General features: G+C 59.2%; 204 protein-coding genes, 1 tRNA gene and 1 rRNA gene. 82 read left to right on the top strand and 124 right to left on the bottom strand.

Annotated features, from left to right (window positions below):
* The 5 genes from G5367_RS11030 to G5367_RS11010 all read right to left on the bottom strand — a co-directional run.
* Window positions 1-65: ribosomal RNA gene (locus tag G5367_RS11030) — 16S ribosomal RNA — on the bottom strand; the annotation flags it as partial.
* A 439-nt stretch (window positions 66-504) separates the two neighbouring features.
* Entirely contained in the window at window positions 505-2436 is a 1932-nt protein-coding gene (locus G5367_RS11025) for a putative bifunctional diguanylate cyclase/phosphodiesterase (protein WP_216980143.1), read from the bottom strand.
* A 23-nt stretch (window positions 2437-2459) separates the two neighbouring features.
* Window positions 2460-2960, bottom strand: a complete 501-nt coding sequence (locus tag G5367_RS11020) for a molybdopterin-binding oxidoreductase (RefSeq protein WP_421244011.1) — start codon at window positions 2958-2960, stop codon at window positions 2460-2462.
* Window positions 2961-3064: 104 nt separating this feature from the next.
* Complete coding sequence (gene groL, locus G5367_RS11015) at window positions 3065-4699, bottom strand: chaperonin GroEL (RefSeq protein ID WP_421244012.1); 1635 nt, start codon at window positions 4697-4699, stop codon at window positions 3065-3067.
* A 44-nt stretch (window positions 4700-4743) separates the two neighbouring features.
* Window positions 4744-5037, bottom strand: a complete 294-nt coding sequence (locus G5367_RS11010) for a co-chaperone GroES (protein ID WP_005309514.1) — start codon at window positions 5035-5037, stop codon at window positions 4744-4746.
* A gap of 260 nt (window positions 5038-5297) precedes the next feature.
* Here G5367_RS11010 and G5367_RS11005 point away from each other — a divergent pair, with 260 nt between their 5' ends.
* Complete coding sequence (locus tag G5367_RS11005; RefSeq protein WP_421244091.1) at window positions 5298-6632, top strand: MATE family efflux transporter; 1335 nt, start codon at window positions 5298-5300, stop codon at window positions 6630-6632.
* 47 nt (window positions 6633-6679) lie between these two features.
* Here G5367_RS11005 and G5367_RS11000 read toward each other — a convergent pair whose 3' ends face one another.
* Entirely contained in the window at window positions 6680-7156 is a 477-nt protein-coding gene (locus G5367_RS11000) for an FxsA family protein (protein WP_005340570.1), read from the bottom strand.
* Between the two features lie 441 nt (window positions 7157-7597).
* Here G5367_RS11000 and aspA point away from each other — a divergent pair, with 441 nt between their 5' ends.
* Window positions 7598-9040: an aspartate ammonia-lyase gene (gene aspA / locus G5367_RS10995; protein ID WP_005341227.1), complete on the top strand. Its 1443-nt coding sequence runs from the start codon at window positions 7598-7600 to the stop codon at window positions 9038-9040.
* Window positions 9041-9165: 125 nt separating this feature from the next.
* Window positions 9166-10485 (top strand): anaerobic C4-dicarboxylate transporter, encoded by a 1320-nt coding sequence (locus G5367_RS10990; RefSeq protein ID WP_021229055.1) that lies wholly within the window; start codon window positions 9166-9168, stop codon window positions 10483-10485.
* Window positions 10486-10733: 248 nt separating this feature from the next.
* Here the strand turns inward: G5367_RS10990 and tsaD are convergent, their stop codons facing one another.
* Window positions 10734-11747 carry a tRNA (adenosine(37)-N6)-threonylcarbamoyltransferase complex transferase subunit TsaD gene (tsaD, locus tag G5367_RS10985; RefSeq protein WP_266134779.1) on the bottom strand — a complete coding sequence of 338 codons (1014 nt, stop codon included), beginning with the start codon at window positions 11745-11747 and terminating at the stop codon, window positions 10734-10736.
* Window positions 11748-11926: 179 nt separating this feature from the next.
* Here tsaD and rpsU point away from each other — a divergent pair, with 179 nt between their 5' ends.
* The 5 genes from rpsU to G5367_RS10960 all read left to right on the top strand — a co-directional run bounded on the left by rpsU (window position 11927) and on the right by G5367_RS10960 (window position 16820).
* Window positions 11927-12142, top strand: coding sequence for a 30S ribosomal protein S21 (gene rpsU, locus G5367_RS10980; protein ID WP_005309452.1), 216 nt, complete (start codon window positions 11927-11929; stop codon window positions 12140-12142).
* Window positions 12143-12157: 15 nt separating this feature from the next.
* The gene (locus G5367_RS10975) at window positions 12158-12601 is read left to right on the top strand and encodes a GatB/YqeY domain-containing protein (protein ID WP_005341238.1); all 444 of its coding nucleotides are present in this window, start codon (window positions 12158-12160) and stop codon (window positions 12599-12601) included.
* 88 nt (window positions 12602-12689) lie between these two features.
* Window positions 12690-14477 (top strand): DNA primase, encoded by a 1788-nt coding sequence (gene dnaG / locus G5367_RS10970; protein WP_421244013.1) that lies wholly within the window; start codon window positions 12690-12692, stop codon window positions 14475-14477.
* A 183-nt stretch (window positions 14478-14660) separates the two neighbouring features.
* Entirely contained in the window at window positions 14661-16556 is a 1896-nt protein-coding gene (gene rpoD, locus G5367_RS10965) for an RNA polymerase sigma factor RpoD (RefSeq protein ID WP_288728916.1), read from the top strand.
* 187 nt (window positions 16557-16743) lie between these two features.
* Window positions 16744-16820 (top strand) — tRNA-Ile (locus tag G5367_RS10960).
* Between the two features lie 164 nt (window positions 16821-16984).
* Here G5367_RS10960 and G5367_RS10955 read toward each other — a convergent pair.
* The 4 genes from G5367_RS10955 to purH all read right to left on the bottom strand — a co-directional run bounded on the left by G5367_RS10955 (window position 16985) and on the right by purH (window position 21140).
* On the bottom strand, window positions 16985-17542 hold the full coding sequence (locus tag G5367_RS10955; RefSeq protein WP_421294308.1) for a cytochrome b/b6 domain-containing protein: 558 nt from the start codon (window positions 17540-17542) through the stop codon (window positions 16985-16987).
* Window positions 17523-17897 carry a cytochrome b562 gene (locus G5367_RS10950; RefSeq protein ID WP_216980126.1) on the bottom strand — a complete coding sequence of 125 codons (375 nt, stop codon included), beginning with the start codon at window positions 17895-17897 and terminating at the stop codon, window positions 17523-17525. The genes G5367_RS10955 and G5367_RS10950 overlap by 20 nt, the downstream gene beginning before the upstream one ends.
* A gap of 248 nt (window positions 17898-18145) precedes the next feature.
* Window positions 18146-19438: a phosphoribosylamine--glycine ligase gene (purD, locus tag G5367_RS10945; protein WP_216980125.1), complete on the bottom strand. Its 1293-nt coding sequence runs from the start codon at window positions 19436-19438 to the stop codon at window positions 18146-18148.
* Between the two features lie 109 nt (window positions 19439-19547).
* On the bottom strand, window positions 19548-21140 hold the full coding sequence (gene purH / locus G5367_RS10940; RefSeq protein WP_216980124.1) for a bifunctional phosphoribosylaminoimidazolecarboxamide formyltransferase/IMP cyclohydrolase: 1593 nt from the start codon (window positions 21138-21140) through the stop codon (window positions 19548-19550).
* A gap of 415 nt (window positions 21141-21555) precedes the next feature.
* Here purH and zntR point away from each other — a divergent pair, with 415 nt between their 5' ends.
* Together zntR and G5367_RS10930 are read left to right on the top strand one after the other, a co-directional pair.
* Window positions 21556-22011: a Zn(2+)-responsive transcriptional regulator gene (gene zntR / locus G5367_RS10935; protein WP_421294305.1), complete on the top strand. Its 456-nt coding sequence runs from the start codon at window positions 21556-21558 to the stop codon at window positions 22009-22011.
* Between the two features lie 214 nt (window positions 22012-22225).
* Entirely contained in the window at window positions 22226-22465 is a 240-nt protein-coding gene (locus G5367_RS10930) for an alternative ribosome-rescue factor A (protein ID WP_234916489.1), read from the top strand.
* A 215-nt stretch (window positions 22466-22680) separates the two neighbouring features.
* Here G5367_RS10930 and hemW read toward each other — a convergent pair whose 3' ends face one another.
* Together hemW and rdgB are read right to left on the bottom strand one after the other, a co-directional pair.
* Complete coding sequence (hemW, locus tag G5367_RS10925) at window positions 22681-23826, bottom strand: radical SAM family heme chaperone HemW (protein ID WP_421244015.1); 1146 nt, start codon at window positions 23824-23826, stop codon at window positions 22681-22683.
* A gap of 90 nt (window positions 23827-23916) precedes the next feature.
* Complete coding sequence (gene rdgB, locus G5367_RS10920; protein WP_139461316.1) at window positions 23917-24513, bottom strand: RdgB/HAM1 family non-canonical purine NTP pyrophosphatase; 597 nt, start codon at window positions 24511-24513, stop codon at window positions 23917-23919.
* 238 nt (window positions 24514-24751) lie between these two features.
* Between rdgB and G5367_RS10915 the strand changes: the two genes are divergently transcribed.
* The 3 genes from G5367_RS10915 to G5367_RS10905 all read left to right on the top strand — a co-directional run bounded on the left by G5367_RS10915 (window position 24752) and on the right by G5367_RS10905 (window position 27655).
* Window positions 24752-25915, top strand: coding sequence for a multidrug effflux MFS transporter (locus G5367_RS10915; RefSeq protein WP_005340537.1), 1164 nt, complete (start codon window positions 24752-24754; stop codon window positions 25913-25915).
* Between the two features lie 135 nt (window positions 25916-26050).
* A complete protein-coding gene (locus G5367_RS10910; RefSeq protein WP_421244016.1) occupies window positions 26051-27100 on the top strand; it encodes an oxidoreductase in 1050 nt (349 codons plus the stop codon).
* Between the two features lie 309 nt (window positions 27101-27409).
* Window positions 27410-27655 (top strand): hypothetical protein, encoded by a 246-nt coding sequence (locus G5367_RS10905; protein ID WP_193860654.1) that lies wholly within the window; start codon window positions 27410-27412, stop codon window positions 27653-27655.
* Window positions 27656-27718: 63 nt separating this feature from the next.
* On the opposite strand, the gene rimJ is transcribed toward G5367_RS10905, so the two are convergent.
* Both rimJ and G5367_RS10895 read right to left on the bottom strand, forming a co-directional pair.
* A complete protein-coding gene (gene rimJ, locus G5367_RS10900) occupies window positions 27719-28270 on the bottom strand; it encodes a ribosomal protein S5-alanine N-acetyltransferase (protein ID WP_421244017.1) in 552 nt (183 codons plus the stop codon).
* A complete protein-coding gene (locus tag G5367_RS10895) occupies window positions 28270-28824 on the bottom strand; it encodes a GNAT family N-acetyltransferase (protein ID WP_182970399.1) in 555 nt (184 codons plus the stop codon). The genes rimJ and G5367_RS10895 overlap by 1 nt, the downstream gene beginning before the upstream one ends.
* 346 nt (window positions 28825-29170) lie before the next feature.
* Here G5367_RS10895 and G5367_RS10890 point away from each other — a divergent pair, with 346 nt between their 5' ends.
* The gene (locus G5367_RS10890; protein WP_421244018.1) at window positions 29171-30946 is read left to right on the top strand and encodes a M4 family metallopeptidase; all 1776 of its coding nucleotides are present in this window, start codon (window positions 29171-29173) and stop codon (window positions 30944-30946) included.
* Window positions 30947-30978: 32 nt separating this feature from the next.
* Here G5367_RS10890 and G5367_RS10885 read toward each other — a convergent pair whose 3' ends face one another.
* Window positions 30979-31872: a LysR family transcriptional regulator gene (locus G5367_RS10885; RefSeq protein ID WP_216980120.1), complete on the bottom strand. Its 894-nt coding sequence runs from the start codon at window positions 31870-31872 to the stop codon at window positions 30979-30981.
* Between the two features lie 92 nt (window positions 31873-31964).
* Between G5367_RS10885 and mdtH the strand changes: the two genes are divergently transcribed.
* Both mdtH and G5367_RS10875 read left to right on the top strand, forming a co-directional pair.
* On the top strand, window positions 31965-33161 hold the full coding sequence (gene mdtH / locus G5367_RS10880; RefSeq protein WP_005340523.1) for a multidrug efflux MFS transporter MdtH: 1197 nt from the start codon (window positions 31965-31967) through the stop codon (window positions 33159-33161).
* A gap of 138 nt (window positions 33162-33299) precedes the next feature.
* Window positions 33300-34214 (top strand): bifunctional helix-turn-helix transcriptional regulator/GNAT family N-acetyltransferase, encoded by a 915-nt coding sequence (locus tag G5367_RS10875; protein ID WP_337073238.1) that lies wholly within the window; start codon window positions 33300-33302, stop codon window positions 34212-34214.
* A 97-nt stretch (window positions 34215-34311) separates the two neighbouring features.
* On the opposite strand, the gene G5367_RS10870 is transcribed toward G5367_RS10875, so the two are convergent.
* The 5 genes from G5367_RS10870 to G5367_RS10850 all read right to left on the bottom strand — a co-directional run bounded on the left by G5367_RS10870 (window position 34312) and on the right by G5367_RS10850 (window position 41718).
* Window positions 34312-34734 (bottom strand): ASCH domain-containing protein, encoded by a 423-nt coding sequence (locus G5367_RS10870; RefSeq protein ID WP_421244019.1) that lies wholly within the window; start codon window positions 34732-34734, stop codon window positions 34312-34314.
* Window positions 34735-34791: 57 nt separating this feature from the next.
* Window positions 34792-36378, bottom strand: coding sequence for a peptide chain release factor 3 (gene prfC, locus G5367_RS10865; RefSeq protein ID WP_236368204.1), 1587 nt, complete (start codon window positions 36376-36378; stop codon window positions 34792-34794).
* Window positions 36379-36597: 219 nt separating this feature from the next.
* A complete protein-coding gene (locus tag G5367_RS10860; RefSeq protein ID WP_421244020.1) occupies window positions 36598-38445 on the bottom strand; it encodes a diguanylate cyclase in 1848 nt (615 codons plus the stop codon).
* A 195-nt stretch (window positions 38446-38640) separates the two neighbouring features.
* On the bottom strand, window positions 38641-40095 hold the full coding sequence (viaA, locus tag G5367_RS10855) for an ATPase RavA stimulator ViaA (RefSeq protein WP_421244021.1): 1455 nt from the start codon (window positions 40093-40095) through the stop codon (window positions 38641-38643).
* A gap of 9 nt (window positions 40096-40104) precedes the next feature.
* Entirely contained in the window at window positions 40105-41718 is a 1614-nt protein-coding gene (locus tag G5367_RS10850) for an ATPase RavA domain-containing protein (protein WP_421244022.1), read from the bottom strand.
* Window positions 41719-42031: 313 nt separating this feature from the next.
* Here G5367_RS10850 and G5367_RS10845 point away from each other — a divergent pair, with 313 nt between their 5' ends.
* Both G5367_RS10845 and rimI read left to right on the top strand, forming a co-directional pair.
* Window positions 42032-42466, top strand: coding sequence for a DNA polymerase III subunit psi (locus G5367_RS10845; protein ID WP_421244023.1), 435 nt, complete (start codon window positions 42032-42034; stop codon window positions 42464-42466).
* A 102-nt stretch (window positions 42467-42568) separates the two neighbouring features.
* Window positions 42569-43018 (top strand): ribosomal protein S18-alanine N-acetyltransferase, encoded by a 450-nt coding sequence (gene rimI / locus G5367_RS10840; protein ID WP_216952883.1) that lies wholly within the window; start codon window positions 42569-42571, stop codon window positions 43016-43018.
* A 7-nt stretch (window positions 43019-43025) separates the two neighbouring features.
* Here rimI and G5367_RS10835 read toward each other — a convergent pair whose 3' ends face one another.
* Window positions 43026-43526 carry a hypothetical protein gene (locus tag G5367_RS10835; protein ID WP_406596058.1) on the bottom strand — a complete coding sequence of 167 codons (501 nt, stop codon included), beginning with the start codon at window positions 43524-43526 and terminating at the stop codon, window positions 43026-43028.
* 227 nt (window positions 43527-43753) lie between these two features.
* Here G5367_RS10835 and G5367_RS10830 point away from each other — a divergent pair, with 227 nt between their 5' ends.
* Entirely contained in the window at window positions 43754-45544 is a 1791-nt protein-coding gene (locus tag G5367_RS10830; RefSeq protein WP_421244024.1) for an AMP-dependent synthetase/ligase, read from the top strand.
* An 81-nt stretch (window positions 45545-45625) separates the two neighbouring features.
* On the opposite strand, the gene gshA is transcribed toward G5367_RS10830, so the two are convergent.
* From gshA to G5367_RS10810, 4 genes are all read right to left on the bottom strand, one after another.
* Window positions 45626-47224, bottom strand: coding sequence for a glutamate--cysteine ligase (gshA, locus tag G5367_RS10825; protein ID WP_421244025.1), 1599 nt, complete (start codon window positions 47222-47224; stop codon window positions 45626-45628).
* Between the two features lie 61 nt (window positions 47225-47285).
* The gene (locus tag G5367_RS10820) at window positions 47286-50099 is read right to left on the bottom strand and encodes a M16 family metallopeptidase (protein ID WP_421244026.1); all 2814 of its coding nucleotides are present in this window, start codon (window positions 50097-50099) and stop codon (window positions 47286-47288) included.
* A 27-nt stretch (window positions 50100-50126) separates the two neighbouring features.
* A complete protein-coding gene (locus G5367_RS10815; protein WP_101531118.1) occupies window positions 50127-50564 on the bottom strand; it encodes a YqaA family protein in 438 nt (145 codons plus the stop codon).
* A gap of 79 nt (window positions 50565-50643) precedes the next feature.
* Window positions 50644-51621: an NADP-dependent oxidoreductase gene (locus G5367_RS10810; RefSeq protein ID WP_371167895.1), complete on the bottom strand. Its 978-nt coding sequence runs from the start codon at window positions 51619-51621 to the stop codon at window positions 50644-50646.
* 56 nt (window positions 51622-51677) lie between these two features.
* On the opposite strand from G5367_RS10810, the gene G5367_RS10805 reads away from it, so the two are divergent.
* The gene (locus G5367_RS10805) at window positions 51678-51845 is read left to right on the top strand and encodes a hypothetical protein (protein WP_005308905.1); all 168 of its coding nucleotides are present in this window, start codon (window positions 51678-51680) and stop codon (window positions 51843-51845) included.
* A 53-nt stretch (window positions 51846-51898) separates the two neighbouring features.
* Here the strand turns inward: G5367_RS10805 and G5367_RS10800 are convergent, their stop codons facing one another.
* Window positions 51899-52909 carry a Preprotein translocase subunit SecY gene (locus tag G5367_RS10800; RefSeq protein ID WP_421244027.1) on the bottom strand — a complete coding sequence of 337 codons (1011 nt, stop codon included), beginning with the start codon at window positions 52907-52909 and terminating at the stop codon, window positions 51899-51901.
* 255 nt (window positions 52910-53164) lie between these two features.
* On the opposite strand from G5367_RS10800, the gene G5367_RS10795 reads away from it, so the two are divergent.
* Entirely contained in the window at window positions 53165-53461 is a 297-nt protein-coding gene (locus G5367_RS10795; RefSeq protein ID WP_040067567.1) for a hypothetical protein, read from the top strand.
* Between the two features lie 19 nt (window positions 53462-53480).
* Window positions 53481-53831: a hypothetical protein gene (locus tag G5367_RS10790; RefSeq protein ID WP_042053367.1), complete on the top strand. Its 351-nt coding sequence runs from the start codon at window positions 53481-53483 to the stop codon at window positions 53829-53831.
* 49 nt (window positions 53832-53880) lie between these two features.
* Here G5367_RS10790 and G5367_RS10785 read toward each other — a convergent pair whose 3' ends face one another.
* The 4 genes from G5367_RS10785 to rpsF form a co-directional block, all read right to left on the bottom strand.
* Window positions 53881-54621 carry a ferredoxin--NADP reductase gene (locus G5367_RS10785; protein WP_421244028.1) on the bottom strand — a complete coding sequence of 247 codons (741 nt, stop codon included), beginning with the start codon at window positions 54619-54621 and terminating at the stop codon, window positions 53881-53883.
* A 101-nt stretch (window positions 54622-54722) separates the two neighbouring features.
* Entirely contained in the window at window positions 54723-55169 is a 447-nt protein-coding gene (rplI, locus tag G5367_RS10780; protein WP_005340490.1) for a 50S ribosomal protein L9, read from the bottom strand.
* A gap of 52 nt (window positions 55170-55221) precedes the next feature.
* On the bottom strand, window positions 55222-55452 hold the full coding sequence (gene rpsR / locus G5367_RS10775) for a 30S ribosomal protein S18 (RefSeq protein WP_005308890.1): 231 nt from the start codon (window positions 55450-55452) through the stop codon (window positions 55222-55224).
* A 30-nt stretch (window positions 55453-55482) separates the two neighbouring features.
* Window positions 55483-55869, bottom strand: a complete 387-nt coding sequence (rpsF, locus tag G5367_RS10770) for a 30S ribosomal protein S6 (protein WP_005308887.1) — start codon at window positions 55867-55869, stop codon at window positions 55483-55485.
* 237 nt (window positions 55870-56106) lie between these two features.
* Here rpsF and G5367_RS10765 point away from each other — a divergent pair, with 237 nt between their 5' ends.
* From G5367_RS10765 to G5367_RS10755, 3 genes are all read left to right on the top strand, one after another.
* Window positions 56107-57330: an Nramp family divalent metal transporter gene (locus G5367_RS10765; RefSeq protein WP_337073227.1), complete on the top strand. Its 1224-nt coding sequence runs from the start codon at window positions 56107-56109 to the stop codon at window positions 57328-57330.
* 108 nt (window positions 57331-57438) lie between these two features.
* Window positions 57439-58296 (top strand): hypothetical protein, encoded by an 858-nt coding sequence (locus G5367_RS10760; RefSeq protein WP_421244029.1) that lies wholly within the window; start codon window positions 57439-57441, stop codon window positions 58294-58296.
* A gap of 165 nt (window positions 58297-58461) precedes the next feature.
* On the top strand, window positions 58462-58905 hold the full coding sequence (locus G5367_RS10755; RefSeq protein ID WP_421244030.1) for a PACE efflux transporter: 444 nt from the start codon (window positions 58462-58464) through the stop codon (window positions 58903-58905).
* A gap of 141 nt (window positions 58906-59046) precedes the next feature.
* Here G5367_RS10755 and hupA read toward each other — a convergent pair whose 3' ends face one another.
* A complete protein-coding gene (hupA, locus tag G5367_RS10750; RefSeq protein WP_005340484.1) occupies window positions 59047-59319 on the bottom strand; it encodes a nucleoid-associated protein HU-alpha in 273 nt (90 codons plus the stop codon).
* A 330-nt stretch (window positions 59320-59649) separates the two neighbouring features.
* Here hupA and G5367_RS10745 point away from each other — a divergent pair, with 330 nt between their 5' ends.
* Both G5367_RS10745 and G5367_RS10740 read left to right on the top strand, forming a co-directional pair.
* On the top strand, window positions 59650-60132 hold the full coding sequence (locus G5367_RS10745) for an Rsd/AlgQ family anti-sigma factor (RefSeq protein WP_005341316.1): 483 nt from the start codon (window positions 59650-59652) through the stop codon (window positions 60130-60132).
* A 101-nt stretch (window positions 60133-60233) separates the two neighbouring features.
* Window positions 60234-60614, top strand: coding sequence for a PilZ domain-containing protein (locus G5367_RS10740; RefSeq protein ID WP_216980102.1), 381 nt, complete (start codon window positions 60234-60236; stop codon window positions 60612-60614).
* A gap of 81 nt (window positions 60615-60695) precedes the next feature.
* Here G5367_RS10740 and radA read toward each other — a convergent pair whose 3' ends face one another.
* Complete coding sequence (gene radA / locus G5367_RS10735) at window positions 60696-62063, bottom strand: DNA repair protein RadA (protein ID WP_005341318.1); 1368 nt, start codon at window positions 62061-62063, stop codon at window positions 60696-60698.
* A 100-nt stretch (window positions 62064-62163) separates the two neighbouring features.
* Here radA and G5367_RS10730 point away from each other — a divergent pair, with 100 nt between their 5' ends.
* Window positions 62164-64545: a PilZ domain-containing protein gene (locus tag G5367_RS10730; protein WP_421244031.1), complete on the top strand. Its 2382-nt coding sequence runs from the start codon at window positions 62164-62166 to the stop codon at window positions 64543-64545.
* Window positions 64546-64581: 36 nt separating this feature from the next.
* On the opposite strand, the gene G5367_RS10725 is transcribed toward G5367_RS10730, so the two are convergent.
* Entirely contained in the window at window positions 64582-65487 is a 906-nt protein-coding gene (locus G5367_RS10725; protein WP_421244032.1) for an alpha/beta fold hydrolase, read from the bottom strand.
* Window positions 65488-65515: 28 nt separating this feature from the next.
* Window positions 65516-66526: a phosphoserine phosphatase SerB gene (serB, locus tag G5367_RS10720; protein ID WP_421244033.1), complete on the bottom strand. Its 1011-nt coding sequence runs from the start codon at window positions 66524-66526 to the stop codon at window positions 65516-65518.
* 119 nt (window positions 66527-66645) lie between these two features.
* Between serB and G5367_RS10715 the strand changes: the two genes are divergently transcribed.
* A complete protein-coding gene (locus G5367_RS10715; protein ID WP_421244034.1) occupies window positions 66646-67266 on the top strand; it encodes an AhpA/YtjB family protein in 621 nt (206 codons plus the stop codon).
* A gap of 67 nt (window positions 67267-67333) precedes the next feature.
* On the opposite strand, the gene deoD is transcribed toward G5367_RS10715, so the two are convergent.
* The 7 genes from deoD to G5367_RS10680 all read right to left on the bottom strand — a co-directional run bounded on the left by deoD (window position 67334) and on the right by G5367_RS10680 (window position 74555).
* Window positions 67334-68050, bottom strand: coding sequence for a purine-nucleoside phosphorylase (deoD, locus tag G5367_RS10710; protein WP_005340471.1), 717 nt, complete (start codon window positions 68048-68050; stop codon window positions 67334-67336).
* Window positions 68051-68126: 76 nt separating this feature from the next.
* Entirely contained in the window at window positions 68127-69335 is a 1209-nt protein-coding gene (locus tag G5367_RS10705) for a phosphopentomutase (RefSeq protein WP_421244035.1), read from the bottom strand.
* Window positions 69336-69349: 14 nt separating this feature from the next.
* Complete coding sequence (gene deoA / locus G5367_RS10700) at window positions 69350-70681, bottom strand: thymidine phosphorylase (protein WP_421244036.1); 1332 nt, start codon at window positions 70679-70681, stop codon at window positions 69350-69352.
* Between the two features lie 108 nt (window positions 70682-70789).
* Window positions 70790-71563: a deoxyribose-phosphate aldolase gene (deoC, locus tag G5367_RS10695; RefSeq protein WP_421244037.1), complete on the bottom strand. Its 774-nt coding sequence runs from the start codon at window positions 71561-71563 to the stop codon at window positions 70790-70792.
* Window positions 71564-71988: 425 nt separating this feature from the next.
* Entirely contained in the window at window positions 71989-72159 is a 171-nt protein-coding gene (locus G5367_RS10690) for a XapX domain-containing protein (protein ID WP_005340467.1), read from the bottom strand.
* A gap of 125 nt (window positions 72160-72284) precedes the next feature.
* Complete coding sequence (locus tag G5367_RS10685; RefSeq protein WP_005341329.1) at window positions 72285-73559, bottom strand: NupC/NupG family nucleoside CNT transporter; 1275 nt, start codon at window positions 73557-73559, stop codon at window positions 72285-72287.
* Window positions 73560-73775: 216 nt separating this feature from the next.
* A complete protein-coding gene (locus tag G5367_RS10680) occupies window positions 73776-74555 on the bottom strand; it encodes a TatD family hydrolase (RefSeq protein ID WP_421244038.1) in 780 nt (259 codons plus the stop codon).
* A 41-nt stretch (window positions 74556-74596) separates the two neighbouring features.
* Between G5367_RS10680 and G5367_RS10675 the strand changes: the two genes are divergently transcribed.
* Window positions 74597-75235, top strand: coding sequence for a type II secretion system protein (locus G5367_RS10675; RefSeq protein WP_421244039.1), 639 nt, complete (start codon window positions 74597-74599; stop codon window positions 75233-75235).
* Window positions 75236-75562: 327 nt separating this feature from the next.
* On the opposite strand, the gene luxS is transcribed toward G5367_RS10675, so the two are convergent.
* The 8 genes from luxS to G5367_RS10635 form a co-directional block, all read right to left on the bottom strand.
* Window positions 75563-76072 carry an S-ribosylhomocysteine lyase gene (gene luxS, locus G5367_RS10670; RefSeq protein WP_421244040.1) on the bottom strand — a complete coding sequence of 170 codons (510 nt, stop codon included), beginning with the start codon at window positions 76070-76072 and terminating at the stop codon, window positions 75563-75565.
* Window positions 76073-76090: 18 nt separating this feature from the next.
* Window positions 76091-76693 carry a hypothetical protein gene (locus G5367_RS10665; RefSeq protein WP_216980094.1) on the bottom strand — a complete coding sequence of 201 codons (603 nt, stop codon included), beginning with the start codon at window positions 76691-76693 and terminating at the stop codon, window positions 76091-76093.
* A gap of 50 nt (window positions 76694-76743) precedes the next feature.
* Complete coding sequence (glnB, locus tag G5367_RS10660; protein ID WP_005308848.1) at window positions 76744-77082, bottom strand: nitrogen regulatory protein P-II; 339 nt, start codon at window positions 77080-77082, stop codon at window positions 76744-76746.
* Between the two features lie 9 nt (window positions 77083-77091).
* Complete coding sequence (locus G5367_RS10655) at window positions 77092-78714, bottom strand: NAD+ synthase (RefSeq protein ID WP_421244041.1); 1623 nt, start codon at window positions 78712-78714, stop codon at window positions 77092-77094.
* 73 nt (window positions 78715-78787) lie between these two features.
* Window positions 78788-80899: a type IV pilus modification PilV family protein gene (locus G5367_RS10650; protein ID WP_421244042.1), complete on the bottom strand. Its 2112-nt coding sequence runs from the start codon at window positions 80897-80899 to the stop codon at window positions 78788-78790.
* Between the two features lie 8 nt (window positions 80900-80907).
* Complete coding sequence (locus G5367_RS10645) at window positions 80908-82014, bottom strand: PilX N-terminal domain-containing pilus assembly protein (protein ID WP_421244043.1); 1107 nt, start codon at window positions 82012-82014, stop codon at window positions 80908-80910.
* 4 nt (window positions 82015-82018) lie between these two features.
* Window positions 82019-82606, bottom strand: a complete 588-nt coding sequence (locus tag G5367_RS10640) for a PilW family protein (RefSeq protein WP_421244092.1) — start codon at window positions 82604-82606, stop codon at window positions 82019-82021.
* Window positions 82607-82626: 20 nt separating this feature from the next.
* Window positions 82627-83178 carry a GspH/FimT family pseudopilin gene (locus tag G5367_RS10635; protein ID WP_216980090.1) on the bottom strand — a complete coding sequence of 184 codons (552 nt, stop codon included), beginning with the start codon at window positions 83176-83178 and terminating at the stop codon, window positions 82627-82629.
* Between the two features lie 95 nt (window positions 83179-83273).
* Between G5367_RS10635 and G5367_RS10630 the strand changes: the two genes are divergently transcribed.
* Window positions 83274-83663 carry a type IV pilin protein gene (locus tag G5367_RS10630; protein WP_216980089.1) on the top strand — a complete coding sequence of 130 codons (390 nt, stop codon included), beginning with the start codon at window positions 83274-83276 and terminating at the stop codon, window positions 83661-83663.
* A 3-nt stretch (window positions 83664-83666) separates the two neighbouring features.
* Here the strand turns inward: G5367_RS10630 and tppA are convergent, their stop codons facing one another.
* From tppA to murJ, 12 genes are all read right to left on the bottom strand, one after another.
* Window positions 83667-84068, bottom strand: coding sequence for a type IVa pilus pseudopilin TppA (gene tppA, locus G5367_RS10625; protein WP_216980088.1), 402 nt, complete (start codon window positions 84066-84068; stop codon window positions 83667-83669).
* An 8-nt stretch (window positions 84069-84076) separates the two neighbouring features.
* Window positions 84077-87430 (bottom strand): pilus assembly protein, encoded by a 3354-nt coding sequence (locus G5367_RS10620; RefSeq protein WP_421244044.1) that lies wholly within the window; start codon window positions 87428-87430, stop codon window positions 84077-84079.
* 10 nt (window positions 87431-87440) lie between these two features.
* Window positions 87441-87917 (bottom strand): pilus assembly PilX family protein, encoded by a 477-nt coding sequence (locus G5367_RS10615; protein WP_123173790.1) that lies wholly within the window; start codon window positions 87915-87917, stop codon window positions 87441-87443.
* 11 nt (window positions 87918-87928) lie between these two features.
* On the bottom strand, window positions 87929-89029 hold the full coding sequence (locus G5367_RS10610; RefSeq protein ID WP_421244045.1) for a PilW family protein: 1101 nt from the start codon (window positions 89027-89029) through the stop codon (window positions 87929-87931).
* The gene (gene pilV / locus G5367_RS10605; protein ID WP_216980085.1) at window positions 89026-89439 is read right to left on the bottom strand and encodes a type IV pilus modification protein PilV; all 414 of its coding nucleotides are present in this window, start codon (window positions 89437-89439) and stop codon (window positions 89026-89028) included. Before pilV ends, G5367_RS10610 begins: the two co-directional genes overlap by 4 nt.
* Window positions 89436-89939, bottom strand: coding sequence for a type IVa pilus pseudopilin TppE (gene tppE / locus G5367_RS10600; RefSeq protein ID WP_216980084.1), 504 nt, complete (start codon window positions 89937-89939; stop codon window positions 89436-89438). Before tppE ends, pilV begins: the two co-directional genes overlap by 4 nt.
* A gap of 250 nt (window positions 89940-90189) precedes the next feature.
* Window positions 90190-91125: a 4-hydroxy-3-methylbut-2-enyl diphosphate reductase gene (gene ispH, locus G5367_RS10595; RefSeq protein ID WP_216980083.1), complete on the bottom strand. Its 936-nt coding sequence runs from the start codon at window positions 91123-91125 to the stop codon at window positions 90190-90192.
* The gene (gene fkpB / locus G5367_RS10590; RefSeq protein WP_279499029.1) at window positions 91125-91577 is read right to left on the bottom strand and encodes an FKBP-type peptidyl-prolyl cis-trans isomerase; all 453 of its coding nucleotides are present in this window, start codon (window positions 91575-91577) and stop codon (window positions 91125-91127) included. The genes ispH and fkpB overlap by 1 nt, the downstream gene beginning before the upstream one ends.
* Entirely contained in the window at window positions 91574-92071 is a 498-nt protein-coding gene (lspA, locus tag G5367_RS10585) for a signal peptidase II (RefSeq protein ID WP_005340447.1), read from the bottom strand. The genes fkpB and lspA overlap by 4 nt, the downstream gene beginning before the upstream one ends.
* Entirely contained in the window at window positions 92071-94932 is a 2862-nt protein-coding gene (gene ileS, locus G5367_RS10580; protein WP_421244046.1) for an isoleucine--tRNA ligase, read from the bottom strand. Before ileS ends, lspA begins: the two co-directional genes overlap by 1 nt.
* Window positions 94932-95906 (bottom strand): bifunctional riboflavin kinase/FAD synthetase, encoded by a 975-nt coding sequence (gene ribF, locus G5367_RS10575; RefSeq protein WP_236353766.1) that lies wholly within the window; start codon window positions 95904-95906, stop codon window positions 94932-94934. Before ribF ends, ileS begins: the two co-directional genes overlap by 1 nt.
* Window positions 95907-96060: 154 nt before the next feature.
* Window positions 96061-97623 carry a murein biosynthesis integral membrane protein MurJ gene (murJ, locus tag G5367_RS10570; RefSeq protein WP_005348927.1) on the bottom strand — a complete coding sequence of 521 codons (1563 nt, stop codon included), beginning with the start codon at window positions 97621-97623 and terminating at the stop codon, window positions 96061-96063.
* Window positions 97624-97814: 191 nt separating this feature from the next.
* On the opposite strand from murJ, the gene rpsT reads away from it, so the two are divergent.
* Entirely contained in the window at window positions 97815-98078 is a 264-nt protein-coding gene (rpsT, locus tag G5367_RS10565; protein WP_005308808.1) for a 30S ribosomal protein S20, read from the top strand.
* A gap of 49 nt (window positions 98079-98127) precedes the next feature.
* On the opposite strand, the gene G5367_RS10560 is transcribed toward rpsT, so the two are convergent.
* From G5367_RS10560 to rppH, 8 genes are all read right to left on the bottom strand, one after another.
* Complete coding sequence (locus tag G5367_RS10560) at window positions 98128-98430, bottom strand: ArsR/SmtB family transcription factor (RefSeq protein WP_005341367.1); 303 nt, start codon at window positions 98428-98430, stop codon at window positions 98128-98130.
* 51 nt (window positions 98431-98481) lie between these two features.
* Window positions 98482-99414: a transcriptional activator NhaR gene (nhaR, locus tag G5367_RS10555; protein ID WP_005340434.1), complete on the bottom strand. Its 933-nt coding sequence runs from the start codon at window positions 99412-99414 to the stop codon at window positions 98482-98484.
* Window positions 99401-99766, bottom strand: a complete 366-nt coding sequence (locus tag G5367_RS10550; RefSeq protein ID WP_085945960.1) for a hypothetical protein — start codon at window positions 99764-99766, stop codon at window positions 99401-99403. Before G5367_RS10550 ends, nhaR begins: the two co-directional genes overlap by 14 nt.
* Before the next feature lie 38 nt (window positions 99767-99804).
* Window positions 99805-100995, bottom strand: coding sequence for a Na+/H+ antiporter NhaA (gene nhaA / locus G5367_RS10545; protein WP_005341370.1), 1191 nt, complete (start codon window positions 100993-100995; stop codon window positions 99805-99807).
* 222 nt (window positions 100996-101217) lie between these two features.
* Window positions 101218-102012, bottom strand: coding sequence for a thymidylate synthase (thyA, locus tag G5367_RS10540; protein WP_005340427.1), 795 nt, complete (start codon window positions 102010-102012; stop codon window positions 101218-101220).
* Window positions 102012-102836: a prolipoprotein diacylglyceryl transferase gene (lgt, locus tag G5367_RS10535; RefSeq protein WP_421244047.1), complete on the bottom strand. Its 825-nt coding sequence runs from the start codon at window positions 102834-102836 to the stop codon at window positions 102012-102014. The genes thyA and lgt overlap by 1 nt, the downstream gene beginning before the upstream one ends.
* Window positions 102837-102903: 67 nt before the next feature.
* Complete coding sequence (gene ptsP, locus G5367_RS10530) at window positions 102904-105183, bottom strand: phosphoenolpyruvate--protein phosphotransferase (protein ID WP_421244048.1); 2280 nt, start codon at window positions 105181-105183, stop codon at window positions 102904-102906.
* A 14-nt stretch (window positions 105184-105197) separates the two neighbouring features.
* A complete protein-coding gene (gene rppH / locus G5367_RS10525; protein ID WP_005341374.1) occupies window positions 105198-105725 on the bottom strand; it encodes an RNA pyrophosphohydrolase in 528 nt (175 codons plus the stop codon).
* 733 nt (window positions 105726-106458) lie between these two features.
* Between rppH and mutH the strand changes: the two genes are divergently transcribed.
* Together mutH and G5367_RS10515 are read left to right on the top strand one after the other, a co-directional pair.
* On the top strand, window positions 106459-107133 hold the full coding sequence (gene mutH / locus G5367_RS10520; RefSeq protein ID WP_005341375.1) for a DNA mismatch repair endonuclease MutH: 675 nt from the start codon (window positions 106459-106461) through the stop codon (window positions 107131-107133).
* Between the two features lie 80 nt (window positions 107134-107213).
* Window positions 107214-107537 carry an isoamylase early set domain-containing protein gene (locus G5367_RS10515; protein ID WP_421244049.1) on the top strand — a complete coding sequence of 108 codons (324 nt, stop codon included), beginning with the start codon at window positions 107214-107216 and terminating at the stop codon, window positions 107535-107537.
* Between the two features lie 108 nt (window positions 107538-107645).
* Here G5367_RS10515 and rplS read toward each other — a convergent pair whose 3' ends face one another.
* The 5 genes from rplS to ffh all read right to left on the bottom strand — a co-directional run bounded on the left by rplS (window position 107646) and on the right by ffh (window position 111163).
* Complete coding sequence (gene rplS, locus G5367_RS10510) at window positions 107646-107993, bottom strand: 50S ribosomal protein L19 (protein ID WP_005313505.1); 348 nt, start codon at window positions 107991-107993, stop codon at window positions 107646-107648.
* 32 nt (window positions 107994-108025) lie between these two features.
* Entirely contained in the window at window positions 108026-108775 is a 750-nt protein-coding gene (trmD, locus tag G5367_RS10505; RefSeq protein ID WP_005308699.1) for a tRNA (guanosine(37)-N1)-methyltransferase TrmD, read from the bottom strand.
* A 34-nt stretch (window positions 108776-108809) separates the two neighbouring features.
* Window positions 108810-109331: a ribosome maturation factor RimM gene (rimM, locus tag G5367_RS10500; RefSeq protein ID WP_011704630.1), complete on the bottom strand. Its 522-nt coding sequence runs from the start codon at window positions 109329-109331 to the stop codon at window positions 108810-108812.
* Between the two features lie 24 nt (window positions 109332-109355).
* Window positions 109356-109604, bottom strand: coding sequence for a 30S ribosomal protein S16 (gene rpsP / locus G5367_RS10495; protein ID WP_005341383.1), 249 nt, complete (start codon window positions 109602-109604; stop codon window positions 109356-109358).
* A gap of 182 nt (window positions 109605-109786) precedes the next feature.
* Entirely contained in the window at window positions 109787-111163 is a 1377-nt protein-coding gene (ffh, locus tag G5367_RS10490; RefSeq protein ID WP_216980077.1) for a signal recognition particle protein, read from the bottom strand.
* Between the two features lie 205 nt (window positions 111164-111368).
* On the opposite strand from ffh, the gene G5367_RS10485 reads away from it, so the two are divergent.
* Together G5367_RS10485 and G5367_RS10480 are read left to right on the top strand one after the other, a co-directional pair.
* Window positions 111369-112160: a cytochrome C assembly family protein gene (locus tag G5367_RS10485; RefSeq protein WP_041233962.1), complete on the top strand. Its 792-nt coding sequence runs from the start codon at window positions 111369-111371 to the stop codon at window positions 112158-112160.
* 34 nt (window positions 112161-112194) lie between these two features.
* Window positions 112195-113475, top strand: a complete 1281-nt coding sequence (locus G5367_RS10480) for an HlyC/CorC family transporter (protein ID WP_005341388.1) — start codon at window positions 112195-112197, stop codon at window positions 113473-113475.
* A gap of 40 nt (window positions 113476-113515) precedes the next feature.
* Here G5367_RS10480 and G5367_RS10475 read toward each other — a convergent pair whose 3' ends face one another.
* The gene (locus G5367_RS10475) at window positions 113516-113986 is read right to left on the bottom strand and encodes an Rrf2 family transcriptional regulator (protein WP_005340388.1); all 471 of its coding nucleotides are present in this window, start codon (window positions 113984-113986) and stop codon (window positions 113516-113518) included.
* A gap of 111 nt (window positions 113987-114097) precedes the next feature.
* On the opposite strand from G5367_RS10475, the gene hmpA reads away from it, so the two are divergent.
* On the top strand, window positions 114098-115291 hold the full coding sequence (gene hmpA, locus G5367_RS10470) for an NO-inducible flavohemoprotein (RefSeq protein WP_337073208.1): 1194 nt from the start codon (window positions 114098-114100) through the stop codon (window positions 115289-115291).
* 99 nt (window positions 115292-115390) lie between these two features.
* Here the strand turns inward: hmpA and G5367_RS10465 are convergent, their stop codons facing one another.
* The 6 genes from G5367_RS10465 to G5367_RS10440 all read right to left on the bottom strand — a co-directional run bounded on the left by G5367_RS10465 (window position 115391) and on the right by G5367_RS10440 (window position 120350).
* The gene (locus G5367_RS10465) at window positions 115391-115975 is read right to left on the bottom strand and encodes a flagellar protein MotX (protein ID WP_337073247.1); all 585 of its coding nucleotides are present in this window, start codon (window positions 115973-115975) and stop codon (window positions 115391-115393) included.
* A gap of 395 nt (window positions 115976-116370) precedes the next feature.
* Window positions 116371-117306: a malate dehydrogenase gene (gene mdh / locus G5367_RS10460; protein ID WP_005340384.1), complete on the bottom strand. Its 936-nt coding sequence runs from the start codon at window positions 117304-117306 to the stop codon at window positions 116371-116373.
* A 221-nt stretch (window positions 117307-117527) separates the two neighbouring features.
* Window positions 117528-118190 (bottom strand): arginine ABC transporter permease ArtM, encoded by a 663-nt coding sequence (gene artM / locus G5367_RS10455; protein ID WP_139494932.1) that lies wholly within the window; start codon window positions 118188-118190, stop codon window positions 117528-117530.
* Between the two features lie 3 nt (window positions 118191-118193).
* Window positions 118194-118844 (bottom strand): arginine ABC transporter permease ArtQ, encoded by a 651-nt coding sequence (artQ, locus tag G5367_RS10450; RefSeq protein WP_123173800.1) that lies wholly within the window; start codon window positions 118842-118844, stop codon window positions 118194-118196.
* A gap of 3 nt (window positions 118845-118847) precedes the next feature.
* Window positions 118848-119585, bottom strand: coding sequence for a transporter substrate-binding domain-containing protein (locus G5367_RS10445; RefSeq protein ID WP_019445594.1), 738 nt, complete (start codon window positions 119583-119585; stop codon window positions 118848-118850).
* Window positions 119586-119609: 24 nt separating this feature from the next.
* Complete coding sequence (locus G5367_RS10440; protein WP_005357971.1) at window positions 119610-120350, bottom strand: ATP-binding cassette domain-containing protein; 741 nt, start codon at window positions 120348-120350, stop codon at window positions 119610-119612.
* A 201-nt stretch (window positions 120351-120551) separates the two neighbouring features.
* On the opposite strand from G5367_RS10440, the gene argR reads away from it, so the two are divergent.
* Window positions 120552-121022, top strand: coding sequence for a transcriptional regulator ArgR (argR, locus tag G5367_RS10435; RefSeq protein ID WP_005340378.1), 471 nt, complete (start codon window positions 120552-120554; stop codon window positions 121020-121022).
* A gap of 90 nt (window positions 121023-121112) precedes the next feature.
* Here argR and G5367_RS10430 read toward each other — a convergent pair whose 3' ends face one another.
* The 5 genes from G5367_RS10430 to glnK form a co-directional block, all read right to left on the bottom strand.
* Complete coding sequence (locus G5367_RS10430; RefSeq protein WP_337073206.1) at window positions 121113-122018, bottom strand: Dyp-type peroxidase; 906 nt, start codon at window positions 122016-122018, stop codon at window positions 121113-121115.
* A 103-nt stretch (window positions 122019-122121) separates the two neighbouring features.
* Entirely contained in the window at window positions 122122-123156 is a 1035-nt protein-coding gene (locus tag G5367_RS10425; protein WP_337073205.1) for an ABC transporter ATP-binding protein, read from the bottom strand.
* Window positions 123157-123238: 82 nt separating this feature from the next.
* A complete protein-coding gene (locus G5367_RS10420; protein ID WP_337073204.1) occupies window positions 123239-124864 on the bottom strand; it encodes an iron ABC transporter permease in 1626 nt (541 codons plus the stop codon).
* Window positions 124865-124903: 39 nt separating this feature from the next.
* Window positions 124904-125911: a Fe(3+) ABC transporter substrate-binding protein gene (locus G5367_RS10415; RefSeq protein WP_005357960.1), complete on the bottom strand. Its 1008-nt coding sequence runs from the start codon at window positions 125909-125911 to the stop codon at window positions 124904-124906.
* A gap of 258 nt (window positions 125912-126169) precedes the next feature.
* Window positions 126170-126508 (bottom strand): P-II family nitrogen regulator, encoded by a 339-nt coding sequence (gene glnK / locus G5367_RS10410; RefSeq protein WP_005341406.1) that lies wholly within the window; start codon window positions 126506-126508, stop codon window positions 126170-126172.
* A gap of 201 nt (window positions 126509-126709) precedes the next feature.
* On the opposite strand from glnK, the gene arfB reads away from it, so the two are divergent.
* Both arfB and G5367_RS10400 read left to right on the top strand, forming a co-directional pair.
* The gene (arfB, locus tag G5367_RS10405) at window positions 126710-127126 is read left to right on the top strand and encodes an alternative ribosome rescue aminoacyl-tRNA hydrolase ArfB (protein ID WP_021230947.1); all 417 of its coding nucleotides are present in this window, start codon (window positions 126710-126712) and stop codon (window positions 127124-127126) included.
* A 25-nt stretch (window positions 127127-127151) separates the two neighbouring features.
* A complete protein-coding gene (locus tag G5367_RS10400; RefSeq protein WP_319919514.1) occupies window positions 127152-127643 on the top strand; it encodes a methylated-DNA--[protein]-cysteine S-methyltransferase in 492 nt (163 codons plus the stop codon).
* A 360-nt stretch (window positions 127644-128003) separates the two neighbouring features.
* Here G5367_RS10400 and G5367_RS10395 read toward each other — a convergent pair whose 3' ends face one another.
* The 4 genes from G5367_RS10395 to tapT form a co-directional block, all read right to left on the bottom strand.
* Window positions 128004-128429: a hypothetical protein gene (locus G5367_RS10395; protein WP_421244050.1), complete on the bottom strand. Its 426-nt coding sequence runs from the start codon at window positions 128427-128429 to the stop codon at window positions 128004-128006.
* A 194-nt stretch (window positions 128430-128623) separates the two neighbouring features.
* On the bottom strand, window positions 128624-129397 hold the full coding sequence (gene yaaA, locus G5367_RS10390) for a peroxide stress protein YaaA (RefSeq protein WP_421244051.1): 774 nt from the start codon (window positions 129395-129397) through the stop codon (window positions 128624-128626).
* Window positions 129398-129444: 47 nt separating this feature from the next.
* Complete coding sequence (gene tapU / locus G5367_RS10385; protein WP_421294312.1) at window positions 129445-130554, bottom strand: type IVa pilus ATPase TapU; 1110 nt, start codon at window positions 130552-130554, stop codon at window positions 129445-129447.
* A gap of 28 nt (window positions 130555-130582) precedes the next feature.
* Window positions 130583-131617, bottom strand: a complete 1035-nt coding sequence (gene tapT / locus G5367_RS10380; RefSeq protein WP_005340354.1) for a type IVa pilus ATPase TapT — start codon at window positions 131615-131617, stop codon at window positions 130583-130585.
* A gap of 39 nt (window positions 131618-131656) precedes the next feature.
* Between tapT and G5367_RS10375 the strand changes: the two genes are divergently transcribed.
* From G5367_RS10375 to G5367_RS10355, 5 genes are all read left to right on the top strand, one after another.
* Entirely contained in the window at window positions 131657-132358 is a 702-nt protein-coding gene (locus tag G5367_RS10375) for a YggS family pyridoxal phosphate-dependent enzyme (protein WP_100654584.1), read from the top strand.
* Window positions 132359-132499: 141 nt separating this feature from the next.
* Window positions 132500-133324, top strand: a complete 825-nt coding sequence (gene proC / locus G5367_RS10370) for a pyrroline-5-carboxylate reductase (protein ID WP_421244053.1) — start codon at window positions 132500-132502, stop codon at window positions 133322-133324.
* An 11-nt stretch (window positions 133325-133335) separates the two neighbouring features.
* Window positions 133336-133887 (top strand): YggT family protein, encoded by a 552-nt coding sequence (locus G5367_RS10365; protein WP_421244054.1) that lies wholly within the window; start codon window positions 133336-133338, stop codon window positions 133885-133887.
* A complete protein-coding gene (gene yggU / locus G5367_RS10360) occupies window positions 133887-134189 on the top strand; it encodes a DUF167 family protein YggU (protein ID WP_021230942.1) in 303 nt (100 codons plus the stop codon). Before G5367_RS10365 ends, yggU begins: the two co-directional genes overlap by 1 nt.
* A 43-nt stretch (window positions 134190-134232) precedes the next feature.
* The gene (locus tag G5367_RS10355) at window positions 134233-134652 is read left to right on the top strand and encodes a DUF4426 domain-containing protein (protein ID WP_331379216.1); all 420 of its coding nucleotides are present in this window, start codon (window positions 134233-134235) and stop codon (window positions 134650-134652) included.
* Between the two features lie 101 nt (window positions 134653-134753).
* Here G5367_RS10355 and G5367_RS10350 read toward each other — a convergent pair whose 3' ends face one another.
* The 7 genes from G5367_RS10350 to G5367_RS10320 all read right to left on the bottom strand — a co-directional run bounded on the left by G5367_RS10350 (window position 134754) and on the right by G5367_RS10320 (window position 142181).
* Window positions 134754-135950 (bottom strand): NupC/NupG family nucleoside CNT transporter, encoded by a 1197-nt coding sequence (locus G5367_RS10350; protein WP_005357935.1) that lies wholly within the window; start codon window positions 135948-135950, stop codon window positions 134754-134756.
* 182 nt (window positions 135951-136132) lie between these two features.
* Window positions 136133-137068 (bottom strand): LysR family transcriptional regulator, encoded by a 936-nt coding sequence (locus G5367_RS10345; protein WP_162515184.1) that lies wholly within the window; start codon window positions 137066-137068, stop codon window positions 136133-136135.
* Between the two features lie 82 nt (window positions 137069-137150).
* A complete protein-coding gene (locus tag G5367_RS10340) occupies window positions 137151-137687 on the bottom strand; it encodes a glutathione peroxidase (RefSeq protein WP_421244055.1) in 537 nt (178 codons plus the stop codon).
* A gap of 58 nt (window positions 137688-137745) precedes the next feature.
* Window positions 137746-138309, bottom strand: a complete 564-nt coding sequence (locus G5367_RS10335) for an NnrU family protein (RefSeq protein WP_421213255.1) — start codon at window positions 138307-138309, stop codon at window positions 137746-137748.
* A gap of 232 nt (window positions 138310-138541) precedes the next feature.
* Window positions 138542-139675: a glycerate kinase gene (locus tag G5367_RS10330; protein WP_421244056.1), complete on the bottom strand. Its 1134-nt coding sequence runs from the start codon at window positions 139673-139675 to the stop codon at window positions 138542-138544.
* Window positions 139676-139684: 9 nt separating this feature from the next.
* Window positions 139685-140947 carry a GntP family permease gene (locus G5367_RS10325; protein ID WP_421244057.1) on the bottom strand — a complete coding sequence of 421 codons (1263 nt, stop codon included), beginning with the start codon at window positions 140945-140947 and terminating at the stop codon, window positions 139685-139687.
* Between the two features lie 118 nt (window positions 140948-141065).
* Complete coding sequence (locus G5367_RS10320) at window positions 141066-142181, bottom strand: sugar diacid recognition domain-containing protein (RefSeq protein WP_421244058.1); 1116 nt, start codon at window positions 142179-142181, stop codon at window positions 141066-141068.
* Window positions 142182-142390: 209 nt separating this feature from the next.
* On the opposite strand from G5367_RS10320, the gene G5367_RS10315 reads away from it, so the two are divergent.
* Both G5367_RS10315 and G5367_RS10310 read left to right on the top strand, forming a co-directional pair.
* Entirely contained in the window at window positions 142391-142765 is a 375-nt protein-coding gene (locus G5367_RS10315; RefSeq protein ID WP_031227767.1) for a YacL family protein, read from the top strand.
* Between the two features lie 53 nt (window positions 142766-142818).
* Window positions 142819-143115, top strand: coding sequence for a hypothetical protein (locus G5367_RS10310; protein WP_005340323.1), 297 nt, complete (start codon window positions 142819-142821; stop codon window positions 143113-143115).
* 67 nt (window positions 143116-143182) lie between these two features.
* Here the strand turns inward: G5367_RS10310 and G5367_RS10305 are convergent, their stop codons facing one another.
* Complete coding sequence (locus G5367_RS10305; protein ID WP_201974995.1) at window positions 143183-143920, bottom strand: substrate-binding periplasmic protein; 738 nt, start codon at window positions 143918-143920, stop codon at window positions 143183-143185.
* Between the two features lie 120 nt (window positions 143921-144040).
* Here G5367_RS10305 and G5367_RS10300 point away from each other — a divergent pair, with 120 nt between their 5' ends.
* Window positions 144041-144871, top strand: a complete 831-nt coding sequence (locus tag G5367_RS10300) for a CPBP family intramembrane glutamic endopeptidase (RefSeq protein ID WP_421244059.1) — start codon at window positions 144041-144043, stop codon at window positions 144869-144871.
* A gap of 3 nt (window positions 144872-144874) precedes the next feature.
* Here the strand turns inward: G5367_RS10300 and G5367_RS10295 are convergent, their stop codons facing one another.
* Window positions 144875-146104, bottom strand: coding sequence for a DEAD/DEAH box helicase (locus G5367_RS10295; protein ID WP_421244060.1), 1230 nt, complete (start codon window positions 146102-146104; stop codon window positions 144875-144877).
* Window positions 146105-146248: 144 nt separating this feature from the next.
* Here G5367_RS10295 and G5367_RS10290 point away from each other — a divergent pair, with 144 nt between their 5' ends.
* Window positions 146249-147076 carry an ABC transporter substrate-binding protein gene (locus tag G5367_RS10290; RefSeq protein WP_421244061.1) on the top strand — a complete coding sequence of 276 codons (828 nt, stop codon included), beginning with the start codon at window positions 146249-146251 and terminating at the stop codon, window positions 147074-147076.
* A 61-nt stretch (window positions 147077-147137) separates the two neighbouring features.
* On the opposite strand, the gene tpx is transcribed toward G5367_RS10290, so the two are convergent.
* Complete coding sequence (gene tpx, locus G5367_RS10285) at window positions 147138-147638, bottom strand: thiol peroxidase (RefSeq protein WP_421244062.1); 501 nt, start codon at window positions 147636-147638, stop codon at window positions 147138-147140.
* A gap of 184 nt (window positions 147639-147822) precedes the next feature.
* Here tpx and G5367_RS10280 point away from each other — a divergent pair, with 184 nt between their 5' ends.
* Window positions 147823-150288, top strand: coding sequence for a zinc/cadmium/mercury/lead-transporting ATPase (locus G5367_RS10280; protein ID WP_421294271.1), 2466 nt, complete (start codon window positions 147823-147825; stop codon window positions 150286-150288).
* A 198-nt stretch (window positions 150289-150486) separates the two neighbouring features.
* Here G5367_RS10280 and pulA read toward each other — a convergent pair whose 3' ends face one another.
* Window positions 150487-154521 (bottom strand): pullulanase-type alpha-1,6-glucosidase, encoded by a 4035-nt coding sequence (gene pulA, locus G5367_RS10275; protein WP_421294269.1) that lies wholly within the window; start codon window positions 154519-154521, stop codon window positions 150487-150489.
* A 262-nt stretch (window positions 154522-154783) separates the two neighbouring features.
* Between pulA and G5367_RS10270 the strand changes: the two genes are divergently transcribed.
* Entirely contained in the window at window positions 154784-155197 is a 414-nt protein-coding gene (locus tag G5367_RS10270) for a hypothetical protein (RefSeq protein WP_005341466.1), read from the top strand.
* A gap of 173 nt (window positions 155198-155370) precedes the next feature.
* On the opposite strand, the gene G5367_RS10265 is transcribed toward G5367_RS10270, so the two are convergent.
* Together G5367_RS10265 and zntB are read right to left on the bottom strand one after the other, a co-directional pair.
* On the bottom strand, window positions 155371-155883 hold the full coding sequence (locus G5367_RS10265; protein WP_005335914.1) for a mechanosensitive ion channel domain-containing protein: 513 nt from the start codon (window positions 155881-155883) through the stop codon (window positions 155371-155373).
* Window positions 155884-155896: 13 nt separating this feature from the next.
* Window positions 155897-156862 (bottom strand): zinc transporter ZntB, encoded by a 966-nt coding sequence (gene zntB / locus G5367_RS10260; RefSeq protein WP_005341467.1) that lies wholly within the window; start codon window positions 156860-156862, stop codon window positions 155897-155899.
* A gap of 140 nt (window positions 156863-157002) precedes the next feature.
* Here zntB and G5367_RS10255 point away from each other — a divergent pair, with 140 nt between their 5' ends.
* From G5367_RS10255 to G5367_RS10240, 4 genes are all read left to right on the top strand, one after another.
* Window positions 157003-157455, top strand: coding sequence for a YaiI/YqxD family protein (locus G5367_RS10255; RefSeq protein ID WP_421244065.1), 453 nt, complete (start codon window positions 157003-157005; stop codon window positions 157453-157455).
* 109 nt (window positions 157456-157564) lie between these two features.
* Entirely contained in the window at window positions 157565-157834 is a 270-nt protein-coding gene (locus G5367_RS10250) for a PepSY domain-containing protein (RefSeq protein WP_005341469.1), read from the top strand.
* Between the two features lie 44 nt (window positions 157835-157878).
* Window positions 157879-158439, top strand: a complete 561-nt coding sequence (locus tag G5367_RS10245; protein ID WP_337073193.1) for a cytochrome b/b6 domain-containing protein — start codon at window positions 157879-157881, stop codon at window positions 158437-158439.
* 89 nt (window positions 158440-158528) lie between these two features.
* Complete coding sequence (locus tag G5367_RS10240; protein WP_041234360.1) at window positions 158529-159029, top strand: metal-dependent hydrolase; 501 nt, start codon at window positions 158529-158531, stop codon at window positions 159027-159029.
* A 64-nt stretch (window positions 159030-159093) separates the two neighbouring features.
* Here G5367_RS10240 and G5367_RS10235 read toward each other — a convergent pair whose 3' ends face one another.
* Window positions 159094-160299 (bottom strand): NupC/NupG family nucleoside CNT transporter, encoded by a 1206-nt coding sequence (locus G5367_RS10235; RefSeq protein ID WP_005341473.1) that lies wholly within the window; start codon window positions 160297-160299, stop codon window positions 159094-159096.
* A 542-nt stretch (window positions 160300-160841) separates the two neighbouring features.
* On the opposite strand from G5367_RS10235, the gene dbpA reads away from it, so the two are divergent.
* On the top strand, window positions 160842-162221 hold the full coding sequence (dbpA, locus tag G5367_RS10230) for an ATP-dependent RNA helicase DbpA (RefSeq protein ID WP_421244066.1): 1380 nt from the start codon (window positions 160842-160844) through the stop codon (window positions 162219-162221).
* Window positions 162222-162310: 89 nt separating this feature from the next.
* Complete coding sequence (locus tag G5367_RS10225; RefSeq protein WP_005335921.1) at window positions 162311-162601, top strand: YkgJ family cysteine cluster protein; 291 nt, start codon at window positions 162311-162313, stop codon at window positions 162599-162601.
* Window positions 162602-162628: 27 nt separating this feature from the next.
* Here G5367_RS10225 and G5367_RS10220 read toward each other — a convergent pair whose 3' ends face one another.
* On the bottom strand, window positions 162629-163036 hold the full coding sequence (locus tag G5367_RS10220; RefSeq protein WP_069554668.1) for a hypothetical protein: 408 nt from the start codon (window positions 163034-163036) through the stop codon (window positions 162629-162631).
* Between the two features lie 268 nt (window positions 163037-163304).
* Here G5367_RS10220 and G5367_RS10215 point away from each other — a divergent pair, with 268 nt between their 5' ends.
* On the top strand, window positions 163305-164699 hold the full coding sequence (locus G5367_RS10215; RefSeq protein WP_421294265.1) for a PepSY-associated TM helix domain-containing protein: 1395 nt from the start codon (window positions 163305-163307) through the stop codon (window positions 164697-164699).
* A 75-nt stretch (window positions 164700-164774) separates the two neighbouring features.
* Here G5367_RS10215 and G5367_RS10210 read toward each other — a convergent pair whose 3' ends face one another.
* A complete protein-coding gene (locus tag G5367_RS10210; protein ID WP_005363134.1) occupies window positions 164775-165680 on the bottom strand; it encodes a 1,4-dihydroxy-2-naphthoate polyprenyltransferase in 906 nt (301 codons plus the stop codon).
* Between the two features lie 208 nt (window positions 165681-165888).
* Between G5367_RS10210 and G5367_RS10205 the strand changes: the two genes are divergently transcribed.
* From G5367_RS10205 to G5367_RS10165, 9 genes are all read left to right on the top strand, one after another.
* Window positions 165889-167211 (top strand): isochorismate synthase, encoded by a 1323-nt coding sequence (locus G5367_RS10205; protein ID WP_421244068.1) that lies wholly within the window; start codon window positions 165889-165891, stop codon window positions 167209-167211.
* A 32-nt stretch (window positions 167212-167243) separates the two neighbouring features.
* A complete protein-coding gene (gene menD, locus G5367_RS10200) occupies window positions 167244-168992 on the top strand; it encodes a 2-succinyl-5-enolpyruvyl-6-hydroxy-3-cyclohexene-1-carboxylic-acid synthase (RefSeq protein WP_421244069.1) in 1749 nt (582 codons plus the stop codon).
* Window positions 168952-169743, top strand: a complete 792-nt coding sequence (gene menH / locus G5367_RS10195; protein WP_421244070.1) for a 2-succinyl-6-hydroxy-2,4-cyclohexadiene-1-carboxylate synthase — start codon at window positions 168952-168954, stop codon at window positions 169741-169743. Before menD ends, menH begins: the two co-directional genes overlap by 41 nt.
* The gene (locus G5367_RS10190) at window positions 169736-169861 is read left to right on the top strand and encodes a hypothetical protein (RefSeq protein ID WP_265177226.1); all 126 of its coding nucleotides are present in this window, start codon (window positions 169736-169738) and stop codon (window positions 169859-169861) included. Before menH ends, G5367_RS10190 begins: the two co-directional genes overlap by 8 nt.
* Complete coding sequence (gene menB / locus G5367_RS10185; RefSeq protein ID WP_005354934.1) at window positions 169854-170714, top strand: 1,4-dihydroxy-2-naphthoyl-CoA synthase; 861 nt, start codon at window positions 169854-169856, stop codon at window positions 170712-170714. The genes G5367_RS10190 and menB overlap by 8 nt, the downstream gene beginning before the upstream one ends.
* Window positions 170714-171643: an o-succinylbenzoate synthase gene (gene menC, locus G5367_RS10180; RefSeq protein ID WP_421244071.1), complete on the top strand. Its 930-nt coding sequence runs from the start codon at window positions 170714-170716 to the stop codon at window positions 171641-171643. Before menB ends, menC begins: the two co-directional genes overlap by 1 nt.
* On the top strand, window positions 171636-173063 hold the full coding sequence (menE, locus tag G5367_RS10175) for an o-succinylbenzoate--CoA ligase (protein WP_421244072.1): 1428 nt from the start codon (window positions 171636-171638) through the stop codon (window positions 173061-173063). Before menC ends, menE begins: the two co-directional genes overlap by 8 nt.
* Before the next feature lie 216 nt (window positions 173064-173279).
* Window positions 173280-176039, top strand: coding sequence for a collagenase (locus G5367_RS10170; protein WP_421244073.1), 2760 nt, complete (start codon window positions 173280-173282; stop codon window positions 176037-176039).
* Window positions 176040-176225: 186 nt separating this feature from the next.
* The gene (locus G5367_RS10165; protein ID WP_421244074.1) at window positions 176226-177173 is read left to right on the top strand and encodes an ElyC/SanA/YdcF family protein; all 948 of its coding nucleotides are present in this window, start codon (window positions 176226-176228) and stop codon (window positions 177171-177173) included.
* Between the two features lie 85 nt (window positions 177174-177258).
* On the opposite strand, the gene G5367_RS10160 is transcribed toward G5367_RS10165, so the two are convergent.
* The 3 genes from G5367_RS10160 to G5367_RS10150 all read right to left on the bottom strand — a co-directional run bounded on the left by G5367_RS10160 (window position 177259) and on the right by G5367_RS10150 (window position 179561).
* A complete protein-coding gene (locus tag G5367_RS10160; protein WP_421213287.1) occupies window positions 177259-177873 on the bottom strand; it encodes a superoxide dismutase in 615 nt (204 codons plus the stop codon).
* Between the two features lie 17 nt (window positions 177874-177890).
* Window positions 177891-178370, bottom strand: a complete 480-nt coding sequence (locus G5367_RS10155; RefSeq protein WP_005354955.1) for a hypothetical protein — start codon at window positions 178368-178370, stop codon at window positions 177891-177893.
* A gap of 174 nt (window positions 178371-178544) precedes the next feature.
* Window positions 178545-179561, bottom strand: a complete 1017-nt coding sequence (locus G5367_RS10150) for a chemotaxis protein (protein WP_100644989.1) — start codon at window positions 179559-179561, stop codon at window positions 178545-178547.
* 203 nt (window positions 179562-179764) lie between these two features.
* Here G5367_RS10150 and G5367_RS10145 point away from each other — a divergent pair, with 203 nt between their 5' ends.
* Window positions 179765-180484 carry an SDR family NAD(P)-dependent oxidoreductase gene (locus G5367_RS10145; RefSeq protein WP_421244075.1) on the top strand — a complete coding sequence of 240 codons (720 nt, stop codon included), beginning with the start codon at window positions 179765-179767 and terminating at the stop codon, window positions 180482-180484.
* Here G5367_RS10145 and G5367_RS10140 read toward each other — a convergent pair.
* Both G5367_RS10140 and G5367_RS10135 read right to left on the bottom strand, forming a co-directional pair.
* A complete protein-coding gene (locus G5367_RS10140; protein WP_421244076.1) occupies window positions 180471-182537 on the bottom strand; it encodes a tRNA(Met) cytidine acetyltransferase TmcA in 2067 nt (688 codons plus the stop codon). The genes G5367_RS10145 and G5367_RS10140 overlap by 14 nt on opposite strands.
* Window positions 182534-182845, bottom strand: a complete 312-nt coding sequence (locus G5367_RS10135) for an HlyU family transcriptional regulator (protein ID WP_335828513.1) — start codon at window positions 182843-182845, stop codon at window positions 182534-182536. Before G5367_RS10135 ends, G5367_RS10140 begins: the two co-directional genes overlap by 4 nt.
* 136 nt (window positions 182846-182981) lie before the next feature.
* On the opposite strand from G5367_RS10135, the gene G5367_RS10130 reads away from it, so the two are divergent.
* The 4 genes from G5367_RS10130 (at window position 182982) to G5367_RS10115 (ending at window position 186665) form a co-directional block, all read left to right on the top strand.
* The gene (locus G5367_RS10130) at window positions 182982-183188 is read left to right on the top strand and encodes a bacterioferritin-associated ferredoxin (RefSeq protein ID WP_216980044.1); all 207 of its coding nucleotides are present in this window, start codon (window positions 182982-182984) and stop codon (window positions 183186-183188) included.
* 142 nt (window positions 183189-183330) lie between these two features.
* Entirely contained in the window at window positions 183331-183810 is a 480-nt protein-coding gene (bfr, locus tag G5367_RS10125) for a bacterioferritin (protein ID WP_005335967.1), read from the top strand.
* A gap of 202 nt (window positions 183811-184012) precedes the next feature.
* Window positions 184013-186118 (top strand): DUF885 domain-containing protein, encoded by a 2106-nt coding sequence (locus tag G5367_RS10120; protein WP_421244077.1) that lies wholly within the window; start codon window positions 184013-184015, stop codon window positions 186116-186118.
* Window positions 186119-186206: 88 nt separating this feature from the next.
* Window positions 186207-186665: a methylglyoxal synthase gene (locus G5367_RS10115; RefSeq protein WP_005354960.1), complete on the top strand. Its 459-nt coding sequence runs from the start codon at window positions 186207-186209 to the stop codon at window positions 186663-186665.
* Window positions 186666-186754: 89 nt separating this feature from the next.
* On the opposite strand, the gene G5367_RS10110 is transcribed toward G5367_RS10115, so the two are convergent.
* The gene (locus G5367_RS10110; RefSeq protein ID WP_421244078.1) at window positions 186755-187906 is read right to left on the bottom strand and encodes an iron-containing alcohol dehydrogenase; all 1152 of its coding nucleotides are present in this window, start codon (window positions 187904-187906) and stop codon (window positions 186755-186757) included.
* A gap of 237 nt (window positions 187907-188143) precedes the next feature.
* On the opposite strand from G5367_RS10110, the gene G5367_RS10105 reads away from it, so the two are divergent.
* On the top strand, window positions 188144-188725 hold the full coding sequence (locus tag G5367_RS10105; RefSeq protein WP_421244079.1) for a hypothetical protein: 582 nt from the start codon (window positions 188144-188146) through the stop codon (window positions 188723-188725).
* A gap of 186 nt (window positions 188726-188911) precedes the next feature.
* On the opposite strand, the gene G5367_RS10100 is transcribed toward G5367_RS10105, so the two are convergent.
* Entirely contained in the window at window positions 188912-189367 is a 456-nt protein-coding gene (locus tag G5367_RS10100; RefSeq protein ID WP_033115559.1) for a hypothetical protein, read from the bottom strand.
* Window positions 189368-189839: 472 nt separating this feature from the next.
* On the opposite strand from G5367_RS10100, the gene G5367_RS10095 reads away from it, so the two are divergent.
* The gene (locus G5367_RS10095) at window positions 189840-191312 is read left to right on the top strand and encodes a C69 family dipeptidase (protein ID WP_421244080.1); all 1473 of its coding nucleotides are present in this window, start codon (window positions 189840-189842) and stop codon (window positions 191310-191312) included.
* A 61-nt stretch (window positions 191313-191373) separates the two neighbouring features.
* Here the strand turns inward: G5367_RS10095 and G5367_RS10090 are convergent, their stop codons facing one another.
* Genes G5367_RS10090 through G5367_RS10080 form a run of 3 tightly spaced genes read right to left on the bottom strand, consistent with a single transcriptional unit; the run spans window position 191374 to window position 192899 of the window.
* Window positions 191374-192120, bottom strand: a complete 747-nt coding sequence (locus G5367_RS10090; RefSeq protein ID WP_123172293.1) for an SDR family oxidoreductase — start codon at window positions 192118-192120, stop codon at window positions 191374-191376.
* Between the two features lie 57 nt (window positions 192121-192177).
* A complete protein-coding gene (locus G5367_RS10085; protein ID WP_064335363.1) occupies window positions 192178-192423 on the bottom strand; it encodes a DUF3624 domain-containing protein in 246 nt (81 codons plus the stop codon).
* Window positions 192420-192899 (bottom strand): GNAT family N-acetyltransferase, encoded by a 480-nt coding sequence (locus tag G5367_RS10080; protein ID WP_005341517.1) that lies wholly within the window; start codon window positions 192897-192899, stop codon window positions 192420-192422. Before G5367_RS10080 ends, G5367_RS10085 begins: the two co-directional genes overlap by 4 nt.
* Before the next feature lie 187 nt (window positions 192900-193086).
* On the opposite strand from G5367_RS10080, the gene G5367_RS10075 reads away from it, so the two are divergent.
* Window positions 193087-194529 carry a RimK family protein gene (locus G5367_RS10075; protein ID WP_421244081.1) on the top strand — a complete coding sequence of 481 codons (1443 nt, stop codon included), beginning with the start codon at window positions 193087-193089 and terminating at the stop codon, window positions 194527-194529.
* 27 nt (window positions 194530-194556) lie between these two features.
* Window positions 194557-195096 carry an MgtC/SapB family protein gene (locus tag G5367_RS10070; RefSeq protein ID WP_421244082.1) on the top strand — a complete coding sequence of 180 codons (540 nt, stop codon included), beginning with the start codon at window positions 194557-194559 and terminating at the stop codon, window positions 195094-195096.
* A gap of 63 nt (window positions 195097-195159) precedes the next feature.
* On the opposite strand, the gene G5367_RS10065 is transcribed toward G5367_RS10070, so the two are convergent.
* The 3 genes from G5367_RS10065 to G5367_RS10055 form a co-directional block, all read right to left on the bottom strand.
* A complete protein-coding gene (locus G5367_RS10065) occupies window positions 195160-196785 on the bottom strand; it encodes an alpha-amylase family glycosyl hydrolase (RefSeq protein ID WP_421213300.1) in 1626 nt (541 codons plus the stop codon).
* 108 nt (window positions 196786-196893) lie between these two features.
* The gene (locus tag G5367_RS10060; protein WP_421244083.1) at window positions 196894-198861 is read right to left on the bottom strand and encodes a TonB-dependent copper receptor; all 1968 of its coding nucleotides are present in this window, start codon (window positions 198859-198861) and stop codon (window positions 196894-196896) included.
* A 246-nt stretch (window positions 198862-199107) separates the two neighbouring features.
* On the bottom strand, window positions 199108-199365 hold the full coding sequence (locus G5367_RS10055; RefSeq protein WP_337073174.1) for a DUF2442 domain-containing protein: 258 nt from the start codon (window positions 199363-199365) through the stop codon (window positions 199108-199110).
* Between the two features lie 257 nt (window positions 199366-199622).
* On the opposite strand from G5367_RS10055, the gene G5367_RS10050 reads away from it, so the two are divergent.
* Window positions 199623-201587: an LTA synthase family protein gene (locus tag G5367_RS10050; protein WP_421244084.1), complete on the top strand. Its 1965-nt coding sequence runs from the start codon at window positions 199623-199625 to the stop codon at window positions 201585-201587.
* Between the two features lie 91 nt (window positions 201588-201678).
* On the opposite strand, the gene G5367_RS10045 is transcribed toward G5367_RS10050, so the two are convergent.
* A complete protein-coding gene (locus G5367_RS10045; RefSeq protein ID WP_201948061.1) occupies window positions 201679-202149 on the bottom strand; it encodes an Lrp/AsnC family transcriptional regulator in 471 nt (156 codons plus the stop codon).
* Window positions 202150-202292: 143 nt separating this feature from the next.
* Between G5367_RS10045 and G5367_RS10040 the strand changes: the two genes are divergently transcribed.
* Entirely contained in the window at window positions 202293-202799 is a 507-nt protein-coding gene (locus tag G5367_RS10040; RefSeq protein WP_421244085.1) for a cyclin-dependent kinase inhibitor 3 family protein, read from the top strand.
* Here G5367_RS10040 and metA read toward each other — a convergent pair whose 3' ends face one another.
* Window positions 202800-203747, bottom strand: a complete 948-nt coding sequence (gene metA, locus G5367_RS10035; protein ID WP_042053667.1) for a homoserine O-acetyltransferase MetA — start codon at window positions 203745-203747, stop codon at window positions 202800-202802.
* A gap of 144 nt (window positions 203748-203891) precedes the next feature.
* On the opposite strand from metA, the gene G5367_RS10030 reads away from it, so the two are divergent.
* The 4 genes from G5367_RS10030 to yidA all read left to right on the top strand — a co-directional run bounded on the left by G5367_RS10030 (window position 203892) and on the right by yidA (window position 209179).
* The gene (locus tag G5367_RS10030) at window positions 203892-205130 is read left to right on the top strand and encodes an HD-GYP domain-containing protein (protein WP_421244086.1); all 1239 of its coding nucleotides are present in this window, start codon (window positions 203892-203894) and stop codon (window positions 205128-205130) included.
* Window positions 205131-205183: 53 nt separating this feature from the next.
* Window positions 205184-206332 carry a competence/damage-inducible protein A gene (locus tag G5367_RS10025; RefSeq protein ID WP_421244087.1) on the top strand — a complete coding sequence of 383 codons (1149 nt, stop codon included), beginning with the start codon at window positions 205184-205186 and terminating at the stop codon, window positions 206330-206332.
* A 255-nt stretch (window positions 206333-206587) separates the two neighbouring features.
* Window positions 206588-208255, top strand: a complete 1668-nt coding sequence (locus G5367_RS10020; RefSeq protein WP_421294253.1) for a DUF342 domain-containing protein — start codon at window positions 206588-206590, stop codon at window positions 208253-208255.
* Window positions 208256-208369: 114 nt separating this feature from the next.
* Window positions 208370-209179 (top strand): sugar-phosphatase, encoded by an 810-nt coding sequence (yidA, locus tag G5367_RS10015; protein WP_421244089.1) that lies wholly within the window; start codon window positions 208370-208372, stop codon window positions 209177-209179.
* Window positions 209180-209288: 109 nt separating this feature from the next.
* Here yidA and G5367_RS10010 read toward each other — a convergent pair whose 3' ends face one another.
* Complete coding sequence (locus tag G5367_RS10010) at window positions 209289-212372, bottom strand: transglycosylase domain-containing protein (protein ID WP_421244090.1); 3084 nt, start codon at window positions 212370-212372, stop codon at window positions 209289-209291.
* A 208-nt stretch (window positions 212373-212580) separates the two neighbouring features.
* Window positions 212581-212898 carry a PTS system regulator TmaR gene (gene tmaR / locus G5367_RS10005; protein WP_033136060.1) on the bottom strand — a complete coding sequence of 106 codons (318 nt, stop codon included), beginning with the start codon at window positions 212896-212898 and terminating at the stop codon, window positions 212581-212583.
* Between the last annotated feature and the right edge of the window lie 400 nt (window positions 212899-213298).

The raw sequence follows: 213298 nt of genomic DNA, 5'->3' as shown, positions 1-213298 counted from the left end.
TCGACTTGCATGTGTTAGGCCTGCCGCCAGCGTTCAATCTGAGCCATGATCAAACTCTTCAATTTAAGTTTGGTTGCTTCGAAAAGCGGCTCAATGAATTGCTGAATTAACTGCTGCAACATAAAGTTGCTTTGGTCACTTCATCAGACATTGAAAATCAAAAATTGTTTTTGATGCTCGATGCTGTGAGTGCCCACACAGATTGCTTGATTCAAATTGTTAAAGAGCGACGCAACAGTTCGTTGCTGCGGGAGTGGAATTCTACTCAACCGCCTTCTCGAGTCAAGCCTTATTTTCAAAGGCTTTTCGAGGTTATCGACGAGGTTGTTTGCGTTGCCGCTTGCCCTGTCGATGGAGGCGCATTATAGGGAGTGAATTCGTTCTGGCAAGGCTAAATTGCATGTTTTTTTGATAAAACAGCACAACCGTTCAAACAACAAACAAAAAGAAGAAAGTTCGAGCTAAATCACACATTCTGGGGGCAGATGACAGGCAAGCCCCCTCTCAACTCATATAAGCCATTTCGGATTGTTGACGCGCCAGCCAAAGCTCCTCCATCTCCAACAAGGTTTGATAGATTTTTTCCGCCTGCTCTGGTCGGCTGAACAGATAGCCCTGCCCATACAAGTGGATATCGGTCAGAGATCGCAGTACATCCAACTGGGCCTGTGTCTCAATACCTTCACACACCAGACTCTTGCCCAACATGGATCCCATCCGACAAATATTGGCGACCAGTTCGGATGCCTCCATTGAGGTGTCAATGCCCTGTATAAAGGAGCGGTCGATCTTCACTTTGCTGACCGGTAACTTTTGCAGATAACTCAAAGATGAATAACCAGTACCAAAATCGTCCAATGCTAACAGTACCCCCTGCTGATTGAGATCCTGCATCAGTTGCAGCGAGTTCTTTACTTCCCGCATGGTAGTATCTTCGGTGACTTCCAGTACCAGACTGCTGGCAGGCAAATGGTGCTCCATCAATGCTTTTGCTACCAGTTTGAGCAGATTGCGCTGATACATACCCGGCGAGATATTCACGCACATCTGCAGATCGACCATTCCAAGCTGATGCCACTGATAAAGTTGCTCACAAGCAGTGTTAAGCACCCAACTGCCAACTCTCTCAGCGAGCTGAAACTCCTCAGCCACCATGATGACTTCATTCGGAGGAATAAAACCAAGCTCTGGATGACGCCACCTTAGTAAGGCCTCAACAGCTTCACAGCGTCCACTTTCAAGGTTGACGATGGGCTGGTAATAGAGTTCCAGCGCATTATGCTCCAGCGCCATAATCATGTCCGAGGCAAGATGCTTGCGCCGAGCCGTCTCGTTAAGCAGGGAGTTATCGTAAATCACATAGGGGACGTGGGTCTTGCGACTATGAAACAGAGCTTGTTCAGCACGACTCAATAACTCCTGTGTTTTGTCGCTGTCCATCGGATAGAAGGCAATCCCGATCCCCACCTCGAGCCGGAAGGGATAGTTATCATAGACGATATCTTGCTTCAGAGCGTGCAGCAGTCGCGCTACCAACTCCCTGACCTGACGCAGATCACTGCTACCACGCTGAATAATGGCAAATTGATCGCCCCCCAAACGACCACTCCACTCCCCTTCCTCACACAGCAATCTGATCCGTCTGGCCAATTCACTGAGCAAAAAATCGCCCGCATCATAACCAAACTTGCTGTTGATATCTCTGAAGTCGTTGATATCGACCAGAACCAGTCCGAAAGGCACCTCCTGAGTGGCACAGAGCTCCATCCGTTCCAGCAATGCCACCCGATTGGAGAGGCCAGTCAACGGGTCGCGCCTTGCGGCCCTAAAATGACGTCGAGCTTCATATATAAGAAGCGAACTAAGTAGTAAAACCGAGATCACCAACCCCGACACCATCAACAGCAGAGCATTACGTAATTGGCCAAAGTGGCGATCATTCTCTGAGTAGATGTTGATGTTCTTCTGCATAACGGAAGCTAGTGCATATGATAAAGGCTCCTGCAAGGGGGCCAGGCGCATCATTACTTGCTGGTAGACAGAGTCACCGCTCTGCAGTTTGGTAATAACAGGCTCTATATCACGAATGTTGTTTTCAATCAGTTGCACCAAGCGCAAGGTTTTCTGCTTGTCTTGCATGCTTTTACGCAACTGACCGCTCAACAGGATAGGGGTTCTGCTCCAGAGAATGTCATAACGCAGCATCAAGTCATTGTGCTCTATTCCACCATAATGGTAGACCTCTACAGCACTGAGGAAGCGCCCCAGTTCAAGCTGCAACTGCATCAGCGCCCAGGAGACATCATAGGTATATTTCTCCATTGCTCTGGTCGCATTCTGGATCTGAACCAGACAATAGAGGGTGCTCCCGGTAAATGACAGGATGGATACATACAGAATGACGAGCAGTGGCCACGCCCTGGTCTTTCCTTTCACCCCGTGCTCCCGTGACTCTTTTATCAGTGTTGGATATCTATCAGATCCAGCTGCCAAATCATCATGTCGGTATATTCAGAGCGCTTCAGCTCTGGATATTGATCAAGTGGCAACATAAACCAGAGCGGCCCCTTGTCACGAATCTTCATGGTTACCCCGTCATCTTCCCAAGCAAGAATAGGGTTATACTTGGCAACTTTGTCCCAGTTGATGCTGATCTGAAAACTGTTCAATGCTGTCAGGGTTATGCTCTTGCCATCAGCCCCCACTGCTGCCAGCACGTCTGCCACCTTGGGCCCTCTGTACTTGTGAGGTTTATCAACCCAAGGGTTGCTGGTGACTATCTCATATTGCGGCAATGCCTGCAGCGTGGCCAAGTCAAAAAGCACTTTGCCATCGACCTCATCTGCGGCTCTGATATTGCCGCTTACTTTCAAGATCACTGGTCCCTTGAGGGCCTCGGCAGCCAACAGCGGCATGGTAATCAATGCAAACAGCAGAGTTATCCATCTGAGCACCTTCATCTTTCCTCCATACACTTTTCTGCTATCAACAGACTCAGTTTAGTCAGATATAAAAAAACGGCCCGCCAAGGCGAGCCGTTTCTCAAACAGAGCCGGGATGATGATTACATCATGCCCATGCCGCCCATGCCACCCATATCAGGCATGGCTGGAGCATCTTTCTTCGGCAGCTCGGTCACCATGCACTCGGTGGTGATCATCAGGCCGGCGATAGAAGAGGCGAACTGCAGTGCAGAGCGAGTTACCTTGGTCGGATCCAGGATACCCATGGTCAGCATGTCGCCATACTGCTCGGTGTAAGCGTTGTAACCGAAGTTACCTTCACCGTTCTTCACTGCATTGGCAATGACGGAAGCTTCTTCACCGGCGTTGATGACGATTTGACGCAGCGGGGCTTCCATGGCGCGCAGGGCAACCTTGATACCGACGTTCTGGTCTTCGTTGTCACCGCGCAGGCCAGCCAGTTTGGCAGCAACGCGAACCAGCGCAACACCACCACCGGCAACCACACCTTCTTCAACCGCAGCACGGGTAGCATGCAGAGCATCTTCTACGCGAGCTTTCTTCTCTTTCATCTCGACTTCGGTAGCAGCACCGACCTTGATCACGGCAACACCGCCAGCCAGCTTGGCTACGCGCTCTTGCAGCTTCTCACGGTCGTAGTCGGAGGAGGTCTCTTCAATCTGCTGACGGATCTGGGCAACACGGCCTTCGATCACGCCTGCATCACCCACGCCATCGATGATGGTGGTGTTCTCTTTGGTGATGACGATGCGCTTGGCACGACCCAGATCTTCCAGCGTCGCTTTTTCCAGCTCCATGCCAACTTCTTCGGAGATGACGGTACCACCGGTCAGTACGGCGATATCCTGCAGCATGGCCTTGCGACGGTCACCGAAGCCCGGCGCCTTGACGGCAGCAACTTTCACGATGCCACGCATGGTGTTGACAACCAGAGTAGCCAGGGCTTCGCCCTCTACGTCTTCAGCAACGATCAGCAGCGGTTTGCCAGCTTTGGCAACACCTTCCAGCACCGGCAGCATTTCGCGGATGTTGGAGACTTTCTTGTCAACCAGCAGGATGAACGGGTCGTCCAGCTCGACAGAACCGGTTTCCTGTTTGTTGATGAAGTACGGAGAGAGGTAGCCGCGGTCGAACTGCATACCTTCAACAACAGCCAGCTCATCTTCCAGACCCTGACCATCTTCAACGGTGATGACGCCATCGCGACCCACTTTGTCCATGGCTTCAGCAATCAGCTTGCCCACTGTCTCGTCGGAGTTGGCGGAGATGGTGCCCACCTGAGCGATGGCATTGCTGTCAGCACACGGCTGGGACAGCGCCTGCAGCTCGGCAACGGCAGCCACCACGGCCTTGTCGATACCGCGTTTCAGATCCATCGGGTTCATGCCGGCGGCAACGGCTTTCAGACCTTCGTTGACGATCGCCTGAGCCAGAACGGTTGCAGTGGTAGTACCGTCACCCGCAGCGTCGTTCGCCTTGGAAGCAACTTCCTTGACCATCTGGGCGCCCATGTTCTGGAACTTGTCTTCCAGCTCGATTTCGCGCGCAACAGATACACCATCTTTAGTGATGGTCGGAGCGCCAAAGGACTTGTCCAGCACCACGTTGCGGCCTTTCGGGCCCAGAGTCACCTTGACGGCATCAGCCAGAATGTTGACACCTTCCAGCATCTTGATGCGAGCTTCGTTACCAAACTTGACGTCTTTAGCAGCCATTTTCTTCAATCCTTTCTATCAATTCGGGGAAAATCGGGGATGGATTACTCTTCGACAATCGCCAGGATGTCAGTCTCGGACAGGATCAGGACGTCCTGACCATCCAGCTTCTCGGTCTTCACTCCGTAGCCTTCGTTGAAGATAACCTTGTCACCAACCTTCACGGCCAGCGCTTTCACATCGCCATTATCCAGGATGCGACCAGTCCCCACGGCAAGCACTTCACCACGGGTGGACTTCTGGGCCGCAGTACCAGTCAAGACGATACCGCCGGCAGATTTGGCTTCAGCTTCGATGCGCTTGATGATGACGCGGTCGTGCAGTGGACGAATTTTCATCGATAACTCTCCCAAAATGAGTCTCATTGTTGCTTTGAGGAATGGCCGTTCCAGGCCAAATCAGATATGTCCCTGATGTGGGGCAGAGTTGCTAACCCTTCAAGGGCAAATACAAAAAAAATTTTTTCACGTACTATAAACATCTTCGATGGTTCAGCCATGTCCGCACTCTGGAGCAAGGTCGGTTCAAGCCGCCCGGTTTCCATGCCAGAACCTTCAAAGCCAGCTGTAGAGACGAGCCCTTGACCCGCACCAACCCCATGCTGACAGCCCCTATTCCGGTCGTACTGCGCCAGATGACGGGCCCCATGATCTTCGGCATCATCGCCATTCTGGCCTTCAATCTGGTCGATACCTTTTTTATCGGTATGCTGGGAACCGAAGCTCTGGCCGCCATCAGTTTTACTTTTCCTGTCACTTTTGTGGTCACCTCGCTGGCGATGGGATTGGGTGCCGGATTGTCAGCGGTGATCGGTCATACCCTGGGGCAGGGCAAACACGATGAGGCAGCCCATCTCGCCACCGACAGCCTGTTTCTGGCGGTGATCATGGTAGCCCTGCTCTCCGCGGGGGGGGCTCTCACCATCAAGCCTCTGTTTACTCTGTTGGGGGCCAGTGCCGAGCTTATCTCTCTCATCCATGACTACATGCTGATCTGGTATCTCACCGTCCCCATGCTGGTGCTGCCCATGGTGGGCAATGCCGCCATCCGGGCGACCGGCGATACTAAAACCCCCAGTCTGGTGATGGCAGTAGCCGGGCTGGTCAACGGGGTACTGGATCCTCTGTTGATCTTCGGTATCGGCCCCTTTCCCGAATGGGGGATCCGCGGGGCCGCCATCGCGACCTCTCTCTCCTGGTTGATGGCGATGCTGGTCAGCCTCTATATCCTGCGTCATCGGGAAGGCTTGCTGCTGTGGCGCCTCTCGCCGCGAGCGCGATTGCTAACCCACTGGCGGGCGCTGCTCCATGTCGCCGTCCCCGCCTCTTTTACCAATATGCTCAACCCCCTGGCCAATGCGGTGCTGATGACGATCTTTGCTGGACTGGGTACCGAGGTGGTGGCCGCTTACGGCGCCGCATCGCGGGTCGAGGCGCTGCTGCTGATTGTGATGATGGCCCTCGCCTCCGTACTGGCCCCCTTCATCTCGCAAAACTGTGGCGCCGGCAATCCGGCCCGCGCCAAAGCTGCACTGCAGAGCTGCATGAGTTTTGCGTTGCTGTTCCAGCTCGCCATCTATGGCCTGACCTGGCTACTGGCGCCACTCATCGCTAACCTGTTCAGCGATCATCCACAGGTCATCCGCCTGATTATTCTCTATCTGCATCTAGTGCCGATCGGTTACGGATTTCAGGGCATGGTGATGCTGCTGGCCTCGGCACTCAATGGCGTGCGGGCATCCAGTATTTCGTTCTTGTTCAACGGATTGCGACTGTTTGGTTTTCTGTTGCCAGGAGCCTGGCTGGGGGCAAAGCTGGGAGGAGAACAGGGGATATATCTGGGGATCTTGCTGGCCAATCTGGCGGCGGGCACCCTCACATGGTGGTATGCCCGGCACCGCTTCGAGGCGTTGTGCCATCAGGGTAAACCCTGATTCAGTCACTCACCTCGGGTTTTCGTTTCGTCGATTACTCTTTACGCTCACTCTTTGCGCTCAAATTCGCCTTCGATGGTGGTGCCGCCCTGCTTGGCGTTCCCCAGATGATCATCGGACGGTGCGTTGCCAAACGGCGATTGAGTACGCTGGAAACCGCCCATCTGCATCCGGAACTGGCTGCTGCCGATCAGCTTGTCAGCCAGTTTGTTGCGCAGCCAGGGTTGCAGCAACAGCACACCGAAAATGTCGGTCACGAAACCCGGGATAATCAGCAGCAGGCCCGCCAACGCCAGCATCATGCCCCCCATCACCTCGCGGCCCGGCATCTCGCCCATCTGCATCTTTTGCTGGGCGCTGAACAGGGTCTTGATCCCTTCACTGCGCACCAGCGAGGAGCCCAATACCGCAGTCAGTATGAGCAAGCCGACAGTCGGCAGCGCCCCGATTACCGAGCCGACCTCGATCATCACGGTGAGCTCCAGCACAACCAGACCCACCAACAACAAAAACAACTTGCCCATATCCACTCCAGCACCGGTAAATTGAGAAAAAGTGGCCCCATCCAACGATGGTCAGAGGCGATTTTGCCGCCCCGTCATCACCACTTTCTGCCCTGAATAAATGGGGGCCGTCCCCCCTTTTTCAAGTTGGTCAACTGACTCCTACGTCATCAGCAATCTAAAAAACCAGCAAAAAGTCACAAAAATATATAAAAATCATCACGATAAAAACTTCATAACATATGTGTACTTTCCTCAAAGTAATTTGAAAATGTCGCAAATTTAGTGATCCACCTCTAATAACCGATACCTCAATTGGAGTAGTATATTGATTAGTTTTTCGGGAGGTCACTCTCCCTACCGCCCCACTCGATGTGTGGTGCTTCAGGATGAGCTGTGCGCAAGGAACTCGCGACCACTCGGTGAGGATTTTTCCATTTATCTGATTTCTGAGGCATTACAATGAGCGACATCAAGAACGTCCGCATTGAAGAAGACTTGCTGGGCACCAAAGAAGTTTCCAATGATCTCTACTACGGTGTGCACACCCTGCGCGCTGTCGAGAACTTCAAGATCAGCTCTCAGAAGATTTCTGACGTTCCGGAATTTGTCCGCGGTATGGTGCTGACCAAGAAAGCTGCTGCACTGGCAAACGGCGAGCTCGGTACCATCCGTCCTGAAATTGCTGACAAGATCGTAGAAGCCTGCGACCTGATGCTGAACACAGGCAAGTGCTTCGACCAGTTCCCGGTCGACGTTTACCAGGGAGGTGCCGGCACCTCCGTCAACATGAACACTAACGAAGTACTGGCCAACATCGCCCTGGAAATCATGGGTCTGGAGAAAGGCCGTTACGACGTCATCAACCCGAACGACCACGTCAACAAGTGCCAGTCCACCAACGATGCTTACCCGACCGGTTTCCGCGTTGCTGTGGTCAACAGCACTGACGTGACTCTGCATGCTCTGGAAGCACTGATCGCCGCTTTTGATGCCAAAGCAGAAGAATTCAAGAAGATCCTGAAGATGGGGCGTACCCAACTGCAAGATGCGGTTCCGATGACCCTGGGTCAGGAGTTCCACGCATTCGCCGTGACCCTGCGTGAAGAGATCAAGTCCATCAAGCGTTGCCAGGAGCTGCTGCTGGAAGTGAACCTGGGCGCGACCGCCATCGGTACCGGTCTGAACACTCCGCCCGAGTACTCTGCACTGGCCATCAAGCGTCTGGCCGAGATCACCGGTCGTGCCTATGTACCGGCAGAAGATCTGATCGAAGCGACCTCCGACTGTGGCGCCTACGTCATGCTGCACGGCGCCATCAAGCGTCTGGCCATGAAGCTCTCCAAGATCTGTAATGACCTGCGTCTGCTCTCCTCCGGCCCGCGCACCGCACTGAAAGAGATCAACCTGCCGGAAATGCAGGCGGGCTCCTCCATCATGCCGGCCAAGGTCAACCCGGTTATCCCGGAAGTGGTCAACCAATCCTGCTTCAAGGTATTCGGTAACGACATCACCATCACCTTCGCCGCCGAAGCCGGTCAGCTGCAGCTGAACGTCATGGAGCCGGTGATTGGTCAGGCGATGTTCGAATCACTGAGCCTGATGGAAAAAGCCTGTATTTCCCTGCGCGAGAAGTGCGTGGAAGGTATCACCGCCAACCCGGAAATCTGCATGAATCACGTGCTGAACTCCATCGGTATCGTGACCTACCTGAACCCCTTCATCGGCCACCACGAAGGGGATATCGTCGGCAAGATCTGTGCCCAGACCGGCAAGAACGTCCGCGAAGTCGTTCTTGAGCGCGGCCTGCTGAGCGCCGAGCAGCTGGACGAAATTCTCTCCATCGAGAACCTGATGAACCCGCAATACAAAGCCAAGCGTTTCACCCGCGAAGCTGCCGTATAAGCGAGTGTGGGCCGGGATCTTCCCGGCCCATAAAGTCAGTTCCCGATTGGTCTTTATCCCCAGCCCGATCGGGAATTGGCTTTTTGCCAAATAAAAACCAAAAACTAAAAAATGGAGTTATCGCTATGATTGGAATCGAGTTACTTGTCGTGCTCGCCGCTATCTATCTGGGGGCCCGGATAGGCAGCATCGGCATCGGCTTTGCCGGTGGTCTGGGGGTACTGGTATTGACGTGGGGTCTGGGCATGCCCATCCCGAGCGATCAACTGGTCAGCTACATCCCCTGGGATGTGATCATGATCATCGCGTCCGTCATCTGTGCCATCGCCTGTATGCAACTGGCTGGCGGGATGGACTATCTGGTCTTCCTGGCAGAAAAAGCGCTGCGCAAGAACCCCAAATACATCACCTTCGCCGCCCCGGTGGTCACCTATCTGATGACCATGCTGGCCGGTACCGGTCATACCGCCTTCTCCACCCTGCCGGTGATCGCGGAAGTGGCCAAAGAGCAGGGGATCCGTCCGTCCCGTCCGCTCTCCATCGCAGTTGTCGCCTCCCAGATCGCCATCACAGCTTCCCCGATCTCTGCCGCTGTGGTTGCCTTCTCCGGTATGCTCGAGCCGTTTGGTGTTGACTACCTGACCCTGCTGGCCATCTGCATCCCCTCTACCTTCCTGGCCTGTATCCTGGGCGCCTTCATTGCCAACATGATGGGCAAGCCGCTGGAGCAGGACGAAGTCTATCTGGAGCGCAAAGCCAAGGGTCTGATCAAACTGCGTGGTACTACCAAGCTCGAGATCAAACCGTACGCCAAGCTGTCGGTCTGGATCTTCATCGCCGCCATCGTTGCTGTCATGGCTTATGCCACTGCCATCTCCGGTAAAGTGGGCCTGATCACCAACCCGCCGATCCCCCGTGACGGCGCCATCATGGGCATCATGCTGGCCGCGGCCACCATCATGACCCTGGTGTGCAAACTGGACGCCACCCAGGTCACCAACATGCCGACCTTCAAGTCCGGTATGTCCGCCTGTATCTGCGTACTGGGTGTGGCCTGGCTGGGTAACGTCTTCGTTAAAGGCAACATGGACACCATCCAGCTGATCGCTGGCGACCTGCTGAACCAGTACTCCTGGCTGCTGGCTGTGGTGCTGTTCTTCGCTGCCATGCTGCTCTATTCACAAGGCGCCACTACCAAAGCGTTGATGCCTGCCGCACTGGCACTGGGTGTCAGCCCGCTGACTGCGATTGCCTCTTTCGCAGCCGTGAGCGCCCTGTTCGTACTACCGACCTACCCGACTCTGCTGGCCGCGGTAGAGATGGACGACACCGGCTCCACCCGTATCGGTAAGGCGGTCTTCAACCATCCCTTCTTCGTACCGGGCACCGCCACCATCGCCATCGCCGTGGCACTGGGCTTCTTCTTCGGCGGCATCCTGCTGTAATCCTATCGTCTGCCGATTACCAAACAAAAATCCCCGCCAGTTGGCGGGGATTTTTTTATCTCTTTACTCTGTACTTGGCTTGGCTGTCTGGCAGCGAGAGACCTGACGTATTATCCGGATGGCTCAACCACGGCGACAGCAGACACCACAACAGCGTGCCAGCGGCGCTATAACCACCGCGGCCGGATTGCCGGAGCGATAGACCACCATGGTACTCAGCACCACGCCAGAAGGCGGGAGCCTTCGGATCAGACCGGATCCAGGGTATCCAGCGGCCAGCGCGGCACGGCTTTGACCACCAGCGGTTCGAACACGCCCGCTTTCAGGCGCTGCATACCGGCGTAAGCGATCATGGCGCCGTTATCAGTGCAATATTCAGTGCGCGGATAGAACACCTCGCCCTTGAGGCTCTCCATCAGCTCCGCCAGCTGGGCACGCAGATGACGGTTGGCACTGACGCCACCGGCGACCACCAGACGCGTGAGACCGGTCTCTTTCAAGGCACGACGGCACTTGATGGCCAGAGTATCGACCACCGCATCTTCAAACGCCCGAGCGATATCGGCACGGGTCTGCTCATCATCACCATTGGCGGAGATGGTGTTGGCGGTGAAGGTCTTGAGGCCGGAGAAGCTCATGTCGAGCCCTGGGCGATCAGTCATGGGACGGGGGAAGTGGAAACGTCCGGTGGTGCCCTTCTCGGCCAGACGGGAGAGCAGCGGGCCGCCCGGATAATCCAGCCCCATCAGCTTGGCGGTCTTGTCGAACGCCTCGCCAGCGGCATCATCGATGGATTCCCCCAACAGCTGATAGCTGCCGATACCGTCAACCCGCACCAGCATGGAGTGACCACCGGAGACCAGCAGCGCCACGAAGGGAAACTCGGGGGCTTTCTCTTCCAGCATGGGGGCCAGCAAGTGCCCTTCCATATGGTGGACGGCGATAGCAGGCTTGTTCCATGCCATCGCCAGCGAACGACCAATAGTGGCGCCCACCAGAATGGCGCCCACCAGACCAGGACCCGCGGTATACGCGATGCCGTCGATGTCATCTTTGCCCAGTCCCGCCTCTTGCAATGCGGCCTGGATCAACGGGATCGTCTTGCGAACATGATCCCGGCTGGCGAGCTCGGGGACGACGCCACCGTAGTCCGCATGCAGCTTGACCTGGCTGTATAACTGATGGGAAAGGATCCCTTTTTGATCGTCGAAGATCGCGATCCCGGTTTCGTCACAGGATGTCTCTATGCCCAATACACGCATTGCTAAAAATTTTCACTGCTAAAATGAGACGGCTATGGTAACCTTCGCGGGTTTTTTAAACCAGAGCGATCTCTGCGGGTTTACTTTCATTCCCTGTCCAGAGTATAATTTCGCACCATTTTAAGACATGCTGATCGATTGAAGATCAGCTAACAATTTATCACTGAGGTGAAAGGCACATGCCAGTAATCAAAGTCCGTGAAAATGAGCCGTTTGACGTTGCTCTGCGTCGCTTCAAGCGTTCTTGCGAAAAAGCCGGTATCCTGTCCGAAGTTCGTAGCCGTGAGTTCTACGAGAAGCCGACTACCATTCGTAAGCGCGCCAAAGCGTCTGCTGTCAAGCGTCACGCCAAGAAGCTGTCTCGCGAAAACGCACGTCGTATCCGCCTGTACTAATCAAGGGATCATGCCGTGTCTCTGAAGGATCAACTCAAGGATCAGCAAAAGCTCGCCATGCTTGCCAAAGACAAGCCGCGGTTGGGCGCTATCCGATTGTTGATGGCAGAAATCAAGCAGCGTGAAGTCGATACCCGTGTCGAGCTCAATGATGAGGATATCCTCGCTGTCGTGACCAAGATGGTCAAACAGCGCCGCGATTCCATCAGCCAATTTGAAGCTGCCGGTCGCCAGGATCTAGCCGACAAAGAGTCCGCCGAGATCGTTGTGCTGCAGGAGTTCCTGCCACAACAACTGACCGCAGACGAAATTGCCGCCCTGATCGAGCAAGCCATCGCCGAGAGCGGTGCTGCCGTCATGGCTGACATGGGTAAAGTCATGGCTGTCTTGAAGCCAAAAATTCAGGGACGTGCCGATGTCGGCGCCGTCAGTGCTCAGGTGAAAACCCGCTTGGCGTAACAGGCAAACTCTTGTTTGGTCGAAGAAGCCGTGCTTCCTTGTGAATGCGCGGCTTTTTTATTTTCTATCGCAGTGAAACAGGACGGTTATGGCAGGCAGGATCCCCCAATCCTTTATCGACGATCTGCTCGCACGCACAGACATAGTCGAGCTGATCGACTCGCGAGTGCGGCTGAAAAAAGCCGGTAAGAACTACCAGGCTTGCTGCCCTTTTCATAACGAAAAAAGCCCCTCTTTTACCGTCAGCCAGGAGAAGCAGTTCTACCACTGTTTCGGTTGTGGCGCCCACGGCAACGCCATCGGCTTTGTCATGGAATACGACGGCCTCGAATTTCCCGATGCCATCGAAGAGCTCGCCAGCATGCAGGGCATGCAAGTGCCTCGCGAGCAGAGCATAGGTGGTTCAGCCAGCTCCCAACCCGCAGTCAGCAAGGATCTGTTCGAGCTGATGAACCAGATCGCCCGCTTCTACGCGAGCAATCTGAAGAGCGCTCCCCATGCAGTGGAATACCTCAAGGGACGCGGCCTGACCGGTGAAGTAGTCAAACGCTTCAACATCGGTTATGCACCCAGCGATTGGGATCAGGTGCGCCGCCGCTTTGGTGCCAGCCGGGATCACGAGCAACTGCTTATCTCGGGTGGCATGCTCATCACTCGTGAAAATGGCGGTGGCAGCTACGATCGTTTCCGCGATCGCATCATGTTTCCGATCCGCGACAAGCGTGGCCGGGTCATCGGCTTCGGTGGCCGGGTGCTGGGTGATGGCACGCCCAAGTATCTGAACTCGCCGGAGACCCCCATATTCCATAAAGGGCGAGAGCTGTTCGGTCTCTATGAAGTGAAGCAGGCACACAAGGATCCGCGCCGGATCCTTGTAGTGGAAGGTTACATGGATGTGGTGGCACTCGGCCAGTACGACATCGACTATGCGGTGGCTGCGCTGGGTACTGCAACAACCAGTGATCATATCCACACCCTGTTTCGCACCACCGCCGAAGTGGTCTGCTGCTACGACGGTGACAACGCCGGTCGTGAAGCGGCCTGGCGGGCGCTGGATAATGCCCTCCCCCATCTGCAGGATGGCCGCGAGCTGAAGTTCGTGTTCCTGCCCGATGGCGAGGATCCCGACTCGTTGGTACGGCAGATCGGCAAGGAGGGATTTGAAGCCCTGCTCGATGAAGCTCAACCGTTCGCCGACTTCATGTTCGAGCGTCTCAGCCGGGATGCCGCCCTCTCCGGTGAGGCAGGCAAGTTCGAAGTGGCCAACAAGGCCGCCGAGCTTATTCGTCGCGTACCGGAAGGGTTTACCCGCGAAGGGTTGATCACCCGTCTATCCAGCATGATGCGCTGGGGTGAGAACAAGCAGCGTATCACCGAACTGTTTGCCCGCAATAGTCAGCCCAAAACCGAGGTCAACAAACCCAAGGCTGCCAAGCTAACGCCACTGCGGCGTGCGCTGGCGCTGATGGTGCAATATCCGGCAGTGACGGCCGAGCTTCCCCCCATGCCTGAGTTAGCTGGACTGCGCGTGCAGGGCATCAAGTTCCTGCTACAACTGCACCAGCAGATCCTGGCACAGCCCGGTATCACTACTGGTATCCTGCTGGAACACTGGCGTGGCACCAAGGAGGGGGACATTCTCGCCCAGCTGGCAATGCACGACCTGTTCGAGGAGATCAAACTCGATCAGGAACCCGATATTCTCGGGGAGTTGCAGGATACCTTTGTTGGCTTCATCAATATGTTTCTTAAACAGCGGATCGAAGAATTACAGACCAAAGTGGCTCAGGAAGGACTAAGCTCCGAAGAAACCCAAGAGCTGGTAATGCTGCTCAGAGAGGTGCAAATTGAGAAAAGAAATGAGAGTGGGGCTTGATATTTGAGTGATTAGTCCCAATATGGATAGCGTTGCCCGAATCGACGGGATGAAAAGCAAAAAATTTATAACCGCCTGGCGCAGACAATACTGCGGGCAGGGGTTTCTCATGACCGACGCCGCAACCAGACATAGCATGTCTGGCGGTTTTCTATTAGAATTGGCTATTTGCGCAGCAGCGCACTGTACGCGCAACCTAGCAGCACCAACCGGATGAGTTCTATGGAGCAAACCCCGCAGTCTCAGCTTAAACTCCTCGTTGCCAAAGGTAAAGAACAGGGCTACCTGACCTATGCCGAGGTGAACGATCACCTCCCGCAAGATATTGTCGATTCAGACCAGATCGAAGACATCATTCAGATGATCAACGATATGGGCATTCAAGTGGTTGAAAACGCTCCGGATGCCGATGACTTGATCATGGCTGAAGGGGGTACCGCCGATGAGGACGCTGCCGAAGCAGCGGCCCAGGCTCTGGCATCTGTTGAATCCGAGATTGGTCGCACGACCGATCCCGTCCGCATGTACATGCGAGAAATGGGTACCGTCGAACTGCTGACCCGTGAAGGCGAAATCGACATCGCCAAGCGGATCGAAGACGGTATCAACCAGGTACAAAGCTCCGTAGCCGAGTATCCTGAAGCAATTACTTACCTGCTCGAACAGTACGACAAGTACGAAGCCGAACAGCTGCGTCTCTCTGACATCATCTCTGGCTTTATTGACCCGAACGAAACTGAAGATATGGCGCCTACCGCCACGCATATCGGTTCCGAACTGGGCGAAGACGATCTGGCCGATGAAGATGAAGAGGACGAAGAAGACGAAGACGAAGATGGCGACAGCTCTGACGACGACGGTGATGGTGGTCCGGATCCGGAAGTCGCTCGCGAGAAGTTTGGCGAACTGCGTGCCCAGTATGAAGTGACTCGCCTCTCCATTCAGAAGAATGGTCGCGCACACGAAGATACCCAGGCCGCCATCGCCCAGCTGGCCGATGTATTCCGTCAATTCCGCCTGATGCCCAAGCAGTTCGATCGCTTGGTCAACAACATGCGCGAGATGATGGAGCGCGTCCGCGTGCAGGAACGGATCATCATGAAGCTCTGCGTTGAGCAGGCCAAGATGCCGAAGAAAACCTTCGTCGCGGCCTTCACCAACAACGAGTGTGAAACTGCCTGGTTTGAATATCAGAAGCAGGCAGGCAAAGCTTGGTCTCCCCGTTTGGTTGAAATGGACGAGGATATCCAGCGCGCCATCGGCAAGCTGCAGCAGATTGAAGAAGAGACCGGCCTGTCGATTGCCCAGATCAAGGATATCAACCGTCGCATGAGCATCGGTGAGGCCAAAGCCCGCCGAGCGAAGAAAGAGATGGTTGAGGCCAACTTGCGTCTGGTTATCTCTATCGCCAAGAAGTACACCAACCGCGGTCTGCAGTTCCTGGATCTGATCCAGGAGGGCAACATCGGTCTGATGAAGGCGGTAGACAAGTTTGAATACCGTCGTGGCTACAAGTTCTCGACCTATGCAACTTGGTGGATCCGTCAGGCCATTACCCGCTCCATCGCGGATCAGGCCCGTACCATCCGTATCCCGGTACACATGATCGAGACCATCAACAAGCTCAACCGTATCTCCCGTCAGATGCTGCAGGAGATGGGGCGCGAACCGAACCCGGAAGAGCTGGCCATGCGCATGGGCATGCCGGAAGACAAGATCCGCAAGGTACTGAAGATCGCCAAAGAGCCGATCTCCATGGAGACGCCCATCGGTGATGATGAAGATTCCCACTTGGGCGACTTTATCGAAGATACCACCCTGGCTCTGCCAGCGGATGCGGCGACCAGCGAAAGCCTGCGCAACGCCACCCGCGAAGTGCTGGCTGGCCTGACCGCCCGTGAAGCCAAGGTACTGCGGATGCGTTTCGGTATCGACATGAACACTGACCACACCCTAGAGGAAGTGGGCAAACAGTTCGACGTTACCCGTGAGCGTATTCGTCAGATCGAAGCCAAGGCACTGCGCAAACTGCGCCACCCGAGCCGCTCGGAAGTGCTGCGCAGCTTCCTGGACGAATAGTCCTGACCCTGTGTCAAACTACTCTGCCAAAGCCCCGCCATGCGGGGCTTTGTTTTGTCTGGCATTTACCCTTGCGACCCTCTTTGCGCCCTCAATCAAGCTGGACAATTAGTCGCCAAGTGGTTGATATGCCTATAGACTGCCCTTTCCTCTTCCCCTATAATCCACGCCGCTAAACGCACAATTTGGCCCCTTAGCTCAGTTGGTCAGAGCAGTCGACTCATAATCGATTGGTCGTGGGTTCAAGTCCCCCAGGGGCCACCAAATTGAAAAAGGCCGCTCATGATGAGTGGCCTTTTTGCATCTGCGGATCGAGCAATGTCCCGTGATAAGCTCGAGGAGGCCATAGAAAAGACCCGCCATGGGCGGGTCTGGGCAGGGTCTGGATCAGGCGCCTCACTAAGAAACAAGGAGCCTAATGCTGAGCCTCAGGTTTGCTCGTTGCTGCCGCTCTGGATGGATGAGCGACTCCCGATGGCAGGCAGCATCCGGGTAACCAGATTGCTGCGCTGGCGCCAGGAGGTGAAGACGATGGCCAGCAGATGCAGACCAATCAGTCCCTGCAGCGCCACCACGCACCACTCATGCCACTCGTCAGCCCCCAGTTCAAATCCCGTCTCGGTATTCTGAAACCAGCCGCTGCCTGCTGTCGCCAGCACGACCAGCCAGAGCGCCCACACAGCCAGCTTGCCGCTGCCGTGATGACCCGGTGCCGGAGGCTGCCGCTCACGCATCTCGCGCGCTTGCTGGCGAAAATCCTCACCGCTGGGGATTAAGGCACTAAGGCGAGCGTAGCCACGGGCGAAAGTGAGCCCCCAGAGCAGACGCAAGGAGACCAGCCCAATGGCGCCGTAACCCAGCCACTCGTGCCACTCCTCCCCCGCTTCGTTAGCCCAGAGGTTGCCGATACAGATCGCCGCCACACCCCAATGGGTCAGGCGAACCACAGCATCCCAGCGAAAGGGATCACCCTTTTTGCTTGGCATACTTGTGATACTCCTTCTTCAGGTCGTTGACCTTGGCCAGGTGCTCGCGCGCCTTGGCTTCGTCACCGGCCTTGAGCGCAGCCAGGCTGGCATCCAGCTCGGTCTGTACCTCATTCATGCCTTCGAGGAACTTCTCCTTCTTGGCGGCAGGCATGTTCTTCTGCTTGGCCACATCCAGCTGGGCCTTCATCTCGTTGATGTGCTTCTCCATGGTAGCCGGATCATCAGCCTTGACCGCCTGCTTGTAGTTGAAGCCAATCTTCTTCATCGGCTGTTCCAGATCGCCAGCCATGGCAGGCAACGCGATCAGACCGAACATCAGAGGCAGCAGCAGGGGGCGAACAGTTTTCAACATGGGATTTCCTTATATAACAACATGCTCAAATTATTAGGGTCACCTATGAATCCAAACAGGAATTCATCACCAGCATAATGCCATGACTCATGGTGAAGCGTTTGTGAAAAATGATGTTTTTTGTGGCAAATGGTGACAAGAGTGCCTCGCTTGTTAACCACAGCAACATGAATGCATCGACAATCAGGCACTTTTCGGCATAAAAAAACCCCGCCATTGGCGGGGCTTGTCACTGCGGGTATCGGCTATCAGCCTGCCTGCTGTTCACGCTCGATGGCGCGCCAGCCGATGTCATTGCGATAGAAGACACCGTCCCACTGGATACGGGCAGCCAGCTGATAGGCACGCTGCTGCGCTTCAGCCACTGTATGGCCCAGCGCAGTCGCGCACAGCACGCGGCCACCGGCGGTCACTACGGTATCGCCCTCAAGGCGGGTACCCGCGTGGAATACCTTCTCGCCGCTCGCCTCTTCCACCGGCAGACCGCTAATGGCCTTGCCCTGCTGGTAGTCGCCGGGATAACCGCCAGCAGCCAGCACCACACCAATGGCTACGCGGGGGTCATAATTCGCTTCCACCTGATCCAGCTTGCCGGCACAGGCGGCCAGACAGAGCTCCACAAGATCGGAGCGCATCCGCAGCATGATGGGCTGGGTCTCGGGATCACCAAAGCGGCAGTTGAACTCGATCACCTTGGGATTGCCTGCACCGTCGATCATCAGGCCAGCGTAGAGGAAACCGGTGTAGACGTTGCCCTCAGCCGCCATACCGCGCACGGTCGGCATAATCACCTGCTCCATCACCTTGCGGTGCACTTCATCAGTCACCACAGGCGCCGGCGAATAGGCGCCCATCCCGCCAGTATTGAGGCCGGTATCGCCATCCCCCACCCGCTTGTGATCCTGACTGGTGGCCATCGGCAGCACATGCTCGCCATCGACCATGACGATGAAGCTCGCCTCTTCCCCTTCCAGAAACTCCTCGATCACCACCCGGGCACCGGCGTCGCCAAAGGCATTGCCGGAGAGCATATCGCGCACGGCCTCTTCGGCCTCGGTCAGGGTCATCGCCACGATAACCCCCTTACCTGCGGCCAGACCATCGGCCTTGATGACGATGGGCGCTCCCTTCTCGCGCAGATAGGCCAGCGCGGGCTCCACCTCGGTGAAGTTCTGGTACTCGGCAGTCGGGATGGCGTGACGGGCCAGGAAATCCTTGGCAAAGGCCTTGGAGCCCTCCAGCTGAGCAGAAGCCGCGGTCGGACCGAAGATGGCCAGCCCCTCGGCACGGAAGGCATCGACCACCCCTTTCACCAGCGGCGCTTCCGGGCCAACGATGGTCAGACCGATGCGCTGCTCCTTGGCAAACGCCAGCAGAGCTGGAATATCGGTAGCTGCGATAGCCACGTTCTCGATACTCCCTTCGTGCGCGGTGCCAGCATTGCCGGGGGCGACGAAGACCCGGGTCACCAGAGGGGATTGCTTGGCCTTCCAGGCCAGGGCGTGTTCGCGGCCACCATTGCCAATGATCAGTACTTTCATCGTATCGCTCGCTTCTATGTGGGTCACAGGCTTCCGCCAGAGGGAAGCCGGTCGCAATAGTCAGTGGAAAAGAGACAACAAAAGGGCCGCCCATGGCGGCCCTGATCCATCAGTGACGGAAGTGGCGCATGTTGGTGAAGACCATGCACATACCGTGTTCGTTGGCGGCGTCGATCACCTCCTGATCGCGCATCGAGCCACCCGGCTGGATCACGCAAGAGATACCGGCCTGCGCGGCAGCATCAATACCGTCGCGGAACGGGAAGAAGGCATCGGAGGCCATCACGGAGCCCGCCACGGTCAACCCTTCATCAGCCGCCTTGATACCGGCGATTTTAGCGGAGTAGACGCGGCTCATCTGGCCGGCGCCGACACCGATGGTCTGGCCATCTTTGGCGTAGACAATGGCGTTGGATTTGACGAACTTGGCAACTTTCCAGCAGAACAACAAATCTTGCAGCTCGGCCTCAGTCGGCTGGCGCTTGCTGACCACGGTCAGGTCACCCAGCGTCACCATGCCGAGGTCCCGCTCCTGCACCAGCAAGCCGCCGTTGACGCGCTTGAGGTCAAACCCTTGCGCCGGGGCCGTCCACTGACCGCATTCGAGCAGACGCACGTTCTGCTTGGCGGCGACCGCGTCGCGGGCCTCCTGGCTGACGGTTGGGGCAATGATCACCTCAACAAACTGACGCTCGACGATGGCCTTGGCGGTGGCGCCATCCAGCTCACGGTTGAAGGCTATGATGCCGCCGAAAGCAGAGGTGGGGTCGGTCTGGTAAGCGCGATCGTAGGCACTCAGCAGGTCGTTACCGATGGCCACGCCACACGGGTTGGCATGCTTGACGATGACGCAGGCCGGCTCGTCGAACTCCTTCACGCACTCCAGCGCCGCGTCAGTGTCGGCGATGTTGTTGTAGGAGAGCGCCTTGCCCTGCAACTGGGTCGCGCTGGAGACAGAACCCGGCGCGGCATGCTCTTCGGCGTAGAAAGCGGCAGCCTGATGGCTGTTTTCGCCGTAGCGCATGTCCTGCTTCTTGATGAACTGGCTGTTGAAGGTGCGCGGGAAGCGGGACTCCTCATCACCCTCCTTGTTGTCGCCATAAGAGGGCACCATGGTGCCGAAGTAGTTAGCGATCATACCGTCGTAGGCAGCGGTGTGCTCGAAGGCTTTGATCGCCAGATCGAAACGGGTCGCCAGTTTCAGACTGTTGCCGTTGGCATCCATTTCGCGAATAACCCGATCATAGTCGGCAGCTTTGACGACGATAGCGACATCTTTATGGTTTTTGGCGGCAGAACGCACCATGGTCGGGCCGCCGATGTCGATGTTCTCGACCGCATCGGCCAGGGTGCAGCCCGCTTTGGCCACGGTGGCAGCAAACGGGTAGAGGTTGACGACAACCATGTCGATGGGGGAGATAGCGTGCTGGGCCATGATGGCGTCATCCTGATCCCGACGGCCGAGGATGCCGCCATGAACCTTGGGATGCAGGGTCTTGACCCGGCCATCCATCATTTCAGGGAAACCCGTGTAGTCGGAGACCTCGGTCACCGGCAGACCCGCCTCGCCAAGCAGCTTGGCGGTACCGCCCGTGGAGAGCAGGGCAACACCACGCTCGTTGAGTGCCTTGGCAAATTCCAGAATGCCAGTTTTGTCAGACACACTCAGCAGTGCACGGCGAATGGGTCGAGCTTGTTCCATCACACTATCGTCCTCAACATAACGGGGACCGTTCCATGGGAGGCGAGGCTCAACACAGAGAGTCCCCAAATAAATGGAAGTGGGGGATTTCGCAAACCACTCTCGCCCCGACATCCGGCAAAAGCGTTTTAGGAAATGCCCGCTTGGTGCGGCGCTCTGTTATGGGCGCGTATTCTACACAAAAAATGTGACCTGTGGTGGATTTTTTGAAACAGCAAAGCCTTATTTGGCGCGGCGTTAAACGTTTTCCAATTGATTTTCTCGAAACGTTTGCACTTTCAGTGTTTTATGGGAAAAAGGGTCGCCAGGAGATGTTTATCTGCCCCTTTTATGCCCTTGGCTGGCAATCCATGGGCAAAGGGGTGATAGTGGATTCCGGTTTTTGTGGCGGCATACATTCAAGGGGAGAGAGAGCATGTATCGGATCGGTGAACTGGCCAAGGCGTGCGGGGTCAAGGCAGATACCCTGCGTTTTTACGAGAAGAACGGGCTTATCTCACCGGGGATCCGCAACGAATCCGGCTACCGCCTCTACAGTGAACAGGACAAGCGGCGGCTGGAGTTCATCATTCGCGCCAAGTCGGTGGGCTTCTCCCTTGCAGATATCGGCGAGCTGCTCGACCTCGATACCAACAAGGCCAAAGTCACCTGTCAGGAGGTGAAAGCAGTGGCCGACACCAAGCTGGCCCAAGTGGAGCAGAAGATCATCGAACTGACCCGCTTTCGCGACAACCTGCGCGAGCTCTCCAATATCTGCTGCGGCGGCCCCCGCTCGGCGGAGCACTGCGCCATCCTCGAGACGCTGGAATCTGGCGCCCCGGCCCATCACGAGCATCACAGCCACGGCCAGCATGACCCGGTTCATGGCTGACATGGTATGCCTGACTGAGCGTGCCTGGCTCAGTGTGACTGACTCGACGGCGCCGACGCATTGCTCCGGCGGCGATTTGGTAACAAAATCGCCGCGTTTTTAACCGGAGCCAGTGCATCCGGTTGCCGAGCGCTAGCCTGAACAGGCGCCCGCAGCGAAAACAGCCATCCAGACACAAGAATCAACACACCAAGAGAAAAGAAGAGGAGCCATCATGGCCAAGATCCGGGTCGACCAACCCGCCCTCCCCCGTGAGGAAAATGCGCAAGGGGGCTGCTATGCCCATCAGCGCGGCGAGATAAAGGATAACCATCTTCATGCCCTGCTCTGTGATCCCCTGTTTCGCAGCCGGGTCGAGCGCAACAAGAAGGGCAAGGGGAGTTACCAGCGCAAGGCCAAATTCGGCAAGCGGTGGGAGCCCGGCCAACAGCAGATGTTCCGCGTCTGCTGCTGAGCGGGTTCCTTCCGACCATAAACAATCAGGGCGCCAATGGCGCCCTGATTGTTATCTCGAAACACGGTTCGCCAAAACTGCCTCACGACCTGTTGCGAGAAGCTGTCAGCGAGGTGAAGAGCAGCGCAGGAACCGGAGCGTATAGATATACGTGAGGCTTCCGAGCAGCGCATGAACCTTGATCACGGCTTCGCAGCCAGATCGTGAGCCAGTTTTCACTCATCCATAAACAGTTCGAGCAATACGTTGAGATAGCGATGGCCGAGAGAAGTGAGCTGCCAGCTATCCCCCAGATCCTCGATAAGCTCCTTGCTTTGGGCGATGGCGAGCACCGTCTCTACCCGCTCCAGCGGCAGGCCGGTATAGGCCTCGAACTCCGCCTTGGGAGCAGGTTCAAACAGGCGGAAGCGGTTCATGAAGTATTCGAGCGGCAGATCGTCTGCCGTCACCTGCCACTGCTCGTCCAGATAGGGGCGACTCTTGTCCAGATACCCTTTCGGATGCTTCAGCTTGGCAGTGCGCAGGATCTGCTGATCCGCGAGATCGGTCACCTTGCCGTGAGCGCCACAGCCGATCCCCAGATAGTCGCCGAAGCGCCAGTAGTTGAGGTTGTGATGGCACTGATAGCCCTCTTTGGCGTAAGCCGAGATTTCGTACTGGCGATAACCGCTGGCGGTAAGCATAGCGTGGCCCTGCTCGTAGATGTCCCACAGGGTGTCATCTTCCGGCAGCTTGGGTGGTTTGGAGGCAAATGCCGTGTTCGGCTCTATGGTGAGCTGATACCAGGAGAGGTGCGGTGGGGCACAGTCGATAGCCTGCTGCAGGTCATAAAGGGCATCATCCAGACTCTGATCCGGCAGACCGTGCATCAGATCCAGATTGAAAGTGGGCAACTTGATGGCGTGGGCCAGTGCGGCGGCCTTGCGCGCCTCTTCCGGGCCGTGAATGCGGCCGAGGCGGGTCAGCTTCTCCTGCTGGAAGCTCTGCACCCCGATGGAGATACGGTTGATGCCGGCACGCTGGAAACCGGCAAACTTGTCCGCTTCCACCGTGCCCGGGTTAGCCTCCATGGTGATCTCGCAATCTGCGGTGAGCGGAATGCGGGCCCGCACCCCGTCCAGCAAGGTTTGCATCGCCTCCACCGTCAACAGGCTGGGGGTGCCGCCGCCAATAAAGATCGAGGAGAGCGGCCGCCCCTGCGCCCACTTCAGATCCTGATCCAGATCCTCCAGCAGGGCGGCGACATATTCGAGGTGAGGCAACTCCCCCTTCTGGGCATGGGAGTTGAAGTCACAGTAAGGGCACTTCTGGACGCACCAGGGCACATGAATATAGAGAGAGAGCGGCGGCAGTTGCAGCATGGGGCTTCCAATAAAACGGGGGCTCAAGGCCCCCATTGTAGATGACTATGTGTAATTGACCGTGTGTAACCGACAAGGTGGCGAAGTGACTCAGTGCGCCGCAGCCAGCGCCGCTTTGAGTTTGGCCAGCGCCTGACCGCGATGGCTCAGCTGGTTTTTCAGCTCGGCGGGCATCTGGGCGGCGGTGCAGTCGTGATCCGGCACGAAGAAGACCGGGTCATAGCCAAAACCGTGCTGACCGCGTGGCTCGTCGATGATCATCCCTTCCCAGCTCGCCTGACAGATGATGGGAGTGGGATCGTCGGCGTGGCGCATATAGACCAGCACACACCAGAAGCGGGCGCTCTTCAGGTACTCGGGGGCACCTTGCAGCTCGCCGAGCAGCTTCTCGATGTTGGCCTTGTCACCGGCACCCACACCGGCAAAACGGGCGGAGTAGACGCCGGGTCGCCCTTGCAGCAGATCGACTTCCAGACCGGAATCATCGGCCACGGCTGGCAAACCGGTAATACGGGAGGCGTGGCGGGCCTTGATGATGGCATTCTCGACGAAGGTGGTGCCGGTCTCATCGGCATCGGAGACCGCAAACTCGCTCTGTGGGATCACCTGGATCTTCATATCGGCCAGCATGGCGGCCAATTCCTTCACCTTTTTTTGGTTACCTGTTGCCAGGACAAGCTTGTTCATCGAGCACCTCCGCAAAAATAATCTGCGCATTCTATGCGGCGCAAGCGTTTAGTAAAAGCGCCAATTACACCCGCTGTGATGGGGTTGCAGGTGATTGGAAGCCATCGAATAACCAGCTTTTTAATACATGTTTCCATAATGGAATAACCAAAGTGATTAAATACCATTTCTATTCATTACTGTGAGTCAGTAGACTCGCGCCCCAATTCATTAACCTGGCTGACTAAAGAGGTGACAGATGCCATTGATACTTTTACTCGTACTACTGGTGCTGTTCAGTCCGCTGGCTATCGACATCTACCTGCCCGCCATTCCGCAGATGGCCGAACAGCTGGGCGCCGAAGTAACACTGATGCAGGGCACCATCACCTGGTTCCTGTTCAGCATGGGGCTGGGGCAACTGCTTGTTGGCCCGCTGGCCGATCGCTACGGTCGCAAGCCCATCGCGCTGGGCGGCGTGCTGCTCTATGGCCTGAGCGCGCTGGGGGCCGGTTTTGCCGCCAGCCTCGGCGAATTGATGCTGGCCCGGGTGCTGCAGGGCTTCGGCGCCTGCGCTACTTCGGTCGCCGCCTTCTCGGTGGTGCGTGACAGCTATGGCCCGAAAAAGAGCGGTCAGATGATCTCCTATCTCAATGGCGCCATCTGCTTTATTCCGGCGCTGGCGCCCCTGCTCGGCGGCTGGCTCACCGCCAAGGCGGGCTGGTCTGCCAACTTCTGGTTTATGGCCGGTTATGCGCTCATCGTCGGCAGCTGGCTGATGTGGCGGATGCCGGAGACCCGCCCGGAGGAGACCCGCAGTGAAGGGGCCCTCATCAGCTGGTCTCGCTACAGCCCGGTACTGCGCTCCCCCAGCTTCCTGTTCAACGCGGCGCTGTGCATGCTGGCGATGGCGGTGATCCTTGCCTATGTCACCGCCGCGCCGGTACAACTGATGGTGAAACTGGGGCTCGATATGAGCGGCTTTAGCTACTGGTTTACCGCCAACGCCGCGCTCAACATTCTGGCCTGCTTCATGGCACCACGCTTTATCGCCAAGGTGGGGCCAAGACGCACTCTGCGCATCGGCCTGCTGGTGTTGATGCTCTCGGCCATCACCCTGACTCTGGCCATGCACATCGAACATCCGCTGGCGATGATGGGGCCGGTATTCCTCTCCAGCATCGGCTTTGCCATGATTCTGGGCTCGGCCGCCGGGATGGCGCTGGCACCGTTCGGCCACTGCGCCGGTACCGCCGCTGCCCTGCTCGGCCTGTTCCAGATGAGCGGATCCGGCGCGTTGGTTGGCCTGACCGGCGCCCTGATGCACGACCCGCTGAGCCAGCTGGCGCTGCATATGTGGCTGCTGCTGCCGCCCTTGGTGATGCTGATGACCCGACGCGGTCGCCGCTTGTGTTTGCAATAAATCCTGTGCTCTGATGGGCACACTCAGGGGGCCATCGGCCCCCTTCTCGTTTGTATCGCCTTTACAACGAATGGCCATCCGGCAGAGAGCCTGCGATGGCAACCCCACTCACTCGATGTCAGCGGAGAACTCCCGATGAGCCACACTCTCAACGCAGCCCTAGTGGGCTATGGCTTTGCAGGCAAGACCTTTCACGCCCCCTTCCTCTCCACCACGCCGGGCTTGTCCCTGAGTTGGGTGGTGAGTCGCGATGCCGCCAAGGTGCAGGCCGATCTGCCCGACTGCCGGGTCGGTTCACTGGAGGAGGTGCTAAGCGATGAGACCGTCGATCTGGTGGTGATCGCCACCCCCAACGACACCCATGCCCCCCTCGCCCGCCAGGCGCTACTGGCAGGCAAACATGTGGTGATCGACAAGCCCTTTGCACTGGATCTGGCCGAGGCGCAAGCACTGGTCGAACTGGCCGAAAAGCAGCAGCGACTGCTCAGCATCTTCCACAACCGCCGTTGGGACGGGGATTTCCTTACCGTGCGCCGTCTGCTGGTAGAAGGGAGTCTGGGGCAGATAGCCCAGTTCGAATCCCACTTCGATCGCTATCGCCCCGAAGTGCGCCAGCGCTGGCGCGAAGCGGGTGGCCCGGGTTCCGGCCTCTGGTTCGATCTCGGCCCCCATGTACTGGATCAGGCGCTACAGCTGTTCGGCCAACCGGACTGGCTGCAAGCAGACCTTGCCGGGCAGCGCCCCGGCGCACTGGCGGACGACTACTTCCATGTGGTGCTGGGTTACGGTGCTCTGCGGGTCATTCTGCATGGCAGCTGTCTGGTCTCGGCCACCATGCCGCGTTTCATCGTTCACGGCAGCCAGGGTTCGTTCGTGAAATTCGGTATGGATGTGCAGGAAGATCAGCTCAAGCTGGGCAAGCGGCCCCCGGCGGCGGATTGGGGCATGGATAGCGAACCCGGTCAGCTCAGCTGCATTGTCGATGGTCAGTTACAGCAGCAGAGCGTGGTGGGTGAGGCGGGGGATTATGGCGCCTACTATCGCGGTGTCTGCGCCGCCATCAAGGGCGAAGGGAGCAACCCGGTGCCAGCAAGTGAAGCGCTGGCGGTGATGGCGCTGCTGGATCTGGCCCGCCAGAGCCACCTTGAGGGAAAACGGCTGCCCTGTCAGAAGCTGTCTGACTAAGGTGTGGGCCATCGGCCGCGCTTGAGCAACCTTGACCTTGTTAAACCGCCACAAGATGGCAGCAAAGCGGTGTTTTATTGTGCAATCAGCACTATTTAACGGCATCTTGTATTGATATCAGTCGTTGCAGTGGAGCTTTTTATCAACGGCACGAAAAAATGTCATTGTGATATCCGTTTTCATCGGTAACTAATGGGGCTATATTGCGCCCGCCTGCTGCCTCCCGGCTTCTTGTTTCAATACCGGGCAACGGTGGGCGCTGTGATGGTTGCACAGACCATCTCTCCATATTTATTTGAGGGAATGCACATGAACAAAGTACTGGTAGCCGGTATCCTGGGTCTGATGTTGACTGCTTGCGGTCAGAAAGAAGAAAAAGCTGCCGCTCCTGCTGCTCCGGCCGCCGAAGTTGCTGCCACTGTAGAAAAAGCCGCTAGCGAAGCCACCTCTACCGTAGAGAAGGCCACCTCCGAAGCGACTGCAACCGTAGAAAAAGCTGCTACCGAAGCGGCTACCAAGGTTGAAGCTGCAGTGAGCGATGCCAAGGCCAACTAAGCCTGCACCTCATTCGAAGACGGGTCCGAAGGCAACTTCGGGCCCGTTTTTTTTATCTGTCGTTCAGGAGGCCGGATTAATCAGCGAGGTGAGGATGTGATCCTCCCAGCGGCCATTGATCATCAGATATGAACGCGCGAATCCCTCACGCTCGAAACCGAGCCGCTCCAGCAAGGCGCCACTGCGCTGATTGGCAGGCATATAGCAAGCCATGATGCGATGCAGATCGTGCTCCCGAAACAGGTAGTCGATGGCGGCTGACAGCACCTCTCTCATCACTCCCTGCCCCTGATGCTGCTGGTCGATGGCGTAGCCCAGATGACACGCTTTGAAGACCCCCATCAGGATATTGCTGAAGTTGCAGGTGGCGATCACCCGCTCGCCAGCCGGATCGAGTGCCACCAGATTGATGCCGGTGCCGTTGAAGAACTGGCTGTAGCTGTCCTGCAGCCGGGCATGCCAGTACGAGAGGGTATAAAAGTGCTCGTCCCGAAGCGGCTCCCAGGGGGTGAGATGGGCACGGTTGCGCCGGTAGAAGTCGAGCATCATGGGGGCCTGATCCGGCGACAGTATGGTCAGGTGGGTGCGGGCCGTCTTGATATGTGGCAGCGCCATCAGGACTCCCTCTGTCTTAGCCACTCGTCGCGCAGCAGGCTGTAGTGGGCATGGTCCACAATCCGGTTGCCCAGCCGCTCTGCGCGCCGGGTCACCCCCTCCTGCTGCATCCCGAGCCGTTCACAGACGGCTCTGCTGGGCTCGTTATCGGTGGCGGCGCTGATCTCCACCTTCTCCATCCCCATCTCCTCGAAGGCGTGATGGATCAGGGCCTGGCAGGCCCGGGTGATGATGCCGTTGCCCTGCCAGCGCTCCGCCAGCCAGTAACCGATGATCACCTTGCCAAGGTCGTGATCGATGCTGTTGTAACCGATGACCCCCACCACCTCCCCCTGATACTCGATAGCGGTGGTGAGCCCCTCACCGCGGGCAAACTTCTCGATGGCACTGCGAATGAAGAGGGCGCTGTCGACGGGGCGCTGGATCAGTGGCGGCCAGGGTAGCCACTGGGAGAGATACTCCCGGTTGTCATTGCAGAGGGCAAACAGTTCGCTCGCCATATCGGGCTGCAAGAAGAGCAGCGCAAGCTCGTCGTCCAACTGCCATGAAAACATGGGATTCTCCTTTCAAATCAGTGATCAAATAGCGAACCAGCACCCAATGTAGCCAATCGCCACTGGCCGCGCCAGCCACTTTTACGGCCCTCATCCGACAGGCTTCGCGGAGAGTGGCAGCGCACGTTCTCTCCTCCCTCAAAAGAGGAGGGTGGGTGTCTGAAACCGGATAACAATCTCCACATGGCACCGTCGAATACCCCCAAACGGCACTTTGGCAGATCCTGCTACCCCTTTGTGCTGCTCTGTCACTTTTGACAGGGGGCACTTTCCCCCACCGGCGCTAGCTTCAAAGCGCCCGACCTTCGGTCGGTTTATCAAGCTCATCGATTTAAGGAAAGAAGAGATGAATAAAATTTATCTGGCCGTTGCGCTGGCCTGCTGGGGAAGCGCCGCACTGGCGGCGCAAGAGGTAGAGATCAACGTAACGACAAACGGCATCCGGGCCATAACCGGCCTCAGTGCCGCGAGTGCTACCTTGCAACTGGAAGATGGCGAGTTTCGTCAGGTACGGGTGGTCCAGCTGCCCAACGGCCAGCAGCGGATCCGCTACGAGCAGGTCTGGAACGGCATCCCGGTAATGGGTCAGGTGGTGGTGGCTGACAAGAGCCTGAGCGGCCAGCTGCAGAAGGCCACCGGGCGAATGCTGCGCCAGATCGATCAGGATGTGGCGAGCCCGGTCGCAACCCTTTCGCCACAGGATGCCACCAGCAAGGCCAAGGCGGGCAGCAAGGGGAGCAACGAGCAGATCAAGCTTTACGTGATGCAGGACGAGAACGGGCTGGCCAGGCTGGTCTATCAGGTATCCTTCATCGCCGAAGGTGACAAGCCAAGCCGCCCCTTCGTCATCCTTGATGCCCAGAGCGGTGAGGAGCTCAAACGCTGGGAGGGGATCAACCACAAGGATGCCACCGGCCCGGGGGGCAACATCAAGACAGGCAAATACTTCTATGGCACCGACTTTGGCCCGCTCATCGTCGATGACAGCTGCCGGATGACCAGCCCCAACGTCGATACCATCAACCTCAACCACGCCACCTCTGGCGGCACCATCCACCAGTTCACCTGCCCGGAGAATACGGTCAAAGAGATCAACGGCGCCTACTCGCCCCTCAACGACGCCCACTACTTCGGCAACGTGGTGTTCGACATGTACCGCAACTGGTACAACACGGCGCCCCTCACCTTCAAACTGAAGATGCGGGTTCACTACAGCAAGAATTACGAGAACGCCTTCTGGGATGGCAGCCAGATGACCTTCGGTGACGGCGCCACCACCTTCCACCCGCTGGTGAGCCTCGATGTGGCGGCCCACGAGGTGAGCCACGGCTTCACCGAGCAGAACTCCGGGCTGATCTATTCAGGGCAATCCGGCGGCATCAACGAAGCCTTCTCCGACATGGCGGGGGAAGCGGCCGAGTTCTACATGAAGGGGAGTAACGACTGGCTGGTCGGCGCCCAGATCTTCAAGGGCAACGGCTCCCTGCGCTACTTCGAGGATCCGACCCGTGATGGCAGCTCCATCGGCCATGCGGCGGATTATCAGGAGGGGATGGATGTACACCACAGCTCCGGGGTCTATAACCGCGCCTTCTATCTGCTCGCCACCAGCAGCGGCTGGAACCCCCGCAAGGCATTTGAAGTGTTCGTGCTGGCTAACCGCCTCTACTGGGGCGCCAACACCAACTACCAGCAAGGGGCCTGCGGCGTCAGCCGGGCGACCGCCGATCTGGGTTACAGCCAGGCGGATGTGGCGCGTGCCTTCCAGACCGTCGGGGTCGATGCCAGCTGCGGCACCACGCCGCCACCGAGTGACAATGTACTGCAAAACAGCGTGCCGGTGAGCAACCTCGCCGCCAGCAAGGGTGGCAAGCTCAACTACACCCTGAACGTACCAGCTGGCACCAGGTCGCTGCAGATCAGCAGCAGCGGCGGTACCGGTGATGCCGACCTCTACGTCCGCTTTGGCAGCGCCCCCACCAGCAGCAGTTATGACTGCCGTCCCTACAAGGGCGGTAACAACGAAAGCTGCTCCTTCACCAATCCCAAGGCGGGTACCTGGCATGTGCAGCTGTCAGGGTTTTCCGCGTTCAGTGGCGTAACCCTCAAGGCCAGCTACTGATCCACCCGATGCGGGCCTTGTCCCGCATCGTTCTACTCATTGCGCCACCGTTTCGCCAGCGCGCGGGCGGTGGCCAACACGGTTTCCCGGGCCGGGTTGGGCCGCTTGCCACCGCGCCACGCCATCATCACATCCCAATGCTCTTGCGGCAGATTGCGCACATCTAGCCTGACCAGCCGCCCCACCTCCAGATCCCGCTTGATGGCCAGCTCCGGCATCAGGGTGATAAACCCGTGTTCCAGCGCCAGATCCCGCGCCGCACTGGCGGGCTGCACCGCATGCAGGGGGCTGGCGGCCCGCCGCAACCGCCGCAACTGCTGGATAAAGACGTCACACCCCGGCCCCCAGACCTGAGGCGCCAGCCGCTGGTCGGCAATATCCTCCAGGGTGAGACCGTGACAACCGGCCAGCGGATGCAATGGCGAGGCGATAGCGATAATGGGGGAGCAGCAGAGCAGCTCCATCTGGAGGCCCGCAACCGGCGGGCGCTTGAGTACAAAGCCGATATCGGCCTCCCCGGTCAGCAACGACTGCATGATCTCGCCGGAGTGATCCGTGGTGCAGCGGATCTCGAACGGCTCGTCCACCAGCTCCATCAATAACGAGCCAAACACCACCGAAGTGAGGGATGGCAGACTGGAGAGACGGATACAAGGCAGCGCAGGCGCCCCCTGCAGTGCCAGCCGCCCTTCGCTCAGGATCGCCAGCGCAGAGCGGGCCGATGGCAGAAACTCCTCGCAGGCACGGGTCGGCGTCACCCCGCGCCGATGACGCTGAAACAGCGGTGCCCCGAGGCTCTCCTCCAGCTGGGCAATCCGCTGGCTCACCAGCGGCTGTGACCAGCCACGAATGGCCGCCGCCTGACTGAAGCTGCCCAGCTCGGCCACATCCAGCAGCAGTTGCAGATCGTCCAGATCCATAGACATAAATAATCCTGATATGAAATATAGGTAGTTGTCGTCTACCACTATATCTAAACCCTCTCCAGAATGAAGGTATCTGTGAATGAGAGGGCGTTATGGTCGATAGGGCGAGGTTTTGGGGACGCTGGTTTCTGGCGCTGGATACCACACTGGTGATCCTGGGTTTCTTTGTGGTGATGCCGATGATCAGCCTGCGCTTCGTCGACCAGCTCGGCTGGGCGGCCGGTCTGGTGGGGCTGGCCCTCGGCCTGCGCCAGCTGACCCAGCAGGGGCTGGGGATCTTTGGCGGCTCGCTTGCCGACCGCTTCGGCGCCCGCCCGCTCATCGTCACCGGCATGTTGCTGCGCGCCGTCGGCTTTGCCACCCTGGCCTGGGCCGACAGCGGCGCCATGCTGATCTTCTCCTGCTTCCTCTCGGGTCTGGGCGGTTGCCTGTTCGACCCGCCACGGGCGGCACTGGTGATCAAATTTACCCGTCCCCATGAGCGGGGCCGCTTTATCTCCCTGCTGATGATGCTGGAGAGCGCGGGTGCCGTCACCGGTGCCCTGCTCGGCAGCTGGCTGCTGCGCTTTGACTTCACCTACGTCTGCCTGCTGGGCGCTGGGCTCTTCACCCTGGCGGCGCTCTGCAACTGGACCCTGCTGCCCGCCTACCGCCTCTCGGTCAAACCGACTCCTATGCGGGAAGGGTTGGGACAGGTACTGGCTGATCGCGCCTTCTGCCGACTGGTGCTGATCTTAAGCGGCTACTACATGCTGTGGGTACAGGTGATGCTGATTTTCCCCATTCTGGTCAAGCAGCTCTCCGGCACCACCACGGCAGTGGGCTGGATGTACAGCCTGGAAACGGCGCTGTCACTGGCGCTGCTCTACCCTATCGCCCGTTTCAGCGAGCGGCGCTATCGGCTGGAGAGCCGGCTGATGGCGGGTATCCTGCTGATGACGGTGGGGATCGGACTGGTCGCCTTCGTCAGCACCCTCTCCGGCATCTTCGTACTGCTGGCCTGCTTCTATCTGGGGATCATCATCTGCGAACCGGCCCGGGAGACCCTGATGACCCGGCTGGCCAACCCCACAGCCCGCGGCAGCTACATGGGCTTCAGCCGCCTCGGACTGGCGCTGGGGGGCATGACCGGCTATGTGGGCGGCGGCTCCCTCTATGACTTCTCGTTGCAACAGGGACAACCGGCCCTTCCCTGGCTGGTGCTGGGCACCATAGGCGTCGCCACCATGTTGCTGCTCGCCCGCTGCTTCTCCCGCCGCCCGGAGCTGGCCATCAGAGCAGCCGCCTGACGACCGCCCCACCTGCGGCAGCCCAATCAACGGGGCTGCCGCTCACCCCAAATTCTGCAAGCCATCACAGCAAAAGGTTGCGAATTACAACTTTTACGTTATTTTAGTTGTCATGCACAACTAAAAGGAAACCACGACATGGATCCCCGTCCCCTGCGCGCCCTGTCGCGCGATCTGGTTCGCGAACTCGGCATGCTCTCCCAGCAGTGCGGCAATCTGGCCCTCACCCCCATCGAGGCTCACCTGCTGATCGAGCTGGAAAACGCCCCGGCCACCAATCAGCAGCTGGCAGAAAAGCTGCACATCGACAAATCCAACGCCAGCCGTCCGCTGGCACGCCTCGCCGAGCGGGAGCTTATCAGCTGGCACCCGCACCCCTCCGACGGCCGCAGCAAGGAGGCCCGCCTCACCGTCAACGGTCAGGGGATGCTGCTGGAGTTGCACCGGGAGATGGACGGGGCGATGGAAGAGATGCTGGCGCAGTTGAGCCAATCCGAGCGCGAACAGCTGTGGAGCGGCATGCTGCTCTACCGCAGCGCCCTCTCCCGCGCTCGCCGCCAGCAGGGCTACCATATTCGCCCTATCACAGAAGCAGACAACCCTCACATCGCGACCGTTATCCGCACCGTCTCGGCTGAATATGGGCTCACCGCCGACAAGGGATATGGCGTCTCGGATCCCAATCTCGACACCCTCTCCCAGAGCTATCAGGGGGAAAAGAGCCGCTATTGGGTCATCGAAGGGCCGGATGGCTCCATTCTCGGTGGCGGCGGCATAGCTCCGCTGGATGGCGAGGAGGGAGTGTGTGAATTGCAGAAGATGTACTTCCTGCCCGCCCTGCGCGGACTGGGCCTTGGCAAGCGGCTGGTGTTGCAGGCGCTGGATGAGGCTCGCGCGCTTGGTTATCAGCGCTGCTATCTGGAGACGACCGAGGTCTTGCGCGAAGCCACCAGCCTCTATGAATCACTGGGCTTTGAACACCTGCCCGGCCCCCTTGGCTGCACCGGCCACGGGGATTGCGAGATCTGCATGGTGTTAGACCTGGCGCTCTAAGGTGATAGCGGCAAGCAGGAGCCTCCCTGCTTGCCGCTTCGTTTACTGCGGTAACGCCACTACCCGGAATCGCTCCAGCACCAGCGTGGCGTGCTCATCAAATTCGCCTCCTTCCGCCTTCATCTCGCATTCGAAGAATGCCTTGTGCGCTTTGCGCCACCAGGCCAGAGAGCCATCGCCCTCCCCCCTCCTCGGCGGCAAACGCAGCATCAATCTCATCGAATGGACACAAGGTGACTGACACCAGTTCAACCAGAGCCTTGGGGTGACAATTCCAGTCTGTTACCACCAGCAAGTCACCCTGTTCCGGCATCCGCTCGCCCTTCTCCAGATACCAGTAAGCGAGGCTACAGGTCGCTCGCTTGCGGCCTGCTGCCACCAGCTCGGCACAGAGGTTGGCATTGTGTTCATCAGCACAGAAGTAGTCCGCCGAGACATGGCGAGCCCGTGCTGCCACCGGCAGGGATAACAGATAACTCTCAGCCAGAGCCGAGCAGGCAGGATTCATCGATTCAACCATCACCTCTCCTTGATACATAAAAAAATCCCGCCATCTGGCGGGATTTGGTAAGCAGTATCAGTGCTCGCGAGTCTGACGGAACTCCACGTCCGGGTGGCGCTCCTGTGCCAGGCGCAGGTTGACCATGGTCGGTGCGATATAGGTGAGGTTGTCACCGCCATCGAGGGCCAGGTTGACCTCGTTCTTGCGCTTGAACTCTTCGAACTTCTTGACGTCGGTGCCTTCCACCCAGCGGGCGGTGGAGACGTTGACCGCCTCGTAGATGGCCTCGACGTTGTACTCGCTCTTCAGACGAGACACCACCACGTCAAACTGCAGCACACCGACCGCACCGACGATGAGATCGTTACTGATCAGCGGACGGAACACCTGTACCGCCCCCTCTTCGGAGAGCTGGACCAGCCCCTTGAGCAACTGCTTCTGCTTGAGCGGATCGCGCAGGCGGATGCGGCGGAACAGTTCCGGTGCAAAGTTCGGGATACCGGTGAACTTGAGATCCTCACCCTGGGTGAAGGTGTCACCGATCTGGATGGTGCCGTGGTTGTGCAAACCGATAATGTCACCGGCGAAGGCGTCTTCCGCCTGCTCACGGTCACCGGCCATAAAGGTCACGGCGTCGGAGATGTTCACATCCTTGCCGATACGCACGTGGCGCATCTTCATGCCCTTGCTGTAGGTGCCTGACACGATACGCATAAAAGCGATACGGTCGCGGTGCTTCGGATCCATGTTTGCCTGGATCTTGAACACGAAGCCGGAGAACTTCTCCTCGGTCGCCACCACTTCGCGGCTCTCGGCCTTGCGTGGCATGGGAGACGGCGCCCAGTCAGTCAGGCCATCCAGCATGTGGTCGACACCGAAGTTACCCAGTGCAGTACCGAAGAAGACCGGGGTCATCTCGCCAGCGATAAAGGCATCGTGATCGAACTCGGGAGAGGCGCCCTGCACCAGCTCCAGCTCGTCGCGCAGTTGCTGGGCCAGATCTTCGCCGACAGCGGCATCCAGCTCCGGGTTGTTCAGCCCCTTGACCACCCGCTTCTCCTGGATGGTGTGGCCCTGACCGCTCTGATAGAGATAGGTCTCATCCTTGTAGAGGTGATAGACACCCTTGAAGGATTTGCCACAGCCGATGGGCCAGGTGATCGGGGCGCACATGATCTTCAGCTCGCGCTCCACCTCATCCATCACTTCCATCGGATCGCGCACTTCGCGGTCCAGCTTGTTCATAAAGGTGAGGATGGGGGTATCACGCAGACGGGTGACTTCCATCAGCTTGCGGGTCCGGTCTTCAACACCCTTGGCGGCGTCAATGACCATCAGGCAGCAGTCGACCGCGGTCAGGGTACGGTAGGTATCTTCGGAGAAGTCCTCGTGACCCGGGGTGTCGAGCAGGTTGACCAGACAATCGGCATAGGGGAACTGCATCACCGAGGTGGTGATGGAGATACCACGCTGCTTCTCCATCTCCATCCAGTCGGATTTGGCGTGCTGGCCCGAGCCACGGCCCTTGACGGTACCGGCGCGCTGAATGGCCTGTCCGAACAGCAGGACTTTCTCGGTGATGGTGGTTTTACCCGCATCCGGGTGCGAAATGATCGCAAAAGTGCGTCTCTTGGAGACTTCACTCAGAAATTCAGCTGACATAATTCAACGTTCTTCTATTGAGCGGTGGCATCAGCCACCGTGGGAATAAATCCGGAATGCCGCTCACGGCACATGTATACGCAACGAAAGCCACGCCAGCTGGCGTTTTGCCAACCTGGTGGAAAGAGGGAGGAGGGTTGCGTTACATGGGTCTTATCGCCTGAGTCAAAGCAAAATTGCGCGACATTATACCCGCGCGAGTGAAAAATACCCAGTCCGTCAGTCGTCTGTTTCCACCCGGTTGCGCCCGGCCCCCTTTGCCCGGTAGAGAGCCTCATCCGCACGCCGGATCAACGCGGCCAGATCCTGATCATCATCGCGCTGGCAGGCACACCCGATGCTGATGGTCACCGGATGGGACAAACCGGGCAACGCCCGTTGGCCGACCCTGGCGCGGATCCGCTCAGCCAAACGGGACGCCTCCTCCAGCCCCGTCTCCGGCAGCAGCGCCAAAAACTCCTCTCCACCGGTACGGCCCAGCAGATCCTGCTGCCGCAACTCTCTTGCCACCATTCTGGATACCCACTGCAGTACCCGGTCTCCCTGATGATGACCCAGCGAATCGTTGATCCGCTTGAAGTGATCGATATCAAAAAGCAGCAGAGAAAAGGGCATTTGCTGCCTGCGGGCCAGCTCAAAGTGCTCGCGCCCATCCACCAGCACCCGACGCCGGTTATCGATACCGGTCAGCTCATCGGTAAAGGCCAACCGATGCATCCGACGATTGCGCTCCAGCAACCACCTCATCGTCAGCAGAGCCACTCCACCGCAGAGCACCATCACCACCAGCAACCAGAAGCGACGCTCCTTGCTCTGCGCCAGCTCCTGCCGCTGCAACTGCTGCTCGACCCGCAACCGCTTGTTCTCTTCCGCCTGGCGGGTCAGTTCAAACTGGCCGCGCACCCAGGCTGTACTCTGCTCTCGCTGCATCTGGTCGAGGCGCTGCTCTTGCACCAAATGATCCCGCAAGGCCGCCAGCGCAGCCGGATAGTCCCCTTGCAGCTCGAATGCTTCGCTGCGCACTGCGTAGAGATCCATCAGGTAACGAGTGTGCCCCTCAGCCTTCAGGATCGGTTCAATCTTCGCCAGTGCGATCAAGGCCGGGGCCGGATCCCGCATTTTCACCTGCAGTTTGGCCATTACCAGCTCGAGATGGGCGTGGAGGATAGGATCGACTTCAGGGGTGAGCACACCTGCTGCCTGCGCCAGCAAGCGTCCGGCCTGCTCCAGGCGCGCCAGACCGAGCAGAGCCTCCGCCAGCATCACTTGACGATCCGCATGTTCAATCCGGTACTCGGGTTGTTGCAAAAAGGCGAGACTACGTTCGAGCTCCTGCTGCGCTTCCTGATAGCGCCCCGTCTCCAGATAGACCAGAGCCAGCTGCTCTCTCATCCTGGCCAAACCGAACCCGTCATGGTTGTGGGCAAAGTGTTCATGCAACCGGTTCAGGGTAGTGAGTGCCTCGGCATAGAGACCCATGCGGCGAAACGCGGCGGCAATCTCGAGCTGCGCCCGGTTATACCAGGTGGTCAATCCCAACCGTTCGTAGATGTCGTGCGCCCTGGTGAGATCCACCAGCCCCTGCCCTGACGCCCCCTGAAACGACAACATGGCTCCCCGGTGGGACAGCGCCAGCGCCTCCAGCTTGAGCACAGCGGCCTCCCCAGCCACCCGCAGCCCCTCATCATAATCCCGACGGGCCAGTGCCACCTCGCCGAGCAGCTGATTGAACCAGCCACGACAGATGAGCAACTCGGCAATGGCTGCGTCATCTCCCCGTTGTTGAGCCAGCACCAGTTGGCTGTCGGCATACGCAATCGCACGGCGAGACGCCTGGATGTCATCGGCAGATTGGGCCCAGCAAGCCAGACGACTGATCCGCATCAGCTGGGACGGTGGATAGTCGCTGCCATCCCGCAGCAAGCGAGCAACGCGCTCCCTCAGCAACTCGATAGGCTGATGGACCTGCTCCATCTCCTCCAGTTCATTTTCCAACTGCTCGGGGGACAAGGGTCTGGCTGCCAGCCCGAATACCGCCAGCAACAGCAGCAAGGCAAGTCGGCTCATAAACACTCCGGATGAATGGGGAAAGAGCAGCAGGCGACCCGATACCGGAAAATCACCCTGTAACAACGGCTGTAAAGGCTACCGCAAGGAGAGAGGACTTGAATGGGTTTCATCTCACATTTTACAGCAATATCATAACGTTGGAATGAGGAGGGGGATACAGAGCGAAAGAGGGGGCTGGCTCCCTCCCGGTAACTAATGATGCTGCCATCGCCGAAGCAACCGACCGCGCAGACCGCAATCGAGCAGCCAGCTGTTGTCAAAGACCCGCAACAGTGCCGGTTTGGCGTGCCGGGACATGGCCACTGCGTGAAAGCGGGTCTGGCGCTGGCGATAGCGGTTCATCTGCTCGAGCAGGGCATGGGGCAGACTCTGGGCGATAAAGTCCGAAATAACCAGCACATCTGCCTTGGCAAAAGCGGGCTCATCGAGTTTGACCAGCGCCTTCTCGAGACAGGGCACCAGATCAGTACCACCGTGAAAGCTCATGGAAAGGAAGCGTTCTGCCTTGTCCAGTCCGGTATCGGCGGTGATCTCCAGGGTCGCCACCTCGGTAGAGAAGAGCATAAGGTAGCAGCCGCGTTTCTCATCCATCGCCACCTTGAGCAGCGCCAGAAACAGTGCCTTGGCACACTCCTCGGGGTAGCCCCCCATGGAACCGGAGGTATCGACACAGACGATAAAGGGACCGCGCTGCTGCAGCTGTTTGCCCCCCTGCTCCGGGGTACGCAGCATGATGCGCTGGCGCGGCAGGGTACCCCGCGACTGATAGCTGAGCAGACGCCGCTCCAGATAGCGACGGTAAAACTCCAGCTCCAGCTCAGGCAGCCCCAGCATTACTGCCTCGCTGGGCAGCAGCCGCATCAGGTCGCTCGCCTGATGAATGCCCACCAGATCGTCGGGCACATCATCGCTGGGTGCCGGTTCCAGCTCCAGCACCTCGACCGGCGGCACCGGCTGTTCCTGTGCCCGCCGATCCCGCTCGCTGCGCCCGAGAAGAGCGGCAATCTCCGCCAGCAAGGGCTCGCGCTGCAACATACGGGCGTATTGCTTGACCAGCACCAGACTGCGTTTGTGCCAGTGCCCCTGCGCCAGATCCCAAAGACCACCGGCTGAGATCTGGTTCGGATCGAGGGCATCAGCCAGGGTGCGGCTCGCCAGCAGCTGATCTTCAATCTCCTGACGCTGCTTCTCCCGCTCCGCCTCGGCGATCTGCTGCTGCAGTTGCAGCAGGCTACCCACCAGACTGGCACGCCACTTGTCGATAAAGAGCTGGCGCAGCCCCTCGGTAGGATGGGCCATCAGCTGGCGCACCAAGGAACGTGCCTCACCGGCGAAGGGGCTGTAGTGATCCAGCGACTCCAGCAGAGTGGGCAAACGACCTATCAGTTCGGTCATCGGCAACTGCCGGTGCGCCTGATAGAGCAAGTACTCCTGCTCCAGCGCCACCGGCACCGGCTTGTGACGGATCTCCTCGCCAAGCTGCTCACCCCAGCTCTGCAGGCGCTTTTTCAGCAGCTTGCCCTGCAGTGGGGAGCGTTTGATAAATTCGGAGATCTTGGGCGACGCAGCAAGCAAAAGTGCCACCTCCCCTGCAAGCTCCCCTTCACCGATCAGGAGCCCCAGATCCAGCATGCCAATCTCAAGCATGAGCGCTCCTTACTCGTCCAGCCTTGGCAACCGCTCACGCCAATGCACCAACTCGCCACGCAGCAGTTCAAGATCCCGGTTCAGCACGAAGAAACTGTCCTCCACCTGTTGCAGCCAGCGCTGGGCAATAAATAGGTGCTGCCGATGACGCTCGAACAGAGTGCGCTGCTGTTTAAGCTCCTGCATCACCTTGCCGACCTGGACCAGTTGCTCGTCGAGCGCTTGCAGCCAGGGCGCCAGCACCACCTCGGGGATGGCGTTGCGCTCCATCAATACCAGCGGGATCTGCTGGCGCTGGATATCGAGCACCTGCAGGCGCAGCTCATCGTCCAGCACCAGCTCGTAATGCCCCTCTTTCGGGTTGCCGAACTCATAGCCCACCAGCGCCTCACCGGTCGGATGCCAATGGGAGAGCAGGGTACGATCGAACACCAGGGTGCTGGTAAGACGCTCGGGATCGCTGCCATCCAGCGGGGCCGGGGTGAGCAGATGGAAGTGTACCTGCTTGCCAAAGGGTCTGGCATTGGCGAGCGGGATCTCGATCCCCCTCGCCCGTCGGCCAAACCACTGTTTACGCTTGCGTGCCTTGCAGCAGAGACGCTGGGACACGCCCTGCTTGAGCTGTTTGAATTGATCCCGCAGCGCCAGCAGCTGGCGGGTCATCGCCAGTTGCTGATAACCATAGAGGCGGGAAAACTCGGTCATCATCTCCAGCAGGGCGGTACGAGACTCCTCGTCATGCCATAGACAGTCCTTGAACAGCAGCAGATCTACCGGCGCGACCTCGTCACGACCGTTGAAGAAGGCGCTCGCCTTGATAAGCCGTACCGCCTTCTTCCAGCGACGATCCGACACATAGCAGCGGTGGGCCAACTGGCTGTCGAGCTGCTGGCGCAGCTGATAGATGAGTTCGAAACAGGCATCCGGCAGGCGCACCTGTTCAATCTGGCTCTGCCACTGCTCGTACTCATCCCCCCGGATCTGCAGGGATTCCGGCAAGTTCTGGTGGGCGTGACCATCGCTGGCCAACATGGATTGAAAGTTGGCTTTCTCCTGCACCCGATCCATCCAGATCCGCACCAGCATCCGGTCGTAGAGCGCTTCCAGCCCGCTGTCCGGCGCCGGCAGCTCGTTGGAGGCAGTCACCAGCAAGCGCATCGGGATGGGATGCTGGCTATCACCATTGCGGAACTGCCGTTCGTTGATGGCGGTGAGCAGGGTGTTGAGAATGGCGGGACCCGCCTTCCAGATCTCGTCGAGGAACACCACCTCAGCCTCCGGCAGATAGCCGGCAGTGAGGCGCAGGTATTTGCCATCCTCTTTCAGCGCCTGAATGGAGAGGGGGCCAAATACCTCCTCCGGTGTGCTGAAACGGGTCATCAGATATTCAAAGTGGCGGGCGTCGTGAAAGGCCAGCTTGAGGCGACGGGCAATCAGACTCTTGGCGATACCGGGTGGCCCCAGCAAGAAGACACTCTCGCCACTGAGGGCCGCCAGCAAACCGAGACGCAGGGCATCCTGCCGTTCGTAGAGTCCCTCACCGAGGGCGGCCAGCAGCCGGGGCAAGCGCTCCTGGATGGGAATAAGACGCGCAGGATTCTGGGCTTGAGCTAAAGACGACATAGAGAGTGTTCCGAAGCTGGGATGATGTTAGCCCCAAGGCGCGATATCCATTTGCTCGACCTTGGGTTTTGTCTTGTTATGATGTTTATTCTGGTATCTCTTGCCGCACAATACCCGCCTCTGGCAGGAAAAAACGCAAGGCCAGTACGATACCGTATCGGCAGCGTGCTGCGCCCATGCATAGCCAGTGTAGTGATGGCACCATGCCCGCATGCGCCAGATGATGCGTTGCAAAGGGTGCAGCAAAAGCGGTTCGAGTGTACCCTGCGCAACACAATTTTCCCCAACGCAGATCAAGAGTGAGTCGCCCCAGATGCAAGATCCCGTTCGTCAGAGCATGTTGGCCCGCATGGGCATTCAAAGCTGGCAACTGCGTCGTCCGGCATTGCTGGGTGCAGATCTCGTACCCGAGCTTGCGCAAGATGCCGTGCAGCCCGACCAGACAGCACCGGCCACCCGCGCTCCGCTGCCCAGCGGCAAACTCTGGTTGCTGGCGCCTCAGCTGCCTGCCACCACGCTGCTGGCGGATATCTGCCAGCTGCTCGGCATGACCCCCGACGAGGTCTTACTGCTCAGCGAGCTGCCGCCTGCCGATCTGCAAACGGCGGATGCCTCACCGCTGCTCTGGCTGACGGAGGCCAACCCGGAACGACCCGATGCGTTGATCTGTCCGCTGGCCCCCAGTGCCGCACAAAAGCGCGCCCTGTGGCAACAACTACGCCGACACCTGGCGAACAGTACGGCATGATCATGCCTTCAACGCCCTCTTGGAAGCCGCTCTTTTTACCTGATTTTACAAAAGTCGTCTTTGCCAACCCCGACATCCTCCACCCAGTCACCCGGAGTCAACATGCCTGAGTTTCGTCCCCTGCTCGAAGCCGATTTCGACCTTGTCTATCCCATAGAGCAGGCCGCCCACAAGGAGCCCTGGAGCCAGGCCAACCTGCTATCCTGCTTCGGTCCTCGCTATCTCAACGGCTTGATGCTGGTCGATGGTCGCCCGGCCGGCTTCTATATCTCGGATCTGGTGGCCGGAGACAGCTCGCTGATGAATATCTGTGTCCACCCCGAATTTCAGGGCAAGGGGTTGGGACGGACACTGCTGCAAGCCTACCTGACTCGCAGCAAACAAGCCGGGGCAGAGGCCTGGTTTCTCGAGGTGCGGGCAGGCAACCAGACCGCCATCAACCTCTACGAGAGCGCCGGCTTTGCCGAGTATTGCCGCCGCGCCGACTACTACGGCACCGGCAATGATCGGGAAGATGCGGTACTGATGTCCCGCCTGTTCGACTTCAGCTGATCCCGCCTCAATCGAGGGGGGCGTTATCCATCGCCGGATCCTGCAAGGAGAGAGTGGTGTGAACCACCGCCTCGAATCCGGCGGCGGAAAGCGGCATATAGAAGCCCCGCAGCCAGGTTTTCCCCGGCATCCAGATCTGCTGTATATCCACCACTATCTTGATCGGTTTGAGGGGTTGACCCGGCTGCTGGATATAGATGCCGGGCGGTGTGGCCACCTTGGGAAAACGGCGCAGGATCTGTTCACTACCATCCCCCTTGCCCGGATTGAGCCGCACCTTGACCAATCGGCTCAACGGCACTCTCATCTCTTCACTGCGCCAGAAGCGTTCGTTCAATGCCTTGCAGCGACGGCACTTGGGGGTCTCCAGCACATAGAGCAGCGGATAGCCCAGCGCCAATGCCTGCTGTTGGGCCTGCTGGTATCCCTCCGCCCCTTCATACCAGGGATTCGCAGGCTGCTGTGTCTTGCCCAGAAAGTACCAGGCCGCCCCGCCCCCCACCATCATGAGCCCGATCACGGCCAATGCCCCTTTCATCCATAGATTCATATCGTTAACTCTCCCTTTGCTCCTTTGCAGTATCGGCCACTCTGCACAAAGGAAGAGCTATTTGCACTCTTTGTGATCCAAGACAAACAGCGAACACTTGTAAGCTGTAATCTTGGAGTTTAAACTCTAGCCCGATTTTTAGTGCCCTTGCAGGCGTACAACTGTAATTAAAGGATGTTTAACTGATGCCGAAGCTTCATCTGGTTCGACTGATGCGTGAACGTATTGCCCAGCTTGGCAACAAGGCTGCCCTGCGGGTTCAGCAAGATGGCCAGTGGCGCGCCATCGGCTGGCGTACTCTGGGCCAGGCCATGGACTACTGCGCACAGGCGCTGATCCGGGCCGGCCACCAGCCAACCGAAATGGTCGGCATCTATGCCCGCAACATGCCGGAGTGGACCCAGGCCGATCTCGGCATCCTTGCCGCCCGCGGTGTCAGCGTCCCTATCTATCCCACCAGCACGCTCGATCAGCTGCGCTACATCGTCAAAGATGCCGGCATCAAGGTACTGTTCGTTGGCGAGCAACCTCAGTTCGATCAGGCGCTGCAACTGATTGAAAGCGGCGAGATCCGCCAGCTCATCGCCCTCGACGGCAGCGTCAACCTGCGCGGCTGCGAGCAGGCGAGCCACTTCCAGACATTTCTGGTCTCCGGCAACCATCAGCCCAGCGAGCAGGAACTGCGAGTACGGGAAACCCAGTACCGGATGGATGATCTGCTGACCCTGATCTACACCTCCGGCACCACAGGCGAGCCCAAGGGGGTCATGCTCGACTTCAGCAACATCGCCGCCTGTTTCGAGATGCACAACAGCCGCCTCGACCTCAATCAGCAGGATGTGTCGCTCTGCATGCTGCCGCTCAGCCACGTATTCGAGCGGGCATGGAGCTACTACGTGCTCTACTGCGGTGCCGAGAACGTCTATATCCGCGATCCACAGAAGGTGATGGATGTGATTGGCGAGGTGCAGCCGACCGTAATGTGCGCCGTGCCGCGCCTCTACGAGAAGGCCTACGCCATGATCCAGGCCAAGGTGGCTCAGGCTCCTGCTCTGCGTCGCGCTCTGTTTGGCTGGGCGACCCGGGTCGGCAAGCAGATGGTTGCCACCCGTCAGGCGGGCAAGTCCGCCTCCCCTCTGCTCTACGGCCAGCTCTGGCTCGCCGAGCGACTGGTGTTTCGCAAGCTGCGCGCCCGCTTTGGCGGCCGCACCCGCTTCCTGCCGGTGGCGGGCGCCCGTCTGGCCGACGATGTGAACCTCTTCTTCCAGGCGATGGGACTCAACCTCAAGTACGGCTACGGCATGACCGAGACCACCGCCACTGTCTGCTGCTACGAAGACAGCCAGTTCAAGTTGGGCTCCATCGGCACGGCACTGAACGGCATCGAGGTGAAGCTGGGGGAGAACAACGAACTGCTGGTGCGCTCCCCCACAGTAATGCGCGGCTACTACAACAAGCCGGACGCCACCGCCGAAGTGATGACCGAGGAAGGATTCCTGCGTACCGGCGATGCCGGTGAGCTCGACAGCCAGGGCAATATCTACTTCACCGAGCGCCTCAAGGAGCTGATGAAGACCTCCAACGGCAAGTACGTGGCCCCGCAACTGGTGGAAGGGACCATCGGCAAGGATCGCTTTATCGAGCAGATCGCCATCGTCGCCGATGCCCGCCACTTCGTCTCTGCGCTGATCGTCCCCTGCTTCGAGTCGCTGGAGGAGTACGCCCGCTCCATCAACCTGCAGTACCAGTGCAAGACCGAGCTGCTGCGCCACTCCCGGGTGATGGAGTTCTTCGAAGCCCGCATCGCCGACTTGCAAAAAGAGCTGGCCAAGTTCGAGCAGGTGAAGAAGTTCACCCTGCTGCCGAGCGCCTTCTCCATGGAGCTGGGTGAGCTGACCCCCACCATGAAGTTGCGCCGGAAGATCATCGAAGCCAAGTACCAGAGCGAAATCGAGGCGATGTACAACCACGTCTGATATCGCTCAGGTTCAGAGAAATAAAAAAGCCGCTCACTCGAGCGGCTTTTTGTTGGCACTTTGGTTGGTACGAACCCGCCTTCAGGCCGTGGTGGTACTGGTACCGAAGTAGTCGGCCAGGAAGTCATCGAATGACAGGCTGTCGCTGCGCTCGCGCTCCCGTTGCTTGGCCAGGGAATCCTTCGCCTCACCGGCAAAGTAGGCCTCATCCCAGTACTGCAGCTCCCCTGCCAGCAGCTCCTCGCGATAGCGGGTCGCCAGCTTGTCGCCGTAACAGCCGTTATCCTTGCCACTCTCCAGCAGCTCCTTGAGCATGCGGGCGGAGTAGGTCAAATCCGGATTGAGCAGCTTCTCACGGTGCATTGCCAGCGTTTTGCGATAGTGGTTACGGCCGCAGCAGCGATCCAGCAATTCGGCCACCTGAGCCAGCTCGTCGAACAGCTTGAGGCCGTACTCTTTGAGGCCAATGGCATGACCCTGCTCGTCCTCCAGCTCGAGGCCGGGACGACGTCCCTCCAGCACCACCTTGTTCTGGTTGCGGCGGTTGCGGGCAATCTCCTCGTCACTCAGCACCGGAGAGGGGCGCAGCAGGCACCAGACCAGGAACAGATCGAAGAAGCGGATCTGGTCGGCATCGATACCGAGCGGGGTGAAGGGGTTGACGTCCACGGTGCGCAGCTCGATGTATTCGATGCCGCGCTGATCCAGCGCATCCGAGGGCTTCTCGCCGCTGCGCGGGGTGCGCTTGGGACGGATCGGGGCGTAGAGCTCGTTCTCCAGCTGCAACACGTTGTCATTGAGCTGACGATACTCCCCGTCCACCTTGACCCCGATCTTGGCAAAGTCGGGATTGTGGGTGTTGATGGCGCGGCGCAGGCTGCTGACATAGGCCGGCAGGTTGTCGTGGCTGATCTTGAGCCCCGCCTGGGCGCTGTTGGTATAGCCTAGATCGGAGAGACGCAGCGCGGTAGCGTAAGGCAGATAGAGGGTGCCCTTGCCGGTCTTCTCGAATGGAAGGTTGCTCTTGCGCCCTTTGAGGAAGGATTCGCAGATGGCCGGAGAGGCGCCAAACAGATAGGGCACCAACCAACCGAAACGGTAGACGTTGCGAATAAGCCCCATGTACTTGTCGGAGATAAAGCGCTGGCTGCAACAACCGACGCACTCCAGTTCCTGCCACTCGCTCCAGAAGCTGTCGGGCATGGAGAAGTTGAAGTGCACCCCGGCGATCACCTGCATCAGGCTGCCGTAGCGGTTCTTCAAACCCTGACGGTAGAGGGTCTTCATCCGGCCGATATTGGAGCTGCCGTACTGGGCCAACCGGATGCTCTCTTCCCCGCCGACGAAGCAGGGCATGGAGAGCGGCCAAATCCGCTCGTCACCCAGATGTTGAATCACATGGTGATGGATGTCGCCGAGCTGCTCCATCAGGCTGTCGATGGAGTCGGTGGCCGGGGTGATGAACTCCAGCAGGCTCTCCGAGTAGTCGGTGGTGATATTGGGATGGGTCAGGGCCGAGCCCAGCGCCCGGGGATGGTCACTCTGGGCGAGTCGGCCATCCGGCGTGATGCGCAGGCATTCACGTTCGATCCCGCGCCGGATCCCCTTGAGCGCGGTGAGGCGCTCCGGTGATCCCAACGCATTCAGCAACTCGGTGAGCGACAAGCTTGTTGTAGTCATATTCACGGCTCATGTGAGGCCGCCCCATCCGGGGCGGCTCTTGATTTTTATAAAGCGTCAGTTACGGCAACTGCAGCGGATAGATGGGAAGATGAAGCTCCTTCAGGGGTTTTTCAAGCTTTTGCTTGTCTCCCACCACCACGATCACCATATCGGCCGGATTGAGCCAACGGGCGGCACTGGCCTTCAGCGCCTCGGGCGACACCGTTTTGATCAGGTTGTTCTGGGCCTGCACATAGTCCGGTTTCAGGTCATACATCACCATCTGCAGCAGGAAGCCCGCCTTCTGGCCCAAGGTCTCGTAAGAGAGGGCATCCTGCTGGGAGACCGCGCTGCGCATATAGGCCAGCTCGACCGGTGTCGGGCCGCTCTTGCGGTAGTTGTCCATCTCCTTGAGGAACTGGCGGATGGCATCGACTGTTGCATCGGCCCGCACATTGGCACCGGTGGCGAAGGTGCCCACCTCGCGGTTGGCGGAGAAGCCCGAGCTGGCGCCGTAGGTGTAGCCCTTGTCTTCCCGCAGGTTGAGGTTGATGCGGCTGTTGAAGTTGCCACCCAGGTTGAAGTTCATCAGCCCGGCGGTGAAGTAATCCCCCGTGGTATCGAACGGCATGGCGCGACGACCGATGCGGATCACCGACTGGGGCGCCCCCGGCTTGTCGACCAGATAGATGCCCGGCTTGGCCTGCTCACCCTTGAGCTTGAGATCCCCCAGAGTCGGCGTGGCCCCCTTCCACTCGGTCAGGAAACCAAGTTGCTCCTCGATCTGCTTCTGATCCACATCACCGACCACCACCACTTTGGCGTTGGTGGGGTTGTAGTAGGCCTGATAGAAGTGCTTCACGTCCGCCAGGGTCAGCTTGGCCACATCGGCAGGTACCCCGTCGGTAGGTTGACCGAGGCGGTTCTGCTTGCCGTAGACCAGCTCGCGGAACGCCTGCCCGGCCAGCCACTCGGGCTGCTGCTGGGCCTGTTGCATCCCTTGCAGCAGCTGCGCCTTGACCCGCTCGAAGTCCGCCTCCCGCATGCCCGGGCGCTCCAGCACCTCGCGCACCAGCGCCAGGGTCTGGGGCAACTTGTCCGCCAGCGAGCTGACGGTGATGAGGTTGTTGTACTGGGCGCTGGAGACATCGATGGAAGATCCCAGCTTTTGCAGCTCGTCGCTCAGCTGAGCCTCGGTCAGGCGCACCGTGCCCTGCCCCATCATGGCGGCGGTCAGATTGGCCAGCCCAAGCTGCCCTTTATCTTCGGCACGAATGCCGCCCGGCAGGGCAATCATGATGGAGACGGCCGGGATCTCGTCACTCTTGGTGCCGATGATCTCGATGTTCTTGTCGAGCTTGCCGTGCCAGATGGCGGGTACCTTGACGCTCACCGCCTCGCCCGCCTTGGGCTGCACGCTGCGATCGAAATTGTCTTTTACCGGTCGTTCGGCCAGCGCCTCGTCATGCTTGCTGTAATCCGGCAGCTCGCGCTTGGCGGGGGTAAAGTTCGGGGTGGCAACCTGCCACTCTGTCTTGCCCTTGGGCACCACGCTCAGCACCACCGCAGGCTTGTCGGCGATGAACTTGTCGTAGGCGGCCTTCACCTGCTCAGGTGTCACCTTGCCGATGGCATCCAGCGTCTTGAACACATAGTTGGGATCCTGGGCAAACACCTGACCCATGGCGAGCTGGCTCACCTTGCCGGAGACGCTATCCAGACCCCAGATGGCGGAGGCGCGGTACTTGGCGATCGCCTTCTCCAGATCTTCCGGCTTGAGGCCGCGCTGGGCGAACTCGCCGATCACCTTGTCCACCTCCCCCTTGAGGGTCTTGAGGCTGCCATCCTGCGACGGATTGGGATAGGCGTAGACGGTCAGGGTACAGGCCAGCTCTTCGCAGTAGTGGGACGCCCCCACATCGATCGCCTTGCCGGTTTTCACCAGCGACTGGTAGAGCATGGAGCTGGCGGAACCGCCCAGCACGTCGGCAAACATGTCGAGCGCAGGCTCCTGCGGATCGCCAAGAGAGACGGTGGGGTAGCTGATATAGAGCAGCGGCAGGTGTACCTTGTCCTGCAGCGTCACGTAGCGGGTCTCGGGCAGGATCACCGGCTTTGGCGTCGGCTCGGCCACGTCCGGGCCGCGCGGGATGGAGCCGAAGTACTTCTCGATCCACTCGAGAGCCTGCTTGCTGTCAAAGTCGCCGCCCAGAGTCAGGGTGGCGTTGTTGGGACCATACCAACGCAGGAAGAACTGCTTGAGGTCGTTCACATCGACCCGGTCGAGATCTTCCACGTAACCGATAGGCTGCCAGGAGTAAGGGTGAGTACGCGGATAGAGCGCCTCCCCAACCTTCTCGCTCACCAGCCCGTACGGCTGGTTATCGACCCGCTGGGCCCGCTCGTTCTTGACGGTGGCGCGCTGGATCTCGAACTTCTTCTGGCTCACCGCATCGAGCAGGAAGCCCATCCGATCCGCCTCCAGCCAGAGCACTTTTTCCAGCTGGTTGGCAGGCACTGTCTCGTAGTAGTTGGTGCGGTCCTTGTTGGTGGTGCCATTCATGTCGCCACCGGCTTCGTTGATGATCCGCATATGCTCCTGATCACCGACGTGTTTCGAGCCCTGGAACATCATGTGCTCGAAGAAGTGGGCGAAGCCGGACTTGCCGACCGTCTCGCGGGATGAGCCGACGTGATAGGTCACATCGAGGTGCACCAGCGGATCGGAGCGGTCGGGGGCCAGGATCACGGTCAGGCCGTTGTCCAGCTTGTACATCTGGTAGGGGATGGCGAGCTTGCCCTCCTCCTTGCCCTGTTCGGCAATCAGGGTCGGTGCCGCCAGCACCGGCAGGGTGAAGCCCAGCAGAATCGTTAAAGGTATGACTTTGTTCACGGTAACCTCGTGAGTGACAAAAACAGGCTAGAAAATGTGACTGGCCAGCAGAAAAACCAGGGCATAACGGAACAATTTGCCGAGCCCGATCAGAATGAGAGAGCGCCAGAAGGAGAGGCGCAGCCAACCGGCCAACAGACAGAGACCATCACCGACCACCGGCGTCCAGGCAAGCAGCAGACACCAGTGACCATGTTGTTTGAGCCAGCCTAAGGCTTTTTGTTCCCCACGGCCTTGAAAATCTTCCGGTTTTTTCTTGAAGGTGGCGAGCCAGCCGAGCCACCAGGTAGTCATGGAACCGAGGGTATTGCCCAGCGTCGCCCACAGCAGCAGGCTCGCCATGCTCCACTCCCCCTTGGCCGCCATGGCCCCCAGCAGCACTTCCGAGCTGCCGGGCAGCAGGGTGGCGGAGGTAAAGGCGCTTAAAAAGAGCCACCCCAGCCCCATCTCCATTAACTCATTCATGATGCGCGTCCCCACCCCCCAGGCAAGGACGCGAGGCGCTCAATAACAGCCACACCATGTGCCATCTCCATCATCTCGCTCATCCGGGATAGCCATCGGCCGCAGGCATCCGTAGCAGCAGCTTGCCGCGCACATGGCCCCCTTCGATGGCCTGATGGGCCAGCGCCCCCTCGACCAGGGGGAATTCACCGGCGAGAGTGACCTTCACCTCCCCCTGACGCAGCAGCATCAACATCTGACCCAGCTGCTTCTGGTCGGGGTGAACCAGCATGCCGACCACCTCGATCCCCACCGCAGCCCCAGCATCCTTGATCTGCTGGGCAGTGATGGTGGGTACCGTCACCAAGCGGCCACCCGGCTTGACACAGGCCAACGCCGCCTTGCCGCTCTCGCCGCCCACCAGATCCAGCACCAGATCGACCTGACCGGCCTCTGCCACCACTCGTGCCGGCCAGTTCGCATCGTGGTAATCCACCATCCAGCGCGCCCCCAGTGCGTGCAGGAAGCCATGGTTGTCCGGGCTGGCGGTAGCCACCACCTCGGCGCCATAGGCGCTGGCAAACTGCACCGCCAGATGGCCGACACCACCGGCACCGGCAAGGATCAAGACCCGCTGACCGCTCTTGAGGCCACCGTGCTCAAGCAGCCCCTGCCAGGCGGTGAGACCGGCCAGTGGCAGCGCCGCCCCCTGCTGCAGGCTCACCCCGTCGAGCTTGACCAGCTCGCTCTCGCTTGCCACCACAGACTCCCCGTAGCCACCGGCGGTGAGGGGAAAACCGACCATGCCGCACACACGATCCCCCTCGACCAACGAGGTCACGCCGGGGCCCACCTTCTCTACCACGCCGGAGACGTCATAACCCGGTGTCCAGGGCAGCTTGTCCTTGTTCTGGGCCGCCGCCCAGCCAAGACCGGCGCGAGTTTTGGCATCGATGGGGTTAACCCCTGCAAAGCAGATGCGCACCCGCACTTCGCCATCGGCTGGCACCTTATCGAGGGAAGGGTTGAGCTTGAGTACCGAGGGGTCACCGAATGCGGTAATCTGTAGTTGCGTCATTGCACAATCCATCCTGTTGATTGATCAAGGGTCAACAGAATAACAGCGAGGACACCATGGCTCGAATGTTTCTTATTCCTCTGTTGCTGGCACTGGGGTGGTGGGCGTTTCTGCTCTACTTCCGCATCCCGCTCAAACAGGGGGCCAAGGGGTTTTACTGGATCATCGGCATCGGTGGCGGACTAGCCGCCTTCCTCAGCCTGATGATGGTGCTGACTCACTGAGTGCCAAGCCACTCGATAACGAAAAAGGCCACCGAGTTTCGGTGGCCTTCTCACTATCCGGCTTGCTGCTCCAGCGCCGGATTGAGGTAGTAGTGGCGATTGCTCCCCTGCCCCAGCACCCCCTGCGACAGCAGGTGGTGGAACACCCGATCCACCTCCTCCAACGAGAGTGACAAAGCCTGCGCCACCGAGCGCTTGCTGCACTTGAGCTCACCACTCATCAGCGCACCGCGCACCTGCTCCAGCACTTCGGGGGCTGGCTCTGGGGGCATGATGGGTTCGGGCTGGGCAGCCATCGCCAACGCCTCCTGCGCCTCTCTGCGAGCTTGATCCTGCTGCCAGCGCCACATCCGGCGAAAGCGGTTCTCCTCGCCGATCAGACTGACGAAAAAGGCACCGAACACGTCGAGCAACACCGAGAGGAAGCAGACCAGCAGGAACTGCACCTGACTGATGCTCATCCCCACCCCGTCCGCCAGACTGCTCATCAACCCCAGCATGGAGGATTGTTCGTTGACCGGTTTGGCATCGCGCTGCTGACGCAGCTCATCCTGCTGCAAGCGCAGCTTGGTATTGGCGTGCTGCAACGAGGAGACGCCACTGGAGATGCGCTCCAGCTCGATATATTTGCGGGCCGCCTCCTCGTTGAGCTGGATCTGCCGCTCGATGCTGGCGATCTGCTCGTCGAAACGGGCGAGTTCCCGCTCGTGGCGCGCCTGCTGGCTCAGTACCGTGTTGGTGGCGCTGTTGATGCCACCAATACTGCCGCCGATGGAGATGGCCGCCAGCACGCTGTAGAACAACAGCGACCAGAAAGCGCCACTCAAATCCCGCCGCGCCTTGCGCTCGCCGTACTCGTACCAGACGTAAAACTTGCCCAGCTCGAAGATGATGGCCAAGCCGCCGAACAGCCACTTCATCAGCGGGTTGTCATCGATGGAGAGGAACAGCAGCAGGGAGAAGATAATGGAAGCCAGAATGGCCAACCCGGTGAAACTGTATACCGTCGTCAGAGCAAACCACCCCTTGGGGTAGCGCAATGTGGAGGAGTCCTGTGTGGTCATGATGAAGGGGTGTGCTGTGCAGGAAAAGTTGGCTGCCGATTATAGTCGCCAGACTCGCACAGAGAAGGGCAAATGACTGAATTCCTTCAGATTGGCAACCAGCTGCCCAGAGTGCGACCAAAACGGACAAATCGGCAGCAGAAAAGCGATACAATTCCTACCTGACTTGATCATCTGGTGAGATGAGGTGCGATTCCGCCCGGGTTCAGCCCAGATCCGTACACTCATCCACCGTTGCAATTATCCGAGGCCATCATGAACAGTACGACCACCTTGCTACTCTCCCTTCTTCTGGTTACCGGCGGCGCCGCTGCGACACAGCAATATCCAGAGAGCGGTGGCACCGAATTTTCCGTCGATGAGCTTAAATTCAATCTGGACTGGGATGACAAACAGTTCGGCTGGACCCAGAACGACTGCCTCACTCTGGATATCGGGGAGACCTCCTCCGTCGACTGCAAGGCGGTCAAATTCAATCTGGAAGATGAAGAGAATCGCAACCAGCCACCGAAAACCAACCAGGTCCCAGCCAACTCGCAGAGCGACCAGTAACAACAGGAGTACCCTTGCGATGACCCAAGCTAAACACAACCCCGTTATCCGGCGCGGCGCCCTGCTGCTTTCCCTGCTCATGGCGCACGGCATCGCGGTTGCGGCACCGCCAAGCAAAAATAGCGATGGCATCAAGATCTCCGGTGATGACATCAAGATCAATCTCGACTGGGATGACAAGGAGTACGACTGGTGGCAGGACAACTGTCTGGATCTTGGCATTGGCGACAGCCGGATCAAACTCAACTGCGACAAGATGGATGGCAAGTACCGGGATCACTACAACCGCAGCATCCACAGCGGCAATAACCCGGGGCAAGGTCACGACAAACAGAAGGATAAAAACAAGGGTAACGGCAAGAAGAACTGAACGCCCTCTCCTGATGCAGCAGGGGCCTGGTGCCCCTGTGCTGATTGTTTTACCAATAATTCTCCGCACTGATATTGCCCGGCGCACGCCTCAGATTCTTGGCCAACCCCAGCGCCAGCAAGGTCTGCTGGGTCTCTTTCACCATCTCCGGATTACCGCAGATAAGCACTTGGCTCAGCTCGGGTGAGAACTCCAACCCCACTCTAGCCTGCAACTGACCATTGGCAATCGCCGCCGGGATCCGCCCTGCCATTGCATCGGGCCAGGGCTCGCGGCTGACAAAGGGGACATAGCGAAAGCGCTCGCCATATTGCTCGGCAAAGCTGGCGATCAAATCCTGATAGCTCAGCTCTTCGCCTTTACGCACCCCGTGCACCAGCACCAGATTCTCGAAACGGTTGAAGGCCTCGCCATCGGCCAGCATGGAGAGGAAGGGGCCGATAGCAGTACCGGTCGAGAGCAGCCAGAGATCGCGCCCGGCGGGCACCTCATCCAGCGTCAGAAAGCCGGTGGCCTGGGATTGCACCAGCAGGGTATCGCCTGCTTGCAGCGAGCCGAGCGAGGGAGTCAGCTCACCGCTCGGGATCTCGACCAGATAGAACTCGTGGTATGGCGAAGAGGGGGGATTGACGAAGGAGTAGGCGCGCTGAATGCGGCGATCGCCCTGCTCGAGGGCCAGCTTGGTGAATTGGCCTGCCTTGTAAGGGGCCAGCTCGGCCGCTACCCGCAGGGAGAACAGAGTGGGTGTCCATTCGATGCGTTCGATGACGCGGCCTTCTACCCAAGCCATAGGGATCTCCTCCAGTGGAACAGAGCTTCACTCTACCCCCGGGCCGGAAAATAAAAAACCCGCGCAAGTGCGCGGGTTTTCTCTGCAAAAGCGAATCGCTATTACAGGGCAACAACCTGGATCTGTACGGTTGCTTTAACGTCAGCGTGCAGCTGAACAGCAACTTCGTAGTCACCGGTGTTACGCAGAACGTTGCCCATGCGGACTTCGCTCTTGGCAACGGCTACGCCGGCAGCAGTGATGGCTTCAGCCACGTCACGGGTACCGATGGAACCGAACAGCTTGCCTTCGTCGCCAGACTTGGAAGCGATAACCACGGTAGCCAGTTCGGCCAGCTTGGCAGCACGCTCTTCAGCAGCAGCTTTGTTGGCAGCCAGTTTGGCTTCCAGCTCAGCGCGACGAGCACCGAAAGCTTCGATGTTGGCCTTGGTGGCCATAACAGCTTTGCCTTGCGGGATCAGGTAGTTACGGGCATAACCAGATTTCACGGAAACTTGGTCACCCAGACCGCCCAGTTTGGCGATTTTGTCGAGCAGGATAACTTGCATTACCTTTCCTCTATAAATTTCGTTGAGTTAGGCTTAAGTGCCGGGCCGATTCTTACTTGTTGTGCAGATCGGTGTACGGCAGCAGAGCCAGGTAACGAGCACGCTTGATGGCGCGTGCCAGCTGACGCTGATACTTGGCGCGGGTACCGGTGATACGGCTCGGTACGATCTTGCCAGATTCAGTGATGTAGTTTTTCAGAGTAACGATATCTTTGTAGTCGATCTCGGTAACGTTCTCGGCGGTGAAGCGGCAGAACTTACGACGACGGAAATAACGTGCCATGGCCTTTATCCTCTAGTCAGTGATCCAGAATTACTCTTCGGAAGCAGCTTCAGTAGCTTCTTCGCGGCGCTCGTCGTCACGACGGGTGAAGCGCTCTTCTTTGGCCTTGGCCATCGGAGAAACTTCAGTCACGGCGTGCTTGGTGCGCATGATCATGTTGCGGATAACGGCATCGTTGAAGCGGAAGTTGGTTTCCAGCTCATCGATAACGGCTTGCTCTGCTTCTACGTTCATCAGAACGTAGTGGGCTTTGTGCAGTTTGTCGATCGGGTAAGCCAGCTGACGACGGCCCCAATCTTCCAGGCGATGAATGGTACCACCGGAGGTGGTGATGGCGCCGGTGTAACGCTCGATCATGCCGGGAACTTGCTCGCTCTGGTCCGGATGAACCATGAAGACGATTTCGTAATGACGCATTTTAGCTCCTTACGGATTAATTCAGCCTCCGCCCAGGTGCAGCCAGACCTCGGAGGCAAGGAACATAAAGGTGTTTAGTCGCTGCTTTTCTAGGGCGGCGTATTGTACGAAATCACATCCCTCACTGCAACTGACTGCCTTAAATGTTTTTCCCGATGGAAATCATCAGAAACAACAATTGATAATGATTATCACTTAGATCTATTCTCTCTCCATATCCTTATGGAGGGTGATGCCATGCAACCCGCACTGACAACTACGATTCCAGCCCGCAAATTCAAACTAACCCTGCTCGGGCCAGCCTTTATCGCCGCCATCGGCTATATCGACCCGGGCAACTTCGCCACCAATATTCAGGCGGGCTCTACCTTTGGCTACCAGTTGCTCTGGGTGGTGGTATGGGCCAACCTGATGGCCATGGTGGTGCAGACCCTCTCGGCCAAGCTCGGCATCGTCACCGGCAAGAATCTGGCGGAACATATCCGTGACCGACTGCCAAAACCGGCGGTCTGGGCCTACTGGGTGCAGGCAGAGATCATCGCCATGGCCACCGATCTGGCCGAATTTATCGGCGCCGCCGTCGGCTTCAAGCTGCTGCTTGGCGTGACCTTGCTTGAAGGAGCCTGTATCACCGCCGTGGTGACCTGGGGGATCCTGATGTTGCAATCCCGTGGTCAGAAACCACTGGAGTTCGTGGTCGGTAGTCTGTTGCTGTTCGTCGCGGCGGCCTACATCGTCGAGCTGATCTTCTCCCGCCCCCATCTGCCCAGCCTGCTGGAGGGCGCCCTCTTCCCCGGTCTGCCCAACAGCGATGCCGTCTATCTGGCCGCCGGTGTGCTCGGTGCCACCGTGATGCCCCATGTTATCTACCTGCACTCGGCGCTGACCCAGCACACCCAGGATCAGGGCTCGGTCAGCCAGCGGCTGCACACCACCCGGGTCGATGTGGCGATTGCCATGACTATCGCCGGCTTCGTCAATCTGGCGATGATGGCGATGGCGGCCGCTGCGTTCCACAGCTCGGGCCACCAGCAGGTAGCGGAGCTGGAATCCGCTTATCAGACCCTCACTCCGCTGCTGGGTCAGGCAGCAGCCACCCTGTTTGGCCTCTCGCTGGTCGCCTCCGGCATCAGCTCTACCGTGGTGGGCACCCTGGCCGGGCAAGTGGTTATGCAGGGCTTTGTCCGCTTTACCATCCCACTCTGGCTGCGTCGCGCCATCACCATGGCTCCCGCCTTCGTGGTAATCGCCATGGGGCTCAACACCACCGAAATTCTGGTGTTGAGTCAGGTGATCCTGAGCTTTGGCATCGCGCTGGCCCTGATCCCGCTGTTGATGCTGACCGGCGATCGGGCGCTGATGGGGCAACATCGCAACCATCCGGTCACACAAGCCATCGGCCGCCTTATCGTTGCGTTGGTGATTGGCCTCAACGCCTATCTGCTGGTTGCCATGATCTAGCAACCAGTCACCAAACAGGAGGCTCATTAACACTGGTTAATGAGCCTCTTCGCACTTTGGCGTATGCTGCCGCTTTCTCTTCTCATCTATCGTTGCGGGAGCCTTGCCATGGAACATACCCGAGTCAGCTTCGTGCTGGGCCATCATCAGGAGCAGGCCAGCGTGGTCTGCTGCCAGCGCGGTGAAACCACGCTGCTGGTCACCGACCTCACCCCCTTTCATCCACAGAGCCACCTCTGGCCCGATCAGCCGGGGGACGTGGGCCATGCTCGCTGGGAAGGGGGCGAAGCCGCCATTGGCCCTTGCCGGATGGGGGCTATCAGCCCGGATGGCGAGCTGTTCGTCGACGCCGATATTCCGGTAAAACGAGGGGCAGAGGGATGGCAGTTCGTGGTGGTACACCCCTTGGCGGGCGAGCACAACTTGCCTGTCGGCAGTCGGGTCGAGTTGCAGGTCGATAGAGCGGCCCGCCACGCCCTGAGTCTGGGCCATAGCGGCTGCCATCTGGCCGCGATGGCCCTCAACCGGGTACTCATCTCCTACTGGCGCAAGGAGGTAAGCGAGCGCGATGCACTGGGCCAGCCTGACTTCGATCGTCTTGCTATTCAAAGCTCGCGGGTCGAGCCTTGCGGTTCGCGAGAGCAGTACCGAATCGGCAAGAGCCTGCGCAAGAAAGGGGTCAACAGCGAGGCGCTGCTGGCAGATCTGGCGCTGATTGAAGAGAAGGTCAACCAGCAGCTGGCCGACTGGATTGCAGCCGGAGGAGAAATCCGCCGCAGCCGTGCTGGCGAGGCGATCATCGATTCCCGTTACTGGCACTGCATGCTGGAAGGCCATGAGGTGACCATTCCCTGTGGTGGCACCCATGTTGCCTCGCTCGCCGAGTTGGGAGAGGTCAAGGTACAGCTCACTCAAGTGGAAGAGGGCTTTGCCATGCTGACCCGGGTCACGCCAACCGACGCCTGAGTCGCAGACTTGACCACTCAGGGCTAACGCCCAAATTGGCAATAGAGAAGTATCGCAAATGAAGGGGGCATAATCATGCCCCTCAACATCAGTCATGACGGGCCGATGCTTCTCTTTTAACCACTCCCTGATTAGAATGCGCCTCCCACAGGAGGCACATCACCCATGAGTAGTACCCAACTACGCACCACCCCTGATCGACTTCGCTATCTGGTTCTCTACGAAGGCATCGGGCTGGCACTGGTCGCCCCCCTGATCAGCCAGCTGTTCGGTCAGGGCGTCGCCGAGGTCGGTTCGCTGGCCATCTTCTTCTCCATCGTCGCCACCGCCTGGACCTATGGCTGGAACCTGTTGTTCGACAAGGGGTTACTCAAACTTTGCGGGCGCACCAACAAGCAACCACTGGACCGCTTCCTGCACGCGTTTAGCTATGAGGCGAGCTTTATGATGCTCTCCCTACCCTGCGTCATGTTCTGGCTCGATTTGGGTGTATGGGACGCCCTGATGCTGGATCTCGGCTTCGTCGCCTTCTATCTCGTCTACATCATGCTCTTTACCTGGGCCTATGAGCGGATCTGGCCGCTGCCATCCACTCCGCTGACGGCATAAGGCCTCAGACTCAACAAGGTTGACAAAGGAACTGGTACAACAGGAAAAGCAAGGGAGCGCTAACCGGAAGGATGGGAAAACCCCATAAAAACAATGCCAGTCAGCAAGCTGACTGGCATTGGACAAAACAGACTTTCGGACTTACTTGACGGCGTCTTTCAGTGCCTTGCCAGCCACAAATGAAGGCACGTTGGCAGCAGCAATCTGGATCTCTTTACCAGTTTGCGGGTTACGACCGGTGCGGCCTGCGCGGTGGGTGACCTTGAAGGTGCCAAAACCGACCAGTTGCACAGCATCGCCTTCTTTCAAGCTCTGGGTAATACCATTGATGATCTCTTCCAGAGCCACTTTGGCCTGAGCTTTGCTCAGATCTGCTTTGGCGGCAATCGCATCGACAAGTTGAGCTTTGTTCATAACATTTCCTTTATGATCGGGCATTTAGCGCTGGGTCACTCTATGCAAAAAAAAACGCACAGGCAAAGCCTTTATCGAGGCATACGGGTTAAACGCTGGGGTTTTCATCAAGATCTGCGGAAATAATCACATTCCGTGCCAGCAGAATAGCGAGCGGGCCCGAAACCTGCTTGCGGCAAGCTCCACCGTCCGCTTATTTCTTACCCGCTTAACAATATCCCGGCAAGCCTATTGACGCTTGGTCAGATTTTCCATAGTTATAGGTAGTGTCACCGCTCAAACGGCTCGGAAGCCCTATCAAACGCCAAGCCTTTGCCCCATGGAGGGATTATGTTGACAAAACTGGAACAGACCAAGCAGGCGCTGGCAGGCAAGCATAAGGCAATCGATGACTGGCTGGACGCCCGACAGGCGTTGCTGGTTGAATATATGCGACTGGCGGGCCTCACCCCGGCTCGAACCAAACAGCGCTGCCTGCCCAAACAGGAAGAGTTGCAGCACTTCTGCGACCGCTTGGTCGACTATGTCAGCGCGGGCCATTTCGAGATCTACCACCACGTCGTCACCGCTTTCGAACAGGCCAGTGGCGAAACACTGGAACTCGCCAAACGGATTTACCCCCATATTCGTGCTACTACCGAGTTTGCCCTCGAATTCAATGACAAATACAGCGATGCCGATGAGGCCCAACTGCTACTGCTCGATGATGACCTCAACGAATTGGGCCCAGTACTGGAAGATCGCTTCAAACAGGAAGATCGTCTGGTAAAGGCACTCCATGTGGTGGAGTTTCTCAGTGCCCAGCAAGCCTGATCGCTATTTTTGGAGCAAGTTCAAGCTACTGGCAGCCAAGGTGCATTACACTCAGTGCAATGATTCCTTGTGTCCAGCAGATTGCAAACTAGGAGATGATCATGTCTGAGCGCCGCCGTTTTGCACGGATCCTCTATTTGACCACGGCCGACCTCACCCAGGGGGAGCACAAGTGGCAAACTCAGCTTGTCGACATCTCCTTGCAGGGAGCCCTGCTGATCCGCCCAGACGACTGGGAGAGCCGTGACAACAAGGAGTACCAGCTCAGTTTTGTCCTGAGTGGCAGCGATATCGAGATCAAGATGCAGGTCGAGCTGACCCATGAAGCCAGCAAGAAGCTGGGGTTCTACTGCCACCACATCGATATCGACAGCGCCACCCACCTCAAGCGGATGATCGAGCTCAACGTCGGCGACGAAGAGCTGCTCCACCGCGAGCTGGAACAATTGCTGAGCGAGCATCTGGAACATAGCCAGCCCTGATGGCTAGCTCCAGAACAACAAAAAAGAGCGCCGAGGTGCTCTTTTTTGTTGTGCTGTTGTCTTGACTGGAATGCAAGAGAATTAAAGTGCCTCGAGTGCCTCAGACAGCTTCTTGACCGGCACCACTTCCATCCCTTCGATAGGATGCTTGGGGGCATTGGCGTGCGGCACGATGGCACGGCGGAAACCATGCTTGGCCGCCTCCTGCAGCCGCTCCTGACCAGAGGGGACAGGACGGATCTCCCCTGAGAGCCCCACTTCGCCGAACACCACCAGATCCTTGGGCAACGCCTGATCCCGGAAGCTGGAGACCATCGCCAGCAACAGCGCCAAATCCGCACTGGTTTCCTCGACCTTGACCCCGCCAACCACGTTGATGAAGACATCCTGATCCGCCATCTGCAGCCCACCGTGACGGTGCAGCACAGCCAGCAACATGGCGAGTCGGTTGTGATCCATCCCCACCGCCACCCGGCGAGGGTTGGAGAGCTGGGAGTAGTCAACCAGCGCCTGCAACTCAACCAGTAGAGGTCGGGTACCCTCCCAGATCACCATGACGATGGAGCCGGGCGCCTGCTCCTGACCGCGACTGAGGAAGATGGCAGATGGGTTGCTCACCTCACGCATTCCCTGTTCAGTCATGGCAAACACCCCCAGCTCATTGACCGCCCCGAAGCGGTTTTTGTGAGAACGCAGGGTTCGAAAGCGGGAATCGTGACCACCGTCGAGCAGTACCGAGCAGTCGATGCAATGTTCGAGCACCTTGGGACCAGCCAGACTGCCATCCTTGGTCACATGACCCACCATGAAGATGGCCACATGGTTCTGCTTGGCGTAACGGGTCAGTAACGCTGCCGCCTCACGCACCTGTGAGACCGAACCGGGGGAAGATTGGACATCCGCCACATGCATCACCTGAATGGAGTCGATCACCATGATCTGCGGCTGCTCCTGCTGGGCAATCAAACAGATTTGCTCAACGCTGGTCTCGGAGAGCATCCGCAGCTTATCGGTAGGCAAACCAAGGCGGTTGGCCCGCATTGCCACCTGCTGGAGCGACTCCTCACCGGTGACATAGAGAGTTTTCATCCGCTCTGCCAGACCACACATGGTCTGCAGCAGCAGGGTTGATTTACCAGCCCCCGGGTTACCACCGATCAGAATCGCCGAGCCAGGCACCACTCCGCCACCGAGCACCCGATCCAACTCCTTGAAACCGGAAGTAAAACGGGGGATTTCGGTGGTGGCAATCTCTGCCAATGTCTGTACCTGACTACCGACCGCGCCGGCATAACCGGTGTAACGGGCACTCTTGCCAGCGGGAGTGACGGAGCCAAGGCGTACCTCGGTGATGGTATTCCACTCCTTGCACTCGCTGCATTGACCTTGCCAGCGTGTGAAGTCGGCACCACATTCGGAACAAACATAAGCAGTTTTATTTTTAGCCATTGATAACTCGGGGACAGGATGAATTCCTGCTTGATATACTTGTTTGCGACCGACAGATCAAACCCAGAATCGGAAAAGTGACTTTCCGTGGCAGGAACACATGGATTCAGTACACCAACAACATCTGATTGAACAACTTGTACCCCTGCTGCGGGAGAAAGATTTCGAAGAGATCTTCAACCGTCTGACTCAGGACGAAAACAGCAACGGCCGTTTTCTGATCAAGATGGAGCTAAATCGCAAATGCTCCCCCTGCCGCAGGGTTATCGACATGCGCGATGAGCTGGAGGACGAGTGCCTGGTGCACGAGTTCGACGGTATCACCCACTTTATGCCGACCGAGGCCATCGGACTGTTTCAGTCCCAGTGTTATCTCTACCGTGACGCCTATACCCTTGGCGTTTACGAAGCACTGCAGCAATGGCAAAAGAACCATCACCACGCCCGGGTAGATGGTCTGCTGCACCCCCCTGTCAGTCCCTTCCGACAATACGACGTCAACACCATCGTCTTTGCCAGTTACTATGGACGACGGCAGGAGCGGATGCACTTCAGCTCGCCCTTGCTCATCAAACTTCATGACGGGGAAAAGTTATTCGCCAAAAGTTCCGATCTTTCCCTCGGCGGCATGAGAGTCTCTGTCCCCTATTTGCCCAATTACCAGACCGGCGCTCAGGTGGAAGTCTTCTTCACAGGAATGGAGCGGGACCACCCCAATCCGGTGCTGCATCAACCGGTCGGTTATCAGATCCTCGGTGAAGAGAGCAAGGAGGGGAAATATTGGCTGAGGCTGGTGCGCTCTGGCGATCAGCCTGCATTCGATGCCTTCCTTAGCGACTTCATCGAGGCCAACAAAATCCGCTATCGGGTCAGCGTCGACTATCTGCTCTCCGCCGCCATCATCAAGGGATATGAGCAGTTCTACCTGCCACGGATGACCGGCATGCCGCTTTTCTTCAGCACAGGAGACAGTCCCTCACTCGAGATAGCCCTGCGCACCGAGAACAACCAGCACCTGCTGGAGTATTGGCGCGACGAGAAGAACCGCGATGCCCTGGCGGGACTCTTCTCAGCAAAACGGATGAAACGACTCTGCCCTGCCCCCGGCACCACGACCGAGACCCTCATCTACTGCTTTACCCACACGGTACGCAGCCATATCTATTTCTTCTCTGCCACTGCTGAAGAGCTTCGCCAGAGTGGCCTCACCGCCCTCTTCTTCCAGGTGGGCTCCCGGCGTCCCAGCTGGCGTGTCTACAAGTTTTCACTGGAGGCGTGTGAATCGCTGGAGGCAGATGTAGGGCAGTTGCAGGGGGTCGAAAATTCGCAACTGCAGGATATTCTGTTACTCGAACGTCTCAAACTGATTGGGTATTGCGGCCTGCTGCAGGAGATCAGTCTGGAGTCCCAACGGGAGGAGTTCCGCCCGGAGGGCGAGCTCGGCAACAATGCCAATGAACTACAACGTTTTGGTCACGAGCTGGGCGTTGCCCCCTTCGAGATTGAATCCCTGCACTATGTGCAGTTGCGCAAGGAACTGCGCTATATCCACAAGACAGCCGTTGCTATCCATCACAACGGCAAGTCATGGCTTGGCTGGACCCGAGATATCTCGACCCATGGCTTGCAGATCGAGCTGGAAGAGGCGTTTGCCGGTGATAAAAACGATGTGGTGACCATCGCCCTGCCCCGTCTGCAGGAGTTATCCAAGAGCATGGATCTGCAGCATCTCTCCTACCGGCTGGTTAGTCTCAACATGACTCGCACCGTGCTGCACCTCTGTATCGATGGGGATTCTGATCGCCATACAGGTCGTCAGTTCTTCAGCCTGCTGATCGAGAGCAACCAGAGCAAGCTCAAGGCGGCGCAGGAACAGCGCCGCTATCGCGGACTGGCGCGAGCACTGCGCAATATCTACACCCACCATCTGTTCAACTCACCGATCTATATCAACAAGCTGAAGGGGGCTCCCAAGCTCGCAGCCATTGGCAAATCGCTCACTCCGCGCAGCCTTCAACGGATACTCAGCGCCTGTGCCGAACAACCTGAGCAGGAGAACCTCTACCCACTGTTTCAGGGGGAGCTGCTCAAGGAGCTACTGATGAATCCGTTGCGAGCCATTGAGCGTGAGGATAAACCGCGAGAAGATGAGGTATACATTGCCAGCATCCAGACCAAGGCGGGCCTGCCCATCTGCACCAGTCGCCTTGCCAGCAGCTTTGGCAGCCTAAAGGAGAAACGCCTGTTCATCGAGCAAGCACTGCAGCAGGGGGAGTTCTACTCGGTGCTGGTCGGCATCTCCCGCACAGGACGCCCCGACACCAACTTCATCGCCAACGAGCTGGACTACATCGCCAAGTTCGCTATTCACAAGGCAAAGCGGCTGGAAGAGGAGCTGTGGAGTGTCGTGGGGGTTGGCGAGCTGACCGACACCACCCAGGCAACCTTGTTCCGGCTCGGCATCACGCCGCCGTCCCTCTGACCTATCGACCCGGGCGCAAGATGCGCCCTGTTTTTGTCATGCCGCCTGCGGATTGAGCAGCCATTCAAGGATCTGGGGAAAATGATCCTCCTGTGCCTGCGGGGCGGTCAGCATATTGATATGGTCATAATCGAGGCGGTTGCCGTTATCACGCCCCAATCGGGTGTGACGACTCTTTGACCCCATCTCGTCGCTGAAGCGGCGCACATCGGTCGGATGGCCCAATACCTTGTCAGCCTTGGCCGAGATCATCCAGAGCGGCGGCCAGTTCACCCGCGCCGCGCCCTCATCATAGGCAAAACCGTCGTAAGGATCCCGCCAGGGTCCACACTTGACCCAGGGAATGGTCTCCTGCAGATAGCGCAGCGGCTCATCATCGGCTCCAAACCTGAGATCCCGAGCGGCCAAAAAACCGCGGCGACGAGCCAGCCTGGGGGCCAGTCGGTTCCAGATAAGGTCCACTTTCAACCAACGTTCCGGATTTTGTACCGAGACCCCCCGTTTGGTACCGAAGAAGAGCAGGCTGGCCACCTGCTCCGCCAGCTCAGGGAAGCGCACCAGTGTCGAGGCCATGATGACGCCACCCCAGGAGTGAGCCACCCAATGCACCTTGAAGCCGTGATGGCGCTCGCCAATCCAGCGATGCAGGGCAGGCAGATCCTCGGTGATCAGCTCGTGCTGGCCGTGCTCCGCCTGCTCGGCGATGGCCGGAGTGCTGAGCCCACGCCCTCGTAAATCAGCCACATAGACCTGATAGCCGTGGCGGGCCAGAAAACAGGCCAGCCCCTTGCCCGACTCGGTGTAGAAAATCCGGCCGTTCTCGATGGCACCATGGACCATCAGGATTGGCTCACCATGCACGGCGACACGGGGCTTGATATGGCGGACATGCAGTTGATGGGCGCCACAGGGGATAAACAGAGACTGCTGCAACAATTCCATTTTAATTGGTTTCCTCCTTGAAACGGTCTCAGCGCTTATCCCAGCGTCGCTCGCTGCAGGACCGAGCCGTCAGCAGGCAGAGCACGCCCTCCAGATCGTGATGATTGAGGGCTGCTGCAGCCTGTGCCCGCACCAGCGGCTTGGCGTGAATGGCGATGCCAAGACCCGCGACCCCCATCATCTTGAGATCGTTGGCACCATCGCCGATGGCCACGGTCTGGTCGGCAGCAATGCCGTACTCCTGAGCAAGCTGCTGTAACACCTCGGCCTTGACGCTGGCATCAACGATGCGCCCGCTCACCTTGCCGGTCAGCTGCCCCCCTTCCACCGCCAGCTCGTTGGCGAAGATAGCATCGAGTCCCAGCGCTTGCTGCAACTCACCGGCAAAACGGGTAAACCCGCCGGAGGCGATGGCCATCTTCCAGCCAGCCTCTTTGAGGGTATCGACCATTAGCTGCAGGCCAGGCATGCACGGCATGTTGGCGGCAACCTCGTCGAGAATGGTGACCGGCGCACCAGCCAGCAGGGCCACCCGGTTGCGCAGGCTGTCGGAGAACTCCAGTTTGCCCTGCATGGCAGCAGCTGTTACCGCCGCCACCTGATCGCCGACCCCCGCCAGCCGCGCGATCTCGTCGATGCACTCGATACAGATCGCGGTGGAATCCATATCCATCACCAGCAGGCCGGGCTCGCTCAGGGTCGGCAGCGCGGGCAGATGGCAAAGATCGATCTCCCACTCACCGCTCTTGAGTTCGACCACCAGCGCGGGGGAGAAGCGATCGCAGCCAAGCAGCAGCAGCGGCACACCCGTCACCTCGGCGGGAGGATAGAGGGTGGCCACCAGACCCTGCGCAGCCAACAGTGGTGACAGGCACGCCAGATGGGAGGCGCCCAGCCCCTTGCCAAACAGCACCAACCAACCGCCCGCCAGCGGGGTCTCTGTCGGTTGCAACGCATCGGCGTTGAGCTGCCAATAAGGTGAGCCGGACAACAACGCGGACCAATCGGATATCTGGGGGGGGAGCCGGGACAGCAACATAAGGGATACGCCTTCCTTGGTGATCAGGGGGTTAACAATGCTGACCCAGAGTAGCGTATTGCTTTTTGCGCAGGCAAGCGCCAAGATCCGTCACTCCTTGTCAGCATAAGGTCTCGCGCTTGCAGCGTCATCTTCCCATCAAACGTGTGCTCAGTCTGGTAGCCGGCCTGCTGCTCGGCTGCTGGGTACTTGTTGTTCTCCTTCATATGCAGGGAGAGAGCCAGGCTGCGCTGCACACCGAAGCACGCAACCGCGCCCAGGCGCTGGTCGCCTATGCTGCCCGCGACATGAAGCGCTGGCTCAAGGAGGAGAACAGCAGTGAGCTGGAACGGCTGGCCCGGGATCTGGCGACCGAGCCGGAGATCCTCGATGCCACCCTCTACGACGGACGCGGCATTCCCCTCGCCCAATCGGAGCAGGCGGTGCCGCTGGAGAGCCTGCTGCCCATCGGCAGCGATAACAAGTCACTGCCGGAGCAGGGCAAAGGACGGATCCAGTTCGTGCAGGAGATCCGGGATGGCGAGCAGACCATCGGCTTCCTGCGCATCACCCTGGAAGAGCAGCAGATGCTGGCAGACAAGGACACCCGGCTCAAGGTGGTGCAGGAGAAACAGCGGTTGATGCTGCTGGTCGCCCTGCTGGCCGGGGTGCTCATCTCCTACGGCGTGCGCCGCAACTACATGCGGGTGCGCAAGCACAAGAAAAAGAGTACGCCCCCCTCGCCACCTCCGGAAAATTGATGGCGCAACCAATGAGCAGATACAAAAACGGCGGCCAGAAGGCCGCCGTTTCTTATTCGCAAGGGAATTACTTGTCGCCCAGCAGGACGGAATCCAGCGCGATTTCGATCATGTCGTTGAAGGTCAGCTGACGCTCTTCGGAGGTGGTCTGCTCACCGGTACGGATATGGTCGGAGACGGTGCAGATGGTCAGTGCCTTGGCACCGTACTCTGCGGCCACGCCGTAGATACCGGCGGCTTCCATCTCGACACCCAGGATGCCGTATTTTTCCATGACGTCGAACATGGAGGGGTCCGGAGTGTAGAACAGGTCGGCGGAGAAGATGTTACCAACGCGCACGGCAACGCCCTTGTTCTTGGCGGCCTGTACCGCATTGGCAACCAGGTCGAAGTCGGCGATGGCAGCGAAGTCGTGATCCTTGAAGCGCAGACGGTTTACTTTGGAGTCGGTGCAGGCACCCATACCGATCACCACATCACGCAGTTTCACGTCTTCACGCACGGCACCACAGGAGCCCACGCGGATCAGGGTCTTCACACCGTAATCGGTGATCAGCTCTTTTGCGTAGATGGAGCAGGAGGGGATACCCATGCCGTGGCCCATTACGGAGATACGACGGCCCTTGTAGGTACCGGTAAAGCCGAACATGTTGCGCACGTCGCAGATCTGCTCGACGTTCTCCAGGAAAGTTTCAGCGATGTACTTGGCGCGCAGGGGGTCGCCCGGCATCAGCACGGTATCAGCAAAGGCGCCATCTTTCGCATTGATATGAGGAGTTGCCATTCTCTTGATTCCTTCACACTAGGTTGAGTTTTATTGTTTTATAAATTGCCCGCCGCCGAAGTGGCGGGCGGGTAAATTACAGGAAGCTGGTACCGTATGCCAGTTTCGGCAGGCCGTGGTAAGCCGCGATGCTCTGGCCAATATCGGCAAAGGTCTCGCGACGACCGACGGAGCCAGCCTTGACCGGCTTGCCGAAGAACAGCACCGGAATGTATTCGCGGGTGTGGTCGGTACCACCCCAGGTCGGGTCACAGCCGTGGTCGGCGGTCAGCACCACCACGTCGCCGTCCTGCAGCAGCTCAAACAACTCCGGCAGGCGGGCATCGAAATACTCCAGCGCACCGGCATAACCGGCAACGTCACGGCGGTGGCCGTAGGAGGAGTCGAAGTCCACAAAGTTGGTGAAGACGATGGTGTTGTCACCGGCCGCTTTCACCTCTTCCAGCGTGCGATCCCACAGCTCGGTCAGACCGGTCCCTTTCACCTGCTTGGTGATGCCCTGCTGGGCATAGATGTCGGCAATCTTGCCGATGGAGACCACCTGACCACCCGCTTCTTTCATGTAATCCAGCACGGTCGGCGCCGGCGGCAGCACTGAGTAGTCGTGACGGTTGCCGGTACGCTTGAAGTTGCCCTTGCCAGTACCCACGAACGGACGCGCAATAACGCGGCCGATGTTGTAGGGCTCCAGCAGCTCGCGCACGATGTGGCACAGCTCATAGAGCTTCTCGAGGCCGTAGGTCTCTTCGTGGCAGGCAATCTGGAACACGGAGTCGGCAGAGGTGTAGAGGATCGGCTTGCCGGTCTTCATGTGCTCTTCGCCCAGATCGTCCAACACCTGGGTACCGGAGGCGTGGCAGTTGCCGAGATATCCCGGCAGAGCAGCCTTCTCGACGATGGCGTCCAGCAGCTCCTGCGGGAAGCTGTTGTGGTGATCCTTGAAGTAGCCCCACTCGAACAGCACGGGCACACCGGCGATCTCCCAGTGACCGGACGGAGTATCCTTGCCGGAGGAGAGCTCCTGGGCAAAGCCGTAGGCACCGACCACCTCGATATCTTTCTTCAGCCCTTCCGGGAAGTAGCCGGAGGCCTGCTCGCAGGCATGGCCCAGACCCAGCTTGTTGAGGTTGGGCAGATTGAGGGCACCACGGCCTTCAATTTCACCTGCCGCACACGCCTTGGCGATATGGCCAAGGGTGTTGGCGCCCACATCTCCGAACTTGTCGGCGTCGGCAGCTGCGCCAATACCGAAAGAGTCCATCATCAGAATAAAGGTACGTTTCATGGGTCTTCCCCTTGTTACAAATCGGCCAGGGTGATACGGCGGTACACTTCAGGCAGTGCCTCCGGCCGCTCGCCACCAATCCGGACAGCCGCCTGCACCATGCTGGCAGCCTGAGCATATTGCTCTTCAGTCTGAGCGTGGATCATCGCTATCGGCTTGTCAGCATCAACGCTTTGACCCAGGCGGATAAAGTCGGTCAGACCGACCGCATAATCAAGTTTGTCACCGGCAGCGCGGCGACCACCGCCCATGGCGACCACGGCCAGACCCAGCTCGCGGGTATCCATGGCGGTCACGAAGCCGCTGTTGGCCGCGAAGACCGGACGCACGATGGCGGCTTTGGGCAGGTAAGCGCCGTAACGCTCCATAAAATCGGCTGGGCCACCGAGACCAGTCACCATGCGACCGAAGATCTCGGCCGCCTTGCCGTTATCCAGCACCGCCAGCAGCTTGGCACGGGCATCGCGCTCGTCGCTGGCCAGACCGGCGGAGATCAGCATCTCGGCGCACAGCGCCATGGTCACTTCGTGGATCCGCGGGTTACGGTATTCACCGGTCAGGTAGCGCACCGCTTCACGCACCTCTACCGCGTTACCGGCGCTAGAGGCCAGCACCTGGTTCATATCGGTCAAGAGCGCAGAGGTGCGGCAACCGGCACCGTTGGCCACGGCCACAATGCTCTTGGCCAGCTCTTCGGAGGCTTCGAAGGTCGGCATAAAGGCACCTGAGCCCACTTTCACATCCATCACCAGCGCTTCGAGCCCGGAGGCGAGCTTTTTGGAGAGGATGGAGCCGGTGATCATCGCGATGGATTCAACGGTGGCGGTGATGTCCCGTACTGCATAGATACGCTTGTCAGCCGGGGCGAGATCGCCGGTCTGGCCGATGATGGCGACACCTGCCTCTTTCACCACTTTCAGGAAACGGTCGTTGTCGACCGAGGTCTGGTAGCCGGGAATGGCATCCAGCTTGTCGAGGGTGCCGCCGGTGTGGCCCAAGCCACGGCCGGAGATCATCGGCACAAAACCGCCGCAGGCGGCCACCATCGGGCCAAGCATCAGCGAGACCACATCACCCACACCGCCGGTGGAGTGTTTGTCGACAATCGGGCCACCCAGATTGAGGTGATCCCAGGTCAGAACCATGCCGGAGTCGCGCATGGCGCAGGTCAGAGCAACCCGCTCATCCATGGTCATGTCTTTGAAGTAGACCGCCATCGCCAGCGCGGCAATCTGCCCCTCACCGATGGTGTTGTTGGTAATGCCCTGAACGAAGAATTGAATTTCTTGGGTACTGAGCGCTTCACCGTTGCGCTTCTTGCGAATAATTTCTTGAGGCAAAAACATCTTTCATTCCCTCCGCCATTGCTGGCGTTACACAAGCCAGAATCCTTGCCCGCACACCGCATGGTGGGGGCTAACAGGGCGGACCAGGTCCGCCCCCTCATCAACCTATTAGTAACCGCTGGTGTTGGCCGGCTTGTCGCCATGCCCCAGAGTGGCCAGCAGACTGGCCAGCAGGCTGGATGCACCAAAGCGGAAGGTACGGGCGGATACCCAGTCCTTGCCGAGGATCTCTTCGGCCATGGCCAGATACTGACCGGCAACGGCTGCGTCTTTCACGCCACCAGCAGGCTTGAAGCCAACTTTCGGATTCTTGGCCTTGATCACTTCCATCATGATGCGTGCCGCTTCCGGAGTCGCATTGACCGGCACCTTACCGGTGGAGGTCTTGATGAAGTCGGCACCGGCATCGATACAGATCTCGGAAGCGCGACGGATCAGCGCCTCTTCTTTCAGCTCGCCGGTTTCGATGATCACTTTCAGCAGCACCTTGGCACCACAGGCATCTTTACAGGCTTTGACCAGATCAAAACCGATCTGTTCATTGCCGGCCATGAAGGCACGGTACGGGAACACCACGTCCACTTCATCAGCACCGTAGGCGACAGCGGCACGGGTCTCGGCCACGGCGATCTCGATGTCGTCGTTGCCGTGCGGGAAGTTGGTCACGGTCGCAATGCGTACGTCGGCAGCGCCGATCTCACGCAGGGTCTTGCGAGCGATAGGGATAAAACGGGGATAGATGCAGACGGCGGCAGTCAGGCCAGCCGGTGACTTGGCCTTATGGCACAGGTCGATCACCTTCTGATCGGTGTCGTCATCGTTCAGGGTGGTCAGGTCCATCAGGTTCAGGGCGCGCTGAGCGGCCACTTTCAGATCAGTCATTCTGTTCTCCAAAGTCTCGATTTAATCCAGATAACCGGGCACCGCCATACCATCCAGCGATGGATGCACAGGCAGTAATCCCCCAGCTATACGGGAATGGAATTACAGTGCGAAGGCACCGGCACTATCGGGATGCTATTCAAAACACCCTGCAGGCACTGCGACTGTAAATAAGGCAAGAGCCCTGTCACTTTCTTACAAAAGTGCGGACTTGGTTCCATGAAGACTTGAGAAAGGCAGACAACATCTGACCCGACTTCCCAATCAATTCCATTTGACCGCCAACACCCGATTTGATCGAGTATTAGTCATTGCCAGCACCCTGCTGGCAACGCCTATTTCAGCCGAGATACCCCCTGTTTGCAAGCCGGATTTGCCAATTTCAGAGGTACCTCACATCTGGCAAATCCAGGTCTAAAAAAGCCTTACGAAAAGAAACGAGTCAGGATCCAAGAGTAGGCCAATCCCCCCAGATAGACCCCGACGATCCCCATTACCCCAGACAAAACGGGAGGTGCCGGGATCGGCAATTTGAGGAAAGAAAACAACAAACCAACTATAAAGCCGGCCACCATCGCCAGTAGCACTTCATTCATATAACCTCCGATTTGACTCATTTTATTATTAGTTTAGATAGGAAAACGGTTGTCACCGCTCCATACGCGAACGCCACGGCAGGTGCCGTGGCGTTCGTGTTTATACCCTGTCAGTCAGGCGACGATTACATGCCGGACAGTGCCAGGAAGAAGCCAGCGATAGTGGCAGACATCAGGTTGGACAGAGAGCCAGCCAGTACGGCTTTCAGACCAAAGCGTGCAATGGTGCCGCGGCGGTTCGGCGCCATGGACCCCAGACCACCCAGCAGGATGGCAACAGAGGAGAGGTTGGCAAAACCACACAGTGCGAAGGAGATGATCGCCTTGGTGTGATCGGACATGGCCACACCGTTGATCAGTACTTCGTCTTTCAGGTACGGAGCGAAGTTCAGGTAAGCCACGAACTCGTTCACTACCAGCTTCTGACCGATGAAGGAACCGGCAACCACTGCTTCATTCCAGGGCACACCGATCAGGAACGCCAGCGGGGAGAAGATCCAGCCCAGCAGCAGTTCCAGAGAGAGTTGCGGATAACCGAACCAGCCACCCACACCGGAGAAGATGCCGTTGATCATGGCGATCAGACCGATAAATGCCAGCAGCATGGCGCCGACGTTCAGGGCCAGTTGCATACCGGCAGAGGCGCCAGCAGCAGCAGCGTCAATGACGTTGGCAGGCTTGTCATCCAGCTCGGCATCGGCAGAGCTTTCGTCGTAGTTCGGGGTCTCGGTCTCGGGAACCAGCAGCTTGGCGAACAGCAGACCACCCGGTGCAGCCATGAAGGAGGCAGCAATCAGGTACTCCATCTTCACGCCCATGGAGGCATAACCGGCCAGTACGGAACCGGCAACGGAAGCCAGACCACCACACATGACGGCGAACAGCTCGGAGTCAGTCATCTTGGAGATGTAAGGACGAACCACCAGCGGCGCTTCAGTCTGACCGACGAAGATGTTGGCAGTTGCAGAGAGGGATTCGGTGCGGGAAGTGCCCAGCACTTTCTGCAGGCCGCCGCCCAGCAACTTGATGACCATCTGCATGATGCCCAGGTAGTAGAGCACGGCAATCAGGGAAGAGAAGAAGATGATGACCGGCAGAACACGGAAGGCAAAGATAAAGCCGCCGCCACCGAATACTTCAAACATCTTGTTGCTGACCAGACCGCCGAACAGGAAGTCGATCCCGTTCTGGCCGTAGCTGATCACGCTGGATACCGCATCGGACACGCCGACCAGGATATCGCGACCAACCGGAACATAGAGTACAAACGCCCCCAGACCGGCTTGAATTGCGAACGCACCGACAACGGTACGTACGTTGATTGCCTTGCGATTGCTGGAGAACAGCACCGCGATAAGGACGAGCGTCGCCATCCCTACCAGACCCATGAACAAATTCATTATTATCTTCCTCTAGTAGCACCTAGCTTGTTAGCGAGTTGTTATTAAACCCAACTAATCAAGGGGAGCGCATTATACTAATTAAAGTCCGATAAAATAGAATGCTGGTCACATTTTATCGTTATCAAAATGCCCAAGTGTCACAAAATTAGACAGCAAACGATTTTTACGCTCATTTTTTTTCCTGACAACTAAATCAGGTGTTGCGAATTTGTTTCATGACAATAGGTCGTGATGGAAAAGATGCTGGGCAGTTTCAAATAACACCTTGGCAACATCTACCGATGATTCCTCCCGCAATGTCATCAATATTTCTGCTATTTTCGGCAGCGCTTCCGGGGTATTCCGGGTGCCTTGATCACCTTGTAACGGCATATCGGGCGAATCGGTTTCGAGCACCAGGGCCTCGAGCGGCATAGCCCGAAATACGTCTCGCGTCTTGTTCGCTCGTTCAAAACTGATTACCCCGCCCACCCCGAGTCGAAAGCCCAGTTGCCAGAAGGCCTCCGCCTGCTGCAACGAACCGCTGAAAGCATGGATCACCCCTCCACGAGGCGGCTTGAAGCGGCGCAACAGCTTGGCCACAGTGTCATTGGCGCGCACCGAGTGGATCATCAGGGGGAGCCCGGCATCAGCAGCCAGCCGGATCTGAGCCTCAAACAACGCAAATTGTCCCTCCTGCGGCACGTGAGAACGGAGGTCCAGCCCGCACTCACCAATCGCCACCAGCCTGGCAGGTTGACTCATCACCAGCGTTCGCAGCCGTTCCATCACCCCCTCACGCTGTTCACCGGCATACCAGGGATGAATACCCAGACCATACAAGAGGCCGTCATGCTGATCTGCCAGTGCCATCACACGAGTCCAGTTATCCTCTGCGATGGCAGGAATGATATACTCCGTCACCCCTAATGCTCGGCAACGGGCCAGCAGCGCCTCCCTGTCCTGGTCGAACACCGGAAAGTCGAGATGGCAATGGGTATCTATCAGCTGCATATCACTCACACCTGTTTGCGGTATTTAATGGGTCATTGAACATGATGAACAACAAAAACAACGGCTTTACCCTGATTGAACTGGTGTTAGTGATCATAGTGCTGGGGATCCTGGCCGTCACCGCCCTGCCCCGCTTTATCAATATCAAGGATGATGCCCTGAAAAGCACGGTCTCGGCGACCGCTAGCAGCTTTGCCAGTTCAGTTCATCTAGCTAATGCAGGATGGGCGGTGAAAGTGCAAGGGCAAGCGATCGCGCTCTACAATCTGAGCAGTTTTGGCAACAGCACGATAGACATCAACCGCTATGGCTGGCCGGCGGGGACAAAAGAGGATTACTACAAACCGGTAGACACACCCTATCAGACCGGCTCCGGCAACCATATCTCGGTCAATAATTCTGAGGATTGCGAGTTGCTATTTAATAACCTGCTTGATGGCGGCCAAACCGCTGCCAGCGCAGAGCTCAACAGCGGAGTTATTCCAGAAGGGGTTGACTACCTGTCCATCGAGATTAACACGAAACATATAGATGAAGATGAACCGAACGAATATCACAATAACTGCCGCTATATCCTGCGCGACTCGATGGGTCGCTTCCCGGCTGACTCAGAGTATGAAAACGGCCTCGGCTTCGAGTACAACAGCGTTACCGGCGCCGTGACCCGCAATTTTGATTGAGCTCAGCCTCTTCTGCGCCAGCTCGCTCTTGGCTTGAATCATCATCATAACGAACCGGCGTACAGCAGCGCCGGTTCTCCTGGGTGAGGCCCCACTCCTCGCACCACGCGTCGTAACGGGCCAGCCAACGCAGCAATATCCCCTTCATCGTCACACCTCCGCCAACAGGTTCAGGTCAAAAACCATCCTAATCGGAGTCGGCAAGGGGAGCAAGTCATCCCCATAACCGCGATCGGGCGGAATAAAAAAGAGCCGGTCAGCATGGCTGACCGGCTCTTTTAACATTCCCCGAAGAGAGGTTACCCGATGAGCGACAGCTCATCAGCCTCACAGACTATTCAGCTTCTCTTCCGGCAGGGCCAGCTCGTCGTTGTGGTTGACGCCGATACCGCGCTCCAGCACATGACGGGCGATGGCGTGCGCCTCTTCCAGCGAGTGCATGCTGTAGGTGCCGCACTGATACTCGTTCAGCTCGGGGATCTTGGCCTGATCCTGCACGGTCAGCACGTCGCTCATGGCAGCTTGCCAAGCGGCACCAACCCTGGCCTCGTCCGGCGCACCGATCAGGCTCATGTAGAAGCCGGTACGGCAACCCATGGGGGAGATATCGATGATCTCCACGCCGTTGCCATTCAGGTGATCACGCATAAATCCAGCGAACAGGTGCTCCAGCGTATGGATACCGCGCTCGGAAAGGATCTCCTGATTCGGTACGCAGAAACGCAGGTCGAACACAGTAATGGTGTCCTTGTTCGGGGTCTGCATGGTCTTGGCCACACGCACCGCTGGCGCTTCCATACGAGTGTGGTCAACAGTAAAACTATCCAATAACGGCATTTCTGACTCCTGATTTGGTTACCAGAACCAGCCCCCACGGGAGAGCTGATCCTTGCATTGACGGTACTGGGCGCCGTAGCGCTGGGCGCGAGCTTCCACCTTGCGAGAGGTCTTCATCAACCACCCCTTGCTTCGATAGCTGCCACGCCGGTAGCCACCCCACCCTTCGTGATAGTTGAGGTACTGGCCATAGGCATCCCACTTGGAGGTGCCATTGAGCCGCTGGGCCTTGTTAGTGTACCAACCCATAAAATCGATGGCGTCGGCAAAGTCATCGCGGTCACTCCAGCTGTTACCGGTTTCCCGCTGGTAATCCGCCCAAGTTTCATCTTTGACCTGAGCATAACCATAAGCCGAACTGGCCCGCCCGGTCGGGATGAAGAGGAAATACTGCATCGGCGGCTGGGCATCATGTACGTACGAGGACTCCTGATACATCATGGCCATCACCACATGAATCGGCGTCCCCCACTTCTCGTTCATCTTGAGCGCAGCCTTGTGCCACTCCGGCTTCTCGCGAAAGATCTGGCACAGATTTTCCGGCTGCGCCGGCGGGCGGGTACTGCACGCAGTGAGTACTGACAGCAAGCCTGCCACCGCCACGATGCGCTTTCGGGACATCAGAGCAGAACTTGTTTTGCTCTCCTGAACATAACGAGGCAAAAACGACATCAGATAGCGTCTTCGTTCTCTTCGCCGGTACGGATACGAATGACGCGCTCCACCTCGCAGACGAAGATCTTGCCGTCACCAATCTTGCCGGTGCGGGCGGTATTCTGGATCGCTTCCAGACAGGCATCGAGATCCTCGTCCTGTACCACCAGCTCCACTTTCACTTTGGGCAGAAAGTCGACCATATATTCGGCACCGCGATAGAGCTCGGTGTGACCCTTCTGGCGACCGAAGCCTTTGACTTCGGAGACGGTCATGCCGTTGATGCCGATCTCGGCCAGGGCTTCGCGCACATCGTCCAGCTTGAACGGTTTGATGATGGCTTCAATCTTCTTCATGGTGACTCCTTACCAGTTCTGTTTACCGAACCCGGAAGTAATGGGGTAACGGCGATCCTTACCAAAGTTGCGAGCCGTGATGCGGGGCCCGACCGCCGCCTGACGGCGCTTGTATTCGTTGAGATCCACCAGCCGGATCACCTTGCGCACCACCGCTTCCTCGAAGCCTTCTGCCACCATATCGGCGACCGAGGCATCCTCTTCCACATAACGCTTGAGGATCGCATCGAGGATGTCGTAGGGGGGCAGACTGTCCTGATCCACCTGATCCGGCGCCAGCTCCGCTGAAGGGGGGCGGTCGATGACCCGCTGCGGGATCACGTAATCGACCGAGTTGCGATATTCGCACAACTTGAACACCAGCGTCTTTGGCACATCTTTCAGCACATCGAAACCGCCCGCCATGTCACCGTACAACGTGGCATAGCCGACCGCCATTTCGCTCTTGTTGCCGGTGGTCAGCACAATGCGACGACGCTTGTTGGAGAGCGCCATCAGCAGAACGCCGCGGCAGCGGGCCTGCAGGTTCTCTTCGGTGGTATCGCGGGCGGTGCCTTCAAACAACGGCGCCAGCTGGGTCATAAACCCTTCGAACATCGGCTCGATGGAGATGATGTTGAACTCCACCCCCATCCGCTCAGCCTGCTCCTTGGCATCCTCCACGCTCATCTGGGCGGTGTAGCGGAACGGCATCATCACTGCCTGCACCTTGTCGGCCCCGATGGCATCGGCCGCAATGGCCAGCGTCAGCGCCGAGTCGATGCCGCCAGATAGGCCCAGCACAGCGCCGTGGAAGCCGTTCTTGGTAACGTAGTCGCGCACTGCCAGCACCAGCGCCTGATAGGTCTCGGCCAACGGCTCGAGCGGCGCAGCGGGTTCCCGCTCCTTCACCGGCTGACCATCAGCAAAACGTACCAGCGCCAGCTCTTCGGCAAACGGGGCCAGCTTGTGGGTCAACTCGCCCTGGCTGCTGAACACCTTGGAGCAGCCGTCGAAAATCAGCTCATCCTGACCGCATACCTGATTGAGGTAAACCAGTGGCAGACCGGTCTGATCGCAGCGCTCGGCCATCAGCTCGCGGCGGATCCAGGGTTTCTCCTGATCATAGGGCGAGGCATTGATAGTGAGCAGCAGCTCTGCCCCCGCGGCCTTGGCGGCCAGCGCCGGACCCGGCTGCCATAAATCTTCGCAAATGAGCAGCCCCAGCTGGTGACCACGGAACAGCACCACACAAGTCTCGGTCGCGGCGGTGAAGTAGCGCTTCTCGTCGAATACCCCGTAGTTGGGCAAGTCCTGCTTGCAGTAGCGGGCAATCAGCTTGCCTTGCTCATAGAGGGAGGCGGCGTTATAGAGCGCCTCCCCTTCACGCCAGGGATGGCCCACCAGAATGGCGCAAGCACCTTGCCATGCCGCGATGCGGGTCAGCGCGGCTTCCACCCGGACCATCAGGTCGGCGCGCAGTAGCAGATCTTCCGGAGGATAGCCGGTCAGGGCCAGCTCGGAGCAGACCAGCAGATCGGCACCTTGCCGCTCGGCCTGAGCCGCCGCAGCGAGCACTTTGTCAGTGTTATCTTCGATGGCGCCTACCGTCAGATTCAACTGGGCAAGCATCAGAGAGAGGGCTTTTGCCATGGCGATGCATCTTGTATTCGAAAATGATGGGGAATGATAAAGAAAAGGCGCTGGCTGTGCCAGCGCCCCGGATTCAAGGGGTGCAACTTAGATTGGTTGCGTTGGTTACACCATTGTCCACCAGCAGGGCACAAGGACCGCTAATCACCTGACCGTTGGCAGGCGGTGTCATGGCAATGCTCAGAGAAGCGGGCTTCAGCAAATAGGCTGTATTGCCCTGGGCACTATAAGAAAAACTTATCACCAGAGTACTGTTTTGCGGAGCAGTACAGACATAGGTAGCCGGCTGGTTGTTAGCTTGGGGTTTATCAATACGGCAAGTGGCACCACTAGTAGTCGTAGTGGGCGGATTCAGCCCGTTAAAGGTATTCTTATTGCACGCCGTAGGCGATGAATCCCTGTTACTGACTTTTTCTAGGCACTCGATCCGCCCTGATACCGTGAGGGTTGGCACCGTCTGGGAGCTGGTATCGACCGAGATAGGCATGATGGCGACCTTGGCCTCATTTCGGTCTACCGGTGAGATAAGCGAAGCGGTGATCCCCGAGTTACCCTGATAGGCAGTCACCTTGATCGATGCACTTTGCAACACGTTGGATGCATCCTTGGTGCTCTTCTTGGCGGACAGATAGCCACGGCTATAGCTACCAAAATAATAGCTGCCAAGATCAACGACAGTCTTGACCGGCTCGTTGGTCACACCGACATAGTCAGAGGCACTGCCAGTCAACTGGCCACTCAATGGCACCAGACTCCACTCCGCCAGCATGGTCAGATTGATATCCTGAAACGGGACCTTGGCCAACAGATCCTGAGAAGTCAGATCGAGCTTCGCGAGACTGTCTGGCGAGAGCAGATCCACGTAGATACCTCTGGCAATCAACTGGGCGGTCCCCGTATTCATGGTGATCTTGGTGCTGGTATCTCCTCCTGTCGCAGCATTGGCAGGCAACCAATCCGCAAACTCGGTGATCGTCGGCGCCGTAGCCGTGGGGTTTGCGGTCCAGTTGAGAATGTTCTTCTGCCAGGTGATGTAGGTAGTAACTACGTACTTGATGTAGTTCTGATAGCTAGTCTGGTTTGCGGGCTTGGCAAGAAAATCAGCGCTGGTCACGATAACTTTGATCAGGTTCCAGTCCGGCAGGGGACGATAGTAGCCATCAAGCCTGACAAAGCGGCAGGCATCCACATAATCGCCGCTATTGACCGATGAGAGGCCACTGTTGTAGCGCAGTCGGCTGGTATTGAGTGGAGCGTAAAACTGCTCGAAACTGCTGCCGCTACCATCGAAATGATCCTTGCAGCAGCTGGTGCAGAGACTCGGTTGATCTCTGACACTGCTATTAAGTACCCCGGTCTGCTTGGTAACCTGAGAGCCCACGTTCCAGTACAACAGATTGCTGCTGGTCAAAATGGCCTTACCTGGCAAGTAGGCATTAACGCTCGAGCCATAGCTGCAGGAACAGGAAACCGATGCCAGATCCTGCAGCACCTGTTGGGTATTGCCACCATTGTCTGGCTTATAGGTAACTGTCTCGAATTGCACCAATTTGCCGACAGTACCGTCCTTGGAGGTCACGGTGGGCAATGGCTTGCTGGTCTCTTGTTTGCGCCCTTCCTGGTCAATCTGGATGGAAATGACATCAGGCGCAACCCCGGGGGTATAAACCACATGGGGCGGTTCGCGACTGGTATCCAGCCCCCCGTTAAACTGATTCTGGGTTAACGACTCCACCGGCGATACAGCGCCAGAAAGCAGCAAGGAATGAGACTGCCCGACGCTGTCACTCCAGCTGACGGTTACATTAACCACCTTTCGGCCAGGGTAGGCACGCAAGTAACCCGCCGGGATAGCCGTTTGCCAAGCAGAACCATTCCAGTACTGGTTACTGACAGACCAAGTAAGAGCATAAGTCCCACCACCATCGGGAGGAGTGGCCGAGCTGGAACCGGCCGCGATACTGTTATAGGCAGTGAGCGGAGAAACCGCACTCACCACCCCATTGAAGGTACGAAATGCATCCAGCTTTGACTCCGCCAGCCGCATGGCTACTTCATAGCGGCGACTATCCTGAGAGGTATTGAGCAATGAACGAGACATAGCCACCAGTCCAGCAACCCCCACCCCCAGCAGAACCAGAGTGATCAAAATCTCTAACAGCCCAAATCCCTTGTGCGGTTTCATACATGCTCCTACCAATCGCGCCAGCTACCAGGCACCAGATTGATGCTCTGAAACGCCGCCCCATTTTCGATATTGCTCAACACCGCCTGATCATACTTGGCATCAAAGGTACCGTTAGCCGTTTTGCCCAGTTGATAGTTGGCCACTACAGCACCATTGACGATGGCCCCCCCTTTCAAGCTGATATCGGTAGTCGTAGTTGCAGGTGTGGATGAATAGGCAAACACCAGTCCATAGAGGGTGGCGCTCCCATTTACTGTCAGATTGCCATTGCGCACGATGAGTACTACAGGCGCAGATGTAGACCCAATTGATCCACCCGGTTTACAGTCTCCATCGACAATAATCAGGCCGCTCGATGCCGTCGAAAGCGAATCACAATTTTTCAGTAGTTGTACTGCTCGCGACTCCAGATTGGCCCACCCTGTAGCGTCGTCATTTTCATTGAACAGATACCAGACCAGATCAGTGGGGAATGCAGTATCATTGTCTTTTATGTCCGACTGTTTATCGCCCTTCTGACTAATGTAAGCACTGCACCCGCCGCTGTAGTCCCCCTGATGGCAGGTCTGGCCAGAACCATTGGTCAAATCCACATTGCCATTTGTCCAGACTGATAGCGGGACGCCCGGTCCTCCACCGTTGGGGTTAGCCACCACTGTAAAGTTGCCGGATACTGCCATGCCACCAGCAATCGTCAGAGGGGCCGCCGGTGTGCCCGCCAATACGCTTATCTTGATGGCCTTAATTTCAACCTCGGCATTGGCAGTACTGTCCACCAAGCTCGCCATAGCGCGCACTCTAACAGGAACTACATTCGCCCCACCGACAACCACTGCCGGTTCGTCCTGTGCCTGCAGGGTATAATTTCCAGCTGAAACAGTGATAGATATACCGCTACTAGGGGTACGCCAAGCAGCATCTTGCGTGAGCCGTCCAACCCCATCCGAGAGGCCCAGCTCGGCCAGTGCAAGTGCCTGGCGATACTGTACTTCATTAAGACTGACACGACGGTCTGCTACCATCAGTTTGCCCGCCAGCAATGAAATGCCAAGCAGGATCACAATAAGCAATAGCGTAATAGTGAATGTGGTAAAGCCAAGATGACGTTTCATGGCATCAATACCCGTCGTTACGCAGCTTGATATCACGCTGCAGGGTGAGTTTAAGTGCGGGATTCGCCTTTAACTGACCCGATATGCTCAAACGTACCGTTCTCGCGCCAGCCGAGGCACTGCTTCCAAGGAGCGAAAAAGTCAGGTCAGTCACCTCAATAGTGTCATCGGTGCTAAGTAAATTACCTGTGCTGCAACTGGAACCAAGTTGTACCCCTTTGTCAGAACTGTCGTAGCTGTAAATAAAGGTTTCATTGGTACCAAGTATTCCATTGTTATCATCATCGTATTTCAGCCTGATACAGCGATAAATCTTGGAGCCACTGATCGTTTCACTCCTCAAATCGCTGGTGGTATCAAAATAAAATGGCGATTTGACACCCGATGCAGCACCGAGGAATGCAGTCGCAGCCTGGTCGTAACCGGTTCGCTGTACATCGCGGGCAATCATATCGGTGATACTTTGCAGTTCCTGATTTAGACGACTCACCTGCATCGATGTTTGATTGGCCTTGAGAATAGTGGCGAACAAGGATGTTACTGCCGCGACCAAAAACAAACCTGCGACCATGGCCACCATTAACTCGACTATGTTAAAGCCTCGTGCCAGACCTAATCGCATGGAGAGCTCCCCGTTACAGGCTCGGTTCTCACTCGGCCATTCGTGGCAATAATAACCCTGTGCTCAGAGGCACCGTTCTTCAGACAAATAGAACCATTGCCCAAACCGCCACTGCCGTGAAGATCTTTGAATGAGCCTCTGCGATTATTGATTTCAAGAGCATGTTCAGAACCGGATAACTCATAGTTTGTAGTCAGAGTAATACCCTTAAACTCGCTGGCATCGACGCCCTTGCGACCTTCAATAGCAGAACATGAATCCATGCAGCTATTACATGTAGAATCAAGAGCTATGCGATAGCACCAATTGGCCTGCCCCGCATTAAATATCTTGAAGATAATCGGTTTATTACGTTTGATAGCCTCAGACTTGAGCAGCATGATATCCGTGTAAACAGCTTGGGTAGCCGCCTTGACCATCTGTTCCTGGCGCAATGACTGGTAACTGGGAATAGCCACGGTTAGTAGCAGGGCGACCAGAGCCATGGCAATCATCAATTCAATCATGGTAAAACCGGCTGAGCGCCCCTCTGTGAATTCCATTGGCTAAATACTCCTTTCTTTTCGCTCATGCCAGTAGAGTATGAGGTCAGTACTATCCTATAGTATCTACCTGTTTAACGAACCCTGCCGCGCCCATGAGAATCAAACAATCTGGAATCACCCTGCTGGAATTGATGGTGGTCGTTGCCATTGTTGCCATTATTGCTGCTGTCGCCTACCCGAGCTTTACCGACGGTCTGCGTAAATCTCGTCGAGCCGATGCCATCAAGGGCTTGTTGACCATGCAGCTCAAACAGGAAGAATTTCGCATCTCCAATGCCAGTTACAGCAGTGCGATAGCCAGTGTGGGCAACCCAACCAGCGACTACTACACCTTTAGCATTTCTGGCGCCACCGCCACCGCCTACACACTGGTAGCCACCAGCAAGGGGGCCCAGGTCGGTGACAAGGCTGGCAGCACGGCCTGTGATACCCTGACTATCAACAAGGCCGACATCAAGCACCCTGCCGAGTGCTGGAACTGAACGCTACCAGCATTCGGTGGCTGTCATGGTGGCTCGTGATACCCCCTGCAGTCCGCTCTGATCGAGGGTCAACAATCCACAGGGATCGCCATTCATCACACCGGTCGGAATAGCGGTCAGGGTATAACGTGCCCCACTGGCATTGAGCGCCACATTGTAATAAGCAGCACCACCATCCCTCGGTAGGGTCGCCAGGCCGGCAGAGGTCAGGTTACCTGCGTCATAATTGCCGCTGGCGGTAAACTCCCGCTCCAGATATTGTGCAGCTTCCAGCAATACGGCCTTAGCTTCGGCTCGCTTGGCTGCCGCCATGTAGTTGTTGTAACTGGGATATGCTATCGCGGCCAGAATGGCGACCACTGCGACCACTATCATCAACTCAATCAGGGTAAAACCACGTTCCATGCCAACCTCTACTCCAGTTGCAACCAGGACTGACGGCCACCCAGATCGCCTGCCCCCTCTTCCAGCGTGACCGAGATATTACCACTGGAGCCGCTGATATATTTGCGCTCCATCTCGGCATCCTCCACCACGCTTGGCGTCGTGGTGAGCTCATCAAACTGTTTCCCGCTGACAGGTACCTTGATGTCATTACCAGCATCATCCTTGATCGCGACATAATCATCATCGTTAACAGCCCCGTCGCCGTTAACGTCAAACACCGAGTAGGTTAGTCTGGCACCCGAGATGGGATCCAGCTCCATCAGCCAGGAGCGGCCACCAAAATCACAGGCATCCGCTGACGGAATCAATGTGTTGAAAATTAAACGCTTATGCCGATAGAGCATCTCGGAGACAGCCCGTTCCCCTACCCCCTTGCTCAAGCTTGGCGATTTCAATAGCAGATACCAACCCTTTTGGCTGGTGTAATTGACATTCCGGTTGGAGACAACCCTCACGTTGAACTTGATAGTGGTGCCGTTGGCCACAAACTCATGGGTGATGCTCTGCTGCAACAGCTGGCTACTGAGTACGGTAGCCCCCGTATCCCAGATACCGTACACCGCTTCCAGCCTCGGCGTGGCGGGAACCAGTTTGTCATCATTGGTAAAATAACTGCCAGTCCCCATCATCACCATAACCCCCCCTTTAGGGTGCCGAATAGCCAAAGGACGCATGGTGATCGGCTGACGCGTACCGGCACTGCAGCTGCCATTACAGGCCTGGAACAGCGGCTTGGGCTTGTTGCCCGTTTTCAAAGCACTTCCCCACTGGGCACTGTTTTTGTCAGTCAGATCGAATTTCCACAAATTGCCGTGCAGGTCACCGGCATAGACATAGTCGACAACCCTGTCCCCGTCTTGATCTACCGGCAAGGGGGAAGATAGACCGTTGGGCTCGCTGGAAGACCCTACCTCGGTATCGATCTCTTTGATGATGGCGCCAGTTGCCAGATCCAGCACAAACAGCCTCGCAGTCTGGCTGGTGCTGTTGTAACCATTGGCAACCAGAGCAACCCATTTGTTGTCGGCTTTGACCCGGACCAAAGTGGGTGCCGCCAGTGCAACCCCCATTTCGCTATTGGTGAACTCCCACAGCATCTTATCTGCGGTGAAGTTATCCGGGGCCGTCACATCGATGGCAAATACCGCCTTGCCACCGGCACCAGTGGATCCCAGCAAGATGCTCTTCCAGCGACTGCCCAGATAGGCATCGCCCACCTTGGGCGTCCCATCCACATAGTAGCGATGGCTGTAATTCGGTCTGGTCAACTGAGTCAGCTCGCCCAGCAGGCTGGACGGGATATAGGCCAGCCGCTCGACACCGTCGGAGACTCGAAATCCGTGCAGCATACCGTCATTGGCACCGACATAGAGCATGGGGGTGCGGCGGGTAATCGCCGTTGAGTCTAGAAAAGCCTGGTAACCCTCCCGCTCTGGCTGGGTCAGACCGGCTGCACTGCTGTAACCGTAATCACGCTTGCCCACATAGACGGGATCTGAATTAATGATGTCTCCAAGCAGATCGCTACGATTGCGAAACGCACCGCCATTGCGCTGCTCGCCACTGCGCTCACCGCGCAGATAGGCGACGCGGCTTTCTCCCTGGTTGTCACCAGCAACATTGAATAGAGCCCGGTTGGCCACATTCAGCGTATCCCAACGGAAGGGGATGCCGACACCGTCTTGCCGGGTGAAAATATTGCGTGCTGAAGGCTCGGGGATCAAGGTAGCAGCATCCCAGGCGATCTCCCCAAGGGTGCCATCGCTGTTCAGCGGGATCGAGACCAGTTGCCCCGACCAGTCGCCGCTGTTATAGCGGGCTTGGTAGATGTGGGTATTGCTGTCCAGCCGGGTTGCGTTGGCAGTCACCGAGCTGGCGGAGCTGTTGCGGGCCGCGATCTGGGCCAGGGTGCTGCTCAGGGCTGCGGCGAAGGTATCCGGATCCGCCGCGCTGAAAAAGCTCCCCTTGCTGTTGAGTGCCGCGTGCCACAGGTCATCAATCTTGTGCTCCGGAATGTAGGTCGCATTCTTGTACTCCTTGTCATCCGGATCATGGGGATTGGGCCAACGGCTCGGGATACCGTTGGCAGGATTGAGGGAACCGTTGACGCCAAGCCCGACGGTAAAGTTGACCAGATGCTGCCAATTGGCCGGATCCGCCGTGCTGGTCGGCACCTTGTTGGCGAGATCGGGGCGCAGATCGGTCTTCCAGTACTGGTAGGCCACATCGGCCAGCGTATTCTCGATGCTATCTTTGTCCTGATCGCCGACCCAGGGAGAATTTCCGTTCCAGTAGCCATCAGTCATCAGGATGTTGTAGCTCTGCCGGCAGGTGAGGTGGGGCAAGGTGCTGCCGGCACTGGCCGCCCAGGGGCCGTTTTTGTCAGTGCGGGAGAAGTACTCCCCCACGTCCTTCAGACTGGTGCGCAGCGGCGTGCCGGCGGCCGGAATATCGCGGCTGTAAAGGTCGCTGAAAAAGGCGCTGCGATCGGTTCCGGAGAAAGGCGCCACCCCGCGGATCACACTGCCGCTAGCATTGATGGTGGCAAACCCCACCCGGAGGGCCTGCCCTTGGCTGGCAAAGGCACGGCCGACCCCGGCACGAGCCGCTAGGATCCGGGAGCGGTAGTAGGTATACCAGTTGGCAAAGTTCTGGATCTCCTCGTCATAAGTACAAACGGGGGCGCTCTTACAATCACTGCGATTGGGCCGCCCGCCATAGGTGCTGCCGGACTTTATCTCGACCCGGGTATAACTGCTCACTTTCTTCACGTCACCACTGCCCTTGTAGGCAAAGTAGACGGCTGGCCAGAAGGTCTCGTCATCTTTGTAATCGGTGGAAGAGAATCCGGTGTAGTAACGCAGGGACTTGGAGCGGTTGTTCTTGGTCAGATCACGACAGCCGGCGGCGGTATTGAAGGGGTTGTGCGGTGCACAGCTGATGCTGGCATTCGCCATCGGGGTACCATCCGCCTTGGCCCAGGGCCGATAGCTCTGCTGCGGGTTGTAGTAGAGTTTGTTGTTGTTGCTTGAGCGGGTATAGGCATTGCGGTCGTTATTGCTGGTGAAAGTCACGGTCCGGTTGTCATAATCCTCGCTGCCATAGACATTGTCGGCTCTGGGGTAGACGTAGCGAGCGCTGTTCTCAATCAACCCCTCCGGCATCAACTCGAAATGCATCGAGCCCGAATCATCCAGGGTAAACATGATATTGGGATCGGCCCGGGTGCCGAGATAGAGGGGAACCTGGGCAATATCGAGCGCCGCCTGTGCCGAAGCACAGCAGAGCATCACTGAAAGGCCAAAACCAAGTTTGCCCATACACCGCCTCCTAGCGACTATAGGTCGATTGCAACAGCACCCGGCTCTCGTCAGAGAGACCAAATCCCCTTGCAGTAATACGATATAGACGACGCTCACTGATGGGCTCATCGACTGCCAGATCCTCGCTCCCCCCCTGGGTATAGGGCAACCGTTCGATAAAGTATTCGGGAGCGCGCCCCGCCAGACCACTGTTGGTATAGGTACGCCAGGCGGTCGAAGGGGAGGCAGGATCCACCGCGGTGTCGATAAATTCATACAGGCCCGCGCTGTTGTCATAGGGACCCGAGTTGCCAGCCTCGATATAGCGCTCGGCAGCGCGCAGGCCCGCTTCTGCCGCCTGCAATGCCTGCAGTGCCTCTTTCTGGTTACCCGCCATCTTCTCTTGCAACTGCGCCCCACGCATGCTGGCCATACCCAGCAGGCTCACCATGACCAGAAAAATCAGGCTGATCACCAGCGCCATCCCCTGCTGTCGATCCATCATGACTGGGCTCCTCAAGGTAGCCGATTGCGCAGCGCAACTGTGGTTTCGGCGACCCAGTACCAGTTGCGATCGGTCGCCCGGAAGGTGGCTCCGGCAAAGCTAAGGGCCTGCGGAGACGACACCACATTACCCTGGTTGCTGCGCATCAAAAGTTGCACTCCAATCCCCAGTACATTGTCCCAGTTTGGATTACCTGCGGCGCTCACGTAGCGATCTGCCGCACGATCCCGGTTCTGATCCTCGCCGAATGTAAGTTGCATATTGGCAACCCCTTCGATAAGGGGCATACCTGCAGCCACCCCGTTCTTGCGATAAAGCGCGTAGGGGCTGCTGGCAGAGAGGCGGGCGATATAGTAGAGACGGGTTTCCACCCTGTTCACGACCGAGCCAAGACCGAATCGCTCCTCGGGTGGGCTGCTGCCCCCCCCCCAGGAACTGCTGGCATTGCCTGGCGTATATTTGTTGTCATTGGAGTGGACGATATTGACCTCACGCCCCCCTGCCACGCCCTGTACTTTGGTGACCTGAAATATTCTGGCCTTCTGACAGTCGGAGACCATGACGATATCTCCCTCGCACAGATCGCTATAACCCTGTGCGCCGGAACCACAATAGTCGGCCTTGCTGGATAGCTGCTGCACAAACAGCTGGGCGGCACTGTTATGATTATCACGACTGAGCGGAACCCCAACCCCAACCGGCCCCTGAACCAACAGGATATCGCTACCCGGCATGGGTCTGGGCTCGGAACCGCTGAACAGAGCAGACAGCTCGGCTGGCAAAGTGGACGTCACATTGTCGTAACCACGCAAAAAGGTGGTGAAGTTGTAGGGCAGTGCCGTACTGTTATTGAGGGTATTGGTGATATTGACCCCCTGCTTGCTGAGACACCCCTGATAGCCCACCATACGCAGCTCTTTTTGCAGCAGATTGGTGGCAAATCCGCTATCTTCCCGCACCCGGGCAATGGCCTCGCCAGTGAGATAGGTTTTGTGATTGCCGAGAAACACCTGAATCATGACCCCCACCGTTATCAGCGAGAGCACCAGGGCGATCATCACCTCGACCAAGCCGATCCCGTGCTGGTGTAGCGGCAAACCGCTCCTGCTCATAGGTCCGTCCTCAGGATCATGCTGCGCGACGCTGGATCAGTCGACAGCCGACTGCTATCCCACTGAATAGTAATAGTGGCCCTTCCGGCACTGACCGATACGGCGCCATCGCCACCTGGTAGCTCGGCCACGACCCGCTTCCAGTGCAGCAGATCCTGAACCGCCATAGAGCTACCCGAGACAGTTTCGCCCAAGTCGATATTGTATTGCCCGTTCAGAGCCGCGCTGCGATTAGCCCGCATCATATCGTTGATCATGTATGCATACTGGGTCGCCTCGGTACGCGTCAGCGCCGACTGGTTACTCTTGAGAGCCTGCAGTTGCAGAGTAGCCATCCCCAGAATACCGATGGAGAGCACCAGTACCGAGATCATGATTTCAAGCAGTGACAAACCCCGTTCTCGCATCATGGGCAACTAGCCTCGGTAATGGAGGGGCGACCAGCGACTGTGATGTTGATATCACGGGAGGCCTCATTTCTGCACTCATCGGGACGCAGAGAAAATACCCGGGCCAAGGGAGTACGACCATCAAGAAAACCCTCGCTATTGAAACGCAGCAGGGAGGTATTGCTGCTCAGGACTCCACTCCCCATATCGGGAAAGTCTCGCAACAACTCACCATTATCCAGTATGCCGTTGCCGTTGCCATCAACCCAGATCTGCCAACCGGCCTCCCAGTGATGCTGGGTCAGGTTATCGGCAGCAGCGGAGAGGATCACTACCGTGTTGCGACGAATGGCTTCCGAGCGGGCAAGGTTGATAGCTGCAACAAAGTTGTTGGCCTGAGTATTGAGAGAAATGGTGCGCAACAAAGCGCTGAAGGAAGGAACCCCCAACGTGAGTAACAAAGAGACGAGCGCTATGGTCACCATAAGCTCGATAAGGCTAAAACCTGAACGCAAAAACATCCTGTTTCGCTCTGATTTGTTCCAGGAGGACAGACACACTCCATGTGTGCTAAGCCAGAATAAGGGCTTGCTGGCAAGTCTATGCCGGGCACTTGGGGTTTCAATCCCGGCAATGCAAAAGTTCGAGCTACATCATCAATTTTTGCTGCGATCTGGTTGCGAACATGCAAAAAGGACTCGTTGGGACCAAAAAAGCCACCTCAACGAGGTGGCTCTGGCAATAAACCGACATCTAGCAAGATGACAGGGATCAGAGGATCCGCAGCTCGGGTGGTACCTCAAACACCACGTTCTCTTCGCGACCGGGGTGCTCGGCGACGACCTTGCCACCCAACTCCCGCAGGCGTGCAATCACAGACTGCACCAGCACCTCGGGGGCGGATGCACCTGCAGTGACGCCGATCGCTTTCACGCCTTCCAGCCAGCTCGCCTCGATCATCGACGCATCGTCGATAAGATAGGCTCTGGCACCCACCTTCTCGGCCAGCTCGCGCAGACGGTTGGAGTTGGAAGAGTTGCGAGACCCCACCACCAGCATGGCGTCCACCAGCCCCGCCATCTCCCGCACCGCATCCTGACGGTTTTGGGTGGCGTAGCAGATATCGTCCTTGCGCGGCCCCTGGATCTTGGGGAAGTGCTTGCGCAGCGCATCGATGACGTCAGAGGTCTCATCCACGCTCAGGGTGGTCTGGGTGACGAAGCAGAGGTCATCCGGATTCTTTACCTTGAGCTTGGCCACATCTTCCGGTGTTTCTACCAGATACATTCCGCCTTCGCGATTCTCGTACTGCCCCATGGTCCCGATCACCTCGGGGTGACCGGCGTGGCCGATGAGCACAGCCTCGGAGCCCTTGCGGCTGGCGCGATGAACCTCCATGTGCACCTTGGTCACCAGCGGACAGGTGGCATCGAATACCTTGAGGGAGCGGGACTTGGCCATCTCGCGCACTGTCTTGGCCACGCCGTGAGCAGAGAAGATGACGATGCTGTCGTCCGGCACCTCGTCCAGCTCCTCGACGAAGACAGCGCCCGCCTCTTTCAGCTTGTTCACCACATAGCGGTTATGCACCACTTCGTGACGGACATAGATGGGGGCCCCAAACTTCTCCAGCGCGCTCTCGACAATGCTGATGGCGCGATCGACACCGGCGCAGAAGCCACGGGGGTTAGCCAGCAGAATATCCATTAATGCACCTTCTCCTCATCATCAACGCCCAGGATCTCCACCTCGAAGGTGACGGTATGACCGGCCAGCGGATGGTTGAAATCGACCGTCACCGACATCCCGGCAACTGCCCGGATGATGCCCGGCAACTCGCTGCCATTGGGCTGATCGAACAGGATGATGGTGCCAACTTTTGGCTCCACATCAGCGCCAAACTTGGCACGGTCGAGATGGTAGATGTTGTCGGGATTGGAGAGGCCAAACGCCTGCTCCGGCGCCAGCGTGAAGCTCTTGCTCTCCCCTTCGCGCAGCCCCAGCAGGCACTGCTCGAAGGTGGGGGTCAGGCTGCCATCGCCCATCCGCAGGCGGGCAGGTTTGCCGTGCAGCGCCGTGCTGTCGGCAACCGAGCCATCTTCCAGCTTGATGGAGAAGTGGAACAGCACGCTGCTGTTAGCGGTGATCTGCTGGCTCATGCCTGCTCCTTTTTCTCACCACGGAAACCGTCCAGCACGATCATGGCGGCCCCGATAAAGATAAAGCTGTCGGCCAGATTGAATGCCGGCCAGTGCGCACGCTGCCAGTAGAAGTCGAGGAAATCGACCACATGGCCCAACACCAGTCGATCAAAGACGTTGCCGAGGGCGCCGCCGATGATGAGTGAATAGGCGATACCGCTCCAACGCTGGGTCACCGACTGCTTGCGCAGCCAGTGGATCAGCAATCCACAGATGGCAAAAGCCAGCACCGCGAAGAACCAGCGCTGCCAGCCCCCCTGATCAGCCAGAAAGCTGAATGCGGCGCCCTTGTTGTAGACGTGAACCAGGTTGAAGAAGGGGGTGATCTCCACCCCCGGGTAACCAAATGGCAGCAACTTGACCACGGCGAGCTTGCTCGCCTGGTCCAGTACAAAGGCCAGCACTGCCAGCCACAGCCAACGCAGGCCGCTTTTATGTTGAGTCATGTTCATCAGGCAAATTGACGAGTTTCGCCGTCACCCTCAACGTTGGTCACACAGCGACCACAGATCTCTTCGTGACCCGCGATGGTGCCCACATCTTCTACATGGTGCCAGCAGCGGTCGCACTTGGCGGCAGCAGACTGGGCCACGCTCAGCCACAGGTCATCACGCTCGGTCGCCACAGAGCCTTCCGGCGCAGTGTCAGCCTCAACAACCTTGGCTTTGGAGGTGAGCAGCACGAAGCGCAGCTCATCGGCCAGGGCATTCAGGCGTGCAGCCAGCTCCGGCTTGGCGAACAGGGTCAGCTCGGCCTGCAGGGAGCCGCCGATGCGCTTCTCACCACGAGCCACTTCCAGCGCCTTGTTCACTTCACCACGCACGGTGAGGATCTCGGCCCAGAAATCGTCGTTGAGGGTTTCACCCGCTTCCAGCCCGAACAGGCCGTCGTACCACTCTTCGGTGAAGACGAACTCGCCGCGCTCACCCGGCAGCAGGGCCCAGATTTCATCAGCGGTGAAGCTCATGATCGGCGCCATCCAGCGCACCATGGCCTCGGCGATGTGATAGAGGGCGGTCTGGCAGGAGCGACGGGCCAGGCTGTCAGCCTTGGCGGTGTACTGGCGATCCTTGATGACATCCAGATAGAAGGAGCCCATCTCGATGGAGCAGAACTGCATCAGCTTCTGGGTTACACCGTGGAAGTTGTACTCGTCGAATGCAGCCATGATCTCGGCCTGTACCGCTTTGGCACGACCCACAGCCCAGCGATCCACCACTACCATGTCGGCAGGTGCCACCATGTCGGTCGCCGGATTGAAGCCGTTCAGGTTGGCCAGCAGGAAGCGGGCAGTGTTGCGAATACGACGATAAGCATCGGCAGAGCGCTTGAGGATCTCGTCGGAGACAGTCATCTCGCCGGTGTAGTCAGTGCTCGCTACCCACAGACGCAGGATGTCGGCACCCAGCTTGTTCATCACGTCCTGCGGGCTGACCACGTTGCCGATGGATTTGGACATCTTGCGACCCTGACCATCAACAGTGAAACCGTGAGTCAGCACCTGGTTGTACGGGGCCTTGTCTTTCATGGCCACGCCGATCATCAGGGAGGACATGAACCAGCCGCGGTGCTGGTCAGAGCCTTCCAGATACATGTCGGCTGGCTTGCCGTTGAACTCGGGACGGGCATCAACCACGGAGGCATGGGTAGAACCAGAGTCAAACCAGACGTCGAGGGTATCAGGTACTTTCTCGTAGTTGTCGGCATCGGCACCCAGCAGCTCCGCCTTGTCCAGATCCCACCATGCCTGAATGCCGGACTGCTCGACCCGCTTGGCTACTTCGTGCATCAGGCGCACGGATTCCGGGTGCAGTTCCTGAGTCTCTTTGTGGACGAACAGGGAGATGGGCACACCCCAGGTACGCTGACGGGAGATACACCAGTCAGGACGGTTCTCGACCATCGCCTGAATGCGGTTTTTACCCCAGGCCGGTACCCAGCCGCTCTGGCCTTGCTGGGCAATGCCGTCCTTCTCGATGCGCTCGATCTCTTCCAGCGCGCGCTTGCGCAGACCCTTCTGCTCCATGCTGATGAACCACTGCGGGGTGGCACGGAAGATGATCGGGGTCTTGTGACGCCAGCAGTGCGGATAGGAGTGGTTGAACACCTTGTGGTGCAGCAGGGCGCCGCGCTCGGTCAGCACTTCGATCACGGAGGCATTGGCCTTGAACACATGCTGGCCGGCAAACAGTTCGGTATCCGGCAGGTAAACACCGTTGCTGCCAACCGGGTTGGCCACTTCCAGACCGTACTTCTGACCGACCACGAAGTCTTCCTGACCGTGGCCAGGTGCGGTGTGAACGGCACCGGTACCGGCATCCAGGGTGACGTGGTCACCCAGTACCACCGGCACGTCGAAGCTGTAGAAGGGGTGGTTGAAGCGCAGCAGCTCGAGTGCGGCGCCCTTGGCGTAACCCAGATTGTGGAACTTCTCGATACCGGCGCGATCCATCACATCCTTGACCAGCTCGGCGGCCAGGATCAGACGCTCGGGGTGCTCACCTTCAACCTGCACCAGTGCGTAATCCAGATCGGCGTGCATGGCGATGGCGCGGTTGGCTGGCAGGGTCCACGGAGTGGTGGTCCAGATCACCGCAGAGATCGGGCCCTTGCCGGTGTGGCCTTCGGCGCAGTCAAACTTGGCGGTAACGGTCGCCTCATCGACGGCCTTGAAGCGCACATCGATGGAGGGAGAGTTCTTGTCGTAGTACTCCACCTCGGCTTCAGCCAGCGCGGAGCCGCAATCGGTACACCAGTGCACCGGCTTGGAGCCTTTGTGCAGGTGGCCGTTTTCAACGATCTTGGCCATGGAGCGGATGATGTTGGCTTCGGTGCCAAAATCCATGGTCAGGTAGGGGTGTTCCCAGTCGCCCAGCACACCCAGACGGATGAAGTCGGTCTTCTGCGCTTCGATCTGGGTCTTGGCGTATTTGCGGCACTCGGCGCGGAATTCGGCAGCGGAAACCTTCTCGCCCGGCTTGCCGACCATGCCTTCCACTTTCAGTTCGATAGGCAGACCGTGGCAATCCCAACCCGGCACATAGGGGGAATCAAAACCGGAGAGGCCCTTGGACTTGATGATGATGTCTTTGAGGATCTTGTTGACCGAGTGACCGATGTGAATATTGCCGTTCGCATAGGGGGGGCCATCATGCAGAATGAAAGAAGGCTTGCCCGCTTTGGCGCGGCGAATAGCGCCGTAGAGATCCTGATCGTACCAACGTTTCAGCATGTTGGGTTCGCGCTTGGCCAGATCGCCACGCATCGGAAACTCGGTTTCCGGAAGATTCAGGGTGTGTTTATAGTCGCTCATCAGTCCTGGGTTCCCTTCTTTTCTAAAAGAGTGCTGGGTAAATTGAATTGTGGCAGCCCGAACCAGGCTCGGGCCGCCAGGGCATCTCGTTCGATCTGCTCTTTCAAGGCAGTGAAAGAGGCAAACTTCTGCTCTTCGCGCAGCTTGTGGCGAAGCAGCACCTTGACCTGCTGACCATATAGATCACCAGAAAAATCAAATAGATGTACTTCCAATCTGGCTTGTGTACCGCTCAAGGTCGGCCGTACACCCACATTGGCTACACCGGGGAAGGTCTTGCCGGAACATATCACTTCCACCGCAAACACGCCACCGACCGGGATCACCTGACGCTTGAGGGCCAGATTGGCAGTGGGAAAACCTATGGTGCGCCCTAGCTTGTCGCCGTGGGCCACCCGGCCGCTGATGCTGTAGGGGCGGCCAAGCATCAGCTCCACCTCCGCCATCCGGCCCGCCTTAAGGGCTTCACGCACCAGGGTGCTGCTGACCCGCTGCCGTTCGAGCTGGAAGCTCTGGGTGCTGATCACCTCGAAACCGAAGCGATGGCCCGCCTCCTCCAGCAGGTGGAAATCCCCTTCCCGCCCCTTGCCGAAGCGAAAATCATCGCCGACCACCAGATAGCGCACCCCGAGCTTCTCCACCAGCAACTGCTCGATGAAGGTCGAAGCCGCCTGCTCGGCGAAGCGGTGGCTGAAGCGCACGCAGAGCATGCGATCGATATCCAGCCCCTGCAGCGCTTCGTACTTTTCCCGCAACCGGCTCAGCCGGGCGGGCGCCGCCGTGCCGGCAAACAGCTCCAGCGGCTGCGGTTCAAACAGCATGACGCAGGCGGGCAATCCCAGCTGGGCCGCTTTCTCCTTGAGACGTGCCAATACCGCATGGTGACCCTGATGAACCCCATCAAAGTTGCCAATGGTTAATACACATCCCCGGTGACGGGGCTTGAGATTGTGAATGCCGCGAATAAGCTCCATCAGTGCCTTGTGCGTTGCTGCCATGGAAATCGGCGGATTATATATCAGGCAGCAGGCAGGGTCAGCCCTCATAGCCTGATTTCAACTATCCGGGCCCAATCCCGAACCTCGTGGTCCCATGAGGCACTATCCCCATGGCGCCGCAGGATCACGACTACTGCTGCCCCGATTTAAGGTGACGCGGCCGAATGCCCAGCAGCAGCAATACCACGGCATAGACCGCAGCCCCCAGCGACAGCAGCATGGTCAGCTGCAAACTGGCCTTACCCATGCTCCATGCGCCCCACTGGGCCAGATCCGGCGACAGATAGGCGAGCACGCCCCCCATCAGCACGCTGGCGACCAGCAGCTTGAGGCAGAACACGCCGGTATGACGGGAGGGACGATAGACGCTCTGCTGGTACAACCCTTTGAACAGCAAAGCCGCATTCAGGGTACCCGAGCAGGCGGTCGAGAGCGCCAGCCCCACGTAACCGAGCGGGTAGATGAAGATGAGGTTGCAGACCATGTTGGCAATCATCGACATCACCCCGATCCGCACCGGCGTCTTGGTGTCCTGACGGGCGTAATAACCGGGTGCCAGCACCTTGATCAGCATCAGAGAGAGCAGACCGGTAGTGGAAGCCAGCAGGCTCGCGCTCGACATGCTCACTTCATGCAGGCCGAACTCGCCGCGCATGAACAGCACTCGCAGAATCGGCTCGCGCATCACCGCAATGCCTATCATGGCGGGCAGGCCGAGCAGCATCACCATCCGCACCCCCCAATCCATGGTGCGGGAGAAGTCGGCAGGATCGGCATCCACATGCTTCTTAGCCAGCGCTGGCAGGATCACGGTACTGATGGCCACCGCAAACAGCCCGAGGGGGAACTCCAGCAGGCGATCCGAGTAGTAGAGGTAACTGATGGCTCCAGTCGCCAGAAACGAAGCCAGCATGGTGTTGACCAGCAGGTTGATCTGGCTGACCGAGACCCCGAACAAGGCCGGGATCATCAGGGTGCGGATCTTCACCACTCCCGGGTGATTCCATCCCCACTTGGGCCATACCAGCATGTTGATTTGGCGCAAAAAGGGGTACTGGAACAAAAACTGCACCAAACCGCCCAAAAAGACACCAATTGCCAGCGAGATCTCAGGTTTGTCCATCAGCGGCGCAATCCACCAGGCCGCCGCAATCATGGTGATGTTTAGAAACACCGGCGTAAACGACGAGACAGCAAAGCGGCCGAAGGTGTTTAGGATGGCCCCCGCCATGGCGGTAAAGGTGATAAACCAGAGGTAGGGGAAGGTAATCTTGAGCATCAGACTGGCGAGCTCGAACTTCTCGGCCGCAGGCCCGCCGTGCAACCAGTCCCAGAACCAGCCCCAGCCAAACAGCGCGGTCAGCACACCCGACCCCAGTACCCCGAGCAGGGTAACTACCGTCACTATGCCCCCCAGCGTACCCGCCACCGCGGCCAGCAATTCACGTACTTCCCCCTCGTCGCCATTTTTCTTGTACTCCGTCATCACGGGAACAAAGGCCTGGTTGAAGGCACCTTCGGCGAACAGGCGACGCAGAAAGTTAGGAATGCGGTTGGCAAAGAAGAAGACGTCTGCGGCCACCCCGGCACCGAGCAGATTGGCGATGACCACATCGCGAACCAAGCCCATTACGCGGGATGCCAGCGTCATTCCGGACACTATCATGCCGGATTTGATCAATTTCTTACTCAAGACGAGGCCTCTGGAACTGTCAGAATGAAAAGAATGCTGCTAGAATCGGCCGACAGTTTAACCGTCTCCCTACTGACACACCACCGGGAGGCGGTGTTTATTTGCACAAATCATTTGACATTATGTGGTTGGAAAGGCATATTTCCGGGCCTTTTCAATACACTCGCTAAGACAGTTTTAGGAGTTTTACCTTGGCTAACATCAAATCTGCTAAGAAGCGCGCTCTTCAGTCAGAAAAACGCCGTCAGCACAACGCCAGCCGTCGTTCCATGACCCGTACCTACCTGAAGAAAGTCATCGCTGCTATCGCCTCTGGCGACAAAGCTGCCGCGACTGCCGCTTTCGCTGTTGCTCAGCCGATCATGGATCGTATGGCGACCAAAGGCCTGATCCACAAGAACAAAGCTGCTCGTCACAAGAGCCGCCTGTCTGCCCAGATCAAAGCTATGGCTTAATCAGCAACTGCTGATAAAAGCTGAAAAAACCGGCCTTAGTGCCGGTTTTTTATTTATCTGCGCTGCAATACAGTCGATGCAGCAAGCTGATCATTTCACGCACCTCATGGCTGCGCAGCGAATAGTAGACCGTCTGGGCCTCTTTGCGCGTCGTCACCAGCTCATCCCGCCGCAGCAGCGCCAGATGCTGTGACAAGGCCGACTGACTCAATCCCAAGCGCTCGTTAAGCTCCCCTACCGACAGCTCCCGCTCCAGCAACTGGCACAGAATAAACAGCCGTCGTTCGTTGGCTAGCGCCTTGAGCAGTGCCACAGCCCGACTCGCATTGGCTTCCATCTCTTCAAGTTGCATCACATCTCTCCTCTGCCACTGATCGCCGATGATACGTGGTGACGCGCCGTTTTAAAACGACAGGGTGGCAGGCTGGATAGCGGAGAAGTTCTCCTGGCCGGAAAAGAGAAAGGTAAAATCGCTCTCGCAGACCCGCTTCACCGCCGGATGCTGGATCATCCGCTCGGCGAAGATGACGTAATACTCTTCCATCAGATCCTGGGTCTCCCCTATCAGCATCACCCCCTCCCCCTCAAGGATCTCCTCCCGATAGATGGTCGGAGCCATGAAGATGCCCTGATTGAAGAAGCCAAACGCCTTCATCAGGGCGGCATCATCAAACTCGCCAAGAATGCTGGGGGAGACACCCTGCTGTTCGAACCACTGGGTCAGCTGACGCCCCATGGCGGTACGACGACCGGGGATCAGCAGCTTGCGCTCTTCCAGACAGGCCGGAAAGGGCTTTTCGGGCAGCGGCGCCTTGCAGAAGAAGCTGACGCCACAGCCGCCCAGCCGTTTGGAGAGCAGCCCCGCATGCTGGCTGGAGTCCACCGGACAGTCGGAGAGGATCATGTCGAGCTTGTGCTCGCTCAGCTGCTCCAGCAGCAGTTCGTGGGTTGATTCGAAACAGCGCAGGTGGATGGAACCATCATTGGGGATGACGGAGAGCAGCACGCGGCTGGCAAGGCGCTTGGAGAGGGCATCGGCGATGCCGACGTCGAACAGGATCTGGCTCTCCTTGCGGTAGTTGACGATATCGAGCATTTCGTAGGAGAGGCTGAACATCTTGTCGGCATAACGAAATACCAGCTGACCCAGCTCGGTTGCTTCAAGAGAGCGTCCCTTGCGCTTGAGCAGCTTGCCACCGAGACGCTGCTCCAGCAGCTTGATCTGGCCGGTGACCGTTTGCGGGGTTAAAAAAAGGGCCTCTGCCGCCTGAGTGACAGAGCCCTTTTTCTGCGTCATCCAGAAATAGTAGAGATGGTTGTAGTTAAGGTGTGACATCCGATGGGGTTTCCGCTTGACGCGGACTCCGGTAGCAGCTGAGTTCAACCGCCAGAATGTCATACATGTCGCTGACCGAGTCAACCTTGTTCGCGCCAAACTGCTCCATCAGACTGGCCTTGAGGCGTGCCTTGTCCGGCATCCGGTCAGCGCAATAACGCTTGTTGGAACGCTTGACCATCTCGCCAGCCCGGCTGCTCAACGCCCGCTCGGAGAAGGTCTCGCCGAAACGAGCCTTAGCCTGCTTGTCCCCCAACATCAGAGCACTCTCCACCACCCCGTTGAGATAGGCCGAACAACTGGCCGAACCAGCCTCCTGTCGACACTCTTCAAACCCGCCAGCTAATCCCATAGGACTGACCAAGAAGAGCAGTAACCATGCCTGTTTTCTCATAAACCCTCCGCATTCTGGTCCCCATCACTCTTGGGGAGTGACAATCGCAAGGCCAGATAGCCAACCAGCGCTGCAATGCTGGATCCAACGAGGATCCCGAGGCGCGAGTAGCTGCCGTAATCCAGCCCACCATGCTCAAAGGCCAGTGACGCGATAAACATCGACATGGTGAATCCGATACCACAGAGGATGCTGACCGCAAAAATCTGCTTGAAGTTAACCCCGGGCGGCAACTGGGCGATACCCAGTTTGACCGACAGCCAGCTGATGGTAAACACCCCGAGCGGCTTGCCGATAAACAGTCCCAACATGATGCCCATGGGCACCGGATTCAACAGGGAGGAGAGACCTATCCCCTCAAGGGATACCCCTGCGTTGGCAAAGGCAAACAGCGGCAGGATCAGATAGGCGCTCCAGGGATGTAACGAGTGCTCCAGATGCTTGAGTGGCGACTCATAACGCTTCCCCTTGAGCGGGATCATAAATCCGACCACCACACCGGCCAACGTCGCGTGAACGCCCGACTTGAGTACAGCAACCCAGAGCACCAGACCAACCAGCATGTAGAGGCTGATCCTGTCCTCGCCACGACGGTTCATCCAGAACAGGGTAAAGGTAGCCAGAAGGCCGATCGCCAGCGCCTCAAGCGACAACTGCTGGGTATAGAAGAGCGCAATGATGATGATGACGCCGAGGTCATCCATGATGGCCAGCGCCAGCAGGAATACCTTGAGGCTCACCGGCACCCGCTTGCCGAGCAGCGCCATCACCCCGAGGGCAAAGGCGATGTCGGTCGCAGCCGGAATTGCCCAGCCAGCGCGCGCCACTTCGTCCGAATAGTTGAAAAAGGCGTAGATCAAGGCTGGAGCCAGCATGCCGCCCACCGCCGCGATGGCCGGAAAAGTCGCTTGTACCCGGGAGGAGAGCGCCCCCTCCAGCATTTCACGCTTCACTTCCAGGCCAACCAGCAGGAAGAAGATCGCCATAAAGCCATCGTTGATCCAGAGCAGCAGCGGCTTGTTAATGTCGAGAGCCGCGATGCGCACCTGCACCGGCGTGTCGAGAAACGCCTGATACCCGCCAGCCAGCGCGGTATTGGCTAAAATCATTGCCAGCATGGCAGCCATGATCAGAATAATTCCGGAGGCGGCCTCCAGCTTCAGGAACTTTTTGATTACGTCACTCATGGTTAAATTTTCCACCGTATTGCTTTGGTTTGAGTCTATCTCCTGCAACAACCAATGGAAAATCGTTTCTTGCTGCTCAATACAACGAAAAAACCGAAGGCAAAATAGAACATACCTGCTATAAGCAGGTTTTCCTCGTCTCTGGCTACCGTCTTATTAATCAATAAAATGAATTTTCAATTATTTAACTGCATAAAAAAGGCGCCCTGAGGCGCCTTGCTATCAGATGGCGACGGGCGCCTTGATGCCGGGATGGGGATCATAACCCTCGATCTCGAAATCCTCGAACTTGTAATCGAAGATGGAGTCAGGTTTGCGCTTGATCACCAGGGTCGGCAGCGGGCGCGGCTCGCGGGAGAGCTGCAGCGCAGTCTGCTCCATGTGGTTGGAGTAAAGATGCACATCACCACCGGTCCAGACGAAGTCACCCACTTCCAGATTGCACTGCTGGGCCATCATATGGGTCAGCAGGGCGTAGCTGGCAATGTTGAACGGCAAGCCGAGGAACACATCACAACTGCGCTGATAGAGCTGGCAGGAGAGCTTGCCGTCCGCCACATAGAACTGGAAGAAGGCGTGGCAGGGAGCCAGCGCCATCTTGTCCAGCTCGCCCACGTTCCAGGCAGATACGATGATGCGGCGCGAATCAGGGTTGTGCTTGATGTCATCCACCGCCTTCTGGATCTGGTCGATGACGGACCCGTCGGCCGCAGGCCAGGAGCGCCACTGCGCGCCGTAAACCGGCCCCAGATCGCCATTCTCGTCGGCCCACTCATCCCAGATGCTGACGCCATTTTCCTTCAGATAAGCGGTATTGGTATCGCCATTGAGGAACCAGAGCAGCTCGTGAATGATGGAGCGCAGGTGGCACTTCTTGGTGGTCACTAGCGGAAACCCCTCCGCCAGATTGAAGCGCATCTGATGGCCGAACAGGGAGACAGTACCGGTGCCGGTACGGTCAGACTTGACGGTCCCCTCATCGAGGATTTTCTGCATCAGGTCGAGATAAGCTCGCATTATTTCGCCTCCTTCATGGCATTACCGAACAGCTGCGGACGCTTGTAGGCGGCCCAGATCATCAGGGCACCGGCGACAATCATCGGGGTGGAGAGGATCTGGCCCATGCTGATCTCCTGGAAGTAGAGACCGAGCTGGCTGTCCGGCTGGCGCACAAACTCCACCAGGAAGCGGAACAGGCCGTAGAACAGCAGGAACATGCCGGAGATGGCGCCGCGCGGCGGGTTCTTGCGCCAGAACAGGTTGAGGATGATGAACAGCACCACCCCTTCCAGCGCGAACTGGTAGAGCTGGGAGGGATGACGCGGCTCGGGGCCGGCTTCCGGGAAGATGATGGCCCAGGGCACATCGGTGACCCGGCCCCACAGTTCGCCGTTGAGGAAGTTGCCGATCCGGCCAACACCGAGACCAAACGGAATGAGCGGTGCCACAAAGTCGGCCACGGTGAAGAAGTGGCGCTTGGTCTTGTGGGCAAACCAGATCATCGCGGTGATCACCCCGATCAACCCACCGTGGAACGACATACCGCCGGTCCAGATCTTGAACAGATAGGTGGGATCCGCGAGGAAGAGATCGAAGTTGTAGAACAGCACGTAACCGACGCGGCCACCGAGGATCACCCCGAGGAAACCGTAGAACAGCAGATCCGACACCTCGTTGCGGGTCCAGCCGCTGTTCGGCGCATCGGCGCGACGGCCGGCCAGCCACATGGCAAACGCGAAACCGAACAGGTACATGAGACCATACCAGCGTACCGATAGTGGTCCCAAACTGAATGCTACGGGATCAATCTGCGAGAAAACCCAATATCCATCGTGCTGCATATGCGGCCCCAGTCAAAATAAAAGCCGCATTTTCCGATCATTCGTCAGCAGGGACAAGGCATGATTATCAATCACTCTGTTTCGATTTATGACCGGCTCGTAGCAAACCGCCCAAACCATGTTCCTCCAGATAGCGGGCAAACAGGCCGCGCAGTACGTGGGGGTTGTCATGTTTGAGGCCATCGGCCATCAGTTCGGTCAACTCGCTCAGGGTGGATTGACGCAGCACGTACTTGATCCGGGCGATGTTGTGGGTGTTCATACTGAAGCGGCGATAGCCCATGGCCAGCAGCAGCAATACACCGACCGGATCACCGGCCAGTTCGCCACACACCGACACCGGCTTCTGGTAGCGGTGGGAAGCATCAACAAGCTGTTGCAGGGCACGGATCACCGCAGGATGGAAGGCGTCGTAAATGTTGGCAACCCTAGAGTTGTTGCGATCCACTGCCAGCAGGTACTGGGTCAGGTCATTGCTGCCCACCGACCAGAAGTCGATGAGCGGTGCCATCTCCGGCAAGATAAAGAGGGCTGAGGGCACCTCGATCATCACCCCGAGACTGGGGTAGCGGATCACCGCATCGCGGCTTGCCGCCTCTTCCGACACCTCTCGCCACGCCTGATCCAGCAGACGACGGGAGGCCTTGATTTCGCTGACGCTGCTGATCATCGGCAGCATGATGGCCAGATTGTCCAGCCCTTCGCTGGCCCTCAGCATCGCCTTGAGCTGCACCAGAAACAGTTCGGGGTGATCCAGGGTGATCCGGATCCCCCGCCAGCCAAGGAAGGGGTTTTCCTCGACGATGGGGAAATAGGGTAACGGCTTGTCGCCGCCCACATCCAGCGTCCGCATGCAGACCGGCCGGTTGCGGTAGGTCTCCAGAATGCCGCGATAGCGGGCAGTCTGTTCCCACTCTGAGGGGAAGCTCTCCTGCAGCATGAACGGGATCTCGGTGCGATAGAGGCCCACCCCGTCCGCCAGCTGGTTGAGGGAGATCTCGGTATCGGCACTGAGACCTGCGTTGAGCAGTAGGGAGACCTTGGTGCCATCGGCGGTTTCGGATGGCAGGTTGTCGACGCTGCGCACCAGGGTATCGAGCGCCCGCTCTTCGCTCAGCAGCTGACGATACTCGGTCAGGATCACCTGATTGGGCTCGATGAAGAGATCACCGCTATAGCCATCGACCACCAGCATACGACCACCAATGTCACCAAGGGGCAGATCGACCCCCATGATGGCGGCAACACCCATGGCACGGGCCAGAATGGCAGCGTGGGAGTTGGTCCCCCCCTTGAGCGAGACCACCCCGGTCAGATACTCGCGGGGCACTTCCGCCAGAATGGTGGCCGTCACCTCGTCGGCGACCAGCACCACAGGCTCACCGATCGAGATATGCTCCGGCTCGTTCTGCACCAGTCGGCTGATCAGCCGCTGGGCGATATCTTTCACATCGGTGGAGCGCTCTTGCAGGTAGGGATCCTTCATCCCCTTGAACTGCTCGATCAAGCGATCGCTGATAAGCTTGACCGCAGATACCGCAGTCCAGTGCTCCTTGCTCACCTTGTTGCGAATGGGCTTGATGTAGCCAGGATCGTTCAGCAGATGGAGGTAGATGTCGAAGATCGCCACCGAATCCTGGCTGTAGCTCTCACGAAAACGCAGCGCCAGACTCTCCAAGTCGTGCCGCACCTCCTCAACCGCCAGCTCCAGCCGCGCCAGCTGGCTGGCATGGTCTTCATCCTTGCGCGGGGTAATGGACGAGAGCGCCTTGCGGGGCCGCCACACCCAGGCCTTGGCCATGGCGATGCCGCTGGCACCGGCAATACCGCGTAACGGCTTGCTCCAGTCGGTCTTCTGCAGCCACCCCTTGGCCTGCGCCTGGGCGATCCGCGAAGCCAGCTGGGCCGCCAGGGTGACCATGAAGGACTCTTCCCCCTCATCGAAGCGGCGGCTCTCCTTCTGCTGCACGACCAGAATGCCGACCACCTGACGCTGATGCATGATGGGGGCACCAAGGAAGGAGCGGAACGCCTCTTCGGCAACATCGGGCAGGAATTTGAAACTGGGATGCGCGGGAGCATCAGCCAGGTTGATCAACTCTTCCCGCTGACCCACCAGACCGACGATGCCCTGCTCGTAGGGCAGAGTGACCTTGCCGACCGCGGACGGGGCTAAGCCGTCGGTAGCCGCCAAGCGATAGCGGCGCACCTCGGGTTCCGAGACATAGACGGAGCAGCAGTCCACTGCCATGGCGTGCCGGGTCTGGCTCACCAATGCTTGCAAGGCCTGCTCGAGGGTATTGGCCTCGGCCATGCTCTCGACGATACGTCTCAGTTCCGTTAACAACTAATCTGTGCTCCTTAACGGGCGCGATTGCGCCGCCCATCCTTCTTGTTGACCTGCACTACCGGCACTGGCATCGCCAGCGGGGCAAACTCTTTCATGACCCGGCGGTAAACCTCCCGCTTGAACGAAACGACCTGACGCACCGGGTACCAGAAGCTGACCCAACGCCAGTCGTCAAATTCGGGATGGCCATGACAGCCGAACTGGATCTGCGACTCCTTGCCCGGATTCAGCTGTAACAGGAACCATTTTTGTTTTTGGCCAATACAGACCGGTGAACTGTCCCAGCGGACAAGACGTTTGGGTAAACGGTACTTTAGCCAGTTACGACTGGTGGCCATGATGGTCACATCTTCGGGCTTGAGGCCAATCTCCTCATACAGCTCTCGATACATGGCCTGCTCTGGCGTTTCACCATCATCAACCCCCCCCTGCGGAAACTGCCAGGAGTGCTGCCCATAGCGTTTAGCCCACAACACTTGTCCTTCACGGTTACAGATCACGATACCGACATTGGGACGAAATCCGTCGCCATCAATCACGTGATCACCTTATAAAGGCTGAATCTATAAGGAGATTGTTCCACATTCACCCCGTGGCAGCAAACAAGGAGTGAATCCTCTGTTTCATGAATAACTTTCAATTTCAAACATACTTATAAACAAATCCAAGGATCCACTCCCCCAAGTTGCCCACCCAGACTGTGTATAAAGCTGTTAGCAAACGGGTATATACAGTACTTTTTAACTGTACGCGAAAAGTGACTCTCCGCATCAACATGCAACATGATATATAAAAAACTATTATTTTACATTGTTTTAGGACATGACAACTGGATCTAGATCCATGTCACTCCACGCGCCAGATCCATGATCCGGATTGTGAACAAGTTCAACTGCTCAAAGATCCACCTCGGCGAAATTATCCACAGGAGTGGCACAATATCTACCCCGTTAACCCTGTAAAAATGGGGTGGCATTCACAATTTTTTGTAACATACCCGCGACTCCACCCACTTTCATCCACTTATCCAAGATTTCTGTGGATAACTGTGTGTAACATCATGCACAAACCCTTGGACAACTATTTCGAGGTCAAACCAGACTTGGAAGAGTGCTCGATAAAATAGACAAAATCCTTTAAAATCATAATGATGAGATGTCATTCCCTAAATTTTCTGCATTTGTTCTTATCCACTCAGGATCGGTTATAAAAACAGCGATCCTTCTCGGGATCCTCCCCTGTTAGAATATGGCGAGCAAGATGGAGCCAACTATGTCAAGCAATCCCCGATCCGAGCAGGAGTTATTGAGCCGCGCCTATGCCATGGCGGGCTTCACGCTGGCGCAGCTGGCCGCCGAGGCTGGCGCCGTGGTGCCCAAAGACCTGCGCCGTGACAAGGGCTGGGTCGGTCAATTGATCGAGCTGCAACTGGGGGCCAGCGCAGGGAGCAAGCCGGAACAGGACTTCCCGGAGCTGGGGATCGAACTCAAGACGATCCCCGTGGATCCTCAAGGCAAACCGCTGGAGACCACCTTCGTCTGCGTCGCCCCGCTGATCGGCGTCAGCGGTCAGCGCTGGGAGGAGTCAAACGTGCGCAACAAGCTGTCACGGGTACTCTGGATCCCGGTGGAAGGCAGTCGGGAGATCCCGGTTGGCGAGCGGCGAGTCGGCATGCCGCTGATGTGGAGCCCGAATGAAGAGGAAGACCGGCTACTGCGTCAGGACTGGGAGGAGCTGATGGACATGATAGTGCTGGGAGAAGTGGAGCAGATCAGCGCACGCCACGGCCAGGTGATGCAACTGCGCCCCAAGGCTGCCAACAACAAGGCGCTGACTCGCGCCATCGGCCGCGATGGTCAACCCATTATGACCTTGCCGCGCGGCTTCTATCTCAAGATCGATTTCACCCACAGCCTGCTGCAACGCTATTTTGCCTTGCCGACTTGATCTGCCTTATCAACATCTTTGTCATATGGTGATATAAAAATAGACAGGAGCCATTTTTAACTCACAGACAAGGAGGCGTCATGCCACTGATCAAACAGTTTTTGAAGTCCAAGCCCGAGGTCAAGGTGACCTTTACCGTAGAGAAAGAGGCGGCCGCAGGGGCGGAACAGGTGATGCTGATCGGCGAGTTTACCCAGTGGCAACCGGTCGAACTGAAACGCATGAAGAGCGGCGAGTTCAAAACCACCCTCAATCTGCCGACCGACGGCCCGGGGTACTTCGAATATTGTTACCAGCTCATCACACCGGCAGGGGAAACCCTCTACGAGAATGACTGGGCTGCGGACGACTATGTGCCAGGCCCCTTCGGGCGCGACAACTCGGTGGTGCGAGTGATCCAGTAATGGCAGCAAGAGAGCCAATAGACGGATACAAAAAAGGCTCGCCATTGGCGAGCCTTTTCACTACCTGTCGAGCTTTTCGCCGACATACCCACACCAATTCGAATCGAATTAGTTGAGCTTCTCTTTGATACGAGCAGCTTTACCGGACAGGTTGCGCAGGTAGTACAGTTTGGCGCGGCGAACATCACCACGACGCTTCAGTTCTACACTGTGGATCAGCGGAGAGTGAGTCTGGAATACACGCTCAACACCTTCGCCGTTGGAGATCTTGCGAACGGTGAAAGCAGAGTGCAGACCGCGGTTACGCTTGGCAATAACGATGCCTTCGAAAGCCTGCAGACGCTCTTTACCACCTTCTTTAACACGAACTTGAACACGTACAGTGTCGCCCTGGGCAAAAGCCGGGATGTCGGTACGCAGTTGCTCTTGTTCAAGCTGCTGAATAATCTTGCTCATTGTCTTTCCTTACCTAGGATAAACTGAAAACTCTACTTAACGCTGTCACGCACTTCGCGGACATACTCGGCAAGAAGTGATTCTTGCTCGTCAGTCAGAGCTAGGTTGTTAATAAGTTCCGGCCTTCTTTGCCAGGTTCGTCCGAGCGACTGTTTGAGACGCCAGCGTCGAATCACTTCGTGATTGCCGCTTGTCAGCGCCTCGGGCACCGCCAACCCATCCAACACCTCCGGCCGAGTATAGTGGGGATGATCCAGCAAGCCATCCGTAAAGGAGTCCTGCTCGGCACTGGCCTGATCGCCCAAAACCCCCGGGACCAGACGCGAAACCGCATCGATCAGGGTCATGGCAGGCAACTCGCCACCACTTAACACGTAATCCCCGATAGACCACTCTTCGTCGACTTCGGTTTGTATCACGCGTTCATCGATACCTTCGTATCGACCGGCTACCAGAATCAGTTTCTGATTCGTCGCCAACTCGGTAACGCCCGCTTGAGTCAGCTTGCGCCCCTGAGGAGAGAGATAGATGACTTTCGCCCCGTCTCCCGCCGCTTGCTTGGCTGCATGAATCGCGTCACGCAGCGGCTGAACCATCATCAACATGCCGGGCCCACCACCATAAGGACGATCATCGACCGTACGGTGTTTGTCGTGGGTAAAGTCCCGAGGGTTCCAGCACTCAATTTGCAGCAGGCCACTCTTGACGGCCCGACCCGTTACCCCGTGCTCGGTAATGGCTCGGAACATTTCAGGGAAGAGGCTAATCACCCCAATCCACATAAGAAACCTCCGGCACCCGTGTTAGCGCGGGAAACTAGAAACCAGGATCCCAATCAACTTCGATTGTTCGAGCAGTCAGATCAATATTCTTGATCACCTGCTCTTCCAGGAACGGAATCAACCGCTCCTTCGCACCAAAGGCATCTTTTACATTGGCCTCAACCACCAACACATCGTTGGAGCCGGTTTCCATCAATTCGGTCACCTTGCCCAGGTCGTATCCCTTGGTGGTCACTACCGAGCAACCAATCAGGTCACGCCAGTAGAACTCGCCCTCAGGCAACGCAGGCAACAGATCGGCGGCTACACCAATCTCGACATTGGTCAATGCCAGGGCATCCTCGCGCACGTCGATACCATCGAGTTTGCAGATCAGACCCTTGTTGTGACGCTTCCAGGATGAAACCTGGATTTCACGCCACACCCCGTTCTGATTGATCAGCCAGGGGTTGTAATCGAAAATCGCTTCGGCAACATCGGTGAAGGAGTTCACTTTAAGCCAGCCCTTGATGCCGTAAACGGTACCCAGGGTGCCCAGAACTACAGGTTTTTCCACCTTAACTCCTTACCGTTTGGCTGATTAAGCAGCTTTGGCAGCGTCTTTGATCAGCTTGGCAACGCGGTCAGAAACAGCGGCACCAGTACCAACCCAATGCTCGATGCGAGCCAGGTCCAGGTTCAGCTTTTCAGCGTTACCAGAAGCAACCGGGTTGAAGAAACCAACGCGCTCGATGAAACGACCGTCACGGGCGTTACGGCTGTCAGCAACTACTACCTGGTAGAACGGACGCTTTTTCGCGCCACCACGTTGTAAACGAATGGTTACCATATCGTCCTCATTAACATCTAATGAACAAGGCCCGCAAACACGCGGACCCTAGCTTAAAATAAGCCGCATAATTCTACTTGGATTCGTAATAATTGCAACCAAGCCAGCCATTTTTTGCGCAAGGTGGCAATGAAAAGGGCCTGCAACTCGCAGACCCTCGCTCAATACCTAACTCCGGATAATCAGAACGGACCGCGACCGCCACCAAATCCCGGTGGCAGCATGTTCTTCATCTGGCTCATCATTTTGCGCATGCCGCCCTTGCCGGACATCTTCTTCATCATGCGCTGCATCTCTGTGAACTGCTTGAGCAGCTTGTTCACGTCCTGCACCTGCATGCCGGAACCAGCAGCGATACGACGCTTGCGAGAGCCCTTGATGAGGTCGGGATGGGCACGCTCTTTCGGCGTCATGGAGCTGATGATGGCCTCCATCCGCACGGTGAGTTTGTCATCCATCTGATCCTTGATGTTGTCCGGCAAGCCGGACATGCCGGGCAGCTTGTCGAGCATGCCCATCATGCCGCCCATGTTGCGCATCTGGGCCAACTGCTCGCGGAAGTCCTCGAGATCGAAGCCTTTGCCACTCTTGACCTTGCTGGCCAGCTTGGCGGCCTTCTCTTTATCGACGTTACGCTCGACTTCCTCGATCAGCGACAACACATCGCCCATGCCGAGGATACGAGAGGCGAGGCGATCAGGGTGGAACGGCTCCAGTGCATCGGTCTTCTCGCCCATACCGATAAACTTGACCGGCTTGCCGGTGATATGGCGTACCGACAGCGCGGCACCGCCACGGGCGTCACCGTCCGCCTTGGTGAGGATCACACCGGTAAGGGGCAGTGCTTCATTAAATGCCTTGGCGGTATTGGCAGCATCCTGACCAGTCATGGCATCCACCACGAACAGGGTCTCGACCGGCTTGATGGTGGCGTGCAGATCCTGGATCTCGGCCATCATCTCGCTATCGACGTGCAGACGGCCGGCGGTATCGACGATCACCACGTCATAGAATTTCTTGCGCGCCTGATCGATGGCGGCGGTGGCGATGTCGACCGGCTTCTGGCTGGCGTCACTCGGGAAGAAGTCGACGCCGATGTCACCCGCCAGGGTCTCCAGCTGCTTGATCGCTGCTGGGCGATAAACGTCAGCACTGACCACCAGCACCTTCTTCTTGTTGCGCTCTTTGAGCAGCTTGGCCAGTTTGCCGACCGTGGTGGTTTTACCGGCACCCTGCAGACCGGCCATCAGGATAATGGCGGGCGGCTGGGCAGCCAGATTGAGCTGCTCGTTGGCCTCACCCATTACAGTGACCAGTTCGCCGTGCACAATCTTGATGAACGCCTGACCCGGGCTCAGGGATTTGGCCACTTCCTGGCCGACGGCACGCTCCTTGACGCGAGCTACGAAATCACGCACCACCGGCAGGGCGACATCCGCTTCGAGCAGCGCCATGCGGACTTCGCGCAGGGTTTCCTTGATGTTCTCTTCGGTCAGACGGCCGCGGCCACTGACATTGCGCAAGGTGCGCGAGAGTCGTTCAGTCAAATTCTCAAACATGACGCATTCCGGTTCTTGGCGTTGTAAATGGAGGGCATTATAACCCAGAGCAGCCGCGAGGACGATTATTCACCGCGGAGCCACTCATCGATGCTTCGTCCCTATATATGGGCAGATCGGCCATTGCACAACTGGCGAGCACATCTTGTGCAAGGTATACTGCTCCTCTTGTATCCCTAAATGCTTGTGTAACAACGACCTGGTTATGATCGTGATCTCTGTTCTGGCCCTGGCGTTTTATCTGCTGGCCATCATCGCCTCACTGCACCTGCTGCTCAATGCCAAACAAGTCGGGCACGCCCCCCTGTTTGCTTGCGTAGGACTGGCGCTGGTCGCCCATGGTGCGTCTGTTGCCAGTGAAGTAATGGTGACCCATTCAGGTCAAAACCTGAGCATGCTCAACGTCGCCTCGCTGGTGAGTCTCATCATCAGCTGCTTCATGACCTGCGTCACTCGTCGCTTCAACGGCTGGATCCTGCTGCCGGTAGTGTACAGCTTCTCGGCCCTACTGCTGGCTGCCAGTGCCCTGATCCCGGGTCGCTACATAACCCATCTGGAGGCCCATCCCCAGCTGCTGCTGCACATTGGCCTCGCCCTGATGGCCTATGCGGTATTAATGATCGCCTGCCTGTTTGCGTTGCAGCTTGCCTGTCTGGACAAGCAGCTTAAATCTAGAAAAATCAGTAACCTGCCAGCGATGCCGCCACTGATGACGGTAGAGAAGCGGCTGTTCCAGCTTATCTCTGCGGGGGTGCTGCTGCTGACCCTCTCCATCGCCTCCGGCCTCTTTTTTCTCGAAGATATGTTCGCCCAAGGCAAATCACACAAGGCGGTACTCTCCATTCTGGCCTGGTGTGTATATGTTCTGCTCTTGTGGGGTCACCACACCTATGGCTGGCGCGGTCGCAAAGTCATCACGCTGAGTCTGATCGGCAGCTTCATCCTGACCCTTGCCTACTTTGGCAGCCGCTTCGTCAAAGAAGTGCTGTTGAGCTGACATACTTAGCCATACCACCCAACAGGAGCCCTTTTTGGACAGTATCTCAACGAGCACATTACTGATTGTTCTCGTTATCTTGATCCTCTTATCCGCCTTCTTCTCCAGTTCCGAAACCGGTCTGATGTCCATCAACCGCTACAAGCTGCGGCACTTGGCACAGACCAAACACAAAGCCGCACGTCGCGTCGAGCAACTGCTCGCCCGCCCTGATCGCCTGCTGGGACTGATCCTGATCGGCAACAATCTGGTCAATATCCTCGCCTCTGCCATCGCCACCATCGTCTGTATCCGGCTGTTTGGTGATCTCGGGGTCGCCATCGCCACCTTCGGCTTGACACTGGTTGTTCTGGTATTCGGTGAAGTGACACCAAAGACGCTGGCCGCCATGTTCCCGGAGAAGATCGCTTATCCCGCCTCCTGGATCCTCAAGGGACTGATGGTGCCGCTCTCGCCGCTGGTCTGGCTGATCAACGGCATCACCAGCGGCCTGCTCAAGATGCTGAAGATCAATCCCCACAAGGATGACTCCCTCAATACCGAGGAGCTGCGCACCATCGTCAACGAGGCAGGCAACCTGATCCCCAAGCGTCATCAGGAGATGCTGCTCAGCATCCTTGATCTCGACAAGATGCTGGTCGAAGACATCATGGTACCGCGCAGCGATATCTACGCCATCGACATCAACGATGACTGGAAAAGCATCCAGCGCCAGCTGGCTCACTGCGCTCACACCAAGATCCTGCTCTATCGCGACAATATCGACGACGTTGTCGGCTTTTTACACGCGCGCGATGCCCTGCGGCTGGTAGCCAGGGACCAGTTCAACAAATCGAGTCTGTTACGGGAAGTGGACGAGATCTACTTCATTCCGGAAGGAACCCCACTTAACGTGCAGCTGGCCAAATTCCAGCGCAACAAGGAGCGAATTGGCCTGATCGTCGACGAATACGGCGATATTCAGGGGCTAATCACCCTAGACGATATTCTGGAAGAGATCGTGGGGGACTTCACCACCTCCATGACGCCAGCGCCGAGCGACGAGATCCATCCCCAACCGGACGGCTCCTTCCTAGTGGAAGGCTCAGCCAGCATCCGTGAGCTGAACAAGGAGATGAACTGGCACCTGCCCATCGACGGCCCGCGTACCCTCAACGGTCTGATCCTCGAATATCTGGAGGAGATCCCCCAGCCCAACATAGGTATCCGGCTTGCTGGCTATCCTATCGAGATCCTCGATGTAGAGAATAACATGGTGAAGATGGCGCGGATCATGCCGGCATCGTACCGGGCGGAGTCGGATTCGCAAGATTGAAAAAGGGCTGCCAGTGGCAGCCCTTTTCTATTGCTCATCGTCATTGCTCATCTTCATCATCCGGCTCAAGCACCAGCGTCGGGATCAACTCGCCGAACACCCGTTGCAGCTCGTCACGGTTGGCCAGCAGGTCTTGCAGCGTATAGCTGTCCATCACCGCCAGAAACGCATCCATCGCCTCTTTCAGCGCACTCTTGAGCAAACAGACAGAGACGATGTGGCAAGCGGGCGAGCCGCAGTCAATGCCGTCCAGATTGCCTTCCAGCGCCCTGATCACCTGCCCGATATTGATGGTGGCGGGATCGCAAGCCATACGAATGCCGCCATTCTTGCCCCGCTGGGATTGCAGATAGCCCAGCTTCACCAGCTGATTGACCACCTTCACCATGTGGTTGCGGGAAACGCCATACAGGGCCGATACCTTGGCAACGCTCGACAACTCCCCTTCCGGCAGGGTGGCAAGATAGAGCAGGGCTCTCAATCCAAAATCTGTATAACTGGTTAGTCTCATAAAACCTGATTAGCGCGATGCGAAAAGTGGAGTATTGATTCAAATCAAATAAACATCTAGGATGCCACTTATTAAATGACATTTTATATGTTCAATTAGAACGAGGCCCCTATGCTAGATCAAACCACCGTTGCCGTCATCAAAAGCACCATTCCGCTGCTCGAATCGGCAGGCCCTGCCCTCACCCAGCACTTCTACCAGCGGATGTTCAGCCATAACCCGGAGCTGAAAGATATCTTCAACCTGGCCCACCAACGCAGTGGCGGCCAGCCGCTGGCCCTGTTCAATGCAGTCGCCGCGTATGCAAAGAATATCGACAATCTGGGAGCGCTCGCCGGTGCGGTCGAGCGGATTGCGCACAAACATACCGGATTCCTGATCCAGCCGGAACAATATCACATTGTAGGTAGTCATCTCTTGGCCACGCTCAAAGAATTGGGCGGAAGTGCGGTCACCGACGAGGTGCTGGCGGCATGGGGCAAGGCATATGGCGTGCTGGCGGACATCTTCATCGGCCGCGAGCGGGAGATCTATCAGGAGAAGGCCAATCAGGATGGCGGCTGGCAAGGTACCCGCACCTTCATCATCAAGGAGAAGCGAGACGAGAGCGACCTCATCACCTCCTTCCTGCTGGCGCCGGAAGATGGCAAGCCGGTACTGACCTTCAAACCGGGCCAATACCTCAGCATCAAGCTGGTTCACCCCGAACTGGAATATCAGGAAATCCGCCAGTACTCCCTCTCCGATGCCCCCAACGGGCAGGATTACCGCATTAGCGTCAAGCGTGAGCCACAGGGTCAGGTCTCCAACCTGCTCCACGATCATCTGCAGGCGGGTGACAAGATCGAGGTGATGCCCCCCACTGGCGATTTCTACCTGAAAGCCGACAGCCAGACCCCGGTGGTACTGCTCTCAGCCGGTGTCGGCGTGACGCCGATGATGAGCATGCTCAACCAGTTGCTGGAGAGTGCTCATCAGGCCGAGATCACCTGGCTGCACGCCTGCGAACAGGGCGCTGTACACGCCTTCCGGGAGGATACTCAGCAAAAATCCCGCCAGCATCCCAACTTGCTGAGCCGGGTCTGGTATCGGGAGCCGGAGGCCAGCGATGTACAGGGTGAAGATTACGACCTGGCCGGCACCATGGATCTGACGGCCGTGAAGGAGCGCATCACGCCAGAGGCCCACTACTACTTCTGTGGCCCTGTCAGCTTCATGCAAGAGATCAAGCGGCAGCTGCTGGCTGCTGGGGTACCAACGGGGCAGCTCCATTACGAAGTTTTTGGCCCCCACCAAGATCTCTAAGGCGCGGGCAGCCATATAACAGAGGGAGGTTCCGGCCTGTCATGGCACGGCGGCTGAAACCGGACCCACAGGTGCAGACCTGTGGGTCATTTTTTTGGATCAGTGCATCGCCTTGGCGCGGGCCACCACGTTGGCCGGCATCCGGTTGCCAAGACGGTTGAGCAGACTAGCCGCCTTCTGGTGTAGCGCCTTGTCACCGATGACGGAGCCATGGAGCCAGCGATAGGCGTCCTCATAATCGAGCGGACTGCCCATCCCCTGCAACAGCATCTCGACCCACTCGATGCGGGCCCGCAGAAAACCGAGGCTGGCCGCCTCACGCATCAGGGTCTCGGCTCGTACCAAATCCTTCTGCACCAAAGTTCCTTTCCAGTAGTAGCGGCCCAGCTGCTCCAGCGCTGGCGCCAACCCCTGATTGGCCGCCTCCCACATATATTGCACCCCGATCTCGGCATTGGGTTTGGTACAGACACCCCACGCCAGCATATCCCCCCAGAGGAATTGATAGGCCGGGATCTTCATCACCGAGGCGCGCGCTTCGATATCCTGAGTCAGCTGACAACGATCCTGCTTCACCTGAATGAGGTGGCGCCCCTGCTCAATCCAGTTGAGCAGCTCGTCCTGACGATAGAGCGGCACCGCCTGCAACTCGCCAGCGGCCAGAGGTGCGGGAGGCGCAACCACAGCGGCAGGCTCCGCCGGTTTTGGCAGCGGCGCGGCCCCCTCGCCACTGCTGGCAACGGGTGTGACCGGCTCGGCCGGGAGCAAGACGGGGACTGCCTCAGAGGGCGCTGGCGTAGCAGCAGAGACAGGGGCCGTTGACACCGCAGCACTGCTTGCTGTCGGTGCCGATGCACTTGCTGCAGGCGCATCGCTCGATACGGCAGCCGATACCGCCTCGGCACCATAGAGGGGCGCGGTGAATGCACCGACAAGAACGAGAAGGGTAAGGGGTTTCATCATAAGGATCTCCTGCTGCACTCTGTTATCGGCACCAAGCCCCATCCCCTTAGCCTGCCGGGCGGATCTCATCAATACAAAAGGGAGCCGAAGCTCCCTTGTTGGCACGGTTGACCCGCTTACTTGACGAAATCGACGCCCAGCTGGATATCGGCTTTCAGGGTAGCCAGCATGCCTTCCATCGCTTCCTGCTCGAACGCGCTCAGCTTGCCGTAATCCAGTACGGTCTCGACGCCATTCTTGCCCAGCAGTACCGGCTGCGCGAAGAAGGTGGCGTGCTCGCCGTTGCCTTCCACGTAGGCGCACTCGACAACGTTGGCTTCGCCCTGCAGACCCTTGATAAGGGAGAGACCGAAACGGCAAGCCGCCTGACCCATGGAAAGGGTCGCAGAACCGCCACCGGCTTTGGCTTCCACCACTTCGGTACCGGCATTCTGGATGCGCTTGGTCATGGCTGCCACTTCTTCAGCAGTGAAGGAGGCACCTTCAATCTGGGAGAGCAGCGGCAGGATGGTGACGCCACTGTGACCACCGATCACGTTGACGCGTACTTTGTCGATGTTCAACCCTTTGGCAGCGGCCACGAAGGTCTCGGCGCGGATCACGTCCAGAGTGGTGACACCAAACAGACGACGCTTGTCATAGACACCGGCTTTCTTCAGCACTTCGGCGGCGATGGCTACAGTGGTGTTGACCGGGTTGGTGATGATGCCGATCAGTGCTTTCGGGCAAGTGGCCGCGCACTTCTCGACCAGATTCTTGACGATACCGGCGTTGATATTAAACAGGTCGGAGCGATCCATCCCCGGCTTGCGTGCCACACCGGCGGAGATCAGCACCACATCGGCCCCAACCAGCGCAGGAGTCGGATCTTCACCGCAGAAGCCCTTGATGGCGACGTCGGTAGGAATATGACTGAGGTCAACGGCCACACCCGGGGTGACCGGGGCGATGTCATACAGGCTCAGCTCGGAGCCAGCCGGCAGACGGTTTTTCAACAGCAGAGCGAGGGCTTGACCGATGCCACCAGCGGCACCCAGAACGGCAACTTTCATGATCAACTCCATGTTTAAGCGTAGGTTTAAGGTTGTTTGTTGTTGTGCGCCCAACCTTAATGGATCCCCCCATAAAAAACAATCTGATAACAGTTGCAGTCACGGGTTCTGTGAGCCACGAAACATGCGGGAGCAAAAATTGGAGGGAAATACAAAAAGTTGGAGGAGAAGCACAGTTTTTCTGCACTTCTCCTTACCAGAAAGAGGTAGATTTGAAGGTCTCAGGATTGGAATGCCAGCGCCCGTTTTTCACACCAGCGAAAACCAATTGTTAACAATCCGTTCATCGCCAGATAAAGCCCGCCTGCCACCCCGAACACCGCCAGGGTATCGTAGGTCTGGGCGTTCAACCTCTGCGCCAGCCCCATGATGTCCATGATGGTGATAGTACTGGCGAGGGAGCTCCCCTTGAGCACCAGGATCACCTCGTTGGAGTAGGCAGGCACCAGATGACGGGCGGCGTGGCGCACCTTCATCCACAAGGTCTGGCGGCCGTTAAAACCAAGCGCCCGGCACGCCTCCACCTCACCGGCCGGGATGGCATCGAGCGCCCCCTTGAACAATCGGGTGGAGTAGGCCGCCGTGTTGAGACCCAGCGCCAGCACGGCGCAGAACCAGGGCTGCTTGAGCAGCGGCCAGAGCGGGCTGGCTTTCAGCCACTCGAACTGGCCCGGTCCGTAGTAAATCAGGAAGATCTGAATGAGCAGCGGCGTACCGGTAAAGAGCAGCACCCACAGCTGCACCAGCTGGGTCGCCACCGGCAGGCGCAGCTCCAGCACCCAGGTCATCAGGGCCGCCAGCACAATCCCCAGCAGCAGGCTGAACAAGGTCAGCTCCAGCGTGGTGACAAGACCGCCCAGCAACGTAACGAGATACTCTTGCATCAGTTAGCCTCCGTAGCGGCGGGTGTAGCGGGCAGCCAGCCCGAGGCCGTACTCGCTAACCAGACTGATAGCCAGATAGATGAGGGCCGCGGCGGCATACCAGGTAAAAGGTTCATAGGTACTGGCCGAGGCCATCTGCGCCTGACGCATCATCTCGTTCACCCCGATAAGCGACACCAGCGCGGTATCTTTCAGCAATACCAACCACTGGTTGCCGAGGCCCGGCAAGGCGTGACGCCACGCCTGCGGCAACACGATGCGAAAGAAGATGTGGCTCTTGCTCAACCCCAGCGCCAGCGCCGCCAGCCGTTGACCTGAAGGCACCGCATTGAGCGCCGCCCGCAGGGTCTGGGTCGCATAGCTGGCGAACAGCAGGGAGAGCGCCAGCACGCCACAGGCGAACGGGCTGAACTCCACATACTCGCCAGTGATGAGGAACAGCACCTGGGTCGAGCCGAAGTAGATGAACAGCACCACCAACAACTCGGGCAGGCCACGGATCAGCGTGGTCAGGGTGGCCACCGGCCACACCAGCGCACGCTTCTTGCTGAGCTCGGCGGCACTGAACGCCAGTGCCAATACCATGCCCCCGACCAGTGATGCCAAGGCCAGCCCGAGGGTCATCCAGGCTGCATCCAACAACAGGCTCAACATGGCTTACTGCGCGAAGTATTTGTCGAAGATTTTCTGATAGGTGCCGTTGGCCTTGATCTCGGCCAGCCCCTTGTTCAGCTGGGTCAGCAGCTCCTGATTGCCCTTGGCGACCGCGATGCCAAAGCCGGTACCGAAGTACTTGGCATCGGTCACTGGCGCACCCACCACCGCATACTCCTTGTGCTGCTTCAGCCAATCGGCAGCAACGGCGGTATCAGCAAACACACCGTCGGTACGGCCATTCATCATGTCGAGGAAGGCGCTCTGGTAGCTGGCGTACGGCACGGTCAGCAGGCCCTTGCTCACCCAGTTATCCACCAGATAGGACTGGTGAGAGGTACCGTTCTGCACGCCGACTGTCTTGTCAACCATCTCTTCCGGCCCCTTGAAGGCCCCTTTCTTGGCGACGAATACTGCCGAGTTCTCGTAGTAGATGTCAGAGAAATCGACCTGCGCGGAGCGCTCAGGGGTTACGTCCATGGCGGCGATGGCAGCATCGTAGCGACGGAATTTCAGGCTGGGGATCAGGCTGTCAAAGGCCTGGTTGTGGAAGCTGCACTCCAGCTTGGCCTGCTCGCAGATGGCGCGCGCCAGATCGATGTCAAAACCCTGAAACTCGTTCTTGTCATCCAGGTATTCGAACGGTGCGTAGGTGGCCTCGGTGGCGAACTTGATCTCTTTGGCCATGACGGAGGTACTCAACAGGCCCATGGCAGCAACCAACAACAGACTCTTTTTCATGACAGCTTCCTTATCGATTCAATATCAATGCATCAAGAATTCGGCAAACCGGCTGGTTTGCGGGGATTGGAAAATGGCAGCGGTGCCGGATTCGATGATCCGCCCCTTCTCCAGATAAATCACCTGACTGGCCACCTTGCGGGCAAAGTCGACCTCGTGGGTCACCACCACCTGGGTAATGCCGGTCTGGCTCAGGTTGCGGATGATCTCGGCCACCTCCTTGGTGATCTCGGGATCGAGGGCAGCTGTCGGCTCGTCAAACAGCAGCACTTCCGGGTCCATCATCAGGGTACGGGCAATGGCCACCCGCTGCTGCTGACCGCCGGAGAGACGGGCAGGCCAGGCATCGCGCTTGTCGGCCAGTTGCAGCTGGGCCAGCAGATAGGCCCCCTTCTCGATGGCGGCCTCCTTGCTCATGCCGAGCACCTTGACCGGCGCTTCAATCAGATTCTCCATCACAGTGAGATGTGGCCAGAGATTGTACTGCTGGAACACCATCCCCACCTTGCGGCGCAGCAGTTGGGACTGGCGGTTGAATTCGGCAGCAGAGAGGGAGTTCGGGAAAGAAAATTCACTTTCTCCAATCCGCAGAACACCCGCATCCGGGGTATCCAGCAGGTTCATCATCCGTAGCAGGGAACTCTTGCCAGCACCGCTCGGGCCCAGCAACACCAAGGTTTCACCGGGGGATGTCCGAAAGCTGACCTGTTGCAGAACCGGCACCTTGTGCCAGGACTTCTCGATACCTATTAATTCAATACCCATACAGCCCAATTGAATAAGTTTTCAAAATTTCATCCCGATTCTATCCCTAATAAAGGTTGATGCAAGCCATTTTTGAATCAATATGCAGAACAAGCGCCGCTTCCTTGCAAAAAATGGCATATGAATGCAAAATGGCCCCGCTGTTCGTATCTGCCGCCTGTATCGCACAGGCCGCCACACCTCCTCATTCGTGAGACCAAGATGAAACACAACGACAAGCAAGAAAAACTGGCCAAGGCCTTTAAAGCCTTGCTGAAAGAAGAGCGCTTTGGCTCCCAGGCAGAAATAGTCACCGCCCTGCAAGAGCTGGGCTTCGAGAACATCAACCAGTCCAAGGTATCGCGCATGCTGAGCCGCTTCGGCGCCGTTCGCACTCGCAATGCCAAGATGGAGATGGTCTACTGCCTGCCGGTGGAACTGGGCGTGCCCACCACCTCCAGCCCGCTCAAGAATCTGGTACTGGACGTCGATCACAACGGCGCACTGGTGGTGATCCACACCAGCCCGGGCGCAGCCCAGCTGATCGCCCGCCTGCTCGACTCCCTTGGCAAGGCAGAGGGGATCCTCGGCACCATCGCCGGTGATGACACCATCTTCATCACCCCGACCAGCGATACCGATATCGAAGAGCTCTACCTCTCCGCCCTCGAGCTGTTCGAACAGACGCCGTAATGGCCGCCACCGCGTCATCGCGGTCACGCAAGAACGAAAAATCCCGGCCTTGGCCGGGATTTTTGTTTTCTGAGTCTTCGTCAGGCGGGCTTATTTACCCTGCGCCATCAGAAAACCCTCCGATGGGGCGAAGAAAGCCGCGCCGGTCACCGCCTTGGTGAAGCGCAGCAGATGGTCGAAGTGGCTGCCCTCCCCCTTGTACATGCTGGCCAGCATGGCGTTGAAGTGCTGCGGTGTGCGGCAGCAGGAGATGAAGTAGAGCCCCTGCTCGGTCATGGTGCCCCAGGGCATGCTCTGGCGCAGGATCTCCATGGACTCTCCCTTCGGAGTCTTGAGATTGACCCGCTTGATGTGGGCGGTCAGCGGTTTGGCGGCAGATTCATACTCGATGTTGTCGGGCTTGGTGCGACCGATAATGTCTTCCTGCTCTTTCTGCGCCAGCTTCTCCCAGTCGCTCATGGCGTGGACCCAGCGCTGGACGTGAATATAGGAGCCACCGGCAAACTCGCCATCGGCCAGCAACGCCACTTCGGCACGGTGTTCATCCTGCGGGTTCTCGGTGCCATCAACGAAACCGGTCAGGTCACGGAAATCCAGATTGCGGAAACCGCGCACCTCTTCGGCCAGCTCTACCAGTCCGGCCAGCAGTGCCATCACACGGTGACCTGCGTGGTGCAGCACATCCACCCGATCGGCGCGCAGCTGGATAAAGAGATCAAACGGGGTGTTGGGCGCTTCCTGACCATTGGCGGATTGCGCCATAAAGCTGCGGAACTGGGGTGGACGGGCGGCAGGGTAGAGACCATCCCAAGCGTCGGAGCCAACAGCAACCAGACCGCTGAAACCGGCATCAGGGAAATCGGCGGCGACCGCCTGCCACAAGGCGGGCAGTTTGGCCAGACGGCCGACCAGTTCGGCGGCATCGCCGGTACGATTGAACATCAGATAGAGGGCGTGCAGATTCGGCTCTGCGCAGATCCCGGCTTGGGCTTTCATATATCTCTCCCCTGAATAGGCGTTAGCGTTACGGGCTATTTGCGTTGCGCGATTATAAACCAGAGTGGATCCAGTTCTTTGATTTCACGACGATATCACGCGTTCAGGGCAAAGGGGCAAATAACACCAACCCATGGGGGGCAACCTTGATCCGTGCCCGCATCCCATCAAGGGGCTCGCCAATGCTCGCCTCCAGTTGCAGATCGCCACACTCGAACAGCACCCGGCAGTGGTGACCGAGGAACTGCTGCTCCACCACCTTAAGCTCGCCATCTGCGGCGCTCTCCAGCAGCAGTTGCTGGGGGCGGAGCATCAGCTGCAACTGCTCACCCACCGCCCGGCCATGAGGCTCACTGCCACAAATGACCCCGAGCGCCGTCTGCACGCAGTGGCTGTCCACCACCTCGGCAGCCAGATAGTTGACCCCACCGAGAAACTCCGCCACGAAGCGGTTTTGCGGACGGCGATAGAGCTGCTCCGGCTGGCCCACCTGTTCGATGTGACCAGCGCGAAACAGCGCCAGCCGATCGGCGAAGGCGAACGCCTCTTCCTTGCTGTGGCTGACGAAGATAGCGCCGATCCCCTGCTGCTTGAGCAGGGCGCGGATCTCGAGGATCAACTTCATCCGCACCTGGGTATCGATGTTGGAGAAGGGCTCATCCAGCAGCATCAGCCGTGGCTTGCACACCAGCGCCCGGGCGATGGCCACCCGCTGCTGCTGGCCGCCGGAGAGCTGGTGCGGATAACGATCCCCCAGCCCCTGCAGATTGACCAGCGCCAACGCCTCGTCAACCTGCTGCTGGCGGGCGCGGCGATCGAATTTGGTCAGACCGAAACCGACGTTGTCGGCCACCGTCAGGTGGGGGAAGAGGGCGTAATCCTGAAAGATCATGCCGATGTTGCGCGCCTCGGGCGGCACGCTGGCACCCGGCCCGTCGAGCAGGGTATCGCCGAGGCGAATCGAGCCATCGGCCAGCGGCAGCAGCCCGGCGATGGCCTTGAGCAGCGTGGTTTTGCCGCAGCCACTGGCTCCCAGCAGGCAGACGATCTCGTTGTCTGCCACCGTCAGGGAGAGCTGTTCCAGCACATTGCGGCCGTTGTAACGGCAGCTGACATTTTCAACCTGCAAACAGGACAAGGCTGACTTCCTCTCGTTTCTGGCGGCGCGCAGCCTTTTGGTTCAGCGCACCGCATGCAATTTCATTGGCCGACGTGGCGACTCAGTGGCCCGGACTGTCCAGACTGCGGTTGACCCAGATCAGCGGCAACAGCCCCACCAGCACGATGACGATGGCCCCCAGCGCGCCGCGCTCCAGCATCTCGTCCGAGACGAATTGGTAGACGTGGGTCGCCAGAGTATCGAAGTTGAACGGCCGCAGCAGCAGGGCGGCGGGCAGCTCCTTCATGGATTCGATGAATACCAGCATGGCACCGGCAAACAGACCTCGGCGCACCAGCGGCAGATGGACCCGCCGCAGCATGCCGCCATCCCCCTGCCCCAAGGAGCGGGCTGCCATGTCGAGACTGGGGGAGATCTTGCCCATGCTGCTCTCCACCGAGCCGATGGCGATGGCCACGAAGCGCACCAAATAGCCGAACACGATGGCGGTAATGGTGCCGGTCAGCAGCAAGCCCGGCCCCTGACGCCCGAGCCACTCGGCCAGATCGTTGATGGCAAAGTCGAGGGCGGTGAGCGGCACCAGCACCCCGATGGCGAGCACGGTGCCCGGCATGGCGTAACCCATGGCGGCGATGCGCAGGGGCAACAGACTCTTTATACCGCCATCGAGGCGGCGGAAGAAGCCGAGCAGCAGGGCGATGCCCATCGCCAGCAGGGCGGTTAGCGCCGAGATAGCCAAGCTGTTTCCGGCAAAGCGGACAAACTCCGGCGTCCACGACAACTCGAAGTAGCGCACGCCGTAATCGAGCAGGATGATGCACGGCAGAGCGAAACCGGCCAGCACCAGCCCCCAGCACCAGAGACCCGCCAACCAGCGGCTCATCCCCTTAAGCGGATAGCGCAGCGGCTGCTCATGGCCCATGGACTTCTGGAACACCTGCTGCCGACTGCGCGAGCGGCGCTCCAGCGCGATCAACAGCACCACAGCCAGCAACATCAGGCAGGAGAGTTTCGCCGCGGTGGCCAGACTGCCATAGCCGAGCCAGGTGTCATAGACCGCCGTGGTCAGGGTGTTGATGGCAAAGAAGTGGACGGTGGCAAAATCTGCCAGCGTCTCCATGGCCACCAGCGATACCGCCACCATGATGGCGGGGCGCGCCAGCGGCAGACTGAGGCGACGAAAGCTCTGCCACGGGGTACAGCCGAGCAGGCGGCTGGAGTGGATCAGGCTGACTGACTGCTCGAGAAAGGAGGCTCGAGTCAGCAAATAGACATAGGGGAACAGCACCAGCGCCAGCACCCAGGCGGCGCCGCCAAGGGAGCGAATGGCAGGAAACCAGTAATCGGCCGGACTGTTCCAGCCAAAGAGTGCTCGCAACCCGGCCTGCAACGGGCCCGAGTAGTCGAGCAGGTCGGTATAGACGTAGGCGACGATATAGGAGGGCATCGCCATCGGCAGCATCAAGGCCCACTGCAGGGTACGACGCCCCGGCACCTGACACATGGCCACCAACCAGGCGGTTGGCACACCAAACAGCAGGCTGAGCAGCACCACGCCAACCACCAGCCCTAGGGTATTGGCCAGATAGTCGAGCAGCACGGTATCGGCGAGGTGGCGAAACAGCTCTCCCTCAGCCGAGAAGGCAGAGAAGACGAGAGCGAGCACCGGCAAAGCCAGCAGCAGGGCGGTGGCCCAGCTGCCGGTCATCCATCCAAAATTTTTCATGAGACCACAGATGTTGATGGGGCCGTTGGCCCCATCTGATTACAAATCGAACTTCACTTCATCCAGCAACTGCAAGGCGTCCTTGCGGTGCTTGGCGTAATCGCTGACCGGTAACGCGTCAGACTTGAAACTGCCCCAGGACTTGACCATGGCGGAAGGCTCGACTCCGGCCTTGACCGGATATTCGGCGTTCACATCCGCATACATGTGCTGGGCGGTGTCACCAGCCAGAAACTCCATCAGCTTCTGGGCCTCGGCCTTGTTCTTGGCATACTTGGTCATGGCCACGCCGCTCACGTTGACGTGGGCACCGCGGTCAGCCTGGTTCGGGAAGTTGATATAGACCGCATCCGCCCAGGACTTCTGCGCAGGATCTTTCAACATGGCGCCCAGATAGTAGCTGTTGCCGAGTGACACGTCACAGATACCATCCTTGATCGCCTTGACCTGATCCCGGTCGTTGCCCTGCGGCTTGCGCGCCAGGTTGGCCTTGACCCCTTCCAGCCAAGTTTTGGTCTCGGCCATGCCGTGATGGGCAATCATGGAGGAGACCAGCGCCACATTGTACTCATGCTTGCCGCTGCGGGTGCAGATTTTCCCTTTGAATTCCGGTTTGGCCAGATCTTCGTAGCTGATGGTATCGAGCTTGCCGAGGCGCTCCTTGCTGGAGTAGATGGCGCGAACCCGGGTGGTCAGGGCGAACCAGCGATTCTCCGGATCACGATAGATGGCGGGGATGTTCTCCTGCAGGATCTTGCTGTCTACCGGCTGCACCAGCCCCTTGTCCACCAGATCGGTCAGACGGCTGATATCGACAGTCAGCATCAGGTCGGCCGGAGAGAGCTTGCCTTCCCGCTCCAGACGCTCGTTCAATCCCTCTTTGGCGAACACCACGTTCACCTTGATGCCAGATTCCTTCTCGAACTGCTGGATGATGGGCTTGATAAGCTCATCCTGCCGGTTGGAGTAGACATTCACTTCCCCGGCCGCCAATGCCGACTGAGCTGCCAACGCAGAGAAAGCCAGTGCCAACATCTTCATTTTCATCATCCATTCCTTGATTAGCTATACAGAGTGATAACGATTTCCGTTTGCATTCTGCATACATCTTATAAGCGGATCAAGAAAGCTCGCCGTCGCCACATCACATATTTAATCGCCCATAAATGAAAAGGGCCGGATGGAATCCCATCTGGCCTCTTCTGAGCAAAACGTTGTGTTGATCAGGCTTCAATAAGAGCTCACGCCATCGGGAATTCCCGACATCGGGAGGTCAACAAATCTGTACGTCACGGATGCGGTTCATCACAGCGCCTCGTCGTCACTCTCGCCGGTGCGGATGCGCACCGCTTGCAGCAAGTCGTAGACAAAAATCTTGCCGTCGCCGATCTTGCCGGTATAGGCCGCCTTGCAGATCGCCTCGATCACCCCTTCCACGTTATCATCGGCGGTAGCAATCTCCAGCTTCACCTTCGGCAGGAAGTCGACTTGATACTCGGCTCCCCGGTATAATTCGGTGTGTCCCTTCTGGCGGCCAAATCCCTTGACCTCGGACACGGTCAGCCCTTCCACCCCCAGGTTGGCAATAGCCTCGCGGACATCGTCCAACTTGAACGGTTTGATAATCGCACTAATCAGCTTCATCTGGTTGCTCCCAATCCATGGTGTGTCATGAATCGGGTTTCAATTCTTGTGCCAAGTATTTTTATTGTTTTATTTCATATAGATAGAGTTTAATGCCTGCGCCATTCGTCAGGCACATCCCCATAACCGGCCAGCACGCCCCATAATGAGGCACCATGCTGCAGCGGTCAGCGGGTATGCACCAAACAAGAGCAAAACAGCATGTTAGTTATCTCCAACAGCGTCACGATTCCCTGGCATGAGCTGCAATTTCAGACCATGCGGGCACAGGGCAACGGCGGACAGCACGTCAACAAGACCGACTCCGCCGTCTGGTTGCGCTTCGATTACCGCAACTCTCCCAGCCTGACGCCCCTCTACAAGGAGGGTCTCGACAAGCTGAGCGATAGCCGGGTACACGATGGCTTTATCCTGATCCGGGTCGAGAGCCATCGCAGCCAGGACATGAATCGCAAGGAGGCGATGAGCCGTCTGGTGGAGTTGCTGAAGAAAGCAGCCTGGCGCCCCAAGGCTCGCCATGCCACCAAGCCGACCCGCAGCTCCCAGCGCAAACGGGTCGATGCCAAAAAGCGCAAGGGGGATATCAAGTCCGCCCGCGGCAAACCAGTTCTGGACTGAGCCAACCCCCAAAGGATGTCAGCCGATGAGATACAGTTTTTGCGACAGCGCCCGCGGCCCCCTGCTGGTCGCCATCGATCAGGATGGACTGCGCCACGTGGAGTTCATGCACGGGGAGCGACCAGTCATGCCGCAAGCTGACTGGCAACGGGATGACAAGGCGCTGGCGCCCTATCTTGCCCAGTTCACCGCCTATTTCACCGGAAAGTTGCAGCAGTTCGATCTGCCCATGGCAGCGAAGGGCACCCCGTTTCAGCAAACGGTATGGAACGCTTTGTGCGATATCCCCTATGGCGAGACCGTGAGCTATCTCGAGATTGCCCAGGCGATAGGCAATCCCAAGGCGGTGCGGGCTGTGGGCGCTGCCAATGGGCGCAATCCGCTGAGCATCATAGTGCCCTGCCATCGGGTGATCGGTCGCAGCGGGGAGCTGACCGGCTATGCTGGCGGCATTCCCATCAAGCGCTGGTTGCTGGCACTGGAACAGGCAGGCACAGCATTCGAGCTGGCCCCATGAGACGATGACCGCCCCGGAGAGGAACGGGACAATATCGTGGCCAAAATGAAAAGGCTTTCAGCCAGTAGCCTCGCTTTGCTGACAAGATGAACAGAAAATGAAGAATCGCCTCAGAACTACTTCAGATTGAGCTTGGCATGATGGGTCCATACTTGAATGGCACGGCTCATTCGCTGATTCAAGTAGCACCCATGTGACGCTTCCAATCTGTCTTTTTCCCCGCGCCTCCTCTGAGGCGCTTTTTTTGTGCCGACACAACAGGCCACGACCCAAGCTGAATGGCCTGAACGCCACAAAATCTGCACCAGCCTAAAAACCAAGAGGCGAAGGATCATCCTTCGCCTCTGACGTAACAGCTGGCTAATCGCTCTGGGGCAGGAACTGCAGTTCCGGCGCCGAGGAGGTCAGCACATCGGCGCAATAATCCCAGGTCGAGATGCGATAGTGCTGCAGATCTTCATCCAGATGCAGACCGTCCGACTCCTGATGAAACCAGCTGGCAAAACGGGATGGGGTGATGAGCTGGATCTGCTCTTCGATGGCATGACTATCCTTCCCCTCGGCCAGATCGCAATCTTCGATAACCCGCAGGGCGTAGATATGGCGAAAATAGACCCGGCAGAGGATTTGCGGGGGCAGATCGATGCTGCGTGCCCGCCCCAGCATGATGGTCAGAGAGTCGCTCCAGAGATCCTGATGCAGCTCGGCCACAACCAGACCGGGCGGTAGCTGGCGGGACGGAGCCCAAGGGACGGCAACCTGCCGAATGGCATTTTTCTGTTCCATATTCACCTCACAACGACTCGCTCCCTGTCTTGAGTCTATCTGAACCACATAGTCCCGGCGAAGGCAATCGATGGACAATAAAAACGGCAATAAAAAAGCCGACGTATCAAACGTCGGCGAATAAAAAGTGCTTACAACAGAGGATTCACATATTCAGACCCACGGGTCGAAAGATTGGTTCCCTCTTTTTGTAATTAATTTTCGGCGCGTTTAAACATCAGGGTATTGGCGTCCGACTCTCCCGGCACGAAGTAGTAGCCCTCGGCGTTGAAACCGGTCAGCTGCTCCACCTCGGTCAGACGGTACTTGATGATGTGGCGAGCCATCATGCCGCGCGCCTTCTTGGCGTAGAAGCTGATGATCTTGAACTGGCCGTTCTTCTCATCCTTGAACACCGGTGTGACAATCCGCCCTTTCAGGCTCTTGGGCCGTACCGACTTGAAATACTCGTCGGAGGCCAGATTGATCAGCACTTCATCCCCCTGCGCAGCCAGCGCGTCGTTGAGATGGTGAGTGATCACCTCCCCCCAGAACTGGTAAAGATCCTTGCCGCGACTATTGTCGAGTTTGGTCCCCATCTCCAGCCGATAGGGCATCATCAGATCGAGGGGGCGAAGCACGCCGTAGAGGCCGGAGAGCATCCGCAGGTGTGCCTGAGCGAAGTCAAAATCGGCCTCGCTGAAATCCTCTACCGCCAAACCGGTGTAGACATCCCCCTTGAAAGCCAGCAGTGCCTGACGGGCGTTGGCGGTGGTGAAATCTGGCTGCCACTCGGCAAACCGGGCGGCATTGAGACCGGCCAGCTTGTCGCTGATCTTCATCAGTGTGGCGATCTGGTCCGGGCTCAGTTGGCGGGCCCGGCTAATCAGTTCGGCGGAGTGATCCAGCAGCTCGGGTTGGGTGAAACGGGGTGTCACCACCGGTGACTCGTAATCCAGCGTCTTGGCCGGGGAAACCACAATCAGCATAACGTTCCTTTATGGCAAGGGGCCGAACGGCAGAGCGGCCCCATGATTCATTCATCCAGCGTCACATTGTCCAGCGTGCCGGTACCGAGCCGCTCGCGACCGGAGAGCTTGATCAGCAGTCGCAGGTCGTTGGCCGAGTCGGCGTGGGCGAGTGCCTCACTGTAGCCAATCTGGCCGGCGCAGAACAGGCTGAAAAGCGCCTGATCGAAGGTCTGCATACCCAGCTCGGTGGACTTGGTCATCACCTCCTTGAGGCGATGCATCTCTCCCTTGCGAATAATGTCGGTGATGAGCGGGGTATTGAGCAGTATCTCGAACGCGGCGCAGCGCCGCTTGCCATCCATACTCGGCACCAGCTGCTGGGCGACGATGGCCTTGAGGTTGAAAGAGAGATCGAACAGGAATTGGCGGTGTTTCTCTTGCGGCACCAGATGGAGGATACGATCCAGCGCCTGGTTGGCATTGTTGGCATGCAAAGTGGCGAGACAAAGGTGTCCCGTCTCGGCAAACTGCAGGGCAAACTCCATGGTCTCCTGACTTCGGATTTCGCCGATCAGGATCACGTCTGGCGCCTGACGCAGCGAGCTTTTTAGCGCTACATCGAACGACTCGGTGTCGATCCCCACCTCTCGCTGGGTCACCAGACTGCGACCATGCTGATGAACGAACTCCACCGGGTCTTCCACCGTCAGAATGTGACCATCGGCATGCTGGTTGCGATAGCCGATCATCGCCGCCTGGGTAGTCGATTTGCCCGCCCCGGTGGCGCCGACAAACAGCACCAGTCCCCGCTTGGCCATCGCCACCTCTTGCAGGATCTTGGGTAGCTGCAGATCTTCAAAGGTGGGAATGCGGGTCTCGATACGCCGCACCACCATGCCGGGCAGCTCCTGCTGCCAGAAGGCACTGACCCGAAAACGGCCAAGCGCTTCGCGATAGATCGCGTAGTTGGCCTCCTTGGTGCGGACATAGCGCTCGAAGTGATCGCTGCTGAGGGTATCCCTGACCAGCGTCAGCGCCCCTTTCTTGTCGAGCGCGTCTCCCCCCAGCGACACCAGATGGCCATTTACCTTGAGAATGGGCGGCGATCCCACCGTCACAAACAGATCCGATCCCTTTCGCTCGACCAGCTGGCTCAGCAGATCATCCAGATTCATCATTTATCCCTCCCTGGGTACAAGTCGCTTAAATGCTGTTGGGATCAACGGCCTTGGCCTTGGCATCGAGGGATGCCACCACGCCACGACTCACCAGCTGCTTGAGGCTCTGATCCATGGTCTGCATGCCGTGGGTCATCCCGGTCTGGATCACCGAGTAAAGCTGGGCAATCTTGTCCTCCCGAATGAGGTTACGCACCGCCGGAATGCCCATCATGATCTCGTGAGCTGCCACCCGACCGCCACCAATGCGCTTGAGCAGGGTCTGGGAGATAACCGCCCGCAGGGATTCGGAGAGCATGGAGCGTACCATGTCCTTCTCCGCGCCGGGGAAGACGTCGATGATACGGTCGATGGTCTTGGCCGCCGACGAGGTGTGCAGGGTGCCAAACACCAGGTGCCCGGTTTCGGCGGCAGTCATGGCCAGACGAATGGTCTCAAGGTCGCGCATCTCGCCCACCAGAATGATGTCCGGGTCTTCCCGCAGGGCCGAGCGCAGGGCGTTGCTGAAGCTCTTGGTATCACGGTGTACTTCCCGCTGGTTCACCAAGCAGCGCTTGTTCTCGTGGACGAATTCGATGGGGTCCTCGATGGTGAGGATGTGGTGATGGAAGTTCTCGTTGATGTAGTTGACCATGGCCGCCAGGGTGGTCGATTTACCCGAACCGGTCGGGCCGGTCACCAGTACCAGACCCCGCGGGAACTCGGCGATCTTGCGGAAGATCTCCGGCGCATCGAGATCCTCGAGGCTCAGCACAGTGCTGGGGATAGTACGAAATACCGCGCCCGAGCCGCGCGCCTGCTGGAAGGCGTTGACCCGGAAACGGGCCAGATTGGGCACCTCGAACGAGAAATCGACCTCGAAGTTCTCCTCCAGCTCCTTGCGCTGATGGTCGTTCATGATGTCGTAAATGAGGGCATGCACTTCCCGGTGTTCCAGGGCGGGCAAATTGATCTTGCGAACCTCACCATCAACCCTGATCATCGGGGGAACCCCGGCCGAGAGGTGTAGATCCGAGGCTTTATGCTTTACACTGAAAGCCAATAACTCTGTGATATCCATAGACTTGTCATTCTCCCATCACAAGATCACTAACGAAATATGAACCAGATTGCCCAGCACCTGTTTCAGGTAAAGGAACGTATTGCCCAGGCCGCCGAACGGGCTAGCCGCAACCTGCAGCAGATCCGCCTGCTGGCCGTGAGCAAGACCAAGCCGGTCGAGGCCATCATGGCCGCCCATGCCGCAGGTCAGCGCTGCTTTGGCGAATCCTACGCTCAGGAAGCAGCGGCCAAGATCGATACCTTGCGCCAGCAGCCGGAATATAGCGACATAGAGTGGCACTTTATCGGCCCTTTGCAATCGAACAAATCCAAACTGGTCGCCGAACGGTTCGACTGGGTGCAGAGCGTGGATCGGGACAAGCTGATCGACCGCCTCAACAACCAGCGCCCAACTACAATGGCACCGCTAAATGTTTGTCTGCAAATCAATATTAGCGGAGAGAGCAGCAAATCCGGAACGTCGGAACAAGAGATTTTCCGCCTTGCCGAGCAGGTCTCTCAAAGTGAGCGACTGGTGCTGCGGGGACTGATGGCCATTCCAGAGCACACCAGTGACGAGCGCGTACTGGCCGCCCAAATGACCCGCATGCAGACTCTGTTCACCGAGCTTGCGCGACAATACCCCACGGTGGATACCCTCTCGATGGGCATGACCGAGGATCTTGAACTGGCGATCGCCCACGGCAGCACCATGGTGCGGGTCGGCACCGCCATCTTCGGCGCCCGTGACTACTCATAGGCAAGGCCAGCGGATAACCCATACGTCCGCCTCTTGCCCGACTTCATCAACAGGAGCGTTTGATGGAACACCGAATTCTGGCGTCAGGTGGTGCAGGCAGCGCCAACCTCGCCGCGACCCCATATGCTACAGGAGCATCTGATGCAGCATAGAACGCTGGCCTTTATCGGCGCGGGCAACATGAGCCGCAGCATCATCGCCGGACTGGTCAAGTCGGGTTATCCCGCCGGGCAGATCACTGCTGCCAACCCCAGTCTGCCCAAGCTGGAGGCGCTGGCGAGCGACTACGGCATTCGCATCACCCAGAGTAATGCCGAGGCGGCCCGAGACGCCGAAGTGATCGTGCTGGCAGTCAAGCCGCAGCTGATGGCCGGCATGCTGGCAGCACTGGTTGAAGAGCTGGGCTCCCTTGAGGGCAAGCTGCTCATCTCCATCGCGGCCGGTATCAAGGTGGCGCGCCTTGGCGAGATGGCCGGTGGCCACGACCGCATCATCCGCACCATGCCCAATACCCCGGCCCTGCTGGGTCTGGGCATGACCGGTCTCTATGCACCCGAACATATTGCCGCCGCGGATCGCGACTTTGCCGAGCAGATGATGCAGGCGGTCGGCAAGACCCTCTGGGTGGAGCAGGAATCTGGCATCAACGGCGTCATCGCCGCGGCAGGCAGTGCTCCGGCCTACTTCTTCCTCTTTATGCAGGCGATAGCCGAAGAGGCCGAAGCGATGGGTTTCTCGCCCGATCAGGCACGCCTGCTGGTGCAGCAGACCGCGCTGGGCGCAGCCGCCATGGTGGAGCAGAACCCCGAGCTGGCGCTGCAAACCCTGCGTGAGCAGGTCACCAGCAAGGGCGGCACCACAGCCGAAGCCATCAAGACATTCCAGCAGCAGGGGCTGATGCCGCTGACTGCGCAAGCCATGCAGGCGGCCGTTGCTCGCGCCACCGAAATGGAAACCCTCTTCTAACAGGAGCCCAGATGAACACTGCTTACTTTCTGATTAACACCGTTTTCGATCTCTACCTGATGGTGATCCTGCTGCGCGTCTGGCTGCAGTGGGCCCGCGCCGACTTCTACAACCCGATGAGCCAGATGGTGGTCAAGCTAACCAATCCGCTGGTGATCCCGCTGCGCCGGGTGATCCCGGGCTTGGGCGGCATCGATCTCGCCTCCGTGGTGCTGGCGCTGGCCATCGCCTTCGCCAAGCTGGTCCTGCTCAAGAGCATGAACGTACTGCTGGCGGACTGGCTCAGCATCAGCCTGTTTGCCGCGCTGACCGTGCTGAAGAAAGCGGGCTCGATGATCTTCTGGGTACTGCTGATCCGCGCCATCCTGAGCTGGGTCAGCCAGGGCCGCAACCCCATCGAATACGTGATGCATCAGCTGACCGAACCATTCCTCGCCCCTATCCGCCGCGTACTGCCGGCACTGGGCGGACTGGATCTCTCGGTGCTGGTCGCCTTTATCGGCCTGCAAGCCATCAACTACCTGCTGGGTGACCTGTTCGGCCAGCTGTGGTGGATGATTTGATGCCAGCCGTCCTGCAACAAGGGGATGAACTGGTACTGCATCTGGTGATCCAGCCCAAGGCGAGTCGGGATCAGATCATCGGATTGCATGGCGAAGAGCTGAAAGTGGCCATCACGGCGCCGCCCGTCGATGGCCAGGCCAACAGCCATCTGATCAAGTTTCTGGCCAAGCAGTTCAAAGTGGCCAAGGGCCAGGTAACCATAGTGCGGGGCGAGCTGGGGCGACACAAAACCGTTGCCATAGACAGCCCCAAACAGTTGCCGCAAGAAGTGAGTGCACTGCTGAATGACACGCAAGGCTGAATGCATCGGCCTGCGCCAACCGTAGATATGAGAGGGATGACAGATGAAAACAGCCTGGATGAGTGGCCTGCTGGCACTGCTGATGACCCTGCCGCTCAAGGCAGAACAGATGAAGGAGCTGGGGCCCTGGTTGGTGCACTACAACGCCTTCAACTCCAGCTTCCTCACACCAGAGGTCGCCAAGGCGTATGGACTTGAGCGCAGCCGCTACAACGCCATCATCAATATCGCGGTACAGGACAAGCAGAAAGTGGCGCAAGCCGTGGGGATCACCGGTGAGGCCAAGAACCTGACCGGTACCATCCGCCCCCTGAACTTTCAGGAGGTAAAAGAGGGCGACGCCATCTACTATCTGGCGACCCTCCCCTACCGCAACGAAGATACCTATCAGTTCACCCTCAAGATCATGGGCGGTGGGCAGCAACAGAACCTCAGCTTCCAGCAGACCTTCTACGTCGACTGAGCACCAACAAGAAGCCCCGACCAAAGCCGGGGCTTCATTTTATCCATATTACAAGGGCGCCATCAGGGCGCCCTTGTTACATCTATTCCGTACCGCCGCGGTTACAGGGCGAGGAACAGACCGGCCAGACAGGCGCTCATCAGGTTCGCCAGCACGCCGGAGAGAATGGCGCGCATGCCGTAACGGGCGATGAAGGATTTGCGCTCCGGCACCATGGAGCCCAGACCGCCGATCAGGATCGCCATGGAGGAGATGTTGGCAAAGCCGCACAGGGCGAAGGTCACGATGGCCTTGCTCGACTCGCTCAGGGTCTGATCCTGCACCAGACCGATAAAGGCGACGAACTCGTTGACCACGATCTTGGTACCGATCAGAGCGCCAGCAGCTTGTGCCTGATCCCAGGGCACACCGATCAGCCAGGAGACGGGGGCAAACAGCCAGCCCAGAATGATCTGGAAGCTCAGATCCAGCCCTACCAGACCGCCAGCCCAGCCGAGCAGGCCATTGAGCATGGCGATCACACCAACGAAGGCCAGCAGGGTGGCACCGACCGCCACCGCAATATTGAGGCCAGACATGGCACCATCGGCCGCCGCTTCAATCACGTTGGTGGCGCGGGGGATCTCTACATCCTGATGGTGATCGACCTCTTCAGCTCCCGGCGGCACCAGGATTTTGGCCATCGCCAGACCGGCAGGGGCCGACATGAAGGCTGCCGCGATCAGGTATTTCAGCTCAACCCCGAGGCTGGCATAACCCACCAGGGTGCCACCGGCGACGGAGGCGAGACCACAGCTCATCACAGCGAAGAACTGGGAATCGGACATCTTGGAGAGGTAGGGTTTGACCACCAGCGGCGCTTCCACCATGCCGACGAAGATGTTGGCAGTGGCGGAGAGGCTCTCGGCACGGCCGGTGCCCAGCAATTTCTGCAAGCCACCACCCAGCAGGGCGATCACCCGCGGCATGATGCCGATGTGGTAGAGGATGGCGATCACCGCAGAGAAGAAGATGATGACCGGCAACACGTTGAAGGCAAAGATGAAGCCCAGCTTGAACTTGGCCAGATCACCGAACAGGAAGGCGATCCCCTCCTGACCATAACCGATCACGCTGCTTACGCTCTCGCTGACCCCGTTCAGCACGTGCTGACCGGCAGGCAACCAGAGCACCAGACCGGCAAACATGACTTGCAGACAGAGGGCAAGACCAACTGTTCGCAACGGGATACGACGACGATTATCAGAGCAGATGACGGCAAGCGCCAGGATACTCAGGATGCCGAGCAGGGCAATCATAGGGACTCCATCAGGTGGGGCAAAAGATGGGCGCGGATTCTGCGCCTCTCCCCCCGTCACTGCAAGTCCGCTTGGTTACAACCCTGTTAGAAAAAACGTTTGCACGATATCGGTTGCGCCAACTGGCTGATTTGGTTCAATTTTAGTATCAGGAGAAATCGAGAGTTCTTATATGGAAACAATTATTCCTCACTGCCGGACAATTTCCCCCCGAGCCAGGGGGCAAGTCGCTGCTCCCAATAGGGTTCGGGGCCAAAGCGGGCCTTGAGGAAATCGATGAAGAGGCGGATCTTGGGATCCAGATGTTCGCGCCGGGCATAAACGGCGTGTACCGCCATCTGCTGGTTCGGTCGCCACCCTGGCAGCACAGGGATCAGCTTGCCGCTCTGTAACTCCTTGTCCAGCAAGTAGTTGGCAATATAGGCGATACCGAGCCCGGCCAGTGCAGCATCCCGCACCGCCTCCGCCATATCCACCCGATAGTTGCCCGCCACCTGCACCGTCTGGCGCTCCTTGCCCTGGCGAAACGACCACTGGTGATAGCGCCGCTCCCGACTCTGGTAAGTGATGCAGTTGTGCTGGGCCAGATCCTTGGGATGGAGCGGCGTGCCGTGGCTCAGCAGGTAATCCGGCGAAGCCGCCACCACGAAGCCAATGTCGGCCAGCCGCTGTCCCACCAGCCCTTCCGGCTTGTCCTCATAGGTGGTGAGCCAAAGATCCAGCCCCTCATCTACCAGATTGGTTCTATGGTCGAACAGCGAGACTTCCAGCTCCAGCTCGGGATAGCGATCCTGAAACGCCTTGAGATGAGGAATGACGTGCAAGCGGCCGAAGGATTGGCCCACCCCGAGATGGAGCACACCGCTCACCTTGCCGCGCCGCTCGGCGATCATGGAGTCAGCCTCCTGCGCCACCGCCACCAGCGCATGACAGTGACGGGCATACTCCTGACCCAGCTCGGTCAGGACGAAGCGCCTGGTGGTGCGCTGTACCAACTGGGCGCCAAGGGTGGTCTCCAGCAGCGCCAGCTGCTTGCTGATATGGGATTTGGAGACCCCGAGACGACGGGCAGCGGCAGAGATCCCCTGCTCGCGCACCAGCGCATCGAAAATCACCATTTGAGGAAGACGTTGCAGCACAAGATAACCGGATTGAGTGGCGGGAGCCCATTATTCCAGAGCCGCCCGCCAAGGGGTAGGGTCAGAGCCCCAGCGCCCGGGTGATCTGCAGTTTGAGGGGGTCGTCAGCCGGATTCTGGTTGGCACCGTAGCTGGCGATCAGCTTGCCATCGCGCCCCACCAGATACTTGTGGAAGTTCCAGTTCGGCTCATCTCCGTCAGCGGCCGCCGCCAGCCCCTTGAACAGTGGTACAGCATCGGAGCCCCGCACCGCCACTCGATTGAACATCGGGAAGGTGACGCCATAGTCGCGGCGACACACCTCGGCGGTCTTGTTCTCGTTGCCCGCCTCCTGCCAGAAATCGTTGGAGGGGAAACCGAGAATAATCAGCCCTTTATCCTTGTAGCTCTGGTAGAGCTTCTCCAGATCGCGGAACTGGCCGCTGTAGCCGCAGTAGGAGGCGGTATTGACCACCAGCACCACCTTGCCCTCGGTCAGCTGACAGAGGTTGTGGCGCTGGGCATTGTTGAGCTCCCGCATCTCCACATTGAAATAATCGGGGCACGCCGCAGAGGCCGCGCTGGCCCCCAATAACAGCAACAGAGTGAACCATTTCATCGCCAAGACTCCTTTTGTTTTGTCCATCATACGCGGTTACCAGAGCCGCAGTTCACTCTCAATGCAGGGGAATGCCGGTCAGCCAGCCGTGGCCCCAGAACACCAGCAGCGCGGTGGCAGCCAGGCCCGCCCCAACGCTGATGCCGGTGCCCGTCCAGTTGGCCTCGGGGCGCGGATATTTCTGCCAGTCCCGCACCGAAATCCAGACCATGCTCACCAGCGCCCACAGCCCGATGCCGCCAAACAGCACCAAGGATCGCGCCTCGCTGTTGACCAGCAGATGGGCCACCGCCCAGAGCAGGGTTCCGAGCAGTTGGGGATGCACCAGCCAACGGCGCAGATGGTTGGGCCCCTGGCCGGAGAAGAATAGGATCAGCGCAAAGGGCATCATCACCGTCATGGTCATCGGCCCCCAATCCGGCAGGAAATAGAGCGGCAACGAGCTGGCCGAGCGCCAACCGGCAATGATGCAGGCGATGGCGACAAACACCAGCAGGGAGAAGAGCCCCTTGTAGCGATTCTCACCCAGCCGCTCGCGCAGTCTCGCCCGATGGGCCACCGCAAAACAGGGGTAGAGATGGATCAGGGTAAACAGCGCAACCCCCAGGGTCAGCAGTAACATGAGTCTCTCCTTGTACTTGGTACGACCACTATGCCGTAAAGGGAGATGTGCGCCTATCAAAACCGCGCTGACCCATGGAGTCAAAAGTGTGGCAAGACAAAGAAGCAGAAAGAAAAGAGCCGATCACGATGGATCGGCAAATAAGTGCCAGGGCAGTCAGACATCTCGCGGGATAGGAGATGCCCCAAACGGGGATATTGAGTGGCCGATGGGGCGCATCGGCCGAACCGGATCAGCCCTTGAGCTGATAGAGCGCCGCTACGTTGCGCGCAGTGAGTTGAATGTTGGTGCTGGCGCTCTCCAGCGCCTCCGGCAGAGACATGGCGCGGTTGACCACGGCGAATACCGCGTCCAGCCCGTGATCATGTACCACACCGCAATCGTCGGTCAGGCAACCGGAGATACCGATCACCGGCTTGCCGAACTGCTTGGCGCAACGTGCGACACCGATTGGCGTCTTGCCGTGAATGGTCTGGCTGTCGATGCGCCCTTCGCCGGTGATGACCAGATCCGCATCGGCCACTTCCTCGGCCAGTTTCAGGGCTTCGATGACGATCTGGATTCCGGGCTTGAGCTCGGCACCAAGCAGACCGACCAGCGCGGCACCCATGCCACCGGCGGCACCCGCCCCCGGAATATCCTTCACCTGCTTGCCAAGGGCCTGCTCAATGCAATCGGCATAACGGGAGAGGTTGGCATCGAGCTGCGCCACCATCTCGGGGGTCGCCCCCTTTTGCGGGCCAAACACCGCAGAGGCGCCTTTCGGGCCGCACAGCGGGTTGTTCACATCGCACGCTACCTCGATAACCAGCTCACCCAGACGCGGATCCAGATCGCCAAGATCGATGGTCGCGAGTTCGGCAAGACCGGCGCCACCCAGCTCGATGGCAGAGCAATCGGCTTTGAGCAACTTGCCGCCGAGCGCCTGGATCATGCCGGCACCGCCGTCATTGGTGGCGCTGCCGCCGATACCGAGAATAAGGTGCTTCACCCCCATCTCCAGCGCGGCCAGGATCAGCTCGCCGGTGCCGAAGCTGGAGGTGAGCAGCGGATTGCGCTGCTCGGGCGCCACCAGATGGATGCCGGAGGCGGCAGCCATCTCGATGACGGCGCGCTCGCCATCACCCAGCAGGCCGACGAAGCCCTGCACCTTGTTGCCAAGGGGCGCGGTCACTTCTACCGGCAGGATCCGGCCACCGGTGGCATCGACCAGCGATTGCACAGTGCCCTCACCGCCATCGGCCATCGGCAATTTGACGTAGGTGGCGTTCGGCAACACCTGTTTGAAACCGGCCTCGATGGCATCAGCCACCGCCATGGCGCTCAGGCTCTCCTTGAATGAATCGGGGGCAATAACAATTTTCATATCAATTCCTTAGGCGAGGCCAAACACGCCAAACATCAGGGTGGAGACAGTGGCAATAGTCAGACCGACTGCAGTTTCGTAAGGGATAAGTTTCAGGCGCTCACCCACGCCCATGTGGACGCTGCCACCGGTGGCATGGAAGAAGGAGCCGTGGGGCATGTGGTCAAACACGGTGGCACCGGCATGGATCATCGCCGCTCCGGCCAAACTGCTGATCCCCAGTTCAATCAGTGTGGAGCTGAATACGTTGGAGGCCACCACGGTACCGGCGGTGGTCGAGGCGGTCGCCAGCGACATCAGGGCACCGGAGATAGGCGCCAGCAGGTAAGAAGGCAGACCGGAGGCGGTCAGGCCGCTGATCAGCACATCTTTCAGGCCGGAGTTGGCGATGATGCCCGCCAGGGTACCGGTACCCAGCAGCATGATGGCGACCGGCGCCATGCGGGCGAGGCCGGAGACCGCAAACTGGTTCACCTTGCTGAATTTACCCATCATCAGGGCACCAACCAGACCACCGAGGGGCAGTGCAATCAGCGGATCCACCACGATACCGGCGACCGGCCGCAGGGCCAGCAGCAGGATGGCGACCAGCGGCGCGCTGATGGCGGCGGCAAAGCCCGGCAACTTGGCACCGGCAAAGCTCACCACCTCGTCGGCAGCAACCTTGCTGCCCTTGTTGTTCAGCCGCTTGGCCAGCCAGTAGGCCATCACCAGACCGAACAGACCCGGGATGATACCCGCCGCCATCACAGAGGTGAGAGGAAGATGGAAAGCATCAGCCGCGGCAATAGCGTTAGGGTTGGGGGACATGACGTTACCCGCCTTGCCGCCGCCGATCATCGCCAGCAGGATGGCCGCCTTGGAGAGGTCGGCACGGCGGGCGATGGCCAGCGCGATGGGGGCGACCGTGATAACGGCTACGTCCACGAATACGCCGACCGCAGTCAGGATCAGAGTCGCCAGCGCCAGCGCCAGCAGGGCGCGGGTTTCACCGAGTTTCTTGACGATGGTCTCGGCGATAGTGGTGGCCGCGCCCGATTCGATCAGTACGCCCGCCAGTACACCGGCCGCCAGGATCCGCATCACAGCTGTGGTGATCCCCTGGGCACCGCCGATCATCAGGGCAACGCTCTGGGTCAGATCGGCACCGCCAATCAGGCCACCGGCCAGGGCACCCACGATCATGCCGTAAGCGGGCGGCACCTTCTTCAAAATGAGGATGATGGCGATGGAGAGCGCCGCGATGGCGCCAAGGGCTGTAACCGGGATCATGACGGACACCTTCAATGGGAGTGAATGGCCGCCATTATGGAGATCTGCAATCAGAATGCTTTGGCTTACAAACCAAAAATTTCGTCATTTAAAAGTGGTTTTTTGTCCAACTTCACAATCACAAGTCGAGATTAAGGCCGAGATAGAGCAAAAATTTGTCGTCTAACTTGTTGAAATTCAACCCGGTTATCTGCGCTATCCGCCCCAGCCGATAGCGCAGGGTATTTGGGTGAATGAACAGCGCTTCGGCACAGCGATGCAGATCACAATCCTGCAAGAAATAATGGCGCAGGGTCTTCTGCAGCACCCCCTTGCCATCTTCCCGGGCCAGTTTCTGCAGCGGTGTGCGCAGCTGATCCGCCTGCCAAGAGTCCGCCAGACTGCCCAGCAGCACTGGCAAACGGTAGTCCTCAAAGAAGTAGACCTGTTTGCGCGGCGCCTGCCGCAGGCCACGGCGCAGGGTATCTCGCGCCGTCTGATAAGAGCGCGCCAGCCCGTCGATCCCGGCGAAGTAATCGCCCACCGCGATATGCACCTTGAAGTGGGGAATGCGAGCCAGCAACTGCTTGATCCGGCTGCGCTCCTGCGCCGATTGCCAGACGCCCTCACTCAACTGCGCCGGTTTGAGCACCACTATCTCGTCGAGCCCGTTGATGGCGACCAGATTGTCCCGCTCCGGGTTCTCCAGCTGATGAACCAGCTCCCGCAGACGCGCCGGATCCGCCTCCTCCAGGGCCAGCACGGCCACCACCCTAGGCTGGGCCAAATCCAGTCCGAGAAAACGGGCCGCCTGCAGCAATTGATCGACTCGCCCCTCACCACGAATGAGCTGCAACACCAGCTCCTCCTTGTGGCGCTTGTCCCACTGCAACTGCTCGGTGAGCGCCGCCTGCTCCAGGATCAGCTCTGCCGTCATTCGCACCAGCTCGGCGTAAGCACGAACTTCCTCCGGATCGCCAGAGATACCGATCACCCCGATCAGCTCCCCCTGATAGGAGATGGGCAAATTGATGCCGGGTCGCACCCCTTTGAGCTGCAAGGCAGTCGCTTCGCCGATCTCCACCACCCGGTTTTCTGTCAATGCCAGCACGGCCCCTTCGTGACGCTGATGGATCCGCTCCGGATTGCCGGACGCAATGATGAGGCCATGTTCGTCCATCACATTGACCGAGAACGACAGGATCTTCATCGCCCGTGCGACGATCTGGCGGGCAAGGTTATCGTTTAGTTGCATAACATCTCCGGACAAAGGGCTGATCTGGCTACGTCACCACGAGGCGATGCAGGGCACATGGGCGCAAAGATGCCACATCATCAAGACAAGCGAGAGGGGGATCGCTAGAATAGGCCACTTTACCCGATGTGTGCCCCGCCATGGAGCAGGAATTGCGTGCTTGCACCCGCCTGCCCGTGATGGCCCATCCCTCCGATCTGGACTGTGCTATGGATTATGAATTTCGCCGCGACCCGTTTGGTGGCTATCGCGCCCGGTTCTCCATGGGCCATGAAGCCATCGGTCAGTGGCTGATCGACGAGGTTGGCAAGGATGAGGAGAAGCTCGACGAGCTCTTCTCCATCATTGATCAGCTCTCCAACCGCACCCGAGTCGAATACCGGCTCAACGGCGGTGATTACTCCCTGCTGCTGACCCATGAAGAGGCGGAGGTGAAAGCCAACGCCCTCAATATCGAGCTGGGTGAGGATCTTGACGATCTCGCCTACTACGATGATGAACAGCTGGCCATGTGCGGGCTGGAAGATTTTGCCCAGGTGCTCGGCTCCTGGCGCGCCTTTATCCGTAACGAGGATATGGGCTGATTGACCCAATGTCGGGCAAATGTGCCCTTTTGCCTAACTCAACAGGATTGACTATGTCTATTTACGATTTTGATGACGAACTGCCGGAAGACGAAGAACAGGAATCCACCAAGAAAGCGGCGGCACCTGCCAAGAAGAAAGGCAAGCAGGTGATGAACACTCAGGTCAACCTGAGCCCGCGCGATGCCAGCCGTCTGAACGGCATGCACGTTGAAGCGATCGCCACGCTGGACGACGTCAGCCTGCCGAAGAACGTCATCTTCAAGGCTGGCCTGATCGCCCTGGGCGAACTGGAAGCCAGCAAGCGCGCCGATATCATCGCCCGCGTGATCGCCGAATCAGGCCGCTAATCGCCCCTGAAGGCATAAAGAAAGCCGGAGCCACTGCTCCGGCTTTTTGTTTTCCGGCCGTGCACTCTCAACGGCAATCGATCCCCTTTCCGGCTCGGGAAACCAGTTGGTCATAGCGACCATCGGCACGGGCGGCAGCCAGGGCATGATTGAAGCGCTCAAGCAGGTTGGCGGCCTCCGGGTACTGCCGTGAAATGATCAGGTAAAAGGTGTCGCTCTGACGAAAGTGGGGCAATGCCTGCAGATGGCAGGGGTCGCCAAACAGTTGGCGGCTGGCATCCCGGGTCACCGTCTCGTTCATCGGCAGCAGGTCGATCCGTTTGCGATCCAGCAGTTGCAGACACTGTGCCAGGGTCTTGGGGCGCTGCAGATCCAGCCCGAAACGCTTGATCACCCCGTCGGCATGGCTGGTGCTCCACCCCAGCGGAATGCAGACTCGCAACCCTTGCCAGCGGCCAGCCTGAATGGCCTCGCTCCCCCGATAGGTGAACCAGGAGAGGCGATCTATATGAATGGGAGCGCTGTAGTGGAAGAGCTTGGCCCGCTCGGCAGTCCAGGCGTAGGGGAAGGTGGCCGCAACCAACCCATTGCGGGTCAACTGATAGCCGCGGGGCCAGGGCAGGTAGTCGACCTGGATCTCCCGATACCCGGCCTCTTGCAGCAGGGTCGTCACCAGCCGGGTGCTCTCGCCGCCTTCAGGCAGGGCCTTGCCGGTATAGGGGGTGAACTCACCGGTCACCAGCAGCAAGGGTGCCGCCTGCAGCCAGACACACCAACAACACAACAACCACAGACAGTGCTTCATCAGCTGCTCTCCCTTTACCCTGTTGATGAGTATAGAGAAGGGATCCGACCACCTCCTGCGCGGTTGTCCTGCTGACGCCCTCTTGTTAAGGTTGCCGCCTGCCTCGATCAAGGAGATCCAATGTTACCCCTCCCCGACTCATTTATCTGGGGCGCGCTGGCGCTGGCCGTGCTGCTTGCCCTCTTCCGCCAACGTCTTCCCGCGTTTGCCCTGCTGGGACTCTCCCTGCTGCTGGCACTGTGGCTTGACCGAATGACGCTACCCGCTCTGCTGGTCTCGGTCGCAGGATTACTGCTGGCGTGGCGTACGCCAACCCTCCCCGCCCGCCGGGCGATGGCGGCCAGAGTGGTGCTGATCCTCTGGGCGATTGCGCTGACCCTGCACCTGATCCCCGGCTTCAACAATCTCAAGGTGCTGGATCAGGCGCTGGCAGGCCCCGCCAGCGTGCCGTTCAACATGTATCTGAACCTCGACAAACCGCTGCTGCTCTTTGGCTTGCTGCTGGCCTGCCCGATGCTGCTGGGCAAGGGGGGCGCAATCCGCTGGCGCCCGCTGGCGCTGTTGCTGCTGCCGCTGGGTGCTCTGCTGGTCATCGCCTGGCAGTTGGGGGCACTGAAACCGGAAGTGGGTCTGCCCCACTGGTGGTGGCTGTTTGCACTCAACAATCTGCTGTTCACCTGCGTGGCGGAAGAGGCGCTGTTTCGCGGCGCGATCCAGCAGGCGCTGACCGAACGTTACCGCCCCTGGATTGGCATCATCGTGGCTGCGCTACTGTTCGGAGCCATCCACCTGCCCGGTGGCCCACTGCTGGCGCTGTTTGCGACCCTGGCAGGCTGCTGCTACGGCCTGGCATTCCAGCTCAGCGGGCGACTCTCCGTGGCCATCCTGATCCACTTCGCCTTCAACTTCGCCCATCTGGCGCTCTTCACCTACCCGCTGGCCCGAGCCTGACGCTCAACTACGCGGCGTCTTGCCTTTGAACTGCTTGACGCTGCGTTTGGCCTGGGTACGGCGATTGGCCTGCTTGTCACGAGGGGGGCGTTTGCCCTCCCCGCTGGCAGGCTGGTCGGTGACCGGGAATCCCGCCAGATCGCCCAACGGCAGCTCGCGGCCGGTCAGGGTGCGGATAGCTTGCAGCATGTCACTCTCGCCATGGCAGACCAGCGAAATGGCCAACCCCTCGCGGCCAGCCCGGGCGGTACGACCGAGGCGGTGTACATAGACAGGGGCGCTGGCGGGCAAGTCCAGATTGATCACCACCGGCAGCGCCTCCACATGGATGCCGCGCGCCATCAGGTCGGTGGCCACCAGCACCCGAATTTTGCCCTCTTTGAAATCGCCGAGCGCCTGCTCGCGCACCGCCTGCTCCTTCTCGCCATGAAGGGCGGCCACCGCAATGCCCGCCTTTGCCAGCTTTCTGGCAACCCCGTCGGCATCATCCCGCACACTGATAAAGACCAGCACCTGCGGCCACGCCTGCTCCTTGAGCAAGCTGATAAGCGCCGGTACCTTGCTGCTCTTGTTGACCAGATAGAGCCGCTCTTCGATCTCGTTCACCACGCTGTTGAGGGGGTTGGCCTCGATACGGGTTGGCTCGCGCAGCAGGCCGTTGGCCAGCGCCTCCAGCTCGGCAGGCAAGGTGGCGGAGAAGAGCAGGGTCTGGCGATCCGCCGGAATAAAGCCGAGCAGCGCCTTGATGTCGGGAGCAAAGCCCATCTCCAGCAAGCGATCCGCTTCATCCAGCACCAGCAGTTGCAAACCATCCAGCCCCAACAGTTGCTGGGTCAGCAGATCCCGCAGCCGCCCCGGCGTCGCCACCAGCAGCTGTGGCCCCAGCGCTAGCTCGGCCTGTTGCCGCTCCTGCGCAACGCCACCACACAACGTCACGATGCGCAACCCCAGCGCCTCGGCGCCCTCTTTTAGCGCGGCAGTGACCTGAATCGCCAGCTCGCGGGTTGGCACCAGCACCAGACCCTGCACCTGGCTGGAGGCAGGATCCAGCCGTTGCAGCAGCGGCAAGCCAAACGCCAGCGTCTTGCCGCTGCCGGTCTGGGCCAGCGCCAGCAGATCCTGCCCCGCCAGCGCCGCCGGAATGGCCAGCTGCTGGATGCGGGTCGGCGTCTGCAAGGTGGCGGGCAAAGAGGCAAGCAGAGCGGGATGGAGGGCAAGTTCGCTAAAGGTCATGGCGCTACGTCAACAAAGAAGTGGGAGGCGAAGTCTAGTGAGCGGGGGCCGAGAAGTAAAACCCTATCCATGATGGCCTGGCCGAGGGGCGCTGGCGACGGTCTGACTACACTTTAGCTGACCCATCACCAAGAGAGACACGTCATGACCAGACACATCCCCCTTCTGCTGCTCGTGGTCACCCTGCTCGGCAGCGCGACTCTCGGCCTGTCGCAGACTCCGGAAAACGACGCCCCCCCCGAGCCGTCTAAACCTGTGCGCATCCTCAATGCCCACCTTGGCGAGCTGCCTGGGCTGATCAATGCCGACAAGACAGGCCCCTTTGTCGACCTGGTGCACGCCATCGATGATCTCTACCCCGATGTGACCATCAAGATCACCATCTACCCCATCGCCCGTGCCATGGCTGGGGTGATCTCCGGCAAGGCTGATCTGGGGCTGCCCGCCATCCGCAACCTCAAGGATATCGATATGCTGGCTTATCGCTTCAGCACCCGCAGTTTTGGCAAAGTTGCCCATGTGATTTACAGCAATACCGCCTATCCGGTCACCACAGATATGGCCTACGGCATAGTGCCCACCAAACGGGATCTGCTGATCGAGGCCGTTCCCGACTATATGCCCTTCCCGGTGCAGCGATCGATGAGTATCGAACAGTCACTGCGCAAGCTCTCACGCGGCCGTATCGACGCCTTTGTCTGGGCACAAGAGGAGGCCGACCTGATGCTGAAACATCTGGGGCTGACCAATGTTCGCCGGGAATTCTTCGGTGATTTCGAAGATGTCTTCATCATCCAGAAGGGGGAGGCGGGTGACGAGATGGACGAATTTCTCCGCAACGCCATCGACCAACTGGCAGCCAGCGGCAAACTGGCCGAGATCTACAATAAGATCCACCGTCCCTATGTGGAGTGGCAACCATCTCCTCCCGCCAAGACGGAGCCAGCGTCCATCCAGCCCGCAACGCCCTGAGCAGGCAATTTCCCCATAAAAAAATCCCGCCGAAGCGGGATTTTTTTTATGGCTTGCAGCCTTACAGCACAGCCAGCGCCGCGGCGTAGTTCGGCTCATCGGCCACTTCGGCGACCAGCTCGCTGTGCAGCACCTTGTTGTCACCATCCAGCACCACGATGGCGCGAGCGGTCAGCCCGACCAGCGGGCCGGAGGAGAAGGCAACACCGTAATCTTCCATGAAGACCGCACCGCGCAGGGTGGAGAGGGTCACCACCTTGTCCAGCCCTTCGGCGCCGCAAAAGCGGGACTGGGCGAACGGCAGATCGGCGGAGATGCACAGAACAACGGTGTTATCCAGCGCGCTGGCCTGCTCGTTGAACTTGCGCACAGAGGTCGCGCAGGTCGGTGTATCGACGCTCGGGAAGATGTTCAGGATTTTGCGCTGACCGGCAAAGCTTGCCAGGGTCACGTCGGAGAGATCCTTGGCCACCAGGGAGAAGGGCTTGGCTTGCTCACCGGCGACCGGGAAGTGACCAGCGACGGAAACCGGGTTGCCTTGCAGAGTGACTGAGTTGCTCATGTGTTATGTCCTTTATTGGTGTAGTAAAAATCTGTGCCCCAGTATAAGCCTGTCACGTCCTCACAAACACCCGACAACATCAGGGGAATAAAAGGGGTTGACCTTGGACTTAACACCAAGGTTTAGACTTCCCCTCAGTAATCAGGGATCTCGCAGGGGCGGGATCCATCAAGAGGGACTCATCATGAGCAAATCCTGCTGCAATCATCAGTATGTCGCCCCCATCAAGGCCGTCAGCAAGGCGACCACCGGCCAGAGTGAACATCACCACAATAGCCACTGCTGCGACAACACCACTCCCGTCAGTGGCTGCTCAACCCCGACGCCTAATGAGCACCCATCCCGTGACGGTAATGGATCACCCGGGGATGAAGAGCCTCCCCGAGGAAGTTGCCACACTCAAACGTGCTGCAGCGCCCCCTTATCGCCGGCTCACGATCATGAGCATGAAGATGAATATCAGCACGATATGCCACCAGCCGACCCGCTGGTGGCGCCAGAACAAAGCAACAGTCGCCACAGCTGGCAGGTGCTGGGGATGGATTGCCCCAGCTGCGCCCGCAAGATAGAGACAGCCGTCAGCCGGGTGAGCGGCGTGCAGCAGGCACGCGTGCTGTTTGCCACCGAGAAGCTGGTGGTGGATCTGGCCCCAGGCCTCTCCCCCGACCCCGTCACCGCCGCTGTGCTGGCCGCCGGTTTCCAGCTCAAGGGGGAAAGTGCTGGCAAGCAGGCAGCTGGCCGCGAGCAAGCGTCACAACCGACCCTGCTAGGCAACCTGTTCGGCAAGGAGCCCAGTCACTTTTTGGGCAAATATTGGCAGCCACTGTCACTGGCCGGCCTGATGCTGGTCGCCGCCCTGCTGCCGAAAGAGCTCGGTCAGCCACTCTTTACCCTGGCGACCCTCTGGGGGCTGTGGCCTATCTCCCGCAAGGCGTGGGCGCTGACCAAAAGCGGCTCCCCCTTCGCCATCGAGACCTTGATGACGGTGGCCGCCGTGGGCGCCCTGTTTCTCGGCGAGACCGCCGAAGCGGCCATGGTGCTGCTGCTCTTTATGCTGGGTGAACATCTGGAGGCCTACGCCGCCGGACGCGCCCGTGCCGGGGTCACAGCCCTGATGGCGCTGGTGCCTGACAAGGCGCTGCGGATCCGTACCACTGCCGAGGGCGAGGTGCGGGAAGAGGTAGCTGCCGATGAGCTGCATCCCGGCGATATCATCGAAATCGCCCCGGGTGCCCGTCTACCTGCCGACGCCCGCCTGCTCAATGAGCTCGGTGCGTTTGACGAAAGCGCCCTGACCGGTGAATCCATTCCGGTGGAACGTCGCCAGGGGGACAAGGTGCCGGCCGGTAGTCTGGCTGCCGATCGGGTGCTGCACCTTGAGGTGGTGTCCGAACCCGGCAACAACGCCATCGACCGCATTCTGCACCTCATCGAGGAGGCCGAAAGCCAGCGCGCCCCCATCGAGCGCTTTATTGACCGCTTCAGCCGCTGGTATACCCCGGCCATGATGCTGGTTGCCCTGCTGGTGGTGCTGGTGCCGCCCCTTGCCTTTGGCCAGAGCTGGGACGAGTGGATCTATCGCGGACTGGCGCTGCTGCTGATCGGCTGCCCCTGCGCGCTGGTCATCTCCACCCCGGCAGCGGTTACCTCGGCGCTGGCTGCGGCAACCCGTCAGGGGGCCCTGATCAAGGGTGGTGCCGCGCTGGAGCGATTGGCCCATATCGATACCGTCGCCTTTGACAAGACCGGCACTCTGACCCTGGGCAAGCCGCAACTGACCGAGCTGGTCAGCCTCAATGGCCAACCGGAGGCCGAGTTGCTGGCACTGGCGGCTGCCATCGAGCAGGGCTCCCACCACCCGCTGGCCCGCGCCGTGGTCGCCAACGCGACCGAACAGGGACTCTCGCTGGCGGAGGCTCGCGACCTGCGTGCCCTGCCGGGCATGGGGGTTGAGGGACGCATCAACGGTGAACTGTGGCAACTTCTGGCACCGAGCCGGGTGGCGACCCTGAATGTGGAACAGCAAATCCGGATTGCTTCGCTGGAGCGGCAGGGCAAGACCGTTGTGGTGCTCTGCCAGAGCGTCGGCGACCAGGCTCTGCCGGCCGCCCTGCTGGCCCTGCGCGACCAGATCCGGCCGGAAGCTGCTGCGGCACTGCAAGAGCTCAACCAGCTCGGTCTGCAGAGCATCATGCTGACCGGCGACAACCCCCGCGCCGCCGAGGCCATCGCCGGTGAGCTCGGCATGGGCTGGCGTGCCGGCCTGCTGCCGGAGGGCAAGGTCGATGAGATCGCCAAGCTCGGTCTGACGCAAAAGGTCGCAATGATCGGCGATGGCATCAACGATGCCCCCGCCATGAAGCGGGCCAGTATCGGCATCGCCATGGGGGGCGGCACCGACGTGGCGCTGGAGACTGCCGATGCGGCGCTGACCCACAACCAGCTCGGTGGCATCGCCGCGATGATCCGGCTGTCGCGGGCGGCACTGGCCAATATTCACCAGAATATCGCGCTGGCACTGGGACTGAAGGCCATCTTCCTGGTCACCAGCCTGCTCGGCATCACCGGCCTGTGGATTGCGGTGCTGGCCGATACCGGCGCCACCGCGCTGGTGACTGCCAACGCCTTGCGTCTGCTACGCAAGCGCTAATCCCGCACAGCCAGACATCATGAAATAACCAATGCCGCCCCATCCGGGCGGCTTTTGTTTCAGCCGGTGACGGAAAAGAAAAAGCGCGCCTGCCGGTCGGCAGTCGCGCTTTGCTTACTCTCTCGGAGTTATCCCACCCTTGGCAAGGTGGAATTCAACCCGGGGACGCCGAGCCATCCCCCGGACTCAATGGGTTGCTTACTTGGCACTGCACTCCTGAATGACGGCAGTACCTGCCTTGACGCCAGCCGGGTCAACCTTCACCAACACACTCCACAGCCCTTGCGGCAATGTGATGCTGTTGTTGGCACTACCGGCCTCGGAGAAGGCGAACGGGTAGCCCGTCTCCGCCTTCAGCGCGCCGCCGCCGTTGAGCAGGTACTCCTTGCTCCAGTCCTCGTTGGCGACCTTGAACTCGGTGCTGCCTGTGTAGTTGAAGGCTGCCTGATAGATGGCGAGATCGCCGTCCATCCCCTTATAGCTCAACTGGTACTGGGGCTGAGCGGCCCAGCCGGAGAGCTCACCCTTGACGAACAGGTTGTAGCCGAGCGGATTGCCCGCCACCGTGTCCAGTACCTTGCAACTCTGCACCGGCTCGGTGAAGCTGACGCTCAGGGTGGGCTTGTCCTTGTTCATGGCGGTAAACACGAACTTGTAGCTGCCCGCCTTGGCCAGATCGAGCCCGATGTTGCCGGTATCCCCACCCTTGCAAAGGGTCAGCGGAGTGCCGACCACCAGCTTGTCACCGGCGTTGCAGCTGCCATAGTTGACCGGCCCCCAGCTGGCATCTGCAATCTTCACCTCGGTTGAGCCCAGCTTGTCAGCCTGTACTTCCGTGGTGAATTCATACATGAAGTTGCTACTGAAGGTCATCTGGTTGGTCTCACCCCATTGACCGAGGAACCCCTTCAGATAAACGGCGGTGTTGCCAAACGGTGGCAGGGTGCTCAAGTCGGTCTTCTTGCTGACCGGCAGGCCCGCGCCCTGTGCACCAGACTGCGGCTTGACGAACACGGCGGCAGACCAGGCCCCCAGCGTCAGCTGGCCGTTGTCATAGGCGGCGCCGCTGGCGATGCTGTCAACTGCGCGATGCTTGCTGCTAAGCACCATACCGCTCAGATCGATGGGCTGATCGTTGCCATCACGGAAGTCGCCGATGCTCTGGCTCTGGTTGCTGGCGTTGATCATCACCACCAGACCATCGATGGCCGGATCCAGATCCGCCCCGGCACTGACGCCATCATCCACCGTCATGACGATAAGGCCGGGCACCTGATCCGGGCCGGTATTGCGGAAGTCGACCCGCTTGATCACCTCGGCGCCGCTGCCCAGACGCAGCAGGCGGGAGGAGTTGCGCAGCTCCGCCAGCTCCTGATAGAAGCTCACCATCTGCGCCATCTCGGCCGAGCCCGGCTTGGCATGCTTGCCGAGCACCTGCTCAATCAGTGGATAGTTGTCGCCATCCTTGTCCTTGCGCGGCAACCCCTTGTCGAAGTTGTTGTCGCCCAGGGTGTAGTCGACCTTGTTGTACCAGTCGCCCGAGTCATAACTGTCCCGCTCCATGGATTTGGAACGCAGCAGCTCGACACCGGCGTGGGTGAAGGGAATGCCCTGACCCAGCATGGCGGTCGCCAGCGATACTCCCTGCATCCGTACCAGATCGGCACCTTCCGGCGCCTTGTAGATCAGGTTATCGAACAGGGTCTGGTTGTCGTGCTTGTCGACATAGTTCTGCACTTCCACCGGATCCTGGGCATAACCGGCAGGCTGACCGTTGTAGTCAATCTCGGCGCCTTTCTTCGGCATGCCATCCTTGTCGGTCAGCACGAACTCCTTGAGGTTGCCCGCCATGCCGAGCCGCACCAGATCGGACTGGTGCAAGGCCGTCGCCAGATCCACCTTGCTCATTTCGTTAGGATCGACGAAGGCACCGTTGCCAAAGCCCTGGGCCTTGCGAATGGTATCGCCACCGTCGAACGGACTGCCGCCGCGCACCGCATCGCGCAAGCGGTCGGAGAAGGAGCCGATACCGGTACCACCCAGATGCTTCTGGGTAGCCTGCACGAAGCGCTTGTCATCCTGCACTTCGCCGAAGTTCCACCCCTCGCCGTAGAAGTACATCTCGGGATTGACCTTCTTCACCGCGGCCAGCGCCTGCACCATCTGATCTTTCGGATGGTGGCCCATCAGGTCGAAGCGGAAGGCGTCGATCTTGTAGTCGCGCGCCCAGGTGACCAGGGAGTCATCCATCAGCTTGGCAAACATGGCGTGTTCCGGCGCCGTGTTGGAGCAGCAGGTGGAGTTCTCCACCGAGCCGGTCTCCGGATTGAGGCGCTGATAGTACCAGGGCACTATCTTGTCGAGCACCGATTTGGGGCCGAGCCCGGATTCGTTGGTGTGGTTGTAGACCACGTCCATCACCACGTTCATACCGATGTTCTGCTTGATGGCCTTGACCATCTCGCGGAACTCCAGAATACGTTTGGTGCCCTCGGCGTTGGTAGCGTAGGAGCCTTCCGGCGTGGTGTAGTGGTAGGGATCATAACCCCAGTTGAAGGAGTCGACGCCGCGCAGATAGCCGAACAGCTCCTGCACCACAGGGTTCTCCTTGCTGTCGCTGGCTTGCAGCTCACCGAGCACGGCTTCAATGGTCTCGCCACCACCACAGTGGCTGGCAAACCGGGAGTTCTTGACCTCGGGATTAACCTCGCACAGCTTGCTGAAGTCATCGCCGATGTTGGCCACCTTGGCCGGATCCTCGTTGACGGTGGCGATGTCGAACACCGGCAGCAGGTGCAGGTGGCTGACGCCGCTCTTGGCCAGGGATTTCAGGTGGGTGACGGGCACGCTGTCGCTGTCGGTCAGCCCGAGGAACTTGCCACGGTGCTCCACCGGGGTGGAATCATCGTTGCCGGTCAGATCGCGGACATGGGCTTCATAGATGGTGATGTCGGCGGGATTCTGCTGGCTGTGGGGCGCCTTGAGGCTGTCCCACCCTTCCGGTTTCAGGGCCGGATCGTCGAGATCCACCACCTGACTGAACTCGGAGTTCATCGCGAGGCTGAGCGAATAGGGGTCGGTCACCTCGTAGTGCTCGACCTTGCGGCTCAGCGGATGGTAGACCTCCATGTCGTAGCGGTAGAACTGGCCGATCAGCTCGCTGCCCCCTTCGTAACTCCAGCTACCGCTGGCGCTATCGAAGGTCATGGCCACCTCGCCACTCTTCTGGTGGCTAGCGTTGTAGAGGGCCAACTTGACCGACTTGGCGGTCGGCGCCCAGAGACGGAAGGTCACCCGGTTACCCTCCACCACGGCGCCATAGCTGAGCTTGGTCGCCTCTGGGGCATAGAGCGCATCAAGGGCACCAGCACTTTGCACCAGGGTCGCCCCCTGCAGGATACCGTCGGCATCGGTGCCGATAGCCACCAGTTCACCCTTGAGCAGGGTCTTGAGGTCCTTGCCGGCGGGCAGGGCGAAGGCAGCCGCATCCTTGAGGTGCGGATATTTGGCCTGCTGCTCGGCAGTCAGGCTGGTCGCGGTCAGGCTGATATAGGGGAAATCGAACACCCCATCGGCATTGGCCTTGATGGTGCCCGAGTCGGTGTAATAAAGGCGCACGTGAGGCTTGTCCTTGCCCCCTTGCCAGATCAGGGTATTACCATCGATCAGATGGGCACTGGCCCCCGCCACGCCGAAGGCCGCGGTAAAGGCTTCGGCACGGCTGCCAAACAGATCCTTCTTGCCCGCGACGATGGCCACGGTGCGATCCGGGTGCTCACTGAAGATCACCTTCATATCGCTGCCGGTCAGGTTGGCCAGATCGCCGTTGCGAGCGATAAAGTTGATGCACCCTTCCACCTTGCTGAGCGGTACGACCCAGGCCGGACCAAAGTTGTCGGCAGTGGCAGGTGTCTTGCTCTTGTCATCCCACCCGCTGTTCAGGCCGCTATCTGCCGTTGCATTGCAGGCATCGTTATTCCAAAGATGCAGGCTGTGGCTGTCAAACGGTGTCTTGGCACTCTTGGCTGCCGCCTGGGTGTCCACCAGCGCAATGACTACCTCGTTGGGGCCTGCTTGCAGCAGCTCCTTTGGGGGATCCATTTTGGGCAGTCGAGCGACAGGTCCGTCAGAAGGTTCAGGTGTAGAAGTAGATGTGCTGTTGCCATTACAGCCAGACAAAAGCGCGAGCAGTGAGGCTGTTACCAGCGCCACTTTGGTCTTTTTCATATCCATATTTTTATAATTCCCGCTGTAGTTAGTCTCGATAGTCGAGCACCCGGTCATTGCCAGGCGGTGCCATATTAATCAGCGGCAATCGATTCAAATGTGAGCGACAGGGCAAAAAAACCATCCAGTTTCAACAAGATAACGTTTTCAGACTGAAACTTCGATCCGGCTCACAGACCTCGCGGCCATTTGGCCTCATATCTGGAAAGCGGCAGTCACGGGGTCAGAAAAGCAATGTCTGATCAAGTGGATAGACAAGGAGTAAACAATGAAACGGATTGAAGAGCAGGCAAGACGACTCGATCAGGAGTATCAGGCAATCGGTCAGCTGTTCGACCAGTTCTGCCAGCAGGCTGGCGCCCTGGCCGAGCAGTATCACTTCTTCAACTGGCCCGATTATGAAGACTCCCCCCCGCTGAGCCGCGCCTTCACTCTGCTGGGGGAGCCCCGCCAGTTGCGGCTGCGCTGTCAACCCGGTGAGCGCTCTGCCCTCAATGGTTTGATCCAGGTGGTCTCGGAGGATGGCACTATTGATGCCAGCCTCGGGTTTCGCGCCGATGGTCAGCTGCTGCTGGAGTCCGGCAAGCTGCTGGACAACCCGCCCGGACTGCTGCTCAAGTTGCTGCTCGGGGCAATCTGGCAACACAAGCCACAGGCAGATGTTGCACAACAGGAGATCTAGCAGCAGAGCCAACTGTTGACCCGTTCTGGCTATTGTGGCCGCAGCAAGCATCTACAATAGCCTGTTCCTGTCGAAGTAAGGTTCAACGGATGGGCGTCTTCGCGACGTACCGTCGGCACCTACCACACAGCCAAAAGGCTCCAGAGGAGCCTTTTTCTTATTCCGGTTACTTTCTATTCCGGCTGCAGCGGTTCCACCACCTTGCCCTCCAGCTTTCTGACCGGCTTTTGCAGGATCAGGTTGGCCGGATAGGTGACCAGATCGCCGTTGTCATCGCGCACCCGCACATAGAAGAGGCCAATCTCGGTGATGACGCCGGTGACCGAATCATCCTTGTCGAGGATGCGGATCCGGTCGCCAATCTTGTAGGGGAAAGCGAAGAAAATGGTGATGCTGGCGGTGATGTTGGAGAGGATCGACCACTGGGCCACCATGGCGACCCCCAGTACCGCAAAGAAGGAGGAGGCGAGCACCACCAGTCGGGAGAAGTCGAGCCCCCACACCCCGGCCAGCACCAGTAGGGTGGCGCAGCCGAGCAGGAAGTGGAACACATGGGCCACGTAGAGCACCCGGTTCTCGCTCACCTGCCTGCTCTGGCCGAGCGCCAGCAGACTCTTGTGAATAAGCCGCCGGATCAGGGTATGCCCCAGCAACAGCAGCAGGGTCAGACCAATTGATTGCCACATGGGTTATCCCTCCTTACCACCAGCGCCGATGTTTGAGCCAGATAGCCAGCCCGCTTGCCAGCGCCACCAGCGAACCACAGAAGACCCAGAAGGCGGTCGGATTCTCGGCCCCGGGGATACCGCCGAGGTTGATGCCAAACAGGCCGGTCAGGAAACTGGCGGGCAAAAAGAGCAGCGCCATCACCGACATCTGGTAAGCGCGACGGTTGGTCGCCTCCGCCATCAGATTGTTGATCTCGTCAGCCAGCACAGCGGTGCGCGCCACCCCGGCATCGAGGTCATCGAGCCAGCGCCGCAGCCGATCGGCGATATCGAGCAGACGACGGCGGTCATCCTCATCCAGCCAGCTGATCTTCTCGTTGGCCAGCCGTGCCACCAGATCCCGCTGGGGGGAGAGGTAACGACGGATCATGATGAGCTGCTTGCGGATCAGCGCCAGCCGGCCATTGGCGGGCATGTCGCGCATCAGCACCATCTCCTCCAGGTCGAGGATCTTGTCGTGCAGCTCCTCGACAAACTCCCCCGCCCGATCGGTCAGGGCATCGCAAATCTCCACCAGCCAGTCGGCCGGGGTATCGGCGCCACCACCCAGCTTGAGCTGGTTGAAGACATCCTGCTCGGAGAGCAGCGGACGACGACGGCTGCTGATGATGAGATCCGGGGTGATGAAGATACGCAGCGCCACCATCTCTTCGGGCCTGTGATCCTTGTTGTGGTTGATGCCACGCAGGATCAGCAGCACCGTCTCCCCCATCCGCACCAGCTTGGGACGATTGCTCTGGCCGAGCAGCGACTCCCTTGCCGCCTCGCTGAGCAAGGGGGTCTGTAACAGCCAGCGCGCCGAATCGGGATTGCCGTAATCCAGATGCAGCCAGCCGGGATGCGCCGCCGGAACTTCGCTTCCCGCCGTCAGCGGCGCCATGCCACCCTTGCCATCCAGGGTCAGGGCATAAATCACTTCACCAGGCACCCGATCCATCTCGTCTCCTTCTCGTTTCATGTGCTGGCCCCAGCTTACACGAAAGGCGGGGCCGACTCAGCCCCGCGCCGGGAAGGGGAGGCCTGTGTTAACATGCCCGCTCTCGTTTTCTATCCGCTTTCACTACAGGAAACCATGCCATGCCCATCTGGGTTGATGCCGATGCTTGCCCCATTCCGGTCAAGGAGATCCTCTACCGCGCCGCCCACCGCGCCAAGGTCGTTACCACCCTGGTGGCCAATCAGGGATTGCGGGTGCCCCCCTCGCCTTTCATCAAAACCCAGCAGGTGGAGAAGGGATTCGATGTGGCAGATCATGTCATCGCCCAGCAGGTTCAGCCTGGCGATCTGGTGATCACCGGTGACATCCCCCTCGCCTCCTGGGTGATCGATGCCGGTGGCGAGGCGCTCGACCCCCGTGGCGAGATCTACACCCGCGAGACAATCAAGGCGCGGCTCGGCATGCGCAACTTTATGGAAGAGCTGCGCTCGGCCGGCGTGCAGACCGGCGGTCCGGCCCCCTTCAATGCCGCCGACAAACAGCGCTTTGCCAACGCCCTCGACAAGTGGCTGGTCAAAGGCAAGCTTGAATAAGCCTCTCCCCGGCGCAAGCTGGGGAAAATCTCTTATCCCTCTTAACGTTCTCTTAAGTCTTGCCGCCTAACCTTGTCGCTGTTGCAACATCAACCGCAAGGAGCAAGCAATGAAACTGACCCCCCTGTTGTTACTGATCCCCCTTTTGAGCGGCGCAGCCCTGGCTGATCCCCAATGCACCCAGACCGACCAAAGCAAGTGGCTGAGCGAGGCCGACGCCCAGCAGCAGATCAAGGCGATGGGCTACGACATCAAAAAGTTCAAGGTCACCAAAACCAACTGCTACGAGATCTACGGCTGGGACAAGGAGAAGCGCAAGGTCGAGATCTACTTCGACCCGACCGATCTGAAGAAAGTAAAAGAAGAGATCGACGAATAACGCAGTGACGGGCCGCTCTGGTGGCCCCTCCATGGAGTCTTGCCATGACAACCTCATCTGAAGTGAAAGTGTGGGATCCCCTCATCCGGGTGTTCCACTGGGCGACCGTCACCCTCTGCCTGCTCAATTTCTTCGTACTGGAAGAGGGAAGCAAGCCCCACAAATATGCCGGCTACGCAGTAGGAGTCCTGCTCATCATCCGCCTGCTGTGGGGGATTGTCGGTTCCCATTACGCTCGCTTCGGCCAGTGGTGGCCGACACCGGCTCGGGTCCGCCACTACCTTCTCCAGCTGGCCCGTGGGCGCCACCCCTACTACCTCGGCCACAACCCGCTCGGAGCACTGATGATCTGGCTACTGCTACTCTCTTTGATTGGCACAGTCATCACAGGCTGGCTCACCACCTGGGATGCCTTCTGGGGTGAGGAGTGGCTGGAGGAACTGCACGGTATCATTGCCAACACCCTGATGGTCGCTGTTGGCATCCATGCAACCGTGGTGATCCTGACTGATCGCCTAACCCACAGTGATCTGTTGCGTGCCATGGTGCTGGGTAAAAAACGGGTGCCCGTTGACATCAGGGTGGAAGATCCGCGCAGTGAATAACCGGGCGGCACATCGGGCCCCGGTTTTTTGCTGCAATAGCCCGCGACACTGGTAAGATGCGCCGCCATCTTATCTACGCCGTAATCATCATGACCGCCCAAGGGCACCTGCTCTTCTCCGTTACCTGCACCCTGATCGCCCACAAACTGCAGCTCACTCCGGCCCTGGCCGATGCCAGCTTGTGGCAAACCATCCCTGCCGCGCTGGCCAGCGCCCTGTTGCCCGACCTCGACCACCCCAAATCTGTGCTGGGGCAGCGACTGCCGTGGATCTCGAAACCTCTGTCGCGGCTGTTCGGCCATCGCGGTTTCACCCACAGTCTGCTGGCGGTCGCCGCCGCCGTCTGGGGGCTGAACCAGAGCCTGCCGCCGGACACCTTGCCCATGGGGGTCAAGGATGCCCTGATCGTCGGCTACCTCAGCCATCTGCTGGGGGACTGGCTCACCCCGGCGGGCATTCCGCTCTTCTGGCCCATCAAGCGCCGTTACCGCCTGCCGGGCTGGCCGCTGCGCAGCGGCGGCGCCATCGAAACCGGCTTTTGCACCCTCACCCTGCTGGTTGCCGGCTGGTGGTGCGGCTGGCGCCTGTAAGCCAGAAATAAAAAAGCCCCTGACGAGGTCAGGGGCTCAAACCGTGGCAGATGCCACTAGAGGATCAGATCATGATGCCTGCGATAACAGCAGAGAGCAGGCTGACCAGAGTTGAACCGTAGACCAGCTTCAGACCGAAGCGCGAAACCATGTTGCCTTTCTCTTCGTTCAGCGCTTTTACTGCACCGGCGATGATGCCGATGGAGCTGAAGTTGGCGAAAGAGACCATGAAGATGGAGAGGATGCCGACGGTACGCGGGGAGAGCTCGGCAGCAATCTTGCCCAGATCCATCATGGCCACGAACTCGTTGGTCACCAGCTTGGTCGCCATGATGGAACCCGCTTGCAGCGCTTCACCACTCGGAATACCCAGGATCCAGGCGATTGGATAGAAGAGGTAGCCCATGACGTACTGGAAGTTGACACCAAACGCCAGCTCGAACAGGTAGTTGACCAGGGCAATCAGGGCGATAAAGCCCACCAGCATGGCCGCCACGATAACGGCCACGGAAAAACCGGCCATGATGTACTCGCCCAGCATCTCGAAGAAGTTCTCTCTCTTCGGCGTATGGTGCTCGTCGCCCTCAGCCAGCGCCTTGGCATCGGTCACGGTATTGTCCGGCTCGTAGGGGTTGATCAGCGACAGCACGACAAAGGTGCTGAACATGTTGAGCACCAGCGCAGCCACCACGTAACGCGGCTCGATCAGCTGCATGTAGGCACCGACGATGGACATGGAGACGGTGGACATGGCCGTTGCCGCCAGGGTGTACATCTGCTTCTCGTTCAGGTGCGGCAGGATCTTCTTGAGCGCGATGAAGTTCTCGGATTGACCGACGATCATCGAGCTGATGGCGTTGAAGGACTCCAGCTTGCCCATGCCGTTGATCTTGGCCAGCACGGTGCCGATACCGCGGATAACCAGCGGCAGCAGGCGGATATACTGCAGAATACCGATTAGTACGGAGATGAAGACAATGGGCATCAACACCATCAGGAAGAAGGTAAATGAACCTTCATTCATCATGCCGCCAAATACGAAGTCGGTTCCCTGCTTGGCAAACTCCATCAGCTTGGTGAAGCCAGCGGCAAAGCCACCTACTACAGCCAGACCCACTTCCGAGTTCAACATGAACCAGGCCAGCGCCAGTTCGACCACCAGCAGTTGGCCGATATAACGCAGCTTGATCTGTCTCCAGTTGTGGCGGTTAGCCAGCAGAGAAAGAGCGAGGACCATAACCAGTCCGAGCACAAAGTGAACGTATTCCATACCTGTAGCACCTGAGTGAATTGTAATTTTCGACCGGCGCCATCATAGACATTTGCACATTTAAAAATCAGAGAGTCATCACAATCCCGTGTAATAATATGCATGCAGGATAATACAAACGTTTTTAAATTAATTACGCAACAACCTGATATTAATCGCACAACTTTGACGACGACAAATTCATTAAAAAACATGATATTACACAATTAAAATGGCATTTTTACGGCCCTCCAAAATATCTCGACATCATTTTCGCAACATTATATTTAATGCCGCACTCGCCAATTGAATATTTTTCAATCATTATATTTAAACAACAGAAATAGCAAACGTTTATCCTCAATAAATAATTACATGCATGTTTGAATAATTACCCCGATATCCTTTCACATATTGCTCACAACCAATCTGGCAACAAATGACCCCATATGTTCCCCCACCGCTGACCGTTCAAAAATCCGCCACATCCGGTGTCACATTCTGGTATGATGCGCAGCCTTAGCGCTCGCGCATCCCCGTTTTCTCCGAAATAGAGTCCTTTTGTGAATAACAGCGAATTTAGCAGCCTCAATCTCTCCCCCGCCCTGCAAGAGAACCTCGCCAGCCTGGGTTACCTGCAAATGACCCCGATCCAGGCCCAGAGCCTGCCCCTGGTACTCGATGGCAAAGACCTGATCGCCAAGGCAAAAACCGGCAGCGGCAAGACCGCCGCCTTCGGTCTCGGCCTGCTGGCCAAGCTCAACGTCAACCGCCTCGAAGTGCAGGCACTGGTACTCTGCCCGACCCGAGAACTGGCGGATCAAGTGGCTCAGGAGATCCGTCGTCTGGCGCGCGCCCTGCCCAACGTCAAGCTGGTCACCCTGTGCGGCGGCACCCCGACCGCACCGCAGTCCGCCACCCTGAGCTTTGGTGCCCACATTGCCGTCGGCACCCCGGGTCGTATTCTCAAGCATCTGGAGCAAGGCACGCTGGAGCTATCCGGCCTCAAGACGCTGGTGCTGGATGAAGCGGATCGCATGCTGGACATGGGCTTTGGCGAAGATATCAACCGGGTCATCAGCTATGCCCCCCAGCAGCGTCAGACCCTGCTCTTCTCCGCGACCTATCCGGAAGGGATCGCCCAGATGAGCCGCGGCGTGCAGCGCAATCCGGTCGAGGTGAGCGTGGAGTCCCTGCACGAGGGGAGCGCCATCGAACAGAAGCTCTACGAAGTGCCCGCCGGCCAGCGCCTCGACGCCCTCACCTGGCTGCTGAGCCACTACCAGCCCAGCTCCTGCGTGGTGTTCTGCAACACCAAGCGCGCCTGTAACGACGTGGCCGACCATCTGGCCGCAAAGGGCTTCTCGGCGCTGGCGCTGAACGGCGACCTGGAGCAGCGTGAGCGGGATCAGGTGCTGGTGCGTTTTGCCAACGGCAGCGCCACCATTCTGGTGGCCACCGACGTGGCGGCCCGCGGTCTCGACATCAAGGAGCTGGGCGCCGTCATCAACTACGAGCTGACCTATGATCCGGAAGTGCACGTGCATCGCATCGGCCGTACCGGCCGCGCCGGCCAGCAGGGTCTGGCCCTGAGCCTCTATCAGCCGAACGAGGCCCAGCGCGTCAACTTTATCGAAGAGTACCAGCAGGCTCCGATGCCGCTGGGTGATCTCGACAGCATCGGTCGCGACATCAAGCCGATCGCCCCGCAGATGGTGACCCTCTCCATCGATGCAGGCCGCAAGACCAAGGTGCGGGCCGGCGACATTCTGGGTGCCCTGACCGGTGAAGGCGGCATTGCCGGCGCCGATGTGGGCAAGATCCAGATCTCCGAGCAGTACTCCTACGTCGCCGTGAAGCGCAGCGTGGCGAGCACCGCCCTCAAGCGGTTGCAGGAAGGCAAGATCAAGGGTCGCAGCTACCGCGCCCGCAAACTGGGCTAAGGTTTTTTGCAAGCCGTTAGCCAGACCACAGGCGCCTGACAGGCGCCTGTTTCATATCTCCGATGCCGCCATGCGGCAAGACAGGCACCATGACCCAAGCAATCCAGACCGATGTGAGCTGCCAGAACTGCGAAGCCTGCTGCTGCCGCCTCGAAGTGATGCTCTTTACCGATACCGGCGTGCCGGACCGTTATGTACTGGAACGGGATGGCGAGATACCTGTCATGCGCCGGCTGGACGATGGCTGGTGCGCAGCCCTCGACCGCAACACCATGATGTGCCGTATCTACGAGGTACGGCCGCTGATCTGCCGTGAATTCGAAATGGGTGAACCCGACTGCGTTGACGAGCGGGACAAGTGGTTTATCAAGCTGGAGTGAAGCCCGCCCAAGCGGTGGGCGGGGTGGTCAAGCGCTCGCAGGTTCACAGGGAGCGATGTTGAGCTGCTCCCCCAGCCACTGGATGGCCGCTGCCTCCTGCTCGAAGTAACGTACCGCCCGAAAGGGCAATCCCTTGAAGATGTTATCTGCCAGATAGCGCTTGAAGCCCCCCACGAAAACCACCGCCAGAAACTGACAGCCACTCTCGGCACACCAGCCAAACTGGCGACGAAAACGGGCCAACACCTCTGGCCCGGCCGCTTCAAACTCGGTCGCGACCTCGACAATCCCCCAGGGGCCATCCATCAGACCGGCCAGTTCGTGACGAAAACGCGCCTCATAGGCCATGGCACCAGCCAGATTGAAAGGGCCACTCGGGCGGCAGATCAGCATCTGACCCCTGCGCTCCATGTCAAATTGCCCATGTGGCTGCATGACTGCTCCCATTCCGTTACCACCACCATCACCTGCAAATTGTTACCACAAGGTAATAATTTATAAGGAAAAGTCCAGCAGCAAACAGGCTTTCCCCAAAGCGTGGTCATTCTATCCAGCAAACCGTCGGCACCTCATGTTACCCACATCCCGCACTGAATCGATATCAAGATGTGCGATTGCAGTTAACGAAACGTTACTGCTATTATCCGCGCCGCCACAAACATTCCACCAGCCGAAAGGTTTGGCACCTCAACAAGGATGTGCAATGAAAAACAGGGACTCGAGTCATTACCAACGGATCTGGCGCTGGCACTTCTACGCCGGTCTCTTTGTCGCCCCTTTCCTGATCCTGCTGTCACTGACCGGGATCGTCTATCTGTTCAAACCCCAGCTCGACAACCTGATGTACCCCGAGCTGATGAAGGTCGCCCCCGCCAGCCAGACCCTGAGTGCCGACCAGCTGCTGGCCAAGGCGATGATGACCATGCCCGATGCCAGCCTGCGTAAATACCTGCCGCCTGCCGCACCCGACCAGAGCGCCCAGTTCATCGTCAATCAGGGGGATCGCGAGCTGACCCTGTTTATGGACCCCGCCAGCGGCGCCCTGCTCGGCACCATGGACAACAAGTGGAATCTGCAAGCGGTAGCCCGCGCCCTGCACGCCGACCTGCTGCTCGGCACCACCGGAGATCGGCTGATCGAACTGGCTGCAGGCTGGGGGCTGGTACTGCTGCTGAGCGGCCTCTACCTCTGGTGGCCACGCAAGGGGCCCGGGGTGGGCGGCATCCTCTGGCCCAGAGTGAGCCAGCGCGGACGTCTCTGGTGGCGGGATCTGCACGCTGTGGTCGGCTTCTGGGGAGCCGGTTTCCTGCTGCTATTGCTGTTGAGCGGCATGACCTGGACCGGTTTCTGGGGCGATCAGTTCGCCGCGGTCTGGAACCGCTTCCCGGCCGCCATGTGGAATGACGTGCCCAAATCGGCACCGCTGGCCCGCAGCCTGAATCAGGCCCACGAGCAGACCGTTCCCTGGGCGGTGGAGAACACCCCTATGCCCAGCTCGCAGCCGGTCGATGAGGAGCACGATCACGGTGCCATGAACCACGGCGAGCACGAGGGAATGGTGATGGCCAGCCAGCGGATCCCGCTGCAACAGGTGGTCGAGATCGCCCATGAGCGGAGAGTCCAACCGGGTTACAGCATCACCCCGCCGGTCGGCGCCACCGGCGTCTACACCATCGCCCTGTTTGCCGACGATCCGCGCAACGACGCCACCCTGCATATCGATCAATACAGCGGCAAGGTGCTGGCCGATGTGCGCTGGCAGGATTACGGCCCGGTCGCCAAGACGGTAGAGAGTGGCGTCATGCTGCACATGGGCAAGCTCTACGGCTGGCCCCATCAGCTCGCCATGCTGCTTATCTGCCTGATGGTGCTGGCCAGCGCTGTGAGTGGTCTGTGGATCTGGTGGTGCCGCCGTCCGCAGGGCCGTCTCGCCGCGCCGCCGCTGCCTGCCAAACTCCCGCCGATGCGCGGTGCCATCGCCCTGCTGATCCTGCTGGGGATCGCCTTCCCGCTGGTGGGCGCCTCCATGGTCGTCATCTGGCTGCTGGATATCCTGATTTTCTCCCGCCGCCCTCTCAGGGTGGCGCGCGCCAGCTAAACCGGCCAAAACCAAAAAGGGCTCCCATCTCGGGAGCCCTTTTCATTGTTCGCCTTGGCGAGCTGCGACCAGCGGTCAGGAGAGCGCTAACCCGATGGAGAGCAGCAGGCTGAACAGAAACGCGCTGATGGCGGTCTTCTTGAGGGAACCGGTCAGCACCTCGCCATCGTAGCTTTCGCGAAGAGTCTTGGCCGCATCGCTGAGAGGCTTCATGGCGGGCAGGAAGATCCATGGCCAGAAACTGGCGGGCTGGATCAGGATAAAGGCGATGGTCGCCAGCAGCGCTGCCCCCAGCAGTACCCAGTGATAGGCGATGGCGCGATTGCGGCCAAGGCGCACCGCCAGGGTGATCTTGCCGCTAGCGGCGTCGGTCTCGATATCGCGCACATTGTTGATATTGAGCACGGCGGTGGCCAGCAGGCCACAGGCGGTGGCAGGCAATAGCAGATCCCACTCCAGCGTCTTGGTGAAGAGGTAGTAGGAGCCGAGCACCCCGAGCAGGCCGAAGAAGAGGAACACAGAGATATCGCCAAACCCGCGATAGCCGTAAGGGGTCTTGCCGACGGTGTAGGTCACCGCCGCGACAATGGCCGCACCACCCAGCACCACAAATGCCAAAATCTGCAGCCACTGACCGCCGAAGGCACAGCCCAGCAGCAGCAAGCCACTGGCCACCGCCGCCAGCGCAGTCAGCCCCATCGCCACGCACATCTGCTTTTTGGTGATAAGACCGGAGACCACCGCCCGCTGCGGGCCGATCCGCTCGCCGTTGTCGGCGCCGGAGACCGCATCGCCGTAATCGTTGGCCAGATTGGAGAGGATCTGCAGCAGGATGGCGGTCAGCAGGGAGAGCGCCATGATGGTGCCATCGAAGGCGCCACGACTGGCAGCCAGCCCCGAGCCCAGCAGGATGGAAGAGCAGGCGAGCGGCAGTGTTCGCAAACGCGCCGCCAGCAACCAAACAGAGAAGGTATTTGTCATTTTGTGATGGCCAAACAATCGGATATTGATCGTGTTAAGGGTTATCGAACCGGATTTGGGTATACTTGGCCCCGGAGAGTGAAGCTCCCGCGGGCGATTTACATGGACGAATGGGCAGATAATATATAGGAAATCATCGCCCTTTGGCATAAACCTACGGCATCCAGCTACCGGATCGCTCGTTACTACCCGGCTCAGACAAGAATCCATGTTGGCTCAGACCCATATCAAGCAACAACTGGACGCCCTGCGTCACAGCAACGTCAGCGGCTTCGTACGGTTGCGAGTGGCGATCGAAATCCGCTCCTTTCTGGGCTGGCTCGCGGCGCAAACCCTCTATCCCCGCATCTACTGGCAGGCCCGTGGAGAAGCTCGTCCCGAGTATGTCGCGCTGGGCGCCATCCATGAACTGACCGAACCGCACGCCATCAAGCAGGTGTGCACGAACACAGCCAACCAGCATCATGACGACAGCCCTCGCTACTATGGTGGACTGGCGTTCGATCCGGCCCAGTCCGGCTGGCAAGGGTTTGGCCCCTGCCGTTTCGTGCTGCCCCGCATCGAGCTGGTGCGCCGTGGTGAGTGCGTCAGTCTCTGCCTCAACCTCTGGCTGGATGAAAACAATCTCGAGGCCGAACTGCAGGCGGCCGAAGCCGCCCTCGATGCCCTGCGTCCGGAAGCCCCGCTGCCCGCCCAGCAAAAGCAGCCCTGGCAGCGACAGGATTGCCCCGGCCCCGCCCAGTGGCAGACGCTGGTGGAACGCGTCACCGCCCCCGATTTTCAGGCGCACACTCCCAAGGTGGTGCTGTCGCGGGAAAGCCTGCTGACCAGTCCGAACCATGATGCGGATATCAATCCCTGGGCCATGCTCGACCAGTGGGCCCGCCACGCTCAGGACTGCTTCCACTTCGGTTTTCAATTCTCCCCCGAGCAGGCTTTTATCGCCTGCTCTCCCGAGCGGCTCTACCGCCGGGAAGATCGCCACCTCTTTACCGAGGCGCTGGCGGGCACCATTCGCCGCTCCGGCGATGAAGAGGTGGATGCCCAACTGGCCGCCGAGCTGCTGGCCGACAGCAAGAACCGGCTGGAGAACCGGCTGGTACATGCCGACATCCTCAGCCGACTGGCGCCACTGACCCACGATGCCACCCTGACCGAGCCACGCATTCTGAAACTGCGGCTGCTGCAACACCTCAAGTGCGATATTGAGGCCGAGCTCAAGCCCGGCGTCTGCGACTGGCAGTTGCTCGATGCCCTTCATCCGACTCCTGCGGTGGGCGGTGCCCCGCGCGAGGCGGCGCTCGCCTTTATCCGCGAGTTCGAGCCCTACGATCGGGGCTGGTACGCCGGTGCCTGCGGCATGCTGAGTAGGGAGACCTCCGAGTTCTCGGTCGCCATTCGCAGCGCCCGCATTCAGCCGGGCAGCGTCACCCTGTTTGCCGGTGCCGGCATTGTCGCCGGTTCCGAGCCTGTCGCCGAGTGGGCCGAACTCGACAACAAGATCGCCAATGTGCTCTCCCTGCTGGGATAGTCATTCACCCTTTTCACGCTACGAGAGCCCCTATGCCCACCCGTAAAGAGCCTGCCAGCGAAGAGTTTGCCTGCACCCCGTTTTCGAGCCAGCACGCCACCTTCAACCACGTCTGGTCCTCCCTCTTGCTGGAGGAGCTCTTTCGCCTCGGGGTGCGCGACATCGCGCTGGCCCCCGGCTCCCGCTCTGCGCCGCTGACCATGGCCGCCGCGGCCCATCAGGGCTTTCGTCGTCACCTGCACTTTGACGAGCGCGGCCTCGGCTTTATGGCGCTGGGGCTGGCCAAGGGGAGCAACCGGCCGGTGGCGGTGATCATGACCTCGGGCACCGCGGTAGCCAACCTCTGGCCCGCGGTGGCAGAGGCCCAGCTCACCGGCGTGCCGCTGATTATTCTCTCCGCCGATCGCCCTCACGAGCTTATCGACAACGGCGCCAATCAGGCGATCGACCAGCAGGGGATCTTCGGCCGCTACCCCGTCTATCAGCAGAACCTGCCGAGCCCCACCCCGACTATTCCGGCGGCGTTTGTGCTGAGCTCGGTGGATCAGGCGCTGGCCAAACAGGCGCTCACCCCCGGGGTGGTGCACTTCAACTGCATGTACCCGGAGCCCCTTTACCCGGGGGAGCACTATCAGGATTTCTCCGACTATCTGGCCCCCCTCGGTGACTGGCTCGGCTCGCACAAGCCCTGGAGCCCGTGGCAGCAAAACGAGCCGACCTGCCCACCTCAGGCGGAGTGGGAAACCTTTCGGCAACAGCGCGGCATCGTTGTAGCTGGCCGCATTACCGACCCGAATCAGGCACAGGCCGCCGCCGCGCTGGCGGAGCAACTCGGCTGGCCGCTGCTGGCAGATCTGCAGAGCCAGATCCGTTTCGATAGCCGCAACCTAATCCATATGGATCTGGCGCTCAACGACCCTGAATTTGTCGCCGAGTTGGGCCGCGCCGAGGTGCTGCTGCAATTTGGCGCGCGGCTTGTCTCCAAGCGGCTTGGCCAGTTCATAAAACACCATTCATGGCAGGATTACTGGCTGGTGGATCCGCAACCGGCGCGGCTCGATCCCGACTACCGGCTGCGCAACCGGCTGCTCTGCAGTGCCAGCGCTTTTGCCTCTGCCCATCCGGTCACGGCCAGCAAGGCTCCCTGGCATCGGTTGCCAACTCTGCTGCAACCGGTCGGTCAGGCGATAGCCGCTGCCTGCGATCGCTTCTCCGAGCTCGGAGTCTGCCATCGCATCAATCGCCTTATCGAGGGGCAGCTCTTTGTCGGCAACAGCATGCCAGCCCGACTGATGGACATGCTCGGCGAAACGGGCAAGGGGCCGAGCCGGGTGATGACCAACCGCGGCGCCTCCGGCATCGATGGCCTTATCGCCACCGCTTACGGATTTGCGCAAAGCAGCAACCAACCCACCACCCTGCTGATCGGCGATCTGAGCGCCCTGCACGATCTCAACAGCCTGGCCCTGCTCAGCAAGGCGAGCCAGCCGTTGGTGGTGATCCTGCTCAACAACGATGGCGGCAGCATCTTTCGCATGTTGCCGGTGCCCACCGAAGGGGAGCTGCTGGAGAGCTACTATCGGCTGCCCCACGGCCTCGGCTTTGAACATGCCGCCGCCATGTTTGGCCTCGCCTACCGCGCTCCGACAACCTTGGCCGAGTTCGAGCAGGAGTACGGTTTGGCCCTCAAGGGTGGCGTTACCCTGATCGAGATCAGGGTACCGAGCGAGCAGGTGGCCGATGATCTCAAGGCATTGGGAGCCACCATCCGTGAGCTGTAACGACACACCGCTGGTTCTGCTGCACGGTCTGCTCGGCGATGGAAACGACTGGCAACCGGTCATTGACCGCCTGCCCGGCCACCACTGCATTGCCCTCGACCTACCGGGTCACGGCCAGCATCACGAGCTGCGGGTCAACGACTTCGAGCAGAGTCACCAGTGGCTGTGCCGCGAGCTAGCCAGTCGCGGTATCGAGCACTACCTGCTGGTCGGCTACTCGCTGGGCGGGCGACTGGCCCTCTACCACGCCAGCCGTGAGCCGGCGGGGCTATCGGGACTGCTGCTGGAGAACTGCCACCCGGGGCTGCCAGACAATGAGCGGGCCGCCCGCATCCAGCACGATGAAAAGTGGGCGCAGCGCTTTGAGCGCGAGCCCCTGGCTGACGTGCTGGCCGACTGGTATCGGCAGGGGGTATTTGCCGATCTCGACGAGGCGGCCCGCGCCCGCCAGATCGCTCGCCGCCTTGGCAACGACGGCAAGGCCGTGGCCGCCATGCTGCGCGCAACCTCCCTTGGCAAGCAGCCGGATCTCGCTTCCTGGCTGGGGCAAGGCGAGTTGCCTGTCAATTATGTCAGCGGCAAGCGGGATCACAAATTCCATCAGCTGGCTTGCCTCATGGCGAGTCAGCATCGCAAAATCAACCACTTGGAGCTGGATGGCGGCCATAATCTGCATGCCCATCAGCCTGATAACTTTGCCCGACTCCTCGCGGAGTGGGTCAACCAACAAGAAGAGACGAGTCATGATTGAAGCAATGACGGAAGCTGAACTGTATGCACCTGTTCAACATGCCGGGATTGCCCAACTCTGTGTTCAACTCGGTGCGCAACTGCACTCTCCCAGATCAGAAGGAAAAAACCATGATTGAAGCAATGACGGAAGCGGAACTGTACGCTCCGGTTGAGTGGCAGGATTGCTCCGCCGGTTACGAGGACATCCTCTATCACAAGTCCAACGATGGCATTGCCAAGATCACCATCAACCGTCCCCAGGTACGCAACGCCTTCCGTCCCCGTACCGTCAAAGAGATGCTGCAGGCGCTAGCCGATGCCCGTTATGACGATCAGATCGGCACCATCATCCTGACCGGTTTTGGCGAGAAAGCCTTCTGCGCCGGCGGCGATCAGAAGATCCGTGGCGACTACGGTGGATACCGTGATGACGAGGGGACTCACCACCTCAATGTGCTCGACTTCCAGCGCGACATCCGTACCTGCCCGAAACCTGTGGTTGCCATGGTGGCCGGTTACGCGGTCGGTGGCGGCCACGTGCTGCACATGATGTGTGACCTGACCATCGCCGCCGACAACGCCCAGTTTGGCCAGACCGGCCCGAAAGTGGGCTCCTTCGACGGCGGTTGGGGTGCTTCCTACATGGCTCGCATCGTCGGCCAGAAGAAAGCCCGCGAAATCTGGTTCCTTTGCCGCATGTACGATGCCCAGCAAGCCCTCGACATGGGTCTGGTCAACACCGTCGTGCCATTGGCCGAACTGGAGCGTGAAACCGTGCGCTGGTGCCGTGAAATGCTGCAAAACAGCCCGATGGCGCTGCGTTGCCTGAAAGCCGCCCTCAACGCTGACTGTGATGGTCAGGCGGGCTTGCAGGAGCTGGCGGGCAATGCCACCATGCTCTTCTACATGACCGAAGAGGGTCAGGAAGGCCGCAACGCCTTCAACGAAAAGCGTCGCCCCGACTTCTCCAAATACAAGCGGAACCCCTGATGACACTAGCCCTGTATCGCTATCAACTGCCTTTTACCCAGCCACTGACCTTTCACGGCAAGGTGGAGGTGGCGCGAGAGGGGCTGTTGGTGCGCATCAACGACGGCTGGGGGGAAATTGCCCCCCTGCCCGGCTTCTCGAAAGAGAGCCTGCAACAGGCAGAGGCAGAAGCCCTTGCCACGCTGGCGGCCCTGGCCGCCGGCGATACCCCGAACCCCGTGCTGCCGTCGGTGCAATTTGGCTTCGACTGCGCGCGCCGGACATGGTCCGAGCAGAGCAACCCGCTGCCGGAGCCCTATCCCCTCATTCAAGGCTCCCCCCAGGAGCTGCTGCGCAACTGGAAAGAGTGGCTGCACCGCACGCCCGGCAAGGCCAAGCTTAAGGTGGCGCGCTACCCGATGCGTGACGAGTTGGCGCTGATCCGCCTGCTGTGCGACCGCATCCCCTCCCTCAAGCTGGTGCTGGATGCCAACCAGGGCTGGACTCGCGAGGAGGCGTGGACCTTCTGCGGCCACCTCGACCCGAACCGCATCGAGTATCTGGAAGACCCCTGCGCCGACTTTGCCGACATCGCCTTTGTCGCCAACCGCACCGGCATGCCAGTGGCGCTGGACGAGCTGCTGGCACAAGGCAAGCCGTGGGAGCCGATCCCGCAACTGCGCGCGCTGGTGCTCAAGCCTACCCTGCTCGGTTCACTCGCCAACTGCGAAGCGCTGATCGCCCGCGCCCGCGAACTGCGGCTCAAGGTGATCATCTCCTCCTGCTTCGAATCGGATCTGGGCCTGAACCAGCTGTTTCATCTGGCGGGCGAATGGGCGCCGGAACAGGCGCCGGGTCTGGATACCCGCCGCTGGATGGCAGGCAATCTGCTGGGGGAAGATGGCAAACCGGATCTGAGCCGACTGGAGCAACTGTATTACCGTGATTGACCCCTCCAGCTCATCCGAACAGACGCCTTGCCCGGTACGCCACCGGGCAATCACAGCCCCGAACCGCATTGCCATCCACACCGCCTCGCCTCTCAGTTATCGCCAGCTCGATGCTCGCCTCAACAGCCTGTGCCAACAGCTGGTACAAGCCGGAGTGCGTCGTGGCGCTCATCTGGCGGCGGTGGTGCGCGGTGCGCTGGAAGATGTGCTGCTGGCGTGGGCCTGCGTGCGCAGCGGCGTGGTGTTCTGCCCGCTCAACCCCGCCTTTCCTCTCGAAAAGCAGCGCGAGCTGGCGGTGCAACTCGATGCCGATGCCTTCTGGTCGGCAGGGGAGATCCCGGCAGGCAACTGGCAGCCCTTGCCGATCGACTTCACGCACGAACTGCCGGCAAGCGAGGAAACATGGCCGCTGGAATCGACCCAACTCAACAATATGATCCTCACCTCCGGCTCCAGCGGCACGCCGAAAGCGGTGGTGCACCGGCTCTGCAACCACCTGGCCTCGGCGCGTGGCTCTGCCAGCCTCATTCCCCTCGATGAGAAGTCCGGCTGGCTGCTTTCCCTGCCGCTGTTCCATGTGGGCGGCTACGCCATCCTGTTTCGGGTCTTTCTGGCGGGCGCCACTCTGGTACTGGATCAACGTGAACGCTCCCTCAAGGAGCGGCTGGAGTGCCAGCCCATCACTCACCTCTCGCTGGTGCCAACCCAGCTCTGGCGTCTGCTGGCAGAGGGTTTTGATCCCGCTCGCACCCGCCTGCGCGAGCTGCTGCTCGGTGGCGCCGCCATCCCGCAACCGCTGGTGAGCCGACTCTGCGCCATGGGGCTCGAACCCAAGGTGAGTTATGGTCTCTCCGAGATGGGGAGCCAGGTCTGCACCGCTATCCCCGGCGATGCAGGCGTAGTTGGCAAACCGCTACCGGGACGGGAAGTGTGCATCAGGGAGCAGGAGATCTGCGTGCGCGGCGCCACCCTGTTTGCCGGTTACTACCGAGATGGCGAGCTGGAACTGCCCCTCGATAACGAAGGCTGGTTTCATACCCGCGACAAGGGGAGGTTCACTGCGGCAGGGGAACTGCTGGTAGAGGGTCGGCTCGACAACCTTTTTATCTCGGGCGGTGAGAATATCCAGCCCGAGACCATAGAACAGCGACTGGTGGATCATCCCACCGTCGCCCAGGCGCTGGTGGTGCCGGTACCGAGCGACGAATGGGGGCAACGCCCCGCCGCCTTTATCGACTGGCACGGCGGACCGGTTCCCGACTCCGAACTGGCAGCCTGGATCCGCAGCGCCCTGCCCGGCTTTATGGTGCCCGACCACTGGCTCCCCTGGCCCGATCTTGGCGGCAATCTCAAACCCTCACGCCAACAGTTGGGCAAGATTGCCCGACAGCTGACCACTCGGGCACAACAAGCTGAATGAGATCGGACTCACAATTTACCGATCTGCTCTGAAAACAGAAAAGGAAACATGTGAGTCTTCACTGCGGCGGCAGCTCCCGATAATCCGCATAGATGCTAGGCCATGACATCTTATTGATTTATATGGCCTAAAATTGAAAGTTGATATCCCTTTGGAACCATTTAGATTGCTTTGCGATTACTCGCAAGACAATACACAAACAACAAAGGGATAAAAATGAACCGTTCAGGTACCGGGTGGCTGCTGCTGGCAGGCCCCCTGCTTTTGGCTACATCCTCGGCGCAAGCCAACTACTCCCCCAATGACTGGCGACAGTATCAGCTGACTGGCGAATCGAGCCGGCAACTGGCTGCGCGCATCACCGAGATCACCTACGAGCTCAAGGCGCGCAGCAGCAACGCCCCCTATCAGCAGCTCAGGGTCTACCGTCGCTTCGACTGGCAGAGCAGCGATCTCGCCGCACTGGCCGAACAGCAGTGTGGCGAGCCGCAGCTCAAGGTAGATGCGGGCTGGCAGATCCGCTTCGTACGCTGTGAAGATCGGATTCCGGCGGGCAAGCTCATTCCCGCCAGCAGTTATGACTTTGGTTATGGCCTCAAGCAGGGTCGCTGGGAGCAGCTGGCGGGCACGCCGACCGCCCAGCGGCAGGATCGTCTGCCGCTGCCACAAGCCATCATCCTGGGTCAGAGCGAAAGGGAGCTGGATCGCTGCGAACTCAACGCGCAGGGCCGCTGCACCGAGTCGGAGTGGCACTATCAGCCGCAGGATTGGCAGCAGTTGCAGGTACTTGAAGAGACCCCGAGTGAGCGGGATGGCCGGTTGGAGCAGATCTTTTTCCGTCTGCAACCTGTGGCAGGCAGTCAGGCTGCCGCTCAGGTCAGCGAGATCCACGTCTGGCGCCGCTATCAGTGGCAGCTGGATCAGCTCACGCCTCAGCAGGAGTGTGATGAGCCGCAGGAACGCAAGGAGGGGAGCAACACCATCCGCTATCGCATCTGCCGTCAGGTGATCCCTGCAGGCAGCGAGGTTCAGGTAACGCTGCAAGATAGCGGCTACCAATACCCGGTCGCTGGCGGCGAGTGGCAACCCCTGCCAGAGAGCAAAGCGTGGCAGGAGAGTCGGGTGCTCAATCGCCCCATCGTGCTGGCCAGCAAGGAGGAGCAGCTGGAGTGCCGCCGCGCCAACGGTCGTCTCTGCTCCGAGCCAGAGCAGCCCGATGTGGATCTGCTCGACAGCGATGCCGCCAAACTGGTGGCCGACGTGAGCGGCCAGAACAGCCCTGCCTGGCAGGCGGATTACGGCCACGATGACGCCAAGCTGATGGCGGTGGTTCGCGGCATGCGTGCCCTGCTGGCGGCCAACCAGCCGACCCATCCGGCAATGGACAAGCTGCTCTACTATGTGCGCGCCCATAACTACCATGGCGGCGTTGGCAAAGAGAGTGATCAGGCCGCCCGGGCTCTAGCCGGGGTAATGATTGATCTGCTCAACCACCCCCTGCTGCTGGGTGCCGAACCACAGGATCAGGCTGGCACAGTGCTGGAAGCCTGGAGCGTGGCGGCGCAGGGACAACTTGGCCAAGCCGCCTTCCGCCAGAGTGCCGCCCCCATGCTGGCCCAGCTCAACCAGGCGCTCGGCTATGCGGTGCAACATGCGGCACAGATCAATGGCCACAAACCCTGGGCCGATGGCCTGTTCGAGCTGCTCAATCTGGTCGATCAGAGCGCCTCTTACGGTCAGCAGGCAGACTTCAGCGCAGCTGTGCTGCAACAGGAGGCGGCATTGCGCCAGAGCCTGCTGCAACTGGGCCTGAGCGAGCTGGCCCTCTGGAAACAGCGCGATGGCTCACGGGATCTGTTTATCTTCAACAACATCCTCGATGCCCACAGCCGCCTCTACCAGATGATGCGCTATCTCCATCACACCAGCCCGGATAAGGCGATCGCCTATCGCCAGCAGCTGGATCGCGATGTCATCGCCATCATGCGCCAGCAAGGGCTGATCCCGGGTGGACAGCATCCGGCTGCCATGCTGGAAGAGGTCTCCCTGACCCTCTCCAGCTACTACCTCACCTACACGGATCGCACCAGCGAAGCCTGTGTCAGCGGTGAGTTCGCCGGGCTTTGTACCCCGATCCGCATGGAAGATATTCTGCCGTTCGAGCACACCTGCTCGCCAACCCTGCGTCTGCGTGCTCAGGATCTGACCCAGGCTCAGGCCGAAGGGATCTGCCGCGAGCTGGGTGATGAAGAGCAGCGCTTCCACCAGCAGATGGAGACAGGCTGGCAACCGGTGGCCGATGATCACAACGAGGCGCTGGAGCTGGTGATCTTCAACTCCTCCGCCGACTGGGGCCGTTACGGCAGCGCGCTGTTTGGTGTCTCCACTGACAATGGCGGCATCTACATCGAGGGGGATCCAGCTCGTCCCGGCAATCAGGCCCGCTTCTTCGCCTATGAGGCAGAGTGGAAACGCCCTGCCTTCCAGGTGTGGAACCTGCGCCACGAGTACGTTCACTATCTGGATGGCCGCTTCAACCAGTACGGCAGCTTCGGCCACTATCCGCTCAACCGCACCACCTGGTGGGCCGAGGGGATTGCTGAGTACATCGCCCACGGCCAGTGCTTTGCCCGGGGTCTGGATAACGTGGCAAACCGCCCCGCCAACCAGCGTCCGACACTGGCGGCTATCCTCCACCTTGACTACGACCAGGGTGGCGAGATGGTCTACTCCTGGTCCTATACCGTGCACCGCTTCCTTAACGACACCGGTCGCGGCGCCAGCTGGCTGACGCTGGCACAGGCGCTGCGCAATCCGGATCGGCAGCAGGCGATGAGCGACTTCGAAGGGGAGCTGGACCGGCTGATCGCCAACGACAGCGACGCCTATCAGGCATGGCTCGCCCGGGATCTGCTGCCCTGGTGGCAAGCAAACAAGGAGTCAGACGCCTGCAAGGGTAACGACTCCGCCCACTGATAGACCTTCACCGACCAGAGGGGCTGCCACCGCAGCCCCTCGCTTTATCCTCCCGCTTTCCCGACCTCTGCTGCGACAACCTCTGCCCGAATGAGGTGCCCGCCCGTTATCAAGCCTGACGCCGGCGGCCGAGTTGTAATAGAATGCCGAGAGCCACCCCCTTTTCAGACCCTGACCGCACCACGCATGAAGAAGTTTGCCAAGATCCTCCTCGCCTGCCTGCTGATACTGCTGGCACTGATTGCCTCGGTGCTGGCCTATAGCGAATGGATCGTCTCGGATGCCCGCCACTACACCTACGATCAGGTGGACGAGGTGCCCTACAACCGGGTTGCGGTGGTGCTGGGTACCTCCAAATATCTCTCCGGTGGCGGCCCCAACCACTACTTCAAATACCGCATCAAGGCGGCGGCCGAGCTCTACAACAATGCCAAGGTGGACTTCATCATCGTCTCCGGTGACAACGCCACCGTGCAGTACAACGAGCCACGCCAGATGCGTCGCGCCCTGATCAAGGCGGGTATCCCCGCTTCCGCAATCTATATGGATTTCGCCGGATTCCGCACCCTAGACTCAGTGGTTCGCGCCAAGGAGGTGTTCGGTCAGGAGCGCTTTACCGTGGTATCCCAGGGCTTTCATAACGAGCGGGCCATTTTCATCGCCCGCCATTTCGGTATCGATGCGGTTGGCTTCAATGCCGAGGATCCCAGCGCCTATCAGGGGATCCGCACCCGGGTGCGGGAAGTCTTTGCCCGCCTGATGGGGCTGGTCGATCTCTACGTGCTGGACAAGGGGCCCAAGTTCCTCGGGGCACCGGTCCCCATCGGTCTGCCTGTGCCTTGCCAGTCACTGAGCACCATCGGCAGCCTGCAACCCTGCCTAAAACAACCCAAACCGGCGGTGGATGAGGCCAAGCCAGCGGCAGTCTCTGCCGCGGTTGCCACCGAGTCGGCTACTCCATCTGCCTCGGCCGTGACTGAACAAGTCACTCCTGCTGTATCCGCAGCGGCAACGACTGAGCTGGTCACTCCCGCCCAACCCGCGATGGAAACCGCCGCAGAGGCGTCCAGCGCGGCCTTGCCCACATTGCCGGTGGCCCATTCAGCCGCCAGCACTAGTACAGCCGCACCATAAACAGACGACCCGCCAACTGGCGGGTCTTGTTATTTACAGCGCGGGTTGTGGCGGTGAGCCTGCACACCCATTCCCAGCGACCAGGTCAGCCTCTCACCGCCTGATAGCGACGGGCCACTTCGACCCAATCCACCACCTGATAGAAGGCAGCGATATAGTCAGGACGCTTGTTTTGGTACTTGAGATAGTAGGCGTGCTCCCACACATCCAGCCCCAGGATCGGGGTATGGCCATGCATCAGGGGACTATCCTGGTTGGCACTGCTCTCCACCTGCAATCTGCCCGCCTTGTCCACCACCAGCCAGGCCCAGCCACTACCAAAGCGGCTCAGAGCCGCCTGAGTGAAAGCCTGCTTGAAGGCATCGAATCCCCCCAATTCCCGCTCGATGGCCAGAGCCAGCTCACCGCCCGGCTCACCGCCCCCCTGCGGGCTCATCACCAGCCAGAACAGGGAGTGGTTGGCATGGCCGCCGCCATGGTTGCGGACCGCTCCCTGCAGGGCGGTTGGCAGGGTGTCGAAGCGGCTCAGCAGCTCCTCTACCGGCAGTGCGGCCAGATCGGGCGCCGTTTCCAGTGCGGCGTTGAGGTTATTGATATAAGTCTGGTGATGACGGCTATGGTGGATCTCCATGGTCAGTGCATCGATATGGGGTTCCAGTGCGTCGTAGGCATAGTTCAGGGCTGGCAGAGTATGGCTCATGATGACCTCTGTTCGGATTAATGGAGCCGGGATGAGGGCTCGCTCTGACACAGGCAGTGACCGAGCGAACGCATGATCCCGGCGTGGCTGCCGTGGCGCTGTACGAACGTCAGCAACTCGGCACGAGTTGTGCGGGTATGGCGCAATGCAGCCTCTCGCAGGCGAGAGGAGCAAGCGGGGGAGTGACAGGTCGCCAGCAGGCAGTCGTGCACATAGCAGAGCAGGTCGGCGGCGCGATCGGGCAGAGTCATGGCCACCAGCAGATCCGCCAGATTGTGGTGAGCCACAACCAGCGCAGCCACCGCCTCATCCGCGTCGTGCCACTGAACCAACTGCTGACGAGCCAGCCAGAGCGCCTGCTGATAATGAGCCAACGCCTGATGATACTCGCCGCAGTCAAACAGCCGATTACCCTCTCGGGTCTGCTGTTTCCAGTGACTCATGCTGCTGCCACCTTCGGTCGACTCGACCCACCCCTTCACCCAGGTTGCTGTCATATGCTTCACACCAACAAATGATAATAATTATCATTACACAAATCATATCCGGGAGACAAGGGGCGTCGGGATCGCAGCAAATAGCCAAAACAGCGCGGCCACACCTTGGCAAGGAGTGGCCGCTTGAGGCACCGGTCAGTGGATTCGACCGGCCAATTGGAACTTAATGGCAGGTCAGATGTTGTTGGCGGGCGAAGGCGGGGCAATTCCCAGCAGCATGTGATCCATCATCCCCACCATGCGCCCTATCTCGGGCTTGGTGATGGTATCGTTGGCCCCCAATTGCAGCGCTTTCTGACGGTTGTCATCGCTCATCAGGGAGGAGAACATCACGATGGGCATCTCCTTGTAGGAGGGGGTGTCCCGCAGCCGCTTGAGCAGGTGCATGCCATCCATGCGCGGCATCTCCACATCGGTGATCACCGCATTGACGAAGCCGGTCACCGGCATTCTCTCCTCCTGGGCCAGACGATCGAAATCCGTCATCATCTCCAGTCCCTCTCCCCCGTCCTTGGCCGTGATCACGTTGTAGCCAGCGGTGCGCAGGGTGGTCTCGATCATCTTGCGGATAAAGGCCGAGTCGTCCACCACCAGAATGGTTTTGCCCTGGCGCAGCGCCATCATGCGATCGTCGATGAGCACCTTGCGGTCCTGGGTGACGTCGTACTTCTCCATGCTAAGTTCGGGATTGATGTCGGCGATGATTTTCTCGAAATCGAGGATCATGATGAGGTTGCCATCGCGCCTGACCACAGCCACCACGCAGTCGTTCTCCCCCGCTTCCAGAAACTGGCTGGGGGACTCCACATCCTCCCAGGAGACCCGGTGGATCCTGCTGACACTGTCGATCAGAAAACCGTTGGCCATCTTGTTGAAGTCAGTGACGATCACCACCTTGTGGCTGGGGTCAGGGTTGGTCTTGATGCCGAGCCACCCAGCCAGATCCACCAGCGGGATGAGGCGATCCCGCAGGGAGAATACCCCCACCATATGACGCTGGGCATTGGGGTAATCTGTAGTCTCCGGCACCCGGATCACCTCGCGCACCTTGGCGACGTTGATCCCGTAGTAGGCAATCTTTTCGCGCCCGTCCGGCAGCTGCTTCTTGAGGTGAAATTCGATGATCTCGAGCTCGTTGGTGCCGCTCTCGGTCAGAATGGATTTACGCTCTTCCCCGTCTTTGGCCATCATGGTGACTCTCATGTTCTGGTTGCGCAGGCAGCACTCTGCTGCGGTTTTCCCTCAGTATAGGAATGGAATTCGCCCAGTAGCTCGGATCTCGGCAAGATTGCAGCGTTAACCGCTTGATCCCGCAGGCTGGCACTAGCGTATCTGCCAATCAGGACAAAGTTGGCGGATGGTGAAATCCATCATGCACTCACAAGGAGCCTGAGATGAGTGAAGGCATAATCGTGATTGGCGCTTCTGGCGGGACCGGGGCAGCTCTGGTGACACATTGGTTGGCGGCTGGTGTCGGGCCAGTGATTGCCATCAGCCGTCAGCCCGCACCTGCGGGCCTCTCGTCGCCGGCTCTGCACTGGCTATGTTGTGATTACAGCGATGAGCAGATGGCAACTGCGGTAGCCCGCATCGCGGAGTTTGCACCGAAACCGCACAGGGTGGTGATCTGCAATGGCATCCTGCATCAGGGGGAGATCCAGCCAGAGAAGCGACTAGAAGCAATCAATCTGGATGCCATGACCCGCCTCTACCAGACCAACGCCTTGCTGCCGCTGCGCTGGATCAGCCAGTTGTTACCGCTGTTTGGCCGCGAGCCCTGCACTTTAGCCGTTCTCAGCGCTCGTGTCGGCAGCATTAGCGACAACCGAGCGGGCGGCTGGTATGGCTATCGTGCATCCAAGGCCGCCCTCAACATGCTGCTCAAGTGTGCCGCCATCGAGCTGGCCCGGCGGGCCCCCGGCGTCAAATTGCTGGCCTTCCATCCCGGCACAGTGGATACCCAACTCTCTCGCCCGTTTCACGCCAATGTACCGCCAGGAAATGTGCAGAGTCCCGAACTGGTAGCCGACCATCTGATTAACCTGATGAGCCGGCTGCAACCGGATGGCGAACTGAGCTTTCTCGACTGGCAGGGCAAACCTATCGAGTGGTAGAGGAGATCAGGAGACGCGCCAGCAGCGCCCGCAACCTCTTGATCACGGCGGGCTTGCCCGCCAGTTGCAACCTCGCAGCCAGTCTTCCCCAGTCGGCATATTGCCAGATGGGGGCAATCAGCAGATAACGCTCTTCAGGAGTCAGTGAACCCAGCACAGCCAGATTGCGCGCCAGCCACAGCTGCAAGCTGGATTGGCTCAGTTCGAACGGCTTGTGATGCAGGGCAAAGCACTCAATTTCGTCACGCTCGAACTCGCCAAGCTCAGCCGCGGTGACGGTGCTGCCTTGCAGGCATTGCCATACCAACTCGGGCTCCAATCCTTTCAGCTCACCCGCCAGCAGGGTCGGCAGCTGGCGTACAAAACGCAGCTGCCACTGATTCAACTCGGTCTCATGCTCGGGTTTCAGCGCCTTTAGCAGCAGGGCTGCGTGGCAGCCGCTGGCGGCATCCCGCTGCAGGCCGATGCGCAGCACCTCCAGCCCGGCCTTGCGCCAGAAAGGGAGCAGGTCGGCGCTGGCCGAAAAGGCAGAACCGAGGTAATCGATCCCCACCTGACGATAATGTTCTTCAAGCCTGCCAAGCAGCAGCGAACCCAGTCCGTGCCGGTGCAGCTCGGGATGGATGGCGATACGCATCACCCGGGCGTATCTGCGCCCCCCCGCCGTTTTGAAACCGGCGTGGGCCAGCAGCGACTGGGGCAGCAGATGGCCGCGCGGACGGCGGCGACCGGCCCAGATCGCCTCGGCCAGCTCGGGCTCTATCTCCCCTTCCCGCGCCACCAAGGCCACACCCAGCAGGCTCTCGTCCTGCTCCAGCAGATGGATGTCGAGATCCGGGCTCTCCAGCAGGGATCTGAGATCGCTCGGCGTAGTCTGGTAGTGAGCCAGCACCAGCAGGCCGAACAGCTGGTTGAGCAACGTCTCGTCGCTCTCCAGCGCCTCCTGATTGACCAGACGCCAGCTCGGGCTGGTCGGCGGCAAGGGCATTGCGACTTCGGCATTGAGGCCGAGCAGGCGGAAAATCAGCGGCTCCAGTGGATCACGCTCACTCCAGCGAATGGGTTCAGAGAGGCGGATCTCCTGCCACTCCGGGGTCTGGCTATCGAGCACACGCTTGAAGCGCAGGTGAAAACCTCGCCCCGTCCCCTCGTAACCGTGCTCGGTGGTGGCAAACACGATGCGACTGTGGCGGGCAAGCATGGCCTCGAGCAGCGGGGTCGGAATGGCGGCCGCTTCATCCACCAGCAGCAGATCGGGATTCATCGCCTCGTGCACCAGCCGATCCGGCGAGCAGTAGCTCAGTCCGGTCAGCTGTTCAGGCGTAGTATCTAGCCCGCGAGCGGCGTGGGCAAACAGGGTCGCTACCGTTGCCTGTGAGGGGGCCGTCACCACTATGTTCAGCGAGGGTTGCTGGCGCAGCAACTCGGCGGCAGCCAGCCCCAGCAGCGCACTCTTGCCACGACCGCGGTCGGCGCTCAGCACCAGTGGCCGACGACGATGGCCGTGCAACACCTTGTGGATGGCGGGCAGCGCCCGTGCCTGATCGCTGCTCAGCCTGCGTTCGGGCCCAATCGGTTGCCATGGCTGCGCGCAAACCGGCGGCTCCAGAGAGAGGGCTGGATCACCTTCCAGCAACCGAACCAGTCGGGCGATAAAGCCGTGGCCGGCCCGGCCCGCCTCCTCCGGCTGGGCCACCAGCCGGATCCGGTCAGGATCCGGCCATGCATGCCACTGTGTTCTGGGCGGGGTCAGCAGCAACAGCAAGCCACCAGCGCATAGAGTGCCAGCCAGCGCCCCGAACGCATCGGGGTGAAAGCCGCTGAAGGCGTTGAACACCAGCGTGTCGCACTCCTGACCGAGCCGCTGCAGCGCCTTGGCGGCGGGTTGCGGGGCATAACACTCGGGCCCGGCACCCAGCCAGAAGACGGTCTCACCAAGCAGGGATTGGGCGCGGGCAATGCAGTCGGCCTCCTCCCCCTCCAGCCAGATCAGGCGCCGCTCACCGGCGCGGGCCAGCGCCTCGCGCAGCAAGGCGACCTCTTGCAGAGTCATGAAGCCTGGCTGTCAGCCGGTTTGCGGGGCTCGAACATGCGATCTCCCATCTGATCGATAAAGGTGTGGGCCTTCTGCACCATGAAACGCTCGGCATCGGCCGGATTGACAAACAGATCGGAGCGGATGAAACGGTGGGTTTGCAGCACGCCGTCCAGCTCTTTGGTGATGCGGCCAGCCAACCGGTACTGGCCCCCTTCCGCCATTGGCTCGGGGTAGATGAGATAGCCGGCATATTCGGTGGGAGTGACTTCGGCGACCACAGCGGGCTGGCCGCCAAACAGGGCAGTGAACAGTTTCTTGAGCATGATGTTTTCCTCAGTGACAGGGCATTGTCACCAAGGGGTTGATGGCTGGCAAGCGGGGGATCTTATTACCAATGGTTATTTGCACTACGAACCATTCTCATTTAGATTTCATGTCATTCCACAAGAGGTAATCATCATGTACGTCTGTTTGTGCCGCGGCATCACAGATACCCAGATCCGCAAGGCGGTGCAGTCAGGTAAAAGCGAATTCCGCCAGCTCAAGCAGTCGCTCGAGGTGGGCGCCCAGTGTGGCAAATGCGTGCGCATGACCATGGAGATCATCGCCGCCGAACTGGACAAGGCCGAGCTGGAACAGGCGCCGCTCTACTACGAGGTGGCCTGAGCAGGGCCTGTCGCCGGTAAAACCGGCCCGTCTTTTCAATCCCTTTCCGCAGGCGAGCTAGCTCGCTGGACCTCTTGTTGTCACTTTTCTGGACTAAGCTCTAAGGATCTCAGCCTCAGGCACGAACCAAGGAGCACTGTCGATGAAAGGAGATCCCAAGATCATTGCCCACCTCAACAAGGTACTGGCCAATGAGCTGATAGCCATCAACCAATATTTTCTGCATGCCCGCATCTACGATGACTGGGGCCTCAAGGCGCTCGGGCACAAGGAGTATCACGAGTCCATCGATGAGATGAAACACGCCGACGAGCTGGTCAAACGGGTGCTGTTTCTGGAAGGACTGCCCAACTTGCAGGATCTGGGCAAGCTGCGCATCGGCGAGACGGTGGAGGAGATGCTGCGCTGCGACCTGTCGCTGGAGATGGATGCCATCCCCGACCTCAAGGTAGCCATCGCCTATGCCGAGTCGGTACAAGACTACATCAGCCGCGACCTGTTCCAGGAGATCCTGGAAGACGAGGAGGAGCACGTGGACTGGCTGGAGACCCAGCTCGATCTCATCGATCGCATCGGGCTGGAGAACTACCAGCAGTCGCAACTGCACCACGGTTCATCCTGAATAGTTATGGCATGAAAAAACGGTTAAAAAACCCGCTGCGGCGGGTTTTTTAATGTCTGGCTGCATAGCTTTTCACACCACTTATCAGCATGAAAAATAAGCGTATTTTTGTTAATCAGATCGCAAAAACAGACGCTTGGGAGTTGCACTATTGGAGCCCCTCACAGGGACATACAATAACAACATGTGAAAGGACTACATCATGCACTTCCTACCCAACAAGCTCGCGCTAGCCTGCGCCATTGCCCTCTCTCTTGCCGCCTGCAACGACAACAGCTCCAACGCCCCGGCGGATCCCGCCGCCGCCAAGGCCTCTCTGATGCAGACCATGGACGAGGCCCTGCGCGAAGGCCAGGCGCTCGACCCCTACGGTTTTGCCATCGATGCCGCTAGCATCGCCAAGCGCAAGGCCCTCGACAGCTCCCTGCTCAAACGGCTGGATGCCCTAGACTCGAGCGTGCTGAGCGAACGGGACCGGTTGTTCTACGACATGATCCGCTGGGATCTGCAGATCAACCTGGCGGGTTACGATCTGCCCCAGTCCCAGATCCCGATCCATCACTTCCGCAACCGGGTGGTGGATCTGGCCGATGAGGTGGGGGCCGCCCCGGCCAGTGGCAGGGCCGCCCGCACCGTCGAGAGTGGCTTCGACTACTTCGAGCAGAGTTCGGCCGAGCGGGTCGCACCGGGGGATGCCGCCTGGCGGCGCGATATCGATCGCCCGGCCGCAGCCCCGGTTCCGGTGAGCAAGGCGAGGGCCGCTACCGCGCCACTGGCCTGGTATCAGGAGCACCTCACCTGGCTCAAGGCCTATAACGGCTACCTTGCCGAGGTGACGCACCAGTTCGAACTGGGCAGCGCTCAGGGCAACACCCTGCCGGACGAGCTGGTGGACCGGCTGCTGGCCCAGCTCAACAGCAAGCTGGATGGGGAGGCGATCGCCGGCGCCTATCTCGGCTGGCAGCAACTGCCGGGAGAGGCGGACGAGGCGCTGCGCAGCGAGTACAAGGGGGTGCTGGACAGCATCAACGGCCGCTATCTGGCGCTGCGCGACTACCTGGATTACCAGCATGGCGGCGCCTATGCGGTGCGCCTTGGCAGCGGCGAGTGCGACGACGGTTTCTGCGGCATGACCAACGGGCGCGACTGGTATCGCTGGCTGCTGAAGAAGCACACCACCACCGACATGACGCCGGAGCAGGTGCATGCGCTGGGGCTGAGCGAGGTGGAGCGGATCTTCGGCGCCATGGTCAAGGTGTGCCATACCGTCGGCAAGTGTGACAGCGACGACGTGGCCCAGAGCAAGCAGAGCGGCCAGATCTACGCCTTCTTCCGCTATCTGAACGAGCCGGCCTTCTTCTACCAGAATCCGCTGGCGGTCTGGTCTGCCGGCCTCAACCCGGACAATGCAGCCGGGGCGACCCTGAGCGGGCCGCAGCAACAGGCGCTGGCCGAACACGAGCGGGCACTGCAGGAGTACAACGCCTTCAAGAGCAAGGCGGCGCTGGTGCTGCCGGACTTCTTCGATGCCGAGCGTACCATTCCCAAGCTGGATTACGAGGTGGTGCCCGTCTCCTATGAAGATGCGCCATACGGCGGGGTCGCCTGGTATCAGGACGGCAACCCGCAGACCGGTCGCAAGGGGCAGTTCTTCCTCAACACCTACTACCCCTATGGTCTGCAGAGCTGGAACATCAGCACCCTGCTGGCCCACGAGGCGGCGCCGGGTCACCACTTCCAGATCACCATCGCCCAGGAGCTGGCCGCCAAGGATCCCGACTTCCCGCAGTACGTGGCGAACGCCTCCTACACCGCCTATGCGGAGGGCTGGGCGCTCTACACCGAATACCTGGCGGATCACGACATGGGGCTCTATCAGGGGCGCGGTCTCTATGATCCGGCGGTGGGGGACGTGAAGGTCGAGGGATCGTCCGCCTTCAACAACCAGTTGCAGTACTTCGGCCGCCTCAACGAGGAGATGCTGAGGGCCATGCGGCTGGTGGTGGATACCGGCATCCACTGGTATGGCTGGAGCCACGATCAGGCCGTCAACTACATGAAGGAGAACTCGGCGCTGGGGGCGGGGGACATCAGCTCCGAAGTGCCGCGCTACATGGCCTACACCGGCCAGGCGACCTCCTACAAGGCGGGCCAGCTGGCGCTGATCCGGATGCGGGAGTCGGCCGAGCAGGCGCTGGGCACAGGCTTTGACCTCAAGGCGTTCCACCACCATGTGCTGGAATACGGCATGCTGCCCATCTCGGTGCTGGAGCAGAAGAACAAGCAGTGGATTGAACAGTCGAAGTGATCACAGTTACGGCGCCCGGCAAGGCAACGGGCGCCGCTTTCGATTAGGATACGGCTCTATTCAAACAACACTGCTACGGATGATGTCCATGGAACAGATCGCCCGTGAGATGGCGCCCCACAAGCGAGTGGCGCTGGTGGCTCACGACAACATGAAGACCCCCCTGCTGAACTGGGTGATGCGGCGCAAGGAGGAGCTCAAGCTCCACCACCTCTACGCCACCGGTACCACCGGCACCATGCTCGGTAAGCAGGCACAACTGCCCATCACCTGTCTCTTCTCCGGCCCCATGGGGGGCGACCAGCAGCTCGGCGCCCTGATAGCCGAGGGCAAGATCGACGTGCTGATCTTCTTCTGGGATCCCCTCAATGCGGTGCCCCACGATCCGGACGTGAAGGCATTGCTGCGCCTCGCGGCAGTCTGGAACATCCCGGTCGCCACCAACGAGGCGACCGCTGATTTCATCATGGACAGCCCCCACATGCGCCAGGCGTTCAGCGTGCAGATCCCGGATTACGCCGGTTATCTCAAGGCGCGTACCGAGTGATCGGCTAACCCGTCATGCAAGAGGGCCGCAACAAGCGGCCCTCTTTAATTGGGAAAATGAATCAGCCAGGGAAACAAACCGGCGCAGGCTTATAACGCACGGGCGAGAATGCGCGCCACCCGATCCGGATCGATATCCTGCTGTTCACCGAGCGCAGTGCGCCCCACCCGCTTGAGGTTGGAGCAGACCGCCGGAATGCAGCTTTCGCTGAGGCCATAGTCGGCCAGCCGGGTGCCCAGCCCCATCTTCTGGAAGAACTGCTCGGTACGGATGATCGCCTCCTCGATGCGCAGGGCCTTGTCCTCGCGGGTCGAATGCCACACCCGCTCGGCAAACTGGGCCAGTTTATCCTGCTTCTGCGCAGCCCGCTCCCGCAGCAGGGCGGGCAGCACCACCGCCAGACTCTGACCATGGTCGAGCCCGTAAAGCGCCGTCAGCTGATGGCCGATGGCGTGGGAGGCCCAATCCTGTGGCACCCCGCAACCGATAAGTCCGTTGAGCGCCAGACTGGCCGCCCACATCAGATTGGCCCGCACCTGATAGTTGGTCGGCTCCGCCAGCGCCTTGGGGCCGTTCTCCACCAGCACCTGCAGCAGCCCCTCCGCCAGTCTGTCCTGCACCTCGCCTCCCACCGGGAAGGTGAGGTACTGCTCGGCGATATGGACGAAGGCATCCACGACCCCGTTGCCGGTCTGGCGCGGCGGCAGGCTGTAGGTAGTGGTCGGGTCGAGCACCGCAAACTGCGGCTGCACCAGCGGGCTTCTGAAGGAGATCTTCACATCTCCCCGGCTCACCACCGAGGTGGGATTGCTCTCGGAGCCGGTCGCCGGCAGGGTCAGCACACAGCCCATCGGCAGCGCCTTGTGCACGCTCGCCTGCTTGCCGCAGATATCCCAAGGATCATCCCCCTCGTAGCAGGCGGCGGCCGCAACAAACTTGGTGCCATCGACTACCGAGCCGCCACCGACCGCCAGCAGGAAGTCGATGCGCTCGCGTTTCACCTGCACCACCGCCTCCATCAACAACTCGAATCTGGGGTTGGCGCCGATGCCGGAAAACTCCTGCCACGTCACCCCCTCCAGCGCCCGGGTCAACTGCTCATACACCCCGTTCTGCTTGATGCTGCCACCGCCGTAGAGCACCAGCAGTCGGCTGCCGGGCGGGATCAGTTCGGGCAAGCTGGCGATCTGCCCCTCACCGAAACAGATGCGGGTCGGATTGGCATATTGGAAGTTATACACGGCGGGCTCCTCGACTTGATCAATGCGGGGACATTGTGCGCCCACGATCCCGACAGGTCAAAAAACGGGAGCCGGCTATCAAATTGCATATTGAGCAGGCTGCCTGCGAAATAAAGAGCGACGGCTCTGCTATGGTCTCCTGGCAGCTTTGCTATGGTCTCTTCGGGAGCTGGGAGTGCTGCCTTGCTCCATCCCGGCGCTGCCCCTTCCAACTCCTTTGCTCACAAGGTCTGACACATGAAACTAAAACATGCATGGATTGCCGCTCTGCTCTCCCTCTCAACCACGCTGACGCAGGCCGCCGAGGTCACCGCCGACGTCGCCACGGCCCCCGGCAAGGCCAACATAGTGGAGGCCGTATACGCCCAGGCGAAGGTGACCGCCATCGACATTGCCAGTCGCAAGGTGAGCCTAACCAATGCCGCCGGTGAAGCGTTCGATATCATCGCCGGTGAACAGGTCACCAATCTGGCCAACCTCAAGGTGGGCGATACGGTGGCGCTCAGATATCTGCAGATGCTGGATCTGGAGCTCATCAAGGGCGGGGCGGGCGTCAGACAGCGGATCGTGGAGGTGGCTGCCGACAAGGCCGGAGCGGGTGAGAAACCGGGAGCCGGCGTGGCCAGAAAAGTGACCCTCTATGGTGATGTCATCGCCGTCGACAAGGCGCAGCAGACCATCACGGTCAAAGGGGTGGATCACACCCTGATGCTCAAGGTACACGACCCGGCGCAGCTTGCCCTGATCGCCCAGGGGGATCAGATCAAGGCCGTCCAGACCCAGGCAGTGGGGATTGACATAGTGCCTGAAAAGAAATAGCGCCTGAAAAGAGATAGCGTGGCTGACTTGTTCCAGCCCCGCTCTTGCTCAAACAGAAAGGGAGTGGCTCTGCCCTCCCTTTTTTACTGCGCAGCTTGTTGCATGGCGCAGTTCACTTAACCCCGACAGGGGCAAGTGCTTGCCCCCCTAGCCACGAATTGCCGTTTGAGTCGTGCCGGCAACCCCTCAGGCGGTTTTGGCCTCATCTTTGGATGAGCTCTTCTTGCCGGTCAGGCGATCCATTGCCTCTTTCAGCATCGCATCTTTCTGCTCATTGAGCGGCTTGCTCTGCTCAGCCCGCTCTTCCGGGGTCAGCTTCTTGTTGTCGGCGATAGCCTTGAGCTTGTCTTCTATCTCGTTGAATTTTTTGCGATCAAACCCGAGTGCCTTATCCACCAGCTGCTGCACCACGCCCCCCTTGTCGGAGCTCATGTCGAGCGCCGGCGGCAACTTGCTGTTCTTGGCCAGATGTTCATAGGTGAGCACCTGCTGGGCCTGACCGGTCATGCGCTGGGTGGAGAGGCTGACCATCTCCTCCCAGCCACCACCCTGACCACCGCTACTGGCACTGTTGAGGGTGGCGAGGGCGCGGTTGTTGGAGGCGCTCTGGGCAAGCTGCTGGCTGTAGGGTTTGATATCCATGAAGACTCCCGTTCTGTGTGCCGACCCGCCGGAGCGGGCCGACTGAATGCGGCGGTATGGGGTCTGGCCCCACCTTTGACAATAAAACCAGCAAGTTACAGGCCAACTTGTCAGATTGGGTGAGATCCCCGCGCTGGCAAGCCTGGCAGCGGTTACAGCCCCGACGCAGCGTCAGAATCATGACTCATCCGCTGCTTTTACCCCGATTTCCGACACATACCGCTGCCCCACAAACACTGCACCCTATAAACCGCAGGAACGCTCCGTCGATCACAAAACAAACAACCAGCGAGGCATACAATTTTGGCGCACATAACAACCAGCCAGCCGTGTCATGGATGATCTGTTTGTCAAACCAATAACAGGCAGACCAATCTGCCGTGCTCGCTCCGCTGCCAGTTCGGAGTTGCGGCCTCCCCACACCTCATCCCCTCGTCTGACTCTCACTCACCGCAACCTTTCGGGCATAACGATGAAAAAACACACCTTGAGTCTTCTCTCCGCCACCCTGCTCACCCTGCTTGGCACCAGTGCCGACGCCTGTACCGGCCTTATCGTCGGCAAGGGGGCCAGTGCCGATGGCAGCGTGATGATCGCCAGAAACGAGGATTTTGGCGTCAACAACTGGAACAAGTACCTCGCCTTCCGGCCCGCGCAGCAGAACGAGGGCAAGGTCTGGAAGCTGGGCAACGGACTGGAAGTGCCGATGCCCAAGGCCTTCTTCGCCTACTCAGCTATTCGTGACTGGGATGCTACAGCCAGCGACCCCGACGGCAAGTATTACGAGGAGCGCGGCATCAACGAGTTCAACGTCGCCATTTCGGCCACCACCAGTGCCGAGGTCAACGACAAGGCCCAGAAAGCCGATCCGCTGATCGAAAAGGGAGTGATTGAAGCCATCATCCCCACCCTGATCCTGCCGCAGGCCAAGACGGCCAAAGAGGGGGTCGAGCTGCTTGGCCGCTATGTGGAGCAATATGGCGCCGGTGAGGGCAACAGCCTCTATCTGGCGGATGTGAACGAGGCCTGGCTGATGGAGATCGGCTCCGGCCACCACTGGATCGCGGTGCGGGTGCCGGACGACAGCTACGCCATGGTGGCCAACGGCCTGCGCATCCACGGCGTCAATCTCGACAGCGCCGATGTGCTGCACTCGCCCAAGCTGCTGGAGTTTGTACGCGAACACAAACTGCTGGATAAAGCCGATCCGAAAGAGTTCAACTTCGCCAAGGCGTTCGGGGTCATCGCTGACCCCTACAACGTGGATCGGGAGTGGCTCGGCCAGAAAATGCTGACCGCCAGCCACCCGCAGCCGACCCGGCAGGCGCAATATCCGCTCTTTATGAAGCCGGATGCCCCCATCGCCGTGCCGGACGTAGCCAAACTGCTGAGCGCCACCTATGAGGGCACGCCGCTGGCGGGCAAGGCGGAGCGGCCGATCCGCATCGATCGCCAGCTGGAATCCCACGTCATCCAGCTGCGCAAGGAGATGCCCAAAGAGCTGCAGGGATTGATCTGGCAGAGCTACGGCGTGCTGGCTGAATCTGTGATGGTGCCGCTCTACAACACCCTGGAATCCTACCCCCTGCCCTATCGCACCGGTAGCGACAGCTACTCCGATGATTCCGCCTACTGGCAGTTCCGCAGCCTGACCGCGCTGGCCAGCGCCGATCCGGACAAGTACCTGCCGCTGCTGCGCAGCATCTGGAGCAAGGAGAGCCGCAAGCTTTACAAGGAGGTGGCCCTGCTCGACAAGAGCCTCAAGCAGGCCTACGCCAGCGACAAGGCTACCGCCATCGGGCTGGCTGCCGACTACTCCTATGGCCAGTTGGAGCAGACCTATCAGATGGCCAAAACGCTGCGCTACAAGCTGATGACGGATCTGACCAAGCGCACCGAGAAGAAGTATTCGCCGGAGGAGTTCAAGAAGATCATGAGCCTGTGATCGGCTCGCCAACGCAAAGAGGCTCCCTTGGGAGCCTCTTTTGTTTCAGCCAATGCAGCGATCAGCGACGGCTGATATTGAGCGGGCCGAAGGTCTGCGCCACCGGCATGATCTCGATGCTGTTGATGTTGACATGGGCCGGTTGCTGGCTCACCCAGAGCACGGTATTGGCGATATCTTCCGGCTGGATCGCTTCCACCCCCTGATAAACGGAGGCCGCCTTGGCATCGTCACCGTGGAAGCGCACGTTGGAGAACTCGGTGCCGCCGCACAGGCCCGGCTCCACGTTGGTGACGCGGATAGCGGTGCCCGCCAGATCGGCACGCAGGTTGAGGCTGAACTGCTTCACGAACGCCTTGGTGGCGCCGTAGACGTTGCCGCCCGGATAGGGGTAGGTGCCGGCGATGGAGCCGATATTGATGACGTGACCGCGATTGCGCGCCACCATGCCCGGCAGCAGCAGGCGGGTGAGCAGGGTCAGACCGCTGATGTTGGTGGCGATCATCTGCTCCCAATCTTCCAGATCCGCTTTGTGGGCCGGCTCCAGCCCCAGCGCCAGACCGGCGTTGTTGACCAGCAGATCCACCTCGCTCCACTCGGCCGGCAGAGCGGCGATGGCGGCGCGGGTGGCCGCCTTGTCTTGCACGTCGAACGCCAGCGGCAGGAACTGCTCGCCCAGCTCGTCGGCCAGCGCAGCGAGCCGCTCGGCGCGGCGACCGGTACCGATCACCTTGTAGCCCGCCTGCACCAGCTGGCGGCTGATGGACTCACCAAAACCGGACGAGGCGCCCGTTACCATTGCTATCATCTGAACCTCCATTATCTCAACCGATATTGTTATTTATGTTGTTGAAACCAATCTGATTTATTCATCGCTCAATTCACGTCCGGTCGCCTTGCGCCAGACAAATACCGCCAGATGGAGCAGCAAGAGGGCCGAGCCACCCAGCGCAAACAGCAGGGCGGTGAGGGCGTTGACCGAGGTGTCGGCGCCACACCACCACCAGACCAGCCAGCCGACCATGCCGATGGCAAAGGTCTGGCCGGCGCAGACCGGGCAGCGCCCCAGCTTGGCCCTGATGGCGGTGGCGAGACAGTTGTCGCAGCTCATCCCCTCTCCTCTTCTCTCCTCTCTCCGGCCAGCTTCAGCACCAGCCGATGGGCATGCTGACCGGGGCCATAGTAGTCGGGCAGCCGCTGGGTGGCTTTGAACCCCAGCCCCCGATAGAGCGCCAGCGCCTCGGCGTTGGCATCCGCCACCTCCAGCCGGATCGCCCCCCAGCCAGCCTCCTGCCCTTCGCGGATCACCTGCTCCAGCAGGCGCCGCGCCCAGCCCTGACGACGGATGGTCCAGCGGATGGCGAGGGTCTGCACGATGAGGCGGTCCCACCCCTTGTGCTCCAGCAGGCAGAGATAGCCCATCAGCTGCTCCTTCTCATCCAGCACCAGCAGGGTGCGGCCTCTGGCCTGGGCGAGCAGATAGTGCCAGCGACTGCGGCCAAAGGCGACCTCGGGAGGAAAACAGTAGCGTTCCAGTTTAACGATGGCGCCCAGATCGCTGGGTCGGGCGGCGCGGACGGTCAACACGGGGAGTCCTTGTTCGGTTATTTATCCTCAGCACCAAAAATGCGACTTGTGTCACAAGTTACCAAGGCAGAATATTAGGCACTGTAACCTCTTGTTTCCCCTCGCGCCATTGTCGTGCTTGTCGGTGCATCGAAGCCCACTGGGGATCCTGCCGCTTAAGGCAGTTTCATCTGTGGAGCCGAAAAATATGAGTACCTACGTCATCGTCGAAGAGCTGGGCGACTGGCCCTGCCATGCCGATTATCTGCTGACCGCCCGCACCTATCTGCAACACGGGGTGCCCACCACCGGCGGCCGCCCCCGCATCATCAACCTCTGCCGCAATCTGGAACACCTCAGCGCCGGCTACTACTGCTCGCTGCTGGCCCAGGCCCGCGGCCACCACTGTCTGCCGGGTTTGCAGGCCATCAGCCAGTTGCAGCCCCAACAGCCACCGGCCAAGCTGTGGCGAAAATTGCAGGGCTGGCTGGCCCAGCAGAGCGAAGACAGGATCCGGGTACGCGCCATTTTCGGCCAGAGCGAACTGAGCGAGCTGGCGGGGCTGGCCCGCTACTACTATGGCCTCAGCCAGCTGCCGCTGCAGGAGCTGACCCTCAAGCGCGGCCGCCACGGCTGGTCGGTGCGCCAGCAGCAGAGCCTGTCACCGCTGGCGCTGAGCCCGAGCGAGAAAGAGCTGATGCTGCACCACGCCCAGGCACTGGTGGGCACCGGCGACGAGGAGCAGGCGGCGCCACTCTACCAACTCGCCATTCTGGTCGACCCCAACGACGGCCGCGCCAGCAGCGATGCAGTGGCGCTGGAGCGCTTTATCAAAGCGGCCGCGGCGCAGGGGATCCGGGCCGAGATCCTGGCGCCGTCCGCCATCGAGCGGCTGCCGGAGTTCGATACCCTCTGGCTGCGCTCCGAGACGGCGGTCGGCCACTACACCTTCGAATTTGCCCGCCGCGCCGAGCAGCTCAAGATGCCGGTGATCGACAGCTCCCGCGCCATCCTCGCCTGCAGCAACAAACTCTATCTCTACGAGCTGATGGTGCGCAGCGGCGTGCCCATGCCGCCCACCATGGTGGTGACCCGCCGCGGCCGCCACCACGTGGACGAGCTGGTGCAACGGCTCGGCCTGCCACTGATGGTGAAGGTGCCCGACGGGGCGCAGGGGCGAGATCTGGCCATGGCCAGCGACGAGCAGCAGCTGGCTCGCCTGCTGGACGAGGGGCTGGCCCGCTCCGCCCTGCTGCTGGTGCAGAGCCGGATCCCCGCCGAGTTCGACTGGCGCATCGGCTTTCTCGACGGTTCGCCGCTGTTTGCCTGCCGCCGTTTCCGGCCCGAGCCCGGCAACCGCATTCGCCGCCGCAAACACCCTCTCGACATGAGCCGCATCGAGGCGCTGCCGCTCAACGAGGTACCGGAACGGGTGCTGCAAACCGCCCGCCGCGCCGTCCATCAGCTCGGCAACGGCCTGTTCGGGGTCGACCTGCGCCAGCAGGGGCGCGACTGCGTGCTGCTGGAAATCATCGACAATCCCTGGATACGTGGCGATATTGAAGACAAGGAGGCGCAGGATCTCTACGAGCGACTGGCCCGTGCCTTCCGCCAGCGGCTGGAGAACCGGGGGCAGAGCGCGGCCGGATAACAACAAGCATCGATTGCAGAGGTGGATATGATGACGACTGATTGGTGGGACATTGCACCCCTTGGCTGGGAGAACATCCTGGTCTGTCTGGTGTGCGGCACTCTGGTAGGGCTGGAGCGCCAGCTGCGCGGCAAGCCGGTCGGCATACGCACCTCCTCGCTCATCATCCTCGGCACCTACTGCTTTCTCGCCATCGGCGCCGTCCTCAGCCCCCAGAGCGCCGATCAGGCACGGGTGCTGGGCCAGCTCATCACCGGCATCGGCTTTCTAGGTGCCGGGGTGATGATGACCCGGGATGGTCAGGTGCTGGGGGTCACCTCCGCCGCCACCGTCTGGATGCTGGCCGCCCTCGGCGCCCTCATCGGTATGCAGATGCTCCATCAGGCGCTGCTGCTCACCGGCGTCACCCTCTCCATCCTGGTCGGCGTCGACTATCTGGAGACCAGCTTCAAGAGCCTGCGCCGCGGGGTGCACAACCGGCTGGAGAACTGGCGCAATGGCAACGGCAATGGTCACCCGCCAGCCGCTCCCCGCCCGGATGAGCTGGGCAGCAGCATCGAGAAGTAGGACGGCGTCGCAAATGAAAAAAGGGCTCCGCTATGGAGCCCTTTGCGTTGGGGCGAGGTCGCACTATTGCAGCAACAGGAAGCGACCGGTGAGGGGTGGCAACTCCACCGTCACGCTGCTGCCGCCGATGGCCAGGCGCTCGCCGCTCTGCAGATCCACCAGAGCGCTGCCACTGCGCAACTTGCTGGCCGGCACAGCATAGCTCTGGGGCGTGCCGGAGACGTTGAGCAGGTAGACTACTTGCTCCGCCGCCGTCTGCTTGATGTCGCCATAGACGCTTCCCTCGGCCACCAGCTTGACCCGCTCCCCCTGATAGAGGGCGGGGTGGGCGGCGCGCAGGGCCAGCAACTGGCTGAGCCACTGTTTCAGCTCGCTCTGCTCGCTGCTCGGCACGAAGCCGGTGGCACCTGGCACCTTGCCATCGCTGCGGGCCACGTGATCGTCACAGAGCCCCTGCGCGGCACAGTCGCCCCCCACCTGCTGGGCAAAGTCCGGCACCTCGTCGCCAAACTCCTCGCCGTAGTAGAGGGTGATGGGGCCGGAGCGGGCCGCCAGGAAGCTGAAGGCCGCCTTGTGGCGCTGCCAGTAGTCCGCCGGATTGAAGTTGCCGCGCTCCAGCAGATCGCCGAAGCGCACCAGATCATGGTTGCCCAGCATCAGATTGGGCATGGCGTGATCCGGGTAGTTCTCCACCTTGTTCCAGCTGGCGTCGAGCACGCTGGCCCCCTGCCCCCCCTTGCCGGACTCCTCCACCGCCAGCGCCTGCACCAGGCCGTAGCGCAACGGGAAGTCGAACGCCGAAGAGAGCGCCGGGTTGTCGCTCGGCCCATACGCCTGGGCGCGGATCTCGTCGGCGCCCTTCCACACCTCACCCACCATGTAGCCGAGGGTACCCCACTGCTGGCCGGCGTTCTTGCGCGCCGCGCTGACCCGCTCCACCTCGCTGCGAATGGCGCGCCAATCATCCAGCCCAAGCTGATAGGCCTGATCGAGGCGCCAGCCATCGATGCCGTACTGCTCGACCCAGTAGCGGGCCACCTCCTTGAAGTAGGCGAGACTCTGGGGCTGGCTGTAATCCACCAGCTGGCCGGGATAACCGGCACCGCCGCTCTTGAGGGCGGGCAGCCGTCCCTCGGGCGAGGGCTTGCTCACCCCCACCTTGTTGACGTGGCCGAACACCCCGTCGAGGAAGACGTAGAGGCCGCGCTGATGCGCACCGTCTACCAGTTTCTTGAGCTGGACGTTGCTGCCGAAGTTAGGGTCCACGTTGAAGAAGTCGCAGGCGAAGTAGCCGGTGGCATCCAGCTTGTCGTCACCGCCTTGCCCCGCGCAGGAATCAAACACCGGGGTGAGCCAGATGGCGTTGACGTTGAGGCTCTTGATGTGGTCCAGGCTGTCGATGATCCCCTGCAGATCGCCGTTGTGCTGGGAGGGGCCGTAGCCGACACCATAGTTGGCGCTGTCGTCGCCGTCGATAAACGACTCCACCATCACCTGATAGGTGCGCAGGTTGCAGGCCGGCTGATCATTGCCGTAGCAGGCGCGGCTGGCGGTGGCCGGCGGCGGGGTGACCGGCGGATTGACCACGGGGGGCGTGCTCTCCCCGCCCGAACTACCACTGCCGCCGCAAGCCGCCAGTAACAGGGCGGCCCCGAGCAGGCCGCCATAGCGTAACGTTCCCTGTTTCATTGTTGTGTTCCCGCTGTGAGAGCAGGCGTCTGATACGCCTGTTTTCACCATGATAACGATGCTCACACAGCGGTGTCTGTGACTGAAAACGTTATCTGACTCAACTGGTTAGAGCACACCGACCGAGGCGAAGCGGTAACTGACCGAGAGCCAGTAGGCGCGGCCCGGTTCCGGAATCCGCCCCACCTGCTCATAGCCCAACCCGGCCTGACTGCTGTGCACCGACTTGGAGAGGTGCTCGTAGTAGAAGGTGTCGAACAGGTTGTCTACCCCGGCCGAGAGCTGCCACCCCTTGGCAAACTGCCAGGCACCGCTCAGGTTCATGGTAAAGAAGCCCGGGGTCTCACCCTGATCCTGACCGGCGACCGTGCCGGAGCCCACATCGACCCGATCCTGCGCGGCCACGGCGCGGCCCAGCAGGGTCAGATTCCACGCCTCGGCTGGCTGCCAGCCCAGCGCCAGCTTGCCATCGAGCGGCGGCATCTGGGCCAGCGGCTTGTTGTCGCTCTGGTTTTCACCGTAGACCACCGCCAGGCCGCCATCGAGACGCCACTGCTCGGCAAACTGCCAGCGCCCCTCCATTTCGCCACCGCGGGTCTGGGCGTCGATATTGCGCACCTTGTTCGACTTGTTGTTATAGAGCAGGTAGTCCTTGATGTTGGCGCTAAAGAGGGAGAGGGTCAGATCCAGCTCGCGGCTGCGCAGGGCCAGCCCTGCGTCCCACTGGCGGCTGCGCTCCGGGTTGAGGGTGAACGGGGTGCTGTCCTTGCTGCGTTCCCAGTAGTCCGGCGCCCGCTCTGCCTGTCCCCACGCCAGATAGCTGGACCAGCGGGGCGACCACTGGTACTCATAGCGACCAAAACCGCTGTCGAGGTGCTCGGTCTCGCTGTAGAGGGTCTGATCACCCGCACCATAACGGGTTGTCTCGACCCGATCCTGACGATACCCCCCCTTGTAGCTGTGGGCCCCCTGCTGGCGCCCCAGCTCGGCAAAACCGCCCTGCTGCTCGAAACGCAGGGTGCGCTGGCGATCCTTGGTGGCATAGTCGACACCGCCCCGGCTGCGGTGCTGATCCCGGTTGCTGTCGAGCCCGGCGGTCAGCAACCAGTCGGCTGGCAGAGCGATGTCGTTGGCCCAACGCCCGCCGGTGTTGCGGCGATCCGGGTTGGAGAGCATCTTCATGCCGCTGTTTGGCCGCAGACTGAAGTTGTCCATGATGTGGTCGATGTAGTTGTCCCACAGGGTCAGCTCGCTGCGCTGCCAGTGAGTGGTGATCTCCTCCTGCTTGAGCTTCAGCCCGAAGGATTCGCGGTCAAACATAGGGCCATCCATGGTGCGGTCCGCATAGGCGGCGCGGGCATTGCTGCGCTCGGCGGTGAATTCCAGCCAGGTGTGCTCCCCTGGCGTCCAGCCCAGCTGGGCGGTGCCGTTCTCGCGGCGATAGAAGGAGCGCACATTGTCACCGTGGCCATCGCGGTAATCGTCACTGTCGGAGTGGGTAAACTGACCACGCAGATAACCATCGGTCGAGCCTGCCGTCATGTCGACCATCTGGTCATCGCGGCCGAAGCTGCCAAAGAGGGCCGAGGCGTCGCTCTTGAAGCCCGGTGCCATAAACTCTGGCCGGTCCCGCTCAAACAGCACGGTTCCCGCCAGGGTTGCCCCCTGCTCGAGGGATTGCGGCCCCTTGAGCACTCTGATCCGGTCAAAAGATTGGGGGAACACATAGGCAGTGGGCGGGTCCATCCGGCCACCACAGCCACCAGCCAACATACCGCCATCCATCTGCACGTTGAGGCGGGACATCCCCATCCCCCGCAGCACGGGATCGCCACCGAGCCCCCCTTTGCGCACCATGCTCATGCCAGTGACGTTTTTGAGATAACCGGCGCCATCGGCAGCGGGCATGGGGGAACCGGGCTTCTTGGGGTCCAGCGTCACCTCCAGAGTGCTGGCGGGGCGGGTTGCCACCACCACCATAGGATCCAACTGTTGAACCGCTTCCTGACCGGCAGCACCGTGACAGGCGAGCCAGCCCACCAGAAGGGCAAGATGAGTGCGCATATGACAAGCCATACATTTGTCCTTATGTATTTGTTTATTTTATTTTTTTCATTCAACCGACCAAACCTTTCAGTAACAGAAAGGTTTACCATCAAGCCGCAAAAAAGGCCTGCGGCGCGAAAGCGGCAAGCCTCTGTCAGGTGAAGCGAAGACTAGTTGGCAAAATGTTGCGCAGGTTTTACCCAAGTTGACTCAGAAAGGCAAACAGGCAAACATTCCAGTAACAGTAATCTGGCGTTGGCTCACAAAAAATGGGGATTAACTGAAGGCTTCTCGCTCATCGATGGGAGAGATGAGGTGATAGACCTCGTGGGCAGACAAGGTACATCCGACGGGCCACTCCAGCTGATGGTAGCGATTGATAAAGACCCGGGCACAGTGACGCTCGCTCTCCAGCTTTGCAAACAGCGGCTGGATGCGCCAGGGGGTCAGATCCAGCACGCCTGTGGTGCCGTCCGATAACACCAGAAACAGGCGCCATCCCTGCACATACTCGACATCGATAAAGACCGGCATCCCTTCGGCTCCGATTGAGATAATTCGCGGCAATTATAAATCGCGATCCCACCCCTATTCGCGCTGCGGGTCACATTTTATCCAGCTGGTTATGCTGTGCTCATTCGCTGTGCGACATCACATTTTTAGATGACAAATGTGCTGGTTTCGACTTTTAACAAACTTGAATGCAACCTTAACCAATTCGATCTGTCATAAGCTCACAGCAAGTAAACACGTCTGTGGACAGACGTCTTCAGTCTTAATCAGGAATAAAGATGACAGTACTAAAACAGCGACTCGGCCCGTTTTGGCCCTTTGCCGTCTTCTGCGTTTTCGCGCTTTTCTCTCTCTCTTTCAGCAGGCTCACCCTCGGTCTCTGGCAACTGGAACGGGTGGATGCCGTGGCCGGTTGGCAGGAGATGCTGCTGCAAGGGATCCGGGTCGATTTTGCGACCCTCTGCTGGGTCTGGGGAGTCCCCGCTATGCTAACCCTGCTGCTGGCCGGCCCCCACACCATCGGTCGCGGCTGGATGCAACTGATGCGCGTCTGGTTGACTGTCGGACTCTGGCTGATGCTGTTCCTCGAGATATCCACCCCTTCGTTTATCACCGAATATGGCGTGCGCCCCAATCGCCTCTATGTGGAGTACCTCATCTATCCGAAAGAGGTATTCGCCATGCTATGGGCGGGCCGCAAGGCTGAGCTACTGCTGGCGGTGCTCTTCAGTGGTACCGTGCTGGCCGGTGGATGGTGGCTGAGCGGCCGTCTGGTATGTGGCCTCAGCTTCCCCCGCTGGTACCTGCGTCCGGCATTCGCCCTGCTCATTCTGGCCATAGGTTTTCTAGGTGCCCGCTCCAGCCTCGGCCACCGCGCCCTCAACCCGGCCATGGTCGCTTTTGCCGAGGATCCGCTGGTCAACGCACTGACCGTCAACTCCGCCTACTCTCTCTTTTTTGCCATCAAGCAGATGGGCGCCGAGGAGGATGCCAGCCGCTTTTACGGCAAGATGACGGAGCAGAAAGTGCTCGAGGTCATGCGCAGAGAGAGTGGCCGTCCGTCCAGTGATTTCAACTCCGATCTGCTACCCAGCCAGACCTTCAACGAAGCGAGCTTCAAGGGCAAGCCGAAGAATCTGGTGATCTTGCTGCAGGAGAGCCTGGGCGCCCAGTTTGTCGGCTCTCTCGGCGGCCTGCCGCTTACCCCCAACATCGATGCCCTGTCGCAGCAAGGCTGGGCCTTCGAGCAGCTCTACGCCACCGGCACCCGCTCGGTACGCGGTATCGAAGCGGTACTGACCGGCTTCACCCCGACCCCGGCGCAGGCGGTGGTCAAACTCGGCAAGAGCCAGACCAACTTCTTCACCATCGCGGATCTGCTCAAACAGCGGGGTTACGACACCAGCTTTATCTACGGCGGCGAGAGCCACTTCGACAACATGCGCAGCTTCTTCCTCGGCAACGGCTTCACCACCATCATCGAGCAGAAAGATTTCGACAATCCGGTGTTCAAGGGCTCCTGGGGCGCGTCCGACGAGGATCTGATGGCCAAGGCCGACGACACCTTCAACGCGCTGCACAAGGAGGGCAAACCCTTCTTCAGTCTGGTGTTCAGCTCCAGCAACCACGATCCGTTCGAATTCCCGGACAACCGCATCGAACTCTTCGAGCAGCCCAAACAAACCCGCAACAACGCGGCCAAGTATGCGGATTACGCCATCGGCGAGTTCTTCAAGAGGGCGAAACAGTCCGACTACTGGAAGGATACCCTGTTCCTGGTCATCGCCGACCACGACAGCCGGGTCGGTGGCGCCAGCCTGGTGCCCATCCCCCGATTCCATATCCCCGGCGTCATCGTCGGTGACGGCATTGCACCGAAGAAAGATCCGCGCATCGTCAGCCAGATCGACATGGCGCCCACCCTGCTCTCCCTGATGGGGATCAGTGCTGACTACCCCATGCTCGGCAAGGATCTGACCCGCATGCCCGCCGACTGGCCGGGACGGGCCATCATGCAGTACGACAAGAACTTCGCTCTGATGCGCGGCAAGGATGTAGTGATCCTGCAACCGGAGCGCGCGGCAGAAGGCTATATCTACGATGATGCCAGCGAGAAACTGACACCGGCAGCGCAACCGGACATCTTGAAGGAGGATGCGCTTGGTCTTGCCCTGTGGGGCAGCATGGCCTATCAAAAGAGTCTCTATCAGACGGCAAAGGATGAACGCACTGCAGCCAACTGAGCCGTACGTGCTGATTCAATCAATAGCAAGATAGAAAAAACCGCCAGCTGGCGGTTTTTTCTATCTATCCATATTGTCAGCCCACTGGCCGTTATGGCTGGGGAAAGCAGGGCAGGGAGCGGCTGAACTTGTGCTCGAACACCAGCGAGGTTTCGAGGTGCACCACCTCCTCGCGGGAGGTGAAGTGATCAAAGACGAAGTTACGCAGGTGCTCGGTGTCGGAGACACAGAGGTGCACCAGAAAATCATCCTTGCCCCCCATGTGGAACAGGCTGATCACCTCGGGCAGCGCCAGAATGGCATCGCGGAAAGCATCGATGATCTGGCGGCTGTGGCGGGCCAGCTGCAGGGAGACCATTGCCTGAATGTGACCCCCGAGGGCCTGATAATCCACTTCACAGTGCGCTCCCTTGAGCACGCCATCCTGCTGCAACTTACGCACCCGCTCCAGACAGGTGGAGGGGGCAACGCCCACCAGCGCGGCCAGCTCCTTGTTGGTCATGCCCGCATCCCGAAACAGATGGGCCAGGATATCCAAATCCAGTTGATCCAGGTTTCTCATCTTAACTCCTTGAACCGCTCAATTTTTTAGACTCTGCCCGTAAACCGGGGCAAACACAACGGCCATTGACATCCCCCCTGCCCCGCCTATCCTTGGCGCCATTCACCGGCCGCAACCCTGCGGCCACCACGCGAGGATCCGCCATGCACCCGTATCACCCCTTCTGGAGCCTTGAGGTTCCCCGTGTCGACGGTCAGCTGCTGCTGACCCCCTGCCCAGGCACCCAGCAGGTGCCGCTGACCCTGGCGCTCGATCAACTGCGGTTGGCCGGTGCCCACGGAGTGGTGACCCTGATGACAAGCGCCGAGTTGATCCGACTCGAACTGGCGCAGCTCGGCCAGCAGGTCGAGCACGAAGGGATGCGCTGGTTCCATCTGCCCATCGAGGATGATCTGGCCCCCGACACCGACTTCGAGGCTGCCTGGCAACAGGCGCTGCCGCAGCTGCGCGAGCTGCTGGGGGATGGCAAACATCTGGTCATCCACTGCAAAGGGGGCAGCGGTCGTACCGGTCTGGTCGCCGCCGCGCTGCTGATGACCCTCGGCCAGCCACAGCAAGAGGCGATGGCCGCCATCAAGGCCCACAGACCCAAGGCATTTACCCTGGCCTGCCACCGCCAGTGGCTCGAGCGGCTGGCGCAGGGCGACTGACTACTTGCCTCCCTGGTCGTAGGTAAAGACCTTGCCGATATCTTCCACCCGATAGCTGGTGAGCTGATAAACGTAGTAGTTGAGCCAGTTGGCAAACAGCAGATGACCGTGGCTGCGCCAGCTGGCGCGCGGCGTCCGGCTCGGATCGTTATTCGGGTAGTAGTTGACCGGAATGGCCGGGTCGAGCCCCGCCGCTAGATCACGCTGATACTCCCCATCCAGTGTCAAAGCATCGTACTCCGGATGGCCAGTGACAAACACCTGACGACAATCCTTGGTCGCAGCCAGATAAACCCCCGCCTCTTCTGACTCTGCAAAGATCTGCAAGTCGGTCTGGGCACGGATCAGATCGCCATCAAACGCCGCATAACGGGAGTGGGGGGCGACAAACTCGTCGTCGAAACCGCGCAGCAGCGGCTCATGCTCGTCGAGGCGGTGGTGGCGATAAACCCCGGAGAGCTTCTCGCCGTGGGTCTGCTTCTCCATGCCATACAAGGCTTTAAGCGCCGCCTGCACCGCCCAGCAGAGAAACAGAGTGGAGGTCACGTGCTGATGGGACCACTCGATGATCTCGACAATGCGCGGCCAGTAGACCACCTCCTCGAACTCCACCAGCCCAAGCGGCGCCCCTGTGATGATCATGCCGTCGTAGTTGTTGCCACGCACCTGTTCGAAGTCGTGATAGAAGTTCTCGAGGTGGGCCTGAGGTGTGTTCTTTGACTCCCTGTCATCAATGCGCAGCAGATCCACATCCACCTGCAGCGGCGAGTTGGAGAGCATCCGCATCAGCTGGATCTCGGTCTCAATTTTCTTGGGCATCAGATTGAGGATCAACACCCGCAGCGGGCGGATGTTCTGGGTGACGGCCCGGGATTCCGTCATCACGAAGATGTTCTCCTGCCCCAGCACTTCGGCGGCGGGTAACTGATCCGGGATCTTGATCGGCATGCTTACTCCCTGTACTGCATCGGTAAATATGTCTGGACATCCAGAAGCCTATAATAAAGCTCACGCACTGTCATCAGATACCTTTTGTATTCACCCCCACCTTTGACTAGCATACGGCTCAGTATCTCCCCTGCATCCAAGATAATGACCGGTATCAAGATTTCCGTAGATCGACTGCAAGTCGGCAACTATGTATCCCTGCCACTGGGGTGGCGTGAACACCCATTCCTGTTTTCCAGCTTCAAGATCAAAAGTGAAGAAGAGATCGAGCTGATCCGCCGTCTCGGCCTGAAACTGGTTACCATCATTCCCGACAAGAGCGACGTTCCGCCCAAGCCCCTCAATCAGGTACAGCCTCAGCAACAAGAGAGCGCAGACGCCGCACAGCGGCAAGCCCGAATGCAGCAGGAGAAGGATCAGCGTATAGAGCAGTTGCAACAGTATCGCCGCAATTTGCAGCAGTGCGAGAAGCAGTTCCAGCAGTCGCTGGCACAGGTGCGCAGCGTGATGAGCAAGATCCAGTCCCGCCCCCTCAATGCCATCGGCGAGGCACAGGAGCTGGTCAACGCCATGACCGAGCAACTGCTCTCGGTGGACGAGATGGTGCTCCATCTGGTCTCCGACAGCGAGGATGGCAACAACCTCTACTTCCACTCCCTCAATGTGAGCGTGCTCAGCATGCTGCTGGCCAAGGAGTGCTGCATGACGGCCGACGAGATCCGTCAGGTCGGCATGGGGGCGCTGTTCCACGATATCGGCAAGTTGAAGATCCCGAGCCAGATCCTGCGCAAGACCGAGTCGCTGACCAAGCCGGAGCAGAACCTGATGGCCCAGCACCCGCGCTACGGGCTGGATCTGCTCAATCTGGCCAAGGATTTCCCGGCCGAGGCGAAGGGGATCGTGCTCCATCACCATGAATATCTCGATGGCAGCGGGCCGGAAGGGCTCAAGGGTGGCCAGCTCGATCCGCTGACCCAGATGGTGTCGCTGATCAACGAGTACGATAACCTCTGCCACATGCAGGCCAAGGTGCCCTACTCAGCCCTGAGCGGCCTCTACAAGCAGCGCAAGGCGCAGTTCAATCCGGAGTACCTCAGCATGCTGATCCGGTTGATGGGGATCTATCCCCCCGGCAGCGTGGTGCAACTCTCCAACGGTCAGGTGGGGCTGGTAATGTCGGTCAACGCTTCCCGCCTGCTCTACCCCTCGGTGCTGGTCTACGATCCGCGCATTCCCCGTCAGGAAGCGGCCATCATCGATCTGCAGCAGGCCGAACTCTCCATCGCCAAGGTGATCCATCCCAAGCGGTTGCCGCCGGCGGTGTTCGAGTACCTCAATCCGCGTACCCGGATCAGCTACTACTTCGAGCACAACAAAGCCTGATTGTGTTGGCCCGAGGCCAACCGTTGCCACCCGTTTAATTCAAGGAGCCTGCCATGCGTATCGAGATCATCAGTACCGGAGACGAAATAGTGACGGGTCTGGTGGTGGATACCAACGCGGCCTGGCTCAGCGCTCTGCTGCTGGAGCAGGGCTGGCAGGTGCGCCGTCGCCTGACGGTAGGGGACAACCTCACCGACCTGAAAACGGTGCTGCAAGAGAGTGCCAGCCGCGCCGAGGTGGTGCTGGTGTGTGGCGGGCTCGGGCCCACTGCCGACGATCTCACCGCTCAGGCCGCCGCCGAGGCCTTTGACCAGCCGCTCACCCTCTTCCCCGACTGGCTCGCTACCATCGAAGCGCGCTACGCCAGCCGTGGTCGCTCCATGGCACAAAGCAATGCCAAACAGGCCTGGTTGCCGCAGGGGAGCGAAATCCTCGACAACCCGGTCGGCACTGCCTGCGGCTTTGTTGTGCGAAGTGGCCAGAGCCAGCTCTTCTTCACCCCGGGCGTGCCGTTCGAGTTCAAACAGATGGTGCGCGAGCAAATTCTGCCGCGCCTCAAACAGCTGGCCGGTGCGCAGATCGATACCGAGCTGCGTCGCTTTTACACCTTCGGCATCTCGGAATCAGCCCTCAGCGATATGCTGGATCAAGAACCCTGGCCAGCCGGCATCGAGCTGGGTTACCGCTCCTCCATGCCCCTTATCGAGCTGAAACTGATCGGCCACGGCGCTAGTGCCGCTGATATGGAGAGCGCCGAGCGCCGACTGCTGGATACGATCCGCCCCTGGCTGGTTGGCAACGGAGATACGGAACCGGCACAGCAGATCCTTGCGCTGCTGCAAGACAAACCGCTGACTCTGCTGGAGGGGGAGAGTGGAGGTGCGCTGCTGGCGCTTTGTCACGGCCATCCCCGGCTGGAAGCACGCTTCAGCGCGCAACTGGCCGATGAGCTGGCGCAACTGCCGACCGCCGATGCGGGCCTGCAACTGACCATAGGGCGAGAGGGCGTAGAGGGGGTACCACTGCTGCTCAGCGCCGATGGCATGCAAATCGGTCAGACGGTCAAGGTCAGCCACCCCGACCCGGAGAGTCGCCGCAAAATCCTCGCCTTTGCCGCCCTCGACATGCTGCGCCGCCATATGCTGGGTGAGCCGGTGCTCGGCGATTACCTCACCCTGGCCAGAACAGCCCAGCGCAGCTGATAAGAACCGCCATTCCCCTGCCAGCGACTCTATGTCGCTGGCGCTGCGATCCGTCTTTTCACTCCGTTTCCAAACAGCGCCCACATTTATCTGGCCGCCATCACCGATTTGACTTCAATTCATTGACCATTCAGAGGAAATATCTGAATACTGCCCACTCTCAGGGTTGGCGACTCGCTTTATTAATCATTGAGAGATTAAATGACAGTAAAGGAGCGAGCCGATCGCTCCGTTCTCATCCAGCAAGGAGATGCGGTGTTAAGCAAAGAGTGGTTGCTGCTATCAAGCGATATGGAACTGGTCTGCCTGCGGATTGCCGCCGGTCTCACCAAACCTGTCACGGAACAAGATGTGCAGGCTCTGCTGCTCGCTTCCAACTGTCGCCGCTATCAGCCGCTGCCCGAGGGGATCAAACAGGCCATCAGCCTGCTCAATACCCTGCTCACCAACCCTGCCGCCCCTGTCCCCGCCAACCCCATCCCTGTCGGCAAGCGTCAGGATGCCCGACTCGCCGTAATAGTGGAGAAGGATCGCATGAGCGCCATCGCCCAGATCACTGCCGACTGGGGGGGCAAGTATGTGACGCAGGAACAGCTGAAAGAGGCGATCGCCATCAGCGAAATCAAACAGGGGGTGAGTGAGCAACTGCTCACCGCTGCCATCCAGTCGGCCAAGGAGGCAGCCCCCGGCAGTCAGCTCAAGCTGGTGATTGCCAACGGCCAGCCAGCTGTCAATGGTCAGGACACTCGCTATGAGCGGCTGGTGGAGACCCCGGCCGAGCGGATCCTCAAACCGCAGGAGCTGGGTCATGGCAAGGTCGACCTGCGGGATCTCGGCTCCATCGTCACCGTCAAGGCAGGCGCTCCGCTGATGCGCCGTCATCCGGCCACCGTCGGGGTACCCGGTTTTACCGTGACCGGTCAGGATCTGCCCGCCAAAGATGGCAAAGACAGCCCGATGAGTGCTGGCGAGGGCACCTTCATCTCCCCCGACGATCCCGACCTGCTGATTGCCGGTCGGGCTGGCCTGCCCTGTCAGGAGAAAGCGGGCATGAAGGTGGACGAGGTGCTCAGCGTCAAACAGGTGGATGCCCGCCACGGCCACATTGATTTTGAAGGAGGCTTAATCGTCAGCGGCGACGTCAACCCGGGCATGAAAATACGGGTCAGCGGTGACATCGTCATCGGTGGATTTATCGAAGGAGGTTGGATCGAAGCAGGGGGCAGCATCACGGTACGCCACGGTATCATTGGCCGCCGCAACGAGCAGGGAGAGTACCTTTGCCAGCTCAATGCCCAGGGGGAGATCCACGCCAGCTATGCCCAATACGCGCAGCTGGAAGCGGGTGGAGATATACAAATTCAGAGCCAGCTCAGCCACTGCTACACCCGCAGTGGACGGGATATCAAGGTGGGTGACACTAACATGCGTAAAGGCAATCTGCTGGGTGGAACCAGCATTGCCAATCGTCTAATCATGGCCCCCAGCCTGGGGGCCGAGGCCGCCAACCATACCCGGCTGCAGATCCTCGGTGGCTACTTCACCCACAAGGAACAGGAACACCAACTCAAGTTGCGCCAGCTGGAGTGTCAGGCCCAGCTCGACAAGATCAAGGCACTGGTGATGAAACTGCTGCAACTGCCCAGCGATAAACGCAATCCTGATACCTTGCGCAAGCTCAAACCAATCCGCGATCACCAGCTGGCGGAGCTGACCCTCATCCACGAACAGATCACGGCAAACAATGAAGATATGCAAAACTTGATGGCACAAATGGAGGTCATTGCCACCCAGCATCTGTTCTCCGGCATCGAGGTCGAGATGGCCTGCTTTAAACGCAAGGTTACCATCACCCGAGGCCCCACCCGTCTGACCATTCATGATGACACGTTGGAGATGACCCCTTACGAGGGGCACAAATAGATCAACCGACACCGGCAGCTCGCTGTGCCGGCCGTGATCCCGACGCCGATTTTCGCTACACTCGCCACTTCCTTGGCCCCACCGGGCGGGCCACCCAGACTCAGGTAGTGAGAGATGTACAAGCTGATCGCATTGGATATGGATGGCACCCTGCTCAACCCGCAGGGCCAGATTACTCCCCGCACCCACGCCGCCATCAGCGCCGCGCGCGCCAAAGGGGTAACCGTAGTGCTGGCCTCTGGCCGTCCACTGGAAGGCATGAGCCGCTATCTGGAAGAACTCGGCCTCACCACAGAGCATGACTACGTCATCTGCTACAACGGCGCCCTGGTACAACAGGTTGCCGATCAGCGCATCATCCGCAGCCAGCTATTGACCGGCAGTGACGCCAGCGCCATCGCCAGACTGGCCGACGAGCTGGAGGTGAACGTCCACGGTTTCTCGGTCACCCGTGGCCTGATCAGCCCCCGTGTCAGCACCTACACCGAGCACGAATCCCGCCTGATCGGTATGCCGATCAATTTGATCGACTTTGCCACTCTACCTGCCGACGAGCAGATCATGAAGGTGATGATGATCGACGAACCTCCCCAGCTCTCCCGCGCCATCGAGCGACTGCCCGCAGAGCTCTATGAACGCTATACCGTGGTACAGAGCGCCCCCTTCTTCCTCGAGTTCATGAACAAGCAGAGCAACAAGGGGACCGGCGTCGCCGCGCTGGCCGAGCACCTTGGCCTGACCGCCGCTCAGGTGATCTGCGTCGGAGATGCGGGTAACGATCGCCACATGATCGAGTACGCTGGCCTCGGGGTTGCGATGGGGAATGCCACCGACGAGATCAAGGATCTCGCCCAGCACACCACTGCCCGCAACGATGAAGATGGCGTGGCTCAGGTGATCGAGCAGTTCGTACTGAACGCCTGATCGCAATCGAGCGCTGCTGCGCTCGATAAGGAAATAAAAACGGGGAGGCTGTCAGCCTCCCCGTTTTTTCTGGTCAGTTACCTGCGTGATGAGCGGTAATTCGCTCGTATCACTGGTTCGCCAGACACTGGGTATGGGAACCTGGTTGCAGGTAAGGCATCAGCAGGGGAGCCATGCCCTTGAGCACCTGCACCGGCAGTGCCGATGTGAAGCGGAACTTGTCGGACTGGCTACCCGGTACATAGGCGGTCAGGGTACCGAAGTGATCATCCCCCAGATAGAAAACGAAGGTCGCGGTTCGGTTGCGCGCCAGCGAGCTGGTCACATTGCCATAACGGCCTACTGTTTCAATCCGGTTATCACCGGTGCCGGTCTTGCCCCCCATCTGCAACACAGTGCCGTCCTGCAGAGTAAAAGCACCGGCGATACGTCTTGCTGTGCCCCCTTCCACCACCTTGGAGAGCGCACTGCGCAGGGCGGCCGCCACCTCTGCCGGCATCACTCGGGTTCCCTCGGTGTGTTGTGGCTCAAACTCGGTCTCGAAGGGAGTCCCCTTGGCAAACGAGAGGTGCTCGATCCGCAGGGTCGGCGAACGGATGCCACCATTCTGGATTATGCCCATCAGCTCGGCCAGTGCAGCCGGACGATCACCGGAGCTCCCCAAGGCGGTCGCCAAGGACGGCACCAGATGGTCGAACGGATAACCAAGCTTGGCCCAGCGCTGATGAATATCGAGAAACGCTTCCACCTCCAGCATGGTGCGGATCCGGCTATCACGAGCACTGCGATGACGGGTCTTGAACAACCAGCTGTAGACCTCCTGGCGTTCGTCACGGCTGGCAGCAACGGCATCGGCAAAGGTTGCCTTGTCAAACTCCTTGAGATAGGCCAACAGCCACAGCTCCAGCGGGTGAACCCGGGCGATGTAGCCCTGATCCGGCAGTGAATACTTGCCCGGGCCATAGCTCACATAGAGCTGATTGATCCGTTTCGCACTCAGCTTCTCGCGCGGCAGCCGCTCCGCCAGGAAGGCAGCAAATGCGGCTTCGCTGGCTTCCGGCATCAGGTAGCGGTGAACCGCCGCCAGACGTACCGCACTCGGCTTGAGGCCATCGAGGAAGGTGTCGAGCTGCTCTTCTGGAGTCTTGCCGCGATATTTGCGCCAGAAGCGCAGCAGATAGGTCTGCCCCTCTTTGTCAGCAAATTTGGCCAGATACTCCTGACGACGGGGATCCTTGTCATCCTTGAGCAACTGGGCACGGTTACCCTCCTTGTAAAGGCTGTAGCGCACGATGTCGCGCATCAGCCGCACAAAGGGCAGGTTGATGGACTCGCGCAGCGCATCTCGGATGGGGGGAATACGCCCGTTATCCTCGCGACGGAAGTTGTTGAAGGTGTGCATGCCGCCACCGGTAAAGAACCCCTCGTTGGGGCTGGCGGAGTATTTGCGATCCAGCGCAGCTTCCAGCATGACCGGCAGGCTCTTGTCCTGAGCCGTGATCAAATAGGAGATGGCCCAGCGGCTAAGGTTGTCCTGAGAGAGAGCAGCCAGCTTGCGCAGGTTTTCGACCGGCATCCCGGCATAGTTGTCGTGCAACTCGGCCACGATCTCCAGATAGGTGGTCAGCACCCGCAACTTGGCGGTTGAGCCCAACTCCAGCTTGGAGCCTTCGTTGATATCGAACGGCTGATCGGTGTTGTCGGTCTGCACCCGCACCTTGAACCCTTCCGGCGATTTCTCGAACAGGGTGAAGCTGTAGCGCACATCGCCCGTCTTCTCAGGCGAGAGCAGGCGCTCGCCAAACAGCCCTACCTGGGCGGCAAACGCCGGATCGGCCAACTGCTGCAGATAACGGGATACTTCATTTTGCAGCGGCATGTTGAGGCTGGTATCGGCCGTCAGATCCATCCGGTCGAGGTCATAGAGCTGCACCCCGAGCTGACGGCTCAGGCGAGTACGGGCAACCTGCAACCCCTTGTTGTTGTTCACCCGGGTGATAGCCGGGGACTGCAGGAAGTCACGGAACGTAATCTTGGCCTTGAGCGCCGCCTCCATCAGAGGTGGCGTGATCATTCCCTCCTGCACAAACAGGCGCAGGTAGCTGTCGGTCAGGGTAGCCAATGCCTCTCGCCCCTGAGCCAGATAGTAAGAGGGACGGCGGTGCGCAATCATCAAAGAGACAACCTGACGCAGGGCAAGCCCCTGCTCGGCCAGTGGTGCGTTCTGGTTGCGGGCGGGGTCCAGCAGACGGTTCACGTCATCGACATTGGCACCAAACCAGACCCAAAGACCATCTCCCAGACCATGCACTTCACCATATCCCGGCGCAGCCGAGAGCGGTACCGAGTTGAGGTAGGCCCAGGCGACCAGTTTGCGCGCTTCGAGGGTTTCCGGCCCGAGACGATAAGCCCGCACGCTGGCAGAGGCCATCTGACGGATCTTCTCGGTCGGCGACAGGGTCAGGCCATCCGGCGAGTGGCGATACTTCTCCACCTGGGTCGCCAAGGTACTGCCACCGGCAGATTGATCCTGCATATCGAGCGCCTTGCCCACCTGAGAGAGCGCCGCCTTGGCAAAACGGGGCCAGTCGACCGCCGGGTTGGCCAACGGCTCTTCATTGCTCAGCAAGTCGCGGTTCTCGATAAACAGCAGCGACTGGATGACGAGCGGCGGAATGGAGTCAAAATCCGGATAGTGATGGGTCGGATACTTGAATTGATAGAAAGGTTCTGCGCGGCAATCGTGCAACGTCAGGCCAGCCTGCACCTTCTCGGTATAGGGCACGAAGAAGCCACGACTGGCGTAGTCATAGAGTGCATCAGAGAAACGGACCTGATTGCTGACTTCATAGCCCCGTTGCAGCAGACGCTCCTGCATCATCGGCAATTGCACATAGCCTAGCCGCTTGTCGAACGGACCATCCTCAGGGAAAGCGATCTGCTTACTCTGACCAGGCTCGACCTGATAGGTGAGCTTGGCGGCATAGCGGGAGATCTCCTGAGATTGCAGCTTCGAGGTTTTCATCTCATAGCCAACCAGAGCGATCACCGCCCCCAGGCACAATAAAAAGAGAAAACAGAACAGCCAACGCCACCAGGGACGACGCTTGCGCTTTGGGTTCCCGTCCGTGGTCTGGACAGATGAATCTTGAGATGCCACTTGTGTCAAATCCGTCTGTTCTGATGCGCCCATATCAGCCCCACCATGGTTGCGCAATTTATTGTGTTTCACTCAAGCTTAGTCTTTTCAAGTCAATGGCTTGAAACTATTGACCGCTTTGTAGTGATGGTAACAGGGCAATTCTAAAAAGGGGAGCCGATTGTTGCAGGAGTGGCAGAGATCCGAGCTGATAACAAAACACCGGCCAATGGCCGGTGTCTCTTAAACGAAAGCGCTACGCTTACTTGTGAGAGCTCATGCCCTTCAGTTTGGTGCTCAGCTCTTTACGCTCTTTGGAGAGCTCGGCGTTCTTGATGATGTGGTCATCCACACGCTCTTCATAGTCGGTACGCATGTTGGCGATGATCGCCTGCACATCATCAATGCTCATACCCGGCTTGATGTAGTCGCTCAGGTTGTCGAGCAGCAGTACGCGCTTCTGGTTGTCACGAATCTTCTTCTCGTTATCCGCAATTTCACGCTTGAGTTTGTTCTGGCGACGGGACATACGCACATATTCCAGTACATCGCTGAAGGTGGACTTGTTTACTTGTTCCATATCGATACCACTGACTTAAGGTTGATAAAAACTGGCCAAGTTACACCTGGAACCCGGCAAACCCAGCGCGGGACAGGCAAACTCAAGATGCCCTTACTCTACCGAGTTATAAGCGAGATACAACCCTAATCACGCACCATGAACAGAGTTTGGCCAAAAGTAAACCAGTTAAAATGGCCAGTAATCCATCAGATAAGGGCTTGATATAGATACAAGATGGAGAAGATGACAGGGCTTTAGTTCTCTTCCTGCAGATAAATACTAACACTGGCTGTCTAACACGCTAAAAACACCAAAGCCCTGTCGTCAGACTGGGCTTGTGCTGGCTCTGGTGTGCAAATCTGTGGCTCTTATGAGCAAACCGCCCATAGCAAAAAGGCCTTCCCAATCGGGAAGGCCT

The sequence above is a fragment of the Aeromonas sp. 604282 genome, from assembly GCF_049170575.1.
GTDB classification, from domain to species: Bacteria; Pseudomonadota; Gammaproteobacteria; order Enterobacterales; family Aeromonadaceae; genus Aeromonas; species Aeromonas veronii_A.
Note: the sequence above shows the minus strand (reverse complement) of the source record. Positions and strands in the feature narration are given on the sequence as shown.

Coding starts and splice junctions, on each gene's coding strand:
- rpsF (WP_005308887.1), bottom strand. CDS start 55,869: ATGCGTCATTACGAAATCGTCTTCATGGTTCATCCGGACCAGAGCGAG.
- menD (WP_421244069.1), top strand. CDS start 167,244: ATGCCCACCCGTAAAGAGCCTGCCAGCGAAGAGTTTGCCTGCACCCCG.
- viaA (WP_421244021.1), bottom strand. CDS start 40,095: ATGCTTGAGATTGGCATGCTGGATCTGGGGCTCCTGATCGGTGAAGGG.
- G5367_RS10245 (WP_337073193.1), top strand. CDS start 157,879: ATGACAACCTCATCTGAAGTGAAAGTGTGGGATCCCCTCATCCGGGTG.
- G5367_RS10420 (WP_337073204.1), bottom strand. CDS start 124,864: ATGAAAAATTTTGGATGGATGACCGGCAGCTGGGCCACCGCCCTGCTG.
- G5367_RS10655 (WP_421244041.1), bottom strand. CDS start 78,714: ATGGCAAAAGCCCTCTCTCTGATGCTTGCCCAGTTGAATCTGACGGTA.
- G5367_RS10955 (WP_421294308.1), bottom strand. CDS start 17,542: ATGCCAAGCAAAAAGGGTGATCCCTTTCGCTGGGATGCTGTGGTTCGC.
- G5367_RS10330 (WP_421244056.1), bottom strand. CDS start 139,675: ATGAAAATTGTTATTGCCCCCGATTCATTCAAGGAGAGCCTGAGCGCC.
- G5367_RS10430 (WP_337073206.1), bottom strand. CDS start 122,018: ATGAAAGCCCAAGCCGGGATCTGCGCAGAGCCGAATCTGCACGCCCTC.
- lgt (WP_421244047.1), bottom strand. CDS start 102,836: ATGCAGCACGATGGATATTGGGTTTTCTCGCAGATTGATCCCGTAGCA.
- G5367_RS10915 (WP_005340537.1), top strand. CDS start 24,752: ATGCCATTGATACTTTTACTCGTACTACTGGTGCTGTTCAGTCCGCTG.
- tpx (WP_421244062.1), bottom strand. CDS start 147,638: ATGAGCAACTCAGTCACTCTGCAAGGCAACCCGGTTTCCGTCGCTGGT.
- lspA (WP_005340447.1), bottom strand. CDS start 92,071: ATGAACATGACTCAACATAAAAGCGGCCTGCGTTGGCTGTGGCTGGCA.
- rpsU (WP_005309452.1), top strand. CDS start 11,927: ATGCCAGTAATCAAAGTCCGTGAAAATGAGCCGTTTGACGTTGCTCTG.
- G5367_RS10250 (WP_005341469.1), top strand. CDS start 157,565: ATGAAACTGACCCCCCTGTTGTTACTGATCCCCCTTTTGAGCGGCGCA.
- G5367_RS10845 (WP_421244023.1), top strand. CDS start 42,032: ATGCAAGATCCCGTTCGTCAGAGCATGTTGGCCCGCATGGGCATTCAA.
- ispH (WP_216980083.1), bottom strand. CDS start 91,125: ATGGATATTCTGCTGGCTAACCCCCGTGGCTTCTGCGCCGGTGTCGAT.
- rimI (WP_216952883.1), top strand. CDS start 42,569: ATGCCTGAGTTTCGTCCCCTGCTCGAAGCCGATTTCGACCTTGTCTAT.
- purH (WP_216980124.1), bottom strand. CDS start 21,140: ATGGAACAAGCTCGACCCATTCGCCGTGCACTGCTGAGTGTGTCTGAC.
- deoA (WP_421244036.1), bottom strand. CDS start 70,681: ATGTTTTTGCCTCAAGAAATTATTCGCAAGAAGCGCAACGGTGAAGCG.
- G5367_RS10085 (WP_064335363.1), bottom strand. CDS start 192,423: ATGAGCTGCGACAACTGTCTCGCCACCGCCATCAGGGCCAAGCTGGGG.
- G5367_RS10190 (WP_265177226.1), top strand. CDS start 169,736: ATGATTGAAGCAATGACGGAAGCTGAACTGTATGCACCTGTTCAACAT.
- G5367_RS10210 (WP_005363134.1), bottom strand. CDS start 165,680: ATGACAAATACCTTCTCTGTTTGGTTGCTGGCGGCGCGTTTGCGAACA.
- G5367_RS10065 (WP_421213300.1), bottom strand. CDS start 196,785: ATGAAACAGGGAACGTTACGCTATGGCGGCCTGCTCGGGGCCGCCCTG.
- radA (WP_005341318.1), bottom strand. CDS start 62,063: ATGGCTAAAAATAAAACTGCTTATGTTTGTTCCGAATGTGGTGCCGAC.
- rdgB (WP_139461316.1), bottom strand. CDS start 24,513: ATGAACAAGCTTGTCCTGGCAACAGGTAACCAAAAAAAGGTGAAGGAA.
- G5367_RS10745 (WP_005341316.1), top strand. CDS start 59,650: ATGTTGACAAAACTGGAACAGACCAAGCAGGCGCTGGCAGGCAAGCAT.
- pilV (WP_216980085.1), bottom strand. CDS start 89,439: ATGATGCGAGAACGGGGTTTGTCACTGCTTGAAATCATGATCTCGGTA.
- G5367_RS10485 (WP_041233962.1), top strand. CDS start 111,369: ATGATCGTGATCTCTGTTCTGGCCCTGGCGTTTTATCTGCTGGCCATC.
- G5367_RS10665 (WP_216980094.1), bottom strand. CDS start 76,693: ATGTCCCGAAAGCGCATCGTGGCGGTGGCAGGCTTGCTGTCAGTACTC.
- G5367_RS10885 (WP_216980120.1), bottom strand. CDS start 31,872: ATGTCTATGGATCTGGACGATCTGCAACTGCTGCTGGATGTGGCCGAG.
- G5367_RS10615 (WP_123173790.1), bottom strand. CDS start 87,917: ATGATGGATCGACAGCAGGGGATGGCGCTGGTGATCAGCCTGATTTTT.
- proC (WP_421244053.1), top strand. CDS start 132,500: ATGCAGCATAGAACGCTGGCCTTTATCGGCGCGGGCAACATGAGCCGC.
- G5367_RS10050 (WP_421244084.1), top strand. CDS start 199,623: ATGACAGTACTAAAACAGCGACTCGGCCCGTTTTGGCCCTTTGCCGTC.
- G5367_RS10725 (WP_421244032.1), bottom strand. CDS start 65,487: ATGGAATTGTTGCAGCAGTCTCTGTTTATCCCCTGTGGCGCCCATCAA.
- menB (WP_005354934.1), top strand. CDS start 169,854: ATGATTGAAGCAATGACGGAAGCGGAACTGTACGCTCCGGTTGAGTGG.
- yaaA (WP_421244051.1), bottom strand. CDS start 129,397: ATGCTGATTGTGGTTTCCCCGGCCAAGACGCTGGATTACGAGTCACCG.
- tmaR (WP_033136060.1), bottom strand. CDS start 212,898: ATGGAACAAGTAAACAAGTCCACCTTCAGCGATGTACTGGAATATGTG.
- rplI (WP_005340490.1), bottom strand. CDS start 55,169: ATGCAAGTTATCCTGCTCGACAAAATCGCCAAACTGGGCGGTCTGGGT.
- G5367_RS10365 (WP_421244054.1), top strand. CDS start 133,336: ATGAACACTGCTTACTTTCTGATTAACACCGTTTTCGATCTCTACCTG.
- G5367_RS10795 (WP_040067567.1), top strand. CDS start 53,165: ATGAACAGTACGACCACCTTGCTACTCTCCCTTCTTCTGGTTACCGGC.
- glnK (WP_005341406.1), bottom strand. CDS start 126,508: ATGAAGCTGATTAGTGCGATTATCAAACCGTTCAAGTTGGACGATGTC.
- G5367_RS10010 (WP_421244090.1), bottom strand. CDS start 212,372: ATGGGCGCATCAGAACAGACGGATTTGACACAAGTGGCATCTCAAGAT.
- G5367_RS10090 (WP_123172293.1), bottom strand. CDS start 192,120: ATGATAGCAATGGTAACGGGCGCCTCGTCCGGTTTTGGTGAGTCCATC.
- G5367_RS10400 (WP_319919514.1), top strand. CDS start 127,152: ATGAGATACAGTTTTTGCGACAGCGCCCGCGGCCCCCTGCTGGTCGCC.
- G5367_RS10765 (WP_337073227.1), top strand. CDS start 56,107: ATGCAACCCGCACTGACAACTACGATTCCAGCCCGCAAATTCAAACTA.
- G5367_RS10100 (WP_033115559.1), bottom strand. CDS start 189,367: ATGGATATCAAACCCTACAGCCAGCAGCTTGCCCAGAGCGCCTCCAAC.
- G5367_RS10335 (WP_421213255.1), bottom strand. CDS start 138,309: ATGTTACTGCTGACCCTGGGGGTTGCGCTGTTTACCCTGATCCATCTC.
- G5367_RS10105 (WP_421244079.1), top strand. CDS start 188,144: ATGAAACTAAAACATGCATGGATTGCCGCTCTGCTCTCCCTCTCAACC.
- thyA (WP_005340427.1), bottom strand. CDS start 102,012: ATGCGAGCTTATCTCGACCTGATGCAGAAAATCCTCGATGAGGGGACC.
- G5367_RS10160 (WP_421213287.1), bottom strand. CDS start 177,873: ATGAGCCATACTCTGCCAGCCCTGAACTATGCCTACGACGCACTGGAA.
- G5367_RS10130 (WP_216980044.1), top strand. CDS start 182,982: ATGTACGTCTGTTTGTGCCGCGGCATCACAGATACCCAGATCCGCAAG.
- G5367_RS10445 (WP_019445594.1), bottom strand. CDS start 119,585: ATGAAAAAGAGTCTGTTGTTGGTTGCTGCCATGGGCCTGTTGAGTACC.
- groL (WP_421244012.1), bottom strand. CDS start 4,699: ATGGCTGCTAAAGACGTCAAGTTTGGTAACGAAGCTCGCATCAAGATG.
- G5367_RS10635 (WP_216980090.1), bottom strand. CDS start 83,178: ATGGAATTCACAGAGGGGCGCTCAGCCGGTTTTACCATGATTGAATTG.
- mdtH (WP_005340523.1), top strand. CDS start 31,965: ATGGTCGATAGGGCGAGGTTTTGGGGACGCTGGTTTCTGGCGCTGGAT.
- G5367_RS11010 (WP_005309514.1), bottom strand. CDS start 5,037: ATGAAAATTCGTCCACTGCACGACCGCGTCATCATCAAGCGCATCGAA.
- G5367_RS10375 (WP_100654584.1), top strand. CDS start 131,657: ATGAACCAGATTGCCCAGCACCTGTTTCAGGTAAAGGAACGTATTGCC.
- G5367_RS10730 (WP_421244031.1), top strand. CDS start 62,164: ATGGATTCAGTACACCAACAACATCTGATTGAACAACTTGTACCCCTG.
- metA (WP_042053667.1), bottom strand. CDS start 203,747: ATGCCGATCAAGATCCCGGATCAGTTACCCGCCGCCGAAGTGCTGGGG.
- aspA (WP_005341227.1), top strand. CDS start 7,598: ATGAGCGACATCAAGAACGTCCGCATTGAAGAAGACTTGCTGGGCACC.
- G5367_RS10650 (WP_421244042.1), bottom strand. CDS start 80,899: ATGAAACCGCACAAGGGATTTGGGCTGTTAGAGATTTTGATCACTCTG.
- G5367_RS10870 (WP_421244019.1), bottom strand. CDS start 34,734: ATGGTTGAATCGATGAATCCTGCCTGCTCGGCTCTGGCTGAGAGTTAT.
- G5367_RS10620 (WP_421244044.1), bottom strand. CDS start 87,430: ATGGGCAAACTTGGTTTTGGCCTTTCAGTGATGCTCTGCTGTGCTTCG.
- trmD (WP_005308699.1), bottom strand. CDS start 108,775: ATGTGGATTGGGGTGATTAGCCTCTTCCCTGAAATGTTCCGAGCCATT.
- dnaG (WP_421244013.1), top strand. CDS start 12,690: ATGGCAGGCAGGATCCCCCAATCCTTTATCGACGATCTGCTCGCACGC.
- hemW (WP_421244015.1), bottom strand. CDS start 23,826: ATGCTGCAACTGCCGCCGCTCTCTCTCTATATTCATGTGCCCTGGTGC.
- G5367_RS10990 (WP_021229055.1), top strand. CDS start 9,166: ATGATTGGAATCGAGTTACTTGTCGTGCTCGCCGCTATCTATCTGGGG.
- hupA (WP_005340484.1), bottom strand. CDS start 59,319: ATGAACAAAGCTCAACTTGTCGATGCGATTGCCGCCAAAGCAGATCTG.
- G5367_RS10895 (WP_182970399.1), bottom strand. CDS start 28,824: ATGTTTTCATGGCAGTTGGACGACGAGCTTGCGCTGCTCTTCTTGCAG.
- G5367_RS10680 (WP_421244038.1), bottom strand. CDS start 74,555: ATGCAGCTGATAGATACCCATTGCCATCTCGACTTTCCGGTGTTCGAC.
- gshA (WP_421244025.1), bottom strand. CDS start 47,224: ATGACTACAACAAGCTTGTCGCTCACCGAGTTGCTGAATGCGTTGGGA.
- mdh (WP_005340384.1), bottom strand. CDS start 117,306: ATGAAAGTTGCCGTTCTGGGTGCCGCTGGTGGCATCGGTCAAGCCCTC.
- rpsP (WP_005341383.1), bottom strand. CDS start 109,604: ATGGTAACCATTCGTTTACAACGTGGTGGCGCGAAAAAGCGTCCGTTC.
- yidA (WP_421244089.1), top strand. CDS start 208,370: ATGTACAAGCTGATCGCATTGGATATGGATGGCACCCTGCTCAACCCG.
- arfB (WP_021230947.1), top strand. CDS start 126,710: ATGTTAGTTATCTCCAACAGCGTCACGATTCCCTGGCATGAGCTGCAA.
- yggU (WP_021230942.1), top strand. CDS start 133,887: ATGCCAGCCGTCCTGCAACAAGGGGATGAACTGGTACTGCATCTGGTG.
- G5367_RS10115 (WP_005354960.1), top strand. CDS start 186,207: ATGGAACAGATCGCCCGTGAGATGGCGCCCCACAAGCGAGTGGCGCTG.
- G5367_RS10815 (WP_101531118.1), bottom strand. CDS start 50,564: ATGAATGAGTTAATGGAGATGGGGCTGGGGTGGCTCTTTTTAAGCGCC.
- G5367_RS10440 (WP_005357971.1), bottom strand. CDS start 120,350: ATGGGTATTGAATTAATAGGTATCGAGAAGTCCTGGCACAAGGTGCCG.
- G5367_RS10060 (WP_421244083.1), bottom strand. CDS start 198,861: ATGGCTTGTCATATGCGCACTCATCTTGCCCTTCTGGTGGGCTGGCTC.
- rimJ (WP_421244017.1), bottom strand. CDS start 28,270: ATGGCGCTGCCACATATCAAGACGGCCCGCACCCACCTGACCATACTG.
- G5367_RS10610 (WP_421244045.1), bottom strand. CDS start 89,029: ATGAGCAGGAGCGGTTTGCCGCTACACCAGCACGGGATCGGCTTGGTC.
- artM (WP_139494932.1), bottom strand. CDS start 118,190: ATGCAAGAGTATCTCGTTACGTTGCTGGGCGGTCTTGTCACCACGCTG.
- G5367_RS10280 (WP_421294271.1), top strand. CDS start 147,823: ATGAGCAAATCCTGCTGCAATCATCAGTATGTCGCCCCCATCAAGGCC.
- pulA (WP_421294269.1), bottom strand. CDS start 154,521: ATGGATATGAAAAAGACCAAAGTGGCGCTGGTAACAGCCTCACTGCTC.
- G5367_RS10910 (WP_421244016.1), top strand. CDS start 26,051: ATGAGCCACACTCTCAACGCAGCCCTAGTGGGCTATGGCTTTGCAGGC.
- tppA (WP_216980088.1), bottom strand. CDS start 84,068: ATGGAACGTGGTTTTACCCTGATTGAGTTGATGATAGTGGTCGCAGTG.
- G5367_RS10475 (WP_005340388.1), bottom strand. CDS start 113,986: ATGAGACTAACCAGTTATACAGATTTTGGATTGAGAGCCCTGCTCTAT.
- zntB (WP_005341467.1), bottom strand. CDS start 156,862: ATGGATCGGGTGCCTGGTGAAGTGATTTATGCCCTGACCCTGGATGGC.
- G5367_RS10225 (WP_005335921.1), top strand. CDS start 162,311: ATGACCCAAGCAATCCAGACCGATGTGAGCTGCCAGAACTGCGAAGCC.
- tsaD (WP_266134779.1), bottom strand. CDS start 11,747: ATGCGTGTATTGGGCATAGAGACATCCTGTGACGAAACCGGGATCGCG.
- G5367_RS10800 (WP_421244027.1), bottom strand. CDS start 52,909: ATGACCACACAGGACTCCTCCACATTGCGCTACCCCAAGGGGTGGTTT.
- rpsR (WP_005308890.1), bottom strand. CDS start 55,452: ATGGCACGTTATTTCCGTCGTCGTAAGTTCTGCCGCTTCACCGCCGAG.
- G5367_RS10830 (WP_421244024.1), top strand. CDS start 43,754: ATGCCGAAGCTTCATCTGGTTCGACTGATGCGTGAACGTATTGCCCAG.
- G5367_RS10760 (WP_421244029.1), top strand. CDS start 57,439: ATGGAACATACCCGAGTCAGCTTCGTGCTGGGCCATCATCAGGAGCAG.
- luxS (WP_421244040.1), bottom strand. CDS start 76,072: ATGCCGTTATTGGATAGTTTTACTGTTGACCACACTCGTATGGAAGCG.
- G5367_RS10045 (WP_201948061.1), bottom strand. CDS start 202,149: ATGAGAAACCTGGATCAACTGGATTTGGATATCCTGGCCCATCTGTTT.
- G5367_RS10515 (WP_421244049.1), top strand. CDS start 107,214: ATGCCACTGATCAAACAGTTTTTGAAGTCCAAGCCCGAGGTCAAGGTG.
- G5367_RS10140 (WP_421244076.1), bottom strand. CDS start 182,537: ATGACTCTGCAAGAGGTCGCCTTGCTGCGCGAGGCGCTGGCCCGCGCC.
- glnB (WP_005308848.1), bottom strand. CDS start 77,082: ATGAAGAAGATTGAAGCCATCATCAAACCGTTCAAGCTGGACGATGTG.
- G5367_RS10095 (WP_421244080.1), top strand. CDS start 189,840: ATGAAAAAACACACCTTGAGTCTTCTCTCCGCCACCCTGCTCACCCTG.
- G5367_RS10075 (WP_421244081.1), top strand. CDS start 193,087: ATGAGTACCTACGTCATCGTCGAAGAGCTGGGCGACTGGCCCTGCCAT.
- rplS (WP_005313505.1), bottom strand. CDS start 107,993: ATGAGCAAGATTATTCAGCAGCTTGAACAAGAGCAACTGCGTACCGAC.
- G5367_RS10310 (WP_005340323.1), top strand. CDS start 142,819: ATGTCTATTTACGATTTTGATGACGAACTGCCGGAAGACGAAGAACAG.
- G5367_RS10415 (WP_005357960.1), bottom strand. CDS start 125,911: ATGAAAATGAAGATGTTGGCACTGGCTTTCTCTGCGTTGGCAGCTCAG.
- G5367_RS10355 (WP_331379216.1), top strand. CDS start 134,233: ATGAAAACAGCCTGGATGAGTGGCCTGCTGGCACTGCTGATGACCCTG.
- ffh (WP_216980077.1), bottom strand. CDS start 111,163: ATGTTTGAGAATTTGACTGAACGACTCTCGCGCACCTTGCGCAATGTC.
- G5367_RS10265 (WP_005335914.1), bottom strand. CDS start 155,883: ATGTGGCAATCAATTGGTCTGACCCTGCTGCTGTTGCTGGGGCATACC.
- G5367_RS10550 (WP_085945960.1), bottom strand. CDS start 99,766: ATGGGATTAGCTGGCGGGTTTGAAGAGTGTCGACAGGAGGCTGGTTCG.
- zntR (WP_421294305.1), top strand. CDS start 21,556: ATGTATCGGATCGGTGAACTGGCCAAGGCGTGCGGGGTCAAGGCAGAT.
- argR (WP_005340378.1), top strand. CDS start 120,552: ATGAAACACAACGACAAGCAAGAAAAACTGGCCAAGGCCTTTAAAGCC.
- G5367_RS10810 (WP_371167895.1), bottom strand. CDS start 51,621: ATGACGCAACTACAGATTACCGCATTCGGTGACCCCTCGGTACTCAAG.
- nhaA (WP_005341370.1), bottom strand. CDS start 100,995: ATGAGTGACGTAATCAAAAAGTTCCTGAAGCTGGAGGCCGCCTCCGGA.
- menH (WP_421244070.1), top strand. CDS start 168,952: ATGATCTCAAGGCATTGGGAGCCACCATCCGTGAGCTGTAACGACACA.
- G5367_RS10835 (WP_406596058.1), bottom strand. CDS start 43,526: ATGATGGTGGGGGGCGGGGCGGCCTGGTACTTTCTGGGCAAGACACAG.
- deoD (WP_005340471.1), bottom strand. CDS start 68,050: ATGGCAACTCCTCATATCAATGCGAAAGATGGCGCCTTTGCTGATACC.
- G5367_RS10325 (WP_421244057.1), bottom strand. CDS start 140,947: ATGATCCCGGTTACAGCCCTTGGCGCCATCGCGGCGCTCTCCATCGCC.
- G5367_RS10345 (WP_162515184.1), bottom strand. CDS start 137,068: ATGGTGATTTTCGATGCGCTGGTGCGCGAGCAGGGGATCTCTGCCGCT.
- G5367_RS10305 (WP_201974995.1), bottom strand. CDS start 143,920: ATGAAGCACTGTCTGTGGTTGTTGTGTTGTTGGTGTGTCTGGCTGCAG.
- deoC (WP_421244037.1), bottom strand. CDS start 71,563: ATGACTGATCTGAAAGTGGCCGCTCAGCGCGCCCTGAACCTGATGGAC.
- G5367_RS11000 (WP_005340570.1), bottom strand. CDS start 7,156: ATGGGCAAGTTGTTTTTGTTGTTGGTGGGTCTGGTTGTGCTGGAGCTC.
- G5367_RS10790 (WP_042053367.1), top strand. CDS start 53,481: ATGACCCAAGCTAAACACAACCCCGTTATCCGGCGCGGCGCCCTGCTG.
- G5367_RS10685 (WP_005341329.1), bottom strand. CDS start 73,559: ATGAATTTGTTCATGGGTCTGGTAGGGATGGCGACGCTCGTCCTTATC.
- G5367_RS10205 (WP_421244068.1), top strand. CDS start 165,889: ATGTTGGCTCAGACCCATATCAAGCAACAACTGGACGCCCTGCGTCAC.
- G5367_RS10255 (WP_421244065.1), top strand. CDS start 157,003: ATGCCCATCTGGGTTGATGCCGATGCTTGCCCCATTCCGGTCAAGGAG.
- G5367_RS10165 (WP_421244074.1), top strand. CDS start 176,226: ATGAAGAAGTTTGCCAAGATCCTCCTCGCCTGCCTGCTGATACTGCTG.
- G5367_RS10395 (WP_421244050.1), bottom strand. CDS start 128,429: ATGGAACAGAAAAATGCCATTCGGCAGGTTGCCGTCCCTTGGGCTCCG.
- G5367_RS10120 (WP_421244077.1), top strand. CDS start 184,013: ATGCACTTCCTACCCAACAAGCTCGCGCTAGCCTGCGCCATTGCCCTC.
- G5367_RS10155 (WP_005354955.1), bottom strand. CDS start 178,370: ATGACAGCAACCTGGGTGAAGGGGTGGGTCGAGTCGACCGAAGGTGGC.
- purD (WP_216980125.1), bottom strand. CDS start 19,438: ATGAAAGTACTGATCATTGGCAATGGTGGCCGCGAACACGCCCTGGCC.
- G5367_RS11020 (WP_421244011.1), bottom strand. CDS start 2,960: ATGAAGGTGCTCAGATGGATAACTCTGCTGTTTGCATTGATTACCATG.
- G5367_RS10215 (WP_421294265.1), top strand. CDS start 163,305: ATGAAAAACAGGGACTCGAGTCATTACCAACGGATCTGGCGCTGGCAC.
- G5367_RS10290 (WP_421244061.1), top strand. CDS start 146,249: ATGACCAGACACATCCCCCTTCTGCTGCTCGTGGTCACCCTGCTCGGC.
- G5367_RS10690 (WP_005340467.1), bottom strand. CDS start 72,159: ATGAATGAAGTGCTACTGGCGATGGTGGCCGGCTTTATAGTTGGTTTG.
- G5367_RS10235 (WP_005341473.1), bottom strand. CDS start 160,299: ATGGAATACGTTCACTTTGTGCTCGGACTGGTTATGGTCCTCGCTCTT.
- G5367_RS10340 (WP_421244055.1), bottom strand. CDS start 137,687: ATGAAATGGTTCACTCTGTTGCTGTTATTGGGGGCCAGCGCGGCCTCT.
- G5367_RS10040 (WP_421244085.1), top strand. CDS start 202,293: ATGCACCCGTATCACCCCTTCTGGAGCCTTGAGGTTCCCCGTGTCGAC.
- G5367_RS10755 (WP_421244030.1), top strand. CDS start 58,462: ATGAGTAGTACCCAACTACGCACCACCCCTGATCGACTTCGCTATCTG.
- ribF (WP_236353766.1), bottom strand. CDS start 95,906: ATGGAGCTTATTCGCGGCATTCACAATCTCAAGCCCCGTCACCGGGGA.
- G5367_RS10270 (WP_005341466.1), top strand. CDS start 154,784: ATGAAACGGATTGAAGAGCAGGCAAGACGACTCGATCAGGAGTATCAG.
- G5367_RS10300 (WP_421244059.1), top strand. CDS start 144,041: ATGTTACCCCTCCCCGACTCATTTATCTGGGGCGCGCTGGCGCTGGCC.
- G5367_RS10630 (WP_216980089.1), top strand. CDS start 83,274: ATGAGAATCAAACAATCTGGAATCACCCTGCTGGAATTGATGGTGGTC.
- G5367_RS10055 (WP_337073174.1), bottom strand. CDS start 199,365: ATGCCGGTCTTTATCGATGTCGAGTATGTGCAGGGATGGCGCCTGTTT.
- G5367_RS10740 (WP_216980102.1), top strand. CDS start 60,234: ATGTCTGAGCGCCGCCGTTTTGCACGGATCCTCTATTTGACCACGGCC.
- G5367_RS10645 (WP_421244043.1), bottom strand. CDS start 82,014: ATGAAACGTCATCTTGGCTTTACCACATTCACTATTACGCTATTGCTT.
- fkpB (WP_279499029.1), bottom strand. CDS start 91,577: ATGAGCCAGCAGATCACCGCTAACAGCAGCGTGCTGTTCCACTTCTCC.
- G5367_RS10805 (WP_005308905.1), top strand. CDS start 51,678: ATGGCTCGAATGTTTCTTATTCCTCTGTTGCTGGCACTGGGGTGGTGG.
- G5367_RS10705 (WP_421244035.1), bottom strand. CDS start 69,335: ATGAAACGTACCTTTATTCTGATGATGGACTCTTTCGGTATTGGCGCA.
- G5367_RS10220 (WP_069554668.1), bottom strand. CDS start 163,036: ATGCAGCCACATGGGCAATTTGACATGGAGCGCAGGGGTCAGATGCTG.
- tppE (WP_216980084.1), bottom strand. CDS start 89,939: ATGTTTTTGCGTTCAGGTTTTAGCCTTATCGAGCTTATGGTGACCATA.
- G5367_RS10930 (WP_234916489.1), top strand. CDS start 22,226: ATGGCCAAGATCCGGGTCGACCAACCCGCCCTCCCCCGTGAGGAAAAT.
- G5367_RS10675 (WP_421244039.1), top strand. CDS start 74,597: ATGATGAACAACAAAAACAACGGCTTTACCCTGATTGAACTGGTGTTA.
- serB (WP_421244033.1), bottom strand. CDS start 66,526: ATGTTGCTGTCCCGGCTCCCCCCCCAGATATCCGATTGGTCCGCGTTG.
- G5367_RS10860 (WP_421244020.1), bottom strand. CDS start 38,445: ATGAGCCGACTTGCCTTGCTGCTGTTGCTGGCGGTATTCGGGCTGGCA.
- G5367_RS10315 (WP_031227767.1), top strand. CDS start 142,391: ATGGATTATGAATTTCGCCGCGACCCGTTTGGTGGCTATCGCGCCCGG.
- G5367_RS10150 (WP_100644989.1), bottom strand. CDS start 179,561: ATGATGGCCAAAGACGGGGAAGAGCGTAAATCCATTCTGACCGAGAGC.
- G5367_RS10240 (WP_041234360.1), top strand. CDS start 158,529: ATGACCGCCCAAGGGCACCTGCTCTTCTCCGTTACCTGCACCCTGATC.
- G5367_RS10170 (WP_421244073.1), top strand. CDS start 173,280: ATGAACCGTTCAGGTACCGGGTGGCTGCTGCTGGCAGGCCCCCTGCTT.
- menC (WP_421244071.1), top strand. CDS start 170,714: ATGACACTAGCCCTGTATCGCTATCAACTGCCTTTTACCCAGCCACTG.
- hmpA (WP_337073208.1), top strand. CDS start 114,098: ATGCTAGATCAAACCACCGTTGCCGTCATCAAAAGCACCATTCCGCTG.
- artQ (WP_123173800.1), bottom strand. CDS start 118,844: ATGTTGAGCCTGTTGTTGGATGCAGCCTGGATGACCCTCGGGCTGGCC.
- tapU (WP_421294312.1), bottom strand. CDS start 130,554: ATGAATCTGGATGATCTGCTGAGCCAGCTGGTCGAGCGAAAGGGATCG.
- G5367_RS10560 (WP_005341367.1), bottom strand. CDS start 98,430: ATGCAACTTGAAGAGATGGAAGCCAATGCGAGTCGGGCTGTGGCACTG.
- prfC (WP_236368204.1), bottom strand. CDS start 36,378: ATGTCAGCTGAATTTCTGAGTGAAGTCTCCAAGAGACGCACTTTTGCG.
- nhaR (WP_005340434.1), bottom strand. CDS start 99,414: ATGTCACACCTTAACTACAACCATCTCTACTATTTCTGGATGACGCAG.
- G5367_RS10135 (WP_335828513.1), bottom strand. CDS start 182,845: ATGCTCAAGAAACTGTTCACTGCCCTGTTTGGCGGCCAGCCCGCTGTG.
- G5367_RS10145 (WP_421244075.1), top strand. CDS start 179,765: ATGAGTGAAGGCATAATCGTGATTGGCGCTTCTGGCGGGACCGGGGCA.
- bfr (WP_005335967.1), top strand. CDS start 183,331: ATGAAAGGAGATCCCAAGATCATTGCCCACCTCAACAAGGTACTGGCC.
- G5367_RS10785 (WP_421244028.1), bottom strand. CDS start 54,621: ATGGCTTGGGTAGAAGGCCGCGTCATCGAACGCATCGAATGGACACCC.
- G5367_RS10950 (WP_216980126.1), bottom strand. CDS start 17,897: ATGTTGAAAACTGTTCGCCCCCTGCTGCTGCCTCTGATGTTCGGTCTG.
- G5367_RS11005 (WP_421244091.1), top strand. CDS start 5,298: ATGCTGACAGCCCCTATTCCGGTCGTACTGCGCCAGATGACGGGCCCC.
- G5367_RS10890 (WP_421244018.1), top strand. CDS start 29,171: ATGAATAAAATTTATCTGGCCGTTGCGCTGGCCTGCTGGGGAAGCGCC.
- G5367_RS10875 (WP_337073238.1), top strand. CDS start 33,300: ATGGATCCCCGTCCCCTGCGCGCCCTGTCGCGCGATCTGGTTCGCGAA.
- G5367_RS10070 (WP_421244082.1), top strand. CDS start 194,557: ATGATGACGACTGATTGGTGGGACATTGCACCCCTTGGCTGGGAGAAC.
- ileS (WP_421244046.1), bottom strand. CDS start 94,932: ATGAGCGACTATAAACACACCCTGAATCTTCCGGAAACCGAGTTTCCG.
- tapT (WP_005340354.1), bottom strand. CDS start 131,617: ATGGATATCACAGAGTTATTGGCTTTCAGTGTAAAGCATAAAGCCTCG.
- G5367_RS10030 (WP_421244086.1), top strand. CDS start 203,892: ATGACCGGTATCAAGATTTCCGTAGATCGACTGCAAGTCGGCAACTAT.
- G5367_RS10295 (WP_421244060.1), bottom strand. CDS start 146,104: ATGACCTTTAGCGAACTTGCCCTCCATCCCGCTCTGCTTGCCTCTTTG.
- G5367_RS10850 (WP_421244022.1), bottom strand. CDS start 41,718: ATGTCGTCTTTAGCTCAAGCCCAGAATCCTGCGCGTCTTATTCCCATC.
- G5367_RS10905 (WP_193860654.1), top strand. CDS start 27,410: ATGAACAAAGTACTGGTAGCCGGTATCCTGGGTCTGATGTTGACTGCT.
- mutH (WP_005341375.1), top strand. CDS start 106,459: ATGTCAAGCAATCCCCGATCCGAGCAGGAGTTATTGAGCCGCGCCTAT.
- G5367_RS10320 (WP_421244058.1), bottom strand. CDS start 142,181: ATGCAACTAAACGATAACCTTGCCCGCCAGATCGTCGCACGGGCGATG.
- G5367_RS10025 (WP_421244087.1), top strand. CDS start 205,184: ATGCGTATCGAGATCATCAGTACCGGAGACGAAATAGTGACGGGTCTG.
- G5367_RS10350 (WP_005357935.1), bottom strand. CDS start 135,950: ATGATTGCCCTGCTCGGCATCCTGAGTATCCTGGCGCTTGCCGTCATC.